228 protein-coding genes, 6 tRNA genes and 3 pseudogenes (2 of these 237 running past the window's edge) are annotated in these 224,944 nt (G+C 57.6%); 98 read left to right on the forward strand and 139 right to left on the reverse strand.

The genetic code is table 11. The features are described from left to right. From ileS to ispH, 4 genes are all read left to right on the forward strand, one after another. On the forward strand, positions 1-55 hold the 3' portion of the coding sequence (gene ileS, locus ACI512_RS07255) for an isoleucine--tRNA ligase (protein ID WP_236379148.1). The gene continues 2,777 nt to the left of window position 1, outside the view; 55 of the gene's 2,832 nt are visible here — the last part of the coding sequence; its start codon lies off the left edge, out of view; it ends in the stop codon at positions 53-55. Continuing rightward, positions 48-560, forward strand: coding sequence for a signal peptidase II (gene lspA / locus ACI512_RS07260; protein WP_012722140.1), 513 nt, complete (start codon positions 48-50; stop codon positions 558-560). Before ileS ends, lspA begins: the two co-directional genes overlap by 8 nt. A gap of 7 nt (positions 561-567) precedes the next feature. Then, positions 568-1,005 (forward strand): FKBP-type peptidyl-prolyl cis-trans isomerase, encoded by a 438-nt coding sequence (gene fkpB / locus ACI512_RS07265; protein ID WP_173390393.1) that lies wholly within the window; start codon positions 568-570, stop codon positions 1,003-1,005. 180 nt (positions 1,006-1,185) lie between these two features. After that, on the forward strand, positions 1,186-2,133 hold the full coding sequence (ispH, locus tag ACI512_RS07270) for a 4-hydroxy-3-methylbut-2-enyl diphosphate reductase (protein ID WP_012722142.1): 948 nt from the start codon (positions 1,186-1,188) through the stop codon (positions 2,131-2,133). Here ispH and ACI512_RS07275 read toward each other — a convergent pair. Beyond that, the gene (locus ACI512_RS07275; RefSeq protein ID WP_231809454.1) at positions 2,087-2,668 is read right to left on the reverse strand and encodes a GspH/FimT family pseudopilin; all 582 of its coding nucleotides are present in this window, start codon (positions 2,666-2,668) and stop codon (positions 2,087-2,089) included. The genes ispH and ACI512_RS07275 overlap by 47 nt on opposite strands. Before the next feature lie 193 nt (positions 2,669-2,861). Here ACI512_RS07275 and pilV (ACI512_RS07280) point away from each other — a divergent pair, with 193 nt between their 5' ends. The 5 genes from pilV (ACI512_RS07280) (at position 2,862) to thiO (ending at position 6,185) form a co-directional block, all read left to right on the forward strand. Next, a complete protein-coding gene (pilV, locus tag ACI512_RS07280) occupies positions 2,862-3,347 on the forward strand; it encodes a type IV pilus modification protein PilV (protein WP_236379149.1) in 486 nt (161 codons plus the stop codon). Next, a complete protein-coding gene (locus ACI512_RS07285; protein ID WP_236379150.1) occupies positions 3,344-4,051 on the forward strand; it encodes a prepilin-type N-terminal cleavage/methylation domain-containing protein in 708 nt (235 codons plus the stop codon). The genes pilV (ACI512_RS07280) and ACI512_RS07285 overlap by 4 nt, the downstream gene beginning before the upstream one ends. A 7-nt stretch (positions 4,052-4,058) precedes the next feature. Next, positions 4,059-4,589 (forward strand): PilX N-terminal domain-containing pilus assembly protein, encoded by a 531-nt coding sequence (locus ACI512_RS07290; protein WP_064054942.1) that lies wholly within the window; start codon positions 4,059-4,061, stop codon positions 4,587-4,589. Positions 4,590-4,611: 22 nt separating this feature from the next. Next, entirely contained in the window at positions 4,612-5,013 is a 402-nt protein-coding gene (locus ACI512_RS07295) for a type IV pilin protein (RefSeq protein WP_046034090.1), read from the forward strand. 62 nt (positions 5,014-5,075) lie between these two features. Next, the gene (gene thiO / locus ACI512_RS07300) at positions 5,076-6,185 is read left to right on the forward strand and encodes a glycine oxidase ThiO (RefSeq protein ID WP_236379152.1); all 1,110 of its coding nucleotides are present in this window, start codon (positions 5,076-5,078) and stop codon (positions 6,183-6,185) included. Here thiO and ACI512_RS07305 read toward each other — a convergent pair. Continuing rightward, positions 6,172-6,405, reverse strand: coding sequence for a PP0621 family protein (locus ACI512_RS07305; RefSeq protein ID WP_046034087.1), 234 nt, complete (start codon positions 6,403-6,405; stop codon positions 6,172-6,174). The two genes, thiO and ACI512_RS07305, sit on opposite strands and share 14 nt — an antisense overlap. 124 nt (positions 6,406-6,529) lie before the next feature. Then, the gene (locus ACI512_RS07310) at positions 6,530-7,555 is read right to left on the reverse strand and encodes an outer membrane protein assembly factor BamD (protein ID WP_012722150.1); all 1,026 of its coding nucleotides are present in this window, start codon (positions 7,553-7,555) and stop codon (positions 6,530-6,532) included. A gap of 149 nt (positions 7,556-7,704) precedes the next feature. On the opposite strand from ACI512_RS07310, the gene rluD reads away from it, so the two are divergent. The 7 genes from rluD (at position 7,705) to ACI512_RS07345 (ending at position 12,912) form a co-directional block, all read left to right on the forward strand. Next, positions 7,705-8,667, forward strand: a complete 963-nt coding sequence (gene rluD, locus ACI512_RS07315; protein WP_010565584.1) for a 23S rRNA pseudouridine(1911/1915/1917) synthase RluD — start codon at positions 7,705-7,707, stop codon at positions 8,665-8,667. Then, complete coding sequence (gene pgeF / locus ACI512_RS07320; RefSeq protein ID WP_231809460.1) at positions 8,664-9,389, forward strand: peptidoglycan editing factor PgeF; 726 nt, start codon at positions 8,664-8,666, stop codon at positions 9,387-9,389. The genes rluD and pgeF overlap by 4 nt, the downstream gene beginning before the upstream one ends. 146 nt (positions 9,390-9,535) lie before the next feature. Then, positions 9,536-12,100 (forward strand): ATP-dependent chaperone ClpB, encoded by a 2,565-nt coding sequence (gene clpB, locus ACI512_RS07325; RefSeq protein ID WP_012722152.1) that lies wholly within the window; start codon positions 9,536-9,538, stop codon positions 12,098-12,100. A 303-nt stretch (positions 12,101-12,403) separates the two neighbouring features. Beyond that, positions 12,404-12,479 (forward strand) — tRNA-Asn (locus ACI512_RS07330). 10 nt (positions 12,480-12,489) lie between these two features. Further along, a tRNA-Pro gene (locus tag ACI512_RS07335) sits at positions 12,490-12,566 on the forward strand. 5 nt (positions 12,567-12,571) lie between these two features. Beyond that, a tRNA-Lys gene (locus tag ACI512_RS07340) sits at positions 12,572-12,647 on the forward strand. A gap of 188 nt (positions 12,648-12,835) precedes the next feature. Next, positions 12,836-12,912: transfer RNA gene (locus tag ACI512_RS07345), tRNA-Pro, on the forward strand. 169 nt (positions 12,913-13,081) lie between these two features. On the opposite strand, the gene xerC is transcribed toward ACI512_RS07345, so the two are convergent. After that, positions 13,082-14,401, reverse strand: a complete 1,320-nt coding sequence (xerC, locus tag ACI512_RS07350) for a tyrosine recombinase XerC (protein WP_008432853.1) — start codon at positions 14,399-14,401, stop codon at positions 13,082-13,084. Continuing rightward, the gene (gene mobH, locus ACI512_RS07355; RefSeq protein ID WP_008432854.1) at positions 14,398-16,284 is read right to left on the reverse strand and encodes a MobH family relaxase; all 1,887 of its coding nucleotides are present in this window, start codon (positions 16,282-16,284) and stop codon (positions 14,398-14,400) included. Before mobH ends, xerC begins: the two co-directional genes overlap by 4 nt. 205 nt (positions 16,285-16,489) lie before the next feature. Here mobH and ACI512_RS07360 point away from each other — a divergent pair, with 205 nt between their 5' ends. Both ACI512_RS07360 and ACI512_RS07365 read left to right on the forward strand, forming a co-directional pair. Further along, the gene (locus tag ACI512_RS07360) at positions 16,490-16,978 is read left to right on the forward strand and encodes a hypothetical protein (RefSeq protein WP_405121726.1); all 489 of its coding nucleotides are present in this window, start codon (positions 16,490-16,492) and stop codon (positions 16,976-16,978) included. A gap of 235 nt (positions 16,979-17,213) precedes the next feature. Continuing rightward, positions 17,214-17,537 (forward strand): hypothetical protein, encoded by a 324-nt coding sequence (locus ACI512_RS07365; RefSeq protein WP_008432855.1) that lies wholly within the window; start codon positions 17,214-17,216, stop codon positions 17,535-17,537. Positions 17,538-17,569: 32 nt separating this feature from the next. Here the strand turns inward: ACI512_RS07365 and ACI512_RS07370 are convergent, their stop codons facing one another. From ACI512_RS07370 to ACI512_RS07390, 5 genes are read right to left on the reverse strand one after another with little or no spacing between them, the layout of a single operon-like run. Beyond that, positions 17,570-19,084 (reverse strand): conjugal transfer protein TraG N-terminal domain-containing protein, encoded by a 1,515-nt coding sequence (locus tag ACI512_RS07370; protein WP_405121727.1) that lies wholly within the window; start codon positions 19,082-19,084, stop codon positions 17,570-17,572. Next, positions 19,081-19,461 carry a hypothetical protein gene (locus ACI512_RS07375; protein WP_008432858.1) on the reverse strand — a complete coding sequence of 127 codons (381 nt, stop codon included), beginning with the start codon at positions 19,459-19,461 and terminating at the stop codon, positions 19,081-19,083. Before ACI512_RS07375 ends, ACI512_RS07370 begins: the two co-directional genes overlap by 4 nt. Positions 19,462-19,469: 8 nt before the next feature. Beyond that, the gene (locus tag ACI512_RS07380; protein WP_024073345.1) at positions 19,470-20,831 is read right to left on the reverse strand and encodes an integrating conjugative element protein; all 1,362 of its coding nucleotides are present in this window, start codon (positions 20,829-20,831) and stop codon (positions 19,470-19,472) included. Between the two features lie 20 nt (positions 20,832-20,851). Further along, entirely contained in the window at positions 20,852-21,793 is a 942-nt protein-coding gene (locus tag ACI512_RS07385; protein WP_008432863.1) for a TIGR03756 family integrating conjugative element protein, read from the reverse strand. After that, positions 21,790-22,218 (reverse strand): TIGR03757 family integrating conjugative element protein, encoded by a 429-nt coding sequence (locus ACI512_RS07390; RefSeq protein ID WP_008432865.1) that lies wholly within the window; start codon positions 22,216-22,218, stop codon positions 21,790-21,792. Before ACI512_RS07390 ends, ACI512_RS07385 begins: the two co-directional genes overlap by 4 nt. Positions 22,219-23,166: 948 nt before the next feature. Between ACI512_RS07390 and ACI512_RS07395 the strand changes: the two genes are divergently transcribed. Continuing rightward, positions 23,167-23,499 carry a DUF2790 domain-containing protein gene (locus ACI512_RS07395; RefSeq protein WP_008432869.1) on the forward strand — a complete coding sequence of 111 codons (333 nt, stop codon included), beginning with the start codon at positions 23,167-23,169 and terminating at the stop codon, positions 23,497-23,499. A gap of 217 nt (positions 23,500-23,716) precedes the next feature. Further along, entirely contained in the window at positions 23,717-25,042 is a 1,326-nt protein-coding gene (locus ACI512_RS07400) for an OprD family porin (protein WP_008432871.1), read from the forward strand. Between the two features lie 407 nt (positions 25,043-25,449). On the opposite strand, the gene merR is transcribed toward ACI512_RS07400, so the two are convergent. Then, complete coding sequence (gene merR, locus ACI512_RS07405; protein WP_003425050.1) at positions 25,450-25,881, reverse strand: Hg(II)-responsive transcriptional regulator; 432 nt, start codon at positions 25,879-25,881, stop codon at positions 25,450-25,452. A 71-nt stretch (positions 25,882-25,952) separates the two neighbouring features. Here merR and merT point away from each other — a divergent pair, with 71 nt between their 5' ends. Genes merT through merB form a run of 5 tightly spaced genes read left to right on the forward strand, consistent with a single transcriptional unit; the run spans position 25,953 to position 29,412 of the window. Further along, positions 25,953-26,303: a mercuric ion transporter MerT gene (merT, locus tag ACI512_RS07410; RefSeq protein ID WP_003425049.1), complete on the forward strand. Its 351-nt coding sequence runs from the start codon at positions 25,953-25,955 to the stop codon at positions 26,301-26,303. A 17-nt stretch (positions 26,304-26,320) separates the two neighbouring features. After that, positions 26,321-26,596, forward strand: a complete 276-nt coding sequence (merP, locus tag ACI512_RS07415) for a mercury resistance system periplasmic binding protein MerP (protein ID WP_405121411.1) — start codon at positions 26,321-26,323, stop codon at positions 26,594-26,596. A gap of 12 nt (positions 26,597-26,608) precedes the next feature. Continuing rightward, on the forward strand, positions 26,609-27,043 hold the full coding sequence (gene merC / locus ACI512_RS07420; RefSeq protein WP_003425046.1) for an organomercurial transporter MerC: 435 nt from the start codon (positions 26,609-26,611) through the stop codon (positions 27,041-27,043). A gap of 35 nt (positions 27,044-27,078) precedes the next feature. Further along, positions 27,079-28,761 carry a mercury(II) reductase gene (gene merA / locus ACI512_RS07425; protein ID WP_003425044.1) on the forward strand — a complete coding sequence of 561 codons (1,683 nt, stop codon included), beginning with the start codon at positions 27,079-27,081 and terminating at the stop codon, positions 28,759-28,761. 12 nt (positions 28,762-28,773) lie between these two features. Next, positions 28,774-29,412, forward strand: a complete 639-nt coding sequence (merB, locus tag ACI512_RS07430; RefSeq protein WP_003425042.1) for an organomercurial lyase MerB — start codon at positions 28,774-28,776, stop codon at positions 29,410-29,412. A 92-nt stretch (positions 29,413-29,504) separates the two neighbouring features. Here the strand turns inward: merB and ACI512_RS07435 are convergent, their stop codons facing one another. From ACI512_RS07435 to ACI512_RS07450, 4 genes and pseudogenes are all read right to left on the reverse strand, one after another. After that, positions 29,505-29,804, reverse strand: a complete 300-nt coding sequence (locus tag ACI512_RS07435; RefSeq protein ID WP_003425039.1) for a plasmid pRiA4b ORF-3 family protein — start codon at positions 29,802-29,804, stop codon at positions 29,505-29,507. Between the two features lie 3 nt (positions 29,805-29,807). Next, entirely contained in the window at positions 29,808-31,313 is a 1,506-nt protein-coding gene (tnpC, locus tag ACI512_RS07440; RefSeq protein WP_003425038.1) for an IS66 family transposase, read from the reverse strand. Between the two features lie 37 nt (positions 31,314-31,350). After that, positions 31,351-31,695, reverse strand: a complete 345-nt coding sequence (gene tnpB, locus ACI512_RS07445) for an IS66 family insertion sequence element accessory protein TnpB (RefSeq protein WP_003425037.1) — start codon at positions 31,693-31,695, stop codon at positions 31,351-31,353. Further along, a pseudogene (locus tag ACI512_RS07450) lies at positions 31,692-31,988 on the reverse strand (transposase); the annotation flags it as partial. The gene tnpB and the pseudogene ACI512_RS07450, both read right to left, overlap by 4 nt. 271 nt (positions 31,989-32,259) lie before the next feature. Between ACI512_RS07450 and ACI512_RS07455 the strand changes: the two are divergent. Genes ACI512_RS07455 through ACI512_RS07465 form a run of 3 tightly spaced genes read left to right on the forward strand, consistent with a single transcriptional unit; the run spans position 32,260 to position 33,753 of the window. Further along, positions 32,260-32,535 carry a metal/formaldehyde-sensitive transcriptional repressor gene (locus ACI512_RS07455; protein ID WP_024073346.1) on the forward strand — a complete coding sequence of 92 codons (276 nt, stop codon included), beginning with the start codon at positions 32,260-32,262 and terminating at the stop codon, positions 32,533-32,535. A gap of 11 nt (positions 32,536-32,546) precedes the next feature. After that, positions 32,547-33,512: a CDF family Co(II)/Ni(II) efflux transporter DmeF gene (gene dmeF / locus ACI512_RS07460; protein WP_008437453.1), complete on the forward strand. Its 966-nt coding sequence runs from the start codon at positions 32,547-32,549 to the stop codon at positions 33,510-33,512. A 43-nt stretch (positions 33,513-33,555) separates the two neighbouring features. After that, positions 33,556-33,753, forward strand: a complete 198-nt coding sequence (locus tag ACI512_RS07465; protein ID WP_008437450.1) for a DUF1289 domain-containing protein — start codon at positions 33,556-33,558, stop codon at positions 33,751-33,753. A 303-nt stretch (positions 33,754-34,056) separates the two neighbouring features. Here the strand turns inward: ACI512_RS07465 and ACI512_RS07470 are convergent, their stop codons facing one another. From ACI512_RS07470 to ACI512_RS07490, 5 genes are all read right to left on the reverse strand, one after another. Next, positions 34,057-34,524, reverse strand: a complete 468-nt coding sequence (locus ACI512_RS07470) for a DUF411 domain-containing protein (RefSeq protein WP_008437448.1) — start codon at positions 34,522-34,524, stop codon at positions 34,057-34,059. A 162-nt stretch (positions 34,525-34,686) separates the two neighbouring features. Next, a complete protein-coding gene (locus ACI512_RS07475) occupies positions 34,687-35,739 on the reverse strand; it encodes a copper resistance protein B (RefSeq protein ID WP_008437443.1) in 1,053 nt (350 codons plus the stop codon). Further along, positions 35,711-35,956: a hypothetical protein gene (locus ACI512_RS07480; RefSeq protein ID WP_024073347.1), complete on the reverse strand. Its 246-nt coding sequence runs from the start codon at positions 35,954-35,956 to the stop codon at positions 35,711-35,713. Before ACI512_RS07480 ends, ACI512_RS07475 begins: the two co-directional genes overlap by 29 nt. Before the next feature lie 12 nt (positions 35,957-35,968). After that, positions 35,969-37,873 (reverse strand): copper resistance system multicopper oxidase, encoded by a 1,905-nt coding sequence (locus ACI512_RS07485; RefSeq protein WP_008437439.1) that lies wholly within the window; start codon positions 37,871-37,873, stop codon positions 35,969-35,971. Positions 37,874-38,050: 177 nt separating this feature from the next. Beyond that, positions 38,051-38,257, reverse strand: coding sequence for a co-regulatory protein PtrA N-terminal domain-containing protein (locus ACI512_RS07490; RefSeq protein WP_019821302.1), 207 nt, complete (start codon positions 38,255-38,257; stop codon positions 38,051-38,053). A 386-nt stretch (positions 38,258-38,643) separates the two neighbouring features. On the opposite strand from ACI512_RS07490, the gene flgB reads away from it, so the two are divergent. Beyond that, the gene (gene flgB, locus ACI512_RS07495; RefSeq protein WP_008437437.1) at positions 38,644-39,057 is read left to right on the forward strand and encodes a flagellar basal body rod protein FlgB; all 414 of its coding nucleotides are present in this window, start codon (positions 38,644-38,646) and stop codon (positions 39,055-39,057) included. Between the two features lie 30 nt (positions 39,058-39,087). On the opposite strand, the gene ACI512_RS07500 is transcribed toward flgB, so the two are convergent. From ACI512_RS07500 to ACI512_RS07520, 5 genes are all read right to left on the reverse strand, one after another. After that, positions 39,088-39,288: a heavy-metal-associated domain-containing protein gene (locus ACI512_RS07500; protein WP_008437435.1), complete on the reverse strand. Its 201-nt coding sequence runs from the start codon at positions 39,286-39,288 to the stop codon at positions 39,088-39,090. A gap of 111 nt (positions 39,289-39,399) precedes the next feature. Beyond that, entirely contained in the window at positions 39,400-41,757 is a 2,358-nt protein-coding gene (locus ACI512_RS07505) for a heavy metal translocating P-type ATPase (protein ID WP_024073349.1), read from the reverse strand. 2 nt (positions 41,758-41,759) lie between these two features. Next, complete coding sequence (locus ACI512_RS07510) at positions 41,760-42,005, reverse strand: DUF2933 domain-containing protein (protein ID WP_032899631.1); 246 nt, start codon at positions 42,003-42,005, stop codon at positions 41,760-41,762. A gap of 94 nt (positions 42,006-42,099) precedes the next feature. Next, positions 42,100-42,636 (reverse strand): plastocyanin/azurin family copper-binding protein, encoded by a 537-nt coding sequence (locus ACI512_RS07515; RefSeq protein ID WP_008437431.1) that lies wholly within the window; start codon positions 42,634-42,636, stop codon positions 42,100-42,102. A 165-nt stretch (positions 42,637-42,801) separates the two neighbouring features. Then, complete coding sequence (locus ACI512_RS07520; RefSeq protein ID WP_008437430.1) at positions 42,802-43,155, reverse strand: co-regulatory protein PtrA N-terminal domain-containing protein; 354 nt, start codon at positions 43,153-43,155, stop codon at positions 42,802-42,804. Between the two features lie 205 nt (positions 43,156-43,360). Between ACI512_RS07520 and ACI512_RS07525 the strand changes: the two genes are divergently transcribed. The 8 genes from ACI512_RS07525 to ACI512_RS07560 all read left to right on the forward strand — a co-directional run bounded on the left by ACI512_RS07525 (position 43,361) and on the right by ACI512_RS07560 (position 53,534). Then, a complete protein-coding gene (locus ACI512_RS07525) occupies positions 43,361-44,056 on the forward strand; it encodes a heavy metal response regulator transcription factor (protein WP_008437429.1) in 696 nt (231 codons plus the stop codon). Continuing rightward, on the forward strand, positions 44,053-45,441 hold the full coding sequence (copS, locus tag ACI512_RS07530) for a copper resistance membrane spanning protein CopS (protein WP_008437425.1): 1,389 nt from the start codon (positions 44,053-44,055) through the stop codon (positions 45,439-45,441). The genes ACI512_RS07525 and copS overlap by 4 nt, the downstream gene beginning before the upstream one ends. 359 nt (positions 45,442-45,800) lie before the next feature. Further along, positions 45,801-46,184, forward strand: coding sequence for a copper homeostasis periplasmic binding protein CopC (gene copC / locus ACI512_RS07535; protein ID WP_008437424.1), 384 nt, complete (start codon positions 45,801-45,803; stop codon positions 46,182-46,184). A gap of 3 nt (positions 46,185-46,187) precedes the next feature. Continuing rightward, entirely contained in the window at positions 46,188-47,126 is a 939-nt protein-coding gene (gene copD, locus ACI512_RS07540) for a copper homeostasis membrane protein CopD (RefSeq protein ID WP_008437423.1), read from the forward strand. A 74-nt stretch (positions 47,127-47,200) separates the two neighbouring features. Then, complete coding sequence (locus ACI512_RS07545) at positions 47,201-47,542, forward strand: hypothetical protein (RefSeq protein WP_073844967.1); 342 nt, start codon at positions 47,201-47,203, stop codon at positions 47,540-47,542. A 99-nt stretch (positions 47,543-47,641) separates the two neighbouring features. Next, on the forward strand, positions 47,642-48,898 hold the full coding sequence (locus ACI512_RS07550; protein WP_008437421.1) for a TolC family protein: 1,257 nt from the start codon (positions 47,642-47,644) through the stop codon (positions 48,896-48,898). Then, complete coding sequence (locus tag ACI512_RS07555) at positions 48,895-50,379, forward strand: efflux RND transporter periplasmic adaptor subunit (RefSeq protein WP_008437420.1); 1,485 nt, start codon at positions 48,895-48,897, stop codon at positions 50,377-50,379. Before ACI512_RS07550 ends, ACI512_RS07555 begins: the two co-directional genes overlap by 4 nt. Then, positions 50,376-53,534 carry an efflux RND transporter permease subunit gene (locus ACI512_RS07560; protein WP_405121728.1) on the forward strand — a complete coding sequence of 1,053 codons (3,159 nt, stop codon included), beginning with the start codon at positions 50,376-50,378 and terminating at the stop codon, positions 53,532-53,534. Before ACI512_RS07555 ends, ACI512_RS07560 begins: the two co-directional genes overlap by 4 nt. A 105-nt stretch (positions 53,535-53,639) precedes the next feature. On the opposite strand, the gene ACI512_RS07565 is transcribed toward ACI512_RS07560, so the two are convergent. The 42 genes from ACI512_RS07565 to ACI512_RS07770 form a co-directional block, all read right to left on the reverse strand. Then, the gene (locus tag ACI512_RS07565; protein ID WP_008437415.1) at positions 53,640-54,323 is read right to left on the reverse strand and encodes a DsbA family protein; all 684 of its coding nucleotides are present in this window, start codon (positions 54,321-54,323) and stop codon (positions 53,640-53,642) included. Further along, positions 54,320-54,616, reverse strand: coding sequence for a hypothetical protein (locus ACI512_RS07570; protein WP_008437414.1), 297 nt, complete (start codon positions 54,614-54,616; stop codon positions 54,320-54,322). Before ACI512_RS07570 ends, ACI512_RS07565 begins: the two co-directional genes overlap by 4 nt. Continuing rightward, a complete protein-coding gene (locus ACI512_RS07575; protein WP_024073351.1) occupies positions 54,613-57,576 on the reverse strand; it encodes a conjugative transfer ATPase in 2,964 nt (987 codons plus the stop codon). The genes ACI512_RS07570 and ACI512_RS07575 overlap by 4 nt, the downstream gene beginning before the upstream one ends. After that, complete coding sequence (locus ACI512_RS07580) at positions 57,576-58,004, reverse strand: TIGR03751 family conjugal transfer lipoprotein (protein ID WP_008437412.1); 429 nt, start codon at positions 58,002-58,004, stop codon at positions 57,576-57,578. The genes ACI512_RS07575 and ACI512_RS07580 overlap by 1 nt, the downstream gene beginning before the upstream one ends. Continuing rightward, entirely contained in the window at positions 57,982-59,472 is a 1,491-nt protein-coding gene (locus tag ACI512_RS07585) for a TIGR03752 family integrating conjugative element protein (RefSeq protein WP_024073352.1), read from the reverse strand. The genes ACI512_RS07580 and ACI512_RS07585 overlap by 23 nt, the downstream gene beginning before the upstream one ends. Then, positions 59,462-60,364 (reverse strand): TIGR03749 family integrating conjugative element protein, encoded by a 903-nt coding sequence (locus ACI512_RS07590; protein WP_008437410.1) that lies wholly within the window; start codon positions 60,362-60,364, stop codon positions 59,462-59,464. Before ACI512_RS07590 ends, ACI512_RS07585 begins: the two co-directional genes overlap by 11 nt. Further along, the gene (locus tag ACI512_RS07595; protein WP_020302977.1) at positions 60,364-61,017 is read right to left on the reverse strand and encodes a PFL_4703 family integrating conjugative element protein; all 654 of its coding nucleotides are present in this window, start codon (positions 61,015-61,017) and stop codon (positions 60,364-60,366) included. The genes ACI512_RS07590 and ACI512_RS07595 overlap by 1 nt, the downstream gene beginning before the upstream one ends. After that, complete coding sequence (locus tag ACI512_RS07600) at positions 61,014-61,394, reverse strand: TIGR03750 family conjugal transfer protein (protein WP_008437403.1); 381 nt, start codon at positions 61,392-61,394, stop codon at positions 61,014-61,016. The genes ACI512_RS07595 and ACI512_RS07600 overlap by 4 nt, the downstream gene beginning before the upstream one ends. Before the next feature lie 13 nt (positions 61,395-61,407). Beyond that, a complete protein-coding gene (locus tag ACI512_RS07605) occupies positions 61,408-61,746 on the reverse strand; it encodes a TIGR03745 family integrating conjugative element membrane protein (protein WP_008437401.1) in 339 nt (112 codons plus the stop codon). Between the two features lie 18 nt (positions 61,747-61,764). Beyond that, positions 61,765-62,004 (reverse strand): TIGR03758 family integrating conjugative element protein, encoded by a 240-nt coding sequence (locus ACI512_RS07610; RefSeq protein ID WP_008437400.1) that lies wholly within the window; start codon positions 62,002-62,004, stop codon positions 61,765-61,767. Next, positions 62,001-62,309: an RAQPRD family integrative conjugative element protein gene (locus ACI512_RS07615; protein WP_178110642.1), complete on the reverse strand. Its 309-nt coding sequence runs from the start codon at positions 62,307-62,309 to the stop codon at positions 62,001-62,003. Before ACI512_RS07615 ends, ACI512_RS07610 begins: the two co-directional genes overlap by 4 nt. Positions 62,310-62,466: 157 nt before the next feature. Continuing rightward, entirely contained in the window at positions 62,467-62,778 is a 312-nt protein-coding gene (locus ACI512_RS07620; RefSeq protein WP_008437393.1) for a hypothetical protein, read from the reverse strand. A 75-nt stretch (positions 62,779-62,853) separates the two neighbouring features. Further along, the gene (locus ACI512_RS07625) at positions 62,854-64,332 is read right to left on the reverse strand and encodes a UvrD-helicase domain-containing protein (RefSeq protein WP_008437391.1); all 1,479 of its coding nucleotides are present in this window, start codon (positions 64,330-64,332) and stop codon (positions 62,854-62,856) included. A gap of 9 nt (positions 64,333-64,341) precedes the next feature. Next, positions 64,342-65,097, reverse strand: a complete 756-nt coding sequence (locus ACI512_RS07630) for a TIGR03747 family integrating conjugative element membrane protein (RefSeq protein WP_008437388.1) — start codon at positions 65,095-65,097, stop codon at positions 64,342-64,344. 18 nt (positions 65,098-65,115) lie between these two features. Then, positions 65,116-67,332 carry a type IV conjugative transfer system coupling protein TraD gene (traD, locus tag ACI512_RS07635; RefSeq protein WP_024073353.1) on the reverse strand — a complete coding sequence of 739 codons (2,217 nt, stop codon included), beginning with the start codon at positions 67,330-67,332 and terminating at the stop codon, positions 65,116-65,118. A 3-nt stretch (positions 67,333-67,335) separates the two neighbouring features. Further along, complete coding sequence (locus ACI512_RS07640) at positions 67,336-67,746, reverse strand: hypothetical protein (RefSeq protein ID WP_008437384.1); 411 nt, start codon at positions 67,744-67,746, stop codon at positions 67,336-67,338. Beyond that, positions 67,706-67,990 (reverse strand): hypothetical protein, encoded by a 285-nt coding sequence (locus tag ACI512_RS07645; RefSeq protein ID WP_024073354.1) that lies wholly within the window; start codon positions 67,988-67,990, stop codon positions 67,706-67,708. The genes ACI512_RS07640 and ACI512_RS07645 overlap by 41 nt, the downstream gene beginning before the upstream one ends. A 7-nt stretch (positions 67,991-67,997) precedes the next feature. Next, positions 67,998-68,501, reverse strand: coding sequence for an integrating conjugative element protein (locus tag ACI512_RS07650; protein WP_008437383.1), 504 nt, complete (start codon positions 68,499-68,501; stop codon positions 67,998-68,000). Then, on the reverse strand, positions 68,498-69,055 hold the full coding sequence (locus ACI512_RS07655) for a lytic transglycosylase (RefSeq protein WP_008437382.1): 558 nt from the start codon (positions 69,053-69,055) through the stop codon (positions 68,498-68,500). The genes ACI512_RS07650 and ACI512_RS07655 overlap by 4 nt, the downstream gene beginning before the upstream one ends. Continuing rightward, positions 69,040-69,834, reverse strand: coding sequence for a TIGR03759 family integrating conjugative element protein (locus ACI512_RS07660; RefSeq protein ID WP_124361236.1), 795 nt, complete (start codon positions 69,832-69,834; stop codon positions 69,040-69,042). Before ACI512_RS07660 ends, ACI512_RS07655 begins: the two co-directional genes overlap by 16 nt. Positions 69,835-69,844: 10 nt before the next feature. Continuing rightward, entirely contained in the window at positions 69,845-70,561 is a 717-nt protein-coding gene (locus ACI512_RS07665) for a hypothetical protein (RefSeq protein WP_038448855.1), read from the reverse strand. Positions 70,562-70,720: 159 nt separating this feature from the next. After that, entirely contained in the window at positions 70,721-72,961 is a 2,241-nt protein-coding gene (locus tag ACI512_RS07670; protein ID WP_008437374.1) for a DEAD/DEAH box helicase, read from the reverse strand. 104 nt (positions 72,962-73,065) lie between these two features. Next, positions 73,066-74,523 (reverse strand): DUF6094 domain-containing protein, encoded by a 1,458-nt coding sequence (locus tag ACI512_RS07675; protein WP_008437372.1) that lies wholly within the window; start codon positions 74,521-74,523, stop codon positions 73,066-73,068. Positions 74,524-74,538: 15 nt separating this feature from the next. Then, the gene (locus ACI512_RS07680) at positions 74,539-75,144 is read right to left on the reverse strand and encodes a hypothetical protein (protein WP_008437370.1); all 606 of its coding nucleotides are present in this window, start codon (positions 75,142-75,144) and stop codon (positions 74,539-74,541) included. Between the two features lie 72 nt (positions 75,145-75,216). Further along, positions 75,217-75,498 (reverse strand): hypothetical protein, encoded by a 282-nt coding sequence (locus ACI512_RS07685; protein WP_008437369.1) that lies wholly within the window; start codon positions 75,496-75,498, stop codon positions 75,217-75,219. An 84-nt stretch (positions 75,499-75,582) separates the two neighbouring features. Continuing rightward, positions 75,583-76,188 carry a DUF3275 family protein gene (locus ACI512_RS07690; protein WP_008437368.1) on the reverse strand — a complete coding sequence of 202 codons (606 nt, stop codon included), beginning with the start codon at positions 76,186-76,188 and terminating at the stop codon, positions 75,583-75,585. 77 nt (positions 76,189-76,265) lie between these two features. Further along, positions 76,266-76,601, reverse strand: a complete 336-nt coding sequence (locus ACI512_RS07695; protein ID WP_082236564.1) for a hypothetical protein — start codon at positions 76,599-76,601, stop codon at positions 76,266-76,268. Positions 76,602-76,711: 110 nt separating this feature from the next. After that, the gene (locus tag ACI512_RS07700) at positions 76,712-77,029 is read right to left on the reverse strand and encodes a hypothetical protein (protein ID WP_008437367.1); all 318 of its coding nucleotides are present in this window, start codon (positions 77,027-77,029) and stop codon (positions 76,712-76,714) included. Between the two features lie 90 nt (positions 77,030-77,119). Beyond that, positions 77,120-77,434 (reverse strand): hypothetical protein, encoded by a 315-nt coding sequence (locus ACI512_RS07705; protein WP_008437366.1) that lies wholly within the window; start codon positions 77,432-77,434, stop codon positions 77,120-77,122. 96 nt (positions 77,435-77,530) lie between these two features. After that, the gene (locus ACI512_RS07710; RefSeq protein WP_008437365.1) at positions 77,531-78,034 is read right to left on the reverse strand and encodes an STY4534 family ICE replication protein; all 504 of its coding nucleotides are present in this window, start codon (positions 78,032-78,034) and stop codon (positions 77,531-77,533) included. Between the two features lie 95 nt (positions 78,035-78,129). Further along, complete coding sequence (locus tag ACI512_RS07715; RefSeq protein ID WP_008437363.1) at positions 78,130-78,381, reverse strand: hypothetical protein; 252 nt, start codon at positions 78,379-78,381, stop codon at positions 78,130-78,132. 1,535 nt (positions 78,382-79,916) lie between these two features. Beyond that, complete coding sequence (gene pilM / locus ACI512_RS07720) at positions 79,917-80,357, reverse strand: type IV pilus biogenesis protein PilM (protein WP_008437362.1); 441 nt, start codon at positions 80,355-80,357, stop codon at positions 79,917-79,919. Between the two features lie 57 nt (positions 80,358-80,414). Beyond that, on the reverse strand, positions 80,415-80,801 hold the full coding sequence (locus tag ACI512_RS07725) for a hypothetical protein (protein WP_124361237.1): 387 nt from the start codon (positions 80,799-80,801) through the stop codon (positions 80,415-80,417). Continuing rightward, the gene (gene pilV / locus ACI512_RS07730) at positions 80,783-82,099 is read right to left on the reverse strand and encodes a shufflon system plasmid conjugative transfer pilus tip adhesin PilV (protein ID WP_008437360.1); all 1,317 of its coding nucleotides are present in this window, start codon (positions 82,097-82,099) and stop codon (positions 80,783-80,785) included. Before pilV (ACI512_RS07730) ends, ACI512_RS07725 begins: the two co-directional genes overlap by 19 nt. Continuing rightward, on the reverse strand, positions 82,089-83,030 hold the full coding sequence (locus ACI512_RS07735; RefSeq protein WP_008437359.1) for an ATPase, T2SS/T4P/T4SS family: 942 nt from the start codon (positions 83,028-83,030) through the stop codon (positions 82,089-82,091). Before ACI512_RS07735 ends, pilV (ACI512_RS07730) begins: the two co-directional genes overlap by 11 nt. 10 nt (positions 83,031-83,040) lie before the next feature. Then, complete coding sequence (locus tag ACI512_RS07740) at positions 83,041-83,556, reverse strand: type 4 pilus major pilin (protein WP_173667485.1); 516 nt, start codon at positions 83,554-83,556, stop codon at positions 83,041-83,043. A 25-nt stretch (positions 83,557-83,581) separates the two neighbouring features. Beyond that, positions 83,582-84,721: a type II secretion system F family protein gene (locus tag ACI512_RS07745; protein ID WP_008437357.1), complete on the reverse strand. Its 1,140-nt coding sequence runs from the start codon at positions 84,719-84,721 to the stop codon at positions 83,582-83,584. Continuing rightward, positions 84,711-86,270, reverse strand: a complete 1,560-nt coding sequence (locus tag ACI512_RS07750) for a GspE/PulE family protein (protein ID WP_008437356.1) — start codon at positions 86,268-86,270, stop codon at positions 84,711-84,713. Before ACI512_RS07750 ends, ACI512_RS07745 begins: the two co-directional genes overlap by 11 nt. Positions 86,271-86,282: 12 nt before the next feature. Continuing rightward, the gene (pilP, locus tag ACI512_RS07755) at positions 86,283-86,855 is read right to left on the reverse strand and encodes a type IV pilus biogenesis protein PilP (protein ID WP_008437355.1); all 573 of its coding nucleotides are present in this window, start codon (positions 86,853-86,855) and stop codon (positions 86,283-86,285) included. Further along, positions 86,845-88,176, reverse strand: a complete 1,332-nt coding sequence (pilO2, locus tag ACI512_RS07760) for a type 4b pilus protein PilO2 (RefSeq protein ID WP_008437354.1) — start codon at positions 88,174-88,176, stop codon at positions 86,845-86,847. Before pilO2 ends, pilP begins: the two co-directional genes overlap by 11 nt. Before the next feature lie 3 nt (positions 88,177-88,179). Next, a complete protein-coding gene (locus ACI512_RS07765; protein ID WP_032899626.1) occupies positions 88,180-89,994 on the reverse strand; it encodes a PilN family type IVB pilus formation outer membrane protein in 1,815 nt (604 codons plus the stop codon). Then, positions 89,994-91,151, reverse strand: a complete 1,158-nt coding sequence (locus tag ACI512_RS07770) for a TcpQ domain-containing protein (protein WP_008437352.1) — start codon at positions 91,149-91,151, stop codon at positions 89,994-89,996. Before ACI512_RS07770 ends, ACI512_RS07765 begins: the two co-directional genes overlap by 1 nt. A 456-nt stretch (positions 91,152-91,607) precedes the next feature. Between ACI512_RS07770 and ACI512_RS07775 the strand changes: the two genes are divergently transcribed. Genes ACI512_RS07775 through ACI512_RS07795 form a run of 5 tightly spaced genes read left to right on the forward strand, consistent with a single transcriptional unit; the run spans position 91,608 to position 95,052 of the window. Beyond that, positions 91,608-91,958 (forward strand): metalloregulator ArsR/SmtB family transcription factor, encoded by a 351-nt coding sequence (locus ACI512_RS07775; protein ID WP_008437351.1) that lies wholly within the window; start codon positions 91,608-91,610, stop codon positions 91,956-91,958. A 22-nt stretch (positions 91,959-91,980) separates the two neighbouring features. Continuing rightward, positions 91,981-93,270, forward strand: coding sequence for an arsenic transporter (locus tag ACI512_RS07780; RefSeq protein ID WP_008437350.1), 1,290 nt, complete (start codon positions 91,981-91,983; stop codon positions 93,268-93,270). 9 nt (positions 93,271-93,279) lie between these two features. Continuing rightward, entirely contained in the window at positions 93,280-93,750 is a 471-nt protein-coding gene (locus tag ACI512_RS07785; protein ID WP_008437349.1) for an arsenate reductase ArsC, read from the forward strand. Next, a complete protein-coding gene (arsH, locus tag ACI512_RS07790; protein ID WP_405121729.1) occupies positions 93,750-94,484 on the forward strand; it encodes an arsenical resistance protein ArsH in 735 nt (244 codons plus the stop codon). The genes ACI512_RS07785 and arsH overlap by 1 nt, the downstream gene beginning before the upstream one ends. 19 nt (positions 94,485-94,503) lie before the next feature. Beyond that, positions 94,504-95,052, forward strand: coding sequence for an arsinothricin resistance N-acetyltransferase ArsN1 family B (locus tag ACI512_RS07795; protein ID WP_008437347.1), 549 nt, complete (start codon positions 94,504-94,506; stop codon positions 95,050-95,052). A gap of 255 nt (positions 95,053-95,307) precedes the next feature. Here the strand turns inward: ACI512_RS07795 and ACI512_RS07800 are convergent, their stop codons facing one another. The 22 genes from ACI512_RS07800 to ACI512_RS07905 form a co-directional block, all read right to left on the reverse strand. Next, positions 95,308-97,263 carry a DEAD/DEAH box helicase gene (locus tag ACI512_RS07800; RefSeq protein WP_024073377.1) on the reverse strand — a complete coding sequence of 652 codons (1,956 nt, stop codon included), beginning with the start codon at positions 97,261-97,263 and terminating at the stop codon, positions 95,308-95,310. Next, positions 97,260-99,140, reverse strand: coding sequence for a hypothetical protein (locus ACI512_RS07805; protein ID WP_008437343.1), 1,881 nt, complete (start codon positions 99,138-99,140; stop codon positions 97,260-97,262). The genes ACI512_RS07800 and ACI512_RS07805 overlap by 4 nt, the downstream gene beginning before the upstream one ends. Before the next feature lie 110 nt (positions 99,141-99,250). After that, positions 99,251-101,155, reverse strand: coding sequence for a type I DNA topoisomerase (gene topA / locus ACI512_RS07810; RefSeq protein ID WP_008437341.1), 1,905 nt, complete (start codon positions 101,153-101,155; stop codon positions 99,251-99,253). A 99-nt stretch (positions 101,156-101,254) separates the two neighbouring features. After that, positions 101,255-101,452 (reverse strand): CrpP family ICE-associated protein, encoded by a 198-nt coding sequence (locus tag ACI512_RS07815; RefSeq protein WP_073845721.1) that lies wholly within the window; start codon positions 101,450-101,452, stop codon positions 101,255-101,257. A 178-nt stretch (positions 101,453-101,630) separates the two neighbouring features. After that, positions 101,631-102,056 (reverse strand): hypothetical protein, encoded by a 426-nt coding sequence (locus ACI512_RS07820; RefSeq protein ID WP_008437339.1) that lies wholly within the window; start codon positions 102,054-102,056, stop codon positions 101,631-101,633. A 110-nt stretch (positions 102,057-102,166) separates the two neighbouring features. After that, positions 102,167-102,631 carry a single-stranded DNA-binding protein gene (locus ACI512_RS07825; protein WP_008437336.1) on the reverse strand — a complete coding sequence of 155 codons (465 nt, stop codon included), beginning with the start codon at positions 102,629-102,631 and terminating at the stop codon, positions 102,167-102,169. A gap of 15 nt (positions 102,632-102,646) precedes the next feature. Then, positions 102,647-103,186, reverse strand: coding sequence for a DUF3158 family protein (locus tag ACI512_RS07830; protein ID WP_008437334.1), 540 nt, complete (start codon positions 103,184-103,186; stop codon positions 102,647-102,649). 5 nt (positions 103,187-103,191) lie between these two features. Beyond that, the gene (locus ACI512_RS07835) at positions 103,192-103,917 is read right to left on the reverse strand and encodes a PFL_4669 family integrating conjugative element protein (protein ID WP_008437331.1); all 726 of its coding nucleotides are present in this window, start codon (positions 103,915-103,917) and stop codon (positions 103,192-103,194) included. A 68-nt stretch (positions 103,918-103,985) separates the two neighbouring features. Beyond that, entirely contained in the window at positions 103,986-104,726 is a 741-nt protein-coding gene (locus tag ACI512_RS07840) for a hypothetical protein (RefSeq protein WP_138183495.1), read from the reverse strand. A gap of 53 nt (positions 104,727-104,779) precedes the next feature. Then, positions 104,780-106,081, reverse strand: a complete 1,302-nt coding sequence (locus ACI512_RS07845) for an STY4528 family pathogenicity island replication protein (RefSeq protein ID WP_019816979.1) — start codon at positions 106,079-106,081, stop codon at positions 104,780-104,782. Then, entirely contained in the window at positions 106,078-106,773 is a 696-nt protein-coding gene (locus tag ACI512_RS07850; protein WP_008437329.1) for a DUF2857 domain-containing protein, read from the reverse strand. The genes ACI512_RS07845 and ACI512_RS07850 overlap by 4 nt, the downstream gene beginning before the upstream one ends. A 28-nt stretch (positions 106,774-106,801) precedes the next feature. After that, positions 106,802-108,568 (reverse strand): ParB family protein, encoded by a 1,767-nt coding sequence (locus tag ACI512_RS07855; protein WP_008437328.1) that lies wholly within the window; start codon positions 108,566-108,568, stop codon positions 106,802-106,804. Continuing rightward, entirely contained in the window at positions 108,565-108,801 is a 237-nt protein-coding gene (locus ACI512_RS07860; protein ID WP_008437327.1) for an Arc family DNA-binding protein, read from the reverse strand. The genes ACI512_RS07855 and ACI512_RS07860 overlap by 4 nt, the downstream gene beginning before the upstream one ends. A 33-nt stretch (positions 108,802-108,834) precedes the next feature. Beyond that, positions 108,835-109,836: a nucleoid-associated protein YejK gene (gene yejK, locus ACI512_RS07865; RefSeq protein ID WP_008437326.1), complete on the reverse strand. Its 1,002-nt coding sequence runs from the start codon at positions 109,834-109,836 to the stop codon at positions 108,835-108,837. Beyond that, on the reverse strand, positions 109,836-110,075 hold the full coding sequence (locus ACI512_RS07870; RefSeq protein WP_008437325.1) for a type II toxin-antitoxin system HicA family toxin: 240 nt from the start codon (positions 110,073-110,075) through the stop codon (positions 109,836-109,838). Before ACI512_RS07870 ends, yejK begins: the two co-directional genes overlap by 1 nt. After that, positions 110,072-110,593, reverse strand: a complete 522-nt coding sequence (locus tag ACI512_RS07875; protein ID WP_008437321.1) for a hypothetical protein — start codon at positions 110,591-110,593, stop codon at positions 110,072-110,074. Before ACI512_RS07875 ends, ACI512_RS07870 begins: the two co-directional genes overlap by 4 nt. 180 nt (positions 110,594-110,773) lie before the next feature. Then, the gene (gene dnaB, locus ACI512_RS07880; protein ID WP_008437319.1) at positions 110,774-112,123 is read right to left on the reverse strand and encodes a replicative DNA helicase; all 1,350 of its coding nucleotides are present in this window, start codon (positions 112,121-112,123) and stop codon (positions 110,774-110,776) included. Further along, a complete protein-coding gene (locus ACI512_RS07885) occupies positions 112,120-112,338 on the reverse strand; it encodes a hypothetical protein (protein WP_008437317.1) in 219 nt (72 codons plus the stop codon). Before ACI512_RS07885 ends, dnaB begins: the two co-directional genes overlap by 4 nt. Then, positions 112,322-113,041, reverse strand: coding sequence for an HNH endonuclease signature motif containing protein (locus tag ACI512_RS07890; RefSeq protein WP_020301295.1), 720 nt, complete (start codon positions 113,039-113,041; stop codon positions 112,322-112,324). The genes ACI512_RS07885 and ACI512_RS07890 overlap by 17 nt, the downstream gene beginning before the upstream one ends. Beyond that, complete coding sequence (locus ACI512_RS07895; protein ID WP_008437315.1) at positions 113,038-113,739, reverse strand: DUF2786 domain-containing protein; 702 nt, start codon at positions 113,737-113,739, stop codon at positions 113,038-113,040. Before ACI512_RS07895 ends, ACI512_RS07890 begins: the two co-directional genes overlap by 4 nt. Continuing rightward, complete coding sequence (locus ACI512_RS07900) at positions 113,736-114,494, reverse strand: hypothetical protein (protein ID WP_008437314.1); 759 nt, start codon at positions 114,492-114,494, stop codon at positions 113,736-113,738. Before ACI512_RS07900 ends, ACI512_RS07895 begins: the two co-directional genes overlap by 4 nt. A gap of 1 nt (position 114,495) precedes the next feature. After that, positions 114,496-115,356: a ParA family protein gene (locus tag ACI512_RS07905; protein ID WP_008437313.1), complete on the reverse strand. Its 861-nt coding sequence runs from the start codon at positions 115,354-115,356 to the stop codon at positions 114,496-114,498. 242 nt (positions 115,357-115,598) lie between these two features. Between ACI512_RS07905 and ACI512_RS07910 the strand changes: the two genes are divergently transcribed. Further along, a tRNA-Pro gene (locus ACI512_RS07910) sits at positions 115,599-115,675 on the forward strand. Between the two features lie 132 nt (positions 115,676-115,807). Here the strand turns inward: ACI512_RS07910 and ACI512_RS07915 are convergent. The 3 genes from ACI512_RS07915 to ACI512_RS07925 are packed head-to-tail and all read right to left on the reverse strand — an operon-like array spanning position 115,808 to position 118,024. Then, complete coding sequence (locus ACI512_RS07915; protein ID WP_012722153.1) at positions 115,808-117,106, reverse strand: NAD(P)/FAD-dependent oxidoreductase; 1,299 nt, start codon at positions 117,104-117,106, stop codon at positions 115,808-115,810. Positions 117,107-117,166: 60 nt separating this feature from the next. Further along, entirely contained in the window at positions 117,167-117,340 is a 174-nt protein-coding gene (locus ACI512_RS07920) for a DUF3094 family protein (protein WP_046034083.1), read from the reverse strand. A gap of 54 nt (positions 117,341-117,394) precedes the next feature. Continuing rightward, complete coding sequence (locus ACI512_RS07925; RefSeq protein WP_010213242.1) at positions 117,395-118,024, reverse strand: DUF1780 domain-containing protein; 630 nt, start codon at positions 118,022-118,024, stop codon at positions 117,395-117,397. Between the two features lie 104 nt (positions 118,025-118,128). Here ACI512_RS07925 and ACI512_RS07930 point away from each other — a divergent pair, with 104 nt between their 5' ends. Together ACI512_RS07930 and ACI512_RS07935 are read left to right on the forward strand one after the other, a co-directional pair. After that, positions 118,129-118,818 (forward strand): energy-coupling factor ABC transporter permease, encoded by a 690-nt coding sequence (locus ACI512_RS07930; RefSeq protein ID WP_236379163.1) that lies wholly within the window; start codon positions 118,129-118,131, stop codon positions 118,816-118,818. A gap of 75 nt (positions 118,819-118,893) precedes the next feature. Continuing rightward, the gene (locus ACI512_RS07935; RefSeq protein ID WP_012722156.1) at positions 118,894-119,109 is read left to right on the forward strand and encodes a hypothetical protein; all 216 of its coding nucleotides are present in this window, start codon (positions 118,894-118,896) and stop codon (positions 119,107-119,109) included. Here the strand turns inward: ACI512_RS07935 and yacG are convergent. From yacG to ACI512_RS07955, 4 genes are read right to left on the reverse strand one after another with little or no spacing between them, the layout of a single operon-like run. Beyond that, positions 119,106-119,306 (reverse strand): DNA gyrase inhibitor YacG, encoded by a 201-nt coding sequence (gene yacG / locus ACI512_RS07940; protein WP_064054725.1) that lies wholly within the window; start codon positions 119,304-119,306, stop codon positions 119,106-119,108. The genes ACI512_RS07935 and yacG overlap by 4 nt on opposite strands. Then, positions 119,303-119,926 (reverse strand): dephospho-CoA kinase, encoded by a 624-nt coding sequence (coaE, locus tag ACI512_RS07945; RefSeq protein ID WP_012722158.1) that lies wholly within the window; start codon positions 119,924-119,926, stop codon positions 119,303-119,305. The genes yacG and coaE overlap by 4 nt, the downstream gene beginning before the upstream one ends. Continuing rightward, positions 119,923-120,789, reverse strand: a complete 867-nt coding sequence (locus tag ACI512_RS07950) for an A24 family peptidase (protein ID WP_329615067.1) — start codon at positions 120,787-120,789, stop codon at positions 119,923-119,925. The genes coaE and ACI512_RS07950 overlap by 4 nt, the downstream gene beginning before the upstream one ends. Continuing rightward, positions 120,786-121,994, reverse strand: coding sequence for a type II secretion system F family protein (locus tag ACI512_RS07955; protein ID WP_064054727.1), 1,209 nt, complete (start codon positions 121,992-121,994; stop codon positions 120,786-120,788). Before ACI512_RS07955 ends, ACI512_RS07950 begins: the two co-directional genes overlap by 4 nt. Positions 121,995-122,196: 202 nt before the next feature. Between ACI512_RS07955 and ACI512_RS07960 the strand changes: the two genes are divergently transcribed. The 4 genes from ACI512_RS07960 (at position 122,197) to ACI512_RS07975 (ending at position 124,633) form a co-directional block, all read left to right on the forward strand. Further along, on the forward strand, positions 122,197-122,610 hold the full coding sequence (locus ACI512_RS07960) for a pilin (protein WP_329615070.1): 414 nt from the start codon (positions 122,197-122,199) through the stop codon (positions 122,608-122,610). Positions 122,611-122,646: 36 nt separating this feature from the next. Next, positions 122,647-124,047, forward strand: a complete 1,401-nt coding sequence (locus ACI512_RS07965; RefSeq protein WP_405121730.1) for an O-antigen ligase family protein — start codon at positions 122,647-122,649, stop codon at positions 124,045-124,047. A 48-nt stretch (positions 124,048-124,095) separates the two neighbouring features. Then, positions 124,096-124,168: transfer RNA gene (locus tag ACI512_RS07970), tRNA-Thr, on the forward strand. A gap of 159 nt (positions 124,169-124,327) precedes the next feature. Then, positions 124,328-124,633, forward strand: a complete 306-nt coding sequence (locus ACI512_RS07975) for a DUF6388 family protein (RefSeq protein ID WP_064054729.1) — start codon at positions 124,328-124,330, stop codon at positions 124,631-124,633. A 1,016-nt stretch (positions 124,634-125,649) separates the two neighbouring features. On the opposite strand, the gene nadC is transcribed toward ACI512_RS07975, so the two are convergent. Then, the gene (gene nadC / locus ACI512_RS07980; RefSeq protein ID WP_236381878.1) at positions 125,650-126,498 is read right to left on the reverse strand and encodes a carboxylating nicotinate-nucleotide diphosphorylase; all 849 of its coding nucleotides are present in this window, start codon (positions 126,496-126,498) and stop codon (positions 125,650-125,652) included. A gap of 246 nt (positions 126,499-126,744) precedes the next feature. Between nadC and ACI512_RS07985 the strand changes: the two genes are divergently transcribed. The 5 genes from ACI512_RS07985 (at position 126,745) to ACI512_RS08005 (ending at position 133,173) form a co-directional block, all read left to right on the forward strand. Beyond that, positions 126,745-128,895, forward strand: coding sequence for a DUF1631 domain-containing protein (locus ACI512_RS07985; protein WP_405121731.1), 2,151 nt, complete (start codon positions 126,745-126,747; stop codon positions 128,893-128,895). 61 nt (positions 128,896-128,956) lie between these two features. Then, on the forward strand, positions 128,957-129,520 hold the full coding sequence (ampD, locus tag ACI512_RS07990; RefSeq protein WP_012722166.1) for a 1,6-anhydro-N-acetylmuramyl-L-alanine amidase AmpD: 564 nt from the start codon (positions 128,957-128,959) through the stop codon (positions 129,518-129,520). Further along, positions 129,517-130,353: a regulatory signaling modulator protein AmpE gene (ampE, locus tag ACI512_RS07995; protein ID WP_236381881.1), complete on the forward strand. Its 837-nt coding sequence runs from the start codon at positions 129,517-129,519 to the stop codon at positions 130,351-130,353. The genes ampD and ampE overlap by 4 nt, the downstream gene beginning before the upstream one ends. Positions 130,354-131,910: 1,557 nt before the next feature. Next, positions 131,911-132,615: a methyl-accepting chemotaxis protein gene (locus tag ACI512_RS08000; protein ID WP_371916688.1), complete on the forward strand. Its 705-nt coding sequence runs from the start codon at positions 131,911-131,913 to the stop codon at positions 132,613-132,615. Between the two features lie 129 nt (positions 132,616-132,744). Continuing rightward, positions 132,745-133,173 (forward strand): hypothetical protein, encoded by a 429-nt coding sequence (locus tag ACI512_RS08005; protein WP_012722169.1) that lies wholly within the window; start codon positions 132,745-132,747, stop codon positions 133,171-133,173. Here the strand turns inward: ACI512_RS08005 and ACI512_RS08010 are convergent. Next, the gene (locus tag ACI512_RS08010; protein ID WP_064054732.1) at positions 133,123-133,899 is read right to left on the reverse strand and encodes a TatD family hydrolase; all 777 of its coding nucleotides are present in this window, start codon (positions 133,897-133,899) and stop codon (positions 133,123-133,125) included. The genes ACI512_RS08005 and ACI512_RS08010 overlap by 51 nt on opposite strands. Positions 133,900-133,901: 2 nt before the next feature. After that, positions 133,902-134,897 (reverse strand): catabolite repressor/activator, encoded by a 996-nt coding sequence (cra, locus tag ACI512_RS08015; RefSeq protein WP_012722171.1) that lies wholly within the window; start codon positions 134,895-134,897, stop codon positions 133,902-133,904. Positions 134,898-135,190: 293 nt separating this feature from the next. Here cra and ptsP point away from each other — a divergent pair, with 293 nt between their 5' ends. The 4 genes from ptsP to ACI512_RS08035 all read left to right on the forward strand — a co-directional run bounded on the left by ptsP (position 135,191) and on the right by ACI512_RS08035 (position 142,428). Further along, positions 135,191-138,049 (forward strand): phosphoenolpyruvate--protein phosphotransferase, encoded by a 2,859-nt coding sequence (gene ptsP, locus ACI512_RS08020; protein WP_231810068.1) that lies wholly within the window; start codon positions 135,191-135,193, stop codon positions 138,047-138,049. Continuing rightward, positions 138,050-138,970, forward strand: coding sequence for a 1-phosphofructokinase (gene pfkB / locus ACI512_RS08025; RefSeq protein WP_236381882.1), 921 nt, complete (start codon positions 138,050-138,052; stop codon positions 138,968-138,970). It abuts the gene before it with no gap. 11 nt (positions 138,971-138,981) lie between these two features. After that, positions 138,982-140,694: a PTS fructose-like transporter subunit IIB gene (locus ACI512_RS08030; protein ID WP_122810026.1), complete on the forward strand. Its 1,713-nt coding sequence runs from the start codon at positions 138,982-138,984 to the stop codon at positions 140,692-140,694. A 192-nt stretch (positions 140,695-140,886) separates the two neighbouring features. Next, the gene (locus ACI512_RS08035; protein WP_046034309.1) at positions 140,887-142,428 is read left to right on the forward strand and encodes an alkaline phosphatase; all 1,542 of its coding nucleotides are present in this window, start codon (positions 140,887-140,889) and stop codon (positions 142,426-142,428) included. A 70-nt stretch (positions 142,429-142,498) separates the two neighbouring features. Here ACI512_RS08035 and ACI512_RS08040 read toward each other — a convergent pair whose 3' ends face one another. Further along, positions 142,499-145,024: a sulfite reductase flavoprotein subunit alpha gene (locus ACI512_RS08040; protein ID WP_236383642.1), complete on the reverse strand. Its 2,526-nt coding sequence runs from the start codon at positions 145,022-145,024 to the stop codon at positions 142,499-142,501. 166 nt (positions 145,025-145,190) lie between these two features. On the opposite strand from ACI512_RS08040, the pseudogene ACI512_RS08045 reads away from it, so the two are divergent. The 3 genes and pseudogenes from ACI512_RS08045 to ACI512_RS08055 all read left to right on the forward strand — a co-directional run. Further along, positions 145,191-145,271, forward strand: a pseudogene (locus tag ACI512_RS08045) (PKHD-type hydroxylase); the annotation flags it as partial. A gap of 6 nt (positions 145,272-145,277) precedes the next feature. Next, positions 145,278-145,355, forward strand: a pseudogene (locus ACI512_RS08050) (PKHD-type hydroxylase); the annotation flags it as partial. A gap of 208 nt (positions 145,356-145,563) precedes the next feature. Continuing rightward, a complete protein-coding gene (locus ACI512_RS08055) occupies positions 145,564-147,045 on the forward strand; it encodes a M10 family metallopeptidase C-terminal domain-containing protein (protein ID WP_236383640.1) in 1,482 nt (493 codons plus the stop codon). Positions 147,046-147,085: 40 nt separating this feature from the next. Here ACI512_RS08055 and ACI512_RS08060 read toward each other — a convergent pair whose 3' ends face one another. The 5 genes from ACI512_RS08060 to ACI512_RS08080 form a co-directional block, all read right to left on the reverse strand. Next, on the reverse strand, positions 147,086-148,249 hold the full coding sequence (locus tag ACI512_RS08060) for a type III PLP-dependent enzyme (protein WP_032886216.1): 1,164 nt from the start codon (positions 148,247-148,249) through the stop codon (positions 147,086-147,088). 477 nt (positions 148,250-148,726) lie between these two features. Continuing rightward, entirely contained in the window at positions 148,727-149,884 is a 1,158-nt protein-coding gene (locus tag ACI512_RS08065; RefSeq protein ID WP_012722180.1) for a betaine/proline/choline family ABC transporter ATP-binding protein, read from the reverse strand. Beyond that, entirely contained in the window at positions 149,881-150,534 is a 654-nt protein-coding gene (locus ACI512_RS08070) for an ABC transporter permease (protein ID WP_027604864.1), read from the reverse strand. The genes ACI512_RS08065 and ACI512_RS08070 overlap by 4 nt, the downstream gene beginning before the upstream one ends. A gap of 12 nt (positions 150,535-150,546) precedes the next feature. Next, complete coding sequence (locus ACI512_RS08075) at positions 150,547-151,440, reverse strand: glycine betaine ABC transporter substrate-binding protein (protein ID WP_012722182.1); 894 nt, start codon at positions 151,438-151,440, stop codon at positions 150,547-150,549. Between the two features lie 20 nt (positions 151,441-151,460). Further along, positions 151,461-152,213, reverse strand: a complete 753-nt coding sequence (locus ACI512_RS08080; RefSeq protein WP_252120892.1) for an ABC transporter permease — start codon at positions 152,211-152,213, stop codon at positions 151,461-151,463. 295 nt (positions 152,214-152,508) lie between these two features. On the opposite strand from ACI512_RS08080, the gene ACI512_RS08085 reads away from it, so the two are divergent. The 3 genes from ACI512_RS08085 to ACI512_RS08095 all read left to right on the forward strand — a co-directional run bounded on the left by ACI512_RS08085 (position 152,509) and on the right by ACI512_RS08095 (position 154,862). Further along, positions 152,509-154,092, forward strand: coding sequence for a peptide chain release factor 3 (locus tag ACI512_RS08085; protein ID WP_012722183.1), 1,584 nt, complete (start codon positions 152,509-152,511; stop codon positions 154,090-154,092). Between the two features lie 162 nt (positions 154,093-154,254). Next, entirely contained in the window at positions 154,255-154,500 is a 246-nt protein-coding gene (locus ACI512_RS08090; protein WP_012722184.1) for a hypothetical protein, read from the forward strand. A gap of 98 nt (positions 154,501-154,598) precedes the next feature. Further along, positions 154,599-154,862 (forward strand): hypothetical protein, encoded by a 264-nt coding sequence (locus tag ACI512_RS08095; RefSeq protein ID WP_236378582.1) that lies wholly within the window; start codon positions 154,599-154,601, stop codon positions 154,860-154,862. Positions 154,863-155,090: 228 nt separating this feature from the next. Here ACI512_RS08095 and ACI512_RS08100 read toward each other — a convergent pair whose 3' ends face one another. The 10 genes from ACI512_RS08100 to ACI512_RS08145 all read right to left on the reverse strand — a co-directional run bounded on the left by ACI512_RS08100 (position 155,091) and on the right by ACI512_RS08145 (position 168,497). After that, on the reverse strand, positions 155,091-156,062 hold the full coding sequence (locus ACI512_RS08100; RefSeq protein WP_012722186.1) for a peptide ABC transporter ATP-binding protein: 972 nt from the start codon (positions 156,060-156,062) through the stop codon (positions 155,091-155,093). Further along, positions 156,062-157,030, reverse strand: coding sequence for an ABC transporter ATP-binding protein (locus ACI512_RS08105; protein ID WP_012722187.1), 969 nt, complete (start codon positions 157,028-157,030; stop codon positions 156,062-156,064). The genes ACI512_RS08100 and ACI512_RS08105 overlap by 1 nt, the downstream gene beginning before the upstream one ends. 10 nt (positions 157,031-157,040) lie before the next feature. Further along, positions 157,041-157,952 carry an ABC transporter permease subunit gene (locus ACI512_RS08110; RefSeq protein WP_236378581.1) on the reverse strand — a complete coding sequence of 304 codons (912 nt, stop codon included), beginning with the start codon at positions 157,950-157,952 and terminating at the stop codon, positions 157,041-157,043. A 10-nt stretch (positions 157,953-157,962) separates the two neighbouring features. Next, positions 157,963-158,973 (reverse strand): ABC transporter permease subunit, encoded by a 1,011-nt coding sequence (locus ACI512_RS08115; RefSeq protein WP_003171721.1) that lies wholly within the window; start codon positions 158,971-158,973, stop codon positions 157,963-157,965. A 75-nt stretch (positions 158,974-159,048) separates the two neighbouring features. Then, positions 159,049-160,647 (reverse strand): ABC transporter substrate-binding protein, encoded by a 1,599-nt coding sequence (locus ACI512_RS08120; protein ID WP_064054743.1) that lies wholly within the window; start codon positions 160,645-160,647, stop codon positions 159,049-159,051. A gap of 80 nt (positions 160,648-160,727) precedes the next feature. Next, positions 160,728-162,125 carry an OprD family outer membrane porin gene (locus ACI512_RS08125; RefSeq protein ID WP_231807756.1) on the reverse strand — a complete coding sequence of 466 codons (1,398 nt, stop codon included), beginning with the start codon at positions 162,123-162,125 and terminating at the stop codon, positions 160,728-160,730. 170 nt (positions 162,126-162,295) lie between these two features. Next, positions 162,296-163,900, reverse strand: a complete 1,605-nt coding sequence (locus tag ACI512_RS08130) for an ABC transporter substrate-binding protein (RefSeq protein ID WP_064054744.1) — start codon at positions 163,898-163,900, stop codon at positions 162,296-162,298. Positions 163,901-164,204: 304 nt separating this feature from the next. After that, the gene (locus ACI512_RS08135; protein ID WP_064054745.1) at positions 164,205-165,833 is read right to left on the reverse strand and encodes an ABC transporter substrate-binding protein; all 1,629 of its coding nucleotides are present in this window, start codon (positions 165,831-165,833) and stop codon (positions 164,205-164,207) included. 258 nt (positions 165,834-166,091) lie between these two features. After that, positions 166,092-167,693, reverse strand: coding sequence for an ABC transporter substrate-binding protein (locus ACI512_RS08140; protein WP_236378575.1), 1,602 nt, complete (start codon positions 167,691-167,693; stop codon positions 166,092-166,094). A gap of 90 nt (positions 167,694-167,783) precedes the next feature. Beyond that, complete coding sequence (locus ACI512_RS08145) at positions 167,784-168,497, reverse strand: SIMPL domain-containing protein (protein WP_064054747.1); 714 nt, start codon at positions 168,495-168,497, stop codon at positions 167,784-167,786. A 204-nt stretch (positions 168,498-168,701) separates the two neighbouring features. Between ACI512_RS08145 and ACI512_RS08150 the strand changes: the two genes are divergently transcribed. From ACI512_RS08150 to ACI512_RS08160, 3 genes are all read left to right on the forward strand, one after another. Continuing rightward, positions 168,702-169,964 (forward strand): ATP-binding protein, encoded by a 1,263-nt coding sequence (locus ACI512_RS08150; protein ID WP_012722195.1) that lies wholly within the window; start codon positions 168,702-168,704, stop codon positions 169,962-169,964. Further along, on the forward strand, positions 169,957-170,517 hold the full coding sequence (locus ACI512_RS08155; RefSeq protein WP_003171731.1) for a response regulator transcription factor: 561 nt from the start codon (positions 169,957-169,959) through the stop codon (positions 170,515-170,517). Before ACI512_RS08150 ends, ACI512_RS08155 begins: the two co-directional genes overlap by 8 nt. A gap of 97 nt (positions 170,518-170,614) precedes the next feature. Then, complete coding sequence (locus ACI512_RS08160) at positions 170,615-172,339, forward strand: ABC transporter ATP-binding protein/permease (RefSeq protein WP_064054748.1); 1,725 nt, start codon at positions 170,615-170,617, stop codon at positions 172,337-172,339. Between the two features lie 124 nt (positions 172,340-172,463). Here ACI512_RS08160 and ACI512_RS08165 read toward each other — a convergent pair whose 3' ends face one another. Then, complete coding sequence (locus ACI512_RS08165) at positions 172,464-172,901, reverse strand: YhcB family protein (RefSeq protein WP_032893585.1); 438 nt, start codon at positions 172,899-172,901, stop codon at positions 172,464-172,466. Positions 172,902-173,048: 147 nt separating this feature from the next. Between ACI512_RS08165 and ACI512_RS08170 the strand changes: the two genes are divergently transcribed. The 3 genes from ACI512_RS08170 to zapE all read left to right on the forward strand — a co-directional run bounded on the left by ACI512_RS08170 (position 173,049) and on the right by zapE (position 176,231). Further along, complete coding sequence (locus ACI512_RS08170) at positions 173,049-173,678, forward strand: alpha/beta hydrolase (RefSeq protein ID WP_064054749.1); 630 nt, start codon at positions 173,049-173,051, stop codon at positions 173,676-173,678. 24 nt (positions 173,679-173,702) lie between these two features. Beyond that, a complete protein-coding gene (locus ACI512_RS08175; RefSeq protein ID WP_236378573.1) occupies positions 173,703-175,058 on the forward strand; it encodes a tryptophan--tRNA ligase in 1,356 nt (451 codons plus the stop codon). 78 nt (positions 175,059-175,136) lie between these two features. After that, positions 175,137-176,231, forward strand: a complete 1,095-nt coding sequence (gene zapE / locus ACI512_RS08180) for a cell division protein ZapE (RefSeq protein ID WP_012722199.1) — start codon at positions 175,137-175,139, stop codon at positions 176,229-176,231. 129 nt (positions 176,232-176,360) lie between these two features. On the opposite strand, the gene ACI512_RS08185 is transcribed toward zapE, so the two are convergent. Then, positions 176,361-177,281, reverse strand: coding sequence for a GlxA family transcriptional regulator (locus ACI512_RS08185; protein ID WP_183143933.1), 921 nt, complete (start codon positions 177,279-177,281; stop codon positions 176,361-176,363). Between the two features lie 220 nt (positions 177,282-177,501). Here ACI512_RS08185 and ACI512_RS08190 point away from each other — a divergent pair, with 220 nt between their 5' ends. Beyond that, positions 177,502-178,638 (forward strand): acyl-CoA dehydrogenase family protein, encoded by a 1,137-nt coding sequence (locus ACI512_RS08190; protein WP_012722201.1) that lies wholly within the window; start codon positions 177,502-177,504, stop codon positions 178,636-178,638. 106 nt (positions 178,639-178,744) lie between these two features. Here the strand turns inward: ACI512_RS08190 and ACI512_RS08195 are convergent, their stop codons facing one another. Further along, positions 178,745-179,785 carry an NADP(H)-dependent aldo-keto reductase gene (locus ACI512_RS08195; protein ID WP_064054751.1) on the reverse strand — a complete coding sequence of 347 codons (1,041 nt, stop codon included), beginning with the start codon at positions 179,783-179,785 and terminating at the stop codon, positions 178,745-178,747. A gap of 248 nt (positions 179,786-180,033) precedes the next feature. Between ACI512_RS08195 and rplM the strand changes: the two genes are divergently transcribed. From rplM to ACI512_RS08235, 8 genes are all read left to right on the forward strand, one after another. Further along, positions 180,034-180,462 carry a 50S ribosomal protein L13 gene (gene rplM, locus ACI512_RS08200; protein WP_003188508.1) on the forward strand — a complete coding sequence of 143 codons (429 nt, stop codon included), beginning with the start codon at positions 180,034-180,036 and terminating at the stop codon, positions 180,460-180,462. A 14-nt stretch (positions 180,463-180,476) separates the two neighbouring features. Further along, complete coding sequence (rpsI, locus tag ACI512_RS08205) at positions 180,477-180,869, forward strand: 30S ribosomal protein S9 (RefSeq protein WP_003171743.1); 393 nt, start codon at positions 180,477-180,479, stop codon at positions 180,867-180,869. 267 nt (positions 180,870-181,136) lie between these two features. Beyond that, positions 181,137-181,730: a ubiquinol-cytochrome c reductase iron-sulfur subunit gene (gene petA / locus ACI512_RS08210; protein ID WP_012722203.1), complete on the forward strand. Its 594-nt coding sequence runs from the start codon at positions 181,137-181,139 to the stop codon at positions 181,728-181,730. Next, positions 181,730-182,941, forward strand: a complete 1,212-nt coding sequence (locus tag ACI512_RS08215) for a cytochrome bc complex cytochrome b subunit (RefSeq protein ID WP_003171746.1) — start codon at positions 181,730-181,732, stop codon at positions 182,939-182,941. The genes petA and ACI512_RS08215 overlap by 1 nt, the downstream gene beginning before the upstream one ends. Further along, positions 182,941-183,720 (forward strand): cytochrome c1, encoded by a 780-nt coding sequence (locus tag ACI512_RS08220; protein ID WP_012722205.1) that lies wholly within the window; start codon positions 182,941-182,943, stop codon positions 183,718-183,720. The genes ACI512_RS08215 and ACI512_RS08220 overlap by 1 nt, the downstream gene beginning before the upstream one ends. 149 nt (positions 183,721-183,869) lie before the next feature. Beyond that, entirely contained in the window at positions 183,870-184,487 is a 618-nt protein-coding gene (locus tag ACI512_RS08225; RefSeq protein ID WP_012722206.1) for a glutathione S-transferase N-terminal domain-containing protein, read from the forward strand. A 17-nt stretch (positions 184,488-184,504) separates the two neighbouring features. Then, positions 184,505-184,924, forward strand: coding sequence for a ClpXP protease specificity-enhancing factor (locus ACI512_RS08230; RefSeq protein WP_012722207.1), 420 nt, complete (start codon positions 184,505-184,507; stop codon positions 184,922-184,924). 157 nt (positions 184,925-185,081) lie between these two features. Beyond that, positions 185,082-185,831 (forward strand): FadR/GntR family transcriptional regulator, encoded by a 750-nt coding sequence (locus tag ACI512_RS08235; protein ID WP_064054754.1) that lies wholly within the window; start codon positions 185,082-185,084, stop codon positions 185,829-185,831. Between the two features lie 10 nt (positions 185,832-185,841). Here the strand turns inward: ACI512_RS08235 and ACI512_RS08240 are convergent, their stop codons facing one another. Further along, positions 185,842-186,045, reverse strand: a complete 204-nt coding sequence (locus ACI512_RS08240; protein ID WP_064054755.1) for a hypothetical protein — start codon at positions 186,043-186,045, stop codon at positions 185,842-185,844. A 191-nt stretch (positions 186,046-186,236) separates the two neighbouring features. Next, positions 186,237-187,394, reverse strand: a complete 1,158-nt coding sequence (locus tag ACI512_RS08245; protein WP_236378571.1) for a phospholipase — start codon at positions 187,392-187,394, stop codon at positions 186,237-186,239. Between the two features lie 244 nt (positions 187,395-187,638). Here ACI512_RS08245 and kdgD point away from each other — a divergent pair, with 244 nt between their 5' ends. The 4 genes from kdgD to garD all read left to right on the forward strand — a co-directional run bounded on the left by kdgD (position 187,639) and on the right by garD (position 193,122). Then, positions 187,639-188,550: a 5-dehydro-4-deoxyglucarate dehydratase gene (gene kdgD / locus ACI512_RS08250; RefSeq protein WP_012722210.1), complete on the forward strand. Its 912-nt coding sequence runs from the start codon at positions 187,639-187,641 to the stop codon at positions 188,548-188,550. A gap of 54 nt (positions 188,551-188,604) precedes the next feature. Then, positions 188,605-190,050: an aldehyde dehydrogenase family protein gene (locus ACI512_RS08255; RefSeq protein ID WP_405121732.1), complete on the forward strand. Its 1,446-nt coding sequence runs from the start codon at positions 188,605-188,607 to the stop codon at positions 190,048-190,050. 142 nt (positions 190,051-190,192) lie between these two features. Continuing rightward, complete coding sequence (locus ACI512_RS08260) at positions 190,193-191,557, forward strand: MFS transporter (protein WP_012722212.1); 1,365 nt, start codon at positions 190,193-190,195, stop codon at positions 191,555-191,557. An 11-nt stretch (positions 191,558-191,568) separates the two neighbouring features. Further along, positions 191,569-193,122, forward strand: coding sequence for a galactarate dehydratase (garD, locus tag ACI512_RS08265; protein ID WP_043204782.1), 1,554 nt, complete (start codon positions 191,569-191,571; stop codon positions 193,120-193,122). Positions 193,123-193,137: 15 nt separating this feature from the next. Here garD and ACI512_RS08270 read toward each other — a convergent pair whose 3' ends face one another. The 3 genes from ACI512_RS08270 to ACI512_RS08280 are packed head-to-tail and all read right to left on the reverse strand — an operon-like array spanning position 193,138 to position 195,327. Then, positions 193,138-193,842 (reverse strand): HAD-IB family phosphatase, encoded by a 705-nt coding sequence (locus ACI512_RS08270; protein ID WP_236378569.1) that lies wholly within the window; start codon positions 193,840-193,842, stop codon positions 193,138-193,140. Further along, positions 193,839-194,702: a 1-acyl-sn-glycerol-3-phosphate acyltransferase gene (locus tag ACI512_RS08275; protein ID WP_405121733.1), complete on the reverse strand. Its 864-nt coding sequence runs from the start codon at positions 194,700-194,702 to the stop codon at positions 193,839-193,841. Before ACI512_RS08275 ends, ACI512_RS08270 begins: the two co-directional genes overlap by 4 nt. Positions 194,703-194,727: 25 nt before the next feature. Further along, positions 194,728-195,327, reverse strand: a complete 600-nt coding sequence (locus ACI512_RS08280) for a GNAT family N-acetyltransferase (RefSeq protein WP_012722216.1) — start codon at positions 195,325-195,327, stop codon at positions 194,728-194,730. Positions 195,328-195,635: 308 nt separating this feature from the next. On the opposite strand from ACI512_RS08280, the gene ACI512_RS08285 reads away from it, so the two are divergent. Further along, positions 195,636-196,577: an AEC family transporter gene (locus ACI512_RS08285; protein ID WP_236378566.1), complete on the forward strand. Its 942-nt coding sequence runs from the start codon at positions 195,636-195,638 to the stop codon at positions 196,575-196,577. 107 nt (positions 196,578-196,684) lie between these two features. Here ACI512_RS08285 and ACI512_RS08290 read toward each other — a convergent pair whose 3' ends face one another. The 6 genes from ACI512_RS08290 to gatC form a co-directional block, all read right to left on the reverse strand. Continuing rightward, positions 196,685-197,068, reverse strand: a complete 384-nt coding sequence (locus ACI512_RS08290) for a carboxymuconolactone decarboxylase family protein (protein WP_012722218.1) — start codon at positions 197,066-197,068, stop codon at positions 196,685-196,687. After that, positions 197,065-198,111, reverse strand: a complete 1,047-nt coding sequence (locus ACI512_RS08295) for a calcium/sodium antiporter (RefSeq protein WP_236378565.1) — start codon at positions 198,109-198,111, stop codon at positions 197,065-197,067. The genes ACI512_RS08290 and ACI512_RS08295 overlap by 4 nt, the downstream gene beginning before the upstream one ends. Before the next feature lie 58 nt (positions 198,112-198,169). Continuing rightward, complete coding sequence (locus ACI512_RS08300) at positions 198,170-198,541, reverse strand: septal ring lytic transglycosylase RlpA family protein (protein ID WP_012722220.1); 372 nt, start codon at positions 198,539-198,541, stop codon at positions 198,170-198,172. Positions 198,542-198,713: 172 nt separating this feature from the next. Then, positions 198,714-200,159, reverse strand: a complete 1,446-nt coding sequence (gene gatB, locus ACI512_RS08305; protein WP_236378562.1) for an Asp-tRNA(Asn)/Glu-tRNA(Gln) amidotransferase subunit GatB — start codon at positions 200,157-200,159, stop codon at positions 198,714-198,716. Positions 200,160-200,169: 10 nt separating this feature from the next. Further along, positions 200,170-201,621: an Asp-tRNA(Asn)/Glu-tRNA(Gln) amidotransferase subunit GatA gene (gene gatA, locus ACI512_RS08310; protein WP_012722222.1), complete on the reverse strand. Its 1,452-nt coding sequence runs from the start codon at positions 201,619-201,621 to the stop codon at positions 200,170-200,172. A 16-nt stretch (positions 201,622-201,637) separates the two neighbouring features. Then, positions 201,638-201,925, reverse strand: coding sequence for an Asp-tRNA(Asn)/Glu-tRNA(Gln) amidotransferase subunit GatC (gatC, locus tag ACI512_RS08315; protein ID WP_064054761.1), 288 nt, complete (start codon positions 201,923-201,925; stop codon positions 201,638-201,640). A gap of 210 nt (positions 201,926-202,135) precedes the next feature. Between gatC and mreB the strand changes: the two genes are divergently transcribed. The 8 genes from mreB (at position 202,136) to tldD (ending at position 213,326) form a co-directional block, all read left to right on the forward strand. Continuing rightward, positions 202,136-203,173 (forward strand): rod shape-determining protein MreB, encoded by a 1,038-nt coding sequence (mreB, locus tag ACI512_RS08320; protein ID WP_002555108.1) that lies wholly within the window; start codon positions 202,136-202,138, stop codon positions 203,171-203,173. Between the two features lie 140 nt (positions 203,174-203,313). Beyond that, complete coding sequence (gene mreC, locus ACI512_RS08325; RefSeq protein WP_093542184.1) at positions 203,314-204,414, forward strand: rod shape-determining protein MreC; 1,101 nt, start codon at positions 203,314-203,316, stop codon at positions 204,412-204,414. Beyond that, the gene (mreD, locus tag ACI512_RS08330; RefSeq protein ID WP_405121735.1) at positions 204,414-204,902 is read left to right on the forward strand and encodes a rod shape-determining protein MreD; all 489 of its coding nucleotides are present in this window, start codon (positions 204,414-204,416) and stop codon (positions 204,900-204,902) included. The genes mreC and mreD overlap by 1 nt, the downstream gene beginning before the upstream one ends. A gap of 51 nt (positions 204,903-204,953) precedes the next feature. Next, positions 204,954-205,550, forward strand: a complete 597-nt coding sequence (locus ACI512_RS08335) for a nucleoside triphosphate pyrophosphatase (protein WP_231809526.1) — start codon at positions 204,954-204,956, stop codon at positions 205,548-205,550. Positions 205,551-205,620: 70 nt separating this feature from the next. After that, positions 205,621-207,078 carry a ribonuclease G gene (rng, locus tag ACI512_RS08340; RefSeq protein ID WP_012722226.1) on the forward strand — a complete coding sequence of 486 codons (1,458 nt, stop codon included), beginning with the start codon at positions 205,621-205,623 and terminating at the stop codon, positions 207,076-207,078. Positions 207,079-207,154: 76 nt separating this feature from the next. Beyond that, the gene (locus ACI512_RS08345) at positions 207,155-210,970 is read left to right on the forward strand and encodes a YhdP family protein (protein ID WP_236378558.1); all 3,816 of its coding nucleotides are present in this window, start codon (positions 207,155-207,157) and stop codon (positions 210,968-210,970) included. Between the two features lie 48 nt (positions 210,971-211,018). Further along, on the forward strand, positions 211,019-211,867 hold the full coding sequence (locus ACI512_RS08350; protein WP_231809524.1) for a carbon-nitrogen hydrolase family protein: 849 nt from the start codon (positions 211,019-211,021) through the stop codon (positions 211,865-211,867). Between the two features lie 16 nt (positions 211,868-211,883). Beyond that, complete coding sequence (gene tldD, locus ACI512_RS08355) at positions 211,884-213,326, forward strand: metalloprotease TldD (protein WP_012722229.1); 1,443 nt, start codon at positions 211,884-211,886, stop codon at positions 213,324-213,326. 45 nt (positions 213,327-213,371) lie between these two features. Here tldD and yjgA read toward each other — a convergent pair whose 3' ends face one another. Continuing rightward, complete coding sequence (yjgA, locus tag ACI512_RS08360) at positions 213,372-213,893, reverse strand: ribosome biogenesis factor YjgA (RefSeq protein WP_043204785.1); 522 nt, start codon at positions 213,891-213,893, stop codon at positions 213,372-213,374. A 108-nt stretch (positions 213,894-214,001) separates the two neighbouring features. On the opposite strand from yjgA, the gene pmbA reads away from it, so the two are divergent. The 6 genes from pmbA (at position 214,002) to ACI512_RS08390 (ending at position 219,261) form a co-directional block, all read left to right on the forward strand. Next, positions 214,002-215,348, forward strand: coding sequence for a metalloprotease PmbA (pmbA, locus tag ACI512_RS08365; RefSeq protein ID WP_043204787.1), 1,347 nt, complete (start codon positions 214,002-214,004; stop codon positions 215,346-215,348). A gap of 152 nt (positions 215,349-215,500) precedes the next feature. Continuing rightward, positions 215,501-215,896, forward strand: coding sequence for a hypothetical protein (locus tag ACI512_RS08370; RefSeq protein WP_012722232.1), 396 nt, complete (start codon positions 215,501-215,503; stop codon positions 215,894-215,896). Further along, entirely contained in the window at positions 215,889-217,265 is a 1,377-nt protein-coding gene (locus tag ACI512_RS08375; RefSeq protein WP_012722233.1) for an aspartate ammonia-lyase, read from the forward strand. Before ACI512_RS08370 ends, ACI512_RS08375 begins: the two co-directional genes overlap by 8 nt. 27 nt (positions 217,266-217,292) lie before the next feature. Further along, the gene (locus ACI512_RS08380; protein ID WP_012722234.1) at positions 217,293-217,721 is read left to right on the forward strand and encodes a hypothetical protein; all 429 of its coding nucleotides are present in this window, start codon (positions 217,293-217,295) and stop codon (positions 217,719-217,721) included. A gap of 1 nt (position 217,722) precedes the next feature. After that, the gene (locus tag ACI512_RS08385) at positions 217,723-218,334 is read left to right on the forward strand and encodes a superoxide dismutase (RefSeq protein WP_064054765.1); all 612 of its coding nucleotides are present in this window, start codon (positions 217,723-217,725) and stop codon (positions 218,332-218,334) included. A 33-nt stretch (positions 218,335-218,367) separates the two neighbouring features. Next, positions 218,368-219,261 carry a ZIP family metal transporter gene (locus ACI512_RS08390; protein WP_064054766.1) on the forward strand — a complete coding sequence of 298 codons (894 nt, stop codon included), beginning with the start codon at positions 218,368-218,370 and terminating at the stop codon, positions 219,259-219,261. A 36-nt stretch (positions 219,262-219,297) separates the two neighbouring features. Here ACI512_RS08390 and ACI512_RS08395 read toward each other — a convergent pair whose 3' ends face one another. From ACI512_RS08395 to ACI512_RS08435, 9 genes are all read right to left on the reverse strand, one after another. Next, complete coding sequence (locus ACI512_RS08395; protein WP_012722237.1) at positions 219,298-219,570, reverse strand: HPr family phosphocarrier protein; 273 nt, start codon at positions 219,568-219,570, stop codon at positions 219,298-219,300. A 16-nt stretch (positions 219,571-219,586) separates the two neighbouring features. Continuing rightward, complete coding sequence (gene rapZ / locus ACI512_RS08400; protein WP_012722238.1) at positions 219,587-220,444, reverse strand: RNase adapter RapZ; 858 nt, start codon at positions 220,442-220,444, stop codon at positions 219,587-219,589. Positions 220,445-220,446: 2 nt separating this feature from the next. Next, complete coding sequence (ptsN, locus tag ACI512_RS08405; protein ID WP_012722239.1) at positions 220,447-220,911, reverse strand: PTS IIA-like nitrogen regulatory protein PtsN; 465 nt, start codon at positions 220,909-220,911, stop codon at positions 220,447-220,449. Between the two features lie 10 nt (positions 220,912-220,921). After that, entirely contained in the window at positions 220,922-221,227 is a 306-nt protein-coding gene (hpf, locus tag ACI512_RS08410; protein ID WP_003171804.1) for a ribosome hibernation-promoting factor, HPF/YfiA family, read from the reverse strand. A gap of 147 nt (positions 221,228-221,374) precedes the next feature. After that, positions 221,375-222,868: an RNA polymerase factor sigma-54 gene (locus ACI512_RS08415; RefSeq protein ID WP_064054767.1), complete on the reverse strand. Its 1,494-nt coding sequence runs from the start codon at positions 222,866-222,868 to the stop codon at positions 221,375-221,377. A 185-nt stretch (positions 222,869-223,053) separates the two neighbouring features. Then, complete coding sequence (gene lptB, locus ACI512_RS08420; protein ID WP_003171806.1) at positions 223,054-223,779, reverse strand: LPS export ABC transporter ATP-binding protein; 726 nt, start codon at positions 223,777-223,779, stop codon at positions 223,054-223,056. Next, the gene (lptA, locus tag ACI512_RS08425) at positions 223,779-224,312 is read right to left on the reverse strand and encodes a lipopolysaccharide transport periplasmic protein LptA (RefSeq protein WP_012722241.1); all 534 of its coding nucleotides are present in this window, start codon (positions 224,310-224,312) and stop codon (positions 223,779-223,781) included. Before lptA ends, lptB begins: the two co-directional genes overlap by 1 nt. Next, positions 224,299-224,871: an LPS export ABC transporter periplasmic protein LptC gene (gene lptC / locus ACI512_RS08430; protein WP_012722242.1), complete on the reverse strand. Its 573-nt coding sequence runs from the start codon at positions 224,869-224,871 to the stop codon at positions 224,299-224,301. Before lptC ends, lptA begins: the two co-directional genes overlap by 14 nt. Positions 224,872-224,879: 8 nt before the next feature. Continuing rightward, a protein-coding gene (locus ACI512_RS08435) for an HAD family hydrolase (RefSeq protein WP_010213109.1) crosses the window boundary here: on the reverse strand, positions 224,880-224,944 show its end. It continues 460 nt past the right edge of the window; 65 of the gene's 525 nt are visible here — the last part of the coding sequence; its start codon lies off the right edge, out of view; it ends in the stop codon at positions 224,880-224,882.

The following is a 224,944-nucleotide window of genomic DNA, read 5'->3' on the forward strand; positions in this document are numbered from 1 at the left end:
TGGTCGTTGTGTCGACAACATCTCGGGTGCTGGTGAGGTTCGCCACTATGCCTAACGCTTCCAGCCGTTTCGGACGTTTGGGCTTGCTCGTACTGAGCGTGCTGGTCCTGGTCATCGACCAGGTCAGCAAGGCTCATTTCGAGGGTTCCCTGGAGATGTTCCAGCAAATCGTGGTGATCCCGGATTACTTCAGCTGGACCCTGGCCTACAACACCGGCGCCGCTTTCAGCTTTTTGGCTGACGGCGGTGGCTGGCAGCGCTGGTTGTTTGCTGTGATCGCCTTGGTGGTCAGTGCGGTGCTGGTGGTATGGCTCAAGCGCCTTGGTCGCGATGACACTTGGCTGGCCGTTGCCCTGGCACTGGTGCTGGGCGGCGCGCTGGGCAACCTGTACGACCGCATTGCCTTGGGCCATGTGATCGACTTCATTCTGGTGCATTGGCAGAACCGCCATTACTTCCCGGCGTTCAACTTTGCCGACAGCGCCATCACCGTCGGTGCAATCATGCTGGCGTTGGATATGTTCAAAAGCAAGAAAACCGGAGAGACCGTCAATGACTGATCAGGTATTGGCTGAGCAACGTATCGGCCAGAACACGGAAGTCACTTTGCATTTTGCATTGCGCCTGGAGAATGGCGACACGGTCGACAGCACGTTCGACAAAGCCCCGGCGACCTTCAAGGTCGGTGATGGCAACCTGCTGCCGGGTTTCGAAGCGGCCCTGTTCGGCTTCAAGGCGGGCGACAAGCGCACCTTGCAGATCCTGCCGGAAAACGCCTTTGGCCAGCCCAACCCGCAAAACGTGCAGATCATCCCGCGTTCGCAGTTCCAGGACATGGACTTGTCGGAAGGCCTGCTGGTGATCTTCAACGATGCGGCGAATACCGAGCTGCCCGGTGTGGTGAAAACCTTCGATGACGCGCAAGTGACCATCGACTTCAACCACCCGTTGGCCGGTAAAACCTTGACGTTCGACGTTGAAATCATCGACGTTAAAGCGATCTGATCAACGACGCAGTTCAGAAAATGTGGGAGGGGGCTTGCCCTCGATAGCTGAGTGTCAGTCAGTACATCTGTGACTGACCCACGGCCATCGGGGGTAAGCCCCCTCCCACCTTTGATCTTCATTGTCAGTTGGGTTAGCGTCACGCCTGACCCAAAACGGCTGCAAGACACGAGGCACAGCATGCAAATCAAACTCGCCAACCCCCGTGGCTTCTGCGCTGGCGTGGACCGGGCGATTGAAATCGTCAACCGCGCCCTGGAAGTCTTCGGGCCGCCGATTTATGTGCGCCATGAAGTCGTCCACAATAAATTCGTGGTCGAAGACCTGCGCGCCCGCGGCGCCATCTTTGTCGAAGAGCTGGACCAAGTGCCGGATGACGTTATCGTCATTTTCAGCGCCCACGGTGTGTCCCAGGCAGTGCGTACCGAAGCGGCAGGCCGTGGCCTGAAAGTCTTCGATGCCACCTGCCCACTGGTCACCAAGGTCCATATCGAGGTCGCACGCTACAGCCGTGACGGTCGCGAGTGCATCCTGATCGGCCACGCCGGCCACCCGGAAGTCGAAGGCACCATGGGCCAGTACGACGCCAGCAATGGCGGCGCCATTTACTTGGTGGAAGACGAAAAAGACGTCGCCAACCTGCAGGTGCAGAACCCCGAGCGCCTGGCATTCGTGACCCAGACCACCCTGTCCATGGACGACACCAGCCGCGTGATCGACGCGCTGCGCAGTCGCTTCCCGGCCATCGGCGGGCCGCGCAAGGACGATATCTGCTACGCCACCCAGAACCGACAGGACGCGGTCAAGCAACTGGCCGATGAATGCGATGTGGTCCTGGTTGTCGGCAGCCCCAACAGCTCCAACTCCAACCGCCTGCGTGAGTTGGCTGAGCGCATGGCAACGCCTGCGTACCTGATCGACGGCGCTGAAGACATGCAGCGTAGCTGGTTCGATGGGGTCGAGCGTATCGGCATCACGGCAGGCGCTTCGGCCCCCGAAGTGCTGGTGCGCGGTGTTATCCAGCAACTGCACGCCTGGGGGGCGACGGGTGCTGATGAACTGGCCGGTCGCGAGGAGAACATCACGTTCTCCATGCCCAAGGAACTGCGGGTTCGCTCATTGCTCTGAGTGCCCGGCTGCCGGATTGATTCCGGCACAGCGCCTGCTCGGCACTGTCGCTGCGCAGGCTGATCCGCCCGCTGGGCGCCAGCACGATCTGATGCAGGCTCTGCGCCTGCTCCCTGGCGCAGACATGCACCGTGCCGGCACGGAATCCGCCGCCTGAAAATATCGGCTCGCCCAGGCCGCTGAAGCGAACCTGGCTCTTGAGCGGTCCATTGCCCACGATCGGACCCCGCCCACTGTCTTGGCGCTCCAGCAGCACCGGGTTGTTCTCGTCCAAGTGGCCGCGTCCGCTGACATCCACGATTACCCGCCAACCCAGGCTCCAATCATCTTCCAATGCGTGAATGACCACCGGGCGGTTGCGTGCGACGGCCTCGGCGCGTGCGTAGCGTAGCCCGCCGGCCAAGGATTGCGCCGCACTGTATCGCTGCTGTGATTCCAACAGGCTCTTGAAGCTGGGCACTGCCAGGTTGGCCAGGATGCCACTCACGATCAGTCCGAGCAGCAGTTCGATCAGGGTGAAGCCTCGTTGCTGCATGTGTCATCCCTCCGTGGATGTGGGTGCAGCCCTAGGTATAGCGCTCAAGCGATAGCGTTGAATGATGGCCTTTATGTCCAAAGTATTTCCCTTTGTTCCTGGAGCAGCGCAGGCGAAAAACCGGCGCTAGTCTTGGGCCGCACAGCAGGTTTCACCTGCTCTTTTTCGGACCTCGACACGGATGACGACGGTAATGCTTGTCTGCACGAATACCTGTTTGCCCCACGTCTTAACCCGGCAACAAACCGGCATGACGCTGATCGAGGTGCTGGTCTCGGTACTGATTCTGGCCATCGGCCTGCTGGGCGCGGCGGTGATCCAGCTCAATGCGCTCAAATACACGGACAGTTCCAGAATGACCAGTCAGGCCAGTTTCATTGCCTACGACATGCTCGACCGAATCCGCGCCAATGCCGCCGCCGATTACACGTGGGGCCGAGCTGAGCGTGCGCTGGCCAATACCGCTACCGCCAACGTGCGCGACCTGGACCTGCACGATTTCGAGGCCAATATTCTCGGATTTGCCGGGGAGAGCGCCAAAGGCTCGGTGTCGATCAGTGGGCGTGAGGTGGTCGTCAGTATCAGCTGGGACGACAGTCGAGGCACAAACAGGCCGGGTGCCCGGGAAACCTTCACCCTGACCAGCCGCATAGGCGATGAGCCGGCGGTGGCGCAGTGAGGCGGCGAGCTCGAGGTTTCAGCCTGGTGGAGTTGCTGCTGGCTCTGGCCTTGGGGTTGGTGCTGGTCCTCGGTGTCAGCCAGGTGGCGATCAACGCCAACACCACCCACGCCAGCCAGCAGGCCGCTCTGTTGCTGCAGGATGATGCGCGGTTTGTGCTGGGCAAGATGCTCCAGGATATCCGTCAGGCGGGCATGTTTGGCTGTTTGGCCATCGGGTTTATCGAGAATGCTCCACCGGCTTTTGATCGGCCGGTCAGCTGGAGCGTCGGGGGGTATTCACAATCGCTGACGCTGGTGACCACGGATGTCGGTGATGGGAATGGTAAGCCGGACTGGACGGTATTGTCCGATTGCACCGGGACCGCCCAGGCCTATACCGGAAACGCCCCCGCGCCAGCCCCTGGACAGATCCGTTTTGCACTGCGTCAGCTGACCTACACCTTCGAAGCGGGCCAATTGAAGGTCAGCACGCCTGCCTCGCCCGCCAAGGCGGTACTGGTGGATAACGTGCAGGCGTTCGATCTCAGTTTTGGCGTGGCCGCCAAGCCCACCTCGATGGAGGTGGAGCGCTACGACGCCAGGCCGGCCGACGCGTCGCTGATACGCAGTGTGCGCATCCTGATGACCCTGCAAGACCCGGGCGGCCGGGTCAAAGATCAAACCTACAGCGTCGTGGCGGCGTTGCGTAACCGTGTGGGGTAGGGCGGCCATGGTGCTCACAAAGGCGATTCGTTTCCGCCAGGCCGGCATGGTGCTGCTGATCAGCCTGGTGTTCTTGTTGCTGTTGTCGCTGATCGGTTTGTCATCGATGCAGGGCGCGGTCATTCAGCAAAAGATCACGGGCAGCCTCTGGCACCGTAATCAGTCGCTGCAAAGTGCCGAGAGTGGCTTGAGGCGCGGAGAGTCAGCGATACAACAGTCATTTTCGACACTGCCCTTGTGCCGGTCGATTATCACCTGTGCGCCACCGCAGGCGGCCTTTTCGGTGCTTGCGCCCGGAGTGGACCCTGGTTCGGGCGTCACCTGGGTTGCACTGACAGGCGGTCTGTACGGCATTCAATTCCTGGGGCCGGCTGTAGGGCTGGCGCACCTGCCACCGCAAACGCCGGCGGCGGTATATCGAGTGACGGCAGTCGGGCTAAGCGGCCAATTGCGCACAGTATTGGAGAGCGTCTACGCGCGGACAGAACAGGAGGGCAATTCGCGTTTTCGGCGAGTGGCATGGCGACAACTTCAATAGACGCACATAAGGAGCAATTTGAATGGGCATGGACAGCCAAGGCTTTACCCTGATCGAGCTACTCATCGCCGTGGCGATCACCGCGGTCCTGGCCGGGATTGCTTACCCTGGGTATACCGGCCACCTCAAAAAGGTGTATCGCGCTGAGATCGTCGCGCTATTGACCGAGCAGGCTCACTACCTGGAGCGATTTTATGCGAGGAACGGCACTTTTATTGACGCAAGCAGCGTCAGTGGGGGCAATGATCGCTATAGAATCACCGCTGCATTGAACCCCCAGGATTTTCAGCTGCTGGCCACGCCGGTCGTCGATTCGGTGATGGCCGGTGACCCTTGCGGCGACTTCGGCCTGACCGGCACGGGCGCGCGGACGAATCCGGGCGCGGCACCTGACATGTCCCGCAAGCTGTGCTGGGGGCAATGATGAGGGTTCTGGATGATTGGGCGCCGGGCGCGCTTGTTCCTATTTATCGGCTGGATCAAATGATGGCTAAGCAACAGCAAGTGGTGATTGTCGGTGGCGGAGTCATCGGCTTGTTGACGGCATTCAACCTGGCCACCCAAGGGCAGGCGGTTGTGCTGCTGGAGCGCGCGGGATTGGGGCAGGAGTCATCCTGGGCCGGTGGTGGCATCGTCTCGCCCTTGTATCCGTGGCGCTATAGCCCGGCGGTCACGGCGCTGGCCCATTGGTCACAGGATTTTTATCCACAACTGGCGGAGCACTTGTTTGCTGCGACGGGTGTCGACCCAGAGGTGCACACCACAGGGCTGTACTGGCTGGACCTGGACGATGAAGCCGAAGCCCTGGCCTGGGCGGCACGGGAAGGCCGTCCACTGAGTAAAGTGGACATCTCGGCCGCCCATGACGCTGTTCCGGTGCTGGGGGGCGGGTATTCCCAGGCGATCTATATGGCCAACGTCGCCAATGTGCGCAACCCGCGCTTGGTCAAATCCCTCAAGGCAGCGCTGCTGGCGTTACCCGGCGTGACCCTTCATGAGCAGTGCGAAGTGACCGGGTTTGTCGTGGACGCCGGTAGCGTGGTGGGTGTGAACACGGCGCAGGGCCCGGTTCTTGGCGACCAGGTGGTACTGGCGGCGGGAGCCTGGAGCGGTGAGTTGCTTGGCACCCTGGGTTTGTTGCTTCCGGTGGAGCCAGTCAAAGGCCAGATGATTCTGTACAAATGCGCCTCGGACTTCTTGTCGAGCATGGTGCTGGCCAAGGGGCGTTATGCAATCCCTCGGCGTGACGGGCATATCCTGATCGGCAGTACCCTGGAGCATGAAGGTTTCGATAAGACGCCCACCGACAAGGCGCTTGAAAGCCTCAAGGCGTCAGCGGTGGAGTTGATTCCCGCGCTGGCGGACGCCGAAGTCGTCGGGCATTGGGCCGGATTGCGCCCCGGTTCGCCGGAGGGCATTCCTTACATCGGCCCGGTACCGGGCTTCAAGGGGTTGTGGCTCAACTGCGGGCATTACCGCAACGGCCTGGTGCTCGCGCCGGCGTCCTGCCAGTTGTTTGCCGATTTGCTGCTGATGCGTGCGCCGATCATCGACCCGGCGCCTTATGCGCCCGAAGGTCGGATCAACGCTGGATAGACTTCGGCCCTTGCTCCAAGTGCGCCTGGGTGCAATACCACTCCTGGCGTGAGCTCAAGGCGCGATCCTGCGGCAAGTGCACGCCGCAGTGGGCGCAGCGCACCATCAGGGCAGCGCCAGGTTCACTGGCGCGTTGCTGTTTAGCGGCCGGGCTTTTGAATTTGCGCCAGAACCATACTGCGGCGGCAATGACGGCAATCCAGAACAATAAACGAAGCATGATGGACAGTTTCTCGACGAGGAATGCGCCAGTTTAGCCAAGGACGTGTCAGGCGCACAGCGCAATAATACCGCCCACAAAAAAGGAGCCTCGAAAGGCTCCTTTTTGATGACGCAGGGTGCAATCAGTCGAACACACCGAAGGTCATGTAGCTGAACCACGAGCGGTCCTGGTTGTTGCCCTGGGCTTGTGGCTCTTCCTCTTCGATTACGTCGCCGTTCTCGTCGTGGGGCTTGAGCTCCGAAGGAATGGCTTCCTTGGCGTCCTGGAACTGCTTGATCACGTCCTGGTTGGCGCGGGTTTCGCCCGGCGGCAGCGGTGGACGGGACTCGATCAGGCCCAGGGTGTACTTGCTCAGCCACGAACGGTTGTCGGCTTCAGCAACCTGAGGCACGAACTGGCCGTCTTTCAGGCTTGGGTGGTCCGGGTAGTTGAGCTTGAGGGTTTCCAGGCTGGTGCTGGCCAGCTCGTCCAAGTGCAGACGCTGGTAAGCCTCGGTCATCACGGCCAGGCCGTCACCCACGGAAGGGGTTTCCTGGAAGTTTTCGACAACATAACGGCCACGGTTGGCGGCTGCTACGTAGGCCTGACGCGTCAGGTAGTAGTGAGCCACGTGGATCTCGTAGGACGCCAGCAGGTTGCGCAGGTAGATCATGCGCTGCTTGGCGTCCGGCGCGTAGCGGCTGTTGGGGTAGCGGCTGGTCAGCTGGGCGAACTCGTTGTAGGAGTCGCGGGCAGCGCCCGGGTCACGCTTGGTCATGTCCAGCGGCAGGAAGCGCGCCAGCAGGCCGACGTCCTGGTCGAACGAAGTCAGGCCCTTCATGTAGTAGGCGTAGTCGACGTTCGGGTGCTGCGGATGCAGGCGGATGAAACGCTCGGCGGCGGACTTGGCGGCTTCCGGCTCGGCGTTCTTGTAGTTGGCGTAGATCAGTTCGAGCTGGGCCTGGTCGGCATAACGCCCGAACGGATAGCGCGACTCCAGTGCCTTCAGCTTCGCTGTGGCGCTGGTGTAGCTATTGTTGTCCAGGTCTTTCTGAGCCAGTTGGTACAACTCGACTTCGCTCAGGTTTTCGTCGACGACGTCCTTTGTTGACGAGCAAGCAGCAGTCATGGCGAGGATGGCGATCAGCAGCAGGTGTTTCACTTGCATGGCGGCTTGCGTCCCTATGACGGCCGCTGTCTTGGGCGGGGCCGTCCTGTTATGATGAGCGCCCCGTTGAAAGCCTCGGGGCAAAAGACGCCGTATTTAACCACAAGCGCGCAGCCGAAACCAAAGGCTACGCCACGCCTAGTCTGAGCATGTCCGATAAAATTGAACTTCGCGCAGAGGTGCCGTCCGAATTGGGCGGCCAACGCCTCGATCAAGTCGCCGCACAATTATTCGCTGAGCACTCGCGCTCGCGCCTTTCCGCCTGGATCAAAGACGGCCGCCTGACTGTGGATGGAGCGGTTATCCGCCCGCGAGACATAGTCCATGGCGGTGCGATTCTTGAGCTGACTGCCGAGCAGGAAGCCCAGGGAGAATGGGTCGCCCAAGACATCGAGCTGGATATCGTCTATGAAGACGACGACATCCTGGTCATCAACAAACCCGCAGGCCTGGTGGTTCACCCGGCGGCCGGGCACGCTGATGGCACCTTGCTCAATGCCCTGTTGCACCATGTGCCGGACATCATCAACGTCCCGCGCTGCGGCATCGTGCACCGTCTGGACAAGGACACCACCGGCTTGATGGTGGTGGCCAAGACCATTCAGGCTCAGACGCAGTTGGTCACACAATTGCAGAGCCGCAGCGTCAGCCGGATCTACGAATGCATCGTGATCGGCGTGGTGGTGGCGGGTGGCAAGATCAACGCGCCAATCGGTCGTCACGGCCAGCAGCGCCAGCGTATGGCGGTGATGGAGGGCGGCAAGCAGGCCGTGAGCCACTACCGTGTGCTCGAGCGTTTTCGCTCCCACACCCATGTGCGGGTCAAGCTGGAGACCGGGCGTACCCACCAGATTCGCGTCCATATGGCGCATATCAACTTCCCGTTGGTCGGTGATCCGGCCTACGGCGGGCGCTTCCGTATTCCACCGGCGGCCAGCGCAACCATGGTTGAGTCGTTGAAAACCTTCCCGCGCCAGGCACTGCACGCACGCTTCCTGGAGCTGGACCATCCGACGAGCGGTAAGCGGATGAGCTGGGAATCGCCTCTGCCGGACGATCTGGTCTGGTTGTTGTCGTTGCTCAAGCAGGATCGCGAGGCGTTTGTCGGGTGAGTGACTGGCTGATACCTGACTGGCCCGCGCCGGCCCAGGTCAAAGCCTGCGTCACTACGCGTGCGGGCGGCGTCAGCCTGGCGCCGTTCGACAGCCTCAACCTGGGCGATCATGTAGAGGACAGCCTGAAGGCCGTCCTTGAAAATCGCCGTCGTCTGACCGACGTATTCGACATACAGCCTGCCTGGTTGCGCCAAGTCCACGGAATCACCGTGGTTGAGGCCGATCCGTCGCGCACCGCCGAAGCGGATGGCAGCTGGACCAGCACCCCCGGCATCGCCTGCACCTCCATGACCGCCGATTGCCTGCCTGCGTTGTTCTGCAACCGTGCTGGTACCCGTGTGGCTGCTGCTCATGCCGGTTGGCGTGGGCTGGCGGCGGGCGTCCTGGAAGCGGCGTTCGAAAGCCTCGATGCCCAGCCTGATGACGTATTGGTCTGGCTCGGCCCGGCGATTGGTCCGCAAGCTTTTGAAGTCGGCCCGGAAGTGCGTGAAGCCTTCATGCAGCAACTGCCGGCCACTGCCGAAGCCTTTGTGCCCAGCCGCAACCCCGGCAAGTTCATGGCCGACATCTATAAGCTCGCCCGCTTGCGTCTCGCCGCGCGCGGTGTCATGGCTGTTTATGGTGGTGGGTTCTGCACGGTGACCGACCCGCGCTTCTTTTCTTACCGGCGCAGCCCCCGCACCGGACGTTTCGCCTCGCTTATCTGGCTTGAACGCTAGACTCTCTTGACCTGGGTCAAACCCGGTCCATATCGACCATCGCTCGCTTGAATCTTGCAGAATCCTCCCCATCTATAGGGGTATCTGGCAGGTTTCTTCATTCAGGATGTTTTATAGCTCCGGCCTGCTCAAAAGGAAGGTGACTAATGCGTATTGATCGTTTAACCAGCAAATTGCAGTTGGCACTGTCTGACTCTCAATCCTTGGCGGTGGGCCTCGACCACCCGGCCATTGAGCCTGCGCACTTGATGCAGGCGCTTCTGGAACAGCAAGGTGGTTCAATCAAACCCTTGCTGATGCAGGTGGGCTTTGACGTCAACAGCCTGCGCAAGGAGTTGAGCAAAGAGCTCGACCAACTGCCGAAAATCCAAAATCCTACCGGCGACGTGAATATGTCGCAGGATCTGGCGCGCCTGCTTAACCAGGCAGACCGCCTGGCCCAGCAGAAAGGTGACCAGTTCATCTCCAGTGAACTGGTGCTGCTCGCCGCCATGGACGAGAACAGCAAGCTCGGCAAATTGTTGCTGGGCCAGGGCGTGAGCAAGAAAGCCCTGGAAAACGCCATCAACAACCTGCGTGGCGGCGATGCGGTGAACGACCCCAACCACGAGGAGTCGCGCCAGGCCCTGGATAAATACACCGTTGACCTGACCAAGCGCGCCGAAGAGGGCAAGCTTGACCCGGTAATCGGCCGTGACGATGAAATCCGTCGCACCATCCAGGTGCTGCAACGTCGTACCAAGAACAACCCGGTATTGATCGGTGAGCCTGGCGTGGGTAAAACCGCGATTGCCGAAGGGCTGGCCCAGCGCATCATCAACGGAGAAGTGCCGGACGGCCTCAAAGGCAAGCGCCTGCTGTCCCTGGACATGGGGTCGTTGATCGCCGGTGCCAAGTTCCGTGGCGAGTTCGAAGAACGCCTGAAATCCCTGCTCAATGAGCTGTCGAAGCAGGAAGGGCAGATCATTCTGTTTATCGACGAACTGCACACCATGGTCGGTGCCGGCAAAGGCGAAGGCTCGATGGACGCCGGCAACATGCTCAAACCCGCTTTGGCGCGCGGTGAGTTGCACTGCGTCGGTGCGACCACGCTCAACGAATACCGCCAGTACATTGAAAAGGACGCGGCCCTTGAGCGTCGCTTCCAGAAAGTGCTTGTGGAAGAGCCGAGCGAAGAAGACACCATCGCCATCCTGCGTGGCCTGAAAGAGCGTTATGAGGTCCACCACAAGGTGGCGATCACCGACGGCGCGATCATTGCGGCGGCCAAATTGAGCCATCGCTATATCACCGACCGTCAGTTGCCCGACAAGGCCATCGACTTGATTGACGAGGCGGCCAGCCGTATCCGCATGGAAATCGACTCCAAGCCGGAAGTGCTCGACCGTCTGGACCGGCGCCTGATTCAACTGAAAGTTGAGTCCCAGGCCCTGAAGAAAGAAGAAGACGACGCGGCGAAGAAACGCCTGGAAAAACTCCAGGAAGAAATCGTCCGTCTGGAACGTGAGTATTCGGACCTGGAAGAAATCTGGACCTCGGAAAAAGCCGAAGTACAGGGCTCTGCCCAGATCCAGCAAAAGATCGAGCAGTCGCGGCAGGAACTTGAAGCTGCCCGCCGTAAAGGCGACCTGAACCGCATGGCCGAATTGCAGTATGGGGTGATCCCGGACCTGGAGCGCAGCCTGCAGATGGTCGACCAGCACGGCAAAAGCGAGAACCAGTTGCTGCGCAGCAAGGTGACCGAGGAAGAAATTGCCGAAGTCGTCTCCAAGTGGACCGGTATCCCGGTGTCGAAGATGCTCGAAGGCGAGCGCGACAAGCTGCTGAAAATGGAAAGCCTGTTGCACCAGCGTGTCATCGGTCAGGAAGAGGCCGTGGTGGCGGTGTCCAATGCGGTGCGGCGCTCCCGGGCCGGTTTGTCCGACCCGAATCGTCCGAGCGGCTCGTTCATGTTCCTCGGCCCGACCGGTGTGGGTAAGACCGAGCTGTGCAAGGCCTTGGCCGAGTTCCTCTTTGATACTGAAGAGGCCATGGTGCGAATCGACATGTCTGAGTTCATGGAGAAGCACTCGGTGGCTCGCCTGATTGGCGCTCCACCAGGCTATGTGGGCTACGAGGAGGGTGGTTACCTGACCGAAGCCGTGCGGCGTAAGCCTTACTCGGTGATCCTGCTGGATGAGGTCGAGAAGGCGCACCCGGATGTGTTCAACATCCTCTTGCAAGTGCTGGAGGATGGCCGCCTGACCGACAGCCACGGGCGTACGGTGGACTTCCGCAACACGGTGATCGTGATGACCTCCAACCTGGGCTCGGCGCAGATCCAGGAATTGGTGGGCGACCGTGAAGCCCAGCGTGCGGCGGTGATGGATGCGTTGACCACGCACTTCCGCCCGGAATTCATTAACCGTGTCGATGAAGTGGTGATCTTTGAGCCTTTGGCACGGGATCAGATTGCGGGCATCACCGAGATCCAACTGGGTCGTCTGCGTGGCCGTCTGACCGAGCGCGAGTTGTCGCTGGACCTGAGCCAGGAGGCGTTGGACAAGCTGATCGCGGTGGGTTACGACCCGGTGTATGGCGCACGGCCGTTGAAACGTGCGATCCAGCGCTGGATCGAGAACCCGCTGGCCCAGCTGATCCTGTCGGGTAGCTTTATGCCAGGGACCAGCGTCACGGCAACGGTGGAAAACGACGAAATCGTCTTCCACTGAGCCCCAACTGCTGGGTAATAAGAGAAGGCCTCGCATTGCGAGGCCTTTTTTTTCGATAGGGCGTTGAACTGTAAGGCAAAGGCTTGTAAAGTGCGCCCCGCAGCAACGTCAGCCCACGGGTTTCTTCTCCCCAAGAAGAAATCAGAAACAAGCGCAAATCATTGTCTTAAAAGCAATTTAAAGGGTTGACAGGGGTTTTTAAGATTGTAGAATAGCGCGCCTCAGACACATGAACGTAGCGATACGGGCAAGTCGAAGAGAAGGTTACACAGCAGTAAAAGTTGTACATTTGAAATATGTAGTTCCGTGATAGCTCAGTCGGTAGAGCAAATGACTGTTAATCATTGGGTCCCAGGTTCGAGTCCTGGTCACGGAGCCAATTTCAAAACCGGGGTATAGCGCAGTCCGGTAGCGCGCCTGCTTTGGGAGCAGGATGTCAGGAGTTCGAATCCCCTTACCCCGACCATATTTGGGTCGTTAGCTCAGTTGGTAGAGCAGTTGGCTTTTAACCAATTGGTCGTAGGTTCGAATCCCACACGACCCACCATTTTTGAGACCAGTTGACGCTGGAATCAAATCTTAGAATCAGAGGTTCTAGCTCTGATAGAGGCGGTTTTACGGTTTTGGAAAGTGTTACAGCACTTAGATATCGCCGTAGACATGCAGCCGTCTGAGGCGAACAGTAGTTTCGGTTCGTCATGATGTCAATGTGCATAGGCTTTGCGATGCGCATTCCGGGGTATAGCGCAGTCCGGTAGCGCGCCTGCTTTGGGAGCAGGATGTCGGGAGTTCGAATCCCCCTACCCCGACCATATTTAATGAAAAAGGCGTCTTTATGACGCCTTTTTTTGTGCCTTGAGCAAAGTCGTACCGTTCGTCTGGAAAAAATCCGGATTTCGACCTGGTTCTTTATTCCGGGCATGCGAAAGCCTCTGGCCAACCAGAATTCCCTATAGCCAGTGCGCTTTGATTATGAGCGTACTAGGGCGATGCTCTGGAAAATGATGAGCTTCGCATTGAATGCTCAGTTGAGGTGCGTTTCCTGAATGTGCCGACACCAAGCCCGCTCGCCATTAGCGTCAATAGTAGACTCTGCTCTACTTGATCTACTGGTGGGTCCATAGAGCATGTCATTGACTCGCGATGCAGTTGCGCAGATGCGAGCTCGAGAGCCTTCTGTAGCGCGCTTCGGCCAGTCGACTTGGTCCGCCGATCAATACTGACCTCTGTGCTGCTAGATTGTTGTGGAGCTGGCAGCTTCTTGGGCTCTGGTTGAGCGGTTTCCTGTGAATGCACACCTATTTTGGCGGGTAAGGGGGCAGAGGGTTTGCCACTTGGATCAACCCGTGTCACTCGGCTCAGAGCGCCCTGAGCCCGACTCCGCTCATGTAGAACAGCACGCATATGGTCGTAGTCCGCCTCTATGTAATTCATCGTTGTCGCTAGATTCGAATGATTCAGCAGGCTTTTCGTGAGATGAATGTTTCGCTCAGGCTGCTTCATCAAGTCTGTTGCTAATGTGTGCCTGAAGCGGTGAGGGGTCATGCGCACGCCGATCTTATCGGTGAGCTTGCCGTACATTGACTCCACCTGGTCGATGTTCATTTCCTTGCCATGGAAGTGACGAGAGAATCTGTTGACGTTGAACAGCTGATCGTCTGGTGAAAAACCGATTTTCTCGGCCTCCCCCAAGATCCTGGATAAGTGTGGAGCGAGTCCTTCCATAATGGGGAGGAAAAACTCCCGATGGGTCTTCTCTGTTTCACCGCGGACCAAGATCATCTGGCTGTCCCAGTCGATATCTTTGTAACGCAGGCACAGCAGGGCATTCAGACGTATGCCTGTGTAATAAAACATCTCGAAGACGCTGAGCCAGAACCAGGCAGGTGTGATCTGGCTACGTTCATGCGTACAACGTTCTTGGCCTACAAGGGATATGAGCCAGTTGCGTGCTCGTTGGATGGCGTCTCCATTGATTGTCTTGCTGGCTCGCTTTGGTGGGATAACGCTGGTTTTCTTGAATGGGTTGATCGTGGTATGGGTCATCAGGCCGTGTTCTATGGCGTAGCCCCAAACAGTTCGAAGGTGATTTGAATAGGTGTTCCAGCTGCGTTTGGATAATCCGTTCTCAAGGACTTTTTTTCGCCATGTCAGAACCGCACGATGATCGATCTCCTCAACTGAGGCCGTTCGGAAATGCTTGAGTAGTGCTTTGGTCGAGGCGCGATAGATCTTTGCACTGGCAGGCCGCAGATCATGGGCAAAGATGTATTCCTCCGTCAGATTCGAGGGCGTCGTCATTGTGGCGGCTCCGTTGCTTCTGACTTCAAGGACAGGCTGATATTGTCGAAAGGGACCTCAGAGAAGATTGTTCGCGGGTCTAGTAGTAAGTACCCCTTGAGCTGCTTGGATTTTCGAGGTCCAACAACGTCACAGGTCCAAATATTCAAACTCTTATGCGTTTTTCGATGAAGTTTCTGTTTCTCGAAACTACGTTGAACCAGCTGCCAGGCGCTGACTTGCTGTACTTTGGCTTGCTGTTCGATATGGGGGAATTCAAGGACGTAGCGTTTGAAAATTCCAGGCGTTACCAGCATAGCGGTCCCTGCTACGGTATGAACCAGCGCTTTGGTATCGTTGATAATGATGGTCCGGGATGCGATGCCTTTCTTAAGCCATTCAACAAATCCCTGACCGATCTCGGTGTTATTGCTAGGCATCGGAGTGACTTCTTCGATTATTGCTAAAGGCGCACCTCCTTGATTGGAGGTTTGGGAAGGCTGGATTTCATCCAGTTTCGGAGGCGCGGTATGTGCCGCTGAGACCGCTTTGTTTTTGGTGTCTTCTGATGGCTCATTGATGTTACCAAGGAGCGCCAGTAGCTCGTCAAATTCATCTGTACTGCTCGAGGAATGCTGAGGTAGTTCGAACGGTGATGGCTGTGCCGGTGCTAAAGGCGCCGGCACAGGGCTGGATTGAATTTCCGAAGGCAACTTTTTGGCCGGTGTGGCGACGGTATTTTCAGCTGCAGAGTCTTCTACCGGGTTGCCAGCTTCTACCTCAAGAGTCCCAGCGTAAGCTGTGGGCCGATCACTTGGATCATTCCAGATCAGTGCCGGTGAGAGCTTCAGCAGGGTGAAGGTGTTTCGCCAGCCACGACCATTGTCTATCGTGGCTTTCCAGATTGCCTTGTCTTGGGCATTGGTTTGGATTACCCCCTGATCTTGCAGCATGTTGAAGAAAGGCGCATTCGTACTGGGTACACCTTCAACGCCTTTGGTCAGCAAATAGGCTCGCAATTGATCAGCAATAGGCTTGCTAACCAGCCAAAGAGCATCCTGTGTCAGCCATCCATCTGACGGTCCATCGGGTTGATTCAGTTTGAATGTATCTCGGACCAGGTGACGCAACCCATCTGCTAATTGACGCTGCAAAGACTGTTTGGGCGCGGACAGCGCGCGGGCTGGATTTCCACCGAGCTCCTGTGCGACGGACGCCTGATCGGCCTTGACCACGATCTCTCCCAAAATGCCGGCATGTTCGTACTGACCAGCCAAAATGAAGATTAACTGCGACCACACTTCGGGGAAATTACTGAGCCAATCTAAGATTTCTGAGGAGAGGATCTGCGCGTAGATCAGTGCGGCAGCGGCTCCGTGAAGTTGGTAGTTGCGTCCTTTCACGTAACGGAATCGATAGGGACGATCGATTGGGCCGTGCCACGGGTGCCAGGTTTTACCTCCTGCCAGCTCGACGTGCACGTCGACGGCGATCTTGCCGAGGTCGTGTATCAGAGCGCCGTAAGCCGCGGCGGCAGTCCAGGCCTCAGCCTGTGCTGATTGAGACTCCGGCGGTGCGCCTATAGGAAGCAGGTAGCTCTGTCGAATTTTCAAGGCATAGGCGACGATTTCAAGCCCGTGATCCAGCATGCCGCCAGGGTGTGCATGATGGTGGTTTTGCGAAGCAGGGAGCTGCTGGACCAACTCCGCGTAGCGCTCAAGTGGACGCCTATAGAGCTCGACAAACTGTGAGCGAGATAACGATGCGCGCTGCCAAATGTTCTCCAGTAGTTTCTGACGGCGCGGCGATGCCAGTAGTGCTTGGCTAGAGGCCGGCTGTATAAAACCGTTAGGGGAGGGGCTTTGGGCGGGTAGCGCTTTATTGCGGCGGAAAATAGAGAACATCGCCTGCTCCGTAAATGATTCATGGGGCAGGCTTTTCTCCTATCAAAGGGGGGGCGAGCAAGGGGAAAGGATCACTGGTTGCCTCGGGTATTTCTTTTGGCGAAGAGCCATCTTTCTATGGTGGTGACGGAGAAAGGAATGCAGAATTATCGTCGTTTCGGTCTAAGGGCACGGGGCCGCAGATCGACTATGTGAGGAAAAAATGATGGTTTCACTTCGCTACGCTACGAAATCAACCTCAGATAATGTTTGGGCACTTTGTGATTTGATACGTGACAATAAGTGTGATGAGATCATTCTTTTTGCTAGTGTAGGGAATGATCTTGATGATGAGGAAGCAAGGTGGGACAACAACCTTCCTCTGGTTATCGCCTTAGCTAAATATATTATTCCTCACGTTGATAGCGTCTTGGTCATTTTTGATGGAGTGTTTCTAACCGCTGCGCGTTCCGCTCGTTATGGTGAAGTACGTGAACTGCTGGATGTAGCTATTGCGTCTGACAAGGTTTATTACTCTGGGCAGAGAGCCCCACTTACTAGCGAAATGACTCCTGACGAGGCTGTTTCAACTCTTATTAATTTAGGTTCTATCCAACCGTTGACGGTTGAGTCCAGAGCTGAATACTTTTCTTTGCTTAGTAATTTTACAGAAGACGAGTTAGTTGAAGTTTATTCGACTCGCGAGATGCGTTGATGAGATTGGACCTTTTTCCCGCTGAAAGCGGCCCTTTCGGGTAAGGCTTTTACCCTTGTGAACCATTCCATTCGCTTCTACAAAACCTTTTACCTTTTGGGCCATTTTTGTTGTGAAAGGGGGGCATCTGGTGCTGAAGGCAAAGGCCGTTTGTCTCATGATCTTGCAGCATAGAAAAATCGGTATTATAAGTAATGTCAAATCGCCCCTAGACCGGGTAAGAAGGAGACGCACCATGACCGCACAGACCTCTCAGGGAGTAGCAAGTCGCTTAGGCTATGGCCTGGGTCAGGCTGCGCGCCTCGTTTGGTGCAGTCAGAACCGTACCCTGCGTTGGGTCAAGCGTCTGGTTGTGGCTGCCGTACTCCTATATTTTTCTGCAGACATTTTCAGCGGGATTATCAGCGTTGCAGTATTTACCTTGGTTTTGGGTGGAGGGCTCTGGGCGTTGAATCACAGACCTACGCCTCGCAGAAACCAGATAGAGTATGGTCAATGCTATGGCCCCGATGGCTATGGGTACTATGTTGCTGGTCAACGTGTAGACGACGATGATTAAGGGTCTCATATCAATGATATGAGACCCTTACGTTACATAACGCTACGTTTGACAGTATTCACCCCTTCCTGACCTGCCTTTTGAACATCTTTTGTTCCGCTGCTAAGGCCTTCCAATGCTTTTCCTGCGCTCACCCCTGCCCATCCCAGCGCGCCCATCCAAAACACTGGCAGGATGATGAACATCGAGCCCATCACGAAGTTTAAGATTGCGTCCTGGGTGGCAGTGTTCAAACCCATCACAGGATCAAATGATAAATGCGGAGAACCGGCTCCATATAAAGCGTCCAATATCGTGGTATCGACCCATCTAGCCAGTTGAAACCAAAAGTCCACGAATATCAGAGCGAAAAAAACAACGGACATAGTCATGGCCACTTTTAGTTGGTAAGCCCCGACGATTAGCACCAAGGGAATGCAAATCACCATCGCCATTTTCAAGAACGCCATGACCATCGGTAGCGCCTGGCGAACCATGTCCATCGCTGGAAAATAGGCCATAGATCCTAATGCAACCCCGAGAGTCCCCGCTGCCCGGGCTGCACCATTCCACACAGTTCCGTCGATTTGTCCCCCGTAGTCCGTATAAACATCCCCTTTCACCTGGTTCGACGGCGAGACCAGTTGCCGGACAAGCGAGTCAGTGACTTCGTCCGGGGACAACCACTTTGCCCAGCCGAGCATTTTGGTCATGAGGTCCGGCGACACTTGAGCCTTGATACGGTCCCGCAGTCCCACTCCGCTATCTGACCACCATTGTTTGCAAGTTGGATAGCCCCCACCTCCACCCACTTGTGGTAAACCCACATCACGAGATGCGTTATAGGGCCATGATGCCCTTGGAGTTTTGGAGTAGTCCGTGTCGTAATAACCCGAGGTGTTCAATAAATAGTGCGAACCAATCCAGCTGAGTTCCTGCGCAAAACGAGGGTCATTCCCTTGCGCTCCCAATTCGGGTTGGCGCATGAATAATCTGGCACGGGAGGGTCCATAGCAATCGTGCGTAAAGTCGCCAATTTCCTGAGCCAATAGCGGGTTGTTGATCTTGGTGTTGCTAACTTCCATGCGTACTTGCCGTAAATCAGTCCCGCAGGGAATTGCTGCTACAGCGCCATTGGTTAATCCCTTTGATAATGCATGCATTAATGCCCACCACATGGGCATCTGGGCACTCTTTCCTGCCAGTGAGCTGAATGTTGTGTTCCAGCCTGTGTCTGTGGGTTTAGGTAAGTTGTATTGACATTGCTGAGCTCTACTCTGGTCAAATGCCAAGGTATCAAAACTCACATTGACGGCTGGTACAGCGAAGAATGCGACTACGATGTAGCCAACGTAGATATTGGTTTCGATACGTGCCAGTGAGAGAACGCCTTTGTTGCCCTCATCGGCCCCCTCACCACGGACTTTCAGCCACTCTCGAATAACGATGATGCAGAAGGGGAGGGCGAATAGACCGGTATCTGAAATCATCGCCCAGATACCATTGTTGATGATCCAACCGACCAACGTCAGGTAGTACTCTAAATAGTCATTGGTGTAGAGCGTCACAGAACACCCCCTGCCTGATACAGCACCTTGCTCAGTTCAACCATCAGAAATAATAAGATCACCATTATCTCGATCTTCAACAGGCCTTTGCGCCGTTTCGAGCGTTCTGAGTTCGATAACCGTACCTTGAATTTGAACCAGGCAACGGTCAGTGCGATATAAAGCATTAGGCGCCAGGTAAAGAGCGGCCAATAGTGGTCGGTGCGCCAGGCTTGCCATTGCTCGGCGCTGTCGAACATGTTCATCAGGACAGCGCTGAGTAGGACTACGAGGGCGGCAGTCGCGAGCAAAACACCCAGAACAAGCAGAATGCTCCTCCCGGTTCGTCGAACCAGCGAACGGTTGGGAGCGGCGACAGGCTCCTGTATTTCGGTCATGGCCTTTCTCACTGTTTGTTCTGGGCGGGTGACTGCAACTGGTCCAATCGATTCGTTTCTGGGGCTCCCGGGGACACGCCACGAGAGTCTTCTGCCCGTGCTTTGCTGCGTTCAATGATGGTCAGAGGCGAGTTCTTCGCGAGCTGCTGACGCATGTCCAGTTCCATTTTGAGGTTGCCGATCTCCTGTTGCAGCGAGGAGCTCTGCTGGCCGACTGCCTGGACGGCGAGGTCATTAGCCGCGACGTTCGGTTCCCGACTGCCTGCCATCAAGGTGCGCTGTAGGGTCAGAGCTTTCTCCAACACATCGGACAACGCGACTTCGGAGGCAAGCCGGCGAGCGAGTACGTCCTGGTCGCGCTCATCCTTGAGTGCTGCTACAACGCCTCGGGTGATGGGTAACGAGTTGCTGCTCGCTGCTTCCAGGTTTTCTAGCGACAGCGTTTTGCTTCCGCTCAGCAGTTCCTGCAGGGCCTTCAGCTTGGTGTCGTACGTTTCCTGGATCAGCGGCGTGAGGCCGACGCCTGCGGCTGTCACCGTTTTAGGGCAACTGTCACAGGTCTGCTGTTGTTGTTCACCCAGGACACGATTGGCAAAGGTGGTGGCTTCCTGGGGCGATGACCAGACATTGCACACCATGCCGTTGTTGCAGTTCGCTTTACTGATGGATGCGGTGTCGCCGGCCGCGCGCTTGTTCAGAAGGTTGTAGCCCGCCTTGGTGACGTCGCCTACGATACGAATTGGCTTCTGACCGGAACCACCTGCTCTATCACCACCAACCCAAGTGACGCCATCGTTTCCACCTTTCTTTTCGACTTGTTCCACCGCCGACACTGCGTCTGTGTTGGATGTTAGCGCCTGACTCATAGCCTGACCTTCAGCAAGCTTGCCCCAGCCCATTTGGTTACCGGCGATATCCGCCATCTTTTCGCCAATGGCGCGGCAGGTGCCTTTGGAGCGGTCGAAGTCCAGGCGGGCCTGCAAAATGCCGTTGGTGATGAGGTTGTATAGCGCCGGGTTCGCACGTTGAAGAATCAGTGCCGGCAGCGAAGCCACGGCGCTGGTGGCGCTCTGTACCACCGAGCTCATGATGTTTTTGAAGCCGGAAGTGGCACCATTCAATTGGTTTTCAAGGGTTGTGCTCAGGCTCATGTTTCCGCAGATTAGATTGGTATTCCAACCGCCTCCCACAGAAATACTATCCATGTTGCCTGCGCTCCCCATGGTGACTGCGTTGCCGCCGCCAATGCTATACAGCACGTTGTCCCCAATGACGCTTCCGGAGGAGGAGACGTTGATTGGATCAGCAGAGAGCGCTATTGCACTGCTGAGGCTGCAGGCGAGCCCTATCGCCAAGGTAGTGAGTTTCATGCTTTGCTCCGATCGCTGTTTCATTGGAAGTCCGTACTGCCGAGGAAGGTCTGTCCTCGACGCTGGCAACACGAATAAGGGCGCCAGAGTGCCCAGGCGTAGCCGCCATCCTGCGCATCGATGTTCGGATCGATGGTGGGAAAGGTTGCGCAAGTCGGGTTGAGGACTGGGGTGAGCTCTTGCCACTTACCAGTGGAGGCGTCACCTTCGCGTAGCGGCCCTGCGGGCCAGTAACCGGGGTAGGGAAGGGCGAGCATCGGCAAGTAGACATGGACCTGGCCTGGGCGGGTAACCACGTCGCCGGCACGCTGCGCAATAACTGCGCCCGTTTTGTAGTCGTCAGTCTGGTTAAGGAAGCCGCTACGCGGGTAGACGTTCCCCCAGCTGCTTGCTGAGAGCAGGCTACCGACTTCGCGCATGCCCGGAATGAGTGCTTCGGGGTATACGGATTCCGGGACGCCGTATCGCCAAGCAATGGGGTCAAGGGTGCTCAGAAAGTAAGGCACAAGCGGTAAGGTTGCGCCTTTGCATACATAGCCCGAGGCGCTGGCAAACTGACTCAACGCCGCACCACCTGGATGGCCGATGACATCGGCTTCCTTAAATTTGATGATGTTGTTCTCTGCAACGTGATTGGTAGTGCCGTCGTTGCCCGCTTGGGCCATCGGATTCGGGGTGCCAAGAGGTGACATCTCTATCCAAGGGTTCATCCCGGTATTCGCATATGCAGACACCACAGCGTCCGGTACGTAGTGACGAACCTTGGTCGAGGTTTTGACTTTGCATCCGAATGGCGTGCAGAGCAGCCAATAGCAGATGCCGACCACTTTGTACTCCAGGCAGGTTGGTGACAGGGTCGAGGCAATAATCGCTGCCGAGTTGATCGCAGCCGATGCACTGAATGACAGGCTGAAAGTGATAGCCAGCGACAAAGGCCGGATCGCAAAACGTGAGCGTCTCATCGTGACAGGCTCCGTGCTCGTTCAATCAACGCGACGGCTTTAGCTGCGTCAGGCTCGCCGTACACGACGTAGCGACGATCTACGACCACGGCTGGGAGTTTTTCGACTCGCAGGCTCCAGGCGTCTATGACGCCCTGCTGGGCTTGGGCCAACTCGTTTTGCAGATGCTTCCCTGCAGGGCTGACAAGGTAGCGTTGAATGGCCGCTTCTGCCTGGCGTGGATCGGCGGGTAGTTGGTTGGAAAGTTGTTCTTCAAGGCGCTGCTGATCATCCAGGAAGATGACGCGAGCGCCAGAAGGTGCGGATACTGGATGTGCTCGGTTTGTAATGACCCACGTCTCCGCGTGGGACGCAGTTGACAAGAACAGTAGCAGTGAAAACAGCCAGCGCCGCGTTTCGCTAATGTGGGTAAGGATCTGGAGCATGGCACCGTACCTGATATGGATTCAGGTACAGAAGACCGGATGGCTGTCTTGAGCGCAGTAAGAAATAGGAATTTGGAAGCTTTGGGTATTTGAGAGCGACGAATTCGTGTGGGTTGGATTAGAGATGGCACTTGGTCGGCTCAAATTGACGACGCAGTGAGTACGCAGTTAACTGGCTATCCACACAGCAAGAGTTCAAGCCAAGTTTATGAGGCGACCCTTCTTGGCCCCATCGCCGCCGATGGTCCACAGTACGCCAGTCGGACGAGTCTCGCCACCGCCCCACGACATAACGAAAAATCACTTCTATTGAAGCTTCGGGCGACATCAACGGCAAAATGCTCGCCCTGCCGATATCGTCAGCGGGTTTGGTCGTGCTGGAGAAAACAACCTCAAGATTCGAAGGCTTTATCTTTATCCTTGGGCAGGCAGTAGTTTGTGCTGTCCTGCTTGAGATCCTTCACGATCAAATGTTGCAAACGGAGCGCCTGCTGCACAGCTTCAATGTCATCTTCGATGACGTTAAGGATAAGATAAAAACCTATCCTCCGAGACCGTATTGCTGTTAAAGACCATCCTGCCGATTGCGTTTTCGGTGCTCTACGTAGTGCCTAATTTCCGCAGCCCATGAGGCTTTTGTGACACGTTCGTAGTCTCATTTAGCTACGCCCAAACGATTCATCCGCCTGTAGCGGTCAAAGCCGCTTTTCATAATAGGAAGATATGCATTTTTATAAAAAATCTCTAGATGCTCCAGGTGGGATACGAGTTGATTTCTGATGGTCGTATGATGCATTCAGCGTGCTCTGCCAATAAAGCTAAACTTTAAATAGTTGAACTCACGAGCTCTACGAGAGGCCTTACAGATATGTAATATTCGCGGCAGCTTCCTGAAAGGCATCACTGGTTATCCTCTAGTCAGAAGTAAGTGAGCACTAGGAGAAAATCATGAAATTATTAAAAGTTGTTTTTGCCGCTTCCATCTTGACCATGTCTTCTTTGGCCATGGCTGAAGGAGGTGGTGACCGTGTTTATGGTCGAATGATGCAAGAGAACCAGAAGGCGATGGAGCAGTACGCCTTAGAAAACGGAAAGGCGACACCTGAAGTTGTTCATTATGAATACGGAATGAACCTCGATGTCCAGAAGGTAATCAGTACCACTCAAGCCAATAAAACCTGTGGCGTAGCCCCTTCGCGCATGACCTATGAAGATTCGGCGGGCAAGCTCAACACCTTGGAATACAAGGTTATGGGTACTAACTGCCCTCACGGAAGTTAATTAGCGTTAGCCCTGACTGCGCAAGGTTGTTCGGTATGTTTTGAGCCTGCTTGCTGTTCGCTGACACAGAAGTAATTTTCAGGTCACGCTGGAGTTATCTATTGTATGAAATTATGTCTGCCGGCACGTAGGAGAAATCCTCACGTGCTGGTGGCTTTTATAATTATAAAAAATATTTCATAAAGAAACTCTGCCAAGCTAAAGCCTGGAGTGTTAAATGAACAATAAAAGCATTTATGGTCTTTCTCTCATTTCCCTTGGCATGAGCATGGGGCAAGTTGCAGTAGCTGTGGAGCAAAAGCCTGAAGGGTTCATTGAGGGGAGCACCTTTAGTATTCTCAATCGGAATCTCTATCTCAATCGTGATTATCGAAAGGGTCAATCAAGCCCCACGGGCAATGGTTACTCAGCCGAATGGGCTCATGGCATCATTGGCCGATTCGAATCAGGCTTTACTCAAGGTACCGTAGGCTTCGGCATTGATGCGTTTGCAATGGAAGGCCTCAAGCTCGATTCAGGTGATGGTCGCTCGGGAGCCCGTAGCTCAGTCGATGTCTTGCCGCACAATAGCAAAGGCCAACCTGAAGACTCCTACTCAAAAGTAGGCGGGGCCGCAAAAGTGCGTTTCCTGGATACAGTCGTCAAGGTAGGCGACGTATTTCCATCGACGCCTGTCGTTGCCTATGGGGATTCCCGACTTCTCCCGGAGAGTTTCCGGGGTGCAACGTTCACTAATACCAGCATCAAAGGCCTGACCCTTCAGGGGGGCCGGCTGCATGCGATGAGCCAACCCAATTCCAGTAGCATGCGTGACGGCTTTTCAACTTTTTACGCCGGTGTAGTAGATGCTCCATGGATCGCTTATCTAGGGGGCGATTACACGGTCAATGAACACGTAGGTGTGAGTCTTTACACCAGCCAATTCAAGGATGTGTGGAACCAATACTACGCGGGCACCACATTGAGCTATCCACTCTCAGAAAGCGTATCGCTAATTGGCGGCTTTAATTACTACCGAGCGGTTGATGAGGGTGAAAAACTTCTGGGAAGCTTCGATAACAAGATCTGGAGCGGCAAGACCGGGGTCAAATTCGGAGCGCACGCCGTGACCGTTGGTTACCAGCGCAATAATGGTAACGACGACTTTGACTACCTTCGCCAGTCCGACTCAATTTTTTTGGATAACTCCATTCAGTACAGCGATTTCAACTCACCGAAAGAGCAATCCTTGCAGCTGCGCTACGATCTAGATATGCAGGCTTTCGGCATCCCCGGTCTGAGCTTCATGACCCGCTACGCTAAGGGTTGGGATGCGGACTATTCCAACGCAAACAGCGTGTACATGCGTCGCGGAGCGGACGGTGCCCCATTGCAGGACCAAAAGCGTTGGGAGCGAGACATCGAGGCTAAGTATGTCATCCAGTCAGGCTCACTGAAGGACATGTCTTTACGTGTCCGCCAAGCAACGACACGAGCTACCGATTTCGAATCTGATTTGGACGAGGTCAGACTGATTGTTGAATATCCACTGCAACTCCTTTAACGGGCATTAGCCATCGGCATCAACTGTCCGGTATCCCCGATACACCCCGTCTCCTTGTTTCTCCTTTGGTTTGGAGACGGCTTAGGCGCCCTAGTGGCGCCTTTTTTTGTGGATTGAAGGTAAGCGTCCGAACTACACCGCCTTGCATCTCAGACCTTAATCCCCTTTAACCGCTGATTGACGCGCTCACACTCAAAAACTGCGAAATTGCACCCCACTTGACCACCCATTTGCGTTGCAACTGACCAATCATTTGCATTCGAAGTGATCAGGACTCTCGGCTCTGTAGGGTAAGAGCGTGGCTAAAAGCAGACCGTAGGTTTGGCCAGTCAACGGGGCTCATTGAGCGCCGCTCTTTTCCTGTTCAAGCCGACAAACAGGGGGGCAATGAAACGGGAAATCGTAGGCTAAGGCGCGAAGTTTTCGTGGCTATCTATTCCATGCAGCGAATCGATCAGCGGGCAGCTAACCGTCCCGTGGCTCGCGCAACAGTCATCAACCAACTGCGCCAGGACCAACTCGATCCGCCGCAGATCCGCAAGTTTCCCCCGCACGTCTTCGAGCTTCTGCTCGGCGTGCACACGCGCATCATTGCAGTGCGTACCGTCATCGAGCCGCAACAGTCCGGCCACTTCATCGAGGCTGAAGCCCAGCCGTTGTGCGGACTTCACGAATTTCACCCGTGCAATATCCGCCTCGCCGTAGCGACGAATGCTGCCGTAGGGCTTGTCCGGTTCGGGCAACAGCCCTTTGCGTTGATAGAACCGAATGGTTTCCACGTTAACCCCGGCTGCCTTGGCAAAGACGCCAATGGTCAGGCTTTCCGCAGTGTTTTTCATACCGCTTGACTCCGTACCTGACTACGGAAATAACCTTAACCCATCGATCAAACATTCGAAAGGTTGAACCCATGTCTGAATCACAAAAGGGCCGTGGTGCACTCCTCGCTGGAGGTCTGGCGGCGATCCTTGCGTCCACCTGCTGCCTGGGCCCGCTGGTGCTAATTGCCCTGGGCTTCAGCGGCGCCTGGATCGGTAATCTCACCGTTCTGGAGCCCTACCGCCCGTTTTTCATCGGCGCGGCATTGTTGGCGCTGTTCTTCGCTTACCGGCGCATTTTCCGCCCGGCTCAAGCCTGCAAACCCGGTGAGACCTGCGCAATTCCGCAGGTACGAACTACCTACAAGTTCATTTTCTGGCTCGTGATGGCACTCGTGCTGGTCGCGCTCGGTTTCCCCTACATCCTCCCGTTGTTTTACTGATCAGGCAGGAGTCTCCCATGAAAAAGCTGTTTGCCGCTCTCGCGCTCATTGCCGTGGTTTCCCCGGTGTGGGCCGTCATCCAAACCGTCACCCTGTCGGTACCGGGCATGACCTGCGCCGCCTGTCCGATCACGGTCAAGAAAGCGCTGACCCAGGTCGAGGGCGTGACCAAGACCGAGGTGAGTTTCGAGAAACGCGAAGCCATCGTGACCTTCGACGATGCCAAGACCAACTCCGAGGCCCTGACCAAGGCGACCGAGGATGCCGGCTATCCATCTACCATCAAGCAATAGGAGGAAATACCAATGAGAAATCCTCTCAATCTGTTCACGCGGATCGGTGACAAAGCCAGTTCCGTCGGTGTGCTGGTTTCAGCCCTAGGCTGCGCCGCGTGTTTTCCTGCTCTGGCTAGCTTAGGCGCTGCAATCGGTCTGGGCTTTTTGAGCCAGTGGGAAGGCCTGTTCATCACCACGCTACTGCCCTTGTTTGCGGCCCTGGCGCTGCTCGTCAATTCCCTTGGCTGGCTCAAACATCGGCAGTGGCAGCGAACTGCACTCGGCCTGATAGGCCCTGTCCTGGTCTTGGCTGCGGTGTTTTTGATGCGGGCTTATGGCTGGCGGAGCGGTTGGCTGCTCTATATCGGTCTGGCCCTCATGCTTGGGGGCTCGATCTGGGATCTCGTGTCGCCCGCCCACCCCCGTTGCGCCCCGGGTGCCTGCCCACCACAGCCAAAACAGTAATGCCGCAAAGAGACCCATTTGAGGAAGTAAACGCTATGACCACACTGCGAATCCACGGTATGACCTGCGCCTCCTGTGCCGACCGCGTCAGAGATGCTCTGGAGGGAATCTCCGGCGTGCACCGGGCGGACGTCTCCTACGCCGGTGGGAAGGCCGAAATGACGGCCGACGCGGCTGTCAGCCGTGAACAAATGCAAGCCGCCGTCGAGGCCCTTGGGTATCAAGCGTCGTTCGAAGTCGCCTCGCTACAACCGCGCCCCGGCCAGCTCGATAAGGCGCTGGGCTGGTTGCGCAGCGACACCGAGGTCGGCAAAAACGGCGACGCGCTACACATTGCAGTCATAGGCAGCGGCGGTGCGGCAATGGCGGCCGCCTTGAAGGCGGTGGAAGCCGGCGCCCGCGTCACTCTGATCGAGCGCGGCACCATCGGCGGCACTTGCGTCAACGTCGGCTGCGTGCCGTCGAAAATCATGATTCGCGCCGCGCATGTGGCTCATTTGCGCCGCGAGAGTCCGTTCGATGACGGAATGCCCGCCACGCCGCCGACCGTCCTGCGCGAGCGGCTGCTCGCGCAACAGCAAGGCCTTGTCGACGAACTGCGTCACGCCAAGTACGAAGGCATTCTGGAGAGCACACCAGCCATCACCGTGCTGCGTGGCACCGCTCGCTTCCAGGACGGCCACACGCTCAGCGTCGAACTGGTCGAGGGGGGCGGGCGCGAAGTCGCGTTCGACCGCTGCCTGATCGCTACCGGCGCCGGTGCGGCCGTGCCGCCGATTCGCGGGCTGCAAGACACCCCCTATTGGACCTCGGAGGAGGCACTGGCCAGCGCCAGTATTCCGCAACGGCTCGCCGTGATCGGCTCATCCGTGGTGGCCTTGGAGCTGGCGCAAGCCTTTGCCCGGCTGGGTAGCCGCGTCACCATCCTGGCGCGCAACTCGCTGTTCTTCCGCGAAGATCCGGCCATCGGCGAGGCGCTGACCGCAGCCTTCCGCATGGAGGGCATCGACGTGCTTGAGCAGACACAAGCCAGTCAGGTGACCCACGCCAACGGCGAATTCGTACTGACCACCAACCACGGTGAACTGCGCGCCGACCAACTGTTCGTCGCCACCGGCCGCACGCCCAACACCCAAAGCCTGAACCTGGAAGCGGCGGGTGTACTGTTGGATGAACGCGGCGCCATTCAGATCGATCAGGGCATGCGCAGTAGCGCAGTGGATATCTATGCAGCCGGCGACTGCACCAACCAGCCGCAGTTCGTCTACGTCGCGGCGGCGGCTGGCACCCGTGCGGCGATCAACATGACCGGCGGCGAAGCTACGCTTAATCTCGATGCCATGCCGGCGGTGGTGTTCACCGATCCGCAGGTGGCCACCGTCGGTTACAGCGAAGCGGAAGCACAGCGCGCAGGCCTCGAAACCGACAGTCGCACGCTGAGCCTGGACAACGTGCCGCGTGCGCTGGCCAACTTCGACACGCGAGGGTTCATCAAGCTGGTCGCCGAAGCGGGTTCTGGTCGGTTGCTCGGCGTGCAGGCGGTGGCCCCGGAAGCGGGCGAGCTGATTCAGACGGCGGTGCTGGCTATTCGCAACCGCATGACCGTGCAGGAGCTGGCCGACCAGTTGTTCCCCTACCTAACCATGGTCGAGGGCCTGAAGCTCGCGGCGCAGACTTTCACCAAGGACGTAAAGCAATTGTCCTGCTGCGCTGGATGAATGGAGAGCACCATGAAATTTGCCCGCTACATTACCGAGATCGCCGAACGTCTCACCCCGACCAACCGGCCCAAAGGTTTTGCGGAGTTCTTGGTCGCGCTACTGGGTGAACTTGCCAAGGGACGCCCGATTTCGCGAACTACGCTTGCCAGGACTCTTGGCTGGCCCGCTGAGCAAGTGGCGGCTGTGCTCGAACAAGCCACCAGTACCGAATACGACAACGATGGGAACATCATCGGCTATGTCCTCACCTTGCGCGAGACGTCGCATGTCTTGGAAATTGACAACCGCCGGCTGTATGCCTGGTGCGCGCTGGACACCCTGATGCTCCCGGCGTTAATCGGCCGTACAGCTCGCGTCTCGTCGCATTGCGCTGCAACTGGAGCACCCGTTTCGCTTACGGTTTCACCCAGCGAGATACAGGCTGTTGAACCTGCCGACGTGGCAGTGTCACTGGTATTGCCGCAGGAGGCGGCCGACGTTCGTCAGTCCTTCTGTTGCCATGTGCATTTCTTCGCATCTATCCCAGCGGCAGAAGATTGGGCCTCCAAGCATCAAGGATTGACTATCGTAAGCGTCCAAGAGGCGTTCGGCGTGGGCCAGGAGCTTAATCGACATCTGTTGCAGACCCTTCCAATGAGAACATCGTGATTGGATTTCGACTCAATGTCCTACGGAGTGGGCATCGGATTTCTCTTTCCGACTTTGATCCGGTGATCCCAGCCATCGCCAAAGTCATAGACCTAGCGGAATGTCCTTTTCCCGTTCAACGCTTTGATCAGAGTCTTGCGGGTCTCCGAGTTCACGGGAGGCCCCCATCCATCGGAGTCGGGAATACCGTAACTCTCACCAGCTATTTCAAACTCATGCAGATGGTCATCGTGCCAGCCCATTGCGATCTGGATCACCGCGTGCAATTTGCCTAAGGTGATGTTCTCGGGCACCGCCACACGGCGCCAGATGGCAGGTTCGATCCACTTCAATTCAATGTGCAGTAGCAACAAATCAGGTTCGGGTTTTGGCAAGCGAACAGTTTTGACCATGGATCAGGCGGCCTCGCAGAGTTCCGTGGAGGCGAGAGAAACGTTCCAGGGCAGCAGTTCGTCGACCCGATTGATCGGGTGGTCGGCGATGCGCTCCAGCACGTGTGTCAAATAGGCTTGCGGGTTCAGGTCGTTGAGTTTGGCTGAACCCACCAGGCTGTAAATCGCAGCCGCTCGTTCGCCGCCGGCGTTGGAACCGACGAACAGATAATTTTTTCTGCCTAGCGCGACAGCACGTAGCGCGCGTTCGGCAGCGTTGTTGTCGATCTCAATTCGCCCGTCATCGCAATAGCGCACCAAGGCCTGCCACCGATTGAGGGCATAGAGAATCGCACCGCCCAATGCCGATTTTTTCGACAGTTGAGTCAGCGTCTGGTTGAGCCACGCGTGGAGTTGTTCCAGCAGCGGACTGGCTCGGCTTTGCCGAACCACTTTTCGCAGGTTGGGCGGTTGCCCTCGAATCTCGCTTTCGATGGCATACAGGGCCGCAATCCGTTGCAGCGCCTCGGCGGCAAGTGGTGAAGCCAGGTCTTTGTAGACCTCGTAAAACTTGCGCCGGGCGTGAGCCCAACACGCCGCTTCCTCAATGGTGCCCGTGGCATATAGTTGAGCAAAACCGGCATAGCCGTCCGCCTGCAAGATCCCGCTGAAGCGCTTGAGATGCGCGCGGGGATGTTGCCCCTTGCGATCCGGCGAGTAGGCAAACCAGACCGCCGCCGGTGTCGCGTCCCCCGTAGGTCGGTCGTCCCGCACGTACGTCCACAGGCGCGCCGATTTGGTCTTGCCGTTGCCCGGCGCGAGCACGCCAATCGGCGTGTCGTCGGCATGGACTTTGTGTCCGCTCATGACGTGGTGCTCAAGGGCGTTGATCAGTGGTCGCAGCAACTGACTGCTCTGGCCAACCCAGTCGGCCAGGGTTGAGCGCTCCAGCTCCACGCCCTCACGGGCGTAGATCTCGGACTGCCGATACAACGGCAAATGATCGACAAACTTCGAGACCAGCACATGGGCCAACAACCCTGGGCCGGCAAGACCTCGGGCGATCGGGCGACTCGGTGCCGGCACCTGGGCGAAGTGCTCGCAGCAGCGGCAAACCCACTTCGGACGGACATGGCGAATGACTTTGAAACGTGCCGGAACGTACTCCAGCACTTCGGACACATCCTCACCTAAATGGCGAAGCGTCCCACCGCAGCCAGTGCATTGCGACTCGGGCTGATGAACGTGGGTTTCGCGAGGTAGGTGTTCAGGCAATGGTTTACGGCGCGAAACTGCGCGAGGTGCCGGCTCGACTGGAGGTGTCATTTCGGCTTGGCTGATTTGCAGCTCATCAAGGCTCAACTGGAGCTGGTCGATCATCGCTTCCAGTTGCTCGGAGCTGCGACCGAACTGCGTACGACGCAGCTTGGCGATCATCATCTTCAAGCGCTCAATCTCTGCGTGCTGGGCAGCGATCAGCGCCTTCAAGGCTTGAAGATCATTCGGCAGGGAGTCGGTCACGAGGGTCATGCCCGAATATTACTGGGGATTTTTTCAGCGCGGCAAGTCAGACCGCGAGGACGGGTGCTGTACGAATTGGCCGGCGCCAATCAATGCCCTCCAACAGCATCGACAACTGCGCGGTCGTCAGCGACACGCTGCCGCTGGTTGCTTGCGGCCAGACAAAGCGTCCTTGCTCCAACCGTTTGCAAAACAGGCACAAGCCGTCGCCATCCCACCACAACAGTTTGATCCGGTCACCACGCCGTCCGCGAAAGGCGAAGATCTGACCGGAGAAGGGATCGGCTTCCAGTTGAGTCTGCACCATGGCCGCCAAACCGTCGAAGCCACGACGCATGTCCGTGACGCCAGCGGCGATCCAGATACGGGTTCCAGCGGGAGGGGCAATCATCGCACTAACTGCTGCAAGACGAGTTGCAGCGTCTGCGGGTCTGGTGCTCCGGTGATACGCAACTTGGCTTTTCCTACCTCAACTGCGATCTCGGAATGACACTCTGCCTGTGGCTGGAAGACTGGCGGCAGATCCATTGGCGCCTCGATCACCTGGACTGGCAAAAACGAAGCACTCTGGCTGACCGGGCCGAATAGCCCTTCTTGGTATTGCTGCCGCCAGCGAAAGACCAGATTGGCATTGACGTCATGTTCGCGAGCGATCAATGACACGGAGGCGCCAGGCTGGAAGGTGGCCTCGACGACTTGGCGTTTAAAGTCCAGCGGAAAGTTGGGGCGGCGACCGGCTCGACGGGCTGGGGCAACTGTATCCAAGATAGTGTCCACTAAAAAATGGTGTCCACTATCTTGGCCAATTTGGAGGGCTGTCAGGAGAGGGTGCTGGCCGGACGGTTACGATTGAAGAAACTGTTGGTATATCCATCCCGGCGGCGAGCGTCCCTGGGGTTGTATGGCTGATTGGAACGTGTGAACATACTCTCAATATAGGTAGGGGGGGTATGGTATGGGTCATATGAGATCAAGCAAAGACAATCTTCTTAAGCGTGTAAAGCGAATCGCTGGGCAAGTCCAGGCGATTGAGCGAGCACTCGACTCTGATGATGACTGCTCGAAAACCCTGCTTTTGGTCGCTTCTGCCCGTGGCGCTATCAATGGGCTGATGGATGAAATTATCGAAGACCACGCTCGTGAACACGTTGCGAATCCGACACTCAGCAACGAAGAAAGAGCGAAAGGCGTCGATGAGCTTCTCGAAGCCATTCGCCGCTATTCCAAATAGGATTTGCCCAGATGAGTAATTCGTACACCGACTATTCCCACGACCATATGTTCCTGGGGAAATCACATGAAGAAAACGCCAAGCGAACCTTGTGGGTAGTGGCTCTGACCGTCGTAATGATGGTTGCTGAAATCACCGCAGGTTATCTCACTGGCTCAATGGCGTTGCTTGCTGATGGATTTCACATGGCAACACACGCTGGAGCACTTGGCATAGCCGCAGCTGCTTACGGTTACGCAAAAAGACATGCCTCAAATGCTCGCTACAGTTTTGGAACTGGCAAGGTTGGAGACTTGGGTGGCTTCGCATCTGCTCTGATTTTGGGACTGGTCTCTTTGGGAATTGCCGGAGAGTCGCTATTTCGTCTCTTTCAACCGACTCAAGTGCAATTCGGGACAGCGACTCTTATCGCAATTGTCGGATTAGCAGTGAATGTGGTGAGCGCGCTTTTGCTGTCTGGCGGTCATAATCATCACCATGGGCATGACCACGGCCAAGATGAATCTCACCATGCACATGGTCATGACAATAATCTGCGCTCTGCTTATATTCACGTCATTGCAGATGCACTGACTTCGGTTCTGGCCATCGCAGCACTGCTTGCTGGTCGTTACCTTGGTTGGGTCTGGCTCGACCCTGCAATGGGGATTGTGGGTGCAGTTGTCATCGCACGCTGGGCTTGGTCGTTGATGCGGGTGACTGCGAGTGTATTGCTAGACCAGACAGATGATCATGTCGCTGAAGAGATTCGTGAACTGGTTGAGCGACAGGGAGATGCTTCGATCATAGATCTTCATGTCTGGCAGGTAGGGCCGCAAGCCCGCGCCGCTATTGTGAGTGTTCTAGGCAGCCCAGCAGTGAATGCACAAAACATACGAGAACGGCTTGCGACAGTTCATGAGATCACTCATCTGACAGTTGAGTACCGCACGAAGCCGGGCGCTGTTTCACCCGATCAGGTCGCCGTTCAGGCTTAGCAATGAGCCCGTAGTTCGCATAAGTTCGCCGAGGAATTGACCAATGGCCAAGGACATCGAGAATCCGTGTACTTCTGTCTGCCAGTTGAACAGCGAACTGTGCGTCAGCTGCGGTCGCACCAAGGAAGACATCAGAAAATGGAAACGAATGAAGCGTCCAGAAAAAATGGCCGCTGTACAACGCGCGACCCTGCGTCTGAAAAGCCTGCAAAAAAAGAACTCTCAAACCACTGTAATTTAACTTTTCTACGCTTTCAGCCGAGACAGATGTCCAGATTCGGAAAGGCAAGCTGAGTGGCAACGCCACCCGAACTTAGCACTATCGTGGTCAGATGCGCAGTGCTTGTCAGCAGACGGAGCATGGCGTCATCTCAAATTGTTATTGAGGACAGCGGTACGGGGTTATCCGATTCGGCGCAGGCGCGCCTTTACAGCTTGTTGCTGATCGTCCTTTGCGTATTGCTTGAGAATGAAATCAACATAGCATGTCCCGCTGCATGGCCATGAGCTGGGACCATGCTGTGGCCGAATGGATGAGGTGGGATTAGTTTGCGGGGTATTCAGCAATGACCTGATCTACGCCGGCTTTGGTCAGGCCGATTATTTGGTAGGTCTCATGTACTCCGTCGACTTCCATTCCTGGAGAACCTGCTGGCATTCCAGGAGCAGCGATCCCGAGAAGGTCGTCACGCTTACTCATCGCAATTATTTGCTCAACTGGCACATGACCTTCAACAAACTTCCCGTTGATCATCGCAGTGTGACAAGACGAGAGTCGTGGAGCGACACCTAGATCTTGTTTGACAGCACTCATGTTGGTTTCTACATGATCAATGACGGTGAAGCCATTGGCCTCAAGATGCTGAATCCATTTTTTGCAGCATCCGCAGTTTGCATCTCGATGCACATCGATGGTCAGGGCCTGCGCCGCTTGAGCCGTTGAGCCGATGAACAGCGCAGCGAATGTTGCAATACGCAGAAATCGACTTGAAAGTCGGAAGCTACCTGTCATGAATATTTCCTTTTCCCTTGGAGACGGCGAGATGTTCTACGAAGCAATAGAACCCCACTCAAGCGTTCATGCCGCTGCAAAGGTTACATTGAAGGATCTACTTTAGAGTCGGGGAGCCAACTCCCCGATCATTTGAATTCGTAGGGCTAGTGCTCAAATCGCTCAGAACCACATCCGAATACCAGCTACAAACCGGGCCTCGTTTGTCTTTTCCCCTTCATCGCTGGCTAGGTCAGCCGTCTTACCATATGAGCGATTCCAGCTAACACCAATGTAGGGTGCGAATTGACGAGTAATTTCGTAGCGCAACCGCAGGCCTAGTTCGGTGTTGGCCAATCCAGATCCTATGCCGCGCTGAGGATCATTTTTCCCGTACAAGTTTACTTCGGCGGTCGGCTGCAAGATCAGGCGATTGGTCAACAGGATGTCGTAATCGCCTTCAAACCGAGCTGCGGTTTGACCGTTCTCACCAATATAAGCAGTCGCTTCAGCTTCAAAGTTATAGAGGGCCATGCCCTGAATACCGAGCGCTCCCCATGTTTGAGGTGACCCAGGTTTGAAGTCTTGTCGAATGCCGGTGACGACATCCCACCAAGGACCGATGGCGTGTCCCCACAGAGCCTGAAGTTCAGCGTTCTCGGTTACGCCATTGGTACGTTCGCCTTCCGAACGCAACCATAGGCGATCGACGTCACCGCCGATCCACCCTTTTGCATCCCAAGCCAGCGCACTACCGTTGTCAGCGTCTTGGTACTCAAATTTATCCAGGAGGATGAACGAGTTAATTTTTTTATCGTGCACACCATGGCCTGGTAAGTCTGGAAAAGCGGCGGCCCGGTCAGCGTCGGTAAGTACGGGGATTGGGGTTCGGCTTGTGGTAGTCGCCCCTCCATCCATGCTTTCCATACCGTCCATTTGCCCGTTATCGCTGTGATCCATAGCCCCCATCTTGCTATGGTCCATGGCTCCCATTGAGCCGTGGTCCATCTTGGAGTGATCCATCGCGGCATCTTTCGGTTTGGCGGGTTTGGATTTTTGTGCAGTTGAAGACTTTGCGTCCGCACTTGATGGCATCGCCATCGACGGATCCATCTCTTCAGCGGCTTGAGCCATGAAAAAGAATGCTGGACCGGTAGAGACTGCAAGTGCCATCAGCGTTGGGCGTAAAAACTTACTGGTCATGATCTCAATCTGCCTTTTTGGTTTTTTGGTCATGATCCATCGACTCATGGCTCATCTGGCTATGGTCCATCGCCCCGTGATCTAGCTTCGAATCGTTTGCCGTTGCTGGCTTGTCCGTTGCTGTAACAGGAACAGTGGTTGAATGGTCGCTGCCATTTTCCTCTGCCAGCACCGTGGACGAGAGTCCACCCAGCAGGACAGCGGCAAAGAGGCAACCCACGAGGGAATTACGATTTCGGTATGTGCTCACAGATCGTCTCCTTTACTCATCAACCCGTACTTCACGGAACATGCCCATTTCCATATGGAAAAGCAGGTGACAGTGATATGCCCAACGGCCTAAGGCATCAGCGGTGACTCGATAGCTGCGTTTGGTACCTGGTGGCATATCGATCGTGTGCTTGCGCACCATGAACTTGCCGTTCTCGTCCTCAAGGTCACTCCACATGCCGTGAAGGTGGATGGGGTGTGTCATCATGGTGTCGTTCACCAAGGTGATGCGCAGACGCTCGCCATACTTCAGGCGCAGCGGTTCGGCGTCAGAGAATTTGATGCCGTTGAACGACCACGAAAACTTCTCCATGTGACCGGTCAAATGAAGCTCGATGGTACGATTTGGCTCGCGGCCGTCAGGGTCTTGGAAAGTGCTTTTCAAGTCGGAGTAAGTGAGCACTCGACGACCATTGTTCCGCAAGCCTATGCCCGGATCACTTAGCTTTGGCGTTGGATTCATGGCTTGCATATCAACCAGGGGATTGTTGGTTTCAGAGGCAGGGTGTGTCTGCATTTCTCCACCCATACCACCCATGCCAGCCATCCCTGACATATCACCATTGCCCATCCCAGCCATCTTGCTGTGATCCATGCCCGCCATGTTAGTCATGTCACCGCTGTCCATGCCGGTCATCCCGGTCATGTCACTTTGGTCCATACCGGTCATCTTGCTGTGGTCCATGCCCGCCATGCCCGCCATGCCGGACATGTCACCTGGTGTCTTCTCTGCGCCGCCCATACCAGCCATGCTGCCATGGTCCATACCAGCCATACCGCCCATCCCCATGTCATCCATAGTGACGATTGGACGTGGATCTATAGCAGGTACCTGAGCAACTAGCCCTTCACGAAGAGCGAGGGTTCCGCGTGCATAACCCGTCCGATCCATAGACTGGGCGAAGATGGTGTAAGCCTCTTCACTGGCAGGCTCTACGATCACGTCATACGTTTCAGCTACGGCGATGCGGAATTCGTCAACACTCACTGGGTTGACGTGTTGGCCGTCGGCGGCCACAACGGTCATTTTCAAACCAGGAATGCGGACGTCGAAATAGCTCATCGCCGAGCCGTTGATAAAGCGTAGTCGTAGCTTCTCACCCGGCTTGAAAATACCGGTCCAGTTACCGTTTGGCGCCTGGCCATTCATGAGATAGGTGTAAGTATCTGCGCTGACGTCTCCAAGGTCGGTTGGGCTCATGTTCATTTCAGCCCACATCTTCCTGTCAGCTACTGTAGCTGACCAACCTTGCTTACTGACATCGTCGATAAAATCACCAACGGTGCGTTTATGGTGGTTGTAGTAGCCCGACTGTTTCTTAAGCTTGGCCATGACGCGACTAGGATCTTCATCGGTCCAATCAGTCAACATCACCACATAGTCGCGGTTGTATTGAAAAGGTTCAGGCTCTTTCGAGTCGATAACGATTGGCCCGTAAACCCCTGCCTGCTCCTGTAAGCCCGAGTGGCTGTGGTACCAGTACGTACCATTCTGATGAACCTTGAACTTGTACTCGTACATGCCGTCGGGTGCGATGCCATGGAAACTCAAGCCAGGTACACCGTCCATATTGGCCGGCAGAATGATCCCGTGCCAATGGATTGAGGTGTCTTGGTCCAGGCGGTTTTTTACACGCAGGGTGACTGTCTCTCCTTCGCGCCAACGCAGCAAAGGTCCTGGCAATGATCCATTGATGGTCATGGCTGTTCGCGGCGAGCCGGTAATGTTTACAGGTGTTTCACCAATAAACAGATCAAATTCATTGCCGGTGAGTACGCTCGGCAGACCTGGACTTGTCACCGCCCATACTGGAGTGCGCCAAAGGCCAAAGCCGCCGAGAATGCCACCAGCGGCCAAGCCTTTTACGAATGTCCGTCTAGAGGTTTTGGAATGCATGCCGTTTATTTCCAATCAGTCAAAAGGGAAGCCGTGCGAAACAACCGATCATGAGTTGCCCGGATCAGCTTTGCCCACCGTCACAAAAGACAAACTCTTACGGCAAGCGAGCTCAGAAATTGCCACATTTAAACCACCGCAGTGATTACATTTCTGTCAGCTTGGAGGGCTAGCTATTTAGCAATTCTTGTGATCCATCGCCTTGGCTTTGCTTTCAGCGACGGGATGTTGGGCATTTTGCGTTTGAGCTACTCGGTACGATTCCATCGAATTATTCCTGGCCACTTCCATGCGTGCGAAAGTCCGGTCACCACCCCCTTCAGCCATAGCCAAAGAAGAGACGGTCAGAGCCGCGATGACGAACAAGGTTTTGATAGGGTTCATTTGGGGGGCCTCGGATGATTATTGGTGACCCCTGAATCCACATCAGTCGTTGACTCTAGGGGGTGAGCTTGAGGCTCAATAGGACTATAAGACTCATCCCCTGTCAGGAAGCTTAGGCCAATATTACAGTTGTGTCAGGTTGCGATATTTCTCTTGAGATGCAGAGTGATTAGTCCGTAAGGTCTAAGCTATCCAACGACACATAACCTCCATCCACCATCTAAAATTTACCTGTGCGGCGTTGTAAGTTTCCGGTCACTGCACGATGGCGTGGCGTTTTTTGAGTTTTTCGCTGAAATCATACATCGGCTCGGACGCACTACGTTAAGCACTTGAGTGTTCGATAGGTGGGAATTAAATGGCAGCGTAACTAAAGGTGGCCACCGGTGAGTATTAATTTTGACAAAGCGCTTGGCTCCGCAGAAAGAGCATTACGTTTTCGCAGCCAACGAGCTGAGGTACTTAGCAATAATATCGCTAATGCCGACACTCCTAACTTTAAGGCCAGGGACTTGGACTTTTCTGCTGTACTGGCTAGCCAAACAAAAGGAGGTTTGGCTACTCCGTTCTCTTTAAAAACAACAAACCCAAAACATATTGCCGTAAACGAATTAGTAAGTGATATTCACGGCGGTGCTTTGCTTTACAGTACGCCGAACCAACCTTCCATTGATCAAAATACTGTGGATCAACAGGTCGAGGTCGCAAAGTATACGGAAAATGAAATTCATTTCGAAACCGCCTTTACTAGATTAAATGGAGCATTTAAGGGGCTACTTAAAGCTCTGCGAGGTGAATAATAAACTTTACCCAGCGAGGGAATCAGCGCCTCAGGCGCTGATTTGGGAAGGGAAACCGAGTGCTTCGACAGTTTTACGGACTTGCTCTGGGTTTTCACTGCTTTCAACGCTTACCTTACCTGCTGCGCGATCCACGGAAATCATAGCCTCGCTGTCCAGTGACTGAATTGCTTTGGTGATTTTGCTGACGCAGCTACCGCAACCAATGCCTGATACGTTTAAGACGAACATGGTTATTCCTCTTGTGCTGAGCAGTCTATTTTCACCGCAACAACAAGATCAACGTTGACACCACGGTAAGGTCAAGAGTTATGTATAGCGGGCTGTGAGCATCGGTTACGCTCATTCAATTCGGGTATTCCTCAGCCTCAAAGCATTGAAAACTACAGACGCAGAACTGACGCTCATGGCTAACGCAGCAATCATTGGAGACAGAAGGTGCCCCGTCAGTGGATAGAGCAGGCCTGCGGCGAGGGGAATACCCATTGAGTTGTAAAGGAAGGCGAACCCCAAGTTTTGCCGCATGTTTTTTACCGTTGCAACCGAAAGTGCCCGTGCCCGTAAAATCCCCATCAGGTCGCCTTTTACCAGCGTGAGCTGCGCGCTATTCATCGCGACGTCAGTCCCTGTACCCATGGCAATGCCCACATCTGCTCGCGCCAAGGCCGGTGCGTCGTTGATACCGTCGCCGGCCATGGCAACCTTTCGACCGGATTGCTGGAGGTCCGCCACCAGGCGCTCCTTGTCCTGAGGTTTCACTTCACCATGAACCTCTTCAATACCCATCTCCTTGGCGACAGCACGTGCGGTGGTGAGCCCGTCTCCCGTGGCCATGATGATTTTTACGTTATCAGCCTTAAGCTTGGTGACTGCTTCTTTAGAGGTCGGTTTTATCGGGTCTGAGACCGCTAGTAATCCTGCCAAGACCCCGTCAACTGCTAGATAGATGATGCTGATGCCTTCAAGGCGCAACAACTCTGCACGTTCTTGTAAGACCTTTGTGCTCACGCCGGCAGCTTCCATCAGTGCAGTGTTGCCCAGCTGTACTTTCTTGCCATCAACGAGACCACTCACCCCAATCCCTGAGCCGGACTCAAACGATTCAGGCTTGGTGAGCGCAATATTTTCAGTTCGGGCGTGATCGACGATGGCGTGTGCCAAAGGATGTTCGCTGCCTTGATCAAGGCTAGCGGCCAGTTGAAGCACATCGCGTGGGTTGAAATCTGGTGTGGCCTCCACACTGTGAAATACCGGCCGTCCCTCTGTCAGGGTTCCCGTTTTATCGACAATCAGTGTGTCGATCTTGCAAAGGTTTTCGATGGCACTGGCATCTCTGAACAGCACACCCATACTGGCGGCTTTACCCGTCGAAACCATGATCGACATGGGCGTTGCCAGACCCAGAGCACAGGGACAAGCGATGATAAGCACGGCGACAGCGTTGATCAGGCCGAAGACCCAGCTGGGTTCCGGGCCGAACAGTCCCCAACCTATGAGGGTCAGCAACGCAATCGCGATAACCGCCATCACAAAGTAGCCGGCGATCGAGTCGGCCATTCGTTGCATGGGCGCTTTGGAGCGTTGGGCTAGTGCGACCATTTGTACTATCTGCGACAGCATGGTGTCAGCGCCGACCTTTCGCGCCTCCATCACCAAGCTTCCATGAGTATTAAGCGTGGCACCGATCAGACTATCCCCTGCTCTTTTCATGACCGGCACAGGTTCACCAGTGAGCATGGATTCATCCACCGCACTTTCTCCCTCGAGTACAGAGCCATCAACTGGCACTTTTTCACCAGGTCTGACCCGCAAATGGTCTCCCAAGTGAACATGGGTAAGAGGAATGTCTTCCTCCTGACCATCGGCGTTGATCCTGCGTGCAGTCTTGGGAGATAGGCCAAGAAGGGACTTAATGGCGGCGGAGGTTTGTGACCGTGCTTTGAGCTCAAGAATCTGCCCAAGCAAGGTGAGCGAGATGATGACCGCAGCGGCTTCGAAGTAGACGCCGATGCGTCCATCTTGCATGAAGGTGGTGGGAAAACTTTGGGGAAATAGGGTTGCCGCGACGCTGTAAAGATAGGCTGCGGCAGTACCTAAACCAATCAGAGTCCACATGTTTGGACTGCGATTTCTAACGGATGCTATGCCTCTTACAAAAAAGGGCCAACCTGCCCATAAGGTGACCGGAGTGGCAAGAGCGAACTCGATCCAGTTTTGAACCGAACCATGGAAGATTTGTAATGAGTGACCCGCCATGGCTAGAAGGGCCACCATTACGGTTAAAGGCAGCGACCACCAAAAGCGGCGGGTGAAATCCAGGAGCTCGGGTTTGTCATCGTCATCAAGCGCGGGCATGACGGGCTCTAATGTCATGCCACATTTAGGGCAATTGCCGGGCCCTGGCTGTCTTATTTCCGGGTGCATAGGACAGGTAAACTCAGTGGCTACCTGTAGCGTGGGCTCTATAGCGGCGCTGCTGGGTTCAGCGCTGGGATGATTACCAATGTAGCGTTCTGGATCTGCCCGAAATTTCTCTTGGCATTTCTGGCTACAAAATTGATACGTCTGTCCTTGGTAAGACTCGCCAAATTTACTTGGAGGTATAACCGCCATACCGCACACCGGGTCGCGTAGACCACCGTCATTGGGTGAGGCAGCGTGGGCGGGACCGTGATCGTGGTGGCTCGGTGGAGTGGGCATAGCTATTTCTCTTCCTTGTTGGTTCCTGCCTGATCGCCATGGTCATGTCCGCCATGTCCATGTCCAAAAAAATGCATCAATGGACAGATCAACAGGATGAGGTAGGGCAAATACGGATAAACGTGGGTGAAATGTTCCCGCACCCCGTAAAAGGCACCGATCGCAATGAGCATGATCAGTACAACGCCTGTTTTGCGCCTCCAAAATGGTGGGGAGGTGCTTCCAGCCGGATGCTGATGCTTATCCATGATCTAGACCCCGTGTGTGAGCGTGTTGCTCTGATCTCTGCCTCAGAGCATAGCGAACTCTTGCGTCGACGCGGTTTTAGCGGTCGGTTCAGGCTTACTTCAAGTCAAATTGACCGACCATCCCCGACTGGTAATGACCTGGCACGTTGCAGGCAAATTGAAGTCCAGTTGTGTTGTTGAAGGTCCAGATCAACTCCTTGGTTGCCCCTGGCTCGATCAGCACGCTATTCGGGTCGTTGTGTTCCATTCCAACCATCTTCATGCCTCCCATGCTATGGCCCATGTTGCCCCACATTTTTCCAGTTCCGGTGGGTGTAAGCGTTCCATTCTGGAACATGCTCGCCATTTCTTTTTGGTGCGCCGCGTGAGCAGCGGCTTGGCCGATATTGAACTCGTGCAGCAACGCCCCTTTGTTGTGAAGTACAAAGCGAACCGTTTCACCGGGCTTTACGTCGATGCTTTTAGTTTTGAAGAAAATATCACCCATCTCTACATCAACCGTGCGAGTGACCTCTGAGGCGACTCCAGGCTGACCGATATCCTCTTTCCCATGACCTACGCTGGCCATCGCCGTAGCGCCGAGGAGTAGGGTGATTGCCGCAATAACTGGAGTAATGAGCTTAGTTTTCATGGTGACCTCGAGAGCCAGTGGAAAATACTAGCTATGCTAAAGGGATAGAGCTGAGCGTTAACTGACTTGAACACTACATTTCTGTCAGTTTTCCTGAGAAAACACGGCGCCCAGATGACGCCGTGTCTAGTGGGCGGTTCAGAGAGCCCCGTAGGAGTTATTCGGTTACTGATGGTTCTCAGAAAGCATCAGTTTGTGCTCGCGCTGCATTTGGTTCAAAACGTCATCAACCATGGCGTCGTGTTTTTCCATCCAGGCGAGATGTTCCTGAGGTGACATTGATGCTTTTGGATGATCTAGATGAAGCTGGCCCATGATCTCGCCCAGTATTTTCATATGCTCGGCCATGTGAACATGGCGCTGCCCTTCAGGAGCTTTTTCAGCTTGTACCAAGGTCGCTTCGGCTTTATCGCGCAGGCTTTCCATGCGCTCCATAATCCGATCTGCACCACCTTCAGCCAACGCAGATGCTGAGATGAGTATCGAACTAGCAAAGAATAGGACTTTTAAACGGTTCATGAGGAAGCTCCTTTTTGATTTGTTTTCCGGCTCCTCTAGCTTTCATGGTTAAGAGTCGGTCGAGCACCAGAAAGTACTCATGCTCGAACCCTAGACAGCACTCGCTGACATCTACCTGAAGCCAATATTACTTTTCTGTCAGTTGCTGGTTGGCAGAGGCATTTCATTGCAGACTCAGCCTCACAATTATTCGAGAGCCATCCCCATGAGACTTCTGGTTGCGGAAGACGAACCCAAAATAGGTATTTATTTGCAGCAAGGACTCACCGAGGCGGGGTTCAATGTTGATCGTTTTACCAATGGCAAAGACGCGCTTCAGCACGCCTTGAGCGAGGCGTATGACCTGCTGATTCTCGATGTGATGATGCCTGGGCTGGATGGCTGGGAAGTACTTCAGAAAGTGAGAGCATCCGGAAAAAATGTCCCTGTGCTTTTCCTCACGGCGCGAGACCGAGTTGAGGATCGGGTAAAAGGACTTGAGCTGGGGGCTGACGATTACCTGATCAAACCCTTCGCATTTTCTGAATTGCTGGCTCGCGTCAGAACGCTGCTGCGTAGAGGTACCACTGCCCCCTCCCAAACCCATATGAAATTGGCTGATTTGGAGGTGGACCTCCTCAAACGCAGGGTTATCCGCGCAGGCAAACGTATAGATCTAACGGCCAAAGAGTTTGCGTTGCTCGAATTGCTGCTCCGTCGTCGAGGTGAGGTTCTGCCCAAGTCGCTTATTGCTTCCCAGGTCTGGGACATGAACTTTGACAGCGATACTAACGTCATCGAGGTTGCTGTCAGGAGGCTCAGAGCAAAGATTGATGATGATTTTGAGGTCAAGCTTATCCACACCTCTCGAGGCATGGGGTACATGCTGGATGCGCCGGATTCGGGGACGGGGTCGGAATGAAGCGAATGTCCCTGACTACGCGCATGAGCCTGATGTTCATGCTAGCTGTAACGGCTGTGCTCACCGTCGCTGGACTCAGTTTTAACAACCTCAGCCGGCATCATTTCAAGATGCTGGATCAGCAGGCGCTGAACGAAAAGCTTCACTCGACGCAAAGAATTTTGACTGGGTTGAACAGCATTGATCAATTCAGTGATGTTAAGCCTGAGCTGGAGGCACTGCTTGGTGCTCATCGTGATTTGACAGCTCTTATCATCGATGGTGACGGTAAGCTCCTGTTTGCTGACCCAGGTCCGATCGTAGTTCCTGAAGACTTCCGAACGGTCACAAACAGCAATGTCTGGGAGTGGCGAGACCAGGAGCAGATATTTCGAGGCGTGACGGCGCAAGCCATAGTGACGGGGCAGGACAAGCCATTGACAGTGATGTTGATCTTTGATGTTACTCAACATATGGCCTTCTTCGAGACGCTTGAACGATGGTTTTGGATAGGACTGGTGATAAGCGCGCTGGTCAGTGCTGCACTGGGCTGGATGGTAGCGCGTAGTGGACTACGACCTATTCGCCTAGTCACTCAGGTAGCAGCTTCGATGTCAGCTAAATCGCTCAAAGAGCGTATTCCATTAGGTCCCGTTCCCCAAGAGCTCCAGCAGATGGTGCTCTCGTTCAACGCAATGTTATCTAGACTGGACGATGCGTTTGTTCGTTTATCGAACTTCTCTGCGGACATTGCTCACGAATTACGGACACCCGTTAGCAATTTGATGACTCACACTGAAGTGATTTTATCTAGAAAAAGAAATATTGAGGACTACGAGGACAATCTGTACTCAAATCTTGATGACTTGAAACGTATGGGACGTATGATTGATGACATGCTTTTTCTAGCGAAATCAGATAACGGTCTAATTACACATGAAAACAAACCGATTGACCTGGTAGCAGTAGTAGAGAAATTACTCGAGTACTACCGTTTGCTGGCTGATGAGCGAGGGATCGACCTGAAGGTCACAGGCAGGGGTAGCGTCCGAGGTGACGTACTCATGCTCGACAGGGCCATCTCTAATCTGCTCTCAAATGCGCTCCGGTACACCCCCGAAGGAAAGTGTATTACTGTCGATATTCGGCAGAAAGGAACTTCAATATCAGTCTCTGTGGAGAACCCGGGAGAGCCCATTGCGTCCGAGCATCTTGAAAAGCTGTTTGATCGATTTTATCGCGTGGACCCAGCTCGCAGAGAAGGAAGTCCAAGTAATGCAGGGCTAGGTTTATCGATTACTCGATCTATCATTGAAGCGCATGACGGAAAAATATGGTGTACGTCGTTAAACGGAATAACAGCCTTTCATATTGAACTCCCATGTGCTGATGCAAGAAAGGTCTAAGACACCTTGTTCATATGTATGCAGGCAACATGTGGTTAGCTCAATAGGATCGTTTTTGGATGAGAGAAAACTCTTGGAGCGTTCCAAAGAAAGTCGCGTATTTGGCGCCGTATCCGGGCAGATCAGTGCCAAAAACCCGCCCCAAGCTGACTGAAATGTAATCGAACAGTTTGCGTTCATGTGGCATCGTGTACTCGCACTGTGACGTTGGAAATCTTGTGATTCCTCCCTGTCCAGCCGGCCCTAGAACACGGAATTTGCTAGGTATTCGTCAGTGGTTTTAACGAGCGTCAAAAAGTAAAAAACTAGATATTCCCTAAAAACCTAGAACCAACAGCTTTTGCTGTCAGGAGTCTTGCATGTCATTCCTTAAAACTACCACCGTAGCTGTTGCGCTGACTGCGGGTTTGCTTCTGAGTGCAGTTGCTCAGGCGCATCCAAAGCTGGTTTCTTCTACTCCCGCTGAAGGATCGGATGCGGCGGCTCCGTCTAAAATCGAACTGCACTTTTCTGAGAATCTAACGACTCAGTTCTCTGGTGCAAAGCTGATTATGACCGATATGCCTGGTATGCCGAATTCACCTATGGGCGTAAAAGCTAACGTGGCAGGTGGCGGTGATCCGAAGACGATGGTTATTACACCCGCATCGCCATTGACCACGGGTACTTACAAAGTCGAATGGCGTGCCGTTTCCTCGGACACTCACCCGATTACCGGCAACTTTTCTTTCAAAGTGAAATGATTCATGAGCGACTCATTAAATATCGTTGTTCGCTTTGCTCTTTATTTCGACCTGATGCTGTTATTTGGACTGGCAATTTTTGGTCTTTATAGCCTCAGGGGAAAAGAAAGAATATCGGGAACAGTTTTGAATTTTGAGTCGCTTCTTTACAGTACTTCTGCTGTAGGTGTAGCTCTGTCCCTTGCCGCCATGTTGTTACTTGCGAAAGCAATGAGTGGCGTGTCGGGTTTCATGGAGCTACATCACCATATCTTTCAAATGGTTCTCATGGGGACTGACGTCGGTTTGACCTGGATGGTCCGAATAGGGGCGTTGGTGACGGCCATTATTGGCGTTTCCCTGAACAAGCGCTTTCCAACACTGAGTCTTTGGATTGTCACTGTCTGTGGCGCGATTGCGCTAGCGACGCTGGCATGGACAGGGCACGGAGCAATGGACGAGGGGAGCCGTCGCTACTGGCACTTTATTAGCGATATCTTCCATCTTTTGGCCGCAGGCGGTTGGTTGGGTGCGCTAGCGGCATTTGCCCTGCTGCTGCGTTTGAAATCACTGAAAGGTGAGCGAGAAGCACGAATTCTTGCTCGGGTACTGACAGGGTTTGAATCGGCCGGCGCGGTGATTGTAGTGATCATCAGCATTACGGGAGTGGCGAACTACCTATTTATCGTTGGGCCAAATCTCGATGAGGTGATGCTCAGCACTTATGGCGAGTTGCTATTTTTGAAGGTCCTGCTCTTTGCCGGGATGATCGTATTAGCGACGCTCAACCGTTTTCACCTAAGCCCGCTCTTGGAACGTTCTGTTCGAAATGGAGACTATGCTGTCGCGGTCAATGCCTTGCGCCGTAGCATGAAGCTCGAATTTTCAATGGCAGTCATCATTATTTGTCTAGTCGCATGGTTAGGTACTTTAAGCCCGGTCATGGAAATGAGCGCGGCATAGCGGTTGGTGATGGCCGACTAAGGAGTCTCAAGGGTGAATTGTAAGGGCCATTTGCACCGTCTACACTCCAGCTCATGAAACGCTACCTGCGGTTTTGCCTAATTTTCCTGATTAGCTTGGCGCTTCCCCTCAGCGGGATGGCGGGTGTTCAGACATCGATTGAACCATGCCCGATGAAAACCATGGGCATGGCGATGATGGATGGTATGGGGCAAGACTGCTGCCACGACATGAAAAGTCCCACCGAGCATGGCAAACCTTGTAAGCCCGGTCAGGAATGCAAAACTGGCGGCATGTTGCAAGTATCGATCATCAAGCCTCCTATCACCCTGTCCAGTCCTCTCATTCTATCATTCTCCAGCCATTTCCCGCTCGTACAAACCTCTTCAGGGGTATGGCGACCCCCACGTACTTGATTCCTGTACCACACTGAGCCTCATTCCGCGTTAGCGGGATGGCATATCTGCGCGCATGTCTTATGAAGCGCGCGGTGGATCATCACAGGAATCGTGAACATGAACTCCAAGTGCTGTTGCACAGGTTGGTCCTTCCTGGCCGGCCTGGCGGCAAGCGTACTTGCATTGCCGAGCTTCGCTAGCGCATTGACATTCGATGAAGCGCTGCGTCTGGCCGAAAACAATGCACCATCGTTGACCGCACAAGACGCCAAAATTCAAGCAGCCACTAGCGCGGCCATTCCCGCCGGCGAACTACCCGATCCCAAGCTACTGCTGGGCGTGCAGAACTACCCCATTGGTGGACCCGACAGATGGAGCATCGACCAGGACTTCATGACCATGCAAGTGGTCGGGATTAGGCAGGAGATGCCCAACAGCGACAAGCGCAAAGCACGTATCGAGGTCGCGGATGCGGCTGTTGATCGAGCGTCAGCCGAGCGTCGAGTGGCGCGTCTGAACGTCCGACAGTCCACGGCATTAGCCTGGATCAGAAGCTACTCGGTTGAGCGTAAAGATGCGTTGTTCCAGGACTTCTACAAAGAAAACCGTCTTCTGACCGATACCGTCAGAGCTCAGATTGCGGGTGGCCGAGCCCAACCCGCCGATGCGGTGACACCTAAACAGGAAGCTGCTCAACTGGCTGAGCAGCAGGATGATTTAGTTCGTCAACGTGCACAGGCCCGGGCCGCCCTCAAGCGCTGGATTGGCCCTGCCGCCGATGACAAACCGGTAGGCGGTTTGCCTGATTGGCCTATTGAGACCTCAGGTTACTCCCATAAGCTGCAACATCACCCCGAATTAGCGGCTTTTGTGCCGATGACCCGTGAAGCACAAGCCAAGATCCGTGAAGCTGAGGCGGAAAAGCAGTCTGACTGGAGCTGGGAATTCGATTATCAGCACCGAGGCCAACAATTCGGTGACATGGTCAGCGTGCAGTTTTCATGGGATCTCCCGCTGTTCCCTAACTCTCGGCAAAACCCCAAGATTGCGGCCAAGCACGCCGAACTAAACCAGCTTGAGGCTGAGCGCGAAGCCCTGTCACGCGAGCATACCCAGCAACTGGAGGATGAGTTGGCTGACTACGAGCGCCTCAATCGTGCAGTCAGCCGTAATCAGGAAAGCTTGTTGCCGTTGGCTAAAGAAAAGGTCGAACTCACGATGGCCAGCTACCGCTCCGGCAAGGGTGATTTGAACTCGGTTGTTGCCGCCCGACGCGAACTCATCGAAGCCCGTCTCAAGCAGGTTGACGTTGAAGAGCAACGTGCCCTGACCAGCGCTCGCCTGTATTTCTCTTACGGGGAGTCCGCTCAATGATTTTTAAATTATGGAAAGGGACTTTAATCATCGGCATCTCGATTGCCTTGGGTGTTGCCGGGGGTTACTGGTTAGCCCAACCGCGAATGAGCGGAGTAGCTGGTGTCGTACCGGATCATGAACCCAAAGCCTCTGCCGATCGAAAAGTTCTGTATTGGTATGATCCCATGTACCCACAACAGAAATTCGATAAACCGGGTAAGTCACCCTTCATGGACATGCAGATGATCCCTCAATACGCAGATACCAAGGGGGACAGCGCTGCCATTCGAATTGATCCAAGCCTGACTCAGAACCTTGGTGTGCGACTGGCTAGTGTCAGTCGAGGCGTATTTGCCTCGACACTGAACGTGGTAGGTGTGCTGGCCTTCAACGAACGGGACGTTGCAGTCATTCAGGCCCGTACAGCGGGTTTTGTCGAGCGTGTGTATGCCCACGCACCTGGTGATGTGCTGAAAGCGAATGCCGCCTTGGCAGATATCTTGGTGCCGGAGTGGGCAGCTGCTCAGGAGGAATTTCTCGCCCTCAAGCGTAGTGGCGATGCTGGCTTGCTGACAGCGGCCCGGCAGCGACTGCGGCTAACCGGAATGCCACTTACGTTAATTGCTCAAGTTGAGCGCACTGGCAAAGTTCAATCGAACCTGACGCTGACCAGCCCTATTGGTGGTGTGCTTCAAGAGCTGAGTGTGCGTGAAGGTATGACGGTGGCCGCAGGCGAGACGTTGGCTCGTGTTAATGGTTTGAGCAGTGTCTGGCTGGCCGTGGCTGTACCAGAGGCGGAAGCTGGGTCAATCGTAGTAGGGCAAGCAGCTGAAGCGCGTTTATCCGCATTCCCTGGAGTTGTGCTCAAGGGCGTCGTCAGTGCGATTCTTCCGGAAACCAGTTCGGACAGTCGCACACTTCGCGTTCGAGTTGAGTTACCCAATCCAGATGGCCGACTCAGACCAGGTTTGACCGCACAGGTAAGCCTCAATCGTTCAACGGAGCAAAGTGTTCTGTGGGTGCCGAGCGAGGCCGTCATTCGTACCGGTCGACGTGCGTTGGTCATGCTCTCTGAAGACGCTGGTCGATATCGCCCGGTGGAGGTGCAGCTAGGCCAGGATAACGATGGCAAGACGGCGATATTGAAAGGCTTGGAAGAGGGGCAGAAAGTGGTGACCTCTGGCCAGTTCCTGCTCGACTCGGAGGCCAGTCTCAAGGGCGTTGTCGCAAGCTCATTGGACGTTTCGCCATCTACTATGCCCGTTGGCGCTTTGCATGAGGCCGATGGTCAGATCGTTGAGATCAACGACAAAGAAGTCACGCTCGCCCACGGTCCCTTCAAGACATTGGGTATGCCAGGCATGACGATGACTTTCCCTCTCGCCACTCCTGCTCTGATGAAGGGCCTAAAAACGGGCGACAAGGTTCGGATCGCTGTTAGCCAGACGGACGATGGTCTGCGTGTTGAACGTCTGGAACGCTCTGGGGGCCAGCCATGATTGCGGCCCTTATTCGCTGGTCGGTGGCCAACCGCTTTCTTGTGTTGCTGGCGACGCTGTTCGTCACGGCATGGGGGATCTGGGCGGTTCAAAGTACGCCCATCGATGCATTGCCAGACCTGTCGGATGTTCAGGTAATTATCCGTACACCTTACCCAGGCCAAGCCCCACAGATCGTCGAAAACCAGGTGACCTATCCACTGGCAACCACCATGCTCTCGGTACCTGGGGCCAAGACTGTGCGCGGTTACTCCTTCTTTGGCGACAGCTTCGTTTATGTGCTGTTCGAAGACGGAACTGACTTGTACTGGGCCCGCTCGCGGGTGTTGGAATACCTGAGCCAGATACAAAGCCGCCTACCAGCCAGTGCTAAGCCAGCCTTAGGACCTGATGCCACTGGCGTTGGCTGGATTTTCCAGTACGCGTTGGTTGATCGCAGCGGTGGGCACGATCTGGCGCAACTGCGAGCCCTACAGGACTGGTTTCTCAAATTCGAGCTCAAGACGCTGCCGAACGTTGCGGAAGTTGCCACCGTAGGTGGCATGGTCAAACAGTATCAGGTCCAGCTCGATCCGCTAAAGTTGGCGAACTTGGGTATCACGCAGTCTGAGGTGACCGAGGCGATCGGCAAAGCCAATCAGGAAACCGGTGGAGCCGTGCTGGAAATGGCGGAGACAGAGTTCATCGTACGAGCTTCCGGCTACCTAAAGACGCTCAATGACTTTCGCGCCATCCCGCTCAAACTGGGCGCGGGCAGTGTGCCGGTCACGTTGGGCGATGTTGCCACGATTCAGTTAGGGCCTGAGATGCGTCGAGGCATTACCGAACTCGACGGTGAAGGTGAGACCGTCGGCGGCGTGGTGATTCTGCGCAGCGGGAAGAATGCTCGTGAAACCATTGCGGCGGTCAAAACCAAACTCGACGAGCTGAAAAGCAGTCTGCCGGCGGGGGTTGAAATCGTCACCACCTACGACCGCAGCAAGTTGATTGATCGTGCCGTGGAAAACCTCAGCCACAAGCTGATCGAAGAGTTCATCGTCGTCGCGTTGGTCTGCGGAATCTTTCTCTGGCACCTGCGTTCATCTCTGGTGGCAATCATTTCCCTGCCGGTTGGGGTGCTGATCGCCTTCATCGTGATGCGCTATCAGGGTATCAACGCCAACATCATGTCCCTTGGCGGGATTGCCATCGCCATCGGCGCTATGGTCGACGCTGCCGTGGTGATGATTGAAAATGCCCACAAGAAGGTCGAGGCTTGGCACGTGGCCAATCCTGGGGAGGAACTGAAAGGTGAACGTCATTGGCACGTGATGACTGAAGCGGCTGCCGAGGTAGGACCTGCATTGTTCTTCTGTCTGCTGATCATCACCCTGTCGTTCATTCCGGTGTTCACGCTGGAGGCTCAGGAAGGACGTCTATTCGGTCCATTGGCGTTCACCAAAACCTACGCTATGGCCGCAGCGGCTGGACTGTCGGTAACTCTCGTACCGGTGTTGATGGGGTATTGGATTCGTGGACGAATTCCCAATGAGCAGCAGAATCCGCTAAATCGCTGGTTGATCCGGATCTACGAACCCGCTCTGGACGCCGTATTACATCGACCTAAAATAACGCTGCTGGTTGCGTTGCTAGTCTTTGTCAGCGCGTTGTGGCCGATCTCTCGTCTGGGTGGTGAGTTTCTTCCCCCGCTGGACGAAGGGGACCTGCTCTATATGCCATCAGCTCTGCCTGGATTATCGGCGCAGAAGGCCGCGCAACTGCTTCAACAGACTGACCGTCTGATAAAGACAGTTCCAGAGGTCGAACACGTTTTCGGCAAAGCCGGCCGCGCTGAAACCGCGACTGACCCAGCACCTTTGGAAATGTTCGAAACCACCATCCAATTCAAACCACACGAACAGTGGCGCCCAGGCATGACCCAGGAAAAGCTCGTTGAGGAGCTAGACCAAGCGGTGCGTGTCCCAGGATTGACCAACATCTGGATACCGCCGATTCGTAACCGCATCGACATGCTGGCCACTGGCATAAAAAGCCCTATTGGTGTGAAGGTTGCCGGTACCAACCTGACGGAGATCGATGCCGTCACCCAAGCCATCGAACGTGTTGCCAAGGATGTCTCAGGTGTGAGTTCAGCGTTGGCCGAACGACTGACCGGTGGCCGCTATATTGATGTGGATATCGATCGTAAAGCTGCGGCCCGCTATGGGTTAAATATTGCCGATGTGCAATCGATCGTGGCCGGCGCAATCGGCGGTGAAAACGTCGGGGAGACGATTGAAGGGTTGGCTCGTTTCCCAATTAACGTACGTTACCCTCGTGAGTGGCGGGATTCACTCGGCGCTCTGGAGCAGTTACCTATCTATACCCCTCTAGGCAGCCAGATCACTCTTGGCACCGTTGCGAAGATCAAGGTCAGCGATGGTCCGCCGATGCTTAAGAGTGAGAACGCCCGACCTTCAGGCTGGGTGTATATCGACGTGCGGGGACGGGATATTGTTTCGGTAGTCGCCGATCTACGACGGGTCGTCAGCGAGCAGGTTAAGTTGCAGCCTGGTATGAGCCTGAGCTACGCAGGACAGTTCGAATTTCTCGAAAGGGCCAACGCACGACTCAAGCTGGTGGTGCCTGCCACGCTGTTGATCATCTTCGTGCTGCTTTATTTAACCTTTGCTCGCTTCGATGAGGCCTTGCTGATCATGGCCACTCTGCCATTCGCACTGACTGGTGGGGTATGGTTTCTCTATCTATTGGGATTCAACCTGTCGGTCGCCACTGGTGTCGGCTTTATCGCTTTGGCCGGTGTTTCTGCCGAATTTGGCGTAATTATGCTGCTTTATCTGAAGAACGCCTGGGCTGAGCGTGAAGACCTCGGCGATAGGACCGAGCACGGGCTGATGGCCGCGATTCGTGAAGGCGCTGTCCAGCGCGTTCGGCCCAAAGCCATGACTGTGGCTGTCATCATTGCTGGCTTGTTACCCATTTTGCTGGGCAGCGGGACCGGCAGCGAGGTGATGAGCCGAATTGCGGCACCCATGGTTGGAGGCATGATTACCGCGCCCTTGCTGTCGCTGTTTGTCATTCCGGCAGCCTATCGACTGATGCGTCGCCGGCACCTCTCAGTTGAGCCCATCAATCCTCAAGAAAAAGTCGTATGAAACTGACCCTGATTGCAGTTGCAAACACCGTATTTGCGCTGTCTCTTTCGGCCCACGCGTAGGACATGCCGGGCATGAAAATGTATGAATGGAATGCAAGCTCATTTAATGACAATGGCTAAGTGATTTAACGTTCGACTTTTGCAGAGCGTCGCAGCTCTTTTTTTGAGCCAGCCAATCACGAGCTGATAATAACAATACCCCGTCAGCTGGTCCCTCAAGCTTTACGGAGCTGCCAGTCGTGTTGTCTTTAATTATCACAGTAGGAGTTGCCGTAATGCCCGCTTTGAGGGCCTCCTCGACCTGTTGGCCAACATGCCGGGCGATCACTTTGTCGGTAGCTGCACAGGACAATAAGTCCTGGTAAGTAACATCAACGACGTTCAGATGCCCATTGAAACCCTCACCGTTGCTACGGGTCCGGTCAAAAATCTGGTCAATGGCTTGCCAGAAGGCAGGTGCGCCACCAAGCGCCCCCGCACATTCAGCGAGCTTGGCTTCGTGTAATGCGGTCGGACCGTGCACATCCAGTGGCAGATGATGCCACTGCAGGTTTACATCCTTCTGCTGCTGTATCCAGGTTTTCAACGCAGGTGTGTACGTCTTGCAGTAGGGGCACTCCAGATCCGCGAACTCAGTCACAGTCCAGCGTGCTTTGGAAGGACCAAACAACCACGGGCCTGTGTTGTGCGGGGATGGTATCTCACTTCGAGTGAGGGCTAAGCAGGCCATCGATGTGCCTGCCAAAACGCACCCCAGCATCAACCAATATTTGCGAAGGCCTATCATGCCCGAGCCTCTGCTGGCTTCGATGAAAGCAGCGCTTGTTTACGAAGGGCCTCAAGAAGAGCGTTCTCAGCATTCTCGGGTTGTGGGTGCTGTAGCAGCCAATTGGCTAACACCGCGTGAAGTTGGGACTCGATGTCACGACGATCCACCGCACGAACCAAAACCTGTTGCAGTTGCTCTATCAAAACGGGGGCACACACCTCAAGGGTTTGAAGGGCGTCTTCACCCGGTTGTTCAAGCAGCTGGGTCAGACTTTCTATAAGGTTCTGGGTCAGGGAATTCAATGCTCTCATGCTTGGCGCTCCAAGGCCGTGACTTGCTCGGGGAAAGTAATGATGTGAGGTTCGATACCGCGATAGCGGTCAAGCGTTGCAGCAACTTCAATGGCCGCATCCAGCTCGCTGCAGCCTTTGGCTTGCATGATGTCGAAGCGTTGCTTTTTCTCTTCCGGCTCGGTCATGGCCAGGGCCAGATACAAACTCGGTGGTACCGCCCGGAATAACATTTCCATGCTTTTGGACAACACGACGCCCTCGGTGAATTTGCCGCTTTCTTTACGCGCTGACAGCATCATCGACTTCTGTGCAGGAGTCAGTTCACGAAACCGCGCGATCTTCTCCACCTCATCAGGCGGCATGTTTAAGCACATCCACCACTCGATCATGTTGAGCAGGGCTGAGGCCTCTGGCGGCACGTCGTCAACGTTCTGGGTGGCCATCCAGAACCAGGCGCCGAGCTTTCGCCACATTTTGGTAATCTTGACGGAGTAGGGGGATAGGAGTGGGACCTTCAACTGGATGTGGCCTTCGTCGGTGAAGCAGATCAGCGGACGGCCTTTAAACTGGTCACGCTCGGCAATGTTGTTGACCGTGTTGAGCAGGGAAATATAAGCGATGGCCATCTGTGCGCTATAGCCTTCTCGCGCATAGGTGGCAAGGTCGACAATGGTAATGTCCGCTTCTGGCCATGGGGTGCCAGGACGGTTGAACATGTCGCCTTCGGTGCCCATACAGAACATGGACAAGGCTTCCGCCATCTCCAAGAATCGTGAGCTTCGGGCGTCTGGAATACCGGGCTCGAGTCCCATTTCTCGCAGCGCTTCACGGATATCTTCCGGCAGAACGATACGTTGCTCCGTCACGCATTTTTTCGCTGCATTCAGTATGCATTGGCGGATGGCGCTACGGTCGGCACGAGTAAGACGGGCATCCTCTTTTTCTTCACCACCGGTGATCATCAGCCTGGCCGCAATTTCCATCTCGCCCAGGATGTCGCGTTGTTCATCCTCGGTCTGGCTAGTCAGATGTTCGTCCGACGCCTCAAGATCATCAGCTTGGATAATCTTCACGTTTTGGCTGGGTTCGATGAGCTTCACGGCATCAGCGAATGGCGCGAGGCTGACACCCGATCCAGGTGCAAGTCGAACCCGGTTTACCGTCAAACCCAACTTTTTGGCGAAATCACCGAGTAAGCCGAAGCTGTTGCCAGCCTCCACAATGAATAGACGTGGCCGATAGATGGCGATGATTTGGCTAAGGATGTTTGTCGCGCTGGCCGATTTACCTGAACCCGTAGGCCCGAAAATGAACAAATGCGCGTTCATCTGCCGGTCCAGCTTGTTCAGCGGGTCGAAGGTTATCGGCGCTCCCCCACGGTTAAACAGGGTAATACCCGGGTGCCCGGTTCCGGTCGACCTACCCCAGACGGGGGCCAGGTTCGCAATGTGTTGGGCGAACATCAGTTGTGCGTACCACTCCAGTGCTTTGCGCGCATTGGGGTCGAAGTTGCCGGGTAGCCATCTAAGGTAGGAGTTCAGCGGTGCCACTTCATCCCGAGGTTCCACCGGCTCCATGCCCGCACCCAGCAATGCGCTGCTGAGTTGCAAACTGCGTTCGTGCAGCTGGGCATCATCTTTACCCCGCAGGTAAAACGCTACGCTACCTCTGTACAGCTTGTGCTTGCGCCCGAGCAACTGACGGGCGGTGGCGACGTCTTCGCGTGTCAGGATCGAGGCCTGAGTGTCTCCAACTGCCTTGCGTGAAAGCTGTTCCAGATGCCCTTCGAGAATGTCCTGCGGGGTGATCACGAGAGTGATACAGAGAATGGTGTCCTCTGGCATTTTGTCGAACAGTGCGTTGAGCGCATCACCGCCCTTTCGGGTTTCACCGGTTAAGTGCCCGGTCTTGGGAGCATCCCTCAAGCGGTCAAGCATCACCACCTGATGGGGAAGGCCGTCGAAATACCACAGACCTTTCTCTATATCTGACAGTGGTTCGCGATAAAACAGGTTTTGCGAGAAGTCAGTGCCGCTGGCGAGCGGCAGCTCGCCCTCTGCAGCACCAGGTGCTTGCTTGCACACCAATTCGTAGAAGCGGCGAATATCTGCATCGGCAGGGCCAAGATGATCGGGACGTGGATTGAACCAATGAATCAGCCAATGGCGAATGGCGTGGCCATCCATGCGATGGGTTTTAATGCCGGCGTTCGCCAAGCCGCCCACCAAGCGATCGCAGATGATTTTCAGGTAAGGACCTGGTGCCTGGCCTCGCACATCCGCTTGCGCGCCTTGGGTACGGCGGTAGACAACAACACGGACGCGGCGCTGTTGGCCCCTCCAGGGCAGTTGGCTGACCTTGGTGTCTTCAAACAGCCCGCCTGGTTTGGAGATGGATTCCAGGTGTTGCTTCATCAGCTTCAAATAAAGCTCGGTGAATGCACTGCCTTGTGCGCGTGGTTGAACGTAGTCATGCAGTTGCTGAAGGTAATCGTCCCAGCTGGTTTCGTCCTGGGCATAGAGCTGAACCACCCAGGGTGAGGTTTCAAGCTCGTCGAAGGAGTCCTGGAGGGCGTTTTCCAGGGCGTCGCGGGCCTTGCGTAACCATTCGGGATCCCGACCTTCAGTACCAATCGGTGTCAGCTCAAAAAAGGCAGCACGAGACACGCCGTCTTCCAATAGCATGGCTTTTTCTGCAGGCAGGTAATCTACCCACGGCAGTAGGTCTACGAAGGAGGGGTTGACGTGGTATAGACGGTCAGCATCAGCGGTTGTGGCTGGCTTTTTCTTTGGGTTACGCCAATCGCTCGGCGAGGGAATACCCATGGCAGCAAGGCGTTCGTAGTAACGCTCTGTAGCAGCCTCAAACGTCTCGGTTGCTGGTCCCTGCACATCGTCAGATAACGGCGAACCTGGTGTTACGCCAGGTTCCACACGCTCTGTCGCCCGTCGCGTTTTGAATCGTTCAAAAAAACCCATCAATATGCCTCCGTGCGTTCGCCAGGCATGGCGTATTGCACCCGCTGATACAGCGGAAACACCGTGGTGTAGCCTGGGATCGGTGCCGGGTCTGAACCCGCTAAATGAGGAAAGACGTACATCACCAGGTCGGGATTGGGTAGGCGTTTAAATTGGCTGTAGATCTCGTTTTGTGCGGTACGTGTGAACATGGTGTTGTCTGTTTCCCTCGTCTCCAGAGGCCGACGAAGATCTTGGCGTGCATCGAGCAATTGGCGGCTGCTCGAGCTGCTTGAGCCGCTGGAGCCTTGATCCCAAACGTCCATCATTGTGCGGTCCCCATGGGGGAGCAATTCGTCTTTGTTGGTGGAACAGGCCGAGGCGAGTAGGGCGATGGCCAGGTATGCACCTAGTTTTAAGCCATGATTAGTCAAGCGCAGTCGAAACATGACGGGCTCCTGAGCGATAGTTGACCTTGCGGCCATTGAGTTCGTAATCGATGGTCAGTTGCTGGTCCAGGTGCACAGCTATCTTTGCCCCGGGTTGTACATACACCGCTGCGAAGGCTTGCCCGTAGAGTTTGTTGACCCAGCTGGAGACGTCATTGACGCCCTGGCCAATAATTTTGCCCATGGCTTCACTGCCCGAGCCGCCGACAGAACCGATGGTCCCGGACTGAGGGTTTATAAAAGAGCCGCTGTTTCCATCTGACTTGATGAGGGAGGCAGCACCTGCGCCGGCGGCGGTAATCAGTACCTGCGAGCCAATGTATTGCGAGGCGTTGCTTTTGCGGTCGCCACTGATACAAGGAATGCCATAGGCATCGCTTATCCAGCCCAGGCCACCCTGAATGGTGGTTTGGTTGCCATTGTTCTGATTGTTACTATTTTGACTGCTATTCGTTTCTTCCTGAGGTTGTGGCAGCGTGCGCACAGTGCCGTCATTGAAGACGAACGTCAGGCTTTTGATCTGACCGCGTACGCAAGACAGGGTCCAATCGCCGGAAGCCGTTCCGCTGGCCACCGCGCCGGCGACGTCGGGCAAGTCGATGCCGTTGGCCGTGAGATTGTCCGGCCCGATCAATACCTTGAACGGGTAGGGGTCGTTGACAGTGCCGTCAATGGGCACCCGGCCGATCAGCGCGGACATGGCCACCGAACCCATCAATGTCGAGTTCTGCGGCAAGGTGTAGACCTTGCGCACCTGTTTGCGGGCCTCCTGTGGCGAGATTTCATTCGCAACACTTTGAGCGCCCGTGCGCAGTGCATTTTGTCCTCGGTCCACGGACTCGCCAAAAGAGGTCGGGAAGTTGAAGCCGCTTGCCGTTTGATTTGTCCCTGCAGCGATGGGCTTGCCGTTGACATCGACCGGCGTTGCGTCCTGCGGCTCTATCCAAACAACGTCCGCGCCAGGTCCGCCTTTGAAGCCTTGACCGTCACCTGGCTGAACGCCGAAGCCGATCGGCAAATCAGATCCAGACTCATTGCCACTGCCCGATTTGCTGCTCAGGGTATTGTACTGCTGCTGCAGTGTGTCCAAGAGGGTTTGGCTCTGTTGTTGCGCCTCCTGCTTCATCGTTTGCTGAACGTTCTGCAGTTTGTTATCGACGTTGAGGTCGATGTTCTGCAGGCGTTTTTGCAGCTCGATGTTCTGTTGCTTTAGTTCGTCATTGTTCTTCAAAGCATTGGAGACTTGGTCCTTGAGTTGTCTGCTTTCCACGACAATGGTGCGCAATGTGTCGCTGGGTGTATCTCCGTCAACCCCAAGCTTTTTAGCCTCCTTCGTACTAAGTACAACCGTTTCCGGCGCATGAACCTGTTGGTCGGCACTTTCGCGATTGAATAATTTGACCACTACGTATATCGCCAGGATCGCGAACGGTATGACCAGGTATTTAACAAGTGGATTACTCTTCACGACGGCCTCCCTTCGGATCGATCTGGCTGATGGCGGCCGGCAATAACGATTCGGCTAGACCATGACCACGGGTCACCAAGTAGACCGTCGAGGTGTCGCTGGAATCACCTTTGGCGCCAAGGTAGGGATGCTGAAAAGTCGCGGTGACAAAGTCACCCATCAGGTCACGCGGATCCAATGTGAGGTTTTGGGCGCTTGTGTTACGTAGCTTCACCGCCGTGACCCAATACTCGTCTAACCGCCACGACCCCAACGCAGAGGCTTCGACCGGCAATATCGGCATTAGGGTGGTGAGGTCCAAACCGCGCTTCAGATTGATCTGAGCAATCCCCTCCACGGGCTCAACGGTGCGTAGGGGCGCGTAAAGCATCTGTGCGGCATAGCGCGTCATGACCACCGGAAGAGGGGTCTCACGACGCGGTTTCGGCGCGTCCTCATCCTCCTCGGCTTGAGCGCTGGCTTGGGCCGTGGAAGAAGTTGAATGGTTGCTTGTAGGTTTGGCGTTGACTTGGCCGTAACGCGGGGCGGGACTGTCCCCGGCTACAATTTTAGCCGGCTCGGATGCGACCTGATTTGGTTTCCCTACCGTTGCGATGATATCCACGAGCATGATCTCACCGGAGTTCATGTTCTGCAGCTGTAAGCGAGTCGGTTCAATCGGCTCTTTCGCCAACAGGTAGAGGGCACCACCGGTGCTCTGCACGCGCAGTTTGTCGACGAGGTTACGAGGCAGACCCACCCGTACGTTTTGGTCCACAAAGACAATACGCTCCTGACCCACGATCAAGGGCAGTGCTATAGGGATACGATCCCAGCGCAGGATTTCGACGGCGTTGGCCAACCCGCAGAAGTGAAGGGCTACGAGCCCGATGATCAGTAGGCGGCGTGTCATCATTTGCCTCCTGCTCTGGTCGTTTCTGCGGAGACTTCGATGCGTTGTGGATTACTGCTATAACAGTCCCAGGCCAAGCCGAATGGGTTTTTTTCGGGATCGACGTCGAATCGGATAATTCTTAACGGATAGCGAGCAAATGCCCGCTTTACGCGCTCCCCGCCGTAGTGCTCGTCAGCGGTGATGTCCAGGTTGACGGTCCAGTCATTGATGCTGTGCTGTTCAATATGTTGCTCAGACTTATCGTCGATGCCTCTGCCTGGAATTTCAAATACACCCCGCTCACGTTTGCGCAGTTCCCCGCTATTGCGGCGTAGCTCGAAATCTTTCTGCAAGTAGGCTTTGCAGCTGGGAGTCAGGTAGCTTTCCAAGCGGGTAATGTTGTCCTCGTAGTCGGTTTCACCGTCAACGGGCCAACGGTTCATCTGCTGAAAAATGTACAGACCGAAGGCGTATACCGACTCCGGTGGAATATCCCACCACTTACGGGTGCTACCTGAACGTAGATCTGGAGGTACATGAACAGTTAGGTCACGCGGTGCGCTCTGCCAGCCATAAGCCATGTACAGACCCAGGGCAATGAGAAAACCAATGACCATGCGCAGGCTGTTAATGTGGGCCAGTTGGGCGTCTACTTTTTTACGGTAAGTCATTGAACCTCCGTTCGATGACAGGTCCACGCACCTGTACGAGTAATCAGCAGGGCTTTATTCCAGGTAGGAAAGAACCGCGCGATGTTCAATTGCATCTGGCGGTATAGCCATGTATCAGGTCGGCCGCGTTTCCACCGACGCAAGAAACGACTGGCAAGAAACAGCCCTAGGACAGCACAGAGCATGGCGGCGCCGATGATAAGTGCCCAAATCTGGGTCAATATCGCGGCCGGAATACCGATAACCAGCCCTGCGCCGGTGCTCAACGCCAAGGTGGCCCACATTTCGTCAGCGGTAAGGCCGCCCATGATGACTGGCTGATTGTTCAATCGCACAGGGAGGAAAATCAGGGTCCCATCGTCTGAGAGTTCTGTCATGGCCACGGCTCTTTTAAAGAATATTTGAAGCCTTGGTGACCAGAAAAATGGCGACACCGAGGATGGCGACGCCAACGGCGGCTGTCGCCCCCAGATCTCCCCATTTTTTCTTGCCAAGTTGAATTTCGTGGTAGGTGCCGAAGGCATGCCAAGCAACGCCACTGAAAATGACTGCGCAGATGATGAGGCCAAGCAAAGTAAAACCGTCAAAGGCGTAGTTCTGCATGGTTTGCATCAGGTTAGAGCCTTCCCCCCGGGTAGGAGGCTGAGACTGCGGAAGAGCCGCCATGGCCAGTTGGGGGAGAGCAAGCAACCCGATCAGCATGCGGCCCGGTTTTAAGAATGAAGTCATGGTGTATCTCCCATAGGGTCAACTAAGAACAAATGTGGTGAGGATCATGCAAAGCAGTAGGATGCGGACGAGCGAGGTCGAGGCAATCGTTCGATCAAGGTTGCCAGTGGCCCATCCTCGGTAGCAGCTCCAGATAGCCCAGGCGCCCCACATAAAGATGATGGCTACAGCGACGCCGACGAAAAACAGGTAGCTCGTCGAGGCAGGAAATCCTCCTGCCGCTTGAAACGCAGCAGCCTGAGCGCCGCTCATGCTCATGGCTTGCGTCCTTCGGTCGTGTATTGGCCTGACAGCTCAACAGGATCACGAGGCTGGGCTCGGGTTGGGGTTAGATAGCCCTCCAACCCATGACGAATTCGAGCGATATCACCTGCTAGACGCTGGTAATCGAAGAAGTAACGCTTGCCAGGTTCGTCGGCCACTTGAGCGCTACGACGTGCGGTGTCCTCTAAGGCATTCAACTGGCGGATCATCACGTCCAGGTTGGCCTGTTCGGAGGCTGAAGCAGCGGTCGCATGAGAGACAGGCAGGCCGCATCCAAAAAGTGCGATGAGGCCTGGCAAGGCAAGTCGGCAAGTGAGTGCAGTGAGACGCGGGTACTGGATCACGGCTGGGCTCTAGTCATTCCTGATGCCGTCAGCTTGCCGTGATCAAGCTATGGTCGCCGCAAGAAAACCATATTCAGGACTGTAAGGATTTCTTCTGACGGTACTGACACCATCAATCACAGTGGATAGGGCGTTTGAAGAACAGCAGATACCCGATGGGCAAGGCGAATCCGTAAGCCCAGCCTTGGGCGTTTTGATTGCCAACCTTGACTTCTCCTTTGACCACGGGCTGCACGCTGACCAGCTCCCAGCCTTCGCTGCCTAATTGAGCAAGGCGGTTTTGACGTTCAGAATCTTCCAGAAAACCCTGGGTGTCGGGTTCAGTGGTGGGCTCTTCGGACTTGAACATGAAGAGCTTTTTGGTTCTGACAACGTACTGAAAGGGAGAGAACTCAGTGTGGTATTCAAATTTCTGACGGCCCATGGCGACGTCCTCAATGTGCAGAGCTACCAGGGTTTCAATAATAAGCGCGTGCCAGCAATCTGAAATAGTTTGTTGCTAAGCGCGTGATTTCTGAGGTTGGAGTGCAGAGGTCCGAGCATCGACATAGCGCTGCATGATAGAAAGCACCATTGAGTTCAACGCTAGGATCTTCATCCCTCGCGTCACCGCCACGTACAGCAAATTCAACTCGTCATCTTTACGACCTTGATCGATATCGGGTGAAAGCGGATCAGCGCTAAAGTCGTCATACAGGCTGACAAAGTCCCACTCCAGCCCCTTGGCCTTGTGCCCAGTCGTGAGTGTCACGGTGGCGTCGAGCTCGTTATCTACAGAGCGGGAACGTAGGGTTTGGATCCGCTGGGGCAGGTCCGGATAGGCTGTAATGATCTTGATCGATCGCAACATCTCCGTATCCTGGCTTACCTCGGCTATTTCCACGTACTGTGAAAAGTCCCGGTAATCTCTCAACAGCCTGCGGTTCTGCACCTCATGGTTACGGTTGCGGCTGAATAGGTATAAATCTTCCAGATCGCGTAGCGAGTAGCTGTCGATACCGCCGACCCAGAAAATCTTGGGGTTGCTTGCGACCAGCTGCAGGGCGTTCTCGATGACGCCGGTCACGGTACGATGGATAAACGTGCGATGCGGTAGCTCTTCAGGCAGAGCCCGTTTAACCAGGGTATTGCAACCTAACCCCTGCAGCTTTCGTGTCTCACCCTTGTAAAAAAGAATGATGTTGGCCACATGCGCGACGGCAGGGCCGAAGCGAAAGCTTTGGGTCAGGTAGTGACGTTCGGCGTCGGCCATCCAGTCGCTGTTGAGCGCATCTTCTGCGCCGCGGAAGCGATAGATCTGCTGGTGGGGATCGCCGACTGCCACCTTGCGGACCCGTTGTATTTTTACTATGTCGGCAATAACTGGGTTCACGTCTTGACCTTCGTCGAGCAGAATGGCGTTAAATCGTTCGCTCAGGTCGGGCTTGCTTAGCTGATACAGCTTCAAGTAAGCGTCATGGGTGATCGACATTGCTGTGTCCTGCAGATCGATCATCCGGTTCCAGATGGTTTTAGCCACGTTTAAAGCATTGTTCAGGAAACGTTCCTGGGCACTTGTGAGCATTCGTTGCCCCTGGAATCTGGGAAAATGCACACGGCCCAACTCGTCATCGGCGCTGGCCATGAAGTTGTTAAGCGTGCTGAGGACATCCCGCACGAGCTCCCAGTCCTGGGTGTTGATGGCCCTTGCGATGTCCGTCAGGCGTAAGTTATTGGTCTGCTTGGTGGCGTACTGACTGCCATAGACTGCATATGCGAGGCCATGCGCCGTCTTACACACCACGTTTCTGCGTGGAAAGCGGCCCCTGGCAGCGAGCTCGACGGATTTGTTGTAGCAGAGGTAGAGCATTTTCACCGAGGCGTGTTGTGTGGCGTAGCCCACCAGTGTGGTGGTTTTGCCGGTACCGGCAAAAGCCTGAACCAGTAGCTTGTCAGCCGTGGAATGGATGATGGGCTGCTGTTCTTGTGTCCACTGCATGGGCAGCTCCTAAAGGTATTTTTTGAAGCTTGAAACGGTGATGTAAACGGACACACCCAACAGCACGGCGCAGGGCAACAGAATCAAAAGGGGGCTGATGCTGATGGGGATGGCCAGGTAGACCGTCCAGGGCACGATGGTCAGCGGAATGATCGTCCCCCGGGCTTTGTGATACAGGTAACTTGACTCGCGGCCGGAGCCGAATTTTCGTAGATCACGCCGCACCAGGCCATCGACCAAGCCAGTGAACGCCGCCAGTGCGAACAGCGGAATCGTCAACGTCAGAATGACCATTCGCACACAGAAGGTCAGGACTGTGTATAACGCGGCTAAGCCATAGTCCTGGAATTTGATCATCGCCCGACCGAGTTCGTAGCGAAGGTTCAAGGTTCCCGTTTGTTGTGGTGATGTTGAGCGAGCGTACTGTGTCAGTGCATTTATATTGTCCTGCATGCCGGTTTTCACCATCAGCCAGTCATAGACCGTTTGTGCCAGCCAGGTTGCCGTACGCCCCGGTTCTTTGATGACAACGCTGTGCAGCAGATCCTGGGACAGCCAGCCCAGTTCATGTTGGAACATCTGCTGAGCATGTTTCCAGCCGGCATCCGGCCAGAACGTGTACATGCAAAGCCATTCAACGACGATGGCGCCGAGCAAGGAGCCGAACATCACCCCCAAGAAATGAAAAGGGGTAGAGAACAGCATGCCCAGGAAGTTTTTTTGACCTTCCTGCTGTTGCTGGGCTTTTTCCGCGATATCGGCCATGGCTCTGTTCCTTCAAGCCTATGCGGCTTTTCCGTTATTGGCCATCTGGCGGAAGTCGTCTACCAAGTCATCAGGAAGCGACTCACTTAGTGCGTCATATCCCGGTGCTTGCCACCAGTCGCTGCTGGTTCCGGATCCTTTACGCATGCCCTCAACCAAGGCCTGAAGATCCTTGGGCATCACTTCATCGGGATCGCTTGCCGGCAACGGCATACGAATCTTCCACAAATTCCCGCCCTCTATCAGGGCAAAGCATTGCCCCTTGGGTAGGGCAACCACATGCGCCGGTTCGATCATCGGTACGCTGACACTTTGGATCTGATCGTGAGTGTTAGAGGTGAAAGCGGTGTTGCCGTTAATAGCGTCGTTTGCACTGCTTGCTGGTGTACTGGTAAACACCTGGACCTTTGGCAACTGGTTGGTCAGCAGCTCGGCGGTTGCAGTCTCACGTACACGTAACATGAACAGGTTGTTGAAGTTACCGATGACTTGGCCAGCTTTAGCCCGGTTACCGATTTTTGCCTCAATATCGCTCATGGTTTGGGTATAGGCCGTGACCTGCATGCCGGCACCACCGCCTTTGTTGATCATCGGTATGAATTCATCGCCCATCAGTTCGTTGAATTCGTCCGCATGTACGTTAATTGCTACCTTGCCGCCGGTGGCCCCGGGCAAGCCATCATCGATGCCAAACTTATAGATGTGACCCGCAACTGACACCAGGTCGCTGAACATCGAGTTGCCCACCGCTGCAGCTACCTCTGTATCAGATAAAGCGTCCAGGCCGACATAGACCACTGCCCGTTTGCGGATGATCTGCATCCAGTCAAAGATTGGTCGTGGGTCCTCAAGATCCATGTAGTCGGGAGATAGCAGCTCTGCAATCCGGCCTGTGGTCAGTTTTTCCAGCAATGGCAGAAGGCTGGCCACGATCTTGTCGAAATAGGTTTTGTCATAGCGTACGGCTGATCGCAGACCCTCCATCACTGGGTCGGAGATGCGTTGCTGAGTGAGGTACATGTCCAGGGCCACCACGCGTAGCGGTCGATCCTTCATGGCGAAACTGAGGTTCTTACGATCGATCTTTCCTTCCAGCTCAACGATGGTTTGCCAGGCTTTGGGATCATTTTCAGCAAAGTGCTTCTGCGCATACTCAATAAACAGCGCGTCAATGTTTGTCACATGCTTGAGGATCTGTTCATAGTCCGGCCGACGTCCCAGTGCCACGAGGGCGCGCGCGATGATGTTGACGAAACGCCAGGCGAATTCCCGGAATGCCGCGGAATTGCCTTCCCCCGAAAGTTGGCCGGCAATGCGGGTGGCAACCTCCGAGATCCGACCAAACCGGCCGACGGCGTTGTAGCGAGCGGAGTGATCGGGCCAGCCTAGGTGGAACACGTAGAATTCCTCCAGTCGGTTTGCGCGCTTGCATTCGATGTACATGCGCTTCAGGAGGTCTGCGTCGCCTTTAGGATCGAAGACAATCACCACTTCGCGGTCCAGGTCCATTTCTACATTGCGCTGGCTTCGATGAACGGGTTGCACGCGGCGCCCCATATGAACGCGGCGCCGGGGGCTACGGCGGGTACGCCTGATGTCTTGGGTGATAAACAACTCTGCCAAGCGGGTTTTTCCAACACGAGTAGTCCCCAATACAAGGGAGTGTCCAACCCGCTCACCCAGTGGCAGGCTGACATCCGCTTCGTTCGGCTCTATACCGTGTAAGCGCGGTAGCCCCCCGACTGGAGGAAGTGGACGCGCCGGGTTAAATGGCACATCCCACGAGGTAGCCTTTGACAGCAATTTGAGTGGAAAGGGTGCGAACTCCAGACGCTCCTCAATTCTGCGAGCAAAGGTATAGATAGACGTGGGCTCGACATACTCGGCGTACTTTGGGAGGTAAGTCTCCATCAACCGCTGAGTATGTTTTTGGGTCCAGCGAAAGCCTTTACCGATGAATAGCCGCTCATTGCTGACCGGCATGTCTTTGCTGGTCATGGTGTAGTGGGGTAGGCGCCGAATATTGCGCCGGTAACGCAGCACTACCAACGCTTGTTTGAGGCGGACGAACCCTAGACCCAGAAAGCCTGTACCGGCAACCATGCCGAATAAAGGCGTCAGAGCAACCGCCCAGGGCGCGAAAATACAGAGCAACGCCGCAGCGGCACATACGCAAACTGTGTACAGCTCAACAGCAGGGCGTAGTAACGACTCAATGGTGTAGGAGGTGGTCATGGATCACTTCCTATGAGTGAAAGGGGACAATGGCCCCACTGTTTCGAAATGGAAAACGACTGGCTTGCCTGTCTCAGCGATCAGCCCATAGGACTTGGCCAGGCGGTATATGGGGTGGTAGCTGTTAAGGGAGTTGACGTGTCCAGCAATGCGCTCTCGCCAGACTTCTAGTGGCATCGCTGCCTTGCTCAAATTACACGGCACGCACGCGGGCATCATGTTGCTGATGGCGTGGTTCTCTGGCCGCCCCAAAATGATGGCACCGGAGTACTTGCCGTCCACCCTCTCTGGTTCTCGCCATACTGCTTCCATGTGGTCCGCATGCCACCGGTCACCCAACAGCACACCGCAGTATGCGCAATGGCCCGCGAATTTAGCGTGAAGCTCGCAGCGTTGCTTCTTGGTCAGCTTCATGGGGCCGGGATCCTCCTTTCATGCGTGATGATGAATTGGCCAACTCTTGCCTCGCTTGCTCAACTGCCTCGGGCAGTCGTTCTTTTAGCCGCTGACATAGCTCCACCTCGTCACCAGGTACGCGGGCGATGACGGTGCCGCCATAGAGCTTGGCGACATAGGTGACCTGTTCAAAAAGCAGTTGGCCTGCTCGTGGGTCATCTGGTTGCTTGATGACCAAGGTGATGTGCGTAAGAGAGGCCATACCCTGGTTACTGCTGGATCGTTGTGGCAGTGATCAACAGCGGGTAATGCTGGACTCCCAAGCGCTGTGCCAGATCATTTGATGGAGCCGGGACCAACTGTAGATTTCCTGCCCATCGTTGGATTTCGGCAAACCGCTCGGCGCTGGCCACGTTAACCACAAGGCCCACTGCCTGCAGTTGCTGTAACTGATCGCGGCGCTGTGATAACCACTTTCTGGAGCTTTCATCGTCGCCTACAAGAAACAATGGTTGCAGGCCAGGTGCATTGATTACCCGGCCCTGTACCTGCCCGGGTGTCAGTTGGTCAGAGCGCACTGGAAACGAGCCTTGCCCACGCACACCAATATTCTCTGACTGTGCTGACTGCTCAGTAGGTTCTGGAGCCAAGTACTGGTAGTAGGGCAGAGCGGAAACACCCCCTCGGTCTTCAACAACAATCAGCGAGGTGGCATGCACTGCCATGGGGGAGGCCAAAGACAGCAAAACAGGCAGATGCAGCAATCTATTCATGGATTATTCGCCATCAGGTTGATACCGGTGACCCGGCTGAGGTGTTTGGCAAAAGCTCGTCGGTATCGGGCAGCGGGTTCGCCTCCGGCAGGGCGGTGGTACCGACCAGCAGCGGTGATCCAGTCGCCTCCTTTGGCTTTTTGCTCAGCCAGGATCTGGGCCGTAACCGAGAGGTTTTTGTACGGATCCAGCCCTTCGCAGGGATAGCTATAACGGTGGCCGTTGGCACCGATGTTGGTTTGTCCAAGCCCGACGTCGACTCTATTTGGGCCTGCGGTCTGAAGGGCGATCATCAACGCTCTGCAAGCATCGCTGCGTGTCGCAAAGCGATATCCGGCGCCGGCGACATTCAACGTCCAGGGCCAGGGGACGATCTGGCCGCGAAGTCGGGTGCCACTCTCTTGCAGTGCAACGGAGTACAGCACCTCGGACGGAACGCCGGCAGGCAGGGCAATCAACTGATAGGCCGGTGGCGGAACCTCGGCACCGTTAGCAAATGCCGCGGTGAGCAGTAGCCCCCCCGTTAAAGCCGCGCGAATTACAGACGCTGCCATTGTCCATTCACCTCGCGTACCACGGCCGGCAGCTCACCGCCGAGTCCAAGGCCAAGCCATCGACCGGCATCGTGATTCAATGTGATCTGTCGGCTTCTCACGCTGGCCGGTTCGACTCCAGCCAAGATGGCCCAGCGGCGAATTATTTCGTCATCACCTTGACTACCAACGAAGTACAGATCAAAGGACTGTTTCTGGTTTTGTAAGTCTTTGACGCGGTCAATACATGCGTTGCAACTGTCTTGAACAAAAACGGCTAGTCGTCCAGTGCCTTTCACAGCAGTTACCGCTCCCGAGCCTGGAGCAGATGCAGGGTTGGACGATAGTTGGATGACTTTTTCATTGGGGTAAAGACGTGCGAAGGCTTGGTCATAGGCCCTTTGGTACGCCAGTTCCTTATCGATACGCTGTCGCTCGGCTCGCACCTGCAGCTCTGCATAGCGTCGGCGCTCCTCCTCCGACTTCGCTTCGATGCCAAGTGCTGTCAGAGGATCCAGGCCTGGCGAATAGATTCCGCGAGGACCCTCCATCACAGTTTGAAAGCGGGACCATTCTTGGGGGGTTAATCCCCACTCGCGGGCGAGTTCTGTCTGACTGGCTCCTTGAGAAGAGTTGTGAACTTCACTGTTCTGAGTGTTCGAGATCGACGTTGATTGCCCCGAAGCCGCATGACAGACATATGCAAACGCGAAGGTGGCCAAGCCTGCAATGAAACCCAAAACGTAAAGAGCAATGTTCCTGGGCTTCTTTGTTTTCGAGGAAGTGGTAGGGGAGTGCATAAAGGAGGTCCTATTGCGCGACGGTTACGGTTTGAGGTGTTCCGGCCACGTCAAAGCGTGCGGATCTTCCGTCCAGCGCGTTGAGGCGCCAGGCGGTGCCCGCCACAGCGTCACCAGGTCGGATAAGGTAAATTTGATTCAACTGCGTGCTGCCAGGCGGTGCTACGGACAAAAAGCGTTCACCGCCGCGATACTCGATACCGACAACGGTAAAAGGGGGTGTTTGCGGTGTGACAGTGGTGGTAGCGGGCGGTGTTGGCCGCTTTGGTTGGCGGGCAACGGGCTTAGGCTTGGGCTTGAGGGGAACAGCAGTGGTTTGTTTGATGCGTGACTGACTGAGTTCTTGAAGACGGCTATCGAGTGTTTCGACGCTGGCTTTGAGGACTACCAATTCACCAGCAGACGCAGCATTTTGAGAGATTTCTTGCGCAGACTCCGTCGCTTGCTTTGCATACGCTTGTGCGGCATCAATTCGATTCGATAAAGCCTGCTGCCCGGCTCGGAAGTCCTCATTGGTCACCAGGTGGTTGCCGGCTACCGTGTCCAGTCGCTCATCGACTTTGCCCAGCCGCGTCAACAACGCATCGAGCGACTCTTTGTCTGCAGTCGCAGCCAAGCTGTTGCTGAGTTGGGAGAGTTGATGATGCTCATAACCCAGAATGCCTGCCAATAATGCAAGGCACAGACTGAGTATCGCTGTGGTTCGAGTAGGGCGTGGTAGGTTCATGGGCGTCCTCGCGAAAAAGCGAATACACCCTCTCAAACCGGTCTCTTAGGTGCATCAGGAAATAGGTTTTCCAGGACGCATGGTTTTTGAAGTGTCGAGTTGGCCGCTGGTAAATTGGGATCGTTATAAAAAAATGGCCACCCGAAGGTGGCCGTCAAACTATGAAGCAATGAGCTGCCTTGCAAGTGTCATTTCAACTGAATCACCATCTTGGTTCAGCGAGTCGAGACCAGAATCTGGCACATCTCCCGACGTGCTTTGAGCCACGGCGATTTTCTTGGCCATCAACTGCAGGCAAGTAATCTGAGAGCTGCCGGCATAGCCAAAAAAAACCACCCGCACCGGCTGCTTTTGCCCAATCCGCCATGACCGTCGAGCTGCCTGTTGCAAGGTGTACACGTTGTACCCCGTCTGCAGGAACGCAATGGTCGGAAAATCGAGCAAATCCAACCCGGTCTTGACCAGCTCCGGGTTAGTGATCAGTACGTCGACACCTCTGTCTACCTGGTCGAGGATCCAATCCTCGCGCCTGGCGGTATCCACTGACGCCCTCAGGACCGCTACTTTTAAACCAGATTGCTCCAGCAGTCGTTTCAGGCGAGAGGTGGTGTCTCGCGTGCCGCTGTACACGGTATAGGCCAGAACCTTCCGGCCTTTGGCTTTTTCCGTGAGGCAGAGGTCGAGCAGTGCTTTCTCCTTCGGCATTATTTGCTCATCTGCAAAGATCGAGGGGACGAACGCCAAGGTATCTTTGCTACGAGGGTGCTTAACGATCTCCGGTCGAAAGCAGCAGTCAGGCCAAGCCAGCAGCACGTTGAGTACTACCCCTAGCAAGGTAGTGTCTCGACGGGCCAATGCTTGGCGAAGTTCCTGCGTCAGTTTTCCTGCCAATTGCTGATAGGCCGACGCTTGTTCTGCAGACATGCTGATATCGACAAATTCCTCCTGGTACGCCGGCAACACGTTGCCACCGATATCTTTAAGTTTCAGAAACACGGTGAACGGCAACACAAAACGGTGAATGCCTTTAGGGCCGAAGCCTGGGGCTTTCACCGTTCGCACCGAGAGTTTTTTTCCCTTGGCTGTTTTGTGTGACACGTTGTCCCGCTCGGTGTAAATGTCCTTCAATACGCCGTGGTCGCGCATGAATGACATCGCGGCCGGAGCCATACTTCCGCGCGCGTTTGGTTTGTAACCGTCCTCGATCATTCGCCGGGTAAGTATTCGGAACAGGAGGTAGAACAGATCATCGGCATAGCCACCCATGAGGGTGCCTGTCAGCAGCACGGTTTTCCGTGCTTTCGCTGCCAATACACCCATGGCTTGACCCTGGGCCGAGCCACTGTTTTTGTATTCATGTCCTTCATCCACCACCAGCAGGTCGAAATATCCGTCTGGTAGGTAGCGTTTGATGAACTCGGTGGGTTGGAAACCGCCCTCGCCAAAGCCAAACTCAATGTTGGCCATGGCGCGCTCCATGCGTTTGGCTTGGCGGTCGCTGAAGATGAAATTGCCCTGAGCGTCCATCAGGTTGATGAATTCGCTGACGTTGTCGATCAGCATCGAAGCGAGGAAGTCCTCCCCGAAGTCATTCAGCAATCTGTCCGCACGTACTGGACCGATAGTCGGAATCCGACACATCGATTTTAGTATGGTCGCACGACGAGTTCCGTTGTCGGCTTTGCCCGGGCGCATCAGCGTCCAGAGTTGTCCTTGGCAATAAGGGCAGCTGCGACGGCGTTCCTCTCGGTGAAACTCTTCGACAGTCACACGGTTGCCTTCTAAGTCCAACAGAAGGCGTCCGCAGTCGGGGCATCCTGCGAAGTTGTATCCGCCGCTGGCGCGACGTGGCCAACATACCGTACGCCAGTGATACCCCATGCGCATTCGCACGCGTCCGAGAATGAAGAACTCTTTACGGCCATCGTAAGGATCCCCCAGTTGGTCACGTAGCTTGATCAGCTTAACCAGCGTATCGGGTCCATTGAGAACCCACACGCGTGCGTCTGGGATGGTTTCGAGTATCTCCCGTCGCCATTTGTAGACCAGGTGTGGAGGCGAAACCACCAAAGTGCGGCGGTAGCCCGCACTGTGCATGACAGCGGCTACAGCGATGGCCATCATGGTTTTCCCAGTGCCCATTTCTGCATTGATAACGGCTGCCTGCTCGTTGCGGTCTAGCAATAAAGCTGCAACGGCCTGCACTACATCAGCTTGAGCAGGGAACGGCTGGCGTTTGAGTTCGCTCATAACCCGTTGATAGGCTTCGTTGATGCTGCCGGAATAAACCGGTGGGTTAGAGCGATTGAGGGAGTCCAATAATTCATCACCGAATTCGTCGATGAACTCAGTCAGGCCGATGGCCAAGGGCGATACAGAGACTTGGGATAGGTCGTTCATGAGTGTTTCTCCAATAGGAACGAAACAGGGCATGCACGACACCCCGACGGGTATGGTGAATACCCTGCGGGTTGGTTAACGGATGGCCAGGTTGGCGTGGTGGGTCAGTAGTCCGATGGCAGCAACACGGTTGTTGCACTGCGGTCAGCTTCGGTGATGATCCAGAGCCGGGTCTCATCGCCGGCGCATATGTCATAACAGGAGAACAATCGATCCCCGTAGGTCAAAGCCCGTTGGTTACTGCTCCAGTCTTCTTTGGGCAGTTCCCCCCAGTCACCGGAGAAATGCCGTCGCAAGTAAGTGCTTGGATCGAGATGTCCACGCTCAATCAGGTGGTGCACTGACTGGGTCAGCACTAAGCGGCCAGGTTCAAATGTCACTCGTGGTGGTGGGGTCAGTGTTGGCTGTGTCACCACCTCATCAGCCTCATGCGGCGTATCCGCCGATGAACTGATGGTGATCACGCGGCCTTGGTTGGCAGAGCCTGGCGTCATGTCCCATGCCCGAATGATGGGCACGAAACGATCAGTCAGGATCCTTACCTCGGACACGTTGCCGTCCTGGTCTTCGGTGAACTCGGTCTTGCGGACCTTATCTTTGTAGGTATCGCCTTTGAGTACCAATACTCGGCCGGTTTTGGATTTCACTACGCCGGAAATCGCACCGGCAGCCAATGCCAACGCCAAGTGCCAGCGCGACAGCTCCCTCACGGGAGGTCGTGGCTGAGCGCCGCTTTGACCAAAGTGCAGTGTGAAGTCAGGCCACATGCCACGAAGTCTTTTGATTTCTTCGCTGAGCTGTTCAGGTTCAAGGCTGATACGGTAGAAGTGTTCCAGCTCGTTGGATGCCGAGAGAACCCTGTAGGGCTCCCATGGCCAACTGGTTGGTAACGCTTCCGCGCTCAATGTGCCGGTACCGATCGCCTGAAGGCGTGCGCGTACGTTTTTGACTTCTTGCGGTCGAGCGAGGTCCTGCCGGCGGATTCGTATACCGAAGATCACTACCTGTTTAAAGGTTGGATCAGCGGCTTTGTAGATCCGCAGTTCAGTAAAGTGATTGCATAGCCAACCACACAGCTCATCGTCCAGCACGTAGTGCGGAACAATCAGCACCAAGACTCCCCCGTACTGCAGCAGTGGTAGCGTCCGTTGATAGAACATCTTCTCCAGGCGCCGACGGCCGTTACCTTGGTACTGAGATGCACCTGCATGGTCAGCGACCAGGTTACCGTAGGGCGGGTTGAGCCAGAGCAAGCCGAAGGCCTGGCGGCTGATCATGGTGTCCATCAAGTCGCTGTGCAGCACGCAATCCAGCAGTGTCTTGCTGTGTTTGGCACGCTCCTGGTCATACTCGACTGCGTAGGTCTCAACGCGGTCACGCCCGAGTGCATGAGCAGCTTCAGCTAAGGCAACGCCTTCGCCTGCACAGGGATCGAAGATCCGCATCTTCCCGCTTGGGGATGGTGCCAACGCTTGTAGGGTGAGTTCCAGCGTCGTTTCGTCAGTGGGGTAGTAGCCATTGCGAGCGAAGTTGCGCGCCAATCGTGGGAACATCAAAGCCATGGTGAGGCTCCTGGATCAATGCTCAAACTGAGCGTGGGTTGAGAGCTGCCCCTGGCGAATGAGCTCGCCTAGGGCTGTTTCGAGAACGTCGAGTTGCAACGACAAACGCCATGCCGCAACAGCACCGGACGTTCCAGGTAACAGCTGCAGCATGTCGTGTTGGGTGAGCAACCCCATTACCTGCTCCTGCCAATGAGGCAGTAGCGGTAATGGACAGGTGTCCTGTATCAAAGGCCAAAGCCGTTGATGAGGTGACTGCCCGTTCTCAAGAAGGGCGTAGGCGAAGTGGTTGGCCCGATCCGGCTGTACGCAGCGTCGGTCAAACAACCAGAGGTGAATCAAGCTGCCGAATAACGTACCGCGCATTTGTCGCGTGGTGCGCTTCTCCAACAGATCGATGTTGGGGAAAACAGGAAGACTTCGGCCATCTACAACGATGTGAAACCGGCTTAGACCATCTTCTGTCGTGCCGAGGGTCAGCCTGGCCAGGAACTCCTGCAGCGCCGTGTCTCGACCCCATGCAGAAAGGAACACCAGGTTGCGTTGTTCGTCACACGCGCAAGCGTCGACGAAAAGATCATTGCACTCCTCGATTGGGAAGAGCGGGGTAGGGCTGGGCATGGGAACCTCCATAATGGAGGGGGAACCCGCCCGGAGGGGCGGTGAGCCCCTCGGGGGTGTTAGCAGTAAGTGTTATTGCTTGGGAAACAGCAGGTTGTCCGATTTGAACGTTTTATCGTTCGGGTCAAACGAGACCGTCTCGTCTTGAAATAGAGGGCTGTGCCCAGTGAGAAAAATTTGCCCCAGGTATTTGGGGCGAAGGGCAACGGCGGCATCGGCTTGTTCTGCCGTCATTTCGAGCTCCTCTACCAAGAAGTCCCAAAGCTCCTCATTCGTCGACACCTCGTTATTGGCGAGCTGATCTTCGATGTTTTCGAGGATTTCTTGGGTCAGGTTATTGAAGATTGGATTCATGTGCTGCTCCTGCTAAGTCGAGGAGCGCCCAGGAGGGAGCCCCTCATGGGTTGTGCCGATTGGCTTGGCGTATCGCGGGCTTCGTCAGGTATTGGAGATATTCCATACCTGCAGTTTGAAGTTGTGTACATAGCCGAGCTCAGAGAGCCGACTGCACTGTTGGCGTAGTTGCTGACGATCAACAGTTGTGTCCAGCCTGACTGTATCGCTTAGAGGCCAGATTGTGCCGAACAACTCAGCATCTGCCTCGAGGTCGTTGGTTCCGCCGGTCGGGGTCATCCCAAACGGGGCATCCTCTTTTGATACCTGTTTATTAGAGGCCGGTACTGCGGGTGGATTATTCCGCTGCACTGGCTTGGAGAGGTTGGAGGAAGACTCTTCATCCATAGGGTCAGGCTCGTTTGGCGAGAGCCTGGCGGCGTCTTCCGGTGTCAGATTGTCCACGTCGTCGAGGCTCATGCTTTCCAGCTTTGCACGGATCTCAACGACCAGGCGACCTGCTGTGGAGTAATACGAAGGACGGATCTCCGTTATCAGAAAGTCGCCTCGGTATTTTCCTTCATCGTACTGATCAAGGAGTGCGTCTTTGATCACGAACTCACCGATAGAGGTCGAGAGCCGTCCGACGTTGAATTCGCCATTGCGGCCACTGATGGTACGGATGGCCAGTTGGCCGGGGATGTTGATCATGGGCAGCTCCACACTGCTACGAATGAAAAAAGCCCGACAGATGTCGGGCTTTGGGTAGTGCTGTGAATGTCGAAGGATTATGGGCAAGAAGTATGAGTTTCTTCCTTGAGTGAGATGTACAGATAGAAAACGCCTGGCGGTGATTCTATGCGGTCAAGTTTTAGGTCCAGCCAGACTCGATCGGTGTTATTGCCGGCAGGCAATAAACGATAGAGGCCGAAATGGATCTGTGTGCTGTCAGGTTGCAAATGCAGTTCTCGATAGGCCTCCAGGACAACATCGCCCAGTCGCTCACTGACAACACTTGCATCCTGTGGGTTTTCAATATGCACCGCTTCCTGCCAGGCCCGGGGTGTTAAAACGACCGGGAGTTTGAGCAGGTCAGACGATACGAGGTTAGTGGTGGTTTGCATGTTTATCTCCAGGTGCGAAAACCACCTGGCCCGGTCGGGAGATGGTTTCCCGATGGGTCTTTATGCTGATTTGGAATCAGCGTGAGAGTCAGCCTATGCTACGTGGCGAGTTAGTAGTATTCGGGGTGGATAAGCTTATCTTCCAACTCCCAGCGAGCCCTTCGATATTCCTTGAGAAGTCCGTACTCCGACAACAGTGGGCTGTTTTCGGGATTGAATTCATCTCGATGGTCCATCTTTGCCAATGTGATAACCCCATCCAGAACTTCTAACCAAAGATCAGAAGTACGGGTGTAGCGCGGGTCATCATCGGGATCGAGTGCCGGGTTGCTCGGAAGTATTTTATCCAGCTCGCTGTAAACACTAGCTTGTGCTGCTAAAAGACCGATCTCGGTCAGCAGCGGCAGTCGTTGTGGGTTCATCATCATGGCTCATCTCCATTGCTCGGAAATCACCAATCCCGAAGGGTGGCGTTCCCTTCGATATGTAAATTGAAGTCACCCAGAGGGCGCTTGACTTCATGCAGCGTCACTTTCAGGTTGCGGATCTAAACGATCGCGGGCCTGCCAATACTCTTGGAGAAGTCCGAACGCCGATAAGGTCGGGCTGATGTCTGGGTTGAAATCATCTTTGTGGTCCATTTCGGCCAACTTAATAACCCCATCCAGAGCATCGAACCATAGGTCCGATGAGAGGAAGTAGTGCGGGTCATCATGAGGGTCAATTGCCACATTAATTGGACGTTGTTTGTCTAAGGCACTGTGAACACGAGCCTGAGCCGCTATTAGACCGATCTCAATCACCAGCGGCAGTCGTTGAGGGTTTATGATCATGGCGAATCTCCAGTCTTCGGAAACTACCAATCCCGAAGGGAGGCGTTCCCTTCGATACGAATATTGAAAGGCGCCCAGGGGGCGCCATGATTTCAATCATGCAGATTGACGTTGTTCAGGTTCAGGTTGTCCTTGGGCGTCATCCGAATCATCTCCAGCAGCACCATCCTGGGCAGGAAGGGGCTCAGCAGAGTCTTTCGGTTTGGCTTCATAGACAGTTACCCCATCCACCTTGATCCAGCCGATAAACAACAGGCGGCCCTTGAGGCTTGCTCCAGGTTGACCTTTTTTATCGCCTTTTTCGTAGGTAAATGCGTCGGTCCAGATATCACCGATTCGGAAGCTCACAAGGACCTTCTTTCCGGCTTCAACGGCTGCTTGGCTGCGACGAATCAGCTTTTCAGCTTCAGCGCCGACCACGTTGCAGTCGATATAGGAATACTCGGCATCATCCATCGAGCCGCGTAGTGCCGCAACGGTAACTGCCATGAATGGCTTACCTTTGCCGCGAGGTTTCACTTCACGGATACGGTTGAGATAACCGATACCAGTGGTGTGAAGGTCGAAGAATTTTGCTTCGTTGGATTGATTAGTGCTCATGGTGATTCTCCAGTTTCGAAATAACAGAAAGCGGAGAAACACTTCGCCCTGGGGGGAAAGTATTCCCCGCGAGGGTGGGTGGAGCTTAAGGTTGTTTAATGCATCAGCTTCATTGCAGCAATCATTACACCGACAGCTGCAGACAACATGACGCCCATGCGAATGGTGAGCTTGACTTCAAGCTGTGAAATCTCAGATTTGAACTCTGCAGCAAGAGCAGTTAAATCTGCCTTGGTAGCCAAACGTGAAAGCATGTCGGTCTCCAAAGCTTCAATAACAGCATTTGCCTTCTGTTCCGGGACGTTAATCGAAATCAATGCCTGGTAGAGAGCCAGTTCAGTTTTCATCAGACCTCCAAAAGTGAGAGGCCTGCCCTGACGGGGTAGGCCCGTCATGGGTGGGAAAGGTGCTTCCATCGACTAAGTCGACTGATCGCGCTACCGGAAGCTATGGCGATCTTGGGAGTGGATCAATGCGGAAAACCGCATCGTAGTCTTGCGGATCCAGACTACTTGGGCATGTTGCTGACGACGTCAGCGATACATGTGCAGATCATGGAAATACGATTGTCGCTTGTCAAGCCCCTACCGTGAAATCTCTGAGGAAACCTTCCCTTTGGGAAGGCTCCCTACAGAGGCGAAGGACGCAGACTTAGCAAGTTGCTGGCACCAACGAGCGTGCAGCTGGCTTCTTACGCGGTTTCCGAGCGGGCTTTTCGACCACTCGAGTGTTAGCCGCGTACCAAAGGTTCAGGTCGACACCTTTACGAGTTATTGCCGGTACATGATCCATCTCACGTACGAGACGCTCAGGTACGCAGGGCGGTGGAAGCAACGGAGCTGCTTTGGTATGGATAGCTGTGGGCGCAGCGCTGGTTTTCTTTACCGCACGCAGAAACTGTCGCGTGATGGTGCCAAGCGCGAAACCGAAGCCATAAGCAAGTTTGGACATGGTGATTCTCCTGCAGGTTGAATGCGGAGAACCCACTGACCCCGTTGGGGAAGTGATTCCCCGCGAGGTGAGTTGCATAAGGTGCTTCCATCGACGATTGTCGACCGACCGCGCTACCAGAAGCTCAGCGGTCTTGGGCGGATCTGACACGAACATCGTGTCGCAGTCTTCAAGATCCTGACTGCCTGGGCATGATGCTGACGACGTCAGCAAAGCACGTCCATATCATCGAAGGGGGGATGGTGATGTGTCAAGCGGAGAGGGATATTTCGCGGAGGGCAAAGAAGGTTCAGGTCGACAGGAGAAGCTACCGAGAGTAGCTGGGTCAACAGTCACTCTCGGATGTAGTAAGTAGCGTCTTTCAGAAAAAAATACCACCTGTGCGGGATGAAGGCGTTGTTGATCCCTGGGCTGTGATCTGAACGTCTTACTTCCAACACCTGGCCGATTATCGTGGCTGAGGCCAGCTAGCATAAGGCACGCATCCGCGCACAAAGGGAGCCCTGCGTTTCGCCGGCGGGCCACCGGCAAGGAAAAGCAGCTACCAATAGGTAGCCTGATCATCCTTTGCAAGATGATCAGGCTACCTATTGTGTGAGCTTTAAAAAGTGTGGGCCACAACACCAGTGTGGCCCTTAGACTACGGTGCTTCGAACCTCAACAGAGCCCTATGTGCCTTTGAACTCGCAATTCACGAGTTAGACGGCTGCGTGTCTGGCTTGAACAGGGAGACACAGGGAGAGCTCTGAACCAGGTCCGCACGCCCTTCCCGGAGCTATGCGTGCTTTGGGGTTGGTGATGAGGCAAGCCGCATCACCGGGCGCTACTGATGACCGCCAGTAGCCAACGGGGTGGAAACGTTGTTGTGATCATTATGTTGATAGGCCGGAGCTTATGCAACCCGGCGCCTTTCAAAGTCGGTCGACTCAGACTAATTGACGGCGACGACCGCACCTTCGGGAACAGGGGACGGAATTGCTATACCGGTCGCCCCAGTTATCTGTGAAATCAGCATTCCTGAACGCTTAAAACCAACGGTCGTTGTCTTTGTCAGGTCTACCAGCACAGAAGGCAAGCCTGACGGTGCAACCCCATCAAAATAAGTATAGGCCGTTCCTGATGAGATGTAAGAACCTACGCCCACAGGTTTCACAAACCACCCAGGTAGGTTGAGCGCAGAATCGCTCGGTACCCCGCTGAAGCCCGGGTTGGCCTGGGCATATTCGGTAGCGGCAGATCGGTACACCAGAAAGCCGCGACCCAGCGAGTCGAGGGTAGCGTAGTCGGATGTACGTTGGTCCTGATGTTGGTTCTCCATGAAAATGCTGGAGGCAATGAGCACAATCATCAAAACGAGCCATTGCATTGTCATGATATGAGCTCCATCCACAGAACGGTGGTTGTTACCACCTACGCGTCAATAACAAAACTATTTCGTGAGGATAATCAATGTTAAGCAAATTCCTACTAAGCCAAGCGCAATGACAGTCCACTTTGCGGCTCGCTTGATGCTCATTGGTTTGCGTTGTGGATTGATTAATTCCATAGTGGCGATCTTTTTTACTAAATAACGACCAGAGGCCGTTGGTTGTAACTTGTAAGTGAACTCGCCGACCTCGAATGCCTCTTTTCCTTCTAGTGCGCGACGCCATAGCACAGTTGAGCATATCCTGCTTCGGGTGCTTAGCCAGGTCTGTAATTCTCCAGCACTATACTCAACGTTATTCTCAAGCGTCTGCACTGCAATAATCCCCATAGACATACTATAAAACGTTTTGGAATTTATAAATGGATGCTTTATTTGAAGCAGCTCCAATAGAAAAGACCTGGCCAGGAAAGTCGAGATGTGGAGAGAAACCATCCACTTGCATTTCTGAAGATGTACCCAGTCTCACTATCCCCAATGCCAAAAGCGCCAGTTAAAGAGCACGACTTCCATGTAGTGTCGCCAAGGGAGCAGGTCACACTTCCTCTGGCAGGCGCCTGGCAGGTGCCCTGGATCAGCTGGAATTCCCACCCACCTGGTCTTTTCCATAAGCCTTGTTCGCAGGACAACGTTATTCCCGCGGCGCTTTTTGCAAGAAGGGTTCGGTCACTGCACTGTTGCCCCTCGGTAGCTATGCCTCCCAGGGACAAATATTCATTTGTCTGAATGCGATCATAGGCCGTTATCTTGCCCGTCGAGGTTATCTTTCCACCCCATAGTTCACCTCCGGTTGAAAAGTTTTTGTCGTTATAAACTTGGACCCAGTTGGGGCTATTTTGATAAATCCCGCCTCCCCATTTTTCGCTGTACCAGCCTGTGTCACCACGTGTTCTGAACCAACCACCTGTGCTGGTATCACCGTTAATGGTTGCAGTAGCGGCATTAACATTGGCTGTGGCGATAACGTTTCGAGCTGTAATGTCGGCGTTAGCTGTTATGTTGCCTGACGCTGTGATATTTCCTGCGTTGTTAATATTGTGGTTGCCCATCGTGATATCAGTATTCATCGTGTTGAATTCTGGATGATTGGGCACAGCGTTTCGATATAGATAGTCATTAGCCAACGCTCCATCCATAAGAAAAAGTGCGCTAGCTGTATGTCCTGGGCCAGGAGCTATAGCATAGTTACTTAGTGCTACCTGCCATCCACCCCGCACGCCCTGGACGATGTTCGGATTGGCAGAAGAGATGAACCCACCAGGTCCTCCGAGATTTTCAGCGATGGTTCGAATACCCATTTCAGGAATCGTCTGCCCACCTGTAGTAACCACAATCACTTCCAGTTGATTGGCGTTGGGTTTCCGGGCGAGGCCGACAATGGTCTGCCCAAAGGCGTTAGTGGGACTGAAACCCGCAGGAAGGTAGTTGGTGTTGACGAGCATCGGAACGGTTATTTGCACCGGTACGGTTGCTGCCGCGTTGGCCAGCACCACGCTGTAGTTATCCTTCAGATATTTGGCCAATGCCTCTGAAATGGTTCTCTGTTGATCAGCCGCAATTCGATAGTCCTGAGAATCCATCTGCTTGATTTGCCATGCGATCGCCAAAGTGACGACAACGGAGAAAACGGCCAATCCGATCGCCATGTCCAAGCTCAAGAAGCCCCGCTGCTTGTTCCTACTGGTCATTCCAGAGACTCCTTGATGATTGGTGAGCGATGTCGTGATCGAGCATCGTGATCTTTCCTGCATGGACTTTCTCTCGGATGCCCGGTCCGTCATCGCCCGTGAACAGCAGACTCTGCAGGGTTAATCGACGACTCCCTTCGTTGCCGCTTGATAAGGACTGGTGAAGAACGGCCACTAGCCCCTTGGAGAGCAGCTCTCGGGCGTTATTGAGTAACGGCTGAGCCAGGGCTGATATACGCTCAATGCCTTGAGTAACGCTGCCTGCATGGCCTGTGCTGATGATGAGATGGCCATTGATCGAGGCTTGAATTACTTGTGCTGCTGTCGAGCTGTCGCGAATTTCTCCCACGAACAGGAAATCGGCTCTTGTGCGCAGCGCTAGAATCAACGCTTCCTCGTATCCCCCCATCCGGCGAGAGACCGGAACTTGAATGCAGCGCCCACTGCCATGCCGACCATTCAAAAACGGTTCTGGAGGATCCTCGACAGCCACACAAATGCCTCCCCAGGCCTCAAGGCGAGCTTTCACCAGTGATGCAGCACTGGAGGTTTTCCCTGTGCCCATTTCCCCACAAATGAATATCAGGCCGCGAACCGTGTCACTCATCAGCGCGTCCTGCAGATAGTCGGGCAGACCCAGCATGTCCAATGGACGGATCTGGACTGAGGATTTGCTTACGACAAACACAGGTTTGCCATTCAAATCCAGCAACTGGGTTACACGAAGGACGACGCCATCTTCAATTAGGGCGAACTCTGGATCCTGGGTTGCCTTGTGCTTTTCCTCGCACTGCGCCCGTAAGCGCTCAAGGTCTGCCCGCCATTCGGCGGGCGCTTCAACCCTTCGTGCCTGCCCAGGGAGACCTTTGGCGTCGGCAAATCCATCGCCGAGGTACAGGTCGACGAATTCAGCATCAGAGATCACGCTCACACTGAATTCCTTAGTACGAAGTCCAAGCGATGGTATTGGCGTCCGAGGAGCAGCTGGTCGCAGCTGCCACCGCAGTGATTTCGCCGGCAATTGCAGTGCCGCCGTTGATCGCCGTAGTTGTCTGTTTGTCCTTGGCCATGTTCGAGGCAAGGGTGATGCAGGCATTTTTCGGAAGGTTGGATTCTGTGATGGTGAAGGTCATGCCGTTGCTCATCACGGTCACTGCGCCGTTCCAGCGGTTGGACAGGGCATTACCGTTGATGCTCATGCCGCCAGTTGCCTCGAGGTTGATCAAAGAAGGCGCTAAGTTGGTGCCTGCCGTGGCGTAACCCGTGGTGCTTTTCAGTCGTTTGGTATTGCTCAGCAACGTGCCGAGATTGCTCTGTTCAATAGTGACGTCCGAGCTGCCGAACGTTCTGTAGCCCATGAACACGATGAAACCAAGTGCCACCGCGATCAGCATCAACCAGAACATCCCGTCTAGGGAGAGAAATCCGCGTTGGTTGTTTGGAGTGTTTGTTGGCATTTCCAGTACCTCATTTAGGTTTGATTTAAAGCGTTGCAGTCACATTGCCGGCCAACTGGAAGATCCCGATCACTACCAGAATCATCATGACCCCCATGGCCATGGAGGACATGCCGATAAGAGATTTGGCGATGGCTTCGACGCGCTGAAGCGTTTGCTCCAGCCACCGGTTGGAAAACCGTTCCATCGACTCAGCGAAGCCTTTGCGGGTGGCGAGCACTTCCAGAAAATGCATCGCCATGGGGTCTGGGAATTGATGACCCGCAAGCTTCAATGCGGTACCGAAGTTTTTGCCGGCGCTCACTCCGTAATGAATGGCGCTCAGGCGCTCTTTCAACCATGGAGAGGCATTGCGTTGAAGAGAGGTCAGCGCATCTAGTTGGTTGATGCCGGAGCGCAGCATCACAGCCATGTTGAGCAGAAAGATCGATCCGTGGAGCGCCTTGTAGACTGACCAAGGCGGGAGCCTCTCTGCTCGGACTCGCAGGACCTGGAGCAGCTTGTTCAACTGCAGCTTCCACGAAGGGCTGGCGGCCGTAATCTGAAGGCCGCAAAACACGGGTAGAGTGATGATCGATATGAGGATGAAGACGATTACAGCTATCAGCGTCACTAGCCCGTAGTGGGTCACGAAATTCGATAGGGCATAGAGGAAGGCCGGCACGCCGGTCCACGCCTCGGGGTTGGAGCGTCGTGTCATGGAGGGCACCATCCACACTGCAATCACATACAGCAACGCCGCCATGACGCTCCACACCACGGAGGGGAAAACGGTGGCGGACGCTACGAGTTTGCTGATCCGCTGACGTACTTCGATGATCCTCACGCAGTCCCGAAATGCCTGCACCAGGTTGCCGGTGTCTTCCCCGGAAGCGATCAAAGAGTTCTCGTCATAGGGAACCCAGCCTTCGCAGGAAATGCTCAGCGATTTCCCACCTTTTACCGATTGCGCGATATCCCTGCAGGCAAGGGACACTGGATGGAGCTTCTGCCCGTTATCGCTGAATGCTCTGGCCACCGTGTGCAGTGCGTCCTCAAGCGACACACCATCCTCAAGGATGCCCATCAGGCTCTCGTAGAACTGGATTCTTTCGTTTTTGCCAAACTGCTTGGCATAGAAGGTCTCTGCCCAACGATTCAGCATCGCTCTGACGTCACTCAGCATGAGCGAGCTCCAGGATTTGCCGGTCAAAGTCCAACGGCCCCACCGTCATTTCGGCGTGGCGGGGGTCTACTAATCCTTGTTTCAGTTTGATGATCGTGTGTGCGGTCTTGGTAATACCGCCCATTTCCTTGACCCAGTGGCGACGTGCCGCACTTGCACCCTGCCCATTGAAAACGCGCATGAACTCAAGGTCGGTGAGCAAAGTTTCCGCAACCACCGTGCGACCGGTGATGCCCAAGCCTTTGCAATGCGGGCATCCCGGTCCTTTGAGGTAGGTCTCATCAATCGCTTCCAAATCGCGCAAGCGCTGCACCAGCGCACTGTTGAGCTGCCCGAGATGCTCGCGTGCGGGGACGCGGCAGTGGGAACACAGCACGGGCAAAAGGGATTGATTGACCACGCTTGTCATCAGTGCAGGATCAGTAACCAGGTGTCGGTCTACACCCATGTCGATCAGTCGTTGAAGAGCTGCTACAGCGTTGTTGGTGTGCAGTGTCGTCAGCACCAGGTGACCAGTCATACCGCCGCGGAAAGCCGCTTGTGCTGATGCAAGGTCCCGGATCTCCCCATACATGAGAATGTCAGGGTCGAGTCGCATGGAATTGGTGATACCGTCATTCCAGGTTTCACCGGCGCCCAGCGGTGACTGATTGGCGAGAAGTGGATATTCAGGTGGATCTTCCATCGTCAGAATGTGTTTTGTTCCACCGCACTCTTCGTGCAAGAGGTTCAGGTTTACCTGCAGCGACTTCGATTTGCCGGAACCGGTGGGTCCAGTGATCAGGTTCACCCCATAAGGCAAGCTGCGGATGCGGCTGAATGCATCAATTTGCTGCGTCAGGAAACCGAGATCACTAAGCGTCATTTTGGTTTTGTCGTCATACAGCAGACGCAAAACCATCAGAGGGCCATCTACGAGCGGCCGAGTGGCGACTCGGGCACCGAACAAACCGAGTTGGTCGACATAGGCGCGTTTTACCCTGGCGTCCTGGCTCACCTGCGGCTGGTAGTGGTCTTTCGCGACATCGCACATGCTGTTGTAGAGGGACGAGCAGAGCTCCATGCCCACCTGGCTCTGGTGCTGCTCTGCCTCCCACAAGAGCCCGTGGATGCGAAAGAAGATTCGAGTGATATCGTGACCTACGACAAAGTGGACGTCGCTGGCATTGCGCCGGTGGGCTTCTCCTAAAAGCTGCACCACCTGGGCCTGGCGCTTCGTCTCAGTCGCCGATAGTGCTTTACCATTTGCATCATCATTGGCGCGGTAGAGTGCCTTGATTGTGCTCATCGAGCAGACCTTGACCTCAAAGTGGTGATTTTCGTGTTCCAGCTGGTCCTCGAATGCCATGACATAGGCATCCGTTTGGTGTTGGGCTGACACATACAAAATCCCATCGCTGGTCAACGCACATAGTTGACGCAGCTCGGGTTTCAGCTCAAACGGTCCACCAGGGGCCGTCAGCAGTGTTTGGTGCGACGTCAGTAGGACTGCAGCAGACTCATCACTGTCAGGCTCTATGACATCTGGTTTTTCAGTCAGGATCGTCATCGAACTTCTCAATCAACGTTGGCCAGGGATCAGCCCAGGCGGCATAGGTGCTGATGGGGTAATGCTGGGGGCTGAATTGTTAACGTTGCTCAAGCTGGCCGGGGGCGTACTGGAAAAGCCGAGGGGGTAGCGCTTACCGCCACGCTCGAGGGTCACGTTTTCGACGGAGAGGATGGCCATGCGATAGCCACCGGGTAACTCCCGAGATGAGGCATCTGCGTCTACTTCAAATCCGCTGCTGTAGAGCAGAGTCGCACGCAGCCGTTTTGCTGAGCCGAATACCGCTTTCACGACAGGCAAGTCAGACTGTGTATCACTGCTGTGCGCCGAGGCTGCAGCCGGCTGTGTGAGGTTTCCTTGAGAAAAAAACACAGTTGACGGCTGCGTCGTCGCACTTTGGTCTTCGCCCTTGATCGATCTTTCGGCCTTGGCCTTCTCGGCTTTGGCATTCAACAAGATCGTCTGGCTTTGAATCTGGGCCAGCTCGCCGACGTTCACCCCAGATAGGGTGTTCTCATCTGCCCAGCTCGATGGTGCCCCTAACGCAAGGATGGAGCACAAAAAGCACAGCGCTTTATTTCGCATATAGGTCACCTATTACTGACCAGACAAGGTGGCCGGTCTCATATTTGGTTGTGATTTCGCGCAGCCGTAAGCCCTGACTGGGTGCGCCGGATAATGAGTCCAGCGGCGTAATGCCAGTGGCATAGCTCAGCTCGAATTGCTTCCATTGAGGCGGTGGGGGCGGCGGTGGCGCAGGTTGGCCCGGTATCGCTGGTTGAATGGGCACAACGACCGGCACTTCTTTCAGCACTGGGGTTTGAGTGAAGCTGTGCAGCCAAGACGACAGGTTCGCCAACATCACGATGGCGTCTTTTAGAGGCTCATCACCGGCTGCGGGTAGAGAGATGTCGAATTTCAACGTGGCCGAGTTGCCCTCGTCAAAGAAGGCCGGCCGATCAGAAAAGTGGCCCTGCGTCGCCTGTATCAGTTTGTCGGCCGTGCTATTGCCCGAGCGCTTATAGGAGGACAAAACCTGTGCGCCGTCGCAGACGGCACTCGTGAACTGCCATCCCTGAATGGACAGAGGCAACTGATAAATGACGTTGCTGCAACCCTCCAGGAAATCTGCAACAGATGGACGTTTGGCCCAAGGGTGTTCAAGCGCTTGGGGCGTCTGTTCCATACCGGATTCTTTTTGCAGTCTGGCCAACTCTGCCAGGCGTTGCTGTTCAGCCTGGAAAGCCGCCTCTTTGGCTATTTGGTCCTGATGGCTCTGCCATTGAGCCCACCCGATGATGCCGGCAGCGATCAGCGCGCCAAGAACCGCCAGCTGCACAAGTTCTGGTTTGGATAGCCCAAAGACGAGTGGCCGTAGCCGGTACTCGCGTTTTAGATGCGACGGCTGAAGTAGCTCTGCCACGTCCAGTGGTTGACCGCCCATATCGAACTCTGGGGGCAGGTACTCGTTGTCGAAGTTGATCCCACGACTGCGTTGTTGCGCGACTCGGCGGCGGACCTCAGCACCAGTGCCGATCATGTCGCAGCCAGAGATCACGCCACCTTGATACACAGCAACGAGGGCATATTGGTCAATCTCGCTCTCAGTTTTCCAGGCCGCGATCCATGAGTCCCCCAGCTGTCCAGCCAGGGTGGCCGCGAGCGAGTACATCCCTTTGGTGACCTCCTCGCTGCGCGCTACAAAACCTGCCTGAATAATGGCTGGTGTTCTTCTAATGGCGACAATGTCGAGGTGGTGCTCACGACCGTACTGGCGCGCTTCCTTCATGTGCCCGGTGACACTGCCCAGCGGATGCCAGCGCAGACCGGTGACAAATGATTTTCCACGATACTGGAGTACCTGGACTCGAGCAGAGCGTGCATTTTTTGAGGTTTCCGCAACCATGGCTTACCCCTTGGAACCTGTGCAATGCAGCAGTGGGGTATGGCAAGAGCCCCAAGGCTCGTTGGCAGCAGGTGAAATCACCGCGCTGGGGCTGCCTGTTTCGCTATCAACAACAGGAGTAATCAGCACTACGAGTACGCTGTGCCCTGTGGTGCGGATACGGCTGCCGCCCAAACCGAAGAATCCAGGATCACCTACGCCAGACTTGGTTGCGTTTTCGCTGTTCTCCTCAAAACCAGTCAGTACGAGGGTTTGACCGCTGCGCAATTTGACCTTGGGCGACAGGTTCTTGGTGTCGTAATCCGCTGTCTGGACACTGGAGCCGTTGCTCGTAAAAGTGGTGAAGGTCGGTTTGCTACTCATGCTCAGGGTGATCATCAGCAACATGTTGTCCTGGTCGATGATTCGAGGGAGCAACATCATGTTGAAGCCGCTGGTGATAGTCGCGGGGGTGAGCGAAGTAGACGATCCAACGGAAGCCGTGGTGGTTGTCGAGCTTGATGCGACATAGCTCTTTACGTTGCCGATCTGGATGGGTGCCGGCTGCAGATTCAGCGTGGTGACCGACGGCGAGCGAACGTTCGAGATTCGGCCCTGTTCGGAAAGTGCTTTGATGATTAAGTTGGAGCCAGCCCAAGGAGACTTCGACGTGTCCAAAATACTCAACGAGCCCGACACCGCGCCCGTGCTTATGCCGGTGGTGGCATTCTTCAGCGAAAAGCCCCATTTGTTGCTCAAGGACGTATAGACAGCCGTCCAGTCCAGGCCGGTCTGGTCTGTGTCGGTGAGAGTTACCTCGAAAACTTTGACGTTGAACAACACCTGACGGGTGATACTGCTGTTGATCGAATTCAGGTATTTAGCAACGTTTGAGAGTACTTCTGGTCGATCACTTACCGTCAGGGTGCCAGTGGAACGCGAGAGGAACATCCGACCTTGGGGCTGTTGGCTCAGCATCGCCTTGACGTTTTTTTCAATGTCTCCGATCAGCGAGGTCTTGATGGTAACGGTGGTGCTCTGGTTGCTGCCTGATTCACCCGATGCACCTGTCGACGAAGATCCGCCGCCACCACCACCGGAACTGCTCCCGCTGCCTGTAGCAGTCAGCAAGCCCGACTTCACTGTGCTTTCAATGACCTGGTCATCACCAAATGCCCAGACGTCGAACGTCTTGGTGTCGAAGTAAGTGACATGCACGCTTCGATCATCGGAGGAATAATTCCACGCTAAGCCTAACTGGGAGGTCGCTTGATTCAACAACCCTGACAGCTTGCCGCTGTACTTAATGGGGAATGTGTTGGGCGCAGTCAGCCCAATCGAATTCATTGAGCGGGCGTTGCTCGGAACATTGCCGATGACGCCGGCGGGCATGAAGTTGGTCAGGTTGTCGGCAGAGCCCAAACCAGGTGGAACTGCAGGTCCTGAGTTGCCCTGCGTCGAACTGGAAAGGACACTTGGGTCGATTGCGTCAGGGGCTACGATGACCGGTACACCACATTCACTAGTGATGTACTGCGCGATCTCAGCGATCCCAACGTTATATGAGGGGCGATAGGTGATGTCGCAATCCATGGTCAGCGGTAAACCACGCTTGGCGACCAGCGGTTTTTTGGATACCCATGGTTTGTCGCTGAACACCACCGTAGCGCGCGCGGACTCTTGCTGCTGATTTCTCAGAAATCGGCTGTATTGAGAGGCTGTCGCAGCGTCATTTTCAGCTCGGCTGGCCGATTCATTCACACGCTGCAGCGAACAGGAACTCACCAGTGCGACGATAAGTGACAAGGCTGTGCTTTTGATCCAGAGACGAGCAGTCATCATTTGTTCCTCTCTGTAATAAAAATCAGCCGCTGTGAGGAGTTACTGTCGACCACATCGACCAGAAAGGACCGTGGAGCCGAGTCGTAGAGTGGGAAAATCGACCCAATGGCTTCTTGGAAACTGCCCTCAAATCGAAGTGGAGCGTCAATTGAGTAATCCAAATCATCGACCTGCCACATCAGTTTCCAGCCCGCTTTTTCAGCCCAGCCTTCGACGGTTTGACGAAGGGTTGAGCCAGTTGAAGCCGTCCATGTCTGGGCCAGCGGCTTCGGCGCTGCAATGTCCGTCGCAACCGGCTTTGGCGCTGCAGAAACTGCGGCCGGCGCGGTGACCAGTTTCGGAGTTGAAGCGGCCTTGGCATCTGGGTTGCTGGACGAAGTCGAGGCCGGACTCTGAGTCGGCAAGGCAGACGTTTGTTTTGTAGAGCCATCCTTGGTAATCACCGTAGGAGGGGCCACGGTTTTGGCTGGTGCAGCGTTCGCCACAGGGGTAGCGGCTGATGCCGTTGTTGTGAAAGGCGCTGTTTGGGGAACGGCGGCGACTACTACTTGGCTGCCCGCATCATTGTTATTGCTCTTCGCTGCGATAGGCTGTGCAGCTGTCGATGTGTTGAGTTGAGCAATCTGAGTTGATGCAGGACGTGGAGAGTCCGGGAGCTGGTAGCCAGGGCGCAGGACGTAGCACACCTGACGGTTGACCTCGTCGACCTTCACCTGCCAGGCCGGACCTGCGAGCACCTGCAGGGTGTTACGCAGGGTCATAGGGCCAAGTTTATATTGGGCTGCTGGGAGTGGTCGGGTGTAAAGGATGTTGACGTGGCCAGAGTCTGCCGAGCAAAGCGTATAACCTGAACGGTCCACCACGTACTGCATGGCCTCATGCACATTTGGGTGCATGTTGGCTGGAATGCTGATGTCGATAATCTGAGCCATCAGGTCACGTTGGCCAGAATCTGGCAGCGTGCTGACGAGGGTGTAGCGGCCATAGCGCACTACTGGTTCTTTTTCAGGAACGGCGCCGCCAGGATAGAGGTCTGGCGTCAACATGTCCGGATTGCGACTGCTGTCGAAAGCGGGCTTGGGTGTCTGCGCCGTTTGGGTCGTGCAACTGGCGATTAACGCTAGAAGCGAGAGCGTGGTGACGTGCCTGATCATGTGCCGAGAGGCCCCCTGTAATGATAGGGGAACGGTGACAGGCTGGTACCAGCTGCGCAGTAGGAAATAGAAAACTACGTCTATAGGTATTTATAGGCTATACAAAGATGACGCGACCGAGGTGGAAAATTACCTAGTATCTGATCACCCATTTCCATTCACGCTGAGCATTCATTTGCATTCACGCTGACCACTCAATTGCATTCGACCTGACCAGCTATCCTGCCATTACGCCTAGAGTAATGAATCCAAAATCGCGTTCAGCGAACATCCATTCGAACATCAAATCTCCGTCCGCGTGCTGAGGCGATTGTTAATCCCTCCTGGTCGTTACCCTGTGGTCGACCGGTGAGCATTGATCCCCATCGTTAACTCCCGCCACAGGCATTTGTGCAAGCAGGCTGAACGTGGTTAAATCTGCATATTCGATTATCCACATATGCAGAGCGATTGCTTATGAGCCTTACACCACACACATTCTTCAAGTGCTTGGGTGATGAAACTCGCGCCCGGATCATGCTCATGCTTTCGGCTGAGGGTGAGTTGTGCGTGTGCGAGTTAATCTGGGCACTGGACGATAACCAGTCGAAGGTCTCCAGGCATCTTGCCCAACTGCGTGCTTGCGGGTTACTCGCAGATCGGAGGCAGGGTCAGTGGGTTTACTACCGGCTGCATCCCGAGCTTGAACAGTGGGCACTGGATGTTCTGAACGTCACTACGCAGGCACACCAGTCCTGGGTTAACGACCATCAAGGACGGCTGGCTTCCATGGAAGACAGACCCGTGCGCCAAGCCTCCTGCTGCTGACATCCTGATCTGGAACATACTCATGCTCATCGCAGCATCGATTTTCGTAGTTACGCTCGTCTTTGTTATCTGGCAACCCAAGGGGTTAGGTGTCGGCTGGAGCGCGGCAGCGGGTGCCGTTCTGGCACTACTGACTGGCGCCGTAAGTCTAGGGGATGTGCCGGTTGTGTGGCACATCGTCTGGAACGCTACCGCGACCTTCATTGCTGTGATCATCATCAGTTTGTTGCTCGATGAAGCGGGATTCTTCAAATGGGCGGCGCTTCATGTCGCTCGCTGGGGTCGGGGCAAAGGCGGACGTCTGTTTGCGCTGATGATCCTGCTCGGTGCAGCCGTTTCGGCACTGTTCGCCAATGATGGAGCCGCACTGATTCTGACCCCAATCGTCATCGCGATGCTGACGGCGCTTCGCTTCAGCCCGGCATCCACCTTGGCATTCGTGATGGCCGCAGGCTTCATCGCTGATACCGCCAGTCTGCCGATGGTGGTGTCCAACCTGGTGAACATCGTTTCGGCAGACTTTTTTGGCGTGGGTTTCGGTGAATACGCTTCTGTCATGTGGCCAGTGAACCTAGTGGCCGTGGCCGCGACACTGTTCATGCTCTGGATGTTCTATCGCAAGGACATTCCCGCCCAGTACGACGCGGATCAGCTTGAGGCCCCGGAGTCGGTGATTCGAGATCGGGCGACCTTCATTGCTGGCTGGTGGGTACTTGGCCTGCTGCTGGTTGGTCTGTTCGCACTGGAGCCGTTAGGTATCCCCATCAGCGCTGTTGCTGCTGCGTGTGCAATGATCCTGCTGGTCATCGCAGGTAAAGGCCAAATCATCTCCACGAGAAGGGTCATCAAGGACGCGCCCTGGCAAATTGTCGTGTTTTCGCTGGGCATGTATCTGGTGGTCTATGGCCTGCGTAATGCTGGCCTAACCGACTCGCTCTCGGGGCTGCTGAACATATTTGCCGAGCATGGCCTATGGGCCGCTACCTTGGGCACCGGTATCACCGCTGCGCTGTTGTCCTCGATCATGAACAACATGCCGAGTGTGCTTATCGGCGCTCTGTCCATTCAGGGCAGCGACGCTACAGGACTGGTACGTGAGGCCATGATCTACGCCAACGTCATCGGTTGCGATCTTGGCCCCAAGATCACGCCCATCGGAAGCCTGGCCACGTTGCTGTGGCTGCATGTGCTAGCGCAGAAAAATATCCGCATCACCTGGGGTTACTACTTCAAAGTCGGCAGCATCCTCACCCTCCCTATCTTGCTGGTAACGCTGGTGGCACTGGCGTCGCGGCTGAGCATCCCTGTCTAGGAGAAACCCATGAAAGTGCTATTTATGTGTACGGCAAACAGCTGCCGGAGCGTTCTCTCGGAGGGGTTGTTCAACCACCTGGCCCCGAGCGGTTTTAACGCCGTCAGTTCGGGCAGCTTCCCAAGCGGACAACTGAATCCACGCGCCGTGAGTACGTTGCAAGCGCTTGGTATCGACACCACAGATCTCTACAGCAAAGGCTCAGAGGTGTTTTCGGACTCACCACCGGATGTGGTGATCACCGTGTGTGATAAGGCTGGAGGCGAACCCTGCCCGGTCTATTTCGGGCCTGCTGTCAAAAGCCACTGGGGCCTCGCCGACCCTTCCGATGTAGAAGGCACAGACAGCGACATCCAAGCCGCATTTGACGCGACCGTCGTCCAGATTAAAAAGCGTTTCGAGGCATTCTTCAGCTTGGATCATTCGGCGCTCACACCGCAGGAACTGAAGCGCGAGCTAGATCAAATAGGTGAACTGTAATGGACGAATTTTCCTCGGAAAGCAGCCTGGATCTACCTAATCTGGATCAGTCGCTAATCGACTTCGTCACACTGGATCGCCTGCAAGGCAACGAGCAACCGACTCACAAACCACGCATCTTGTTGCTGTATGGCTCAACCCGTGAGCGCTCTTTCAGCAGGCTGCTGACCCAAGAGGCCGCGCGCATCCTGACCCTAATGGGAGCCGAGACCGTCATCTTTGATCCCTCGGGTCTGCCTCTCCCTGATGACGCTCCGGAAGACCATCCAAAGGTTAAAGAGCTGCGGGATCTGGTTCTGTGGTCAGAGGGACAGGTGTGGTGTTCGCCAGAGCGTCACGGTGCAATGTCTGCTGTATTCAAAGCCCAAATAGACTGGATACCTCTCACGTTGGGCGCTGTCCGCCCCAGCCAGGGCAAGACGTTGGCCGTCATGCAGGTCTGCGGTGGATCACAGTCCTTCAACACGGTAAACCAGCTTAGGATCCTCGGGCGCTGGATGCGGATGATCACCATCCCAAACCAGTCGTCAGTACCCAAAGCCTTTCTGGAGTTCGACGACGCAGGGCGTATGAAGCCATCCGCCTACTACGACCGTGTTGTGGACGTGATGGAGGAACTGATGAAGTTCATGCTGATGGTTCGGGGCCGGGAAACGTATTTGGTAGACCGCTATTCGGAGCGCAAGGAAAGCGCCGAAGCACTCTCGAAACGAGTCAATCAAAGATCGATTTGAGCGACCAAGGGGATAGAGGATGAGCAACACCACAGTAAGGATTGCGCAGATTTCGGACGCTCAAGCCATCCAGGCAATTTACGCACCGATGGTTGAGCATACGGCGATTTCGTTTGAGCTTGAGCCGCCCACAGTCGAAGAGATGGCCAAGCGGATTGGGTCGACTTTGCCGACTTACCCGTATCTGGTAGCGGAGCGAGACGGCCAGCTCATCGGCTATGCATATGCCAGTCAGCACCGGGCTCGTGAGGCCTATCGCTGGTCGGTCGACGTCACCGTTTATATATCGCCAGAAGCGCACCGTAGCGGGGTCGGCCGGGCACTGTATGGCGTGTTGCTGCCGACATTGAAAAGGCAAGGGTTTCACGCAGCCTTTGCCGGGATCGCGCTGCCAAACGATGGCAGCGTGGGGCTGCATGAAGCACTAGGCTTCGCTCACATCGGTACGTATCCAGAAGTAGGATTCAAGCATGGCGCTTGGCATGATGTTGGATATTGGCGTATCGCGCTGGATTCAACGAGTCCGCCAAAACTGTCCGTGCCTTTCAGTGAGATCAGTCTCTTCTGAATGGGTCTCGACGGCCATTATGAGCGATGGGAAGATTCTAATACGTAACAAAGTCAATTATGTTCGACTCCTCGAAATGAATACGAGCAAAGTGGGTAAAATCGAAATAGATTTGCCACTTTCGGAAGTTTGCAGATATCGAACGAAACTATTGTTGCCGATGGGGAGGCCTATTAGATTCCAGAAAACAAAAGTAATGGTTCCAAGTACGTTTACAAGGTCTCAGCCACTAAGAAGCAGTGATATACCGCAGATCTACAAATTGGTCGCCAATGCTTGTCTCGCGTTGCCGGCCGCGTCGGGCTCAATGAGGTCACTTGCCAACTGACGCTTATCCTGCAGCATTTGCCAAAGCATCTGGTCGATTGTGTTTTCCACCAGCGGGATTTTCACCACGACCATGCGCAATTGCCCATTGCGGTAGGCCCTGTCCTCAGCCTGGTCCTGCAGTCCAGGCGTCCAGGGGAGGCCCAGGAACATCACATAGTTGGCCGCAGTGAGGTTGTTGCCGGTGCCGGCAGCGGAGGTAGTGGCGGCAAAGACGCGGGTTTCTGGATCACTTTGGAATTGATCGATCGCCTTCTGCCGTTTGCCTACAGAGTCACTGCCGACAACCGTGACGCACCCGTACTCAGCTTGCTTGCACCGAGTGCGAAGTGTTCCTACCGTATCCTTGAACTCACAGAACAAGATTACTTTGTCCTCCGCGTCCAGTTCGCACAGCAGATCCATTACGACACGAATCTTTACCTGCTCAAGCAACTGACGCAGTGATCCCAACCTGGCGAGGCTAGGCCTGTCTTCGAGCCGAATTTGATCGTATTGCTTGCGCTCTTCAGCAGTGAGTTCGATGGGTAAAGTTTGGCGCTGTTTGCCCTTGAGACCGGGCAAGACATCCTTGCGTCGACGGAGCATCCAATCGCCGATTGCGCCCCGCAGATTCATGCGGAAATCCTGACTGCCGGCGAACTGTTCGCAGAATTCTTTCAAGGGCAGTTTCCCAACGGGGTGGCCGGATAGCCGTAGCAGCGTGTGCAGCTCAGATTCTCGGTTGAGGACTGGCGTACCCGTCAGCAGGTAACGGTTGGGTATCTTGGCGGCAATGTCGAAGCCGTGACGTGTCCACGCGGCGGTCGGCTCTTTCAGGCGGTGCGCCTCGTCGATGATCATCACTTCAAAGTGTCCTGCATGCAGAACAAAATCGCCAAGGCGTTCGTAGTTGGTGATAATCCATTGCGAAGAGGGATCAAAGACCTGTTGGCCGATAGTGGCCTTGGGATACACCATCTGGATTTCGCGTTGCCAGTTGATGATCAACGTCGACAGGGTGATAACCAAGATGGGTCTATTAGCTGCTCGGATTGCAGCGGCAATGATTGCTTGGCGAGTTTTACCAAGCCCCATGTCATCCGCAAGCAAGGCGCTTGTGCGCTGTAGCAAGTGCCGGATGCCTGCCGGTTGATGGTCCAGTAAAGAATAACCAGCCAATGCCTGGTTAATCTGTTCGGTAGTGGACCCGGTGCGCTCGATTGAGGGCACCGCGGCTAAATACACATCGGTTGAGGTGCTATCGTCAGCCGCTTTTGCTGCGCGCTCTTGTGGCGGTCCACCAAGACTGATGCGGGTGATTTCATCAGCTGGAACAACGGATCCGTCGGTCAGCAGCTCTTGCACGGTGTCGAGGATTTCGAACTGATCCTCCGACAATCCAAGCTCCAGGATCAAGTTGCTTCGCACCACTTCCGCACCAGCGTCAATGCGCCAGGACTTGGAATGCCCGAGAAACACGCCGTGCATGCGCCTTGAAACGGCGACCGCGCCAGGATGGTAGTCACCTGACAGCAGGATCCCGCCCTGAACGAGTGGAGCTATCCGAAAGGTCAGCCCCCACGTGAATGCCTGCCGATCTGGGTCGTTTTGTGCGGCTGTGATTTTATGTGAAAACGTCTCCCAACTTTCATTGAAACGGTCCTCGGACAACTCCATCAAACGGTGGAAGAGCACATCCAGGTCATCCAGCAACTTGCCTTTTGGTAATCGCCAATAGCGATGTTGAGGATGCTCGGCACGCCGAATATAGAAACCATTACGTTCGAGAAACAGCCGGTTCGCACCCTCAACGTATTGCATTAAGACCCCGAAGTCATAGCCGTCAAAAATGACTTTTTCGACCAGGTCCTGCCGGCGGTTCATCAGACGTGGACGACTCATGTCCTGCTCAATCGTTGGTTGATCCATTCCGCACAGGCCTGGGCATGCATTTTTTTCCGGTTTCGATTTGTATAGCGCGACATGGATAGTGTTTGGTCGGGCCATTCCAGGTTAATGGCGAGCTCACCCGATTTGATCTTTGCCCAAAACCATTGATAGGCCCGGTCAACCCTGGAGCCCGACTTAGGTGTGCGATTGCGGAGCCCTCTCAGTTGTATCGTCACCAGGTGTTTGGGAGTCAATTTTGCTAACGTTTCGCCCCAGGCACTTTCATCCATTTGGATTTCTGCAGAGGCCAACGATTTCCCGTTTTCGCGAACCGAAAAAAGACGGCAGATGCCCCGATAAGCACTGTAGTCGTAACCATCAATGCAATGGCCCAGCGCTCGATGTTCCGCATCAAGATCGGCGGGGCACTTCAGTTCGATAATTTGCAGCCCATTTGGACTCACGAGGGGTGTGCTGGTTGAATAAAGCAGCGGCTTCCAGGGCGTTAAAGAGTCTGTTCTTGTTTGTGGATCTACTGCATCTAAAGCCTCACGGATGTCTATCAACGCGAGGTGAAAGCCATTCACCAAGCTGGCGATCTGGTGATAGGAAGCAGTAGCAATGAAGCTTTTGAGTTTCTGCAGTGCTTCACCAGAAGCTGGTCCGTCGCTCTCATCAACGTTGTTAAAGAGCTCGTTCAGGTCTCGAAAGTCGTCGGCGATTTTGGACCAATTGTCGTCCGACCAATCAGTTGGACACCCTGACAGCAGCCTGTTCCAGTCCTGCGTTTGATCCAGCAGTTGATACGGGATTTTATCCAGCAGCGCGAAGAGAGTGATCCAGTGCGCTTTTTTAAGAGGACGGCGATTGCCCAGTGAGGCTCCCAGCAGCAGTCGATGCCAGGGTCCTTGTGGCCCCTCGCGGCTGATACGGGTCAATGCACTGCCGGTATCGAATACCCGCTGTTGACCCAGGTAGCGCACTGCAGCGCGCGGCGCCTGTAGCAGCCAAGCCAGTGTGTCGGAAAGGGGGAGGCCCGCGTCGGCTATGCGACCTACCAGGCACTCTTCAGCGGAAATCAAATAACGGTCCTCACTCCAGTATGGGCGCCACGCCTGAAGTTCATCCCATGGGCAGTTCATGTATACCTGCTGCTGCCCATCCCACGGCCACGGCCATTGATCTGCTAGTACCAGAAGTGGAATCAGTACTGGCTGGGCTTTTAGGGCCTGAAGGCGGCGTTTTCGGTCACCTTGAGCCAGCCAGTTATAGAGCTTGGGTGAGGGACATTGCGCTGAACGAATGGCGAATAAAAGCTCTTGGTCCAGACACTGGCAAAACTGCTTCAGCGTGCTGCCAATCTGCTTCAGGTAAAATCGGGTGCGGGGATTGAAGTACCGATTGTTGCTCGCCGTCCAATCGAAGCCGCGGCGATTAAAGCTTCCTAGATCTTCAATCGAAAGGGCTTTCGCCCTCTCTCCAGCAGACTTGCAGAAGGAGGTCAGTAGGACGTCTGCATACCAGCGTTTTTCAAACCTGAGCAGTAGCTGCTGGGCCACCATTGCGGTGGGTTTTCTCTTATGCACGCGGTCCTTGCTGAAGATTTTGCAGGCCTTAACCTGATGACCATCGAAGTACTGGAGGTGATCGCCGATTCTGGCCAGGAGCCGCCGTGTTTGATCATCTGTAGAGGGCAGGGCTACGCACCAGCAACGAGTATGGACAGTGGAACTCAGATAGGTATCGATGAAGGAGGTCAGCTGGGAGGGCGGTACGTTAAATTGTAAAGCCCAGGTCTGGGCGACTTCAATTTGCCGATGTGAGAACTTCTCCAGCTTCGGCGCTAAGATGCGCAGCCCCACCACCGATTGTCTCTTCTGTACGCTCACCCATGACCTCCTCTGCAATTTCGCAGAGGACTGTCAGGTATAGGAATGGTGGGCTTCTAGGGTTAATGCGTAACGGCGTTGTCGGTGATTTATATCGGCAATGGCAGAAGTCACACCCCTCTGGGTTTATTGAGATCTGGTTTGCCATTCAAGTTTGGAAAACTCACCTTGCATCCATTCGATTTGAAGCCTGTGCAACCCCAAAAGTCATAGCCACCGCCCCCTTTTTTTTGTCGCCTTGCGAGGGGTTGATTGCACTTGGGACAGTTGAAAGCGCCACCTGCTGTGGCTGGGCGTGGAGCGGACGCCATCGGCACACTCGGCATTCCACGTTGCTGAGACAGTTCCTCTTCCAGGCGTCTATGCAGACGCGCAACGACAGCTCCATAGGTGTCTTGGCCCTGGGCGACTTTGTCCAAATCCCGCTCCAGCTCCCTCGTAAAATCGAGCTCCACGAAACTGTAGAACCCTTCCAGCTTCGCGATTGTTTCCTCCCCCAGCGGCGCCGGTACCAGCTTGCGGCTTTTTTCCTCAATCATTCCTTTGCTGGTGATGTTCTTCAAGATCGAGGCGAACGTGCTGGGACGACCAATACCGCGGCGCTCCATTTCTTTGATTAGACTGGCCTTGGTGTAGCGGGATGGCGGCTGAGTTTTCTTCTTCAGCAGTTCTCCGTTGTGCACAGAGATGATCTGTTTTGGTGTGAGTGCAGGAACTGGGTTGCTCGCTGCTCCATCTTCCTCATCGTCTGTGTCATCGCCCTTGAGCAGTTTCCGCCACCCAGGATGAAAAAGGGTTTCACCAGTTGCATTGAATCGCAAAGCCTTACCATTTGGGCCAACCGCGAGCAGTTTTACAGCACGCACGTCGAATACCGCCGCTTCGATCTGGCTGGCCAGCGCCCGGACCCAAATCAACTTGTACAGGGCGAGTTCCTCGTCGTTCTCACCAGCTTTTGTATCAGCCCAATGCGTCGGGGTAATAGCGGGGTGGCCTTCCTGCGCGCCTTCGGCGGCCTTGAATGTACGTCGCTCGTCGACGGTCTTCAATCCGATAGATCTAGCTACGGTTCTAATATCCTCCATGGCCTCGTCTGGTACGTTGGGATTATCCGTCCTGTGGTAGGTGATCACGCCTTGTTCATACAATCGCTGGGCGACTTGCATGGTCTTGTCCGGGTCCCATTTCAAGGCGTTGCTGGCTGCTTGTTGAAGGGTGGAAGAGATGAAGGGCGCGGGTGGGTGGCGCTCGGCCTTGCGGTCTTCACAGGACTCGACGACGACATTACGTGTGCCGGCGACGAGTCGGGCCAGGTTGGCATCTTGAACGTAAGGAAAGTCTTTGCTCGCGAAATCCGGTACCGGTTGCCAGTCTGCATACCAGGTGGTGCCCTGATTCATATCCACAAAGTTCAGACGCACACCGAAGTGGTTGATTACCTGAAAGTTGCGGATCTCGCGCTCGCGCAAAACCACCAGGTATACGGCAGGCGATTGCACGCGGCCTGCAGAGGTGGGCTTGCCCATCAGTCGGCGTAGCTCCTGAGTCACCAGGTAACCCACCAAACGATCAAGTACACGCCGGCATTCTTGTGACGCGACTCTGTTCAAATCGATTTGGCGAGGATTGGCTAGAGCCTCTGCGACACGCTTCAGGGTGATTTCATTGAAGGTGATGCGTTTGTAGGATTTGACCGCCAGTACCTGCTGGATGTGCCAGCTGATGCTTTCACCTTCGCGATCCGGATCGGTTGCGAGGTAGATTTCATCGGCCTGTTTAGCTGCGGCCTTGATGGTCCGCACGGCCTTGGCGCTCTTATCCAGGATCTCGTACACCGGTGTGTAATTTTTGCGGACGCCTGTGGTGATCATGCTGTCGTCCTGCCCTCTGGCGGGCAAGTCACGTATGTGCCCACCACTGGCGACAACCAACCAGTGTTCGCCTGGGCGCAGTTTCTTCATCATTGGCTGAAGCTTTTTCAGCTTCCCAGGTGCCTCGATGATCAATAGCTTCACGGTGTGCCCCTTCTCAATTATGCAGAGCGGGACTGTCACGTCATGGCAGGTAAGGCTTCAATGGGAAATGGTCAATGCACAACGGGAGGCTTTTAGCGGCTAGAGGTCCAGCGTCAGCTGCTGTTCCTGGGCAAAGCCCTTTAGCCACGACGCGCGCATCGCAGGATGGTGGTAAGGGCAGTCATACACCCGTAGCCCTTTTCGGGCGGCGTCAGCACCGGCTATTTGAACGGCAGTATGGGGGTTATTGAATTGCCGCCTATCTGCTGGTTTCAAAGAAGTTCGAGATTGCGCCATTGGCTATCGGTCCCCGAAGAACAGATCTATCAGACAGTAACATCACGAATAGCGCATTTTTTTGCATCAAAAACGGAAGTTTTAAACTTCTGTGCTTGAGATAGCCGAATGGAAGTGTGACTCAACCTGAAAGTTAACGAATGGCGCGATTTTTTGCCAACCAATTGGCGGTTTGATGTCAATTCGAAGCTGGCTCGTCCGTCCAGTTCGCAACTCTGATCCACGCGATGAAGTCCTGAGTGGATTGTCCGCTTTGAACACGTAGTTGTTCCAGCTTGCCGTATAAGTGTTCAGTCATTTCGTCGTCGTCGTCAAAGTCGACGCGGTATTCAGTATCTAAGCGGTATTCATCGAGCAAGGTGTTGATAAATCGGCGGGCTTGCCAGGTATCAAGGTCTGTCTCTCCACGGCCCCCCATCAGATACTCTCCCGTTCGCCACCCAACTGGAGCCCATGATGCTCGGTTTATGTCCAGGGTGAGCCCGTAGTAGTCCGGAGCATTCACCTCGCTTTCATCAAAGTAAGCCCAGTAAACACGGCCTAAAGCTGGGTGCTCTGCGCCAATGACAACGTACCCTGTTGGGTCCCTCAAAACTTCATCCATCGGCACGTCCTAATTTGTAGTGGTTCTCTAATGAGGTCGGGGGAAACGATGAGCTGTTTCCCCCAACACCGACAGCTACACGAATGGGCCGAAAAATTAAGCCCCTGTTTTCAGAATTGCGGTGGATCGGTATCTGGATATTCATCCGGGCCTGGAGCTGGCTGCGGCCGCGATTCGGGTCTGTTGGACTGTTGCGAATTCTGGTTTTGCGAAGGCGCCAGATTCACCATGGTCACGCGGTGTGGCAGCATGCCGACCCGGCTGGCCTGGATTTTCAAAGCTTCGAATTCGCCATCGTCGTTCTTCCAACGGTCCATAACGGCGCGACCGGAAACCAGCACTCGCATACCTTTCTGGAACAGTTGCGAATAATGCTCGGCGTCCTTGTGCCACCACTCCACATTCGCCCAAAAACCGCCACGATCTTCGTAGCCGCCTTTGCCATCCGGAATCGAATTGTCGAAGTAAACGTTGGCTCGCATGAGTCGACGTGGGTCTTTATTGCCGTTGGGGAATTCTTTGAATTCCGGTGCAGAACCGATATTGCCTTCCCAGCCTTGTACGGGCGTGCCCATGAGTATTCTCCGAGGTTATTGGTGTTGCGTTGGGTTGTTGAGCTGCTGCAGGCGAGCGGTATACACGGCCTCTGCCTGGCCCATTTTTTCTGCGCACTCGGCGGCCTGTTTGGTGATCGAGTGCAGCAAACTCATTTGCATATTCAAGGTGATGCGCTGCAGCTCCATCACGTAAAGATCCTGCAGCATGGATTCCGGTGTTCTGGGTGAGCCCATCATTTCTGCCCAAACCCCTACGCCCATCCGCCGATCTGTCACCTGCTGCCATCTCAAAAACTGGGTGCCGGCTTGGGTGTTCTGCTCAGTCAACCGCACTGGAACTAGGGTGAATGGATATCGGCGGGCCTGGCTCAGCACTTCCTGGGCAAGAGCTTTTAAGTCCGATTCTTGAGCTCGGCAAAGATCGGCAAATTGGGTCAGCTCCCCCTTACCTTTAAAAGGCTTTAAAAGGCCCTTTAGTGAGGCAGCCTGTTGCAGTCGCTGAAAGGCTTCCTGTTGCAGTGGCCGGAAGGCGGTCTGTTGCAGCGACCCATCATTGGAGGGAATCTGGCCCATGCTCTTTAACCCTCAACGGGGTCATCGAGATGATCATCCGTCTCGGTTTGCTGCTGACCGCGGATGATCGGTGGCGCGAAATTCGAACGGCGGGTGCCTTCCAGGATGTCTTGTGGCAGCTCACCGTACCGCTCGTACATTTTGCGGGCTGCTTCAGCCTTGGCATTGTTTGCAGCGAAGTCGTCGCGGGCAGCGCCTGAGTACTTATAGATCTGGGCCAGACCAAACAGTCTCCGCAGTACCGCTGCGCCTTCGTCGATCCAGGTTTCCATATCGTGGCGCCCGACAAGGCCAACGTGCTGGGCCAACAGAATGCGTCTGACAATTTCGTCGTAGTTCGTCAGCAGGTACACAGCCTGAAATCCCAGGGGATTGGAGATGTACAGCGGGAGGCTGACAGGCTGGATCGAGAGGTTTTCGCTAATGCTGATGGCCGGTGGAAGAGAGGCCATGGCTGTGTCCAGGCGATCTTCGATGGTCTTTAACGCTTCCTTGGAATCGTTGATCTTTTCCTCGAGGAGGATCATCCACCAGTCAGAGTAGGGATCATCCTGTTGGGCGCCTCGAGACATTCGATTGACGACAGTGCAGAACCCTGACAGACCAATGATGCCGGCTTTGAGGTCATTTTTAGGGCGCCCCATCCATATACGAGCGGCGTGGTGAGTGTGAAGGGTGAGCTTCACATCGCTGCGCAGTGAACCGATGTTGAGCCGGAAGTTATCAGCCATGGTGCAGTGTTTCCTTGGGAAGAGGATTGACGTACCCATGCTGCAATTTGGCTATAGGAGACGCAGCATTAAATACGTAGCCCGATGGAAGGGGATTTGTTGAGGCTTCTATATAGGAAGAGCTGAAACTCGCCGGTGCGGACCGAATCCCTTGCGTGGCGGCCACCTCCGGTGCCGGATGCTGTCAGGGTGTTGTGGGCCACAACACTTGCCATGTCGCCGGCACGGATGCCGGATCCTGCCAAGGTGGTGCGGGCCGCACCACTTATATGGCTGCCACCTCCGGTGCCGGATGCTGTCAGGGTGTTGTGGGCCACAACACTTGCCATGTCGCCGGCACGGATGCCGGATCCTGCCAAGGTGGTGCGGGCCGCACCACTTATATGGCTGCCACCTCCGGTGCCGGATGCTGTCAGGGTGTTGTGGGCCACAACACTTGCCGTGTCGCCGGCACGGATGCCGGATCCTGCCAAGGTGGTGCGGGCCGCACCACTTATATGGCGGCCACCTCCGGTGCCGGATGCTGTCAGGGTGTTGTGGGCCACAACACTTGCCATGTCGCCGGCACGGATGCCGGATCCTGCCAAGGTGGTGCGGGCCGCACCACTTATATGGCGGCCACCTCCGGTGCCGGATGCTGTCAGGGTGTTGTGGGCCACAACACTTGCCGTGTCGCTGGCACGAATGCCGGATCCTGGGCAAGTGATTTGGGCCGAGTCACTTGCGTGGCGGCCGCGGCGTATTTCGGTTCCTGTCAGGGTGTTGCGGGCCGCAACACTTGCTGTGTAGCTGGCACAGATTCCGGTCACGACCGCTTCGCTCTGGGCCGCGTTACCACGATATTCTGGTTGTCCACCTGACATCATGGATGTGTACCCCGATTAGGCTTCAGCAGATGCAGCATTCCGCTGAGTGTGTGTTTTGCGGTTTGTATCGACTCAGGGCTACGCGTCTGCGTTAGCGTCTTCGTCGGCTGCTCTGCGCCCTCTGGCGGGGCTGAAGCGTCTTGACGCTCGGGGCTCGCTTTTGCCTTGTCGTCAGGGTTCCATTGGCTGTTGAAATCGCCGCGAACGGCCATGCCGACGAGCGTCATTAAGTATCCAAGCGGGTTTCGGACCCCTCCCGAGTCACAGCGGTGGACCCATTGTTTGATGAGCGCGGTTTTCAACTCTGCTGGAACCTTTTGCAGCGCCAGGACCGCGTTCTGTTTTTGCTCGACCGGTAGTCGATGCAGTGCACCGAGCAAATCGGCAGCGATGTCGTTTGGTGTGGGCGGTACATGTACAGAGCTTTTACAAACATCTTTGTGTGTATCTGTATACGTACTATATGAGTTCGGATGCCGAACTAAGTCCGAACTCAGTGATTTACGGCTGAGTTCGGCATCCGAACTCTGCTCCAAAGCGATTCGCTCTTCGCCTTTTTCACTGAGTTCGGTATCCGAACTCAGTGGAGATAGAGCTATATTTTGCTGAGTTCGGATTCCGAACTCAGTCGCTTTAAGAACGACTGGAGCCTGCGCTTTGGTCCAGGCCTGGCTATTCATGCGGGATTCGATGATGTCCAGCCTGCTAGGTAAGCGTTGGCCAACATCAGGATCAGCTGCAAATTCCTTCCAGGCAATTTCTGCCACTTCGCGAATCACCTTGGTCTGGTGCTGCATTGACTGCGCGAGTAGCTGCAAGTAGTCCTTGTCGAACTCTATAGCTTCGGCCGGTGTGACCGGTTCGTCGTGAAGCAGGTAGACGTTGCCTTGCACTTGTCCACTCAGATCATTGCGCACCCGTCGCCCCAGGCTAAGCCAACGGGTGAGACGTAAGGTCACTAATGCTTTTGATACAGTTTCACGCGAGGCAGGCCTACCGGGTTGCATACCCAAATATGGCCGCAGTTGGTCATAGGTAGGGAACGCCGTAAGGCCGTCGTCATTGATCAGTAGGCGAAATACCTGCCAGGTGTTTCTTTCAAGCGGGGTTAAGCGATCATCCAAAAGCAATCGGCGAGGAACCGTTTCGTGTGGGTTCCCGCTGAAAATAATTCCGGAGTAGGGGGAAGACCCTTCAATCCCCGGAGGCGCCGACTCTTTTTTCTGAAGCAAATGAGCTTCAAGGTGACCCGAGGCCGAGTCTAAAAGCGTCGACAAGGGAAGCCGAGACAACCTCATAATACAGAGTCACCTTCCACCGATGTCGCTGCAGGCTGTGCAAGTCGTTGAGAAGACACAAGCTGTAGCCTTCTCGGAAGGCCAGGGTTTGCAGGAGGGTAAAGCCCTTCCTTTATCCAGGACTGAATGCGATGCCAGATGATGGCCAGGCTGAGGTTTTCGTGGGTCTCATCTGGGCTAGTATCCTGTGGAGCATTGAGTTCCTCGGCGACCAACATGGCGATGTCCAGCAACGCGAGACTGTCGCCAAGCTCTACCTGATGCTCTTGCATTAGGTGCGTCCATCGGTACCAAAGCTGAGCGTCCATCTCCTCACTGAATTCGCGCCAACGGCCACGACGTGCCGTCACGCCGATCATTAGGCGTTGAAGGGCCACATCCTGCGGAGACAGCCCGAAGAACTGTTGCAGCATTTGAGTGGTCGCGCCAAGTCGCAGCGCACGTTCAATCATGCGCACTTCTTCATCAGAACGCTGCGCGCCTGACAGTAGTTTTTTTACCATGTCCCCATCAATGGTGACGTTGCACCAAGACACGGGAGTGTTAAGCAGCAAGCTCAGTACTGAAGGTTGTTGGAGCTGAGCCAATATCTCTGGCTCCAGGCCCATTTCGATGCAGCGCCGAAGTTGGCCATTACGCATGTGATGAAGCACCTGTGACAGGATTGCTTCATTTATTGGTGTCTTGGACATGACGACTCCCCCTTGTAGAGTCCGTGTGTTAACTGGCTGAATTCGGACCGTTGTTGGCGACTGACTGGATTTCCAGGTCAATCAAACGTCTTGCGAGACGAATAATGCGGAACAGCTTCACTAGAGCGCCGTCGCTGAGACGGCATTCACTTTCAGGGGGCTGATCTTTTGTGTGAGGCTGGCCCAGTAAGATCTGGCCCAGTCCGGCTGCGAACTCAAAGTCAGCCAACGCGTCGATTTGAAGCTTGGGTTGCTGCTGAATCATTTTCAGTACGATGGCCATCGAGCCGCTCAAAGACTGGAGCAGCGTCAAGGTATGTTGGGCTGTGGCAGTAATTTCGACTTCCGCTTCGGGGTGTCGGTAGCTGAACCCGACGCCACCATCGATATCGATAAATTGACCTGGGGCTTTGACCGAGCTGGCTATTTCGCGAGCCAATTGAGCGATGTGCTGACGCAGGGTCGCGGTATTGTCTATTTCGCGTTCGATGTACCAAAGGTCAGAAATGGGATTGAGTCCGCCAGCTTGAACAGGGATGGCCACCAAGGCATTGGAGGCGAAGTCGGGCAAGACCTCACCGTCAAGCGCAGCGAGCTCCCGTTTCATCTTGTCGACTCTGGGAGAAGTCTTCACAGGGCTCGCAACGTGCCCATCGATACGTGCTTGGCGCTCTTGTGGGCTCATTTGCTCCTGCGGAGTTGGGGCCAGTTGCTGTTGCACCCCTTGAGGTGAAGGACTCTCTTTGGAGGGCGTCGTCTTATGTGTGCTGCCCCCCGAAGTAGTAGGGGGTAGTTGTAGAGGGTTCTGATTAGCCTCAATGCCATTGTTCGAAACGTTAAGTTGAGTCCCCCCCTCAAATTGCGATGCAGGGTACTGTGGCAGCTCAAGAACCGGCGTAGACCGGCGCAATTGGTCCTGGTTCTGAGTGATTTCCAACAGTATTTGCTCGTAGCCGAGGTTCAGCGGCTTTTTAAGGTGATCTATCAGTTCGTCCTGAAATCGCTGGAATAGAAATTCTTCAGCGTCGCCCTCAAACTGGGACAGTACATCTTGGAAAAGCGTATCGAAATCAAGGTGCTGCTCCTGCTCTTGATAATTGCGATCCCAGCACTGAAGAGCTGTTTTGCGCAAAGACAGAAGCTTTATGATTCTGTCTACTCCCAGTCCAGAGTACAGCGCGCCTGGAATTGCTGGCAGTAAGTACCGAATGGTGTCGTGCATACGACTCAAGTGAGACGCGGAGACCGGGTAGCCATCCGCTGACAGCCGCCGTGAAAGCTCACGTAATGAGATAGACTCCCCTGCCTCTGTTTCATACAGCGCTCTCGCTTTGTCGACCCCAATAGCCCGCTCAATGAACAGGAGCTGGCCTTGGAGGTCGTTTTCAGCCAAGTGGCCGGTGAGCGAGATGATTTCGCCCCGAACGGCGTCCCAGGGTCGAAATAGGCAGTGAAACTTGAAGTACTTCTCGTCGCCGGTCTCACGATACAACTCGTTTAAAATTGCCAGGCGAGTGTTGCCGCCGTTGCGGATCCGGTACTTATCTTCCCCAGGTTTACGAGTGACGGGAGGTGGCGTATCGAGTCCCCGATTTCGTATCGACTCTTTAATTTCATCGTACTTCGGGTTACGAGTCGTCCTTGGGTTTTCGTCATACGGCAGCGTTTCGTCGAGAGTCAACAGCATGGGGGTATCGACGATGGGGTCGCTCATTCGCGCTGCCACCGGCGACTTCGATTCAAACGCCGGCAGCAACAGCTTATCTTTCATGGTTTGGGCCAAAGACGCTTTCATACTCTGGCTCCTGGCTGCTCATAAGCCGGGCTTGCCGCCAAAAGCTGGTCAATGATTTTCAAAGCACGATCCAGAGCAGCTTCAAGTTCGGCAGTTGTCTCCAGCCGATAAACAATTTCTGAGTTCATCGACCTGGCGTTTTCACGTGCTTCCAACGCGATGCGTTCGCGCATCCCGTCGGGCAGGCGAATAACGAATTTTTCTTCATGCAGACGCTGTGGTTTGTTACTCATGGTGGGCTCCGATGCCTAGGGTAGAAAGTGTGTTCAGCGACGTTTCAACTGATCAGTGAGTTGGGTAGGTAACCCCTTGATGACTAATGAATTGGACGCCTCGTCGTACTCGATCTTGTCCCCTAGCAGATGCGCTTCAAAACTGATGGACAAGCCTTCGGCACGGCCGGTGAACCGACGGAATTGGTTGAGAGTGCGTTTATCCAGGGGGATTTCCGGCGACAGGCCGTAGTCCTTATTGCGGATATGGTCGTAGAACGCCTTGGGGCGATCTTCATCGATCAAGCCTGACAGTTCCTCCAGGCCCATGGGTTCACCGAGCTTGGCCTGGCTGGTGGCGTAGTCCACCAGGGCCTTGGTTTTCTCGCGGGCCGATTCGTCTGGCAGGTCTTCGTTTTCAACGAAGTCGCTGAACGCCTTGAGGAGGGCGCGGGTTTCGCCCGGGCCGTCGACGCCTTCCATGCAGCCAATGAAGTCGCTGAAATACCCCGAGATCTTCTTACCGTTTTTGCCTTTGATGTACGAGATGTACTGCTTGGATTGCTTGTTGTTCTGCCACTCGGACAAGTTGATACGCGCTGCCAGGTGCAACTGGCCAACGTCCAGGTGGCGTGAAGGAGTGACGTCCAGATCGTCAGTAACCACCACGCCTTCACTGTGGTGGAGCAGGGCGACAGTTAGGTAGTCGGTCATGCCTTGCTGGTAATGGGCAAACAGTACGTGGCCACCGGTGGAGAGGTTGGACTCTTCCATCAGCTTTTGCAGATGCTCGACCGCCGTGTGGCTGAAGGCGGTGAAGTCCTGGTCACCTTCAAAGTACTGCTTTAACCAGCCGCTAAACGGGTGCGCGCCGGACTCGGCATGGAAGAAACCCCAGGCCTTGCCTTGTTTGGCGTTATAGCTCTCGTTGAGGTCGGCAAGCATGTTCTCGATGGCGACCGATTCGGATAGCTCCGAATCGCGTGCCTGGAGAACAGCAGGTGTGCCATCGGGTTTTTTGTCGATCAGGTGGACGATGCAATGACGGATAGGCATTAGATTGCCTCCTGCGAGTGTAGGGTTTGAGCTCGATCAGCACGACGAATACGGGCTTTGGCGTTGAGGCCTGAGCGGTAATCGCTTGCGGTTGATGAGGTGTAAATCGATCCAAGGCCAGATTTCGTGAACTTGATATGGCCACCTTGAGTGCGAGACACCGTCCAGCCATTCGCTTCAGCAAACTTCACGAGTACACGAAGGCTCTCGCTTTTTCCGCGTAGGAGATTGGTGGTCATAGCTCTGCATCCCTGTCTGCCAGAACGTTACCGGTCTGGATCGCGATGATTTCAGCCTGATCGCCAGGAAACTTGGTACCGAGCTCATGCAAAAAGTGACGCGTAGCCTCACGTGCTCCAGGCACGCGGAACACCACGCTGCAGTGCTGAACTTCCGCGGGGTGTTGCAGGTGAGACATGACGGCCACTTTCAGCGAGCAGCACTGGAGGTAGCGGGGCACCCAAACCGACCAGAAGTAGCTGGATAGCAAGGCGCCCGCACAGAGCAGTTCAACGGTAATTGTTGCGCTGGGCGTGTTGGTCAGCTCGACGTAGCCGAGCTTCTCAAACTCCAACAGATCCTCACGCATGCTCATTGGGACCACGGTGCTGTGGTCACGAGCAAGGCGGCCGATCGCTTGAGCTAATGCGTCGAGCTCCACCGGGTTGATCCCAGATTTATGGGCATGAGCCACAGCAGAGGCTTCGAACACGGCACCGGCATGGATACTAGGAAATAGCTCGGCGCTACTGTGCATCCGACACCTCCTGAAGCTCCTCGATGTCATAGCTATTGCAAGTAGGGCAAATAAGCTCGTCCACTTCACCGCCGGGTAAGGCTGGAGCGCCACTCACTTGATGTTTCGGGTGGTGGCTATCGCATTGAAGGCACCAGTGAGTGATGCGTACGAGAGTATTCATCGCTGAGGTGTGCTTTTTCATAGTTGAGCCCCTTGCCAGCCGGCGTTGGGACTGAGGTTGGCAAACCGGGTCTGATTGGCGATGAAGGCTGTTCGTACGGTCCCAGTTGGGCCGTTACGCGCCTTGCCGAGAATGATTTCTGCAATGCCTTTGTGTTCGCTCTGAGGGTGGTACACCTCGTCCCGGTAGACGAACATAATCAGGTCCGCGTCCTGTTCAATCGCACCGCTATCACGCAGGTCTGCGTTGATCGGACGCTTATTTGGCCGTCGCTCCAGTTCTCGGTTGAGCTGGGAAAGCGCAACCACCGGGCAATTCATCTCTTTCGCTAGGGCCTTGAGGGACTGGGATATAGCGCTGATCTCGTTGGCCCTGTTTTCCTGACCTGGGCAGCGCATGAGCTGCAGGTAATCGATCAGGATCAAGCTCGGGTGTCCGAAGCGACGAGCTGCTCGACGAGATTTAGCTCTGATTACTGCAGGCGTGAGCGCTGATGAGTCGTCGATGACCAGCCGCTCTCCATAGCCATTAATACGAGAAACCGCTGCAGTCAGCTTCGGCCAATCATCATCATCGAGCTTGCCCTTCAATAGCCTGCCCAGATCGATATGGCCTAGGATGCCCATCAATCGATACATCAGTGCTTTGGCCGGCATTTCCATGCTGAAAACCTGAACTGTACGATCAAGCTTTGCCTGCAGAGCCGTATCTATGAAGTTCAAGGCCAGAGAGGTCTTCCCCATAGACGGGCGCGCGCCGAGGATGATCAGGTCGGCTTCTTGAAAACCCGACGTCAGCTCGTCCAGGTCCTCCAGGCCTGAAGGCAGGCCGGTCACGGTGATATTGCCGTTGAAATGTTCGTCTATTTGTTCGACGACGTTCGTCAGGCATTGGTTGATATTGACGAATTCCGTTGCGCTCTTGCCTTCACCCAGAGCGAACAGTTGCTGTTCAATTGATTCTTGAACATCCTCCGCACTTGCCAACGGGTCTGTCGCCTCGCGAGAGCATTGGTATCCAAGGGACATGAGCTGTCTGAGCCGAGAGCGATTACGCACGATGGATGCGTAATGCTCGATGTTGGCTACAGACGGCGTGTTTTTGGCCAGCTCGCCCAGATAGCTCAGCCCTCCGGCTTCGTCTGGCTCCTCCAACGCGTTGTGGACGGTGACGATGTCGAACGGAATGGACTTGTCAGCAAGGCTTGCCATTGTCCGGAACAGCAACCGATGGTCGTGTCGGAAAAAATCAGAGGCATCCAGTTTGTCTGCGACGAGATCCCAGGTGTTGTTGTCGAGCAGTAGCCCACCTAACACACCTTGTTCAGCCTCTACGGAGTAGGGAGGTGAGAGGTCAAGGTGATTCATTTCCCAGACTCCTGGCCTATCTGAAGAAAACCACTCCCGTTGCGTGCCCCCAGGGCTTTGACCATGTCGACTTCAACCTTCGCTGAATTGATCATGACCTGAGCAACCTCGGCAACCGCTTTGGCCCGTTCGATTTCCATTGGTCTTTCTGGGTCCAGGAGGCTCTCGATCGCGACGAACAGGTGATTACGTAGATCTTCAATCTTGTTCTTCATGTTCAACCTCCCGGATGGTGCGTTTGAGTTTGCCGATAGCGCGTATTGCGGATTTCAGCTCTTCCGGATACCGATGAATGGTGTTCCGACGCATACGTTCTGCTCTCGTCAGCAACTCCAGGTTATTCAGGGCTATATGGGCCTTGTTGCCGTCCTTGAAGCACACGCACATGTTTATAGGGACTGGTCCGTGATGCTCCTCCCAAAGCAGTACATGCACGGCTTTCCAGTCAACGGGTGGGTAACCGGTATCGGTGATTTTCTTCTGCTGATAACCGTCAGGAGTTGTGCGCAGGCTGCCAATAGGCAGCCAGTTCCCCGGTTTATTGCCGGCCTTAAACTGCGTCTGAGTCATACGGCCAGAGGAGGGGAGCCCCTTAAGGCCCTTATTCCATGGGACGGATCCCTTGGGAAAGCGGAATTCTGCGCCCAACTTGCCGTCAAGCCGGCCACAGAGACTACTGCGAAGAAACTCGGCGCTTTTGCTCAAGCCCAGCCGTTTGGCTTTGGCATAGACCTGATAGACGCTGAGCCCCAATTCGGCGGCTAGGACCTGAGTCGGTTCATTGGGATAGCGGGCAATGAGCGAGCGCTCTTCTGCCTCACTCCAAACATGGTGTTTGTGAACCGGGGCAAGCCCAAGTTGGGATCTGGCTTGTTCCAGCGCCGCCATGGCCAAAGGTGAAAGCGAATGAGTTCTCATTGGCTCCCTCCATGCCCAAGGGCTCCTTGTGACTGCTGTCCGACACCACGATGCAGCCTGGCATGCTTGCCCTGGTCCCATCCCGCTTGCAAAGAGCGGGTGTCATGACCTTTGGCTTCGATGGGCTTGATAATGGCTAGCGTTAGTTTTGGATGATGCCATTCCAGGTAGGCTTGGATCTCCAGCGCAGTGTTTTCGTCTATCCCACCTGCAAACTGGTTCACCTTAGAGGCGACGGCATTGAGCCAGCCCTCGGCAAACAGTTGGCCGCGGTGACGTTTGGTTTTCAGTTGGCAGCGCTTCTGCTGGGCAACATGAGCTCGTCGGGCTGCGACAAGCTGGTGATGCAGCGTTGAATAGGTGTGAGCTGCCAGATCGGGTGAAATACCTTTCCCCAAGAACTTGAAGGACCAGCCAAGTAGCGGATTGAAATACGCCAAGTGGCTGCAATCGAAGGCTTGGGAACAGATTGAGGCCAGGTTGTGCAGCCAATCCTGCGGTGCCCGACGGGTTTTGGTACCCACAATGGATTCTTCGATTGTATGGGCAGCGACTTCGGTGTGTTCCAAGTTGTACTGATTCATCAAATGGCGAGCTTGACGAAGTGCAATTTCCACTTCGTTTGGGGCAGCGCCTTGTGACTTGGCCAGCGCCATGAGTTTGGCGACCTTGCTGAGGACTTTTTGCTTGTCCATCATTCACCCCCTTCCTGTTGGAGGCGGGGGGAGAGCGCCTCTGACCACAGGCGAAGTGTTTCTTCCTCATCAGCAGAGAGGTGAGTCCGGGCAAGGCAGTCCGCAACCTTCTGTTTCAGGGCATCAAGGCGGTCTTGAACACTTGACCCATCGTCGTAAGCAATCTCTTGCTCAACAGCTTGCACAACGTCATTACGAAGAGAGAGAACCGTGCTTATCCAAAAAGCACTTGGGCTGGTCCAGCCAATGAGCTTTCGAGTTCTGGCAGGCGACAGGTAATCACGGAGCCTGAGATTGAACTCCCTAGGGGAATAACCATTCCTGAAAACGTCTGCTCGATTAAGCGTCAGCGCTGTTTTAAGAATATCTAGAAGAGGGTCCAAAGCCGTTGGCTCAGGAGCAAAGGGTTCTAAATATGTTTCAGCTACCAGGCGTTTGGCTTCGGCATATCGACTTTGCTGACGGCGTTTGGCTTGGTTTTCGTCGCGGCCGCGCTTTTCCTTCGCGTGCTTAATGTTCGAGTTCACTGACTCGATAAGCTTCGCGGCGTCCTGCAAAAGCTGAAGCTGGTCAACGCTCAACTGAGCGCCAATCCGACCGGGTAATTGGTAACCGCTTGTCAGGGCTCGGATTTCTCGTGCGGTTCCACTGAGCTTGGCTTGCAAGCTGCGCAATTGCTGAGCGCTGTAGTACTTGCCAACCTCTAGGATGAGGTTTGCAGTAATACTGCGGGCGTCGGTAATGGAGGGCTTCGCCATTTCAACGACCCTCCCTCACCAAGTTAGCTACCTTTTCCTCGGTCATGGCCTCGAAGCGGTCACGCCATTCTGGAAAAAGCTCAATGGCCAATTGGCGGATCACGACAAGGGCTGCAGGGGATATGCGGTTGGAAGGCTGTCTGTATTCCAAGCGGTGTACTGGGACGCCCAGGGATGAACTGTTACGAAACACCACTGCGGAGGGGACGACGCATTCCAGAACGTTGATTTCGTCATTGTCCTGGAAAATTTCCCGTACCGACTGCTCGATCATTTGCGCGTCGGTGGTTTGGTCGAGATTGTTGACGACGATCCGCACAGGAGGGATTTTCATGCCCAGGCGCCCATAGGCGCGCAGGCCGTCCAGCATCTGCATGGATCCCCGGCTGAACTCCCGTGCAGCGAGCATATTGGGCGGAAGTGGGGATATGACCAAATCAGAGGCTAGGACCACCATTTCGAGCATTGCCGACCTGGCGCCTTGGGTGTCAATCAGTACCAGGTCGAAATGATCTTTGAAGCCCGGCATCAGGTTGGCGAGTCGCAACCGTCCGTCAGGTGCTTGCAGGATCAGGCTGTTCAGTTGGTTGTTGATGTCGTTGGAAATGACAAGCGACAGGTTTGGTATCGTGGTGCTGGATATGATCTTGGCTGATTCGGTGATATTGAATGCCAGCAGGTCGTAGATGCCTCCTTGAGCTTCATCGACCAATTGGTAATACGAGGAGAGCGAAGGCTGTGCAGGATCTAGGTCGATCATGAGCACGCGCAGGCCTGCATCCGCACAAAAAGCGCCGAGGTTGGCCTCGATGGTAGTTTTGCCTACGCCGCCTTTGGTCGAAACGACCGCAGAGATTTTCATGGTTTGGAGCCTCTAATGTGGGTTCATTAGAGGCTGCGAGGCCACGGAAACAGCTATGTGTAGCGAACACGATCCTGGGCTATGAAGCACTAAAACCAATTGTCTTTTAACCAATTGGTCGTAGGTTCGAATCCCACACGACCCACCATTTTTGAGACCAGTTAGCGCTGGAATCGAATCTTAAGATCAGAGGCCAAAAGCGCTGATCGAAGAAGGCGACTGAAAGGTCGCCTTTTTTTTACCGGGGTATAGCGCAGTCCGGTAGCGCGCCTGCTTTGGGAGCAGGATGTCAGGAGTTCGAATCCCCTTACCCCGACCATATTAAAAATCCTCGTATCGAAAGATACGGGGATTTTTTTTGTGCGCGTAAATCCTGAGCTCACCGCAAAGCAAAGGTGGGAGGGGGCAAGCCCCCTCCCACCTTTACAAGGTCCCATCCGAGACCGAGTTATCAGTGCAATTTAAGACGTGGCTCAGTCCCGCGCCCAATCTTGCTGCCCAGCATCAGCATCGCTGTGCGGAAGACCCCATACAGCGCCATCTGGTGCATGCGGTACAGCGACACGTAGAACATCCGCGCCAACCAGCCCTCCAGCATTACGCTGCCGGTGAGGTTGCCCATCAAGTTGCCCACCGCCGAGAACCGCGACAGCGAGATCAGCGACCCATAGTCGGTGTACTTGTACGACGGCAGGTCCTTGCCCTCGATGCGCAATTTCAGCGACTTGGCCAACAGTGAAGCTTGCTGGTGAGCTGCCTGGGCCCGTGGTGGCACATTACGGTCGGTGCCCGCTTGCGGGCAGGCGGCGCAATCACCGAAGGCGAAGATGTTTTCGTCGCGGGTAGTTTGCAGCGTCGGCAGCACTTGCAATTGGTTGATGCGGTTGGTTTCCAAGCCATCGATGTCCTTGAGGAAACCCGGCGCGCGAATACCGGCCGCCCATACCTTGAGGCTCGCAGGGATGACCTGGCCGCTGCTGGTGATCAGCGCATCGGCAGTCACTTCGCTGACCGCGGAGTTGGTCAGCACCGTCACCCCAAGCTTCTCCAGGGTTTTATGCACCGGCACGCCGATCCGCTCCGGCAGCGCAGGCAGTACCCGCGGGCCGGCTTCGATCAGGGTGATGTGCATGTTTTCCGGCTTGATGCGGTCCAGGCCGTAGGCGGCCAGCTCATGGGCGGCGTTATGCAGTTCGGCGGCCAGTTCGACCCCCGTAGCCCCTGCGCCGACGATGGCGACGCTGATTTTTTCCACCACATCCGTCTGCCCGGCATGGGCGCGCAGGTAGTGGTTGAGCAATTGCTGGTGGAAGCGCTCGGCCTGCTTGCGGGTGTCGAGGAACAGGCAATGTTGCGCTGCGCCTTCAGTACCGAAATCGTTGGTAGTGCTGCCGACTGCGATCACCAGGCTGTCATAGCCCAGTACCCGCGCGGGCACCAGCTCACGGCCTTCTTCGTCGAGGGTGGCGGCCAGCTGGATCTTCTTCTGTTCGCGGTCGAGCCCGCTCATGCGCCCCAGTTGGAACTCGAAGTGGTTCCATTTGGCCTGGGCGACATAATTGAGTTCGTCTTCGGAAGAGTTCAGCGAACCGGCTGCCACTTCGTGCAGCAAGGGCTTCCAGATATGGGTCAGGTTGGCGTCCACCAGCGTGATGCTGGCGGTGCCGCGCTTGCCCAGAGTCTTACCCAGGCGGGTAGCCAACTCCAGGCCGCCGGCGCCGCCGCCGACGATAATAATACGATGGGTCATGGGGATATCTCGCAAGGCTAAAAGAAATCGGAGCAGTTACCCCCGCGAGCGCCAGGCAGCTCATAGCGTCAGGTAACTCAAAAGGCGACTCAGCAAGCCGAGGCCGATCACCACTGCCAACACCACACCAAGGAGCAGCCACGGCCGGAAAGGCTTGCGCTCGACTCGGTTCTGGGAGAGTTGCAGGTACTCTTCGACATGCTGTTGGTCATCGGGGTTCAGGCGGCTGGTCATAAAGGCCTCGTCAGGTAGACGTTGCAAAAGGGCGCCACGTTACAGTCCGGGGGCTCAGAGGCTGATACCCACGTCGAACACTATGCTGCGACCCAGGTTGTTGCGCAAGAAATCCGGCGCATCCGGATGGGCGAACAACACCCGTGCGAAAGTCGGCCCCACCAGCGACAGTGAGCGCCAGCCCTGGCGCAGGTATTCCGTCGGTGGCGGGAAGTGGCTATTGAGGTCGAGCACTTCACGCTTGAGGCTGGTGAAGGCGACGATATCCAGCTCCCCCAGGTCCATGCCGCGCTCTTTGTAGTTATGAGCCTTCTTGCGTAGCGTGGGCGCCAGGCGCAGTAAGAACTCATGGGCCGGGATGCGTCGCGGCTTGGCTTCGCGCCGCACCAACTGGCTCAGGGAGAACGCGCTGCGTCGGCGCAGCAACTCGTCGCGCCATTCGTCATTCAAGCGTCGGCCCTCGTCCAGCACGAAAAACACCTCGAAGCTGGCATCGCGAAACAGCACATCCGGGGGCTCTTGCCCGGCGGCGTGGAATTCTTCGGCCCGGTAGGGCACGTTCAAGCCTTGCAGCAGGCGCTGGCAGACCCAACGCTCACGCTCCCATTTGCGGGCATTGGACAAGAACGCATTGGCTTGTTCGGCCGCTACGGTGAGCAGGCGCAAGTAATCAGAGTCATCCATAGCTAGCAGCTTAGCGCCCAAATGATGACCGCAGGAAGTACCCTTGTGAAACGTCGGTGTAGACTGATCATCCGACTAATGTCCGACGCAGGGGGAGTACTGCCGTGATCAGTGCCGCCATGTTGGCGCCGACAACAATGGGTATCGGCTGGCTGTTGTACGCACCTGTGGTGGTGTGGGCGATTGTGCGTTCACCTTGGGTCGAACTGTTTGCCGACCGACGGCGCCAGCATCTGCTGTTCGGCACCGTGTTCGCGTTGTTCATGCTGTGGCTGGTGCGGCGGGATTTTGATACGGGGGTGTCCTACCACTTTATCGGCATGACTGCCGTGACCCTGCTGCTGGATTGGCCCCTGGCCATCGTCGGTGGCTTTACCGCCCAGTTGGGTCTGATGGTGCTGGGGCGCCAGGACCTTTCAGCACTTGGCGTCAACGGCCTGCTGCTGATCGTGCTGCCGGTGCTGGTCACCGAAGCCTGCGCGCTGCTGGTCGAGCGTGCGCAGCCACGCAATCCCTTTGTGTATATCTTCTGTTCCGGTTTTTTCGCGGCCGCGCTGTCGGCGCTGCTGTGCCTGCTACTAGGGCTGGGGCTTTTGTGGCTCGACGGCCGTTTTGCCATGCCGGAATGGCTGGAGGATTTCGTCGGTTATCTGTGGCTGATCATCTTTCCCGAAGCCTTCATCAACGGCATGGTCATCAGCGCCTTGGTGGTGTTCTGCCCGGAATGGCTGGAGACTTTCAACCGTACGCGCTACCTCTCGGCACCCTGGAAGGACGGCGATTCAGAGCGTTGACCCAGATCAAATCCCGCCCGGCCGAGCAGGCCCATGCTCTGCGAAATTTTCCTAGGCAAGGCGGGAGCACAGATCATGAGTGTGTATGAGTGGGCACGGCAGGAGTTGCGCAGAAGCCAGGATGCGGCGCTGGAAATCGGTTTCGACCCAGGCTTGACCCTGCGCGCCATGCTTAGCGCGGTGGTGCAGCAGAGCAAGGGCGTGCGCAGCTTTGAAGACCTGGCCGACGAGCTGCAATACCTTGCAGAAAACCTCGACGACCAGCAGGAATATGCCTTTATGCGCCCTTAGTGACGCGGCGGAAGGTCTTCGGAAAACAGCTCGTCTTCGGCATCCGGGGCCACCGGAATCTTATGTTCCTCAGCGGCCCAGGCGCCCAGGTCGATGAGTTTGCAGCGGTCCGAGCAGAACGGCCGGTTGAGGTTGGTCGCTGTCCATTCCACGGGGGCGCCGCAGGTTGGGCAGTCGACGGTCAAGGGTTGGCTCATGATCGGCCTCCACGCAAAGTAAGGTAAAAGTGGTGCAGTCGCTCGACCTCGCTGTGCAGCCAGGCAAGGTCCTGGTCGTTGACCAGCACGTCATCGGCATGGTTCAAGCGGTCTTCGCGGCTGGATTGGGCCTTGAGGATCGCCTGCACCTGTTGTTCGCTGATGCCGTCGCGCTGCAGGGTACGCTGAATCTGCAGCGATTGCGGCACGTCGATCACCAGGATGCGCTGGGTCATGCTGTACTGGCCGGACTCGATCAGCAGCGGCGACACCAGTATCGCGTAAGGCGACTTCGCGCGCGCCAGATGGCTACGAATCTCATCGCCAATCAGCGGGTGCAGCAAGGCTTCGAGCCAGCGGCGCTCTTCGGGTACTTCAAAGATCAGCTTGCGCAATGCCCCTCGGTCCAACTGGCCGTCCGGCTGCAGCACGCCGGCACCAAAATGCTCGGCGATGCGCGCCAGTGCCGGCCGGCCAGGTTCGACCACCCAGCGCGCCGCGTGGTCGGCGTCCACCAGGTCGATCCCCAGGTCGATAAAGTGCTGGGCCGCTGCGCTTTTACCGCTGCCGATGCCGCCGGTGAGGCCTAGAATCCAGGGTGTTGCAACAGAAGTGGTCATCTGAAACCGACAGACTGCAAATAGAAGTCGGTTATTTGACCACCCCAGAGCAATGCAATCCAGCCGGCAATTGCCAGATACGGACCAAACGGCATCGGTGTCGACGCCCGGGCCTTGCGCAGGCGCATCAGGATCAAGCCTACGAACACCCCGACCAGCGACGATATCAGCAGTGTCATCGGCAGGATCTGCCAGCCACCCCAGGCACCGAGCAGTGCCAGCAGCTTGAAGTCGCCGTGGCCCATGCCGTCCTTGCCGGTGGTCAGCTTGAACAGCCAGAACACGCTCCACAGGCTCATGTACCCGATAACCGCGCCCCAGAGGGCATCGGGTAGCGTCGTCAGCAGGCCAAGCGCGTTGACGATCAGTCCCAGCCAGAGCAGCGGCATCACCAGTGCATCCGGCAACAGTTGATGCTCGGCATCGATCAGGCTCATCGCCAACAAGCCCCAACTCAGCACCAGCATCGCGCCCGCCTGCCAGCCAAAGCCGAAATGCCAGGCCACCCAGGCCGAGATCAACCCGCACGCCAGTTCAGTGAGCGGATAGCGGGCGCTGATCGGACCTTGGCAATGGGCGCAGCGGCCGCGCAGAAACAGGTAACTGAGCAACGGGATATTTTCCCATGGGCGTATCGGATGGTTGCAGTGCGGGCAGCAGGAGTTGGGGTGCATCAGGTTGTAGGTCGGCCCGGCAGGCTCAGCGGGCAAGCCGAGCACTTCGTGGGCCTGGGCGCGCCATTCCCGTTCGAGCATTTTCGGCAGGCGCCACACCAGCACGTTGAGAAAACTGCCGACGATCAGCCCCAGCACCCCGGCCATCGCCACAAAAGCCCAGGGCTGCTCAACCAATAGCAGGTTCAAAACGCGCTCCCCAACTGAAAGACCGGCAGGTACATGGCGATCACCAGCGCGCCGACGATGCCCCCCAATACCACCATGATCAGCGGTTCCATCAGGCTGGTGAGGTTATCGACCAGGTTGTCCACATCGGCCTCGTAATGGTTGGCGACTTTTTCCAGCATGCGGTCCAACGTGCCCGACTCTTCGCCGATGGCCGTCATCTGGATCGCCATGCCGGGAAACAGGCCGCTGGCGGCCATGGATTGATTCAATTGCATACCGGTGGATACATCATGTCGCATGTGCTCGATTGCCTGTCTGAATGGCCCCGATCCTGCGGCGCCGGCCACTGAATCCAGCGCCTGCACCAATGGAACACCGGCGGCGAAGGTGGTGGAAAGCGTACGGGCGTAGCGGGCCACTGCGGATTTTTTCAGCAGTTTGCCTGCCAGGGGCGCTTTCAACAAACCGGCGTCTACCCGCAGACGAAAATCAGGGAAGGTGCGATACGCTTGGCGCCACCCCAAGCCTCCGGCAAGCATGCCCAGGGCCACGACCCACCAGGCTTTTTGCGTGAACTCGGAGAGGGCGATGACCTGCAAGGTAAACTCGGGCAGCTTGCCGTCGACCCCGGCGAACAAACTCTGGAACTGTGGCACTACCTGTATCAGCAGCACGCCGGTGACCAGGCTGGCGACCACCAGGACTGCGATCGGATAGGTCATGGCCTTTTTGATCCTGGCCCGTAGCTGCTCGCTCTTTTCGCGGTGGATCGCCACGCGCTCCAGCAGCGTTTCAAGTGCGCCAGCCTGTTCACCGGCGGCCACCAGGTTGCAGTACAGCTCATCGAAATAGCGCGGTTGTTTGCGCAGCGCCTCGGCCAGGCTGGTGCCGGCGGCGATTGCCTGTTTCAACCCCTGCACCAGCTCGCGCACAGGGCGGCTTTCGAAGCCTTCACCGATAATGTCGAAGGCTTGTAGAAGAGGGATTCCAGCCTTCAGCAGCGTGGCCAGCTGTCGAGTAAGCAGGGTGATGTCCGCCGATTTGATCGACGGCGCGAGGCTCGGTAGCAAGGCGGATTTCTTGTACACAGCCCCTGGGCTGATGCCTTGCCGGCGCAACTGAGCCTTGACCAGGGCAAGGTTGTGCCCTGTGGTTTGTCCGGACACCCTGCGTCCTTTGCGGTTGATGCCTTCCCAGGCGTAGATCGTTGCAGCGTTGTCCATGTCACGGTTCCGCACAGAGGTCGTCGAAGATTTATAGCGTAGTCGGGTGACGACTTCGGACACGCTGGCGGTGCAGGATAAAATGTCAGAATGTGCGTCTTGCAGGCGCTTGACCGCCTGCGGATGAGTACACTGGCGCCGCTGCAAAATACGGGGCGCAGGACGCGCCTTGTCATGAGTTCTATCCTGGAGAGTGAATGTGATACGTCAAAAAGGTTTTACCCTGATCGAGCTGTTGATCGTCGTGGCAATCATTGGCATTTTGGCCACCATTGGCCTGCCCATGTACACCACCCACCAGGCCAAGGCCAAGTTCACCGCAGGCCTGGCTGAAATCACTGCGTTGAAACCCGGGTACGAAGACACCCTCAACCAGGGCACCGTACCGACCCTCGCATTGATCGGCGGCACCAGCCCGACAGCCAACTGCAAGATCGACGTGGCAGGCGATGTCGGCACGGGTGCGGGCTCTATCAGCTGCGAAATACTCGACGCTCCAGCGCCGGTGCTGGGCAAGACCATCAGCCTGACGCGCAATGCCACCACCGGTTGGAAATGCACCACCACCGCCGACGTAAAATATGTCGCCAAGGGCTGCGGCGCCGACGGGGCATAAGTGCTGAACCGTCAACATGGACGTAAGAGGTGGCCGATGTCGTTATCCGTACAGCAGCGCGGCAGTATTTTTCTGGTCACAGTGGTGTGTCTGCTGGTTGTCGGGATTTGTGCACCGTTCAGTGGGCATGATTTGCAACGGGCGATGCAGATCGCCGTCGGGTTCTGCGCGGTGCTGTACGGGCTGTCGGTCGTCCGCGTTGAACGGTTGACGGACCGGCCCACCGCACTGGGCCTGACGCTCATTATCGTGCTGGGCCTGGTGTCATCAGCGCTGGCCCATCAGCCCCTCTGGGCGTTTGCCGAAGTGGCGTTGTTTGTCAGTTGCGGGGCGATTGCCGTGGCGTTTGCCTTGCTGCGTCGTCACGGGGGCGAGTCTTTGGATCGCGTCTTGATCATGGTGGTGGTGCTGCTGTGCCTGATCAAGTCGGTTCAATACGTGTATGCGGGCGTGCTTGCGTTCGCCGGTGCCGAGCGGACGCTGGATCCTGACCTGTTGCTGTCGGGCTTTTCCAACAAACGCTTCTACGGTCAATTCCAGACGTTCACCCTGCCGCTGCTGGCGCTGCCCTTGTTGATCCCCACGCTCTCCCGCTCGCTCAAAGCTGCAGTGTTTGCGTTGCTGTGCGTGTGGTGGATGATCGCGATCGGCGGCGGCACGCGTGGCACCTGGCTCGGCATGGGCGCGGCGGGTGGGGTGTTGGCAGTGCTGGGGCCATGGGGCCGACGCTGGTTGGGTTGGCAACTCGCCGCAGTGCTTGGCGGGTTGTTGCTGTATTGGCTGGTGTTAGCGGTGTTGGCGGATTACCTCGGGATCGAGATCGCCAATGCTGCCGGCGATCGCCTCACCACCTCGCTGTCGGGGCGCGGCCCGATCTGGTGGCAGGCCTGGCACATGCTCGTCGAGAGGCCATGGCTGGGGTTCGGGCCGATGCATTTTGCCGATGTTGCCAACAAGATTGCCGCTCACCCCCACCAGGCCATCCTGCAGTGGGCCAGTGAATGGGGGGTGCCATCGGCGCTGTGCGTTACGGTTTTGGCGTGGCGAGGCGGGTGGGCCACGCTCGGCGTGCTGCGTGAGCGTGCGCAGTGCGCCGAACGTGCGGACCTGCTGCGGCTGTGTCTGTTTGCCGCGCTGATCGGTGCGTTGGTGCAATCGATGGTCGACGGTGTGATGGTGATGCCCAACTCTCAAGTCTGGTTGGCGCTCGTGGTGGGCTGGTTGATGGCGCTGCATGTGTGGCGAACCGCTGTCGGTGTCGAGCGGTCATTCGCCTGGGGCATCTGGAAAACACTGAGCGTGTTGGCCGTTGGTCTGTTGATCGTGATCGCTGTGCGTGACGTACCTCACATCAAGCAAGCCCAGCAGCAGTACCTGGACGCCCATGGCACTTACCTTCAGCCACGCTTCTGGGCCCAAGGGGTGATTGCTCGCTGACGGCGGCAAGTTGCCGGACTTCCGATGCGGTGCTAGCTTTAGCCCACCGCCCGTGTAGCTCAGTCGGTAGAGCAGCGCACTCGTAACGCGAAGGTCGCAGGTTCGATTCCTGTCTCGGGCAAAAAGGCAACAAAGGTTCCACCGTTTCAAAGGCAATGTTTTCAGATGATCCCAGAATGGTTCTGAAGGCCAGACGAGCCGGCATTTGCGCCCGCTCTTTTGTATCTGCGCAACCTTGATGACCCAGATGCATCCCCATTCCTCGATCTAAGAGAACGACATGACCACGACTGAAATGACCCAGGAAGTTCGGCATCAAGCAGCCCTCGAGAAATACCTTGAGGAATCGCCGCAGCTTAAAGAAGAGATCAAGGACCTGAGCGCTGACGACCAGCGCGACCAGATTCAGTGGGCATTCGAGGACGAGGCCGAAAGCCAGGGCTACCAGCCCTGGGAGCTGACCCTCAAGTACACATCGACACCGGAAGAATTCGAAGCGGCACGGCTGGCCTTGCATAGAGAGGCGGCCGAGGTGCTGGGTGTCGAGTGGGAAGAGTATTGCGAGATGAATGACCTAGTCGTTTAAACGCCGTTGTAGTGAGCGGGCTTGCCCCGCGCTGGGCTGCGAAGCGGCCCCAACACCTGCCACCTCGTTCTGCCTGACAAAACGCGGCGGCCTTATTGGGGCTGCTACACAGCCCAGCGCGGGGCAAGCCCGCTCACCACACACGCACTTCGAACGCGCTGGATACTAAGGTGCATAGGATTGCGAGATGAATGACCTGGTCATTTAAACGCTGTTGTAGTGAGCGGGCTTGCCCCGCGCTGGGCTGCGAAGCGGCCCCAACACCTGCCACCCCGTTCTACCTGACAAAACGCGGCGGCCTCGTTGGGGCTGCTACGCACCCCAGCGCGGGGCAAGCCCGCTCACCACACACGCATTTTCGAACGTGCTAGATACTAAGGTGCATCGACACCGAAAGAGCATTGCGAGATGAATGACCTAGTCACTCAAACGCCGTTGTAGTGAGCGGGCTTGCCCCGCGCTGGGCTGCGAAGCGGCCCCAACACCTGCCACCCCGTTCTACCTGACAAAACGCAGCGGCCTTATTGGGGCTGCTACACAGCCCAGCGCGGGGCAAGCCCGCTCACCACACACGCATTTTCGAACGTGCTGGATACTAAGGTGCATCGACACCGAAAGAGCATTGCGAGATGAATGACCTAGTCACTCAAACGCCGTTGTAGTGAGCGGGCTTGCCCCGCGCTGGGCTGCGAAGCGGCCCCAACACCTGCCACCCCGTTCTACCTGACAAAACGCGGCGGCCTCGTTGGGGCTGCTACGCATCCTAGCGCGGGGCAAGCCCGCTCACCACACATGCACTTCGAACGCGCTGGATACTAAGGTGCATAGCGTTGCGAGACGAATGACCTGGTCACTCAAACGCCGTTGTAGTGAGCGGGCTTGCCCCGCGCTGGGCTGCGAAGCGGCCCCAACACCTGCGACCCCGTTCTACCTGACAAAACGCGGCGGCCTCGTTGGGGCTGCTACGCAGCCCAGCGCGGGGCAAGCCCGCTCACTACACACGCATTTCGAAGGTGCTAGATACTGAGGCGCATCGACAAGTCCACTGCCTTCACATCCTTGGTCATCGCGCCGATCGAGATGTAGTTCACCCCGGTCTCTGCAATCGGCAGCAGGGTGCTTTCATTGATCCCGCCGCTGGCCTCCAGCTTGGCCTTGCCGCCGTTCAGGCGCACGGCTTCACGCATATCGTCCAGGCTCAACTCATCGAGCATGATGATGTCGGCGCCTGCCGCCAGGGCTTCGCGCAGTTCCTCCAGGCTTTCCACTTCGATTTCCACCGGCTTGCCGGGTGCGATCTTGTGGGCGGCCGTGATCGCCTGGGCAATGCCGCCGCAGGCTGCGATATGGTTTTCCTTGATCAGGAACGCGTCATATAAACCGATACGGTGGTTGTGGCAGCCCCCGCAGGTGACTGCGTACTTCTGCGCCAGACGCAGGCCCGGCAAAGTCTTGCGGGTATCCAGCAGCTTGACCTGGGTGCTGGCGACAAAATCCGCCAGGAATTGGGCGCGTGTGGCGACGCCGGACAGCAGTTGCAGGAAATTCAGTGCACAACGTTCGCCGCTGAGCAGCGAGCGTGCCGGGCCTTCAAGGTGGAACAGCGCCTGGTTAGGGCTGACGCGTTCACCGTCGGCCACCTGCCAATGCACGGCGACCCGCGGGTCCAGTTGGCGGAAGACCGCATCAACCCAGGCTGTACCGGCGATAACCGCCGCGTCACGGGTAATGATGGTGGCCGTGGCCAGCCGTTCGGCCGGGATCAACTGCGCAGTGATGTCGCCGCTGCCGATGTCTTCCAGCAGTGCGCGGCGCACGTTGGCTTCGATTTCGGCGGTGAGGTCGGCAAGACGGAGATTCGGCATAACAGGCTCCACAGACAAAGTGCCCCGATTATAGGGGCAGTGTGCGTTCGAACCCAGGCTCACCACTCATTTACCGCGTAATGGCAGAGTTTGCTGGCGCAACCCCCCTCATTTGCAAGATAATCTCGCGCCTTGCAATTGGCGTCATAGCTTTGACGTCTTGAGGATAAGCGGTTATTTCTGGTTCCCGACGGAGCCCGTACCCGAGGTTTCCCCACCCCAATACCGCCGTTTCAGGAGGCCAGGATGCACAATGACGGAAAGGTGGTGCCAATCAACAAGGCACACGCTACGCCATCGCCGCTCGCCCGCCTGCCGGTGGTGTTGCAGCAGCTGCGCGACAAGGCCGCGCAACATCTTCAACAAGGTCTGCAGGACCTGTTCGATAACGCCGACGACACGTTGTTCGAAATGGCCGACAAGGCGCGCAACAACCTCGATCACCATATTTTCTTTGAAGCCATGCGCGACCTGCGCCTCAAGCGCAAGAATTTCGAACGCGTGTTCATGGAGCAACTGTTCGGAGCTTTTGCCAGCTTGGGCCAGGCGGGGCGAGGGGAATTGCAACTGGTGCCCGTGGTTTCCTATGACGCGGTGCCGGGGTCTTCCAAGGATGACCTGGAGAAAGCCGTAGCGCTTGAAGCCATGCTGGGGCGGGTGCGGCACCGTGACGGCCTGGCCCTGGGGCAACTCACGGCGCGCTTGAGCGCTTTGCTGGGCAACCGCCTGGATGAGCGTGAGAACCCTTTGGGGCCGGCACTGCTGTGTGAGTTTTTCCTGCGCGCGGGGCGCAGCTTGGGCGTGGAGATCCGCGTCAAACTGATCATGCTCAAGTTGTTTGAAAAATACGTGCTCAGCGATGCCGACCAACTCTACGGCGAAGCCAATCAATTGCTGGTCGCGACGGGTGTATTGCCTGAACTCAAGGCCGTACCTTGCCGCCGCATCGAGGGGCGTGCGGGGCGTGAACTCCCGCCTGAAGAAACCTCGTCGGCCGCCGACCCGCTCGTCGACGAAAATGGCCAGCAAGCGTTCGTCGCGCTCCAGCCATTACTGACAGCGGTACGCGGCAGTGTGGCGCCGACGCTTGAAGCCAGCGCCGAACCGCTGCCCATTGCCACCCGTGACCTGGTGCGCCTGCTCTCCCACTTGCAGCAGTACGTGCCGGAGCCTGAGGCCGAGGACGATTTCGACCTGCGTAACCAGCTTGAGCAGTTGCTCACCCGAGTCAGCGTCAAGAGTGGTAAGTCGCGGGTGGTGGAGGCGGCTGACGAAGACGTGATCAACCTGATTGCGCTGCTGTTCGAATTCATCCTCAACGACCGCGCCATACCCCATGCCTTCAAGGCCCTGATCGGCCGCCTGCAGATCCCGATGCTTAAAGTAGCGGTGGTGGACAAAAGCTTTTTCAGCCACCCCAGCCACCCGGCGCGGCGCCTGCTCAATGAAATCGCGGCGGCCGCCATGGGCAGCAGCCCGCGTGATGACTACCAGCGTGACCACCTCTACCTGCGCATTGAGCAGGTGGTGCAGCGCTTGCTCAATGAGTTTGTCGACGATCCGGCGATTTTTTCCCAATTGCTCGCGGAGTTCAGCGCGTTTACCGCCGATGAGCGGCGGCGCAGCGACTTGATTGAACAGCACACCCGCGATGCCGAAGCCGGGCGCGTGCGCACCGAAGCCGCCCGCCAGCGCGTGGCCGATGTGCTGAATAAACGGCTGTTAGGCAAGGTCCTGCCGCGTCCGGTCGTGCAGTTCCTGCAGCAGGCCTGGAGCCAGGTGCTGTTGCTGGCCAGCCTCAAACACGGCGAGCAATCAGTGCAATGGCAAGCGGGCCTGCGCACCATGGACGAGCTGATCTGGAGCGTCAGCCTGCAACAAGACACCGAAGCCGGGCGCCATTTGCTCGAGCAACTGCCCGGTTTGCTCAAGGCGTTGCGCGACGGTCTGACCAGCGCGGCGTTCGACCCCTTCAGCACGCGAGAGTTTTTTGTGCGCTTGCAGGCCCTGCATGTCCAGGCGCCTGAAGGCGTTGATGAGTTGATCGAAGTGCGCGAGCCGTTTGTACTCAGCGCAACGTCCTCCGATCAGGTCACCGATTTGCCGGACAACGACCCCGACCTGCTCAGGGCCCATCAACTCAAGGTGGGAGGCTGGGTGGTGTTCCAGGAAGACGGCGCCAACGCGCTGCGGTGCAAGTTGACGGCGATCATGGCGCCAGCCCATACGTATATTTTTACCAGTCGCACGGGGCTCAAGGTCTTGGAGAAAAGCGCCGGCCAGTTGGCCTTGGCGTTCAAGCGTGGCGTGCTGCATACCCTGGATGACGGACCGCTGTTCGAGCGCGCGTTGGCCGCGGTAGTGGGCAAATTGCGGCAACTCAATCACGGCAAGTGATCGCAACCGGAGGGGCGAACGCGGCATACTGGTCAGACTTTGTCTCATTCAAGGAACCTGTATGCAGTTGGACCCCACCAGCGGTTGGTGCGAGGGCATCCGTCATTGCCCTTCACCCAACTTCAACGAGCGCCCCACAGGCGAAATCTCACTGTTGGTGGTGCATAACATCAGCCTGCCACCGGCGCAGTTCGCCACTGGCAAAGTGCAGGAATTTTTTCAGAATCGCCTGGATGTCACGGAACATCCCTACTTTGAAGGGATTGCCGCCCTACGGGTGTCCGCGCATTTTCTGATTGAGCGCGACGGTACGGTGACGCAGTTTGTATCCTGCCTCGATCGGGCCTGGCATGCCGGGGTCTCGCAGTTCGAGGGGCGAGAAACCTGTAATGACTTTTCTTTGGGGATTGAGCTGGAAGGTACGGATGATCTGCCGTTCACCGATGCCCAATACGCATCGCTGATCGATCTGAGCCGCCAGTTGCTGGCGGCTTACCCCGACATTACTCCCCAGCGCGTGTGTGGTCACAGCGATATCGCCCCGGGGCGCAAGACCGATCCCGGCCCCGCTTTTGATTGGACGCGCTTTCGCAGCGCCCTGCAGGATGGAGGACACGCACGATGAGTTTCCTGGTGTTGGTACTGGCCGTATGGATCGAGAAGTTCTCGGCGCTGCGCCAGCGATTGCAGCGTGATGACGGTTGGCTGCGCGAACTCGCCAAGCTGGAATCGAGCCCACGCATGGGCAAGCAACCCTGGCTGATTCTGGCGTTACTGGTGTTGTTCCCCGTCGCGCTACTGGCCTTGTTGCTGCTGGTACTGGAACCGGTGGCCTACGGACTGCTGGCACTGCCGGTGCACTTGCTGGTCGTGATCTACAGCCTGGGCCGCGGTGATCTGCTCGCCGGGCTCGGGCCCTTCCGCGATGCCTGGCGACGTGGCGACCTGCAAGCGGCCGAGCATGTCGCGGAGCGTGACCTGAACCTGAGCGCCGACAGTGGCGAGCAATTGCTCGAACGCGTCCAGGGCCATCTGTTGTGGCAGGCCTACCAGAGCTTTTTCGCGGTGATTTTCTGGTATTTCCTGCTGGGCCCGGTTGCCGCGTTGGCGTACCGCCTGCTCGCATTGGCCAGTGAATACAGCAAGAACCCCCTGGTGGCTGAGCGTGCCGGGCAACTGCGTCATGCATTTGACTGGTTGCCGGTACGCCTGCTGGCGGCCAGTTTTGCCCTGGTGGGCAACTTCGTCGCAGTCGGTCGCGTGATGCTGCACGAACTGCTGAGTTGGGACATCAGCGCTGCTGAACTGGTGGAAAAAGTCGGCTTGGTCGCTGCCGAAATCCCGCCGCCGGCGGTAGGTCCCGATGGCATCAACAGCCTGGACCGGATATGGGAGCTGCTGCTGCGTGCGGCGGTGCTGTGGTATGCCGGGTTCGCGATCTGGACCGTGTTGCCCTGACTGCAAACAAACATCAAAAAATGTGGGGCCAGGCTTGCTGTAGTGAGCAGGCTTGCCCTGCGCTGGGCTGCGAAGCAGCCCCACCGGATCCTGAGTAAACCCGCATTGTTTCCGTGGTGCCCCTCCTTTCGTTAACCTTAAGTTACAAAACTCCCTTTCAAATTGAGCTATACAGATGCTGGCTAACTGCCGCCCTGCGCCTCAATAAAAATAAAAGAAGGGGAGTTCACAGTGAAGAGCTTGCTCTATCCCGCCGTCGCGTTGATGAACCGCCTGAGCTTCGGCATGAAGTTCAGTTTGATCAGTGTGTTGTTCCTGCTGCCGATGCTGGCGACCAACTACTACCTGGTGCGTGATTCGTGGCGTGAATTCCAGGGGACCCGTGTGGAGCTGCAAAGCCTCGACTTGCTCGGCAGCAGCCTGGCCCTGCGCCGCGACCTGGAAACCCTCAACAACCAAGTACAGATCAACGCGACCCTTGGCCAATCCGGCAAGGCCGGTGACCTTGAGGGCAAGATCAGCGCCTTGGAACACAGCGTGCTGACCCGCCTGCAAGGCCTCAATGCCATGACCACCGAGCCTGAGCAAATCACCGCGTTTGACGCCAAGCGCGACGAGTTGATTGCGGCGTTCAAGGCCCAGCAACAGGAAACGTCGCTGTTGAGCAAAAGTGCACTGATCGGCAAGTTGCTCAACAAGGCCCAGATGCTCAGCCAGATCATCGCTAGTCAATCCGGCTTGAGCCGCGATTCCCAGAGTGATTTGCGCCAGCTCAGCGCTCTGATCACCAGCGTCACCCCACAGGTCACCCAGACCCTCGGCGAAGGCCGGGCGATGGGCGCTTACTCCCTGGGCCAGGGTTTTCTCAATTCGGCGTCCAGTACGCGCTTTGACGAACTGCTTCAGCAATTGGAAAAACTCCAAGCCGAATATGGCCTGAAGTTGCAGGATGCCCTGGGCTCCAGCAACGCCGCCCACGCGACGCTAGACAGCCTGGCCCAGGCCAGCAGTGCCAGCCTCAAGCAAGGCAGCGAGTTGTTTGAGGAGCAGGTGGTGATGGCCGAAACCCTCGACGCGCCCTGGCAGGGATTCTACGACAGCGTCAGCCAACTGATGGCCCGGACCTACCAGCTTGACGACGCCACGTTGACGTTCCTGGAGCAGCAGTTGGAGCAGCGCCTGGCGCAGAATCGCACGCATATGGTGGTGCTGGTCTCTGCCCTGACGGCGGTGTTCTTGCTGATCTTCTATCTGTACGCAGGCTTCTATGCCTCCACCCGCACCACGCTGCGCCGGCTGGGCGCGATGATGGACAAGGTGGCGGCCGGCGACATGACCGTCACGTTTGTCGCCCAGAGCCGCGATGAACTGGGCGACCTGGGGCAGCTGTTCAACGGCACTGTGGCGAAGATCCATGACTTGATCGAGCGCGTCGGGCACACCGTCAGCCAGGTTGAACGCCAGGCCGGCCAGGTGGAAACGGTCTCGGCCCGGAGCAATCAGGCGGTTGCCGGGCAGCGTACCCGGATCGAGCAGGTGGCGACGGCCATGAACCAGATGTCGTCCACTGCCCAGGAAGTCGCGCGCAGCGCGGCGACGGCGGTCAGCAGCGCTCACAGCGTCAACGACGAAACCGTCAGCGGCCGTGGCTTGGTGCAATCCCAGCAGGGCAGCATTGCGCGGCTGGCCTCGGAGATCGATCAGTCGGTGCGGGTGATCAACCAATTGGCCACCGACAGCCAGTCCATCAGTAGCGTATTGGAAGTGATCAAAAGCATCGCCGAGCAAACCAACCTGCTGGCACTCAATGCCGCCATCGAGGCGGCGCGGGCCGGTGAGCAGGGGCGTGGTTTTGCGGTGGTGGCCGACGAGGTGCGCACCCTGGCCCGGCGCACCCAGCACTCCACAGAGGAAATCGAACAGATGATCAGCCGCTTGCAAGGCGGTGTGGCGGCGGCAGTAAGGGCCATGGGCAGCAGCCATGAGATGGCCAACGGCACCGTGGGTCAGTCGGAAAAAGTCCAGCAGGCTTTGGAAAATATCCTCGGCGCCGTAGGGATGATCGTTGATCAGAATCAGCAGATCGCCGCCGCCGTGGAACAACAGACCGCCGTTGCCCACGACATTGACCAGAACATCGTGGCCATCAATCGGGCTGGCGAATACGCCGCCGAAGGAGCGCACCAGACCGAGGCGGCGAGCCGGCAACTGTCGATGCAGGTGATTGAGTTGAAGCACTTGATCGGTGCGTTTCGCGTGTAAGACCGTGGTGTGGGAATTAGCTCTTGTTGGTGTAGTGCCTGTCCTGATTTCACGGAGTCCCTTTTCTGGCCGCGTGAAGGGGGGAGAATTTGTTTCAATCAAATTCAGGCTCAACGGAGCGCGACGACGATGACCACTGCGATCGGCATCAAAGGGCATTGTGCCCATTGTGATATCAGGTTTGAACTCAAGCCGTGGCAACTGAATGCCATCGCGATCCAAGAGCCTTTCGACTGCCCGTACTGCCAACGGATCGTGCAGTTGAACTGCCCCCGCCAATTGCGCCAGTTCAAGGCGCTGGACCATTGGGCGCTGGTGCAACCGAGCATGGTGGTGTTCACCTGCATGGTGCTGATTGTGGCGCTGGTGGCGGAGTGGGTGGGGCTGATCAGCGTGATCGGTCAGTTCAACGTCTCGCTGGTGATGCTGCTGATGCATTTCCTGGTGCTGCGCTACGCCCGCTACCGGCAGCGAATGACGCTGGACCTGCAAGTGGTCACGCCGGTGCTACCAATTGAACAGCTCGCACGCATTGCGTGTGCTCGCCTCAGCCAGTAACAGCGGGCTGATGCCCATGCGCTCGGCCAGGGCGGTGCAGATGTCCGGCAGGTGCTCGGGGCTGTTGCGTTGACCGGGAAACATGGCGGGCGCCATATCAGGGGAGTCGGTTTCCAGCACCACCGCGTCCAGCGGCAGTTGCGCCAACACCTTGTGCATACGCAGGGCCTGGGGCCAGGTGGCGGCACCGCCCAAACCCAGCTTGAAGCCGAGCTTGATGTACTCGCGGGCTTCTTCGCGGCTCCCGGCGAACGCATGGATGATGCCGCCGCGGGGCAGGCGGATGCGCTTGAGGGTAGCGATAACCACGGCATGGCTGCGACGTACATGCAGCAACGCCGGTAATTGGAAGTCCGCCGCCAGCTTGAGCTGGGCTTCAAACAGGCTTTGCTGGCGTTCGCGGTCCAGCTGTTCGAGGAAGTAATCCAGGCCGATCTCGCCCACCGCGCACAGCTGCCGGTGGCCGTGCAGGCGCGTCAACCAGTCGCCCAATTGCACAAGGTCGGCGGGTTGATGCTCATCGAGGTACACCGGGTGTAAACCAAAGGCTGCGAATATTCCTTCATCCGCTTGCGCCAAGTCCCACAGGCGCTGCCAATTCTGCTGATACACCCCCAGCACCACCAAGCGCCGCACGCCCAACGTCCGGCTGTGGGCGAGGACGTCCCGGCGGTCGCTGTCGAACGCCGGGAAATCCAGGTGGGTGTGGGTGTCGATCAGCTCCACGCTCAAGCCTCGTGAATACGCTGCTTGAACGTCCGGCCGATGGCGTGTACGCCAGGTTGGTAGTGCTCTTCTTCGATAGCGGCCAGCGCCAGGCGCAGGGCGGTGTCGGCGATCAGTTGATGTTGCTGGGCCATGGCGTTGACCGGCAACGGCAGGAAGTCCAGCAACTGCGTATCACCAAAGGTGCCCAGGCGCAGCGGGCGCGACTTGAGCGGGAAGTCATGCAGGGCGTCGAACACACCTTGCAGCAGCACATAGGAGGTGGTCACCAGCGCGTCAGGCAAATGCCCCAGTTGCTGTAGAAGTTGCTCCATCAGCTGTCGGCCGCAGTCGCGACTGAACGCTTCACCGTGTTCGACAATCACCTCGCCGGTGAACCCTTCGAGGGCCTCACGGAAACCGGCGGCACGCTCCTGGCTGATGCTCAGTTCGGGCCGTGCGCCGATCAACGCGATCTGTTTGGGCAACGGTTGCAGCAGGCTGCTGGTCAATTGCTTGCACGCCTGGCGGTCGTCGCTGACCACCGAGCAGAATTGATCCGCGCCCATCACCCGGTCGATGGCAATCACCGGCAGCCCCTTGGCTTGCAACTCGCGGTAACTGTCATCGCTGGCCGGCAGGCAACTGGCGACGAACAACGCATCACAGCGCCGGGCGCGGAACAGTTGCAGCAATTGGCGCTCGCTGTCGGCCTCATCGTCGGAGCTGGCGATCAGCAACTGATAGCCACGCGCCCGAGCGCCTTGCTCCAGGAGTTTGGCGATGCGTGCGTAGCTGGGGTTTTCCAGGTCGGGCAGGATAAAACCCAAGGTGCGCGTGTGCCGACTGCGCAGCCCGGCGGCCTGGGGGTTGGGCGTAAAGCCATGGGCTTCGACCACGGCGCGCACCCGCTCGACGGTTGCGTTGCTGATGCGTTGCTGTTCAGCCTTGCCATTGATGACGTAGCTGGCGGTGGTCACGGACACACCGGCGAGACGTGCGATATCACTGAGTTTCAAACCGGGATTTCCTTGTTTTTTGGAGCTTGCCCCGACATTTTGTCCAATCGTAACCGATTCCAGCACTGGACCTATGTCTCAGCTCAAGTGCCGAGTGGTTGTTCAAGGATGCGCAATTAACGCGTAGTCTTCCATAAACTCTAGATTAAACGTTTCAGCCAGCGTATTTTTACGACGTTCGCGACTGAGTAGCCACTGCCAATTGACTGCTCAGTCAGTTATTTATGAGCACCCCTTACACTGTTTGTTTAAAACAATACCTAGTGCGCCACTGCACTAACTAGGAGAACGGCATGCTTGAGCTCACTGTAGAGCAGATTTCCATGGGCCAGGTGGCTGTGGATAAATCTGCTGCCTTGCACCTGCTCGCTGAAAAACTGGTGGCCGATGGCCTGGTCGCCGAGGGTTACCTCAGCGGTTTGCAAGCCCGTGAAGCTCAGGGCTCGACGTTCCTGGGCCAAGGTATTGCCATCCCCCACGGCACCCCTGAAACCCGCGACCAGGTGTTCTCTACCGGCGTGCGCCTGCTGCAGTTCCCCGAAGGGGTGGACTGGGGCGACGGCCAGATCGTATACCTGGCCATCGGCATTGCCGCCAAATCCGACGAACACCTGCGCCTGTTGCAACTGCTCACCCGCGCCCTCGGCGAAACCGACCTGGGCCAGGCGTTGCGCCGTGCCGGCACCGCCGAAGCGTTGCTGAAACTGTTGCAAGGCGCGCCGCAGGAACTGGCGCTGGATGCACAGATGATCAGCCTGGGCGTGTCCGCCGATGACTTCGAAGAGTTGGTTTGGCGCGGTGCTCGCCTGCTGCGTCAGGCCGATTGTGTGAGCAATGGTTTCGCCGCGGTGTTGCAGCAGGTGGATGCGCTGCCCCTGGGCGATGGCCTGTGGTGGTTGCACAGCGAGCAGACGGTCAAGCGCCCGGGCCTGGCGTTTGTCACCCCGGACAAACCCATGCGCTACCTCGGTCAGCCGCTCAATGGCCTGTTCTGCCTGGCCAGCCTCGGTGAAGCCCACCAGGCCTTGCTTGAACGCTTGTGCGCCTTGCTGATCGAAGGGCGTGGCCAAGAACTTGGCCGCGCCACCAGCAGCCGCGCGGTCCTCGAAGTGCTCGGCGGTGAACTGCCTCCGGACTGGCCCAGCGCACGCATCACCCTGGCCAACGCCCACGGTTTGCACGCGCGGCCGGCGAAGATCCTCGCCCAGTTGGCGAAAAATTTTGACGGTGATGTGCGTGTGCGCATCGTCGATGGCCCAGTGGGCGCCGTGTCGGTGAAAAGCCTGAGCAAACTGTTGAGCCTCGGCGCTCGACGTGGCCAGGTGCTGGAGTTTGTCGCCGAGCCGACCATTGCCGGCGACGCACTGCCCGCGCTGCTGGCGGCGGTGGAAGAAGGCTTGGGTGAAGACGTCGAGCCACTGCCGACCCTGAGCGCCCAGCCCGAAGCCCTCGATATCGAACCGGTGATCAGCGCGCCAGTGGCCGGGAGCCAGATCCAGGCCATCGCCGCCGCGCCGGGCATCGCCATCGGGCCTGCGCATATCCAGGTTCAGCAAACGTTCGACTACCCACTGCGCGGAGAATCCTGCGCCCTCGAGCGCCAGCGCCTGCACAGCGCTTTGAGCGAGGTGCGCACCGATATCCAGGGCCTGATCGAACGCAACCCCTCCAAGGCGATCCGCGAGATTTTCATCACCCACCAGGAAATGCTCGACGACCCGGAACTCACCGACGAAGTCGACACCCGCCTCAAGCAAGGCGAAAGCGCTGAAGCGGCGTGGATGAGTGTGATTGAAGCCGCCGCCAAGCAGCAGGAGTCGTTGCAGGACGCCCTGCTCGCCGAGCGCGCGGCCGACCTGCGGGATGTCGGTCGTCGTGTGCTGGCGCAACTGTGCGGCGTTGAAACCGCCCAGGAGCCGAGCGAGCCCTACATCTTGGTGATGGACGAAGTCGGTCCGTCCGACGTTGCACGGCTTGATCCGGCGCGCGTCGCCGGTATTCTCACCGCCCGTGGCGGCGCGACGGCGCACAGCGCTATCGTCGCCCGTGCCCTGGGTATTCCGGCCTTGGTCGGCGCCGGCCCGGCGGTGTTGCTGCTGGCTTCCGGCACGCCGCTGTTGCTCGACGGCCAGCGCGGTCGCCTGCATGTGGACGCCGACAGCGCCACCCTGCAACGCGCCACGGTCGAACGCGACACCCGCGAACAGCGCCTGCAAGCCGCTTCGGCGCAACGCCATGAACCGGCGCTGACCCGTGACGGTCACGCCGTGGAAGTGTTCGCCAACATCGGCGAAAGCGCCGGTGTTGCCAGCGCGGTGGAGCAGGGCGCCGAAGGCATCGGCTTGCTGCGCACCGAACTGATTTTCATGGCCCACCCGCAAGCGCCGGACGAAGCCACCCAGGAAGCCGAATACCGTCGTGTGCTCGACGGCCTCGGCGGTCGCCCGCTGGTGGTGCGCACCCTTGATGTGGGCGGCGACAAACCGCTGCCGTATTGGCCGATTGCCCAGGAAGAAAACCCCTTCCTCGGCGTGCGCGGCATTCGTCTCACCTTGCAACGCCCGCAGATCATGGAAGCGCAATTGCGTGCGCTGCTGCGTTCTGCGGATAACCGTCCGCTGCGCATCATGTTCCCCATGGTCGGCAGCGTCGATGAATGGCGCGCGGCCCGTGACATGACCGAACGCCTGCGCCTGGAAATCCCGGTGGCGGACCTGCAACTGGGCATCATGATCGAAGTGCCGTCGGCGGCATTGCTCGCCCCGGTGCTGGCCAAGGAAGTCGACTTTTTCAGCGTCGGCACCAACGACCTGACCCAGTACACCCTGGCCATCGACCGTGGTCACCCGACGCTGTCCGCCCAGGCTGACGGCCTGCACCCGGCGGTGCTGCAACTGATCGACATCACCGTGCGCGCCGCCCATGCCCATGGCAAATGGGTCGGCGTGTGCGGCGAGTTGGCGGCAGACCCGTTGGCGGTGCCGGTGTTGATCGGCCTGGGGGTGGATGAGTTGAGCGTGTCGGCCCGCAGCATTCCCGAAGTGAAGGCGCGCGTGCGCGAATTCAGTCTGAGCGAGGCCCAGGGCCTGGCGCAAAAAGCACTGGCGGTGGGCTCGCCCGCCGAAGTGCGTGCCCTAGTGGAGGCCGTGTAGATGGCAAGGATTCTGACCCTGACGCTGAACCCGGCGTTGGACCTGACGGTGCGTTTGGCGCGCCTGGAGCCGGGTGAAGTCAACCGCAGCGACACCCTGCTGACCCATGCCGCCGGCAAGGGCGTGAACGTGGCGCAGGTGTTGGCCGATCTGGGCCATGACGTGAGCGTGGGCGGTTTTCTCGGCGCCGCAAACCCCGAGGCGTTCGATGCACTGATCGCCAGCCGTGGGTTTGGCGATGCGTTCGTCCGCGTGCCGGGAGAGACGCGCAGCAATATCAAGATTGCCGAGCAGGATGGCCGGGTCACTGACATCAATGCGCCGGGGCCGCAGGTGACGGAGCAGGCGCAGAACGCCTTGCTGGAAAAACTGGCGCAGATTGCTCCCGGTTTTGATGCGGTGGTGGTGGCCGGCAGCTTGCCACGCGGCGTCAGTGCGCAGTGGTTTCAACGCCTGGTGACGGAACTGAAAAGCCTCGGTTTAAAAGTCGCCCTGGACACCAGCGGCGAAGCGCTGCGCGCCGGTCTGAAAGCCGGCCCGTGGCTGGTCAAACCCAATACCGAAGAGCTGGCCGATGCCCTGGGTCATGCCCCGGATGCAATCAGCCAGCTTCACCAGCAGGGCGTGGAACATGTGGTGGTCTCCGACGGCGCCGCGGGCGTGAGCTGGTACAGCTCGAATGCGACGCTGCACGCCACACCGCCCAAGGTGACGGTGGCCAGTACCGTCGGCGCCGGCGACTCGTTGCTGGCCGGGATGCTGCACGGCTTGCTCAGCGGCGATACGCCGGAGCAGACCCTGCGCCGCGCCACGGCGATTGCCGCAATGGCGGTGACGCAAATCGGTTTTGGCATCAGCGATGACGCGCAGTTGGCGCGCCTCGAAAGCGGCGTTGTTGTGCGCACGCTGACAGAACAATAAGAGGGTTTGTGATGAAGTTAGCCATTGTTACCGCCTGCCCGAACGGCATGGTCACCAGTGTGCTGTGCGCCCGCTTGTTGGACGCCGCCGCGCAGCGCCAAGGCTGGAGTACCAGCGTGGAAGTGGTGGATGTGCAACGTCCGGAACGCCAGCTGTCCCAGGCCACCCTCGACGATGCCGAATGGGTGTTGCTGGTCAGCAGCACCCCTGTGGATATGCAGCGGTTTGTCGGCAAGCGCGTGTTTCAGAGCACGCCGGCCCAGGCGCTGGCGGATGTCGACGCCGTACTGCGTCGCGGCGCGCAAGAGGCGCAGGTGTATGTCGCCACGGAACAAGTGGCCAAGCAGGCGCCGCGCATCGTTGCGATCACTGCCTGCCCGACCGGCGTCGCCCACACCTTCATGGCGGCCGAAGCTTTGCAGCAGACGGCCAAGCGTTTGGGCTATGACCTGCAGGTCGAGACCCAAGGTTCGGTCGGTGCCCGTACACCGTTGAGCCCGCAAGCCATCGCCGAGGCTGATGTGGTGCTGTTGGCCGCCGATATTGAAGTCGCCACCGAGCGCTTCGCGGGTAAGAAGATCTACCGTTGCGGCACCGGCATCGCCCTCAAGCAATCCGAAGCCACCCTCAACAAGGCCCTCGCGGAAGGCGCGGTGGAAAGCGCAGCCAGCGGTGCGGTGGCCAAGAAGGAAAAAACCGGCGTCTATAAACACCTGCTGACCGGGGTGTCGTTCATGTTGCCGATGGTCGTGGCGGGCGGGTTGTTGATTGCCTTGTCATTCGTGTTCGGCATCCACGCCTTTGAACAGGAGGGCACCCTGGCGGCGGCACTGAAAACCGTCGGCGACCGTGCCTTCATGCTGATGGTGCCGTTGCTGGCGGGCTACATCGCCTACTCGATTGCCGACCGTCCCGGCATTGCGCCCGGCATGATCGGCGGCTTGTTGGCGGGTACCTTGGGCGCGGGGTTCATCGGCGGTATCTTTGCCGGTTTCCTGGCCGGCTACTGCGTCAAGCTGATCACCCGTGCGGTGAAGTTGCCGCAGAGCCTGGAGGCGCTCAAGCCGATCCTGATCATTCCGTTGCTGGCGAGCCTGTTTACCGGCCTGGCGATGATCTACCTGGTCGGCCCACCGGTGGCGCGCCTGCTCACCGGCCTCACCGACTTCCTCAGCACCATGGGCACCACCAATGCGGTGCTGCTGGGCATCCTGTTGGGCGGCATGATGTGTGTCGACCTCGGCGGGCCGATCAACAAGGCCGCGTATGCGTTTTCTGTCGGTTTACTGGCGGCGTCCAGTGGTGCGCCGATGGCGGCGACCATGGCCGCGGGTATGGTGCCGCCGATTGGCATGGGCATCGCCACGTTCCTGGCGCGCCGCAAGTTCGCCCAGACCGAACGCGAGGCCGGCAAGGCGGCGATGATTCTCGGCATGTGCTTTATCTCTGAGGGCGCGATTCCCTTTGCCGCCAAAGACCCGTTGCGTGTGATCCCGGCCAGCATTGCCGGCGGCGCCTTGACCGGTGCACTGTCGATGTACTTCGGCTGCAAACTGGCAGCGCCCCACGGTGGCTTGTTTGTGCTGGTGATTCCGAATGCGATGAACCATGCGTTGCTGTATCTGCTGGCGATTGTCGCCGGTAGCGTGCTGACCGGTGTGGTGTATGCGCTGATCAAGCGTCCGGATGTGGTCGAGCTGGCCGTCGCCCCCGCCAAGGCCTGACACGGCTCAAACCGGTAGGAGGGGGCTTGCTCCCGATAGCAGTGGATCAGTCAATTTTTTATTGCCTGTCACACTGTCATCGGGAGCAAGCCCCCTCCCACATTTGATCTCCACTGATCACACGATCAGTGTCATAACCGCTTCATCCGGTCGTGGTTAAGTTGCCCTTTTGATACTCAAGAGGGCACCTGCATGAGCCACTTCGATCTCGGCCGTCGCCGTGTGATGCAAGCCGTCGGCGCCGGCCTGTTGTTGCCAGGTTTGGCCCCGGCAGTGATCGCTTCGGTAAAGGACCGCCCGCAACTCACCGACGGCGTACAGTCCGGCGACCTGCTCGGCGATCGCGCCATGATCTGGAGCCGCAGCGATCGCCCGGCCCGCATGGTGGTGGAGTGGGACACCCGCAGCGTCTTCAGCAACCCGCGTCGATTCGTCTCGCCCCTGGCCGACAATCGCACCGACTTCACCGCCCGTGTCGAACTCACCGGATTGCCCGCCGACCAGGCGATTTTCTACCGCGTGCATTTTGAAGACGCCCAGACCGGCGTCGCCAGCGAACCCTGGTTCGGCCACCTGCGCAGCGTGCCGCAACAACGCCGCGACATCCGTTTTGTGTGGAGCGGCGACACCGTTGGCCAGGGCTTCGGTATCAATCCGGAGATTGGCGGCATGCGCATCTACGAAGCCATGCGCCTGCGGCTGCCGGACTTCTTTATCCACAGCGGCGACACCATCTACGCCGACGGTCCGGTGCCGGCGCAGCTGACCACCGAAGGCGGTCGCATCTGGCGCAATATCACCACCGAAGCCAAGAGCAAAGTCGCTGAAACCCTGGATGAATATCGCGGCAATTACCGCTACAACCTGATGGATGAAAACGTGCGCCGCTTCAACGCCGAGGTGCCGCAGATCTGGCAGTGGGACGACCACGAAGTGGTGAACAACTGGTCGCCAAGCAAGCAGTTGGATGAGCGTTACCAGACCAAGGACATCAACACCTTGGTGGGGCGTGCGCGCCAGGCCTGGCTGGAGTATTCACCGATGCGCCGGCAGAGCGCGGACGCGGGCGGGCGGATTTATCGCAAGCTCAGCTATGGTCCGCTGCTGGAAGTGTTCGTGCTGGATATGCGCAGTTATCGCGGACCCAACGATGACAACCTGGGCGCTGAAAAGCCCTTCCTCGGCCGCGAACAATTGGACTGGCTCAAGCGCGAACTCAAGGCGTCCCAGGCGCAGTGGAAAGTGATCGCCGCCGACATGCCCATCGGCCTCGGTGTGCCTGATGGTGAGGTCAGCCCCGGTGTGGCGCGTTGGGAGGCCATCGCCAACAACGACCCCGGTGCGCCGCAAGGTCGCGAAGTGGAAATCGCCGAGTTGCTGGGCTTTTTAAGGGCGCAACAGGTGCGCAACCATGTGTGGCTGACGGCCGATGTGCATTACTGCGCCGCGCATCACTATCACCCGGACCGTGCAGCGTTCCAGGATTTCGAACCGTTCTGGGAGTTTGTCGCCGGGCCGTTGAATGCGGGGAGCTTCGGGCCCAATCCGCTGGATAAGACCTTTGGCCCCGAGGTGGTGTTCGAGAAGGCACCGCCGGCGCAGAACACCTCGCCGTTCGCGGGTTTTCAGTTTTTTGGCGAGGTGCAGATTGATGGGCAGACGGCGGAGTTGACGGTGATCCTGCGGGATTTGGATGGCGTCTCGGTATTCGAACAGAAACTCCAACCGGTCTGATTGGAATGCCATCAAGACTGTGGGAGGAGGCTTGCCCCTCCCACCGTTTGATTGTTGTTACGTCAGGGATTCAGTAGACGTCCCGGCGATAGCGACCTTGCTCGATCAGCCGTTCCACGGCTTCATTGCCGAGAATGTCCGCCAGCGCCTGATCCACCCCAGCCGCCATCCCCTGCAAACTCCCGCACACATAAATCGCCGCGCCCTCCGCCAGCCACTTACGCAGCACCTCGGCCGATTCACGCAGGCGATTCTGCACATAGATCTTCTCTTCCTGATCGCGGGAAAACGCCAAGTCCAGCAACGCCAGATCACCACTGGCCAGCCAGCCTTGCAGCTCGTTCTGGCACAGGTAGTCGTGGGCGATATTGCGCTCGCCAAAGAGTAGCCAGTTGCGCTGCTGGCCGTCGGCAATGCGCGCCTTGAGCAAGCTGCGCAGGCCGGCCAGGCCGGTGCCGTTGCCCAGCAGGATCAGGGGCACCGGCATCTCCGGCAGGTGAAAACCGCTGTTACGGCGCAGGCGCAGGCTGATGCTTGAGCCGATGGCGGCGTGCTCGGTGAGCCAGCCACTCGCCAGGCCCAGGCTGCCGTCGGGGTGGCGTTCCTGGCGCACGATCAACTCCAGCACGCCCTCGCTGGCAATCGAGGCGATGGAGTATTCGCGCATGCCCAGGGGCACCAGCGCGTTCACCAGCGCCTGGGCATGCAGGCCCACCAGATGAGCGCGGTTGTCCGGCAGTTGGCGGGTGGCCAGGGCTTGGTTGAGGGACTGCGCCAAGCCTTCGAACACTACGGCATCGCTGCCGGCCAGGCCCAGGCCTTCGAGAAAGTGTTCGATGGCCCGGGGACCATTGCGGGGCAGCACTTCAACCAGGTCGCCGGCTTGCCAGGTGTGTGGCGCAGGCGAGGTGAGGCCCAGCAAATAGACCTGCGAGCCGCTGCTGTCGGGGTTGAGCAGGGTGCGTTGGCTGAGCGTCCAGTTTTCGTACTGGGCCGTCGGCCAAGCGGCTGCCGGGGCGTGGCCGGTGAGCTGGCCAAGTTGTTGTTGCCAGTGCAGCAGGGCGGTGGTGTCACCGCTGTCCACTTCGACCGGGGCGAACAAGGGATTGCCGCCCTGATTGGTCAGCCAGAAGTGCAGGCGCCGCGCAAAGCCGCAGAAGTGCTCGTATTGGCGATCACCCAGGGCCAGCACCGAGTAGTTCAGGCCACTCAGGGACAGGTCCTGGCCGAGCACGCTGCGCTCGAAGCCGCGGGCGCTGTCGGGGGCTTCGCCGTCGCCGAAGGTGCTGACCACAAACAGCGCATTTTCCGACTGGCGCAGGTCGTCCTGGCTGACGCTGCCCAGCGGCTGCACCTTCACCGGCAAACCGGCCGCCTGCAATTGCCCTGCCGTTTGCCATGCAAGCTGTTCGGCAAAACCGCTCTGGCTGGCAAAGCCGATCAGCCAGGCCGGGGCGTCGCTGTGGTTGGCGCTCAGACCTTTGCGGGCATCACGCACCTGGCGCTTTTTGCGGCGACGGTCGAGGTACAGCAGCCAGCCGGTGATGAAGAACAGCGGCATCATTAGTGAGCTGACGGTCAGGACAATCCGCCCGGCCAGGCCGAAGTAACTGCCGGTGTGCAAGGCGTAGACGCTGGTCAGCAGTCTGGAGCCGAGGCTTTTGCTCGCGTACCGGTCGTGGGATTTGACCTCGCCAGTGGCCGGGTCCAGATTGATCTGGTTCAGCGCGCGGTCATGGGGCGAGTCTTTCAGCAAGTAGAAGACGGTGGCCGGTTGCCCGGCGACCGCTGGCATACGGATGTTGTAAGCGCTCAGGCCGGGGCCGGCGTTGCTGTAGATGCTGCTCCACATAGCCGCGTAATTGGCCACCGGCGCGGCACCTTCGGGCGCCGGGCCGCGCTTGCGCACCCGTTCATGTTGCGGGGCGTCGGACAGCAGTTGGGTCAGGCCCTGGCTGTACCAGTCGTAGGACCAATACAAACCGGTCAGCGCCGAAAACAGATAGGCCAGCAGGCACCAGGTGCCGAATACCGAGTGCAGGTCCCAGTTGAAGGCGCGGCCTTTTTTGCGCCAGTCCAACGTCAGCCAGGCCCGCCAGTTCGCCGCCTGGCGCGGCCAGCGCAGGTACAAGCCGGAGAGGCAGAAGAACACCAGGATCAGCGTGCACGCGCCGGTGATGTTTCGCCCGGTGTCGCCCAGTACGAGGAAACGGTGGAATTGCAGCAGGAACCCGAAGACGTCCTGGCCGACCACGTCGCCCATGTAGTCGCCGGTGTAGGGATCGAAATAACGCAACTGACCACGGCGTTCGCCAGGCGGGGGGGTGAAGAACACGCGGGCAGCCTTGCCGCTTTCACTTTCCACGAACAGCATGGCCACGGTCTGGCCTTCAGTGGCCTCCAGCTTGCGCACCAGCTCGGCGGGCGGCAGTACGCCGGCGTCGCGTTTTTCCACGGTCAGTACGCTGGGGTTGAGCGCCTGCAGCATTTCATCCTGGAACGAGACCGCAGCCCCGCTGATCCCCATCAAGGCCAGCACCAGCCCGGCGGTAATGCCGAAGAACCAGTGCAACTGGAACAGGGTTTTCTTCAACACGTCTAACCGCCTCGTCTGTCTGAATGGGTAGGGCACGGCGCGCATTATGCCGTGGCTTGTCGAGAAACATTCTTTTTAACACGCAAAAGCCCCACGCATCCGATGCGTGGGGCTTTTTGCTGCGTGGCGCTGCTGCTTAGAAGTGGAAACGGGTGGACAGCAGTGCCTGTCCGAAGTCCACCCGCTGGCCAAGAAAATCGGCGCGGCGATGCTGGAGCGTTTGTGGCAGAACCCCCTGTTCATATCGACAACGCCGTGCGCCCGTGGCGCGCGCTACGCCGCGTTCTTCTGGACGCAAAGCCTGGTGCCCGAAGACAGCCAGCGCACTGTTCAGGTGGCTGAACAACCCCGCGAAGTGGTTTTTTCTTACGCATAAAGACTCAGGCTTCTTGCCCAGCGCGTTTACTTTTTCGTGTCTCTGTCAGGAGAAGACAGATTCTTTGCTGCAAGGCGGGATGACAACGTTCCGGTTTGTCGCTAGTCGATAAACAGGTGCCACAACTCGGGCACCGTCTTTAACAAAGCAAGGAGCAATGTCCATGACGTCTGTCACTCAACCCCCTGTTTCGCGCACGGGTTACGAATGGGTGCAACGGCAACTCAGCGGTAATGAGCGGGGTAAAGAGCCATCCTCTGCAGATGAGGAACTTTCGCTGACCGGCAAGCAGGTCGCCGATCGGCTTACTCGAACAGATCACCGTTGGCACGATAGCAACCATAACGGCAGGACGGAGTTAACTTATGAGTTCTCGACCGTTGAGCCAGACAGCTTCAAAAAAGACCAAATCGATAGCCGCAACAAGGCCCGAAAATTTGTTCCGTTAAATGCTCGTCAAAAAGACTATGTCAGGACCGCGCAACAAGAGTATGCCGATATTGCCAATATATCGTTCACCGAAAAGGCCGGCGGCGGCGCTGAGGGGCATCTGATTTACAATGGTTATGACACTGGCAGTAACGTCAGCCCCATCCGGGGGTCCGGTTTTTTTCCAGACCCCAAGGGTCCTGAGCGCCCAGGGCATGTCTGGATGCGCAATACGGATCAGGCGAGCCGGTTCAACGAAAAAGAAGACGGCGGTTTTCTTGAAGGATTTGGAGATGACATCTGGCGTGAAAACTTGATTCACGAGATCGGGCATATTGTGGGTTTGAGTCATCCCCACGGCGACTCCGAGGAGGAAGGTCTTCCCGATTATCAGGAAAATTGGAAAAATTACTCAATCATGAGCTACAACACCCCGTTATTTTCCGAGGCGGAAGACAGTGGGGGACCGGTCAGCCTGATGATCGATGACATAGCAGCCCTGCAAAAAACCTACGGTGCCAACCACGCCACGCGCGCGGGCGACACTACTTACGGTTTCAATTCTAACTCTGGCCGAGAACACTCCAGCCTTACTTCTTCCGACGACAAACCGCTGTTTGCCGTCTGGGATGGCGGCGGTTGGGACACGCTCGATTTCTCAGGGTTCAGCCAAAACCAGGTGATTAACCTCAATGCAGGCTCGCTGTCCTCGGTCGGTGGCTTGAGTCGTAATGTCGGCATCGCTGAGGGGGCCGTGATCGAAGAGGCCAGGGGCGGCAAAGGCAGGAATATCCTGATCGGCAATGAAGTCTTCAATGTGCTCCGAGGCGGACCTGGCGAGGATGTCATGTACGGGGGCAGTGGAGGAGCACAGATGTGGGGTGGTGCGGGGCCGAACACATTTGTCTTTGACGGCGCGTCCAGCGGAAAAGCGAACTGGGTGATGGATTTTGTCAGCGGCAAAGACAAGATTGATCTTTCAGGGTTGAGCAAGAAATTAGGGACTCTGACCTTCGTCTCCCAATTGCCACTTGATCACAGTAAACCGCAGGATCCAGTCAATCCGACGTTTCTTACCAAACCGGGTGATGTACTGGTGAGTTACGACCGTGCCTTTGGGCGAACGTTCTTCAGGCTGGATACCACCGGAGATGGCAGGATGGACATGTGCATTGACGTGCAAGGAAAAGTTGTTCGCAAGGATGTAGTGGTATAAAAAAGGGCCCATGACCTGTCATGGGCCCTTTTTCGCGGCCTTACACGTAGAACGATTTCAGCGGCGGAAAGCCATTGAACTCAACCGCGCTGTAGCTGGTGGTGTACGCACCGGTCGACAGCCAGTACAAACGGTCACCGATCGCCAGGTTCAGCGGCAGGCCGTACTTGTAGTTCTCGTACATGATGTCGGCGCTGTCGCAGGTAGGACCGGCGATCACCACTTCTTCCATCTCGCCCTTTTTCTCGGTCCAGATTGGGAACTTGATGGCTTCGTCCATGGTTTCGATCAGGCCGGAGAACTTGCCCACATCCGTGTACACCCAACGCTCGACGGCGGTACGGGATTTACGCGCCACCAGCACCACTTCACTGACCAGGATGCCGGCGTTGGCGATCAACGAACGGCCCGGTTCCAGGATGATTTCCGGCAGGTCGTCGCCGAAATCTTCCTTGAGGAAGCGGATGATTTCTTCGGCATAGGTTTCCAGGCTGTTGGTGCGGGTGATGTAGTTGGCCGGGAAGCCGCCGCCCATGTTGATCAGCTTGAGGTGGATATTGTCTTCTTCTTTCAGGCGCTCGAAGATCACTTTGACCTTGGCGATCGCCGCGTCCCACACGCTGATGTCACGCTGTTGCGAGCCGACGTGGAACGAGATGCCGTACGGCACCAGGCCCAGGTCGCGGGCGAGGATCAGCAGGTCCATGGCCATGTCGGTCTGGCAGCCGAATTTGCGCGACAAAGGCCAGTCAGCCGTGGTCGAGCCTTCGGTGAGGATACGCACATACACTTTCGAACCCGGCGCGGCCTTGGCGATGTTGCGCAGGTCGGCTTCGGAGTCGGTGGAGAACAGGCGCACGCCCTTCTCGTAGAAGTAGCGGATGTCCTTGGATTTCTTGATGGTGTTGCCGTAGCTGATACGGTCGGCGCTGACGCCACGGTCCATCACTTTGTCCAGCTCGTAGATCGACGCGATGTCGAAGCTTGAGCCTTTATCCTTGAGCAGGTCGATGATCTCGACGGCCGGGTTGGCCTTGACGGCGTAATAGACCTTGGCGAATTCGAAACCGGCGCGCAGGTCATCGTAGGCCTGGCTGATCATCGCGGTGTCGATCACCACGAATGGGGTTTCTTGCTTGTCGGCGAACGCCTTCATTTTGTCAAACGTGGCGCGCGCGAAATAATCTTCGACATTGATCGACATGCTGGGAACTCCTAAGGGCAAACTGAAATTAGCAATGGGTGCAAATGAACGTCCTCCGTATCCCCACTTTGGTTCGCCTACTTCCCAAGGCATGTCGCCGAAAGCAAAAAGGCCATGGGATCACTTGCGTCCCTTGGCCTTGCTGTCTCGTCGTCAGTACTTGAGCCGGATGGATCGTTTCCAGCATGGACGTTCGGCGCGAACTTTAGGACGTGAGGGGCCATAGATCAACTAAAAATGTCGCGTTTTTGCACGCGTTCGTCGCGCGATGCCGTGCAGCTACTTATGTAACCGACCGGTGTGACGGAATGATGTTCCCCGCTGAAGGGAAATTGAGGGCATTTCCCTGACACACCGGAGGCTAAATGTGGGAGGGGGCTTGCTCCCGATGGCGGTGGATCAGTGACTGATGAAGTGACTGAAACACCGCCATCGGGAGCAAGCCCCCTCCCACATTTTTACCTGTGTTGTGTCAGGTCAGGCCAGGGCAGTCTCAGCCGGCGACACGATACTGGTCTTGCCCCCACGCGACTTACCGGAGCTCAGGTACTCGGCAATCGACTCCTGCGTCACCTCACCCAGGAACACCCGCTCCGCATCCATCACCGGCAACCACGAACGGTTGAACTCATACATGCGCGACAACAGGATGCGCAAATGCTCGTCATACGCCGCGGTGGCGTTGAACTCACGCAGATACTGGCCACAGGTACCGGTCTGACGGTGCAGGTCGCGGCGGCGCACGTAACCCAGCGCTTTGTTCTCGGCGCAGGTGACCACCACGTAGCGACGGTCCAGTTCGTCCATTTGCTCCAGGGCCTCGGCCACCGGCGTTTCCGGGCTCACCGACGGCGCGTTGTCCGCGGCATCTTCGGCCTTCACCAGCAGCAGGCGCTTGAGGGTGCTGTCCTGGCCCACGAAGTTGCTGACGAATTCGTCGGCCGGGTGCGCCAGCAGCGTGTCCGGGTGATCGATCTGCAGCAGCTTGCCGGCGCGGAAGATGGCGATCTTGTCACCGAGCTTGATGGCTTCGTCGATGTCGTGGCTGACCATGATCACGGTCTTGTTCAGCGCGCGCTGCATCTCGAAGAATTCGTTCTGGATCATCTCGCGGTTGATCGGGTCGACCGCGCCGAACGGCTCATCCATCAGCAGCAACGGCGCATCGGCCGCCAGTGCGCGGATCACGCCGATGCGCTGTTGCTGGCCACCGGACAGCTCACGCGGGTAGCGATGCAGGTACTGCTTGGGTTCCAGCTTGATCATGCTCATCAACTCGCGGGCGCGGTCGTGGCATTTTTGTTTGTCCCAACCCAACAGCTTGGGCACGACCACGATGTTTTCCTCGATGGTCATGTTCGGAAACAGGCCGATCTGCTGGATCACATAGCCGATGTTGCGACGCAGGGTCACTTCGTCGAGGTCGGTGGTGTCTTCGCCGTTGATCAGAATCTTGCCCGAAGTGGGCTTGATCAGGCGGTTGATCATTTTCAGCGTGGTGCTCTTGCCGCAACCCGATGGGCCGAGGAATACGCAAATTTCGCCTTCGTTGACGGTCAGGCTTACGTCGTTGACGGCGGAAACAGTCTTGCCGTTGCTTTGAAAAGTCTTGGTCAGGTTTTGAAGTTCGATCATTTGAGCAGTCCTTTTGGAGTCAGCGAGCGTTGCAGCCATTGCAGAAGCAGGTCGGCGAAGATGGCCAGGAGACTGACCAGCACGGCGCCGACGATCAGCATCGACATGTCGCTGCGGCTGATAGAAGCCAGAATAAGTACACCCAGGCCACCGGCGCCGATGGTGGCGGCGATGGTCATCACACCAATGTTCATCACCACGGCGGTGCGCACACCGGCGAGGATCACCGGCACGGCGATGGGCAGCTCGACCATGCGCAGGCGCTGGCCGAAGGTCATGCCGATGCCTTTGGCGGCTTCACGGATACCCGGTTCCACGCCGGTGAGGGCGAGGTAGGTATTACGCATGATCGGCAGCAGCGAGTAGAGGAACACGGCGGTGATCGCCGGCATCGGCCCCAGGCCCTGGCCGAACTTGGAGTAGAACGGCAGCAGCAGGCCGAACAAGGCGATGGACGGCACGGTCAGCAGCACCGTGGCGCTGGCTTGCAGCGGGCCGGCCAAGGTGGGGAAGCGGGTCATCAGCACGCCCAGGGGCACGCCTACGACGATTGCCAGGATCACCGCGATGCCGACCAGAGTGATGTGCTGCCAGGTCAGATGCAGGACTTGGGCCCAATCAAGATGGGAAAAGGCGTTTAAAAATTCCATGTCTTCTCCTCTTTAGTTGATCGGATGTTGGCGCAGAAAATCTGCGGCCACGGCGGACGGGCTTTCATGCTCGACGTCGACCCGCGCATTCAGCTCGCGCATGGTTTTGTCATCGAACAGATCGGCCAGCGGCTTGAGCTCAGCGGCCAGCTGAGGGTGCTGGTCGAGGTATTGCTGACGAATCACCGGCGCGGCGGTGTAGTCCGGGAAGTAGTGCTTGTCGTCTTCCAGCAGCTTGAGCTTGAAGGCGTTCAGGCGACCGTCGGTGGTGTAGACCAGGCCGGCGAACACTTGGCCATTACGCAGCGCGGTGTAAACCAGGCCCGCGTCCATCTGCCGGGTGTTTTTGCGGGTCAGGTTCATGTCGTACAGCTTGACCATGCCGCCCATGCCGTCGGAACGGTTGGCGAACTCGGTGTCCAGGGCCACCAGGCGCGTGCCTTTGGTTTTTTCCGCCAGGGCTTGGGTCAGGTCGCTGATGCTATTGATCTGCGGGAATTCCTTGGCCACGTTCTCGGGTAACGCCAGCGCGTAGGTGTTGCTGAAGCGCGACGGCGAGAGCCAGACCAGGCCTTTTTTCGCGTCGAGTTCTTTAACCCGAGCGTAGGACTGTTCGCTGTCGAGTTTCTCGTCGACATGGTTGTAGGCCACCAGCGATACGCCGGTGTATTCCCACAGCAGGTCCAGTTGCCCGCTTTCCTGGGCACTGCGCGCCAGGTTGCTGCCCAGGCCGCCGGTCACCTGGGTTTGATAGCCCTTGGTGCGCAGGTACTGGGAGGTGATTTCGGCCAGCAGGGTCTGTTCGGTGAACACCCGGGCGCCGATGCGGATCAACGGTTTTTCAGCGGCTTGCGCAATGCCTGCAAACAGCAGGACGCAGCTCAATATCAGAGTCAGTCTTTTCATGTGATTTCCTTTGCCAAGCCTTAAGACGGACGCAACCCACGTTCCAGCCAGAGGCGGCTGGCCATGGTCACCAGACCGTCAAGCAGCAACGCCAGCAACGCGGTGCACGCGGCGCCGAGCAGCAATTGCGGCTGATTGTTCAGGGCGATGCCGGGGAAGATCAGGCTGCCGAGGCTGTTGGCACCAATCAGGAACGCCAGCGGTGCGGTGCCGACGTTGATGGCCAGGGCCACGCGCACACCGCCGATGATGATCGGCACGGCGTTGGGCAATTCCACGCGAAACAGCACCTGGCGCGGCGTCATGCCGATGCCGGTGGCGGCTTCTTTCAGCGAGCCTTGAACGTTTTTCAGGCCTTCGTAGGTGTTGCGCACGATAGGCAGGAGGGAGGCGAGGAACAGCGCGAAAATGGCCGGGCCGCTGCCGATGCCAAGAACGCCGAGGGCGATGGCCAGTACGGCCAGGGGCGGGACGGTGTTACCGATGTTGAAGATCTGCATGAAGCGTTCTGCGCGCCCGACCATGTTCGGTCGGCTGAGCAGGATACCGGCGGGGATGCCCACAATCAGGGCGGCCAGCATGGAGACTAGAACGAGGATCAAATGAGCTTGCAGGTAAAACAACAAATCGTCGCGGTACAGTTCGATCGTGTTGATGCCGATCCAGTGGACCAGCAGGGCCAAGAGGGCGACGACAACCGCTCCTCCTATCAGCCCTTTGCCATAGCGAATAGCCACAGGCGGACTCCTTTTTTCTTCTGTCGGCGCCCACATTCTCCGGCGGCAATGCCATGCCTGGCTGCCTCTGAATGTGGTCGCGAAATGCAGCTCGCCGAAACCGGCAACGCGGTATGCGATCGAGCCATGAGCGCAGCCTCGTCAGGCTAACTTGCTGATTTATCAGCCCCTGTTCCGAGTGCGGTAGCAGGGGAGTGGACGTCTCTACCTTTTAAAAGGTTCCACACTTGGCAGCATTTAGCCACCCCCAATGGGCTGAACGGTGGTCCGTCCTCCTGGGTTTGCGCTATACTCGCCGCCCTTTTTTGACTCACCTGCCAGGCGATTTCCCATGACCCACCAGGCCGCCGAAGTCGCGAAACGCCGCACTTTCGCCATTATTTCCCACCCCGATGCCGGTAAAACCACCATCACCGAGAAGCTGTTGCTGATGGGCAAGGCAATCGCGGTGGCCGGCACGGTGAAATCCCGCAAGTCCGACCGCCATGCCACCTCCGACTGGATGGAAATGGAAAAACAACGGGGTATCTCCATTACCACGTCGGTCATGCAGTTCCCGTATCGCGACCACATGGTCAACCTGCTCGACACCCCAGGCCACGAAGACTTCTCCGAAGACACCTACCGCACCCTGACGGCGGTGGACTCGGCCTTGATGGTCCTCGACGGCGGTAAAGGCGTCGAGCCACGGACCATCGCGTTGATGGACGTGTGCCGCTTGCGTGACACGCCGATCGTCAGCTTCATCAACAAACTCGACCGCGATATCCGCGACCCGATCGAGTTGCTCGATGAAATCGAAGCCGTCCTGAAGATCAAGGCCGCGCCGATCACCTGGCCGATCGGTTGCTACCGCGACTTCAAGGGCGTGTACCACCTGGCCGACGACTACATCATTGTCTACACCGCCGGCCATGGCCACGAGCGCACCGACGTCAAGATCATCGAGAAGCTTGACTCCGACGAAGCCCGCGCCCACCTGGGCGACGAGTACGACCGTTTTGTCGACCAGCTGGAACTGGTGCAAGGCGCCTGCCACGCGTTCAACCAGCAGGAATTCCTCGACGGCCAACTGACCCCGGTGTTCTTCGGGACCGCCCTGGGCAACTTCGGTGTCGATCACGTGCTCGACGCTGTCGTGGACTGGGCCCCGCGCCCGCTGCCCCGTGTCGCCAACGAGCGCACCGTGGAACCGGTGGAAGAGAAGTTCTCCGGCTTCGTGTTCAAGATCCAGGCGAACATGGACCCTAAACACCGCGACCGCATCGCCTTCATGCGCATCTGCTCCGGCAAATACGACAAAGGCATGAAGATGCGCCACGTGCGCACCGGCAAGGACGTGCGCATCGGCGACGCCCTGACGTTCTTCTCCTCCGAGCGTGAACAGCTCGAAGAAGCCTTCGCCGGCGACATCATCGGCCTGCACAACCACGGCACCATCCAGATCGGCGACACCTTCACCGAAGGCGAGTCCCTAAGCTTCACCGGCATCCCGCACTTCGCCCCGGAACTGTTCCGCCGTGTGCGCCTGCGTGACCCGCTCAAATCCAAGCAACTGCGCCAAGGCTTGCAGCAATTGGCGGAAGAGGGCGCCACCCAGGTGTTCTTCCCCGAGCGCAGCAACGACATCATCCTCGGCGCCGTCGGTGTGCTGCAGTTCGATGTGGTCGCGAGCCGCTTGAAAGAGGAATACAAGGTTGAGTGCTCGTATGAGCCGATCACCGTGTACTCCGCGCGTTGGATCGATTGCAGCGATAAGAAGAAGCTGGAAGAGTTTTCCAACAAGGCGGTGGAAAACCTCGCGGTGGACGGCGGTGGTCACCTCACCTACCTGGCTCCGACCCGGGTCAACCTGGCGTTGATGGAGGAGCGTTGGCCGGATGTGAAATTCCGTGCGACTCGCGAGCACCATTAAGGTCTGAGCGGTAAGGAACAGGGCGAAGCTGTGATGGCTTCGCCCTTTTTCATGGCCCCTCCCACATTTTGCTTTCAGCCAGGCGTGGAATTGGCGAGAACCTTACATCCCGTCTAGCGTTTCAGGTATTTCACTTACCCATCGACGGAATAGGAGGCCACCGTGCGTATAACTCAACGCGCCATTCAACTGGTGCTGCTCGGGGCTTTGGGGTTGTCCGCCTCATTGGCGCTTGCAGGCGCCGGAACGCCCCAATGGAAAGACACCGGCCCTGTCACCAAGAAAAAGCAGCAGGAGGTTAACTCCGGCAGTTGGCAACCTCAGGCTCAGCCTGCCCCGAAAGAGGACGCAGAAAACCCCTACAACGAAGGGGAAGACAGCGAAACCTATGATGACGGGGACACCTGATAGCTGGCGCAAACCCAGTATCACAACTAGCTTCAAGGACTGGCGACGGTGGATCACTGTCGTTCGGGTTTCATCTACTGACTGGACGGAAATCGACCATGAGTATTTTTCAACGAGTCGTGCTGTTGATAAAGGTGCTGGTGCTGATGTCGTTGGGTATGTCGGCGGCCTGGGCACATAACCCGGTGCAGAGCGGTCAGGCGAGCTTTTCGGCGTCGCATGATAAGGGCCTGCAGTTGGCCAAGTCTGAAGCTGAGCCTGGTGACGAGGATCAGGGTGGCAGCAAGGACGATGATGACTCCACCACGAACGAGCCGGACAGTGACGACCCGGACGACGATGATGGCGACAGCCAAACGTAGGTCTTGACCAAAAGAAAGCCCCTCCCACCCGGCTGATGCGCAACCGGGTGGGAAGGGCTGTGAAACGCGTTACCACTGTTTGACCCCCTGTGGGCGCGGGCCGTTGTGGTGAGGGAGCTTGCTCCCGCTGGGGTGCGAAGCGCCCGCAAAAGCGGGCGACTGCTACGCAGTCGAACGGGAGCAAGCTCCCTCGCCACAAGAGCAACTCCCCTGAGGGAGCGTGTTGCTTTAAGCCACAAACTGCTCCGCGTAATGGCAAGCCACTTGGCGGTTATCCAACGGCCGCAGCTGCGGCTCCTCGGTGCTGCACCGCTGGGTCGCGTACGGGCAGCGTTTGTGGAACGCGCAGCCAGGCGGCGGGTTCAGGGGGTTGGGCAATTCGCCGACGATCTTGATCTTCGGTTTGCTCGGGTCTGGGTGGATGGTCGGGGTGGCCGACAGCAGCGCCTGGGTGTACGGGTGCAGCGGCCGGGCGTAGATGTCTTCTTTGGGGCCGACTTCCACCGGGCGGCCGAGGTACATCACCATCACGTCATCGGCGACGTGTTGCACCACCGCGAGGTTGTGGGAAATGAACACGTAGGCGGTGTTGAATTCCTGCTGCAAATCCATGAACAGGTTGAGCACCTGGGCCTGGATCGACACGTCGAGTGCCGAGGTCGGTTCATCCGCCACCAACACTTTCGGTTGCAGCATCATGGCGCGGGCCAGGGCGATGCGCTGGCGCTGACCACCGGAGAACATGTGCGGGTAGCGCTGATAATGCTCAGGGCGCAGGCCCACTTGCTTCATCATCGCCTGGACTTTCTCGCGGCGTTCGGCGGCCGACAGGTTGGTATTGATCAGCAACGGCTCGCCGAGTTGATCGCCGACCTTCTGGCGTGGGTTCAACGAGGCATACGGGCTCTGGAACACCATCTGCACGTCTTTGCGCAATTGCTTGCGCTGGGCCTTGTCGGCGCCGGCCACTTCCTGACCGGCGATTTTCAGCGAGCCCGAACTCGGCTCTTCAATCAGCGTGAGCGCACGGGCCAGGGTGGATTTGCCGCAACCCGACTCGCCTACCACGGCGAGGGTCTTGCCGGCTTCCAGTTCAAACGACACACCATTAAGCGCGCGTACCAACGCATGGCCCTTGAACAGGCCACGGGACACTTCGTAGTGACGGGTGAGGTCGCGGGCGGTAAGAACGACGGCCATTACGCCACCTCCTGGTTCAAGGGGTAGAAGCAGCGCGCAAGGCTGTTGCTTTTCGGATCAAGCCCAGGCCGCTGGGTACGGCAGGATTCCTGCACATACGGGCAGCGCGGCGACAGCAGGCAACCCTGCGGGCGGTCATAACGACCGGGCACGATACCCGGCAGCGTGGCCAGGCGCGTGGCGCCGAGGCTGTGCTCGGGAATCGCCTTGAGCAGGGCTTCGCTGTACGGGTGCGCCGGAATGTCGAACAGTTGCGGCACTTGGCCGACTTCCACGGCTTGGCCGGCGTACATCACGCACACGCGCTGGGCGGTTTCGGCCACGACCGCGAGGTCGTGGGTGATCAGCACCAGGCCCATGTTCTGTTCTTTCTGCAAGGCCAGCAGCAGTTCCATGATCTGCGCCTGGATGGTCACGTCCAACGCGGTGGTCGGCTCATCCGCGATCAGCAGCTTCGGCTCGCCGGCAATCGCCATGGCGATTGCCACGCGCTGGCTCATACCGCCGGACAGCTGGTGCGGGTAGGCGTCCATACGGCTGGCAGCGCCAGGGATTTCAACCTTTTCCAACAGTTCGATGGCGCGCTTGCGCGCTTGCTTGCCAGACATTTTCAGGTGCAGGCGCAGCACTTCTTCAATTTGGAAACCCACGGTGTAGCTGGGGTTCAGCGCGGTCATCGGGTCCTGGAACACCATCGCCAGGTCCTTGCCGACGATCTGGCGACGCTGGCGGTTGCTCAGCTTGAGCATGTCCTTGCCGTCGAAGTTCAGCGCGTCGGCGGTGACGATGCCGGGGTGCTCGATCAGGCCCATCAGCGCCATCATGGTCACGGATTTACCCGAGCCCGACTCGCCAACAATCGCCAGGACTTCGCCTTTGTCGACGGTAATGTCGAGGCCATCGACCACCGGCACGGCGGTCTTGTCGCCGAAGCGCACGTTGAGATTCTTGATTTCTAACAGTGACATGGGAATCTCCTCAGGCGGCGTTCTTGAGTTTCGGGTCCAGCGCATCGCGCAGACCGTCGCCCATCAAGTTGATTGCCAGCACGCTGAGCAAAATGGTCAAACCCGGCAGGCTCACCACCCACCAGGCGCGTTCGATGTAGTCACGGGCCGAAGCCAGCATGGTGCCCCACTCAGGGGTTGGCGGTTGTACGCCAAGGCCAAGGAAGCCCAGGGCTGCAGCATCGAGGATCGCCGAGGAGAAACTCAGGGTGGCCTGGACGATCAGCGGTGCCATGCAGTTAGGCAGCACGGTGATGAACATCAGGCGTGGCAGACCGGCGCCGGCGAGGCGGGCGGCAGTCACATAGTCACGGTTCAGCTCGCCCATCACTGCAGCGCGGGTCAGGCGGACATAGGACGGCAGCGACACGATGGCGATCGCGATCACGGTGTTGATCAGGCCAGGGCCGAGGATCGCGACAATGGCCACCGCCAGCAGCAGCGAGGGCAGGGCCAGCATGATGTCCATCAGGCGCATGATGGTCGGGCCGAGCAAGCGCGGGAAGAACCCAGCGAACAGGCCCAACAGGATGCCCGGGATCAGCGACATCACCACCGACGACAAACCGATCAGCAACGACAGGCGCGAGCCTTGGATAAGACGCGAGAGCAAGTCACGGCCAAGTTCGTCGGTGCCGAGCAGGAACTGGATCTGCCCGCCTTCCAGCCACGACGGCGGGGTCAGCAGGAAGTCGCGGTATTGCTCGCTCGGGTTATGCGGGGCAACCCACGGGGCGAAGATCGCGCAGAACACGATCAGCGCCATGAACAGCAGGCCGGCAACCGCGCCTTTGTTCTTGGAGAAGGCTTGCCAGAATTCTTTGTACGGGGACGGGTACAGCAGGCTTTGATCGACTGCTGACACTTGAGTAGGTGTGGTCATGGTCATGATCTCAGCGCTGGTGACGGATGCGTGGGTTGGCGAAGCCGTAGAGGATATCCACCACGAAGTTCACCAGGATCACCAGGCAGGCGATCAGCAGGATGCCGTTCTGCACCACCGGGTAGTCCCGCGCGCCAATGGCTTCGATCAGCCATTTGCCGATGCCGGGCCACGAGAAGATAGTTTCGGTCAATACCGCACCGGCCAGCAGGGTGCCGACTTGCAGGCCAACCACGGTCAATACCGGGATCAGCGCGTTACGCAGGCCGTGCACGAATACCACGCGTGCCGGCGAAAGGCCCTTGGCCTTGGCGGTACGGATGTAGTCTTCGCGCAGCACTTCGAGCATCGACGAACGGGTCATCCGTGCGATCACCGCCAACGGGATGGTACCGAGCACGATGGCCGGCAGGATCAGGTGGTGCAGCGCATCCCAGAACGCGTCCGGCTCGTCAGCCAGCAGGGTGTCGATCAGCATGAAGCCGGTGCGCGGCTCGATGTCGTAAAGCAGGTCGATACGCCCGGAAACCGGGGTCCAGCCCAGGCTTACCGAGAAGAACATGATCAGGATCAGGCCCCACCAGAAGATCGGCATCGAATAGCCCGCGAGGGAGATGCCCATCACCCCATGGTCGAACAGGGATCCTCGCTTCAAGGCCGCGATCACCCCGGCCAACAGGCCCAGGATACCGGCGAACAACAGGGCGGCCATGGACAGTTCCAGGGTCGCCGGGAAGAGGGCGGTGAATTCAGTCCACACGCTGGTGCGGGTGCGCAACGATTCGCCAAGGTCGCCCTGGGCGAGCTTGCCGACGTAATCCAGGTATTGCGCATACAACGGCTTGTTAAGGCCAAGGCGTTCCATTGCCTGTGCGTGCATCTCGGGGTCGACGCGCCGCTCGCCCATCATGACTTCGACGGGGTCGCCAGGGATCATGCGAATCAACGCAAACGTGAGCAACGTTATGCCGAAAAACGTGGGGATCAATAACCCCAGTCGGCGGGCAATAAAACTAAACATCTTGTGGTGTACCTCAATCAGCCGGTTAGGCAGGTCCGGCACCACCCTGGTGGGCGGTGCCGAGCGTTTCTCTTATTACTTCACCTGGGTAGTGGCGAAGTTATTTGTACCTAGAGGGCTTTGGGTAAAGCCTTCTACGTTCTTGCGCATGGCGGTGAACAGTTTCGGGTAAGCCATGGGAAGCCATGGTTGGTCCTTGTCGAAAACGTCCTGTGCTTGTTCATAGAGTGCAGCGCGCTGGCCGGGTTCAGCGATGGCGCGCGCCTTGTCGATCAAATCCTGAAACTCTTTGTTACACCAACGTGCGTAGTTTTCGCCGTTTTTTGCAGCATCGCAACTCAGGTTTGGCGTGAGGAAGTTGTCCGGGTCGCCGTTATCACCGACCCAGCCAGCCGAGACCATGTCGTGCTCGCCGTTTTTAGCACGCTTGAGCATCTCGCCCCATTCCATGACTCTGATATTGACCTTCAGGCCAATCTGCGCCAGATCCGCCTGCATGCGCTGGGCGCCGAGCATCGGGTTGGGGTTGGTCGGACCGCCGCCGTTACGGGTGAACAGGGTGAATTCGGTGCCTTCCGGTACGCCGGCTTCCTTGAGCAGGGCGCGGGCCTTGTCCAGGTCGCGAGGCGGGTTTTTCAGTTTGTCGCTGAAACCCAGCAAGGTCGGCGGATAAGGGCCGGTACCTACCACCGCATTGCCTTTGCCGAACAGGGCTTCGGTATAGCCGGCCTTGTCGAACGCGATGTTGATTGCGTGACGGACCCGCGCATCGCTCATGTATTTGTGGGTGGTGTTCAGCGCGGTGTAACTGGTGGTCATCGCCGCCAATTCATCGACTTTCAAGTTTGGGTCTTTCTTGATGCTTGGAATGTCATCCGGCTTGGGGAACAGCGCGATCTGGCATTCGTTGGCCTTGAGTTTCTGCAGGCGCACGTTGTTATCGGTGCTGATCGCCAGGATCAGCGGGTCGACTGCCGGCTTGCCGCGGAAGTAGTCGGGGTTGGCCTTGAATCGCGCCTGGGCGTCTTTCTGATAACGGGTGAAGATGAACGGGCCAGTGCCGATGGGCTTGGCGTTGAGGTCTTCGGTCTTGCCGGATTTGAGCAACTGGTCGGCGTATTCCTTCGAATGGATGGAAGAGAACGCCATGCCCAGGTCGGCCAAAAACGGTGCTTCAGGACGGGTCAGGGTAAAGACGACCGTGTAATCGTCGGTCTTCTCTACGCTCTTGAGCAGTTCCTTGAAACCCATACTTTCGAAGTACGGATAGCCCACGAGGGACTGTTTATGCCATGGGTGATTCGGGTCCAGCTGGCGCTGGAAGCTCCAAAGCACGTCGTCGGCGTTCATGTTGCGCGTGGGTTTGAAGTAGTCGGTGGTGTGGAACTTGATGTCGTCACGCAGGTGGAAGGTGTAGGTCAGGCCATCGGCGCTGATCTCGGGCAAGTCTTTGGCCAGCGCGGGGATCACTTCGGTGGTGCCGGGCTTGAAGTCCACCAGGCGGTTGAACATGGTTTCAGCAGCGGCGTCAGCGGTCACGGCCGTGGTGTACAGGACCGGGTCGAAACCTTCCGGGCTGGCTTCGGTGCAGACCACCAGCGGTTTGGCCGAAACGCCGATCGCCACGCTCAACAGCGCGGCAGCCATAGCGGCTTGTAGCGGGAGCATTTTCATTCAGAGCCCTCTGCAATCGATGGGACCAGACAAGCGTAGACGGCGGGCTCGTCCTGAGCACGCCGTCTACCTGGCGCTAATTAAAGAATGTTGAATGGGATGGTGGTGACCAGGCGGAACTCTTTGATGTTGCCGTCAGCTTGTTCGGAGCTGGCACGGTGAGTCACGTAGGTTGCACGAATGGTAGTGGCCTTGAGTGGGCCGCTCTGGATCGCGTAGGACGAGCCAACACCGTATTCCTGGTGCTTCTCGCCGTCCATCAGGCGCAAGTCGCTGCGCGACGAGCCGGCTTCGCCGTAGGCGGTGCCTTTGTAGTGAGTACCGTCGATGCCCCAACCGCGAGCCGAGTAGACGTTGAACTTCAGGCCTGGCACGCCGTATTCGGCCATGTTGATGCCGTAGGCGATCTGGAAGGACTTCTCGTTCGGGCTGTTGAAGTCCGAAGTCAGGGAGTTGGCCAGGTAGATGCCGTTGGTTTCGTGCAGGTAGTCGAAGTACTCGTCACCGTTCACTTCCTGGTACGAGAAGGTCAGGCTGTGGGCTTGGTGAGTCAGGCCCAGGGACAACGAGTAGGTGTCGTTGTCGATGTTGCCCATCTTCTTGCTGCCGGTGTCAGTGGTTTTGTAGTAGTTCAGGCCGGTGGTCAGTGCCAGAGTCTGTGCATCACCCAGTTCATGGGTAGCGCCGAAGTAGTACTGGTTCCAGAAGTCTTCGACGTTAGCGGCGAACACGCTGGTTTTCAGGCTCTTGAACGGCTGGTAGTTGAAGCCCAGGGTTTTGACCTTGTCGGTTTCCTGGCCATTGCCGTATTCGGAACGGAATTTCGACAGGCTCTGCTCGGTACGCGGCGAAACGCGGTCGAAGATACCGCCCTGGAACGACAGGTTGCTGAACTCTTCGCTGTTGAAGCTCACACCTTCAAAGCTTGAAGGCAGGGCGCGGTTGCCGATGGTGTCGACGATACCGGTGCTGAAATTCTGGCGACCGGCGGTCAAGGTGGTGTTGGACACACGGAACTTGACGTTGGCCAGGCCCAGTTTGCTCCACTGGCCTACAGCGTCACCGCCGGAATCCGCCAGGGTACGGTTGGAGCCGCCGGCGATATCCTTGCGGTCGCGATCAAGGGCGATGAAGTTGTAAGCAGCAACTTCAGTGCTGACCCCTACAGTGCCTTGGGTGAAGCCCGAGGTGTAGTTGAGGATGGTGCCTTGGGCCCAGTTGATACGACGGGAGATCGGCGTCTTCACACCGTCTTTACGGTAGCTGAAGCGGTCGTTGCGAAACTTCATTTCGTTCGCATACCAGTTACGGGTTGTACCGCCCAGGCTTTGACCGTCGATAAAGCCTTTGGCCTCGCTTTGTGCGCTGGTGCCGGCCAGGGTGGTCGGAACGAAGTCCTGGCTGGTGGTTTCAGCGTAGGCGGTAGCCGTGATGGTGCTGATGGCCAGGGCCAGAAGCGCTTTGCTGCTCAGTTTCATGAATGAAGCTCCTTTGGTTCTCTTTTTAATGCCGGTCTTTTTTGGTGATCCGGCTATTGGGTGTGTAACTCGTTCAAGCTCATGCAAACGTTTGGCGTAGGAAAAATCCCAACAAAAGGCCGCGCGTTTGCAGCAAGGCGGGGGCCGCCCTGCGCAATCCGGTTATTTTCTTATGGGGTGATACTGACGCCCGAGAACACGTTGCGGCCGAAGGGGCTGACCTTGAAACCTTCGACTTTGGCGCTTAACGGCTGGTTGACCGTCGAGTGGGCGACTGGCGTGATCGGCACCTGCTGCTTGAGCAGTTGCTGCGCCTGTTTGTAGAGAACAGTCCTTTGTTCGCGGTCGGTCACGACCTTGGCTTGCTTGATCAGCTTGTCGTACGCCGGGTCACACCACATGGAGTAGTTGTTCCCGCCGATGGCGTCGCAGCTGTAGAGGGTGCCCAGCCAGTTGTCCGGGTCACCGTTGTCGCCGGTCCAGCCGATCAGGCTCACATCGTGCTCACCGTTCTTGGTGCGCTTGATGTACTCGCCCCACTCGTAGCTGACGATCTTGACCTTGAGGCCGATCTTGGCCCAGTCGCTTTGCAGCATCTCGGCCATCAGCTTGGCATTGGGGTTGTACGGGCGTTGTACCGGCATCGCCCATAGGGTGATTTCGGTGCCTTCCTTCACGCCGGCGGCCTTGAGCAGTTCCTTGGCCTTTTCCGGGTTGTAGGCGGCGTCCTGGATACTGTCGTCGTAGGACCACTGCGTCGGCGGCATGGCGTTGACCGCCAGTTGCCCTGCGCCCTGGTACACGGCGTTCAGAATGCTCTGCTTGTTCACCGCCATGTCCAGCGCCTGGCGCACTTCGAGCTGGTCGAACGGCTTGTGGCGCACGTTGTAGGCGATATAGCCGAGGTTGAAACCCGGCTTGGTCAGCAGTTGCAGGTTTGGGTCGGCCTTGAGGGCGTCGACGTCAGCCGGGCGCGGATGCAGCGTCACTTGGCATTCGCCCGCCTTGAGCTTTTGCACCCGCACCGACGCGTCGGTGTTGATGGCGAAGATCAACTGGTCCAGCTTGACCTTGCTCGGGTCCCAGTACTGTTTGTTGGCCACGTACCGGATCTGCGAATCTTTCTGGTACCGCTGGAACACGAAAGGGCCGGTGCCGATGGGCTTCTGGTTGATGTCGCTGGGCCTGCCGGTCTTGAGCAGTTGCTCGGCATATTCGGCCGACAGGATCGCGGCGAAGCTCATGGCGATGTTCTGGATAAACGCGGCGTCGACCGTGTTCAGGGTCATCACCACGGTGTGCGGGTCGGTTTTCTCGACCTTGGCAATGTTCTTGTTCAGGCTCATCCCGTTGAAGTACGGAAACTCGGTGGGGTAGGCCTTGCGAAACGGATGGTCGGCGTCAAGCATGCGGTTGAAGGTGAACAGCACATCGTCGGCGTTGAAGTCCCGCGTCGGTTTGAATTCCTTGTTGCTGTGGAATTTCACCCCTTCGCGCAGGTGAAAGGTGTAGGTCAGGCCATCTGGCGAAATATCCCACTTGGTTGCCAGCGCAGGTACGACACCGGTCTCGCCCTTTTCAAACTCAACCAGGCGGTTGTACAGCGGTTCGGCCGCATCGTTATCGGTGGCGGTGGTGTATTGCGCGGTGTCAAAGCCTGCCGGGCTGCCTTCCGAGCAGAACACCAGGCTCTTTTTGTCGGCGGCATAGCCCATCGTGGCCGCAGCCAACAGGCTGGTGCCAAAAATTGCGGATAGAACGGTGGTATGGCGCATGACGATCCCGATCCTTGTTTGTAATTGTCATCAGCGAGCAACCCCCCTGGCGTACGGCCAGGGGGACATCACTGATCCCACACGCAGCAAGTGCCTTTCCGTGTTAGCAGCCTCTGCTGTCCTACGACGTTATGGGTCTCGGACTTCGCAGTAAATGCGCCAAATCGGATTGACCTTGTAGGCAATGGCGTCGCGCTTCGCAGTTCATTGCTGTAGGACGCAACGATTGCGAGCACGGCCTGTTGCCTACTGGCCAGGCGGATGCAATAACGGCGACGTTATGAAACGTCGCCGTCAAGGCTTCTTACTTGCCGCTTACGCTCACGCCGTAGAAGGAGTTCAAGCCAAACGGGCTGATCTTGAAGTCCTGCACGGTGTTGCGCATGGGTTGATACACCGTCGAGTGCGCGATAGGTGTCATCGGGACTGCATCTTTGAGGATATGTTGCGCCTGCTTATACAGCTCGGTGCGTTTGGCGACATCCGATGTGGCTTTGGCTTCTTTCACGATGCCGTCGAATTTCTTGTCGCACCATTTGGAGAAGTTGTTACCGGACAGCGAGTCGCAGCCGAACAGCACGTTCAGCCAGTTGTCCGGGTCACCATTGTCACCGCTCCAGCCAATGATCATGGCCTGGTTCTCGCCACCTTTGGAGCGCTTGATGTACTCGCCCCACTCGTAGCTGGTGATTTTCACGTTCAGACCGATCTTCTTCCAGTCGTTTTGCAGCATTTCAGCCATCAGCTTGGCGTTCGGGTTGTACGGACGCTGAACCGGCATTGCCCACAGAACGATTTCGGTCCCTTCCTTGACGCCAGCTTCCTTGAGCAGTGCCTTGGCTTTCTCAGGATCGTACTTGGCGTCCTTGATGGTGGTGTCATACGACCATTGGGTCGGCGGCATGGCGTTGACGGCCAGTTGACCGGCGCCCTGGTACACGGAGTCGATGATCTGTTGCTTGTTCACCGACATGTCCAGCGCCTGGCGCACGCGCAGGTCAGCCAGCGGGTTGGGCTGGTCGCTGCCCTTGACCTTGTCCATGACGTTGTAGGCGATGTAGCCCAGGTTGAAACCGGCCTGGTTCGGCAGTTTCAGGTCCTTGTCGGCTTCCAGCGCCTTGAGGTCGGCCGGACGCGGGAACAGGGTGATCTGGCATTCGTTTTTCTTCAGCTTCTGGATACGCACCGACGGGTCGGTGGTGATGGCGAAGATCAGGTTATCGATCTTGACGTCTTCAGGTTTCCAGTAGTCCTTGTTGCCGGTGTAACGGATGTTCGAGTCTTTCTGGTAGCTCTTGAACACGAACGGGCCAGTACCGACCGGTTTCTGGTTGATGTCCGAGGCCTTGCCTTCTTTCAACAGTTGGGCGGCGTATTCAGCCGACTGGATCGACGCGAAGCTCATTGCCAGGTTCTGGATAAAGGCGGCGTCCACAGTGCCAAGGGTGAACTTGACCGTGTGCTCATCGACTTTCTCGATGTTCTTGATGTTGGTGTCCATCCCCATGTCCGTGAAGTACGGGAACTCGGTGGGGTAGGCTTTGCGGAACGGATCGTCCTTGTTGATCATGCGGTTGAACGTGAACAGCACGTCATCGGCATTGAAGGTACGGGTCGGCTTGAAGTACGCGGTGGTGTGGAACTTGACGCCATCACGCAGGTGGAAAGTGTAGGTCAAGCCATCCGGGGACACGTCCCAGCTGGTGGCCAACCCAGGAATCACAGCGGTGCCGCCGCGTTCGAACTGGGTCAGGCGGTTGAACATGGTTTCGGCCGAGGCATCGAAGTCTGTTCCGGTGGTGTACTGGCCTGGGTCGAAACCGGCCGGGCTCCCTTCGGAGCAGAACACCAGGTTAGTTGCCGCAAGGGCTACGGGGGCGGCGGCCATAAGGCCAGCGCTCACTAATAACGGAAGGACTGCGTGTTTAAGCATGTTGGCCTCATGATTTGTTGTCATTTTTGGTGGTGAGGGCGACCTCGTGAGTCGGCCTGCGGATACTTATGCAGGCGCCATACCCATTGCAAGATGCTGAACCGTTGCAAGGGTGAAACAGTGGTACGAACGTACAGGAATGTCGCAATTATGAAAGTTTGTACATATTTGCGCATATTTTGAGGGTTTTTTCGGTGCGTGAGCTGCACCAAAAAAGACCAACCGAGGCGTCTGGCGCACTCGGTTGGCGCACGGCTGTTACTTATCTAGACTCACGCCATAGAACGGCGTCAGCCCGAAAGGGCTGATCTTGAAGTCTTGGACTTCCTTGCGCAGCGGTTGGAAAACCGTCGAGTTCGCAATAGGCGTTATAGGTACTTGTTCCTTAAGGATTTTTTGTGCCTGTTGATACCACTTGATGCGCTGCTCGCGGTCGTTGCTGACTTTGGCTTGCTGCACCAGTTTGTCGTAGGCCGGGTTACACCATTTGGCGTAGTTGCTGCCCTTGACCGCGGCACAACTGTAGAGCACGCCGAGCCAGTTATCCGGGTCGCCGTTGTCGCCAGTCCAGCCATAAATCATCGCGTCGTGCTCACCGTTTTTGGCGCGCTTGATGTATTCGCCCCACTCATAGCTGACGATGTTGGCCTTGATGCCGATCTTTGCCCAATCCTGCTGGATCATTTGTGCCGACATCCGCGCGTTCGGGTTGGAAGCACGCTGTACGGTCATCGCCCACAGGTTGATGGTGGTACCTGGTGCAACCCCTGCTTCTTTTAGTAGCGCCTTGGCCTTTGCCGGGTCGTGGGGCGCGTCCTTGATACTGGGGTCATAAGACCACTGCGCAGGCGGCAGCGCGTTCTGCGCCAATTGCCCGGCGCTCTGGTACACCGCCTTGATGATCGCGGGCTTATCGATGGCCATGTCCAGCGCCTGGCGCACCTTGAGCTGGTCCAGCGGCGGGTGGGTCACGTTGTAGGCCAGGAAGCCCAGGTTGAACCCGGCTTGCTGCAGCACGCGCAAGTTCGGGTCTTGTTTCATCACTTCAATGTCGGCAGGGCGCGGGTAACCGCTGACCTGGCATTCGCCGGCCTTGAGCTTCTGCAGGCGCGACGCGGCATCCGGGGTGATGGCGAACACCAAGTTGTCGAGCTTCACATCCTCGGGTTTCCAATATTGCTTGTTGGCCACGTAGCGGATCTGCGAGTCCTTCTGGTAACGCTTGAACACAAACGGGCCGGTGCCCACCGGTTTTTGATTGATGTCGGAAGCGTTGCCTTGCTTGAGCAGTTGGGTGGCGTATTCGGCGGACTGCACCGAGGCAAAGCTCATGGCCAGGTTCTGCACGAACGAAGCGTCGACGTTGTTCAGGTTGAAACGCACGGTGTGCTCGTCGAGTTTTTCGACGTTTTTGATCGTGGTGTTCAACCCCATGTCGGTGAAGTACGGCGACTCGGACGGGTAGGCCTTGCGGAATGGGCTATCGGCATCCAGCAGACGGTTGAAGGTAAACAGCACATCATCCGCGTTGAAGTCGCGGGTAGGGGTGAAGAAATCAGTGGTGTGGAACTTGACGCCATCCCGCAGGTGGAAGGTGTAGGTCAGGCCGTCTTTGGAGATATCCCAACTGGTCGCCAGGCCAGGTTCGACTTCGGTGCCGCCGCGCTTGAACTGGGTCAGGCGGTTGAACACGGTTTCGGCGGAAGCGTCAAAGTCGGTGCCGCTGGTGTACTGGCTGGGGTCGAAACCGGCGGGGCTGGCTTCGGAGCAGTAGACCAGGGTGCTGGCCGCTTGGGCCAGTGGCATAAAGGCCAGCAGGCCTGCGGCGAGGATGAGCGGTTTTAAGGCAATTCTTTCCATGGAGACCCCTGAAATGGCAGGCATATATAAGCTGCCCAAACGAAAACGGCGCTACCGAGGGTAACGCCGTTCAGGCCAATCAGGTAGGGGTCACTGCATCTGCACTTCGATCACGCCGTCGGCGCTCATGCTTACCTGGCTGGTGCCGGCCTCGACTTCAGGCGTCGGTGCCGAATCTGCCATGGCTGCTTTCATCATCATGCCGCCACGGGCGTAAGGCATCGGGTAGCCGTTGGTGTTGAAGTTCAGGTTCACGATCTTGTAACCCTTGCCGCCCAACGCATCGGTGGCCAGTTGCGCGCGTGCTTTAAACGCGGCGACGGCGTCCTTGAGCAGCGCATCTTCGCTGGACTTGCGCGTGGTGTCGGCGATGGCGAAGTCCATGTTTTCCATTTTCAGGCTGTTCAACAGTTCGCCGGTGAGTTTGGACAGCGCCGGAAAGTCTGCGCTTTCCAGGCGCAGTTCGGCGCGTTCACGCCAGCCGGTGATCTTCTGGTTCTTGTTGTCGTAGATCGGGTAGCTGTTACGGCTGCCCTGGCGCAGTGTCACGCCTTTGACTTCGCGGGCTTCACCGAGGGCCTTGTTCAGGGTGTTGGTGATTTCGGCGGCAAGCTTGGCCGGGTCGCTGTTCTGGGATTCGGTGTAGAGGGTCACGATCATCTTGTCGCGGGCCACCTCCTGGCTGACCTCGGCGCGCAGAGAAATCTGGTTGTAATGCAGCTCATCGGCGGCCAGGGCTGGAAGGCTGGCCAGGGCGCCGACGCTGAGCGTGATGACGGCTGCACTGCGAGTGAAACGAGACATGGAAGCTCCTTGGGATGTGCGTGTTGGGTATGACTGTAGACGGTGGCAGTGGGTTCTTCGGGTTTACACATTAGCTACACATGTGGCGATGCCGACGAACGGTCATTTGCCCAGGCTGCGGCAAAGAGCCACACGCGCCGTGCCAGGCGGCCTGCTTCGTTTATACTCCTGCCGATCCGCCTGCAGCGCTCATCGGGAGAGCTCATGCTCGCCGCCGTAAAACTGACTTCCGCCACCCGCCAGAACCTCTGGCGCCTGACGTTCATCCGTACCCTGGTACTGGCCGCACAGGCCGGCTCCGTCGGGCTCGCCTATTGGTTCGACCTGTTGCCGCTGCCGTGGCTGCAATTGGGCGTGACCCTGGGTTTCTCCATCGTGCTCTGTGTGTTTACCGCCATCCGGTTGCGCACCACGTGGCCGGTGACCGAGCTGGAATACGCCCTGCAATTGGCGTGCGACCTGTTTATCCACAGTGTGTTGTTGTATTTCTCCGGTGGTTCCACCAATCCGTTTGTTTCTTATTACCTGGTGCCACTGACCATCGCCGCCGTGACCCTGCCGTGGCGCTATTCGGTGGTGCTGTCGGGCATCGCATTGACGCTGTACACCTTGCTGTTGGCGCGCTTCTATCCGCTGCAAACGTTCCCGATCGCGCGGGAAAACCTGCAGATCTACGGGATGTGGTTGAGCTTTGCGCTGTCCGCTGCGGTCATTACGTTCTTCGCGGCCCGCATGGCCGAAGAACTGCGCCGCCAGGAAGAACTGCGCGCCATTCGCCGTGAAGAAGGCTTGCGCGACCAGCAGCTGTTGGCCGTTGCCACCCAGGCCGCCGGCGCCGCCCATGAGCTGGGCACACCCTTGGCCACCATGAGCGTGCTGCTCAACGAAATGACCCAGGACCATCACGACCCGGCATTGCAAGAAGATCTCGGCGTGTTGCGTGAACAGGTCAAGCAGTGCAAGCAGACCCTTCAGCAGTTGGTGCGCGCCGCCGAAGCCAATCGCCGCCTGGCGGTGGAGATGCAGGACGTGACCCAGTGGCTCGATGAAGCCCTGAACCGCTGGCACTTGATGCGCCCCGAAGCCAGTTACCGTTTTCATCTATTAGGGCAAGGCACCGTGCCGCGCATGGCGCCGCCACCGGACTTGACCCAGGCCCTGCTCAACTTGTTGAACAATGCCGCCGACGCCTGCCCCGAAGGCCTGGGCGTTCAACTGGACTGGGACCTGGAAAACGTCACCATCAGTATTCGTGACCACGGCGCGGGCGTGCCGCTGGCCATTGCCGAACAGATCGGCAAACCGTTCTTTACCACCAAGGGCAAAGGCTTCGGCCTCGGTCTTTTTTTGAGCAAGGCCAGCGTGACCCGCGCCGGTGGCTCAGTAAAACTCTATAGTCATGAGGAAGGCGGCACGCTCACCGAGCTGCGCCTGCCCCGTGTCGCACGAGGAGATATCGATGAGTGACGAGATCCAAGTCGAAGGCGAAGAACTGCCGCACCTGCTGCTGGTAGATGACGACGCCACCTTTACCCGCGTGATGGCGCGCGCCATGAGCCGTCGCGGTTTTCGCGTGAGCACCGCAGGCTCCGCCGAAGAAGGGCTGACCATCGCCCAGGCCGATCTGCCGGACTACGCTGCGCTCGACCTGAAAATGGACGGCGACTCCGGCCTGGTGCTGCTGCCCAAGCTGCTGGAGCTCGACCCGGAAATGCGCGTGGTGATCCTCACCGGTTACTCCAGCATTGCCACCGCTGTCGAGGCGATCAAGCGCGGCGCCTGCAACTACCTGTGCAAGCCGGCAGACGCCGACGACGTGCTGGCCGCGTTGCTGTCCGAGCATGCCGACCTTGACACCCTGGTGCCGGAAAACCCGATGTCGGTGGACCGCCTGCAGTGGGAGCACATCCAGCGCGTGCTGACCGAGCACGAAGGCAATATCTCCGCCACCGCGCGGGCCTTGGGTATGCACCGTCGCACCCTGCAACGCAAGCTGCAGAAACGTCCGGTACGACGCTGAACCTAAGCTGAACAACCTGCTTCAGGCCGCGCGAAACGCTGAACCGATCACCTATGATCGGTTCAAACGCCTGCCTTCTTCCCTACGAGCCTGAACGATGAATCCGAACGCTGAGTACTCCGCGGTCAATGACGCTGTGCGTGGGCAATTCTTTCGCCGAACCTGGGCGATGATCACGCCTTATTGGCGAAGTGAAGAGAAGGGCAAAGCCTGGTTGCTGTTGGCCGCGGTGATCGGCCTGTCGCTGTTCAGCGTGGCAATTTCCGTCTGGCTCAACCACTGGTACAAGGACTTCTACAACGCCCTGGAAAAAAAGGACACCGCCGCCTTCTGGCAACAGATCGGCTATTTTTGCGCTATCGCAGCGGTGGCTATTCTCGGCGCGGTATACCGCCTTTACCTGACTCAGATGCTGACCATTCGCTGGCGGGCGTGGCTCACCGAAAAGCACTTTGCGCGCTGGCTCGGCAACAAAAACTACTACCAGTTGGAGCAGGGCGGCTACACTGATAACCCGGACCAACGTATCTCCGAAGACCTCAATAGTTTTACCTCGAACACGCTGAGTCTAGGTCTTGGGCTGCTGCGCAATGTGGTCAGCCTGGTGTCGTTTTCCGTCATCCTGTGGGGCGTTTCGGGCAGCATTGACGTGTTCGGTATCACCATCCCCGGCTACATGTTCTGGTGCGCATTGGTCTACGCCGGCGTGGGCAGTTGGTTGACCCACCTGATCGGTCGCCGGTTGATCGGCTTGAGCAACCAACAACAACGTTTCGAAGCGGACCTGCGTTTCTCCATGGTGCGGGTGCGGGAGAATGCCGAGAGCATCGCCTTGTACAACGGCGAGGCTAACGAAAACCAGCGCTTGAGCACGCGATTCGGCAAGGTCTGGCATAACTTCTGGGACATCATGAAGGTGTCCAAGCGCCTGACATTCTTTACCGCCGGCTATGAACAGATTGCGATCGTGTTTGCCTTTGTGGTCGCCGCGCCCCGCTACTTTGCCGGGAAGATCGAGCTGGGTGAGCTGATGCAAATCAACTCGGCGTTTGGCAACGTGCAAGGCAACTTCAGCTGGTTTATCAGCGCTTATGCCGACCTGGCCGGTTGGCGGGCGACCAGCGACCGTCTCTTGAGCTTTCAGCAGGCCATGGATGAAAACGAGCAACGCCCGGCCGCCATTGAGGTGCACGCGGAAGGCGAACGCCTGGTGGTGCAAGGGTTGGGCATGAACCTGGCCGATGGCCGCCACCTGCTCACCGACGCCAACATGATCGTCGAGCCGGGTCAGCGCGTCATGCTCAGCGGCCGCTCCGGCAGCGGCAAAAGTACCTTGCTGCGCGCCATGGGCCATCTCTGGCCTGCGGGTCACGGCAGCATTCGCCTGCCGGCCAAGCGTTACCTGTTCCTGCCACAGAAGCCCTACTTGCCGATTGGCACGTTGAAGGCGGTGTTGAGTTATCCACAGGACGACAGCGTCTACTCGGCAGAACGTTATGCACAGGTCCTGGAAACTTGCCGCCTGCCGCACCTGGTGGGGCGCCTGGATGAAGCCAATCACTGGCAGCGCATGCTCTCGCCGGGTGAGCAGCAACGCCTGGCCTTTGCCCGCGCGTTGTTGTTCGCACCGCAATGGCTGTACATGGACGAAGCGACGTCAGCGATGGATGAAGAGGACGAGGCGACGCTGTACCAGGCGCTGATTGATGAGCTGCCGGGTCTGAGCATCGTCAGCGTGGGTCATCGCAGCAGCCTCAAACGCTTCCATGGTAGGCATGTGCGGATCGAGGGTGGCTGGTTGCAGGAGCAACCACTGGCTTAAGGTCGCGTGCAGCCAGTGTGGGAGCACGTCCAAAGTGGATCTACCGTGTTCTGGAGAACGAGCGTGCACAAAAAAGCCCGGCTGATCATCGATCAACCGGGCTTTTTAATTGCCTGAAGAGAACTTACTTCTTCAAGCCGTAATGCTCATCCAGCATGCCTGGGGCGTTCGGCGTCTTTGGCGCGTAGTCCCGTGGTGGCTCCTGATTTTCCCGTGGCGGGGTCAGGCGTTCCCGTGGGGGTTGCGGTGCATCGGAATGCAACGCGGCCAGCAGACGCTGACGGGTGATGTCGTCGAGGGCCAGGCGGTTAGCGCCATCGGCGAGGTGATCCTGTACTTCCTGGTAGCTCTGGGTGAGCTTCTTGACCAGGGTCGCGGTGCTGTTGAAGTGGGTAACAACCTCGTTCTGATAACTGTCAAAACGTTCCTGAATGTCATCCAGCTGACGCTGCGTGCGGTTAGGCGCGGCATTCGGCAGCAAGCGAGCAACCAGGAATCCAATGGCGACACCGGCAACCAGGGCAAGAGTCGGCAACAACCAAACTAAGAGCGAGTGTTCCACGAGTCCTTCCTCTATAAACGGCTTTGCTTTACGTTAACGGCTCGGACCTGCGCTGTATACCGCGATTAAGCTCGCAATGATGCCATGCACAGACTTTTAGCTAGACGAGTCGACCCTTTGAGAGGTCACGGAGTTCATTCCTTGCTCATGCGTGAAACCCCCGTTTTGATCGATGGCCCGGTAGGCCAATTGGAAGCCCTGTACCTGGATCACCCCGAGCCACGTGGCCTGGCGCTGATCTGCCACCCTAACCCGGTGCAGGGTGGGACCATGCTCAATAAAGTTGTATCGACTCTGCAACGTACCGCCCGCGATGCCGGCTTGATTACCTTGCGTTTCAATTACCGTGGCGTCGGCGCCAGTGCCGGCACGCACGATATGAGCACCGGTGAAGTGGACGATGCCGAAGCGGTCGCCACGTGGCTGCGGGAAAAACACCCTGATCTGCCGATCACCCTGCTTGGGTTTTCGTTCGGCGGCTACGTGGCTGCCAGCCTTGGCGGGCGCCTGGAAGCCAAGGGTGAAAAACTCGCGCACCTGTTCATGGTCGCCGCTGCGGTGATGCGCCTGCGCGATACCGACACGCTTCCCCAAGGCTGCCCGCTGACCTTGATCCAGCCGGAAACCGACGAAGTGGTGGACCCGCAAGTGGTCTACGACTGGTCCGCCGCCCTGAAACGCCCCCATGAGCTGCTGAAAGTGGCAGAATGCGGACACTTTTTTCACGGCAAGCTGACCGATCTCAAGGATCTGGTGCTGCCGCGTCTCTCGAATTGATAGCAGTCTGATAAGCGATTACCCATGACGACTCGTACCCGTATCCTCACCGGCATCACCACCACCGGCACGCCGCACCTGGGCAACTACGCCGGTGCGATCCGCCCGGCAATCCTGGCCAGCCAGGACGCGAATGCCGACTCGTTCTACTTCCTGGCCGACTACCATGCCCTGATCAAATGCGATGACCCGCAGCGTATCCAGCGCTCGCGTATGGAAATCGCCGCGACCTGGCTGGCCGGTGGCCTGGACGTGAACCGGGTGACGTTCTATCGGCAGTCGGACATCCCGGAAATCCCCGAGCTGACCTGGCTGCTGACCTGCGTGGCCGCCAAGGGCTTGCTCAACCGCGCCCACGCCTACAAAGCCTCGGTGGACAAGAACGTGGAAACCGGCGAAGACCCGGACGCGGGCATCACCATGGGCCTGTACAGCTACCCGGTGCTGATGGCGGCGGACATCCTGATGTTCAACGCGCACAAAGTGCCGGTGGGCCGCGACCAGATCCAACACGTGGAAATGGCCCGTGACATTGGCCAGCGTTTCAACCACCTGTTCGGCAACGGCAAAGAATTCTTCACCATGCCCGAGGCGTTGATCGAAGAAAGCGTCGCCACTTTGCCGGGCCTGGATGGCCGCAAGATGTCGAAGAGCTACGACAACACCATCCCGTTGTTCACCAGCGCCAAGGACATGAAGGACGCCATCTCGCGGATCGTTACCGACTCCCGCGCGCCTGGCGAAGCCAAGGACCCGGACAATTCGCACCTGTTCACCCTGTACCAGGCGTTTGCCAGCAAGGCCCAGGAAGAAGAGTTCCGCGCCGAGCTGCTGCAAGGGCTGGGTTGGGGCGAGGCGAAAAGCCGTCTGTTCCAACTGCTGGATGGCCAACTGGGCGAAGCCCGTGAGCGCTACCATCAACTGATGTCACGCCCATCTGACATGGAAGACCTGCTGCTGGTCGGTGCCAAGAAGGCCCGTGCCGTGGCGGCACCGTTCCTGGCTGAACTGCGTGAAGCGGTGGGCCTGCGTTCGTTCGTCAACCAGGCTTCGGCGCCGGTTGCGGCCAAGAAGAAAGCGGCGAAAGCTGCACGGTTCGTGAGCTTTCGCGAAGACGATGGCAGCTTCCGCTTCCGCCTGCTGGCGGCGGATGGTGAGCAACTGCTGCTGTCGCGCCACTTTGCCGATGGCAAGGCGGCGGGCGTGGTGACCAAGCAGCTGCAGAGCGGTGACGCTTTGGACGTACGCACTGAGGCCCTGGGCTTCAGCGTATGGCTGGACGGTTCCGCCGTGGCAGACAGCGCCGAGTTCGCCGACGAAGCATCCCGTGATGCCGCCATCGAAGCCTTGCGCGTTGCGTTGACCCCCCTCGAGGATTAACCCGACCAAGGGTTGATTGCCATTATCCAGGGCCGTCGTTACAGTGACGGCCCGTTTTTGTTGCCTTGCTAACGAATTATGACGCCCCTAGAACGATATCAAGCTGATCTGAAACGCCCTGAATTCTTCCATGACGCAGCCCAGGAAACGGCGGTGCGTCATTTGCAGCGCCTGTACGACGACTTGGTCGCGGCCTCGCAGAGCAAGCCAGGCATGTTCAGCAAGCTGTTTGGCAAGAAAGACCACACGCCGGTCAAAGGCTTGTACTTCTGGGGCGGCGTCGGCCGCGGCAAGACTTACCTGGTCGACACCTTTTTTGAAGCGCTGCCGTTCAAGGAAAAGGTGCGCACGCACTTCCACCGCTTCATGAAGCGCGTGCACGAAGAGATGAAGACCCTGCCGGGCGAGAAAAACCCGCTGACCATCATCGCCAAGCGTTTCTCCGATGAAGCGCGAGTGATCTGTTTCGATGAGTTCTTCGTCTCCGACATCACCGACGCCATGATCCTCGGCACCCTGATGGAAGAACTGTTCAAGAACGGCGTGACCCTGGTCGCCACCTCGAACATCGTACCCGACGGCTTGTACAAGGACGGCCTGCAACGCGCGCGCTTCCTGCCGGCCATCGCGCTGATCAAGCAGAACACCGAGATCGTCAACGTCGACAGCGGCGTCGACTACCGCCTGCGTCACCTGGAGCAAGCGGAGCTGTTCCACTTCCCGCTGAATGAAGCGGCCCACGAAAGCCTGAAAAAGAGCTTCCGCGCCCTCACGCCGGAATGCACCCAGGCGGTGGAAAACGACAAGCTGATGATCGAGAACCGCGAAATCATCGCGCTGCGCACCTGCGATGACGTGGCCTGGTTCGAGTTCCGCCAACTGTGCGACGGCCCGCGTAGCCAGAACGACTACATCGAACTGGGCAAGATCTTCCACGCAGTGATCCTGAGCGGCGTGGAGCAGATGAGCGTTACCACCGACGACATCGCGCGACGTTTCATCAACATGGTCGACGAGTTCTACGACCGTAACGTCAAGCTGATCATCTCGGCGGAAGTCGAGCTCAAGGACCTGTACACCGGCGGCCGCCTGAACTTCGAGTTCCAGCGCACGTTGAGCCGCTTGCTGGAGATGCAGTCCCACGAGTTCCTGTCGCGTGGACACAAGCCTTAAGAGCGCTACAGATCTAAATGTGGGAGGGGGCTTGCTCCCGATAGCAGTGTGTCAGTCAGCACATCTGGCACTGACACGCCGCTATCGGGAGCAAGCCCCCTCCCACATTTTTACCGCGTTTAACCTGGCTTAAGCAGCCTGCTGAAACTGCTGCCGATACTGGTTAGGCGACAACTCCGTGTGCTGCCTGAACAGCCGCGCAAAGAAGCTCGCATCGTCATACCCCACCTCATAACTGATGGTCTTGATGCTCTTGCGGCTGCCCGAGAGCAAGCCCTTGGCCGTTTCGATGCGCAAGCGTTGCAGATAATGCAGTGGCTTATCACCGGTGGCGGTCTGGAAGCGGCGCATGAAGTTGCGGATGCTCATGCCGTGCTCCCGAGCCACGTCTTCGAAGCGGAACTTGTCGGCGAAGTGCTCTTCGAGCCAGTGCTGGATCTGCAGGATAATCACATCCTGATGCAGCTTCTGCCCGCCAAACCCAATGCGTCCAGGGGAATAGCTGCGCTGCACTTCGTAGAGAATGTCGCGGGCCACGGCCTGGGCGATGTTGGCGCCGCAGAAACGTTCGATCAGGTAGATATAGAGGTCGCACGCGGACGTGGTGCCGCCGGCGCAATACAGGTTGTCGGCGTCGGTGAGGTGCTTGTCCTGGTTGAGCTGCACCTGGGGGAAGCGTTCGCTGAAGGCGTTGAAGAAGCGCCAGTAGGTCGTGGCCTCCTTGCCGTCGAGCAGGCCGGCTTCGGCCAGCCAGAACACCCCGGTGGCTTCGCCGCATAACACCGCGCCGCGTGCGTGCTGTTCGCGCAACCACGGCAGCACCTGCGGGTAGCGCGTGCACAAGGCGTCGAAGTCATCCCAGAAGGCCGGCAACACAATGATGTCGGCGTCTTCCAGGCCGCCATCCACCGGCATGATTACATCACTGAAGCTGCACACCGATTGCCCGTCGGGGCTGACCAGGCGTGTTTCGAATGCCGGGGTGAGGCCCAGGCCTTGTTGCTTGCCGTAACGCAGGCTGGCGAGGTGGAAGAAATCCTTGGCTTGCATGAGGGTTGAAGCAAATACCCGATCAATGGCCAAAATGCTGACGCGCCGCAACGGCGTGGAGATTTGGTTAGACATAATTTCATTTATTCTTATAGGGGAAAGTGGTCACCAGACGGCTGGATCGTCTTATTTTTTGTCGCATGTGTCCAGTGTCCTGTGATGCCTTCGGGGCATAGTCTCTGTGGGCTCGTCTTTGTCCGACAATCCACGCAGGTGACCCATGATTCCCAGAACCTTGTTCAGTCCGGAACACGAACTCTTCCGCGAGAGCGTGCGCACTTTCCTGGAAAAAGACGCCGCGCCGTTCCACGGGCAATGGGAGAAACAGGGCTATATCGACCGCAGTTTGTGGAGCAAGGCGGGGGAGGCGGGCATGTTGTGCTCCCACCTGCCGGAAGCCTATGGCGGGCTCGGTGCGGACTTTCTGTACAGCGCGGTGGTGATCGAAGAGATCAGCCGGCTGGGCCTGACCGGCATTGGTTTTTCCCTGCACTCGGACATTGTTGCGCCGTACATCCTGCATTACGGCAGTGAGGCGCTGAAGCACAAATACCTGCCCAAGCTAATCTCCGGCGAGATGGTCACGGCCATTGCCATGACCGAGCCGGGAGCCGGTTCCGATCTGCAAGGGGTCAAGACCACGGCGGTACTGGACGGCGATGAGTATGTGATCAATGGCTCCAAGACGTTTATCACCAACGGCTACCTGGCCGAGTTGGTGATCGTGGTGGCCAAGACCGATCCCAAGGCGGGCGCCAAGGGCACCAGCCTGTTCCTGGTAGAGGCCGACACGCCGGGCTTCGACAAGGGCAAGCGCCTGGAGAAGGTGGGCATGAAGGCCCAGGACACCTCGGAGCTGTTCTTTCAGGATGTACGGGTGCCCAAGGAAAACCTGCTGGGTCAGGCGGGGATGGGGTTTGCCTATTTGATGCAGGAGTTGCCCCAGGAGCGCCTGACGGTGGCGATCGGCGCGTTGTCATCAGCCGAGGCGGCGCTGGCGTGGACCCTGGAATACACCCGCGAGCGCAAGGCGTTCGGCAAGGCGATTGCCGACTTCCAGAACACTCGCTTCAAGTTGGCGGAGATGGCCACCGAGATTCAGATCGGTCGGGTGTTTGTCGACAAGTGCATGGCGTTGCACCTGGAGGGCAAGCTGGACGTGCCCACGGCGGCGATGGCCAAGTACTGGGCCACGGACCTGCAGTGCAAGGTGCTCGACGAGTGTGTGCAGTTGCACGGCGGCTACGGCTTCATGTGGGAATACCCGATTGCGCGGGCGTGGGCGGATGCGCGGGTGCAGCGGATTTATGCGGGTACCAATGAAATCATGAAGGAGATTATTGCGCGGGCGCTTTGATTTTTTGCGGGTCTTGAATGCGTCATCGGGGGCAAGCCCCCTCCCACACTGGCATGCATTCCAAGTGTGGGAGGGTTCTACACCCCGATAACGGTCTAGAGGTCAATCAAGGCGCAGGATTCGGATGATCCTTCTGAATCGCCTCAATCCCTTCCAGCACTTCCTTCGACAGCTTCAGGTCAGCACTGGCGATGTTGCTATCCAGTTGCTCCAGTGACGTTGCGCCAATAATGTTGCTGGTCACGAACGGCTGTTGTGTCACAAACGCCAATGCCATCTGCGCCGGGTCCAGGCCGTGCTCGCGCGCCAGTGCCACGTAACGGCTGCACGCCGCCTCCGACTGCGGGTTGAAGTAGCGGCTGAAACGGCTGTACTCGGTCAGGCGTGCCTTGGCCGGGCGTGCGCCCCCTTCGTACTTGCCGCTGAGCATGCCGAATGCCAGGGGCGAATACGCCAGCAGGCCGCATTGCTCACGAATCGCGATTTCCGCCAGGCCCACTTCAAAACTGCGGTTGAGCAGGTTGTAGGGGTTCTGGATTGACACCGCGCGTGACCAGCCACGGGCTTCGGCCAGGGCCAGGAATTTCATGGTGCCCCACGGGGTCTCGTTGGACAGGCCGATATGGCGGATCTTGCCGGCCTTCACTTGCTCATCCAGTGCTTCGAGGGTTTCCTCCAGCGGAGTGAGGTCGTCTTCGTCCTTGTGCTTGTAGCTCAGTTGACCGAAAAAGTTGGTGCTGCGCTCCGGCCAGTGCAACTGGTAGAGATCGATCCAGTCGGTTTGCAGGCGTTTTAGGCTGGCATCCAGGGCTTCGACGATGTGTTTGCGGTTGTGGCGCAGGTGACCATCGCGGATGTAGTCGATGGTGTTGCCGGGGCCGGCGATCTTGCTGGCGAGGATCCAGTCGGCGCGGTCGCCACGGCTTTTGAAGTAATTGCCGATATAACGTTCGGTGGTGGCGTAGGTGTCGGCCTTGGGCGGCACCGGGTACATTTCCGCGGTATCGAGGAAGTTGATGCCGGCGGCCTTGGCCCGTTCGATCTGTGCGAAGGCCTCTGCCTCGCTGTTCTGCTCGCCCCAGGTCATGGTGCCCAAGGCGATCGCGCTCACGTTCAGATCGGTGCGGCCCAGCTGTCGATAATCCATCGTGTACTCCTTCGGGGAAAACAATCATAAAAGCAGGTTGAATTTTTTTTCGCAATCTGCATAATTGCCCACCTCTTTCTGCAGTGGAAGTGATGCGCCGCCTGCCGAAGAATCTTGCCGTTGAACGGACGCGCCGACCCGAGCCCCCGATAGCGTCTGTATCCGGCTGCCTTTGACTTGTCAAAGTACGCACTATTCAGTAAGATCCGCCGTCTAATTTACAGGGCGGCCCCTGAGGCTATTAAAGAATGACAACTTTTACTGCAAAACCGGAAACAGTTCAGCGCGACTGGTTTGTCGTCGACGCCGCTGGTCAGACCCTGGGTCGTCTGGCCACTGAAGTCGCCAGCCGTCTGCGTGGCAAGCACAAGCCTGAGTACACCCCTCACGTTGACACCGGTGACTACATCGTGATCATCAACGCTGAGCAGGTTCGTGTAACCGGCAACAAAGCAAGCGACAAAATGTACTACCGTCACTCCGGTTTCCCAGGCGGTATCAAGTCTTCCAATTTCGAAGGCCTGATTGCCAAGAAGCCTGAAGCCCCGATCGAAATCGCGGTCAAAGGCATGCTGCCTAAGGGCCCACTGGGTCGCGATATGTTTCGCAAGCTGAAAGTCTATGCGGGCGCTGTACACCCTCATGCTGCTCAGCAGCCCCAAGAACTGAAGTTTTAACGGAATAGTTCATTATGTCGGCGACTCAAAATTACGGCACTGGCCGTCGCAAAACCGCAACCGCACGCGTTTTCCTGCGTCCGGGCACTGGTAACATCTCGATCAACAACCGCACTCTGGACAACTTCTTCGGCCGCGAAACTGCCCGCATGGTAGTTCGTCAGCCGCTGGAACTGACCGAGACAGTTGAAAAGTTCGACATCTACGTCACCGTTATCGGTGGCGGTGTAAGTGGTCAAGCTGGCGCAATCCGCCACGGTATCACTCGCGCTCTGATGCAGTACGACGAAACCCTGCGTGGCGCTCTGCGCAAAGCTGGCTTCGTGACTCGTGATGCCCGTGAAGTTGAACGTAAGAAAGTCGGTCTGCGTAAAGCGCGTAAGCGTCCGCAGTACTCGAAGCGTTAATTCGCTTTACGTTCCACAAAAACGCCCAGCCTCCTCACGGAGCTGGGCGTTTTTTATTGCCTGCGATTTATACACAAATTTCGCCGTGACAACTTGCCACATCCGTAGACCCCCTATACTACAAGGCCTGGAGGCTGAGCCCAGGGCAATTCCCTTGTCATACGTGGGGCTTTTCATTACCATTCGGCAAAATTTTTATAAGTAAAGATTCAACACTTAGTAGACGCCTGATTTAACAGGCCAAAAAAGCTGATGGGAGAGGACTGAATGAGCAATGACGGCGTGAATGCAGGCCGGCGTCGCTTCTTGGTAGCAGCCACATCCGTGGTGGGTGCTGCAGGAGCGGTGGGGGCTGCGGTCCCGTTCGTGGGGTCATGGTTTCCCAGTGCCAAGGCGAAAGCCGCAGGTGCACCGGTGAAGGTGAATATCAGCAAGATCGAGCCAGGGCAGCAGATGATTGCTGAATGGCGCGGTCAGCCGGTCTTCATTGTTCGTCGTACCGAGGAAATCCTGGGGAATCTGAAAAAGATCGAAGGCCAGCTGTCTGACCCCAAATCTGAGAATTCCGACCAGCCCGCCTACGCCAAGAACGAAGTGCGTTCGATCAAGCCAGAGATCCTGCTGCTGGTCGGTCTTTGTACCCACCTGGGTTGCTCGCCTACCTTTCGCCCGGAAGTGGCCCCGGTCGATCTGGGCAAGGACTGGGTCGGCGGTTACTTCTGCCCCTGCCACGGCTCCCACTACGACCTCGCCGGCCGTGTCTACAAGTCCCAGCCTGCTCCGTTGAACTTGCCGGTTCCTCCGCACAACTACGAATCTGACGACATCATTGTCATTGGCCTCGACAAGGAGAACGCGTGATGAGCAAGTTCATGGATTGGGTGGATGCGCGCTTCCCCGCCACTAAAATGTGGGAAGACCATCTCAGCAAATATTACGCGCCGAAGAACTTCAACTTCTTCTACTTCTTCGGCTCCCTGGCACTGCTGGTGCTGGTCAACCAGATCGTCACCGGGGTGTGGTTGACGATGAGCTATACGCCGTCGGCGGAAGAGGCGTTTGCCTCGGTCGAATACATCATGCGTGACGTCGAGTACGGCTCGATCCTGCGCCTGCTGCACTCCACCGGCGCGTCGGCGTTCTTTATCGTCGTCTACCTGCACATGTTCCGTGGCCTGCTCTACGGCTCGTACCAGAAGCCCCGCGAGCTGGTGTGGGTGTTCGGCATGCTGATCTACCTGGCGCTGATGGCGGAAGCCTTCATGGGCTACCTGCTGCCGTGGGGCCAGATGTCGTACTGGGGCGCCCAGGTGATCATCTCGCTGTTCGGTGCGATCCCGGTGATCGGCAATGACCTGACCCAGTGGATCCGTGGTGACTACCTGATCTCCGGCATCACCCTGAACCGCTTCTTCGCCCTGCACGTGGTGGCCTTGCCAATCGTGATCCTCGGCCTGGTGGTGCTGCACATCCTGGCCCTGCACGAAGTGGGTTCCAACAACCCTGACGGCGTCGACATCAAGAAGCACAAGGATGAAAACGGCATCCCGCTGGATGGCATTCCGTTCCACCCTTACTACACCGTGAAAGACATTGTCGGCGTGGTGGTATTCCTGTTCGTGTTCTGCTCGATCGTGTTCTTTTTCCCGGAGATGGGCGGTTATTTCCTCGAGAAGCCGAACTTCGAACAAGCCAACGCCTTCAAGACGCCTGAGCATATTGCACCGGTCTGGTATTTCACGCCGTTCTACGCGATCTTGCGCGCAATCCCCGACAAACTCATGGGCGTGATCGCCATGGGGGCGGCCATTGCGGTGCTGTTCGTGCTGCCTTGGCTCGACCGCAGCCCGGTCAAGTCCATGCGCTACAAAGGCTGGCTGAGCAAGATCTGGCTGTGGGTGTTCTGCATTGCGTTCGTGATCCTGGGCGTGCTGGGCGTATTGGCGCCGACCCCAGAGCGTACGTTGTTGTCGCAGGTCTGCACCTTCCTGTACTTCGCCTACTTCATTCTGATGCCGTTCTACACCCGGCTCGAGAAGACCAAACCGGTTCCGGAAAGGGTGACTGGCTGATGAAAAAGTTATTCGTTGCATTGATGCTTGCGGCCCTGCCGCTACTGTCCTTCGCTGCCGAGCACGGCGGCCCGGAACTGGAAAAAGTCGATATCGACGTGTCTGACAAGGCGGCTATGCAAGACGGCGCGCGTACGTTCGCCAACTATTGCATGGGCTGCCACAGCGCCAAGTTCCAGCGTTACGAGCGGGTGGCCGATGACCTCGGTATCCCCCATGAAATGATGCTGGAGAAGCTGGTGTTCACCGGTGCCAAGATCGGTGACCACATGAACATCGGCATGAAGCCTGCCGACGCCAAGACCTGGTTCGGCGCAGCACCGCCTGACTTGACTCTGGTGGCACGTGTACGCGGCACCGACTGGCTTTACGGCTACCTGAAATCCTTCTACGAGGACCCGGCGCGCCCTTATGGCGTGAACAACCGTGTGTTCCCGAATGTCGGCATGCCTAACGTTCTGGTCGGCCTGCAAGGCAAGCAAGTGGTAGGATGCAAGCAGATCCAGGTCGTTGAAGACGGCAAGAAGCAATACGATCCGTTGACCGGCACACCTTTGACTCATGAAGCGTGCGATCAACTGAAGATAGAAACCCCAGGTTCGTTGACGGACGAGCAGTTCGACGAGAAGGTCAAGAACCTTGTGACCTTCCTGGCCTACTCCGCCAACCCGGTCAAACTGCAGCATCAGCGCATCGGTACGTATGTGTTGCTGTACCTGGCCTTCTTCTTCGTATTCGCCTATCTGCTCAAACGCGAATACTGGAAGGATGTGCATTGATCCAACCGTAAGCAATTGCTGTTAATCTTGCGCGCCCAGCGGCATCTCTGAATACGTAGCGGTCTGGTTCTATCAGGCGTTACAGGGATGCTCCCTGGGCGCGCTCGTTTTTGAGCTTTCGATAATTTCAACAAGCGAGGAGGACCGCCATGGGCGTGACCAACCGGTTGGCCTGTTACTCCGACCCCGCCGACCACTATTCCCACCGAGTACGCATCGTGCTCGCAGAGAAGGGTGTCAGCGCCGAGATCATCAGTGTGGAAGTGGGTCGTCATCCGCCGAAACTGATCGAAGTGAACCCTTACGGCAGCTTGCCCACCCTGGTCGATCGTGACCTGGCGTTGTGGGAGTCAACCGTGGTGATGGAATACCTGGATGAGCGTTATCCGCATCCGCCTTTGCTGCCGGTTTATCCGGTGGCGCGTGCCAACAGCCGACTGCTGATCCATCGGATCCAGCGTGACTGGTGCGGGTTGGTGGATTCGATTCTGGATTCGCGTACAAAAGAAGCTGTTCGGGTGCAGGCGCGTAAGGAATTGCGCGAGAGCCTGACCGGCGTTTCGCCGTTGTTCGCGGATAAACCTTTTTTCCTCAGTGAGGAACAAAGCTTGGTGGATTGCTGCCTATTACCGATACTCTGGCGCTTGCCGATTCTCGGTATTGAACTGCCGCGGCCGGCCAAGCCGCTGCTTGATTACATGGAGCGCCAGTTTGCGCGTGAGGCTTTCCAGGCGAGTCTGTCTGGCGTCGAACGCGATATGCGCTAAGGCTTAAGGAGCCGCTGATGAACTCCAGTCGACCCTACCTGGTCCGCGCGCTCTATGAGTGGATTGTGGACAACGATTGCACCCCGCACATGCTGGTCAATTCCGAATTTCCTGCGGTTCAGGTACCGGAGGGTTTTTCCAGTGATGGGCAGATTGTGCTGAACGTATCACCCAGTGCGGTGCGTCACCTGCACATGGACAATGAAGCGGTGAGCTTCGAAGGGCGTTTCGGCGGTGTGCCGCATACGCTGTACGTGCCGATTGGCGCCATCCTCGGCATCTATGCCCGGGAGAATGGTCAAGGCATGGTGTTCGATCTGGAGTCGCCTTTCGAGGAGGATGAAGCGATCGAAAGCGAAGCGGGTGATGATTTGCCACCACCGGATTCCGAGCCACCGCGCCCTAGCGGCCGGCCGAGCCTGAAGGTGGTGAAATGATGGGCTTGACCTTCGGGTAGGCCGAAAAAATGCCTCGACCTGTGTCGGGGCATTTTTTTGCGCGCAGGATAGGGATGAAAGTCGTGCCCGGACGGTGATCGTACAACCACCATAGGCTATGATGCGTGTTCAAGCTCAACGAGAAAGATGATTCATCATGGAAAACGCCAACACCGCCCCTCGTCTTCCCCGCAAGCGCCGCAGCCTTGCCCAGGAATTGGTCACGGTGTTGTCCGAGCAGATCCGCGACGGCCAACTCAAGCGGGGCGATAAGCTGCCCACCGAGTCGGCGATCATGGACGCCCATGGGGTCAGCCGCACGGTGGTGCGGGAGGCTATCTCACGTCTGCAGGCGGCGGGACAGGTAGAAACCCGCCATGGTATCGGCACTTTTGTGCTCGACACGCCAAGCCCGAGCGGCTTTCGCATCGATCCGGCCACGGTCGTTACCCTGCGCGATGTGCTGGCGATTCTGGAGCTGCGGATCAGCCTGGAAGTGGAGTCCGCCGGCCTCGCCGCGTTGCGCCGCAACGATGAACAATTGGCCGCCATGCGTGCGGCGCTCGATGCCCTGAATGAAAGCGCGGCCCACGCCGGCGATGCGGTGGCATCCGACTTTGCGTTCCACCTGGAAATTGCGCTGTCCACCGGCAACCGCTACTTCACCGACATCATGACCCACCTGGGCACCAGCATCATTCCGCGCACCCGCCTGAACTCGGCGCGCTTGGCCCATGACGACCAGCAGCACTACATGGGGCGCTTGAGCCGTGAGCATGAAGAGATCTACGAGGCGATTGCGCGTCAGGATTCGGATGCGGCGCGGGCGGCGATGCGGTTGCATTTGACCAACAGCCGCGAGCGGCTGCGCCATGCCCATGAAGAGGCGGAGGCGCAGCGACAGTAGCGCGATGACTTCAGGCAGGCTCCATGTCGTACTCGATAACTACTGTCACATCATCTTCCATGACGAACGTTTTGCTGATTACACGAAACCTAGTGCCGTCTTGAACAACAAAATCGCCTACCGCGATAATCTCGTTAACGCCTACGCAACCCTCTTGGGTTTGGGGCTGGTTGGTTCCGTTGACTTTAAAAGTCAGCATCGGTTTGTGCGCCATTTTCACACCTCATCGATTACCAAAATAATGTTTGCCTCTCCAGACGCTTACGCTGTTTAGTCCTCTCGGGCTGGACACTGGGGAGTCCGTGGCAACGTTAGGGATGTCTGTGATCTGGCGATACTGTCAGAATTAACAGTCGCGACGAACGGCCCCACGCGCGCGTTTGCACACGTGGAGCTATGATCACCTCAAGACTGCGGGCTGTTCGGCCTGTAGTCCTTCAACAACAAATACGTACTCCACCCCCACCAATCATTTGTCCAGTGCTTGTCGTTCAGGTCATTCACCTCCTTGCGGCGCAGCACCTTATCCCCCTCCATCTTGAACAGCGGCGAGAAGTTATTCGCCGGGTTCTGCGCCGCATTCAGGTCCGGAACATACAACGGCGCCTTGAAGTTGGCCGGGGAGGGCGCGACACCGCTGATAAACGTCTCGAAGACCTCATCCGCCGAAGCCTGCACCGCACGTTTGACCTGCACCCGATTGTCCGCATCAATCGCGTCGAAGTAGCGCTTATCCCCATAGGCGTGCCACTGATCGCCCATGGCATTACGCACCTTGAGCCCGAACTTGCTGTCTTCGTCATGCATGAAACGGCTGATCAGCGAACCCAGTTCACCGGGTGTCACCACCGCGGCGAGTTGTTTGCGCGGCACACGCAAATGGCCTGCCGAAAACAGATCGGTCAAAAAGTGATCAGCAAAACCGTTCATGGCATACGCCAGTTCCAGCGCCTGATCGGTGCCGGTCTGGTGAGCCACGACAGCTTGCTGCAACGCCGCCGTATGCCCCGCCAGGTAGGCCGACAGCGCCCACTCGCCGAAGTGGTCGGCATTGTCCGCCGCCAACTTCAAATAGCGCCCCAGTGGAATCAGCGCCGACACCGCGCTGCCTCCGCCGGTGATGCGGTTCCATTCTCCAGACAACGTATCGCCCAGCGCGTCGTAAGCCTCATGGGCCTGCTTGCCCTCCTTGACCGCCTGCTGGACCGCAGAAATCTCCTTTTGCATCACGGCGAGGATCTTGTGTGCTTCTTCGCGCGCGGCGGGCAGCACGGCCAGGGAGTTGAAAGCTGCGGTAAAGCGTTGCACGCGTTCGGCAGGGGAGGTGCCATCGCTGATGGGCTGGCCAGGAATGCCATAGAAGTCGCCGCCCAGGGCGATGACTTGGCCATACGTCAGCGCCAGTCCGTTGGGCAGGTGCAGTTCGATCTGGCGCGCGGGAATCGGCGCGGCATCTTTGACAAAGCGCAACAGGGCGTCATCGCCGATGGCGGTGTGTTCACCCCCTTCAAAACGCAGGGTGGGCGGTTTTTTTTCGGGTGCTGCGAGTTCAAGACCTGACATGTTAGCTCCTTGCTATGTCGTAGGAATCTTCCTTAAAGGCTGTATATATATACAGCTTTAGCGAGCATAGAGGAAAAAAGTCCCACGTCAAGAACAGCGGTTTTGAAGTGTTCCGCCCCTGCATCTGCGAACGGTCGATGAATTGCAGTTGACGAAATTATTTATAGTTGTACGATGACGTACGACATCACCAAAACCAACAACAACCTTTCAATAGAAAGTCTTCGCCCAGGGTGTTCGAATAATGAATCCACAAGAACTGAAGTCCATCCTCTCCCACGGTCTGCTGTCTTTCCCGGTGACCGATTTCAATGCCCAGGGTGACTTCCACCAGGCGGGCTACATCAAGCGCCTGGAATGGCTGGCCCCTTACGGCGCTACCGCCCTGTTCGCTGCCGGCGGTACCGGTGAGTTTTTCTCCCTCGCTGCCAGCGAATATTCCCAAGTGGTGAAAACCGCCGTTGATACCTGCGCCACCAGCGTGCCGATTCTTGCCGGTGTCGGCGGTGCAACCCGCCAGGCCATCGAGTACGCCCAAGAGGCCGAGCGCCTGGGTGCCAAAGGTTTGCTGCTGCTGCCGCACTACCTCACCGAAGCCAGCCAGGACGGTGTTGCCGCCCACGTTGAAGCCGTGTGCAAGTCGGTCAAGATCGGTGTCGTGGTCTATAACCGCAACGTTTGTCGCTTGACGGCGCCCCTGCTGGAACGCCTGGCCGAGCGCTGCCCGAACCTGATCGGCTACAAAGACGGCCTGGGTGACATCGAGTTGATGGTGTCGATCCGCCGTCGCCTGGGCGACCGTTTCAGCTACCTCGGTGGCTTGCCGACTGCAGAGGTTTACGCCGCTGCCTACAAGGCACTGGGCGTGCCGGTGTACTCCTCGGCGGTGTTCAACTTCATCCCGAAAACCGCGATGGACTTCTACCACGCCATTGCCCGCGACGATCACGCCACCGTCGGCAAGATCATCGACGACTTCTTCCTGCCGTACCTGGACATCCGCAACCGCAAGGCCGGTTACGCCGTGAGCATCGTCAAGGCAGGCGCGAAAATCGCCGGCTATGACGCAGGCCCGGTGCGCACCCCGCTGACCGATCTGCTGCCGGAAGAATACGAAGCCCTGGCCGCGCTGATCGACAAGCAAGGTCCGCAATAAATTATCCACAAGGCCGCTGAGCAATCAGCGGCCTTTTGCGTCAGGAGAAGATTCGTGTCTCAAGCTCAACGTTTTGATAACTACATCAATGACCAGTGGGTGGCCGGCGCTGACTATTGCGTCAACCTCAACCCGTCGGAGTTGTCCGATGTCATTGGCGAATACGCCAAGGCTGACGTTGCTCAAGTCAACACCGCCATTGATGCTGCCCGCGCCGCGTTCCCGGCTTGGTCCACTTCCGGGATCCAGGCTCGCCACGATGCCTTGGATAAAGTCGGCAGCGAAATCCTCGCTCGCCGCGAAGAGCTCGGCACCCTGCTGGCCCGTGAAGAGGGCAAGACCCTGCCCGAAGCCATTGGCGAAGTGACCCGCGCCGGTAACATCTTCAAGTTCTTCGCCGGTGAGTGCCTGCGCCTGTCCGGTGACTACGTGCCATCGGTTCGCCCGGGCGTCAATGTCGAAGTCACCCGCGAAGCCCTGGGTGTGGTCGGTTTGATCACGCCGTGGAACTTCCCGATCGCCATCCCTGCGTGGAAAATCGCCCCGGCCTTGGCCTACGGTAACTGCGTGGTGATCAAGCCCGCCGAGCTGGTACCGGGCTGCGCCTGGGCCCTGGCAGAGATCATTTCCCGTGCCGGTTTCCCTGCCGGTGTATTCAACCTGGTAATGGGCAGCGGCCGTGTGGTCGGTGATGTGCTGGTCAACAGCCCGAAAGTCGATGGCATCAGCTTCACCGGTTCGGTGGGCGTCGGTCGCCAGATCGCCGTCAGCTGCGTGTCGCGCCAGGCCAAAGTGCAGTTGGAAATGGGCGGCAAGAACCCGCAGATCATTCTGGACGACGCCGACCTCAAGCAGGCCGTCGAGCTGTCCGTACAGAGCGCGTTCTACTCCACCGGCCAGCGTTGCACGGCGTCCAGTCGCCTGATCGTCACCGCCGGTATCCACGACCAGTTCGTCGCGGCCATGGCTGAGCGCATGAAGTCGATCAAGGTCGGCCACGCCCTCAAAAGCGGCACCGACATCGGCCCGGTGGTTTCCCAGGCCCAGTTGGACCAGGACCTCAAGTACATCGACATCGGCCAAAGCGAAGGTGCGCGGCTGGTCAGCGGTGGTGGCCTGGTGACCTGCGATACCGAAGGTTATTACCTGGCGCCGACGCTGTTTGCCGACAGCGAAGCCGCCATGCGCATCAGCCGTGAAGAGATCTTCGGCCCAGTGGCCAACGTAGTGCGCGTCGCGGACTACGAGGCGGCGCTGGCCATGGCCAATGACACCGAGTTCGGTTTGTCGGCGGGCATTGCCACGACGTCGCTGAAGTACGCCAACCACTTCAAGCGCCACTCCCAGGCCGGGATGGTAATGGTCAACCTGCCAACCGCCGGTGTGGACTATCACGTTCCGTTCGGTGGCCGTAAGGGTTCATCCTATGGTTCGCGTGAGCAAGGTCGCTATGCGCAAGAGTTCTACACCGTGGTGAAAACCAGCTACATCGGTTCGTAACACGCAACACCTGTGGAACCCGCTTATGTGGGAGCTGGCTTGTCTGCATCGCAGGCAAGCCAGCTCCCACATAAAGCGGTCCTCAGTAGCAATACACACAACAATTACCCGCAAAAAAAATAATTAGTGGGAGTACTTCTAGATGCAAGCGACCAAGCCGACCCACGTCCGCTATTTGATCCTGCTCATGCTGTTCCTGGTGACCACGATCAACTACGCCGACCGGGCCACCATCGCCATCGCGGGCTCCAGCCTGCAAAAAGACCTCGGCATCGACGCGGTCACCCTCGGTTATATCTTCTCCGCATTCGGTTGGGCCTACGTGGCCGGGCAAATCCCCGGCGGCTGGCTGCTCGACCGCTTCGGTTCGAAAAAAGTCTATGCCCTGAGCATTTTCACCTGGTCGCTGTTCACCGTGCTGCAAGGCTATGTCGGTGAGTTCGGTGTCTCCACTGCGGTTGTCGCGCTGTTTATGCTGCGTTTCATGGTGGGCCTGGCTGAAGCGCCGTCCTTCCCGGGTAACGCACGCATTGTGGCCGCCTGGTTCCCGACGGCCGAGCGCGGTACGGCATCGGCGATCTTCAACTCGGCGCAGTACTTCGCCACGGTGCTGTTTGCACCGCTGATGGGATGGATCGTCTACCGCTTCGGCTGGCAGCATGTGTTTATCGTGATGGGCGTGATCGGCATCGTGTTCTCGCTGATCTGGCTGAAAGTGATCCACAGCCCACGCCAGCACCCGATGATCAACGAAGCCGAGCTCAACCACATCGCCGCCAATGGCGCGATGGTCGATATGGACCAGGATAAGGGCAAGGGTAAGAAAACCGACGGTCCGAAGTGGGATTACATCCGCCAGTTACTGACCAACCGCATGATGCTCGGCGTGTACCTGGGCCAGTATTGCATCAATGGCATCACCTACTTCTTCCTGACGTGGTTTCCGGTGTACCTGGTGCAGGACCGTGGCATGACCATCCTCAAGGCCGGTTTCATCGCCTCGTTGCCGGCGATCTGCGGCTTCATCGGCGGCGTGCTGGGTGGGGTGATTTCCGACTACCTGCTGCGCAAGGGCCATTCGCTGACGTTCGCCCGCAAGGCGCCGATCATCGCCGGCTTGCTGGTCTCCAGCAGCATCATTGCGTGTAACTATGTCGATGTTGAATGGATGGTCGTGGGCTTCATGGCCTTGGCTTTCTTCGGCAAAGGCGTTGGCGCACTGGGCTGGGCGGTGGTGTCTGACACGTCGCCGAAACAAATCGCCGGTCTCAGTGGCGGCTTGTTCAACACCTTCGGTAACCTGGCCTCGATCACTACGCCGATTGTCATCGGCTACATCATCAGCACCACCGGTTCGTTCAAATGGGCCCTGGTGTTCGTCGGCGCCAACGCGCTGGTGGCAGTGTTCAGCTATCTGGTCATCGTTGGCCCGATCAAGCGTGTAGTACTCAAAGAGCCGCCAGCCAAGGGCCCTGAGTTGAACAACCTAACCGAAGCGCATTCCTGAGGGGCCGTGTGATGCAGTTGATTGAACATGCCGACTCGCCGCGCTCGATTCGTTTGCACGAGCGCGACAACGTGGTGATCGTGGTCAATGACCAGGGCGTACCGGCCGGGACGGAGTTCCCGGACGGCCTGGTGACCGTGGATTTCATCCCCCAGAGCCACAAGGTGACCCTGGAAGATATCCCCGAAGGCGGTCAGATTATTCGCTACGGCCAGACCATTGGTTACGCCTTGGCGCCGATTCCGCGCGGCAGTTGGGTCCAGGAAGATCAACTGCGCATGCCGACCGCGCCACCGCTGGACAGCTTGCCGCTGTCCACCGAGGTGCCTGAAACCCAGGCGCCGCTGGAAGGGTTTACGTTCGAGGGTTACCGCAATGCCGACGGCACCGTGGGCACGCGCAATATCCTCGGCATCACCACCACGGTGCAATGCGTTACCGGTGTGCTGGACCACGCGGTCAAGCGCATCAAGGACGAATTGCTGCCCAAATACCCCCACGTCGATGACGTGGTGGCGCTGACCCACAGCTACGGCTGTGGGGTGGCGATTACGGCGACGGATGCCTACATCCCGATCCGTACCGTGCGTAACCTGGCGCGCAACCCGAACCTGGGCGGCGAAGCCTTGGTGATCAGCCTGGGCTGCGAGAAATTGCAGGCCGGGCAGGTGATGCACGACAACGACAGCTCCGTCGACCTGAGCGAGCCGTGGTTGTACCGGTTGCAGGATTCCAGCCACGGGTTTACCGAAATGATCGAGCAGATCATGGCGCTGGCCGAGGTGCGCTTGAAGAAGCTCGACCAGCGCCGCCGGGAAACCGTGCCGGCGTCGGAGCTGATCCTGGGCATGCAGTGCGGCGGCAGTGATGCGTTTTCCGGCATCACCGCCAACCCGGCGCTGGGTTATGCCTCGGATTTGCTGCTACGGGCCGGGGCGACGGTGATGTTTTCCGAAGTGACTGAAGTCCGCGATGCCATTTACCTGCTGACTTCGCGTGCAGAGACGAAGGAAGTTGCCGAGGAGCTGGTACGGGAAATGGACTGGTACGACCGTTACCTGGCCAAGGGCGAGGCGGATCGCAGCGCCAACACCACGCCAGGCAACAAGAAAGGCGGGTTGTCGAATATTGTCGAGAAGTCCCTGGGCTCCATCGTCAAATCCGGCAGCAGCGCGATCAACGGCGTGCTGGGTCCGGGCGAGCGGTTCAAGGGCAAGGGCCTGATCTTTTGCGCCACGCCGGCCAGCGACTTTGTGTGCGGCACCTTGCAACTGGCAGCGGGGATGAACCTGCACGTGTTCACCACTGGGCGGGGCACGCCTTATGGGTTGGCCATGGCGCCGGTAGTGAAGGTCTCGACCCGTACGGAGTTGGCGCAGCGCTGGCCGGACCTCATCGATATCGACGCCGGGCGCATTGCCACCGGGCGCGCGACCATCGAAGAGTTGGGCTGGGAGTTGTTCCACTTCTACTTGGATGTGGCCAGCGGCAAGAAGCAAACGTGGGCGGAGCATCACAAGTTGCATAACGACATTACGTTGTTCAACCCGGCGCCGATCACCTAGGTCTTCCTGCCGGAATCAAGGCAGTGCCCTCATCAAGGCCTGGAGATGGGGGTAAACCTGTTTCGGGCTGTCAGCCCGGAGGATATGCCCGGACATCTCGGGCATAGGCTGCGTCGTGTAGTAGTCGGCGCAGACAAAGCCGTCAACCCAGCCATCGGCATACACCTGATGGTCGGAGCCAGCGTCTCCGACCATCAGGACGCTTCCCTGGAGCCGGCCGTTCTTGCGCCATTGCCGAACAATCTTGCTCTTGCCCCTGCTGGGGTTTATCAGTGGCGACGGTCGCGGGCACACGGCGCGTGATCCGGCCCAGAAAAGACGGTTGGCTTTAACGTCCTGTGCGTTGATATTCAGTGAGTGAGCAATGGGGGCAATCCACTCTGTGTATCCGCCGGAAAGGATATGCACTTGTGTACCTTCTTGCTGCAGGTTGTGCAGCGTTTGCACAAGCGCTGGGTCGAGGTTGCCAATGATCGCTTGGGTATAACGATGAACGTGATGCTTGCGCACGCACGCCAGGGTCTTCATCAAGTACAGCAACTCCCGGATATTGGCTTGGCCTGACAAGGCTTTGGGCACAACCAAGTTGAGTTGTTCCAGCGTTACCTGAGCGTTCGGGCTGTCGGCAATTGCCGATTTGACGATCTCAAGCGTGCTTTCGTGGTTCACCAAGGTCTGGTCGAAGTCGAAAATGACATGCGTTGCAGGGGGCGCTTTCATCGGCGTGCCTGCGCATCTATCTGGCGATAGCGGTGCTTATCCTCTCGGGTCCAGTGGGTCGCGGCAATTCCCAAGTGCTGGGCGATGCGTGCTTGTATCTGGTCGGCAAACGCTTGCCCGCTCTGATGCTCCTCGCGTTCCAGGCGTTCCAGATAGGTCATTTCGCAGACCATCCAGGGCATCATCAGCAAGCGTAGGAAACTCGCCAGGGCGGAGGCATGAAGCGGGCTTGCGACCAGGCCGAACGGGAGAATCAGGCGCCCGGCCAGTGGCACGACGGGTAACTGGCGGCTCAACAGCCCAGCCCGAAAGCGATACAAGCCGTGGCCATTGTTAATGGTCGCTTCGGGGGTCGTGTAGAGAGCGGTCCCTTGGGGGTTGGTTCGCATCTTTTGCAGATTGCGGGAGAAGGTCTTCTTATCGGCACCGTTCCAGAAGTGCCCACCCGCGCATTTGATCAGCAGCAAAGCCGTGAAGGCGACAACCCGGTTGTAGCCGCTGGACGCCACCAGCGTTGCTCCAGGCATCGCCAGGATTGCAAACGGATCAATCACGCTGACGTGGTTGGCGGCCACCACACAACCGCTGGTGAGCGTTGAGATTTGTCGCGGTGACAGGGCGCACTTGATGCGAATGCCCAGTATCCAGAGAAGGCCTCGATACAGGATTCGCTTGGCGCCTACTGGAAGCGGCCAGGCGATCAGGCTCACTGCGATCATCGAGACCAGGCGCACACACGCCAGCACACAACCGAAGGGCAGGTAAAGTTGCCGTAGAACACTGGGGAACGCCCAGGTTTTTCGGGTGCACAGGCCTGCTATAGAGTGAAGGGGGTCGAGTGGCGGCACTTTGTTGTTCATGGTGGCTTACTCAGCAGTGTTTTTTTCAAGCCAGCTTTTTCTGCTCGGCAGTTTTCATTCGGCGTGAGAACCGATTGATTCGCTCCAGGTTGGCAGGGCTTATTTCTTTGAAGCGCTCACACGTAAGGTCGATCTTTGTGTGAGGGCCAAAGGCGGTTTCCATCACCTCTCCTGTGAGCTCCGGCATGTGCAAGAATGCTTTGTTCATTTCCAGCGCACGGTGATGGTTGACGTTGGTCAGTGTGTAAATGCGGTCAAAACCCACGTGCAAAAACCCGTACTCAAGTGCCAGGTGGATGGCAATAAAGGGATAGGGTGTGCCCCAGTATTTTTTGAGGAAACGATTGCCAAAGTTAATGCCATGCTCTTTTTTCGAGAATCCGGCATAACCAATAAAGGGGCCGTCCAGGCCAATGCTTACAGCCCAGCGCGACCAGTTCTGCTCGGCAATTTCTTTTTTGAACGTTGATATTTCGTTTATGGCAGCGGCCCTGTCTCGCGTGCTGCCGGCCGAAATGAACTTCATTGCCTCGGGGTCGCTGAGGAGTTCGGTATAACCCTCAACGTCCTGATCATCCCAACTTCTGATATACACATTGTGTAAATGGTTGAAGGATTTACGCATGAGCCCCTCTCGTGCCTCGAAATAATGGTGGTTTGCTGCTGAGTTGTGATTTCGTTACAGAGGGATTTTCAGGGGCGGCAATTATGAAGAAGAGGTGTGGAGTCCCATTTATACGTAGGAGTCCGTGTAGCGTTGTGTGCGAGGAATACGTGATGGGTGAGATCCTGTGGTTATTTCATACGAAATAGGCACAGTTCCGAGTTCAAGTTTTTTTAGTTTGTATTGATGTGTCGAAATGAAGTGCGAGCAACCAGCGCGACTGCTTTATAATCGCAACCCCTGATAACAGGACTTAAGGCTGATACAGCATGCTCGCCATTTTCCTTGCGACGCTCACCATCACCGCGCCGGTGTTTGCCATGCTGTTTCTCGGTGTGTTGCTCAAGCGCCTCAACTGGATCAACGACAACTTTATCCACACCGCCTCGTCCCTGGTGTTCAATGTCACCATGCCGGCGTTGCTGTTCCTCGGCATCCTGCATGCCGACCTGCATTCGGCGCTCAAACCGGGTTTGCTGATCTACTTTGCCATCGCCACGCTGCTCAGCTTTGCCTTGGCCTGGGGCTGGGCGATTTTCCGTTGCAAGCGTGAAGACCGTGGCATCTATACCCAGGGCGCGTTTCGCGGCAATAACGGCGTGATCGGCCTGGCACTCGCGGCCAGTATGTACGGCGACTACGGTATCTCTCTCGGCGCGATCCTCGCCGCACTGGTGATCCTGTTCTACAACACGTTGTCGACCATCGTGCTGGCGGTCTACAGCCCAGTCATCAAGTCCGACCCGTGGAGCATCTTCAAAAGTGTGGTGGCCAATCCGCTGATCATCAGCGTGATTGTGGCCGCGCCGTTCGCCTATTTTCAGATCGGCTTGCCGGGCTGGCTGGAAAAATCCTTGGGGTACCTGGCAGACACCACGTTGCCGCTGGCGCTGATCTGCATTGGTGGCACCTTGTCGTTGGCCGCATTGCGCAAGAGCGGCAACATGGCCCTGAGCGCGAGCCTGATGAAAATGGTCTGGCTCCCGGTGGTCGCCACCCTGGGCGCCTGGCTGCTGGGGTTCCGAGGGCCGGAGTTGGGGATTCTGTTCCTGTATTTCGGCGCGCCGACGGCCGCTGCGAGTTTTGTCATGGCCAGGGCGGCCGAGGGCAATCATGAGCTGGCGGCGGCGATTATTGTGATCACCACCCTGATGGCGGCAGTGACCACGAATATCGGGATCTTTGTGTTGCAGGCGGGTGGTTGGATCTGAACGCTCGGGTGCCTGTGAGGGCCAATCGGGGGCAAGCCCCCTCCCACATTTGGATGGGTGAACACCTTCATTGTGAGAGGGGCTTGCCCCCGATAGCTATCTGACCGTCACTGCTGATCTGCCTGATACGCCTCGATCACTTCCTGCGCCGCACGAAACGCATCAATCGCCGCCGGCACTCCGGCGTACACCGCGCAATGCAGCAGCGCTTCGCGGATCTCTTCCACGCTGCAACCATTGTTCAGCGCGCCGCGCACATGGCCCTTGAGCTCTTGCGGGCACTTCAGCGCGGTCAGGGCGGCGAGGGTGATCAGGCTGCGGGTTTTCAGCGACAACCCCTCGCGGTTCCACACACTGCCCCAGGCGTGCTCGTTGACGAAGTCCTGCAGCGGCTGGGTGAACTCGGTGGCATTGCCCAAGGCACGGTCGACGAATACATCCCCCATGACCTGGCGACGCATTTCAACCCCAGGCTTTTTTTGATCGGTCATTGCGATTCCCTCTTGTGTTGGCGGCGCCAGGCTCGCAGCGTGCTGAACAACAGAAACGCCACCAGCACCGGCAAGACGTAATACAGCATCAGTTGTTCAAGGTTGTTGGCCAGGGGCATGCCGGTGGTGAACGTCATTACATGCAGCCCGTACGCCAGGTACAGGCCCAGCAGCACCAGGCCTTCGGCACGGGTCACGCGGTAACCGGTGTAGAACACCGGCAGGCACAGCACCACCACGCCGAGCATTACCGGCAGGTCAAAGTCCAAGGCATTCGGTGAAACCGACAGCGGCGAGGGCGCGAGCAAGGCGGTCAGCCCCAATACGCCGAGCAGGTTGAACAGGTTGCTGCCGATCACGTTGCCCACTGCAATTTCCCGCTCGCCGCGCAGGGCGGCAATCAGCGAGGTGGCCAGGCACGGCAGCGAGGTGCCGACACCGATCAGCGTCAGGCCGATGATGCGTTCCGACAGGCCCAGGTCGCTCGCCACGTCCACGGCAGCGCCGAGCAACAGATGCCCGGCCAGCACCAGAATCAGCAGCCCGCCGAGCATCAACAGCACGCTGCTCAGCCACGGCGCCCTGGCCACGGTGTCCAGCGTGCGCGGGCGGCGGGAGTGGCGTGTCTGGTAATGCAGCACGCCGAGGTAGGCGATCAGGGCCACGAGCAACAGCAGGCCGTCGATGGGTGTGAGCTCTTCATTGGCTGCCAGGGTAAACACCAGCAGGCCGGCCAGGATCATCACCGGGATATCCAGGCGTACCAGTTGCCGGGAGACCCGCAGCGGAATGATCAGCGCCGACAGGCCCAGGGTTACAAGGATGTTGAAGATGCTGCTGCCGATCACGCTGCCCACGGCGATATCCGTATTGCCGGCCAGGGTGGCCTGCAGGCTCACGGTCATCTGTGGCGCGCTGCTGCCGAAGGCGACGATGGTCAGGCCAATGATCAACGGCCGCACCTTGAGGCTCGCGGCCAGGCGTACGGCGGCCCGCACCAGGATTTCGGCGCCGACGATCAGCAGCAGGAGGCCGCTGACCAATTCCAGAAGGCTCCAGGGGGAGAGGGCGGTTAGTCCGAAAATGGCCGGGCCTCCATCGTCAGTTGCTCAAGGCTTGTACGCGCACGCGTGCGGTGCCGCTGCTGATCATACCCAGCTGCTCGGCGGCCTTGCGTGAAAGATCAATCAAGCGCCCACGGGTATGCGGGCCGCGATCGTTGATGCGTACAACCACGGATCTGTCGTTGTCGAGGTTGGTGACCTTGACCTGGGTGCCGAAGGGCAATCGCCGATGGGCGGCGGTCAAGGCGTTCTGGTTGAAAGGTTCACCACTGGCAGTCTTGTTGCCATGGTGTTTGGCGCCGTAATAGGAAGCGGTGCCGGTTTCGTCGTAACCGTTGGGGTTGATGACGCCGCTGGCGCAGCCAGCCAGCAGGGAGGACAGGATCATCAGGCCGAGTAGGCGCTTCATTCAAGGTATCCCCATATCAAAGGTGGAAGGGGCTTATGTGGGAGGGGGCTTGCCCCCGATAGCGGTGTATCAGCCAAGCATTCGTCAGCTGACACTCTGCAATCGGGGGGCAAGCCCCCTCCCACCTTGGTCCGAGCCGAGCATGAGATCTCAGTCGGCCCCTTCATTGCTATCAGCCTTCAAGCTTGCTTTTCAGCAGCTCGTTCACCTGTTGCGGGTTGGCCTTGCCTTTGGAGGCTTTCATCGCCTGGCCCACAAAGAAGCCGAACATCTTGCCGCGCTTGGCTTCGTCTGCCGCACGGTATTGCTCGACCTGCTCGGCATTGGCCGCGAGCATTTCATCCAGCACGGCCGAAATCGCGCCGCTGTCGGTGACTTGCTTGAGGCCACGCTTCTCGATGATCTCGTCGGCACTGCCTTCACCGCTGGCCATGGCTTCGAACACGGTCTTGGCAATTTTGCCGGAGATGGTGTTGTCCTTGATGCGCAGCAGCATGCCGCCCAGTTGCTCGGCGGTGACGGGGGCTTCGTCGATTTCCAGGCCCTGTTTGTTCAGCAGGCTGCCCAGCTCGACCATCACCCAGTTGGCCGCCAGCTTGGCGTCACCGGCGATGCTCACGACTTTTTCGAAGTAGTCGGCTTGTTCGCGACTGGAAGCCAGCACGCTCGCATCGTAGACCGACAGGCCGAACTGCGCCTGGAAGCGTTCGCGTTTTTGCGGCGGCAGTTCCGGCAGGGTAGCGCGGATGTCATTGAGGAACGAATCCTCGATCACCACCGGCAACAGGTCCGGGTCGGGGAAGTAACGGTAGTCGTTGGCTTCCTCTTTGCTGCGCATGGCGCGGGTTTCGTCTTTGTTCGGGTCGTACAGGCGGGTTTGCTGGATCACTTTGCCGCCGTCCTCGATCAGTTCGATCTGGCGACGCACTTCGGAGTTGATCGCCTTCTCGATGAAGCGGAACGAGTTGACGTTCTTGATCTCGCAGCGAGTGCCGTACTCGGCCTGGCCTTTGGGGCGTACCGACACGTTGCAGTCGCACCGCAGCGAGCCTTCGGCCATGTTGCCGTCGCAGATGCCCAGGTAACGCACCAGCGCGTGGATGGTCTTGACGTAGGCCACGGCTTCCTTGGCGCTGCGCATGTCCGGCTCGGAAACGATCTCCAGCAGCGGTGTGCCGGCGCGGTTCAGGTCGATGCCGGTGGCGCCGTTGAATTCTTCATGCAGGCTTTTGCCGGCGTCTTCTTCCAAATGTGCGCGGGTTACGCCGACGCGCTTGATGGTGCCGTCTTCCAGTGGGATGTCCAGGTAGCCCTTGCCGACGATTGGCAATTCCATCTGGCTGATCTGGTAGCCCTTGGGCAGGTCCGGGTAGAAGTAGTTCTTGCGCGCGAACACGTTGTGCTGGCCGATCTCGGCGTCAATCGCCAGGCCGAACATCACCGCCATGCGCACCGCTTCCTGGTTCAGCACCGGCAGCACGCCGGGCATGCCCAGGTCTACCAGGCTCGCCTGGGTGTTGGGCTCGGAGCCGAACGTGGTGGCGCTACCGGAGAAAATCTTCGATTGGGTGGCGAGCTGGGTATGAATCTCCAGCCCGATCACAACTTCCCATTGCATAGTGTTCTCCTCAGAAGCCGGTAGGGGTGCGAGTGTGCCAGTCGGTGTTCAACTGGTACTGGTGCGCCACATTGAGCAGGCGGCCTTCCTGGAAATATGGGGCGAGCAATTGCACGCCGACCGGCAGGCCATCGACGAAACCGGCGGGCATGGACAAGCCCGGCAGGCCCGCGAGGTTGGCGGTGATGGTGTAGAGGTCTTCCAGGTACTCGGCAATCGGGTCGCCGGTCTTGGCGCCGATCTTCCAGGCCGGGTTCGGCGTGGTCGGGCCGAGGATCACGTCGACTTCTTCAAAGGCCGCCATGAAGTCGTTCTTGATCAGGCGACGGATTTTCTGCGCCTTGAGGTAGTACGCGTCGTAGTAGCCCGCCGACAGGGCGTAGGCCCCGACCATGATCCGGCGTTGTACTTCGGCGCCGAAGCCTTCGCCACGGGAGCGTTTGTACAGGTCGGTGAGGTCTTTCGGGTTTTCGCAGCGGTAGCCGAAGCGCACGCCGTCGAAACGCGACAGGTTGGAAGAGGCTTCCGCTGGCGCGATCACATAGTAGGCAGGAATCGCGTGCTGGTTGTTCGGCAGGCTGATTTCCTTGATCACCGCACCGAGGCCTTCCAGCGTCTTGACGCTGTTGTGCACCAGCTCGGCGATACGCGGGTCGAGACCGGCGCTGAAGTATTCCTTCGGCACGCCGATGCGCAGGCCCTTGATCGAGGTGTTCAGGCTGGCGCTGTAGTCCGGCACGGGCTCATCGATGCTGGTGGAGTCCTGTTTATCGAACCCGGCCATACCTTGTAACAAAATTGCGCAGTCTTCAGCAGTACGGGCCAGGGGGCCGCCCTGATCCAGGCTGGAGGCGTAGGCGATCATGCCCCAGCGGGAAACGCGACCGTAGGTCGGCTTCAACCCGGTAAGGTTGGTGAACGCCGCCGGCTGGCGGATCGAACCGCCCGTGTCGGTGGCCGTGGCAGCCGGCAGGAAACGCGCGGCAACGGCGGCGGCCGAACCACCGGACGAACCACCGGGTACGTGGTCGAGGTTCCACGGGTTTTTCACCGCGCCGTAGTAGCTCGACTCGTTGGCCGAACCCATGGCGAACTCGTCCATGTTGGTCTTGCCCAGGGTCACAGCCCCGGCGGCAGCCAGCTTGGACACCACGGTGGCGTCGTAGGGGGCCTTGAAGTTGTCGAGCATCTTCGAGCCGCAACTGGTGCGAATGCCCTGGGTGCAGAACAGGTCCTTGTGGGCGATAGGGGCGCCCAGCAGTGCGCCCTGTTCACCGTTGGCGCGACGTGCGTCGGCAGCCTTGGCCTGGCTCAAGGCCAGCTCTTCGGTGAGGCTGATGAAGCTGTTGACCTTCGGATCGTGCTCGGCGATACGCGCCAGCAGGGTCTTGGTCAGCTCTTCGGAAGAAAACTTTTTGTCGGCGAGACCGCGGGCGATCTCGGCCAGAGTCATGTGATGCATTGCAGGCTCTTTCCCTTTAGTCGATGACTTTCGGAACCAGGTACAGGCCGTTTTCGACCGATGGCGCGATGGACTGGTAGGCCTCGCGATTATTACTTTCGGTCACGACGTCTGCGCGCAGGCGCTGGCTGGCTTCCAGCGGGTGAGCCAGGGGCTCGATGCCGTCGGTATTCACGGCCTGCATTTGGTCGACCAGCCCGAGAATACTGTTCAGGGCTGCGGTGGTCTGTGGAAGATCGTCTTCATTCAGGCCAAGCGAGGCCAAATGCGCGATTTTTTCCACATCGGAGCGTTCAAGCGTCATGGGAATCTCCAGTGGAAAACAGAACGGAGGCTGTCCGTGTGTTAGATTGTCGGAACACTACCGCATTTCTACGGTCTTACGGCCGCGATTGTGGGGGTTGGTGCACAGAAAGTCGGCCAATTTAGCACATTGGCGCCTTGCCCAAAATCCCTGTCGTTGTTAGAGTTTGCCGCACTTTTTTACCCACGCGTTGCCTAGGGTCCCTTTCCCATGTTCAAGAAACTGCGTGGCATGTTTTCCAGCGATCTTTCCATTGACCTGGGCACTGCCAACACCCTTATTTACGTGCGCGAGCGCGGTATCGTCCTGAATGAGCCATCGGTTGTGGCCATTCGGACCCATGGTAATCAGAAAAGTGTCGTTGCCGTCGGCACCGAGGCCAAGCGCATGCTCGGCCGTACACCAGGCAATATTGCTGCCATTCGTCCGATGAAAGACGGCGTGATCGCCGACTTCAGTGTCTGCGAGAAGATGCTGCAGTACTTCATCAACAAGGTTCACGAAAACAGTTTCCTGCAGCCCAGCCCTCGTGTGCTGATCTGCGTTCCATGCAAATCCACCCAGGTTGAGCGTCGTGCCATCCGTGAATCGGCCCTTGGTGCCGGTGCTCGCGAAGTGTTCCTGATCGAAGAGCCGATGGCTGCTGCGATCGGTGCCGGCCTGCCGGTAGAAGAAGCCCGCGGTTCGATGGTGGTGGATATCGGTGGTGGTACCACTGAAATCGCCCTGATTTCCCTGAACGGTGTGGTGTATGCCGAATCCGTACGCGTCGGCGGCGACCGTTTCGACGAAGCGATCATCACGTATGTGCGTCGTAACTACGGCAGCCTGATCGGCGAATCCACCGCCGAGCGCATCAAGCAGGAAATCGGTACCGCTTATCCGGGCGGCGAAGTGCGCGAAGTCGATGTTCGCGGTCGCAACCTGGCCGAAGGCGTTCCACGTGCCTTCACCCTGAACTCCAATGAAGTGCTGGAAGCTCTGCAAGAGTCCCTGGCCACTATCGTTCAGGCCGTGAAGAGCGCCCTGGAGCAATCGCCGCCGGAACTGGCTTCCGATATCGCCGAGCGTGGGCTGGTGCTGACCGGTGGTGGCGCCTTGCTGCGCGACCTCGACAAACTGCTGGCCCAGGAAACCGGCTTGCCGGTGATTGTCGCCGAAGACCCGCTGACCTGCGTCGCCCGTGGCGGTGGCCGTGCACTGGAAATGATGGATAAACACACCATGGACCTGCTTTCCAGCGAATAAGCATTTGCTGATTAGCCCATGTTTCGCCCGCAGGCAGCACTTTGCAGTGCTGCCTGTTGGCGTTTATCTTCTTCAATCTGCATCCAGGCCGGTTAGATGCCGTATGAATAAAGAGAACATTTGCCTGGGAGGAGCGGCTTATTAAACCGCTTTTCGCCAAAGGCCCCTCATTGGGCGTGCGCCTGTTGGTGCTGGTCGTGCTTTCGGTCGCGCTGATGGTGGTCGATGCCCGCTTTGCACTGCTCAAGCCCGTGCGTAGCCAGATGTCGCTGGTGTTGATGCAGACATACTGGATCACCGACCTGCCACAACGTCTCTACCAGGGCGTGGCCAGCCAATTCGGCAGCCGCACCGAGCTGGTCGCCGAGAACGAAAAACTCAAGACCGAAAACCTGCTGTTGCAGGGGCGCATGCAAAAGCTCGCGGCCCTCACCGAGCAGAACGTTCGGCTGCGCGAGTTGCTCAATTCCTCCGCACTGGTCAACGAAAAGGTCGAAGTGGCCGAGTTGATCGGCATGGACCCCAATCCCTTCACCCATCGCATTATCATCAACAAGGGTGAGCGCGACGGTGTGGTCCTTGGCCAGCCGGTGCTCGATGCCCGTGGCCTGATGGGCCAGGTGGTTGAGCTGATGCCCTACACCTCACGGGTGTTGCTGCTGACGGACACCACCCACAGCATTCCGGTGCAGGTGAACCGCAACGGCCTGCGTGCGATCGCCAGCGGCACCGGTAACCCTGAACGGCTGGAGTTGCGCCATGTGGCCGATACTGCCGACATCAAGGAAGGCGACTTGTTGGTCAGTTCCGGCCTGGGTCAGCGTTTCCCGGCGGGTTACCCGGTGGCGACCGTCAAGGAAGTGATCCACGATTCCGGCCAGCCGTTCGCCATTGTGCGTGCCGTGCCTACCGCCGCCTTGAACCGCAGCCGCTACCTGCTGCTGGTGTTCAGCGACAACCGCACCCCGGAAGAGCGCGCCAACGACGCCGCCCAGGCCCAGGAGGCGGAAGACAAGCAAAACGGTACAGCGCCGATCGTTCCCACAACCGTGCCGAAACCGGCATTCGTGGGGCCGCCCGCGCCTGTCGCTGCTCCGGCAGCGCCGGTGGCCACTCCGGTCAAACCGGCAGCCCACAGCGCACGCCCGGTTAAACCGACAACGACTAAGCCACCGGCCACTACGCCAGCAGCCAAGCCTCCGGCAAACGCGCCGACCACCACGCGGCAGAGGGAGGAATAATGGCCGGTACTCATTCGCGCAAAGGCTGGATCGTCTGGCTGACCTTCGCCATTGGTTTGCTGCTCAGCGTTTCGCCGCTGCCGCAGTTCATGGAAATCCTGCGCCCGCTCTGGCTGGCTTTGCTGCTGGCCTTCTGGTCGCTGAACCTGCCGCACAAAGTGGGTATGGTCACGGCGATGTTCCTGGGCTTGGCCGAGGATGTGCTCTATGGCACCTTGCTGGGCCAGAACGCGTTGATCCTGACCCTGATCACCTTCCTGGTGCTGTCGTTGCAGCAGCGGCTGCGCATGTTCCCGATGTGGCAGCAGTGCCTGGTGATCCTGGTAATCTTCGGCCTGGCGCAGCTTGTTCAACTGTGGCTCAGCGCCTTGACCGGCAATCGCCAGCCAACCCTGGCGCTGGTGCTGCCGGCCCTGGTCAGTGCCTTGCTGTGGCCGTGGATCAGTTTCGGTCTGCGCGGGCTGCGTCGTCGTTATAAAATCAATTGAATGGATTGCGAGGCTCTGCCTGGTTATCGAACCCTACAGGGAGAGTCTGCAATGAATTCGCTTTACTTGGCCTCGGGCTCTCCGAGGCGGCGTGAACTGCTGACCCAGATCGGTGTGCCCTTCACCGTGGTCAGCGCCGCCATTGATGAAACGCCTCTTACAAACGAAACCCCTGTTTCCTACGTCGAGCGTCTTGCGCGCGGCAAGGCGACGGCGGGTTTTGCTGCGCTTGAGCACACAACAGGCGCCTGCGTGCTGGGCGCCGATACCGCCGTGATTGTCGATGGCAAGATCCTCGGCAAACCGGTGGATCAGGCCGATGCCCTGGCCATGTTGACGGCCTTGGCGGGACGCGAACATGAAGTCCTTACCGCCATCGCGCTCACTGATGGCCAGCGCTGCGAAACGCGATGTGTCAGCAGTCGAGTGCTTTTCCGTGGGATTTCCGTCGAGGAGGCCACAACCTACTGGCACAGTGGCGAACCCCATGACAAAGCGGGCGGCTATGCTATCCAAGGCCTGGGTTCGGTGTTTGTCGCCGGGCTCAATGGCAGTTATTCCGCTGTGGTAGGCCTGCCGGTGTGTGAAACCGCGCAACTGCTCGATCAATTCGGCATACCCTGTTGGCAAAACATCACCGCGCGCTGAACGCCGTACGCCAGCGCCCAGCCTTAAGCGATCGGTCACTATTGTGAAAACGCCTGAACGAGACCCAGCCATGAGTGAAGAGATTCTGATCAATATCACGCCGATGGAATCGCGCGTGGCGGTGGTAGAGAACGGTGTTCTGCAAGAAGTGCACGTGGAGCGCACCCAGAAGCGCGGAATTGTCGGCAATATCTACAAAGGCAAGGTGGTGCGCGTATTGCCGGGCATGCAGGCGGCATTCGTCGACATCGGCCTGGACCGCGCGGCGTTTATCCATGCTTCGGAAATTTCCCTGCGCGAAGGCCCTGCGGTAGAAAGCATCAGCGCCCTGGTGCATGAAGGGCAAAGCCTGGTGGTACAAGTCACCAAGGACCCCATCGGCTCAAAGGGCGCACGCCTGACCACTCAGCTGTCGATTCCGTCGCGGTACCTGGTTTATATGCCGCGCACTGCCCATGTCGGCATTTCCCTGAAGATCGAAGACGAAGCCGAGCGCGAGCGCCTGAAGAAGGTGGTCAGCGACTGCGTGGCGGCCGAAGGCATCAAGGAGGCGGGCGGTTTTATCCTGCGTACCGCCGCCGAAGGTGCCGGTGCCGATGAGATCCTGATGGACATCCGCTACCTGCGACGCCTGTGGGACCAGATCGATGCCCAGATCAAGACCATCAGTGCGCCAAGCGTTATTTATGAAGACCTGGGCCTGGCCCTGCGCACGCTGCGCGATTTGGTCAGCCCCAAGATTGAGAAAATTCGCATCGACTCGCGGGAAACTTTTCAGCGCACCACGCAGTTTGTTGCCGAGCTGATGCCGGAAATTGCCGACCGCCTGGAACATTATCCTGGCGAGCGACCGATCTTCGACCTGTATGGCGTCGAAGACGAAATCCAGAAGGCCCTTGAGCGCAAAGTGCCGCTCAAATCCGGCGGCTACCTGGTGGTCGACCCGGCGGAGGCCATGACCACCATTGACGTCAACACCGGTGCGTTTGTCGGCCATCGCAACCTTGAAGAGACCATCTTCAAGACCAACCTCGAAGCGGCCACCGCGATTGCCCGCCAGCTGCGCCTGCGTAACCTGGGCGGCATCATCATCATCGACTTCATTGACATGGAAGACGAAGAGCACCAGCGCCAAGTGTTGCGTACCCTCGAAAAGCAGCTGGAACGCGACCACGCCAAGACCAATATCATCGGCATCACCGAGCTGGGCCTGGTGCAGATGACCCGCAAGCGCACCCGCGAAAGTCTCGAGCAAGTGCTGTGCGAGCCGTGCAGCAGTTGCCAGGGGCGCGGTAAGTTGAAGACCCCGGAAACGGTTTGCTACGAGATTTTCCGGGAAATCTTACGAGAGGCGCGTGCCTACCAGGCCGAAGGTTATAGAGTGCTCGCCAACCAGAAAGTGGTCGACCGGTTGCTGGACGAAGAGTCCGGTAACGTGGCCGAACTGGAGGGGTTTATCGGGCGCACCATTCGTTTCCAGGTTGAAACCATGTATTCACAGGAACAATACGACGTGGTGCTGCTCTGATCCTCATTCGTTTACTTTTCAAGAGACCGGCAGACCTTGATCTGCCGTCCGACTATCGCCTTGAGGGTCGCCTGACATGGAGCGTCTGATACGCTTTTTTGCCGCTTTGACCCGTTGGGGCCTGGGCCTCTGCGCGTTGCTGCTGGTATTGGCGGCGGTGTACGTGAGCCTCGGTCGTGAGTTGACCCCGCTGGTGGCCGAGTACCGTGCCGAAGTCGAGGCCAAGGCCCAGGCTGCGGTGCAGATGCCTTTGCACATCGGCAGCCTCGAAGGCCGCTGGAGCGGCTTCGCGCCGGTATTGCTGGCCCATGATGTGATGGTGGGCGAGGGCAGCAGTGCCTTGCGCCTGGACCAGGTCGAAGTGGTGCCGGATATCTGGGCCAGCCTGATGGCCCGCGAAGTCCGCATTGCGCATCTGCAGGTCAGTGGCCTGCAACTCAGCGTCAAGGAAGACAAGGACGGGCATTGGGCACTGCAAGGCCTGCCGGTGCAGGACGACCAGCCGCTGGACCCGGAGCAGTTGCTCAAGCGTATGCAAGTGGTCAAGCGCGTGTCTCTGCTCGACAGCCAGGTGACGTTGCAACCGTTTGACCATGCACCGGTGACCCTTACCTATGTCGGCCTGAGCCTGCACACCGGTGCCACCCGCCAACGCCTGGACGCGCGCCTGACCCTGCCCGACGGCCAGCCCCTTGCCGTCAGCCTGCGCACCCGTATTCGCGCCAGCCAGTGGAAGGAGGGTGAAGTCCAGGCCTACCTGAGCCTGCCGCAAAGCGATTGGGCCAAGTGGATTCCGGCCAAGCTGACCCAACAGTGGAAACTCACCCAATTCAAGGCCGGCGGCGAATTCTGGCTGAACTGGGCCAAGGGCACTGTGCAGAGCGCAGTGGTGCGCCTCAACTCGCCACAGGTGAAGGGCAGCTACGCCGACCGTAAGCCTGTCCATATCGAAAATCTCGCGCTCACCGCTTACCTGCAACGCAGTGACACCGGCCTCAAGGTGCTGTTCGACTCGCTGGCGATGAACCTGGGGGAGACCCGCTGGGAATCTCGCCTGCAAGTGCAGCAGCGCCTGGCCACCGACAAGGACCAGGAAGTCTGGAAGCTCCAGGCTGACCGCCTGGACCTGACGCCGATCACACCACTGCTCAACGCCCTGGCGCCGCTGCCGGAAGGTTTTGCCAAGACGATCCAGCACCTCAAGGCCACAGGCCTGCTACGCAATGTGCTGGTGGATTTTCGGCCTCAAGACACTACCGATCAAAAAGTCAGCTTCGCCGCTAACCTCGATCGCATCGGTTTTGATGCCTACTTCGGCGCGCCGGCTGCGCGTAACGTGTCCGGCAGCATCAGCGGCGACCTGGGTCATGGCGAGTTGCGCATGGACAGCAAGGACTTTTCCCTGCACCTCGATCCGATCTTTGCCAAGCCCTGGCAGTACATCCAGGCGAATGCGCGCCTGACGTGGAAACTGGACAAAGAGGGGTTCACCCTGATTGCGCCGTATATCAAGGTGCTGGGGGAAGAGGGCAAGATCGCCGCCGATTTCCTGATTCGCCTGCATTTTGATCACAACCAGGAAGACTACATGGACCTGCGGGTCGGCATGGTCGATGGCGATGGGCGCTTCACGCCCAAATACCTGCCGGCGGTGTTGAGTCCTGCGCTGGATGAGTGGCTACGCACCGCGATCCTCAAGGGCGCAGTGGATGAAGGCTTCTTCCAGTATCAAGGTTCGTTGAACCACGATGCGCTGCCGGCCTCGCGCAATATCAGCCTGTTCTTCAAGGTGCATGATGCCGAACTGGCCTTCCAGCCGGGCTGGCCTCATGTCAGCAAGGTCAAGGGCGAGGTCTTCGTCGAGGAAAGTGGTGTGCGTATCCTGGCCAGCAAAGGCCAGTTGCTCGACACCAAGGTCAAGGACATCTACGTCAATATTCCCCACGCACCTGAAGGCAAAGACAGCCATCTGCTGCTCACGGGTGGGTTTGCCGGTGGCTTGGGCGATGGTCTGAAAATCCTCCAGGACGCGCCGATCGGCACGGCATCGACGTTTGCCGGCTGGAAAGGTGAGGGCGACTTGCAAGGCAGCCTTGACCTGGACATTCCGCTGGCCAAGGGCACTGAGCCGAAAATCGTGGTGGACTTCAAAACGGATAAGGCGCGCCTGCAACTGGCTGAGCCCACCCTGGACCTGACCCAGCTCAAGGGCGACTTCCGTTTCGACAGCGCCAAGGGCCTCAGTGGCCAGAACATCACAGCCCAAGCGTTCGACCGGCCAATCGCCGCGCAGATCTTTGCCGACGGCAAACCGGGCAACATCAGCACACGCGTGGTTGCCAAGGGCCAGGTGACGGTCAAGCGGCTGACGGACTGGCTGAAAATTACCCAGCCGTTACCGGTGTCTGGCGATATTCCGTACCAGTTGCAGCTGACTCTGGACGGCGCCGACAGCCAGTTGATGGTCAGCTCCAACCTCAAGGGCGTGGCAGTGGACTTGCCGGTGCCGTTCGGCATGCCGGCCAGCCAAGGGCGTGACAGTGTGTTCCGCATGACGTTACAAGGGGCCGAGCGCCGTTATTGGTTCGATTACGGCGAGTTGGCCAACTTTACCTTTGCTGCGCCGCCGGACAAATTCAATGACGGTCGCGGTGAGCTGTTCCTCGGTGATGGCGACGCCGTGCTACCGGGTGCCAAGGGATTGCGCATTCGCGGTGTGTTGTCGGAGCTCGATATCGATCCCTGGAAGAAACTGGTGGAGCGCTATGCCGGCAACGATCCGGGCGGCAGCGCCAAGCAATTGCTCAGCGGCGCCGACTTCAAGGTAGGCAAGCTGACTGGGCTTGGCACCCAGTTCGATCAGGTCACTTTGCAACTGGACCGCAAACCTGCGGCGTGGGGTTTGCAACTCGACAGCCAGCAGGCCAAGGGTACGGTTAACGTGCCCGACGCCAAAGGCGCGCCGATTGCGATCAACCTGCAATACGTGAAGCTGCCGGCGGTGGACCCAACGGTGCAAGCGGACGAAAACGCGCCGGACCCCTTGGCGAGTATCGATCCCAAGGATATTCCCGCGCTGGATATCGCCATCGACCAGCTGTTCCAAGGCCCGGACCTGATAGGTGCGTGGTCGCTGAAGATTCGCCCGACGGCCAAGGGCCTGGCCTTCAACAACCTGGATCTGGGCCTCAAGGGCATGCAGCTCAAGGGCGCCGGTGGTTGGGAAGGTGCGGCGGGTGACAGCAGCAGTTGGTACAAGGGCCGCTTGGACGGCAAGAACATTGGCGATGTGCTCAAGGGCTGGGGTTATGCGCCCACCGTCACCAGTCAGGATTTCCACCTGGATGTGGACGGACGTTGGCCCGGTTCGCCGGCCTATGTGGGGCCCAAGCGTTTCTCCGGCAGCCTGGATGCGGCATTCCGCAACGGCCAGTTTGTGGAAGTGGAAGGCGGCGCCCAGGCCCTGCGGGTATTCGGCCTGCTGAACTTCAACTCCATCGGGCGCCGGCTGCGCCTGGACTTCTCGGACTTGCTCGGCAAAGGCTTGAGTTATGACCGGGTAAAAGGCTTGTTGGCGGCCAGTAACGGTGTGTTCGTGACCCGTGAGCCGATCACCATGACCGGGCCTTCCACTAATCTGGAACTGAATGGCACCCTGGACCTGGTGGCTGACCGCGTTGATGCCAAGTTGCTGGTAACGCTGCCGGTGACCAACAACCTGCCGATCGCGGCGTTGATCGTTGGCGCGCCCGCGATTGGCGGTGCGTTGTTCCTGATCGACAAGTTGATTGGTGATCGGGTTTCCCGCTTCGCCAGCGTGCAATACAAAGTGGAAGGGCCATGGAAGGACCCGAAAATCACCTTCGACAAGCCATTTGAAAAGCCAAACTGAGAGCCTGTGGAGTAGCATGGCCGTACGCCCCTTACGGAGAGTCGGCCCATGTCCTTTGCGGTAATTCAAATGGTCAGCCAGAGCGATGTGCTGGCCAACCTGGCCCAGGCCCATCGCTTGCTGGAGCAGGCTGCGGCAGGCGGTGCAAAGCTGGCGGTGCTGCCGGAAAACTTCGCTGCCATGGGCCGCCGCGACGTCGCGGATATCGGTCGCGCCGAGGCGCTGGGCGAAGGCCCGATCCTGCCATGGTTGAAACAGACCGCTCGCGACCTCACCTTATGGATAGTGGCGGGGACTTTGCCGCTGCCGCCGAAGGATCAACCGCACGCCAAGTCCAACGCTTGCTCGCTGCTGGTCGACGATCAGGGCGAAATCGTTGCCCGTTACGACAAGCTGCACCTGTTCGATGTGGATGTCGCCGATGCTCGTGGTCGTTATCGCGAATCCGACGACTATGCTTTCGGGGGCAATGTGGTGGTGGCGGATACGCCCGTCGGTCGTTTGGGCCTGACGGTGTGTTACGACTTGCGCTTCCCTGAGCTGTACAGCGAATTGCGCGCGGCGGGGGCCGAATTGATTACTGCGCCGTCGGCGTTTACGGCAGTGACCGGCGCGGCGCACTGGGATGTGCTAATTCGCGCTCGTGCCATCGAGACCCAGTGCTACCTGCTGGCGGCCGCCCAAGGTGGCGTGCATCCGGGGCCACGGGAAACCTATGGCCATGCAGCGATTGTCGACCCCTGGGGACGCGTGCTGGCACAACAGGATCAAGGCGAAGCGGTGCTGCTGGCCGAACGCGATAGCAGTGAACAGGCGTCGATAAGGGCGCGCATGCCGGTGGTCAACCATCGGCGCTTTTTCTCGCAGGGCGCACAGCGACCTGCTTCGGAACGATGAATTTAAGGCCCTACCTATGAGCGAGTTGTTGTCCTCAGTCAGTGAACACCTCCTGGCACCCGGTGGCGTGACCATCGAAAGTTTGCAAACCGTGCTGGGCGATCTCGCCGGGCCCGGCATCGACGCGGCCGACCTGTATTTCCAGGGCCAGATCTCCGAGTCCTGGGCCCTTGAAGACGGGATCGTCAAGGAAGGCAGCTTCAACCTGGATCAAGGGGTGGGTGTCCGTGCGCAATCCGGTGAGAAAACCGGTTTTGCCTACAGTAACGCAATCACCCTGGAAGCCTTGGGCCTGGCGGCGCGTGCCGCGCGTTCGATCTCCCGTGCCGGGCAAAATGGCACGGTGCAGGCATTCAGCACCCAGGACGTGGCGCAGTTGTACGCGCCGGATAATCCCCTGGAAGTGATTAGCCGTGCGGAAAAGGTCGAGTTGCTCAAGCGTATCGACGCCGCCACCCGTGCCCTCGACCCGCGTATCCAGCAAGTCACCGTCAGCATGGCGGGTGTGTGGGAACGAATCCTGGTGGCGTCCACCGATGGTGGCCTGGCGGCCGATGTGCGGCCGTTGGTGCGTTTCAATGTCAGTGTGATCGTCGAACAGAACGGTCGCCGCGAACGCGGTGGTCATGGCGGCGGCGGGCGAACCGACTACCGTTATTTCCTCACCGACGACCGTGCCATGGGCTACGCCCGTGAAGCGTTGCGCCAAGCATTGGTCAATCTGGAAGCCATTCCGGCGCCGGCCGGTACCTTGCCGGTGGTGCTGGGTTCGGGCTGGTCCGGCGTGCTGCTGCACGAGGCCGTCGGCCATGGTCTGGAAGGTGACTTCAACCGCAAGGGCAGTTCGGCCTACAGCGGGCGCATGGGCGAGATGGTTGCGTCCAAGCTCTGCACGATCGTGGATGACGGCACCCTGGCCGGGCGCCGTGGTTCGCTGAGCGTCGATGACGAAGGCACGCCGACCGAGTGCACCACCTTGATCGAGAACGGTGTGCTCAAGGGCTACATGCAAGACAAGCTCAACGCCCGCCTGATGGGCGTGGCACGCACCGGTAACGGTCGCCGTGAATCCTACGCGCACCTGCCGATGCCGCGCATGACCAACACCTACATGCTTGGTGGCGAAAGCGACCCGGCGGAAATCATCGCCTCGGTGAAACGCGGCATCTACTGCGCCAACCTCGGTGGCGGCCAGGTGGACATCACCAGCGGCAAGTTCGTGTTTTCCACCAGCGAGGCGTACCTGATCGAAGACGGCAAGATTACCGCGCCGGTCAAAGGCGCAACGTTGATCGGTAATGGTCCGGAAGCGATGAGCAAGGTGTCGATGGTGGGTAACGACCTGTCGCTGGACAGCGGCGTGGGTACGTGCGGGAAAGATGGGCAGTCGGTGCCGGTGGGTGTCGGCCAGCCAACGCTGAAGATTGATGCGATCACCGTGGGTGGCACGGGGTCGTAAGCGGTGGAGCTTCGGGTGGCGAAGACCGCCACCCGGGGAAGGGCATCAACGCAGGCCGCGTTGAGTCTCGTCCAGCTCACGGATGTATTTGAAGATTTTACGGCTGGTGGCCGGCGCCTTGTTATGCGCCTGCTCGTGCTGGGCTTGACGGATCAGGGAACGCAGTTGCTGGCGGTCCGCGTCCGGGTAGTCCAACACGAATTTCTCCAGCACCCCGTCATCGCCCGCGATCAGGCGGTCACGCCAACGCTCCAGGTTATGGAAGCGTTCGTTGTACTGGCGAGTGGAGGCATCGGTTTGATCAAGCAAAGCCAGAATGGCGTCAGTGTCCTGATCGCGCATGAGTTTGCCGATAAACATGATGTGCCGTTTACGCGCGATATTCGCGGTGTGCTTGGGTGCGTCCGCAAGAGCCCGGCGCATTTCGTCGGTCAGTGGCAGTTTTGCAATCAAGTCTTTCTTGAGCGTTGTAAGGCGCTCGCCCAGGTCAACCAGAGCATGCAGCTCACGTTTGACCTGGGTTTTGCTTTTCTCCCCATCGAGGGAGTCGTCGTAAGAATCAACCATGGTGGCAGTCCGCAAAGAAACGCCGCCATGATAACCAGTCGGGGGCCGCTTGTCCGGCCCGGTCGCTCGATGGCCTTAACCGAAAGCAGAATTTGAGTGGAGAAAACCATGAGTGCAGCCCAAAGCGTCGGTCCACAAGCGTTACCGGCACTGCAGGAACAAGTCGAGCAGATCCTTGCCGAGGCCAAGCGCCAGGGGGCCAGTGCCTGTGAAGTGGCGGTATCGCTGGAGCAGGGGTTGTCGACATCGGTTCGTCAGCGGGAAGTGGAGACGGTTGAGTTCAACCGCGACCAAGGCTTTGGCATCACTTTGTATGTCGGACAGCGCAAAGGTTCTGCCAGTACCTCGGCCAGTGGCCCGGAAGCGATTCGCGAGACCGTCGCGGCGGCGTTGGCGATTGCCAAGCACACCTCTGAGGATGAAAGCTCGGGTTTGGCCGACAAGGCACTGATGGCCAAGGACTTGAAGGATTTTGATCTGTTCCACGCCTGGGACATCACGCCCGAGCAGGCCATCGAGCAGGCGCTGACGTGTGAAGCGGCGGCGTTCGATGCCGACGCCCGCATCAAGAACGCTGATGGCACCACGTTGAGCACCCATCAGGGCTGTCGCGTGTATGGCAACAGCCATGGTTTTATCGGCGGTTATGCGTCAACTCGTCATAGCCTGAGCTGCGTGATGATCGCCGAGGCCAACGGCCAGATGCAGCGCGATTACTGGTATGACGTGAACCGCCAGGGTGATTTGCTGGCAGACCCGGTCAGCATCGGCCAGCGTGCTGCACAGCGTGCGGCGAGCCGCCTGGGGGCGCGCCCTGTGCCGACCTGTGAAGTGCCGGTGCTGTTTTCGGCGGAACTGGCCGGTGGCTTATTTGGCAGTTTCCTGGGAGCGATCTCCGGTGGCAACCTGTACCGCAAGTCCTCGTTCCTGGAAGGGGCGATTGGCCAGAAACTGTTTCCCGAGTGGCTGACCATCGATGAACGTCCCCACCTGATGCGTGCTATGGGGAGCACGTCGTTTGATGGCGATGGCTTGGCGACTTATGCCAAGCCGTTCGTCGAAAGCGGCGAGTTGGTCTCCTACGTCCTGGGCACTTATGCCGGGCGCAAACTGGGCCTGCCAAGCACCGCCAACTCCGGCGGGGTGCATAACCTGTTCGTCACCCATGGCGATGAAGACCAGGCGGCGCTGTTGCGGCGGATGGGGCGTGGCCTGCTGGTGACTGAGTTGATGGGGCACGGGCTGAACATGGTCACGGGCGATTATTCCCGTGGCGCGGCGGGTTTCTGGGTGGAAAACGGCGAGATTCAGTTTGCCGTCCAGGAAGTGACAATCGCCGGCAACATGCGCGATATGTTCAAGCAGATCGTTGCCGTCGGAAACGACCTGGAACTGCGCAGCAATATCCGTACGGGTTCGGTGTTGATCGAGCGGATGACCGTCGCCGGTAGCTGATCCTTCCAACACGCTTCAACAAAAAAGGCGCGCCATCTTCAAGATGGCGCGCCTTTTTTTGTGGCCGCGTGTCAGTGGGATTAACGTGCCACTCTTGTTTTGATTCTCAATATCATTTAATAATAAATATCATTACCGGATGAGTGTGGATCATGAGTTCTGTCCTGCATGAGGATCCTTACCTTGAAAGCTGGCGCTGGATGAGTCGCCAGATTCGCTGCGGCCTCGATCCCAACGAGCCGCGCCTGATCGAACATTACCTCAATGAGGGTCGATACCTGGCGTGCTGCACCGCGACCCATCCGTGGACGATCGCTGAAACCTCATTTCGCCTATTGCTCGACACCGCCAGTGATATCGCACTGCCCTGGCACTGGCGCTCCGTGTGCCTGGACCAGGCCTGGCGCCCCCTGCGTGACCTGGAAAAACTCTCCCACTGTGCCTGCCGCCTCAAACGCTGGCAGACCTTTGCCTGGCAATTGGCGACCTGCGAATTGCTGCCGTCTATTTCTGTTTCTGACTTGGTGCAAGGATCTAACGATGAGTAACACCCGTATCGAACGCGACAGCATGGGCGAACTGCAAGTGCCTGCCGAGGCCCTCTATGGTGCGCAAACCCAACGCGCGGTGAATAACTTTCCGATCAGCAACCAACGCATGCCGGCGCAATTCATCCGCGCCCTGATCCTGGCCAAAGCCGCTGCTGCCAAGGTCAACGTCGATCTCAAGCAAATCAGCGAAGGGCAGGGCAAGGCCATTGTCGATGCCGCCCAGGGCTTGCTGGAGGGCGACTTCATGCAGCACTTCCCGGTGGATATCTTCCAGACCGGCTCCGGCACCAGCTCCAATATGAACGCCAACGAAGTGATTGCGACCCTCGCCAGCCGTGTGCTGGGCGAGTCGGTCAACCCGAACGACCACGTGAATTGCGGCCAAAGCAGCAACGACATCATTCCAACCACTATCCACGTCAGCGCCGCGTTGGTCTTGCACGAACAAACGCTGCCGGCCCTGCTGCACCTGGTGCAGGTGATCGAGCGGAAGGCTGAAGAGGTTCACCCGTTCATCAAGACCGGCCGCACGCACCTGATGGACGCCATGCCGGTGCGCATGAGCCAGGTGCTCAACGGCTGGGCGCAGCAGCTCAAGGCCAATATCGGTCATCTGCAGGACCTTCTGCCGAGTCTTCAGGCGCTGGCCCAGGGCGGCACGGCGGTCGGTACCGGGATCAACGCACACCCTGAATTTGCTGCGCGTTTCAGCCAGCAACTGAGCAGCCTGACCGGCGTGAAATTCACCCCCGGCAAAAACCTGTTTGCCTTGATTGGCTCCCAGGACACTGCCGTCGCCGTGTCCGGCCAATTGAAGGCCACCGCCGTGTCGCTGATGAAAATCGCCAACGACCTGCGCTGGATGAACTCCGGTCCGCTCGCCGGCTTGGGTGAAATTGAGTTGGAAGGCCTGCAGCCTGGCTCTTCGATCATGCCTGGTAAGGTCAATCCGGTGATTCCTGAAGCGACTGCCATGGTCGCCGCGCAAGTCATCGGGAATGACACGGTGATCACCGTCGCCGGTCAGTCGGGCAATTTCGAGCTGAACGTGATGCTGCCGATCATCGCGCAGAACCTGTTGAGCAGCCTTGAGCTGCTGGCCAACGCCAGCCACCTGCTGGCGGACAAGGCCATCGCCAGTTTCAAGGTCAATGAAGCGAAGCTAAAAGAAGCACTGTCGCGCAACCCGATCCTGGTCACTGCACTCAACCCGATCATCGGTTATCAAAAAGCTGCTGAAATCGCCAAGAAGGCCTATCAGCAAGGCCGTCCGGTGATTGACGTCGCTCTCGAGCACACCGACTTGCCGCGTAGCCAACTGGAGATCCTGCTGGATCCGGAAAAGCTCACGGCCGGCGGCGTGTAATCAACGACCCTGCTTTGGAGGCTCACCATGGAGCACTGGAAACGCACGATCGAACGGGCCAATCGCTGCTTTATGGCAGGCGAGCTGGTCGACGCTCGCGAGGCCTATTTGCAAGCCCTGGCCCTGGCCCAAGTGTTGTTCGAACGCTGGGCGGATGCCGACGAAGCAGTGGCGGCGTGCGTCATTTCCCATCACAACCTGGCGGACCTGCACCTGCGCCTGAACCAACCGGAGGAGAGCGCGGAATACCTCTGCGCTATCCACCAGCGCCTGCTGCAGACCATGCAGGACCCGCGACTCAGCCCGCAATTGCGGGAAGCGGCCCTGCGCCAGAGCAGCAAAACCTACGTCGAGCTGTTGAATTTCATCAGCGATCACGGCGAGTACCCGCGTACTCATCGTTTGTTAGGCGGCACTGCGGCACAGCCGACCACGCCTCAATACGGAGCACATTGATATGACTTACACCTTGCCTGCCTTGCCTTACGCGTACGACGCCCTGGAGCCGCATATTGATGCGCAAACCATGGAGATCCACTACAGCAAGCATCACCAGACTTACATCAACAACCTCAACGCTGCGGTAGAGGGCACTGAATTCGCCGGCTGGCCGGTCGAGAAGCTGGTGTCCAGCGTGCAGCAACTGCCGGAAAAACTGCGTGCCGCCGTGATCAACCAGGGCGGCGGCCATGCCAACCACTCGTTGTTCTGGGCGGTGATGTCACCCAAAGGTGGCGGCAAACCCGAAGGTGCATTGGGCAAAGCCATTGATGAACAGCTTGGCGGTTTTGATAGCTTCAAGGAGGCCTTCACCAAAGCGGCGTTGACGCGTTTCGGCAGCGGTTGGGCGTGGCTCAGTGTCACCCCGCAAAAGACCCTGGTGGTGGAGAGCAGCGGCAACCAGGACAGCCCACTGATGAACGGCAACACGCCGATCCTAGGCCTGGACGTGTGGGAACACGCCTATTACCTGCTGTACCAGAATCGCCGCCCGGAATACATCAACGCCTTCTACAGTGTTATCAACTGGCCAGAAGTTGCAGACCGCTACCAGGCCGCCGTGGCCTGACATCCACCTTCATAACAAGACCTAAGGCCGACTATGGGCACTGAAACACTGGCGATCAGCAGCGGGCGAATGTTTCGTTATGCGTTTGGCTCGCTGCTGCTACTGGCAGGTACTGCATTGCTGGTGGCCCACGGGCTGGCCTGGCTGGACCTGGAACCGCGGATTCTACGCGCCCTGCAGGGCGGCTCCATTTGCGCGCTCGGCACTGCGCTCGGTGCGGTCCCGGTGCTGGTGATTCGCCATATGCCGGTCGCGTTGAGCGATACATTGCTGGGCTTTGGTGCGGGGGTCATGTTGGCGGCGACGGCGTTTTCGCTGATCGTGCCGGGCATTGCCGCGGCAGAAGGCTTGGGGCTTTCGCCCTGGAGCGCCAGCGGCTTGATCAGCTTCGGCATCATGCTGGGAGCGTTCGGGCTGTATCTGGTTGACCGCAAGGTCTCCGGCGCCAGTCCGGAAATGCTGGTCGGCACGCCGGATAAACCGGTGATCCCGCCGCGTATCTGGCTGTTTGTGTTTGCCATCATCGCCCACAACATTCCCGAAGGCATGGCGGTCGGTGTATCCGCTGGCGGCGGTATGCCGGATGCCGACAGCCTTGCCATGGGGATTGCCCTGCAAGACGTGCCCGAAGGCTTGGTGATTGCGTTGGTCTTGGCCGGGGCCGGCATGTCGCGGATCAAGGCATTCCTGATCGGCGCGGCGTCAGGTCTGGTGGAGCCCGTGTTTGCTGTGCTCTGTGCCTGGCTGGTAAGCCTGGCAGAAGTGCTATTACCGTTGGGCCTGGCCCTGGCCGCTGGTGCGATGCTGCTGGTCGTCACTCACGAGGTGATCCCCGAGTCGCGCCGCAATGGTCACGAAAAGCTCGCCAGCCTGGGACTGTGCATCGGTTTTTGTTTGATGATGGTGATGGACACGGCGCTGGGGTGAGGTCGTTGCGACTTCATCCCGCCTCAAAGGGTGAGTTTACTCACCCTCATCAAAGTAGTTATTGATCAACGCCACCAGGGCATCCATCGCTTCCTGCTCTTGTTCACCTTCTGTCTTCAAGTGAATCTTGGTGCCTTTGCCGGCGGCCAGCATCATCATGGCCATGATGCTTTTGCCATCGACCATGGACTCTGGCGTGCGTCCGGCGCGGATCTGGCAAGGGAACTGTCCGGCAACGCCGACGAACTTGGCTGACGCCCGGGCGTGCAAGCCCAGCTTGTTGATGATTTCAATTTCCAGAGCGGGCATCGCGCAGGTGTTCCTTTCAGCTGAGGTCGCGGTGGCGGACCTGGACGTTCTTGAGGGTTTTTTGCAGCACCTGGCCCAGGCGCTCGGTCAGATAGACGGAGCGGTGGTGACCGCCGGTGCAGCCGATGGCAATGGTGACATAGGCCCGATTGCTGGCAGCAAATCGGGGTAACCATTTGAGCAAGTAGCTGGAAATGTCCTGGAACATCTCCTCCACATCCGGTTGTGCAGCCAGGTAATCGGCGACGGGCTGATCCAGTCCGGACTGATCACGCAGTTCCGGCTTCCAATAAGGGTTGGGCAGGCATCGCACATCGAATACCAAGTCGGCGTCGACCGGCATGCCGCGCTTGAAACCAAACGACTCCACCAGAAACGCCGTGCCTGGCTCCGGTTGGTTCAGCAGGCGCAGCTTGATGGCATCGCGCAGCTGGTACAGGTTAAGGCTGGTCGTGTTGATCTTGAGGTCGGCGAGGTCAATGATCGGTCCCAGCAGCTTGGTTTCATCTTCGATGGCTTCTGCCAGCGAGCGATGAGGGCTGCTGAGGGGGTGACGCCGGCGGGTTTCGGAGAACCGCTTGAGCAGTGTCTCTTCGTCGGCATCCAGGTACAGCACATCGCAATGAATGTGCTTGGCCCGCACTTCCTCGAGCAATTGCGGGAATCGCTCCAGGTGGCTGGGCAGGTTGCGGGCATCAATCGAAACGGCGACCAGGGGTTGAGCCAGTTCAGTGTGGATCAACGCGCGTTCTGCCAATTCCGGCAGCAGGCCGGCGGGCAGGTTATCGATGCAATAGAAACCGTTGTCCTCAAGAACATTGAGGGCGGTACTTTTACCCGAGCCGGAGCGGCCGCTGACGATGATCAAGCGCATGGTTACTGCCCGTTCTGTTCATCCAGGACAACCTGGTACAGCGCCTCATTGCTGCTGGCGCTGCGCAGTTTGTCGCGTACGTCCTTGCGGTCGAGCATGCTGGCGATCTGCCGGAGCAGTTCCAGGTGCGCATCGGTGGCAGCTTCCGGGACCAGCAGAACGAACAGCAGGTCGACCGGGGCACCGTCGATGGCGTCGAAATCGATAGGGGCGTCCAGGTGCAGCAGGGCGCTGACAGGTGTCTCGCAGCCTTTGAGGCGGCAGTGGGGAATGGCGATGCCGTTGCCAAAACCGGTCGAGCCAAGTTTTTCACGGGCAATCAGTGCCTCATACACAGCTTGCGTATCCAGTTCGGGCACTTCACGGCCGATCAGGTTGGCAATTTGTTCGAGGGCGCGTTTTTTACTGCCACCCGGCACGTTCACGAGGGAACGGCCGGGGGTCAGGATGGTTTCAAGTCGGATCATGGGGGGAGAGTTAACGACCTGTACCTTGCATCAGGTGCAGATTCTTTTCCTTATGCTTTATGAGTTGGCGGTCCAGCTTGTCGTAGAGCGAGTCGATCGCCGCGTACATGTCTTCATGTTCCGCATTGGCGACGAGCTTGGCATTCGGTACATGCAGGGTGGCCTCGATTTTCTGCTTGAGCTTGTCGACCTCCATGATGACCTGCACGTTGGTGATCTTGTCAAAATGCCCCGCAAGCTTGTTCAACTTGCTTTCGGTGTACTCACGCAGGGGCTTGGTAACTTCCAGTTGGTGTCCACTGATGTTGACTTGCATACAGCTTCTCCTTCGTTGCCAGTGCATAACGCGACGGGTAGGAATACCCGCCACTGGTCTGCATTTTAAAACTGCCTGCGCGTCGATCTTGCCTGATCGCCGCTAGGCGAGTTTTAAAACGCATCCCGGAACGCTGTGGCCCGCCCGTCACATCAAACGCTTACGCTCGCTGGAAGGCGCGATCCCAAGGGATTCGCGGTACTTGGCGACGGTTCGACGGGCGACCTGAATGCCTTGTGCCTCCAGTAAACCAGCGATCTTACTGTCACTCAATGGCTTTTTCTGATTTTCAGCAGCAACCAGTTTTTTGATGATCGCGCGGATCGCCGTGGACGAGCATTCACCGCCTTCGGAGGTGCTGACGTGGCTGGAGAAAAAGTATTTCAGTTCATAAATACCCCGAGGGGTATGCATGAATTTTTGCGTGGTCACCCGGGAAATCGTCGATTCATGCATGCCGACCGCTTCGGCGATGTCATGCAGCACCAGCGGTTTCATCGCTTCGTCGCCGTACTCCAGGAAGCCGCGCTGATGCTCGACGATCTGGGTGGCGACTTTCATCAGGGTTTCGTTGCGGCTTTGCAGGCTCTTGATGAACCAGCGCGCTTCCTGCAACTGGTTGCGCATGAAGGTGTTGTCGGCACTGGTATCGGCGCGACGTACGAAGCCGGCGTATTGCGGGTTCACCCGCAGGCGCGGCACCGATTCCTGGTTCAGCTCTACCAGCCAGCGCTCGTTGTCCTTGCGCACAATCACATCGGGAACCACGTATTCGGCTTCGCTCGATTCGATTTGTGAGCCAGGACGCGGGTTGAGGCTCTGTACCAGCTCGATGACCTGGCGCAGGTCGTCTTCCTTGAGCTTCATGCGGCGCATCAACTGGCTGTAGTCGCGGCTGCCCAGCAGGTCGATGTAATCGGTCACCAGGCGCTGGGCTTCGGCGAGCCAGGGGGTCTTGGCCGGTAACTGGCGCAATTGCAGCAACAGGCATTCGCTGAGGGTGCGTGCGCCGATGCCGGCGGGCTCGAACTGTTGGATGCGGTGCAGGACGGCTTCGATCTCGTCCAGCTCGATATCCAGCTCCGGATCGAAGGCTTCAAGAATTTCTTCGAGCGTCTCGTCCAAGTAACCCTGGTTATTGATGCAGTCGATCAGGGTCACGGCGATCAAGCGATCGGTGTCCGACATCGGCGCAAGGTTCAGTTGCCACAGCAGGTGGCTCTGCAGGCTCTCGCCAACGGAGGTGCGGGTGGTGAAGTCCCACTCGTCATCGTCATTGCTGGGCAGGCTGCTGGCGCTGGTCTGGTAGACGTCTTCCCAGGCCGTGTCGACCGGAAGCTCGTTGGGAATGCGTTCGTTCCAGTCGCCTTCCTCAAGGTTATCCACCGTAGGGGCGGTTTCCTGGTAGGAGGGTTCCTGCACGTCGGGATTGGGTTTTTGCTCGATATTATCGGCCAGCGGGTCTGCATTATCGAAGTCGTCGCCTTCCTCCTGGCGTTCGAGCATCGGATTGGACTCCAGGGCCTCCTGGATTTCCTGTTGCAGGTCCAGGGTCGACAATTGGAGCAGGCGGATGGCCTGTTGCAGCTGCGGTGTCATCGTCAGCTGCTGGCCCATTCTCAGGACTAGCGATGGTTTCATGGCAGGGGCTTAACACCTTATTCGCCGGCGCAATGCGCCATCCACGACAGGGCGCGTGAGCGCCAAACATAAGCAAATTATATGCCTGATGTCGGGGGCTTTGCCTAGAGCGCGGTAACAATAAAAATCCGGAGGTTTTCATTGACTCCCGCGCACCTTGGCGAACAGCCGTGACACCACGGTGTTTACAGGCGGAACTCGTGACCCAGGTACACTTCCTTGACCAGCTCGTTGGCCAGGATGGTGGCGGAATCACCTTCGGCGATCAGCTGGCCATCGTTGACGATATACGCTGTTTCGCAGATATCGAGGGTCTCACGGACGTTGTGGTCGGTGATCAGCACGCCAATGCCCTTGGCCTTGAGGTGATGGATGATCTGTTTGATGTCGCCCACCGAGATCGGGTCGACGCCCGCAAACGGTTCGTCCAGCAGGATGAACTTGGGCGCAGTGGCCAGGGCGCGGGCGATTTCCACACGGCGACGCTCACCGCCGGACAGGCTCATGCCGAGGTTGTCGCGGATATGGTTGATGTGGAACTCCTGCAGCAGGCTTTCCAGCTCCTTGCGACGGCCGTCACGGTCGAGTTCCTTGCGGGTCTCGAGGATGGCCATGATGTTATCGGCGACCGACAGTTTGCGGAAGATCGACGCTTCCTGCGGGAGATAGCCGATACCGGCGCGGGCGCGGCCGTGCATCGGCTGGTGGCTCACGTCCAGGTCGTCGATCAGTACGCGGCCCTGATCCGCCTGGACCAGGCCGACGATCATGTAGAAGCAGGTGGTCTTGCCGGCGCCGTTAGGGCCGAGCAAGCCGACGATCTGGCCGCTGTCGATCGACAGGCTGACGTCGCGCACGACCTGACGGCTTTTATAGGCCTTGGCCAGATGCTGGGCTTTCAGGGTTGCCATTACTCGGCCTTCTTCTTCGGCTGGATGACCATGTCGATCCGTGGACGAGGTGCAGTGACCTTGTTGCCATTGGCGCGACCGGCGTTAGCGATCTGTTTCACGGTGTCATAGGTGATCTTTTCACCTTCCGTGGAGTTGCCGTCCGGGCTGAGTACTTTCGCCTGGTCGATCAGTACGATGCGGTTCTGCTGGGCGTGATACTGGATGGTCTTGCCGTAGCCCTTCATCGGACCGGTATCGGCAGCGGACTGCTTCTGTTCGAAGTAAGCCAGGTTGCCGACCGAGGTCACCACATCAATGTCGCCAGCCGGGGTGCGAGTCAGGGTCACGGTATTACCAGTGATCTTCATCGAGCCTTGGGTGATGATCACGCCGCCGGTATAGGTGGCGACGCCTTGTTTATCATCCAACTGCGCATCGTCAGCCGAGATGTGGATCGGTTGCTGGCTATCGTTCGGCAGAGCCCAGGCGCTCACGCTTCCCAGTGCTGCGCCCAGACCGAGCAAAATAGGGAGAGTTTTAACGAGCCTCATACTGTCCTCTTACGTTCGATAGCAGGTGTATCCTGCTTTCTTTCAAATACGCTTTCATTCCCTTGCCAGTCGATACACCGCCAGCGCCGTCGATTCTAACGTCTTGCTCGGTCTGCGCATATTGCTTCTGCGGGAATACGGTCATGCGACTGCTGGTAATCACGGTCTCACGTTTTTTATCGTCAGTGCGCGCAACGCGCACCGAGTCGATCAGTTCCACCTCGGTACCGTCCGGGTTGACCTCGCCACGTTTGCTGGTGACGTGCCATGGGAACTCGGTACCGCGGTAAATGTTCATGTCGGGGTTGGTCAGCAGGGTGACTTCGCTGGCCTTGACGTGTTCGACCTTGTCCGAGGTCATCTCGTACTGCACTTTGCCGTCGGGCAGGAACTGCACGCTCTTGGCATTGGTGGCGTAATAGTCGATAGCGCCTTCGTCAACCTGTGCGGCAGGCTGGTCGAGAAAGCGCTCCGGGCTGATATTCCAGTAGCCCACCGCCAGGAACAGCGCAGCGATGACCCCGAATAACAGGAAGTTGCGAATCTTTTTGCTCAGCATAAAACGCTCTATAAGTAGGCGGCGTGGGCCGCTTCAAGGCTACCCTGGGCTCGCAGGATCAGCTCGCAGAACT

The organism is Pseudomonas petroselini (genome assembly GCF_045037875.1).
In the GTDB taxonomy this organism is placed as follows: Bacteria; Pseudomonadota; Gammaproteobacteria; order Pseudomonadales; family Pseudomonadaceae; genus Aquipseudomonas; species Aquipseudomonas petroselini.

Coding starts and splice junctions, on each gene's coding strand:
- ACI512_RS07515 (WP_008437431.1), bottom strand. CDS start 42,636: ATGAAAACTAAGCTCATTACTCCAGTTATTGCGGCAATCACCCTACTC.
- copS (WP_008437425.1), top strand. CDS start 44,053: ATGAAGCGAATGTCCCTGACTACGCGCATGAGCCTGATGTTCATGCTA.
- ACI512_RS08095 (WP_236378582.1), top strand. CDS start 154,599: ATGAGTATTTTTCAACGAGTCGTGCTGTTGATAAAGGTGCTGGTGCTG.
- ACI512_RS08035 (WP_046034309.1), top strand. CDS start 140,887: ATGAGCCACTTCGATCTCGGCCGTCGCCGTGTGATGCAAGCCGTCGGC.
- ACI512_RS08130 (WP_064054744.1), bottom strand. CDS start 163,900: ATGCGCCATACCACCGTTCTATCCGCAATTTTTGGCACCAGCCTGTTG.
- ACI512_RS08290 (WP_012722218.1), bottom strand. CDS start 197,068: ATGACCGATCAAAAAAAGCCTGGGGTTGAAATGCGTCGCCAGGTCATG.
- ACI512_RS08005 (WP_012722169.1), top strand. CDS start 132,745: ATGACCACTGCGATCGGCATCAAAGGGCATTGTGCCCATTGTGATATC.
- ACI512_RS07920 (WP_046034083.1), bottom strand. CDS start 117,340: ATGACCAGCCGCCTGAACCCCGATGACCAACAGCATGTCGAAGAGTAC.
- ACI512_RS07555 (WP_008437420.1), top strand. CDS start 48,895: ATGATTTTTAAATTATGGAAAGGGACTTTAATCATCGGCATCTCGATT.
- ACI512_RS07785 (WP_008437349.1), top strand. CDS start 93,280: ATGAAAGTGCTATTTATGTGTACGGCAAACAGCTGCCGGAGCGTTCTC.
- ACI512_RS08055 (WP_236383640.1), top strand. CDS start 145,564: ATGACGTCTGTCACTCAACCCCCTGTTTCGCGCACGGGTTACGAATGG.
- ACI512_RS07295 (WP_046034090.1), top strand. CDS start 4,612: ATGGGCATGGACAGCCAAGGCTTTACCCTGATCGAGCTACTCATCGCC.
- petA (WP_012722203.1), top strand. CDS start 181,137: ATGAGCAATGACGGCGTGAATGCAGGCCGGCGTCGCTTCTTGGTAGCA.
- ACI512_RS07965 (WP_405121730.1), top strand. CDS start 122,647: ATGTCGTTATCCGTACAGCAGCGCGGCAGTATTTTTCTGGTCACAGTG.
- ACI512_RS07845 (WP_019816979.1), bottom strand. CDS start 106,081: ATGAGGTTGTCTCGGCTTCCCTTGTCGACGCTTTTAGACTCGGCCTCG.
- ACI512_RS08350 (WP_231809524.1), top strand. CDS start 211,019: ATGTCCTTTGCGGTAATTCAAATGGTCAGCCAGAGCGATGTGCTGGCC.
- ACI512_RS07890 (WP_020301295.1), bottom strand. CDS start 113,041: ATGAGAACTCATTCGCTTTCACCTTTGGCCATGGCGGCGCTGGAACAA.
- ACI512_RS07685 (WP_008437369.1), bottom strand. CDS start 75,498: ATGAATCCAATCTTCAATAACCTGACCCAAGAAATCCTCGAAAACATC.
- ACI512_RS07645 (WP_024073354.1), bottom strand. CDS start 67,990: ATGGCCTCTCTTACGCACATCACCTTGGTCATCAAGCAACCAGATGAC.
- ACI512_RS07600 (WP_008437403.1), bottom strand. CDS start 61,394: ATGACAGAACTCTCAGACGATGGGACCCTGATTTTCCTCCCTGTGCGA.
- pilM (WP_008437362.1), bottom strand. CDS start 80,357: ATGACAATGCAATGGCTCGTTTTGATGATTGTGCTCATTGCCTCCAGC.
- ACI512_RS08215 (WP_003171746.1), top strand. CDS start 181,730: ATGAGCAAGTTCATGGATTGGGTGGATGCGCGCTTCCCCGCCACTAAA.
- ACI512_RS07435 (WP_003425039.1), bottom strand. CDS start 29,804: ATGGTCAAAACTGTTCGCTTGCCAAAACCCGAACCTGATTTGTTGCTA.
- ACI512_RS07525 (WP_008437429.1), top strand. CDS start 43,361: ATGAGACTTCTGGTTGCGGAAGACGAACCCAAAATAGGTATTTATTTG.
- ACI512_RS07800 (WP_024073377.1), bottom strand. CDS start 97,263: ATGAGTCGTCCACGTCTGATGAACCGCCGGCAGGACCTGGTCGAAAAA.
- ACI512_RS08385 (WP_064054765.1), top strand. CDS start 217,723: ATGACTTACACCTTGCCTGCCTTGCCTTACGCGTACGACGCCCTGGAG.
- ACI512_RS07305 (WP_046034087.1), bottom strand. CDS start 6,405: ATGCTTCGTTTATTGTTCTGGATTGCCGTCATTGCCGCCGCAGTATGG.
- ACI512_RS08075 (WP_012722182.1), bottom strand. CDS start 151,440: ATGAAAAGACTGACTCTGATATTGAGCTGCGTCCTGCTGTTTGCAGGC.
- ACI512_RS07655 (WP_008437382.1), bottom strand. CDS start 69,055: ATGGCAGCGTCTGTAATTCGCGCGGCTTTAACGGGGGGGCTACTGCTC.
- ACI512_RS07985 (WP_405121731.1), top strand. CDS start 126,745: ATGCACAATGACGGAAAGGTGGTGCCAATCAACAAGGCACACGCTACG.
- ACI512_RS07695 (WP_082236564.1), bottom strand. CDS start 76,601: ATGCAAACCACCACTAACCTCGTATCGTCTGACCTGCTCAAACTCCCG.
- ACI512_RS07360 (WP_405121726.1), top strand. CDS start 16,490: ATGGTTTCACTTCGCTACGCTACGAAATCAACCTCAGATAATGTTTGG.
- ACI512_RS07825 (WP_008437336.1), bottom strand. CDS start 102,631: ATGGGCACGCCCGTACAAGGCTGGGAAGGCAATATCGGTTCTGCACCG.
- ACI512_RS08030 (WP_122810026.1), top strand. CDS start 138,982: ATGAAGTTAGCCATTGTTACCGCCTGCCCGAACGGCATGGTCACCAGT.
- ACI512_RS07550 (WP_008437421.1), top strand. CDS start 47,642: ATGAACTCCAAGTGCTGTTGCACAGGTTGGTCCTTCCTGGCCGGCCTG.
- ACI512_RS08370 (WP_012722232.1), top strand. CDS start 215,501: ATGAGTTCTGTCCTGCATGAGGATCCTTACCTTGAAAGCTGGCGCTGG.
- arsH (WP_405121729.1), top strand. CDS start 93,750: ATGGACGAATTTTCCTCGGAAAGCAGCCTGGATCTACCTAATCTGGAT.
- ACI512_RS08220 (WP_012722205.1), top strand. CDS start 182,941: ATGAAAAAGTTATTCGTTGCATTGATGCTTGCGGCCCTGCCGCTACTG.
- ACI512_RS07700 (WP_008437367.1), bottom strand. CDS start 77,029: ATGATGATGAACCCACAACGACTGCCGCTGCTGACCGAGATCGGTCTT.
- ACI512_RS07870 (WP_008437325.1), bottom strand. CDS start 110,075: ATGACCACCAATCTCCTACGCGGAAAAAGCGAGAGCCTTCGTGTACTC.
- merT (WP_003425049.1), top strand. CDS start 25,953: ATGTCTGAATCACAAAAGGGCCGTGGTGCACTCCTCGCTGGAGGTCTG.
- ACI512_RS07595 (WP_020302977.1), bottom strand. CDS start 61,017: ATGACTTACCGTAAAAAAGTAGACGCCCAACTGGCCCACATTAACAGC.
- lptC (WP_012722242.1), bottom strand. CDS start 224,871: ATGCTGAGCAAAAAGATTCGCAACTTCCTGTTATTCGGGGTCATCGCT.
- kdgD (WP_012722210.1), top strand. CDS start 187,639: ATGAATCCACAAGAACTGAAGTCCATCCTCTCCCACGGTCTGCTGTCT.
- xerC (WP_008432853.1), bottom strand. CDS start 14,401: ATGACGACGCCCTCGAATCTGACGGAGGAATACATCTTTGCCCATGAT.
- ACI512_RS07815 (WP_073845721.1), bottom strand. CDS start 101,452: ATGGCGCAATCTCGAACTTCTTTGAAACCAGCAGATAGGCGGCAATTC.
- gatC (WP_064054761.1), bottom strand. CDS start 201,925: ATGACGCTTGAACGCTCCGATGTGGAAAAAATCGCGCATTTGGCCTCG.
- merC (WP_003425046.1), top strand. CDS start 26,609: ATGAGAAATCCTCTCAATCTGTTCACGCGGATCGGTGACAAAGCCAGT.
- ACI512_RS07510 (WP_032899631.1), bottom strand. CDS start 42,005: ATGGATAAGCATCAGCATCCGGCTGGAAGCACCTCCCCACCATTTTGG.
- ACI512_RS08120 (WP_064054743.1), bottom strand. CDS start 160,647: ATGAAAATGCTCCCGCTACAAGCCGCTATGGCTGCCGCGCTGTTGAGC.
- ACI512_RS08065 (WP_012722180.1), bottom strand. CDS start 149,884: ATGATCGAACTTCAAAACCTGACCAAGACTTTTCAAAGCAACGGCAAG.
- ACI512_RS07665 (WP_038448855.1), bottom strand. CDS start 70,561: ATGAACCTACCACGCCCTACTCGAACCACAGCGATACTCAGTCTGTGC.
- ACI512_RS07905 (WP_008437313.1), bottom strand. CDS start 115,356: ATGAAAATCTCTGCGGTCGTTTCGACCAAAGGCGGCGTAGGCAAAACT.
- lspA (WP_012722140.1), top strand. CDS start 48: ATGCCTAACGCTTCCAGCCGTTTCGGACGTTTGGGCTTGCTCGTACTG.
- ACI512_RS07275 (WP_231809454.1), bottom strand. CDS start 2,668: ATGCAGCAACGAGGCTTCACCCTGATCGAACTGCTGCTCGGACTGATC.
- ACI512_RS08110 (WP_236378581.1), bottom strand. CDS start 157,952: ATGACCACACCTACTCAAGTGTCAGCAGTCGATCAAAGCCTGCTGTAC.
- ispH (WP_012722142.1), top strand. CDS start 1,186: ATGCAAATCAAACTCGCCAACCCCCGTGGCTTCTGCGCTGGCGTGGAC.
- ACI512_RS07750 (WP_008437356.1), bottom strand. CDS start 86,270: ATGACGATCCTGACTGAAAAACCAGATGTCATAGAGCCTGACAGTGAT.
- ACI512_RS07835 (WP_008437331.1), bottom strand. CDS start 103,917: ATGGCTGATAACTTCCGGCTCAACATCGGTTCACTGCGCAGCGATGTG.
- ACI512_RS08125 (WP_231807756.1), bottom strand. CDS start 162,125: ATGAAACTGAGCAGCAAAGCGCTTCTGGCCCTGGCCATCAGCACCATC.
- ACI512_RS08155 (WP_003171731.1), top strand. CDS start 169,957: ATGAGTGACGAGATCCAAGTCGAAGGCGAAGAACTGCCGCACCTGCTG.
- ACI512_RS07955 (WP_064054727.1), bottom strand. CDS start 121,994: ATGGACAACGCTGCAACGATCTACGCCTGGGAAGGCATCAACCGCAAA.
- clpB (WP_012722152.1), top strand. CDS start 9,536: ATGCGTATTGATCGTTTAACCAGCAAATTGCAGTTGGCACTGTCTGAC.
- garD (WP_043204782.1), top strand. CDS start 191,569: ATGCAGTTGATTGAACATGCCGACTCGCCGCGCTCGATTCGTTTGCAC.
- pilP (WP_008437355.1), bottom strand. CDS start 86,855: ATGCGAAATAAAGCGCTGTGCTTTTTGTGCTCCATCCTTGCGTTAGGG.
- ACI512_RS08170 (WP_064054749.1), top strand. CDS start 173,049: ATGCGTGAAACCCCCGTTTTGATCGATGGCCCGGTAGGCCAATTGGAA.
- ACI512_RS07935 (WP_012722156.1), top strand. CDS start 118,894: ATGAGTGTGTATGAGTGGGCACGGCAGGAGTTGCGCAGAAGCCAGGAT.
- ACI512_RS07465 (WP_008437450.1), top strand. CDS start 33,556: ATGGCCAAGGACATCGAGAATCCGTGTACTTCTGTCTGCCAGTTGAAC.
- copC (WP_008437424.1), top strand. CDS start 45,801: ATGTCATTCCTTAAAACTACCACCGTAGCTGTTGCGCTGACTGCGGGT.
- ACI512_RS07475 (WP_008437443.1), bottom strand. CDS start 35,739: ATGACCAAAAAACCAAAAAGGCAGATTGAGATCATGACCAGTAAGTTT.
- ACI512_RS08380 (WP_012722234.1), top strand. CDS start 217,293: ATGGAGCACTGGAAACGCACGATCGAACGGGCCAATCGCTGCTTTATG.
- ACI512_RS07580 (WP_008437412.1), bottom strand. CDS start 58,004: ATGTTTCGACTGCGCTTGACTAATCATGGCTTAAAACTAGGTGCATAC.
- ACI512_RS07520 (WP_008437430.1), bottom strand. CDS start 43,155: ATGAACCGTTTAAAAGTCCTATTCTTTGCTAGTTCGATACTCATCTCA.
- dmeF (WP_008437453.1), top strand. CDS start 32,547: ATGAGTAATTCGTACACCGACTATTCCCACGACCATATGTTCCTGGGG.
- ACI512_RS07850 (WP_008437329.1), bottom strand. CDS start 106,773: ATGTCCAAGACACCAATAAATGAAGCAATCCTGTCACAGGTGCTTCAT.
- yejK (WP_008437326.1), bottom strand. CDS start 109,836: ATGCCTATCCGTCATTGCATCGTCCACCTGATCGACAAAAAACCCGAT.
- ACI512_RS07500 (WP_008437435.1), bottom strand. CDS start 39,288: ATGTTCGTCTTAAACGTATCAGGCATTGGTTGCGGTAGCTGCGTCAGC.
- ACI512_RS08195 (WP_064054751.1), bottom strand. CDS start 179,785: ATGGATTATCGACAGCTGGGCCGCACCGATCTGAACGTGAGCGCGATC.
- ACI512_RS07290 (WP_064054942.1), top strand. CDS start 4,059: ATGGTGCTCACAAAGGCGATTCGTTTCCGCCAGGCCGGCATGGTGCTG.
- ACI512_RS08175 (WP_236378573.1), top strand. CDS start 173,703: ATGACGACTCGTACCCGTATCCTCACCGGCATCACCACCACCGGCACG.
- ACI512_RS07375 (WP_008432858.1), bottom strand. CDS start 19,461: ATGACCGAAATACAGGAGCCTGTCGCCGCTCCCAACCGTTCGCTGGTT.
- rplM (WP_003188508.1), top strand. CDS start 180,034: ATGACAACTTTTACTGCAAAACCGGAAACAGTTCAGCGCGACTGGTTT.
- merR (WP_003425050.1), bottom strand. CDS start 25,881: ATGAAAAACACTGCGGAAAGCCTGACCATTGGCGTCTTTGCCAAGGCA.
- ACI512_RS08100 (WP_012722186.1), bottom strand. CDS start 156,062: ATGGCCGTCGTTCTTACCGCCCGCGACCTCACCCGTCACTACGAAGTG.
- ACI512_RS08395 (WP_012722237.1), bottom strand. CDS start 219,570: ATGCCCGCTCTGGAAATTGAAATCATCAACAAGCTGGGCTTGCACGCC.
- ACI512_RS07625 (WP_008437391.1), bottom strand. CDS start 64,332: ATGCAGTGGACACAAGAACAGCAGCCCATCATCCATTCCACGGCTGAC.
- ACI512_RS07670 (WP_008437374.1), bottom strand. CDS start 72,961: ATGAACGACCTATCCCAAGTCTCTGTATCGCCCTTGGCCATCGGCCTG.
- ACI512_RS07395 (WP_008432869.1), top strand. CDS start 23,167: ATGAAATTATTAAAAGTTGTTTTTGCCGCTTCCATCTTGACCATGTCT.
- ACI512_RS07690 (WP_008437368.1), bottom strand. CDS start 76,188: ATGATCAACATCCCCGGCCAACTGGCCATCCGTACCATCAGTGGCCGC.
- ACI512_RS07925 (WP_010213242.1), bottom strand. CDS start 118,024: ATGGATGACTCTGATTACTTGCGCCTGCTCACCGTAGCGGCCGAACAA.
- ACI512_RS07795 (WP_008437347.1), top strand. CDS start 94,504: ATGAGCAACACCACAGTAAGGATTGCGCAGATTTCGGACGCTCAAGCC.
- ACI512_RS08235 (WP_064054754.1), top strand. CDS start 185,082: ATGGAAAACGCCAACACCGCCCCTCGTCTTCCCCGCAAGCGCCGCAGC.
- merB (WP_003425042.1), top strand. CDS start 28,774: ATGAAATTTGCCCGCTACATTACCGAGATCGCCGAACGTCTCACCCCG.
- ACI512_RS07745 (WP_008437357.1), bottom strand. CDS start 84,721: ATGCTGAGTGACGTCAGAGCGATGCTGAATCGTTGGGCAGAGACCTTC.
- ACI512_RS07620 (WP_008437393.1), bottom strand. CDS start 62,778: ATGGGCCGTCAGAAATTTGAATACCACACTGAGTTCTCTCCCTTTCAG.
- ACI512_RS07380 (WP_024073345.1), bottom strand. CDS start 20,831: ATGAAACTCACTACCTTGGCGATAGGGCTCGCCTGCAGCCTCAGCAGT.
- pilO2 (WP_008437354.1), bottom strand. CDS start 88,176: ATGGTTGCGGAAACCTCAAAAAATGCACGCTCTGCTCGAGTCCAGGTA.
- ACI512_RS07650 (WP_008437383.1), bottom strand. CDS start 68,501: ATGAATAGATTGCTGCATCTGCCTGTTTTGCTGTCTTTGGCCTCCCCC.
- ACI512_RS08185 (WP_183143933.1), bottom strand. CDS start 177,281: ATGCAAGCCAAGGATTTCTTCCACCTCGCCAGCCTGCGTTACGGCAAG.
- ACI512_RS07630 (WP_008437388.1), bottom strand. CDS start 65,097: ATGGCCGATATCGCGGAAAAAGCCCAGCAACAGCAGGAAGGTCAAAAA.
- merP (WP_405121411.1), top strand. CDS start 26,321: ATGAAAAAGCTGTTTGCCGCTCTCGCGCTCATTGCCGTGGTTTCCCCG.
- ACI512_RS07660 (WP_124361236.1), bottom strand. CDS start 69,834: ATGCACTCCCCTACCACTTCCTCGAAAACAAAGAAGCCCAGGAACATT.
- ACI512_RS08275 (WP_405121733.1), bottom strand. CDS start 194,702: ATGAACAACAAAGTGCCGCCACTCGACCCCCTTCACTCTATAGCAGGC.
- ACI512_RS08245 (WP_236378571.1), bottom strand. CDS start 187,394: ATGTCAGGTCTTGAACTCGCAGCACCCGAAAAAAAACCGCCCACCCTG.
- ACI512_RS08080 (WP_252120892.1), bottom strand. CDS start 152,213: ATGTGGGCGCCGACAGAAGAAAAAAGGAGTCCGCCTGTGGCTATTCGC.
- ACI512_RS08230 (WP_012722207.1), top strand. CDS start 184,505: ATGAACTCCAGTCGACCCTACCTGGTCCGCGCGCTCTATGAGTGGATT.
- ACI512_RS08115 (WP_003171721.1), bottom strand. CDS start 158,973: ATGTTTAGTTTTATTGCCCGCCGACTGGGGTTATTGATCCCCACGTTT.
- ACI512_RS07505 (WP_024073349.1), bottom strand. CDS start 41,757: ATGCCCACTCCACCGAGCCACCACGATCACGGTCCCGCCCACGCTGCC.
- ACI512_RS07770 (WP_008437352.1), bottom strand. CDS start 91,151: ATGATCAGGCACGTCACCACGCTCTCGCTTCTAGCGTTAATCGCCAGT.
- ACI512_RS07895 (WP_008437315.1), bottom strand. CDS start 113,739: ATGATGGACAAGCAAAAAGTCCTCAGCAAGGTCGCCAAACTCATGGCG.
- ACI512_RS08150 (WP_012722195.1), top strand. CDS start 168,702: ATGCTCGCCGCCGTAAAACTGACTTCCGCCACCCGCCAGAACCTCTGG.
- rng (WP_012722226.1), top strand. CDS start 205,621: ATGAGTGAAGAGATTCTGATCAATATCACGCCGATGGAATCGCGCGTG.
- ACI512_RS07605 (WP_008437401.1), bottom strand. CDS start 61,746: ATGACTTCATTCTTAAAACCGGGCCGCATGCTGATCGGGTTGCTTGCT.
- ACI512_RS08270 (WP_236378569.1), bottom strand. CDS start 193,842: ATGAAAGCGCCCCCTGCAACGCATGTCATTTTCGACTTCGACCAGACC.
- tnpB (WP_003425037.1), bottom strand. CDS start 31,695: ATGATTGCCCCTCCCGCTGGAACCCGTATCTGGATCGCCGCTGGCGTC.
- ACI512_RS07780 (WP_008437350.1), top strand. CDS start 91,981: ATGCTCATCGCAGCATCGATTTTCGTAGTTACGCTCGTCTTTGTTATC.
- ACI512_RS07830 (WP_008437334.1), bottom strand. CDS start 103,186: ATGGGCCAGATTCCCTCCAATGATGGGTCGCTGCAACAGACCGCCTTC.
- yjgA (WP_043204785.1), bottom strand. CDS start 213,893: ATGGTTGATTCTTACGACGACTCCCTCGATGGGGAGAAAAGCAAAACC.
- ACI512_RS07855 (WP_008437328.1), bottom strand. CDS start 108,568: ATGAAAGCGTCTTTGGCCCAAACCATGAAAGATAAGCTGTTGCTGCCG.
- dnaB (WP_008437319.1), bottom strand. CDS start 112,123: ATGAATCACCTTGACCTCTCACCTCCCTACTCCGTAGAGGCTGAACAA.
- mobH (WP_008432854.1), bottom strand. CDS start 16,284: ATGTTCTCTATTTTCCGCCGCAATAAAGCGCTACCCGCCCAAAGCCCC.
- merA (WP_003425044.1), top strand. CDS start 27,079: ATGACCACACTGCGAATCCACGGTATGACCTGCGCCTCCTGTGCCGAC.
- ACI512_RS07765 (WP_032899626.1), bottom strand. CDS start 89,994: ATGACTGCTCGTCTCTGGATCAAAAGCACAGCCTTGTCACTTATCGTC.
- ACI512_RS07860 (WP_008437327.1), bottom strand. CDS start 108,801: ATGAGTAACAAACCACAGCGTCTGCATGAAGAAAAATTCGTTATTCGC.
- ACI512_RS08280 (WP_012722216.1), bottom strand. CDS start 195,327: ATGCGTAAATCCTTCAACCATTTACACAATGTGTATATCAGAAGTTGG.
- traD (WP_024073353.1), bottom strand. CDS start 67,332: ATGACCACCTCCTACACCATTGAGTCGTTACTACGCCCTGCTGTTGAG.
- copD (WP_008437423.1), top strand. CDS start 46,188: ATGAGCGACTCATTAAATATCGTTGTTCGCTTTGCTCTTTATTTCGAC.
- pilV (WP_236379149.1), top strand. CDS start 2,862: ATGCTTGTCTGCACGAATACCTGTTTGCCCCACGTCTTAACCCGGCAA.
- ACI512_RS07470 (WP_008437448.1), bottom strand. CDS start 34,524: ATGACAGGTAGCTTCCGACTTTCAAGTCGATTTCTGCGTATTGCAACA.
- ACI512_RS07715 (WP_008437363.1), bottom strand. CDS start 78,381: ATGAAAACTGAACTGGCTCTCTACCAGGCATTGATTTCGATTAACGTC.
- ACI512_RS07915 (WP_012722153.1), bottom strand. CDS start 117,106: ATGACCCATCGTATTATTATCGTCGGCGGCGGCGCCGGCGGCCTGGAG.
- ACI512_RS07610 (WP_008437400.1), bottom strand. CDS start 62,004: ATGAGCATGAGCGGCGCTCAGGCTGCTGCGTTTCAAGCGGCAGGAGGA.
- ACI512_RS07885 (WP_008437317.1), bottom strand. CDS start 112,338: ATGAAGAACAAGATTGAAGATCTACGTAATCACCTGTTCGTCGCGATC.
- ACI512_RS07740 (WP_173667485.1), bottom strand. CDS start 83,556: ATGCCAACAAACACTCCAAACAACCAACGCGGATTTCTCTCCCTAGAC.
- ACI512_RS07545 (WP_073844967.1), top strand. CDS start 47,201: ATGAAACGCTACCTGCGGTTTTGCCTAATTTTCCTGATTAGCTTGGCG.
- gatA (WP_012722222.1), bottom strand. CDS start 201,621: ATGCATCACATGACTCTGGCCGAGATCGCCCGCGGTCTCGCCGACAAA.
- coaE (WP_012722158.1), bottom strand. CDS start 119,926: ATGACCACTTCTGTTGCAACACCCTGGATTCTAGGCCTCACCGGCGGC.
- ACI512_RS07560 (WP_405121728.1), top strand. CDS start 50,376: ATGATTGCGGCCCTTATTCGCTGGTCGGTGGCCAACCGCTTTCTTGTG.
- mreB (WP_002555108.1), top strand. CDS start 202,136: ATGTTCAAGAAACTGCGTGGCATGTTTTCCAGCGATCTTTCCATTGAC.
- ACI512_RS08260 (WP_012722212.1), top strand. CDS start 190,193: ATGCAAGCGACCAAGCCGACCCACGTCCGCTATTTGATCCTGCTCATG.
- ACI512_RS08240 (WP_064054755.1), bottom strand. CDS start 186,045: ATGGCGCACAAACCGATGCTGACTTTTAAAGTCAACGGAACCAACCAG.
- ACI512_RS08070 (WP_027604864.1), bottom strand. CDS start 150,534: ATGGAATTTTTAAACGCCTTTTCCCATCTTGATTGGGCCCAAGTCCTG.
- gatB (WP_236378562.1), bottom strand. CDS start 200,159: ATGCAATGGGAAGTTGTGATCGGGCTGGAGATTCATACCCAGCTCGCC.
- ACI512_RS07975 (WP_064054729.1), top strand. CDS start 124,328: ATGACCACGACTGAAATGACCCAGGAAGTTCGGCATCAAGCAGCCCTC.
- ACI512_RS07680 (WP_008437370.1), bottom strand. CDS start 75,144: ATGCCCAGCCCTACCCCGCTCTTCCCAATCGAGGAGTGCAATGATCTT.
- ampD (WP_012722166.1), top strand. CDS start 128,957: ATGCAGTTGGACCCCACCAGCGGTTGGTGCGAGGGCATCCGTCATTGC.
- ACI512_RS08415 (WP_064054767.1), bottom strand. CDS start 222,868: ATGAAACCATCGCTAGTCCTGAGAATGGGCCAGCAGCTGACGATGACA.
- nadC (WP_236381878.1), bottom strand. CDS start 126,498: ATGCCGAATCTCCGTCTTGCCGACCTCACCGCCGAAATCGAAGCCAAC.
- ACI512_RS07775 (WP_008437351.1), top strand. CDS start 91,608: ATGAGCCTTACACCACACACATTCTTCAAGTGCTTGGGTGATGAAACT.
- ACI512_RS08335 (WP_231809526.1), top strand. CDS start 204,954: ATGAATTCGCTTTACTTGGCCTCGGGCTCTCCGAGGCGGCGTGAACTG.
- tldD (WP_012722229.1), top strand. CDS start 211,884: ATGAGCGAGTTGTTGTCCTCAGTCAGTGAACACCTCCTGGCACCCGGT.
- lptB (WP_003171806.1), bottom strand. CDS start 223,779: ATGGCAACCCTGAAAGCCCAGCATCTGGCCAAGGCCTATAAAAGCCGT.
- ACI512_RS07820 (WP_008437339.1), bottom strand. CDS start 102,056: ATGGATGAAGTTTTGAGGGACCCAACAGGGTACGTTGTCATTGGCGCA.
- ACI512_RS07385 (WP_008432863.1), bottom strand. CDS start 21,793: ATGAGACGCTCACGTTTTGCGATCCGGCCTTTGTCGCTGGCTATCACT.
- ptsN (WP_012722239.1), bottom strand. CDS start 220,911: ATGATCCGACTTGAAACCATCCTGACCCCCGGCCGTTCCCTCGTGAAC.
- pfkB (WP_236381882.1), top strand. CDS start 138,050: ATGGCAAGGATTCTGACCCTGACGCTGAACCCGGCGTTGGACCTGACG.
- ACI512_RS08140 (WP_236378575.1), bottom strand. CDS start 167,693: ATGGAAAGAATTGCCTTAAAACCGCTCATCCTCGCCGCAGGCCTGCTG.
- ACI512_RS07310 (WP_012722150.1), bottom strand. CDS start 7,555: ATGCAAGTGAAACACCTGCTGCTGATCGCCATCCTCGCCATGACTGCT.
- ACI512_RS08190 (WP_012722201.1), top strand. CDS start 177,502: ATGATTCCCAGAACCTTGTTCAGTCCGGAACACGAACTCTTCCGCGAG.
- ACI512_RS07565 (WP_008437415.1), bottom strand. CDS start 54,323: ATGATAGGCCTTCGCAAATATTGGTTGATGCTGGGGTGCGTTTTGGCA.
- ACI512_RS07365 (WP_008432855.1), top strand. CDS start 17,214: ATGACCGCACAGACCTCTCAGGGAGTAGCAAGTCGCTTAGGCTATGGC.
- ACI512_RS08300 (WP_012722220.1), bottom strand. CDS start 198,541: ATGAAGCGCCTACTCGGCCTGATGATCCTGTCCTCCCTGCTGGCTGGC.
- ACI512_RS07900 (WP_008437314.1), bottom strand. CDS start 114,494: ATGGCGAAGCCCTCCATTACCGACGCCCGCAGTATTACTGCAAACCTC.
- tnpC (WP_003425038.1), bottom strand. CDS start 31,313: ATGACCCTCGTGACCGACTCCCTGCCGAATGATCTTCAAGCCTTGAAG.
- rapZ (WP_012722238.1), bottom strand. CDS start 220,444: ATGCGCTTGATCATCGTCAGCGGCCGCTCCGGCTCGGGTAAAAGTACC.
- lptA (WP_012722241.1), bottom strand. CDS start 224,312: ATGAGGCTCGTTAAAACTCTCCCTATTTTGCTCGGTCTGGGCGCAGCA.
- ACI512_RS07390 (WP_008432865.1), bottom strand. CDS start 22,218: ATGCTCCAGATCCTTACCCACATTAGCGAAACGCGGCGCTGGCTGTTT.
- ptsP (WP_231810068.1), top strand. CDS start 135,191: ATGCTTGAGCTCACTGTAGAGCAGATTTCCATGGGCCAGGTGGCTGTG.
- mreD (WP_405121735.1), top strand. CDS start 204,414: ATGGCCGGTACTCATTCGCGCAAAGGCTGGATCGTCTGGCTGACCTTC.
- ACI512_RS08105 (WP_012722187.1), bottom strand. CDS start 157,030: ATGTCACTGTTAGAAATCAAGAATCTCAACGTGCGCTTCGGCGACAAG.
- thiO (WP_236379152.1), top strand. CDS start 5,076: ATGGCTAAGCAACAGCAAGTGGTGATTGTCGGTGGCGGAGTCATCGGC.
- rluD (WP_010565584.1), top strand. CDS start 7,705: ATGTCCGATAAAATTGAACTTCGCGCAGAGGTGCCGTCCGAATTGGGC.
- ACI512_RS08345 (WP_236378558.1), top strand. CDS start 207,155: ATGGAGCGTCTGATACGCTTTTTTGCCGCTTTGACCCGTTGGGGCCTG.
- ACI512_RS08390 (WP_064054766.1), top strand. CDS start 218,368: ATGGGCACTGAAACACTGGCGATCAGCAGCGGGCGAATGTTTCGTTAT.
- ACI512_RS08085 (WP_012722183.1), top strand. CDS start 152,509: ATGACCCACCAGGCCGCCGAAGTCGCGAAACGCCGCACTTTCGCCATT.
- ACI512_RS07705 (WP_008437366.1), bottom strand. CDS start 77,434: ATGATCATAAACCCTCAACGACTGCCGCTGGTGATTGAGATCGGTCTA.
- ACI512_RS08225 (WP_012722206.1), top strand. CDS start 183,870: ATGGGCGTGACCAACCGGTTGGCCTGTTACTCCGACCCCGCCGACCAC.
- ampE (WP_236381881.1), top strand. CDS start 129,517: ATGAGTTTCCTGGTGTTGGTACTGGCCGTATGGATCGAGAAGTTCTCG.
- ACI512_RS07455 (WP_024073346.1), top strand. CDS start 32,260: ATGGGTCATATGAGATCAAGCAAAGACAATCTTCTTAAGCGTGTAAAG.
- ACI512_RS07875 (WP_008437321.1), bottom strand. CDS start 110,593: ATGCACAGTAGCGCCGAGCTATTTCCTAGTATCCATGCCGGTGCCGTG.
- ACI512_RS07675 (WP_008437372.1), bottom strand. CDS start 74,523: ATGGCTTTGATGTTCCCACGATTGGCGCGCAACTTCGCTCGCAATGGC.
- ACI512_RS08060 (WP_032886216.1), bottom strand. CDS start 148,249: ATGTCGATCAATGTCGAAGATTATTTCGCGCGCGCCACGTTTGACAAA.
- ACI512_RS07400 (WP_008432871.1), top strand. CDS start 23,717: ATGAACAATAAAAGCATTTATGGTCTTTCTCTCATTTCCCTTGGCATG.
- ACI512_RS08000 (WP_371916688.1), top strand. CDS start 131,911: ATGTCGTCCACTGCCCAGGAAGTCGCGCGCAGCGCGGCGACGGCGGTC.
- ACI512_RS08135 (WP_064054745.1), bottom strand. CDS start 165,833: ATGCTTAAACACGCAGTCCTTCCGTTATTAGTGAGCGCTGGCCTTATG.
- ACI512_RS07640 (WP_008437384.1), bottom strand. CDS start 67,746: ATGAAGCTGACCAAGAAGCAACGCTGCGAGCTTCACGCTAAATTCGCG.
- ACI512_RS08160 (WP_064054748.1), top strand. CDS start 170,615: ATGAATCCGAACGCTGAGTACTCCGCGGTCAATGACGCTGTGCGTGGG.
- ACI512_RS07490 (WP_019821302.1), bottom strand. CDS start 38,257: ATGAACCCTATCAAAACCTTGTTCGTCATCGCGGCTCTGACCGTCTCT.
- ACI512_RS07710 (WP_008437365.1), bottom strand. CDS start 78,034: ATGAGCACTAATCAATCCAACGAAGCAAAATTCTTCGACCTTCACACC.
- yacG (WP_064054725.1), bottom strand. CDS start 119,306: ATGAGCCAACCCTTGACCGTCGACTGCCCAACCTGCGGCGCCCCCGTG.
- pilV (WP_008437360.1), bottom strand. CDS start 82,099: ATGACCAGTAGGAACAAGCAGCGGGGCTTCTTGAGCTTGGACATGGCG.
- ACI512_RS08145 (WP_064054747.1), bottom strand. CDS start 168,497: ATGTCTCGTTTCACTCGCAGTGCAGCCGTCATCACGCTCAGCGTCGGC.
- zapE (WP_012722199.1), top strand. CDS start 175,137: ATGACGCCCCTAGAACGATATCAAGCTGATCTGAAACGCCCTGAATTC.
- ACI512_RS07570 (WP_008437414.1), bottom strand. CDS start 54,616: ATGAGAGCATTGAATTCCCTGACCCAGAACCTTATAGAAAGTCTGACC.
- ACI512_RS07485 (WP_008437439.1), bottom strand. CDS start 37,873: ATGCATTCCAAAACCTCTAGACGGACATTCGTAAAAGGCTTGGCCGCT.
- ACI512_RS07590 (WP_008437410.1), bottom strand. CDS start 60,364: ATGACACGCCGCCTACTGATCATCGGGCTCGTAGCCCTTCACTTCTGC.
- ACI512_RS08375 (WP_012722233.1), top strand. CDS start 215,889: ATGAGTAACACCCGTATCGAACGCGACAGCATGGGCGAACTGCAAGTG.
- rpsI (WP_003171743.1), top strand. CDS start 180,477: ATGTCGGCGACTCAAAATTACGGCACTGGCCGTCGCAAAACCGCAACC.
- hpf (WP_003171804.1), bottom strand. CDS start 221,227: ATGCAAGTCAACATCAGTGGACACCAACTGGAAGTTACCAAGCCCCTG.
- ACI512_RS07575 (WP_024073351.1), bottom strand. CDS start 57,576: ATGGGTTTTTTTGAACGATTCAAAACGCGACGGGCGACAGAGCGTGTG.
- ACI512_RS08285 (WP_236378566.1), top strand. CDS start 195,636: ATGCTCGCCATTTTCCTTGCGACGCTCACCATCACCGCGCCGGTGTTT.
- pmbA (WP_043204787.1), top strand. CDS start 214,002: ATGAGTGCAGCCCAAAGCGTCGGTCCACAAGCGTTACCGGCACTGCAG.